Source organism: Marinobacterium zhoushanense (genome assembly GCF_014641945.1).
Lineage (GTDB): Bacteria > Pseudomonadota > Gammaproteobacteria > Pseudomonadales > Balneatricaceae > Marinobacterium_D > Marinobacterium_D zhoushanense.
In genome coordinates, this window is sequence record NZ_BMIJ01000009.1 from 1 (window position 1) to 189,237 (window position 189,237).

General features: G+C 59.6%; 181 protein-coding genes, 5 tRNA genes, 1 other RNA gene and 1 pseudogene. 110 read left to right on the top strand and 78 right to left on the bottom strand.

The genetic code is table 11. The features are described 5' to 3' along the window. Positions 1 to 125: 125 nt before the first annotated feature. A complete protein-coding gene (locus tag IEX40_RS19470) occupies positions 126 to 947 on the bottom strand; it encodes an HDOD domain-containing protein (RefSeq protein ID WP_188751413.1) in 822 nt (273 codons plus the stop codon). 80 nt (positions 948 to 1,027) lie between these two features. On the opposite strand from IEX40_RS19470, the gene IEX40_RS19475 reads away from it, so the two are divergent. Further along, on the top strand, positions 1,028 to 1,678 hold the full coding sequence (locus IEX40_RS19475; protein WP_188751415.1) for a tRNA-uridine aminocarboxypropyltransferase: 651 nt from the start codon (positions 1,028 to 1,030) through the stop codon (positions 1,676 to 1,678). Positions 1,679 to 1,732: 54 nt separating this feature from the next. Here the strand turns inward: IEX40_RS19475 and secB are convergent, their stop codons facing one another. The 3 genes from secB to IEX40_RS19490 are packed head-to-tail and all read right to left on the bottom strand — an operon-like array spanning position 1,733 to position 2,890. Next, the gene (gene secB / locus IEX40_RS19480; RefSeq protein WP_188751417.1) at positions 1,733 to 2,188 is read right to left on the bottom strand and encodes a protein-export chaperone SecB; all 456 of its coding nucleotides are present in this window, start codon (positions 2,186 to 2,188) and stop codon (positions 1,733 to 1,735) included. 10 nt (positions 2,189 to 2,198) lie between these two features. Beyond that, entirely contained in the window at positions 2,199 to 2,480 is a 282-nt protein-coding gene (gene grxC / locus IEX40_RS19485) for a glutaredoxin 3 (protein WP_229680857.1), read from the bottom strand. Then, entirely contained in the window at positions 2,477 to 2,890 is a 414-nt protein-coding gene (locus IEX40_RS19490; RefSeq protein ID WP_188751419.1) for a rhodanese-like domain-containing protein, read from the bottom strand. Before IEX40_RS19490 ends, grxC begins: the two co-directional genes overlap by 4 nt. Positions 2,891 to 3,076: 186 nt before the next feature. Here IEX40_RS19490 and gpmI point away from each other — a divergent pair, with 186 nt between their 5' ends. The 4 genes from gpmI to IEX40_RS19510 are packed head-to-tail and all read left to right on the top strand — an operon-like array spanning position 3,077 to position 7,922. Further along, a complete protein-coding gene (gene gpmI, locus IEX40_RS19495) occupies positions 3,077 to 4,627 on the top strand; it encodes a 2,3-bisphosphoglycerate-independent phosphoglycerate mutase (RefSeq protein WP_188751421.1) in 1,551 nt (516 codons plus the stop codon). A 16-nt stretch (positions 4,628 to 4,643) separates the two neighbouring features. Next, on the top strand, positions 4,644 to 5,780 hold the full coding sequence (locus tag IEX40_RS19500; RefSeq protein ID WP_188751423.1) for a murein hydrolase activator EnvC family protein: 1,137 nt from the start codon (positions 4,644 to 4,646) through the stop codon (positions 5,778 to 5,780). Between the two features lie 22 nt (positions 5,781 to 5,802). Next, positions 5,803 to 7,104, top strand: a complete 1,302-nt coding sequence (locus IEX40_RS19505) for a S41 family peptidase (protein ID WP_188751425.1) — start codon at positions 5,803 to 5,805, stop codon at positions 7,102 to 7,104. 5 nt (positions 7,105 to 7,109) lie between these two features. Beyond that, positions 7,110 to 7,922 carry a divergent polysaccharide deacetylase family protein gene (locus IEX40_RS19510; protein WP_188751427.1) on the top strand — a complete coding sequence of 271 codons (813 nt, stop codon included), beginning with the start codon at positions 7,110 to 7,112 and terminating at the stop codon, positions 7,920 to 7,922. On the opposite strand, the gene IEX40_RS19515 is transcribed toward IEX40_RS19510, so the two are convergent. The 6 genes from IEX40_RS19515 to coaBC all read right to left on the bottom strand — a co-directional run bounded on the left by IEX40_RS19515 (position 7,906) and on the right by coaBC (position 13,920). Continuing rightward, the gene (locus IEX40_RS19515) at positions 7,906 to 9,102 is read right to left on the bottom strand and encodes a CynX/NimT family MFS transporter (protein WP_188751430.1); all 1,197 of its coding nucleotides are present in this window, start codon (positions 9,100 to 9,102) and stop codon (positions 7,906 to 7,908) included. The two genes, IEX40_RS19510 and IEX40_RS19515, sit on opposite strands and share 17 nt — an antisense overlap. A gap of 176 nt (positions 9,103 to 9,278) precedes the next feature. Next, a complete protein-coding gene (gene slmA / locus IEX40_RS19520; protein WP_188751432.1) occupies positions 9,279 to 9,884 on the bottom strand; it encodes a nucleoid occlusion factor SlmA in 606 nt (201 codons plus the stop codon). Between the two features lie 9 nt (positions 9,885 to 9,893). Continuing rightward, on the bottom strand, positions 9,894 to 10,799 hold the full coding sequence (argB, locus tag IEX40_RS19525; RefSeq protein ID WP_188751435.1) for an acetylglutamate kinase: 906 nt from the start codon (positions 10,797 to 10,799) through the stop codon (positions 9,894 to 9,896). A gap of 49 nt (positions 10,800 to 10,848) precedes the next feature. Beyond that, a complete protein-coding gene (locus IEX40_RS19530; RefSeq protein ID WP_188751436.1) occupies positions 10,849 to 12,237 on the bottom strand; it encodes a phosphomannomutase/phosphoglucomutase in 1,389 nt (462 codons plus the stop codon). A gap of 26 nt (positions 12,238 to 12,263) precedes the next feature. Further along, entirely contained in the window at positions 12,264 to 12,725 is a 462-nt protein-coding gene (gene dut / locus IEX40_RS19535; RefSeq protein ID WP_188751438.1) for a dUTP diphosphatase, read from the bottom strand. Continuing rightward, positions 12,700 to 13,920 carry a bifunctional phosphopantothenoylcysteine decarboxylase/phosphopantothenate--cysteine ligase CoaBC gene (gene coaBC / locus IEX40_RS19540; protein ID WP_188751440.1) on the bottom strand — a complete coding sequence of 407 codons (1,221 nt, stop codon included), beginning with the start codon at positions 13,918 to 13,920 and terminating at the stop codon, positions 12,700 to 12,702. Before coaBC ends, dut begins: the two co-directional genes overlap by 26 nt. 121 nt (positions 13,921 to 14,041) lie before the next feature. Between coaBC and radC the strand changes: the two genes are divergently transcribed. The 11 genes from radC (at position 14,042) to ppk1 (ending at position 25,824) form a co-directional block, all read left to right on the top strand. Then, the gene (gene radC, locus IEX40_RS19545) at positions 14,042 to 14,716 is read left to right on the top strand and encodes a RadC family protein (RefSeq protein ID WP_188751442.1); all 675 of its coding nucleotides are present in this window, start codon (positions 14,042 to 14,044) and stop codon (positions 14,714 to 14,716) included. A gap of 189 nt (positions 14,717 to 14,905) precedes the next feature. After that, entirely contained in the window at positions 14,906 to 15,142 is a 237-nt protein-coding gene (gene rpmB, locus IEX40_RS19550) for a 50S ribosomal protein L28 (protein WP_036188265.1), read from the top strand. 13 nt (positions 15,143 to 15,155) lie between these two features. Further along, positions 15,156 to 15,323 carry a 50S ribosomal protein L33 gene (rpmG, locus tag IEX40_RS19555; RefSeq protein WP_027854336.1) on the top strand — a complete coding sequence of 56 codons (168 nt, stop codon included), beginning with the start codon at positions 15,156 to 15,158 and terminating at the stop codon, positions 15,321 to 15,323. 330 nt (positions 15,324 to 15,653) lie between these two features. Next, positions 15,654 to 17,612: a methyl-accepting chemotaxis protein gene (locus IEX40_RS19560; RefSeq protein ID WP_188751444.1), complete on the top strand. Its 1,959-nt coding sequence runs from the start codon at positions 15,654 to 15,656 to the stop codon at positions 17,610 to 17,612. Positions 17,613 to 17,700: 88 nt separating this feature from the next. Next, the gene (locus IEX40_RS19565; RefSeq protein ID WP_188751446.1) at positions 17,701 to 18,582 is read left to right on the top strand and encodes a DMT family transporter; all 882 of its coding nucleotides are present in this window, start codon (positions 17,701 to 17,703) and stop codon (positions 18,580 to 18,582) included. Between the two features lie 18 nt (positions 18,583 to 18,600). Further along, positions 18,601 to 19,413 carry a bifunctional DNA-formamidopyrimidine glycosylase/DNA-(apurinic or apyrimidinic site) lyase gene (mutM, locus tag IEX40_RS19570; protein ID WP_188751449.1) on the top strand — a complete coding sequence of 271 codons (813 nt, stop codon included), beginning with the start codon at positions 18,601 to 18,603 and terminating at the stop codon, positions 19,411 to 19,413. Between the two features lie 48 nt (positions 19,414 to 19,461). Further along, positions 19,462 to 20,379: an alpha/beta hydrolase gene (locus tag IEX40_RS19575; protein WP_188751451.1), complete on the top strand. Its 918-nt coding sequence runs from the start codon at positions 19,462 to 19,464 to the stop codon at positions 20,377 to 20,379. A gap of 97 nt (positions 20,380 to 20,476) precedes the next feature. Further along, on the top strand, positions 20,477 to 21,007 hold the full coding sequence (locus IEX40_RS19580) for a phosphatase PAP2 family protein (RefSeq protein WP_188751453.1): 531 nt from the start codon (positions 20,477 to 20,479) through the stop codon (positions 21,005 to 21,007). A gap of 1 nt (position 21,008) precedes the next feature. Beyond that, positions 21,009 to 22,055 (top strand): MJ1255/VC2487 family glycosyltransferase, encoded by a 1,047-nt coding sequence (locus IEX40_RS19585; protein ID WP_188751455.1) that lies wholly within the window; start codon positions 21,009 to 21,011, stop codon positions 22,053 to 22,055. A gap of 547 nt (positions 22,056 to 22,602) precedes the next feature. Then, entirely contained in the window at positions 22,603 to 23,613 is a 1,011-nt protein-coding gene (gene hemB / locus IEX40_RS19590) for a porphobilinogen synthase (protein ID WP_188751457.1), read from the top strand. Between the two features lie 48 nt (positions 23,614 to 23,661). Next, positions 23,662 to 25,824 (top strand): polyphosphate kinase 1, encoded by a 2,163-nt coding sequence (gene ppk1 / locus IEX40_RS19595; RefSeq protein WP_188751459.1) that lies wholly within the window; start codon positions 23,662 to 23,664, stop codon positions 25,822 to 25,824. A gap of 10 nt (positions 25,825 to 25,834) precedes the next feature. On the opposite strand, the gene IEX40_RS19600 is transcribed toward ppk1, so the two are convergent. Continuing rightward, a complete protein-coding gene (locus tag IEX40_RS19600) occupies positions 25,835 to 26,671 on the bottom strand; it encodes an SDR family oxidoreductase (RefSeq protein ID WP_188751460.1) in 837 nt (278 codons plus the stop codon). 51 nt (positions 26,672 to 26,722) lie between these two features. Between IEX40_RS19600 and IEX40_RS19605 the strand changes: the two genes are divergently transcribed. The 3 genes from IEX40_RS19605 (at position 26,723) to IEX40_RS19615 (ending at position 30,334) form a co-directional block, all read left to right on the top strand. Further along, positions 26,723 to 27,640: a hydrogen peroxide-inducible genes activator gene (locus tag IEX40_RS19605; protein WP_188751462.1), complete on the top strand. Its 918-nt coding sequence runs from the start codon at positions 26,723 to 26,725 to the stop codon at positions 27,638 to 27,640. Further along, complete coding sequence (gene recG, locus IEX40_RS19610; protein ID WP_188751463.1) at positions 27,640 to 29,751, top strand: ATP-dependent DNA helicase RecG; 2,112 nt, start codon at positions 27,640 to 27,642, stop codon at positions 29,749 to 29,751. Before IEX40_RS19605 ends, recG begins: the two co-directional genes overlap by 1 nt. A 67-nt stretch (positions 29,752 to 29,818) precedes the next feature. Beyond that, positions 29,819 to 30,334: a DUF501 domain-containing protein gene (locus IEX40_RS19615; RefSeq protein ID WP_188751465.1), complete on the top strand. Its 516-nt coding sequence runs from the start codon at positions 29,819 to 29,821 to the stop codon at positions 30,332 to 30,334. Positions 30,335 to 30,437: 103 nt separating this feature from the next. Here IEX40_RS19615 and IEX40_RS19620 read toward each other — a convergent pair whose 3' ends face one another. Continuing rightward, a complete protein-coding gene (locus IEX40_RS19620) occupies positions 30,438 to 30,827 on the bottom strand; it encodes a DUF3775 domain-containing protein (RefSeq protein ID WP_188751468.1) in 390 nt (129 codons plus the stop codon). 145 nt (positions 30,828 to 30,972) lie between these two features. Between IEX40_RS19620 and IEX40_RS19625 the strand changes: the two genes are divergently transcribed. Further along, the gene (locus IEX40_RS19625; RefSeq protein WP_188751469.1) at positions 30,973 to 32,811 is read left to right on the top strand and encodes an adenosylcobalamin-dependent ribonucleoside-diphosphate reductase; all 1,839 of its coding nucleotides are present in this window, start codon (positions 30,973 to 30,975) and stop codon (positions 32,809 to 32,811) included. Positions 32,812 to 32,914: 103 nt separating this feature from the next. On the opposite strand, the gene IEX40_RS19630 is transcribed toward IEX40_RS19625, so the two are convergent. Both IEX40_RS19630 and coaD read right to left on the bottom strand, forming a co-directional pair. Next, positions 32,915 to 33,163 (bottom strand): YfhL family 4Fe-4S dicluster ferredoxin, encoded by a 249-nt coding sequence (locus tag IEX40_RS19630; protein WP_188751471.1) that lies wholly within the window; start codon positions 33,161 to 33,163, stop codon positions 32,915 to 32,917. A 32-nt stretch (positions 33,164 to 33,195) separates the two neighbouring features. Continuing rightward, positions 33,196 to 33,675, bottom strand: a complete 480-nt coding sequence (gene coaD, locus IEX40_RS19635) for a pantetheine-phosphate adenylyltransferase (RefSeq protein ID WP_188751473.1) — start codon at positions 33,673 to 33,675, stop codon at positions 33,196 to 33,198. A gap of 375 nt (positions 33,676 to 34,050) precedes the next feature. On the opposite strand from coaD, the gene IEX40_RS19640 reads away from it, so the two are divergent. Further along, positions 34,051 to 34,683, top strand: a complete 633-nt coding sequence (locus tag IEX40_RS19640) for a TetR family transcriptional regulator (RefSeq protein ID WP_188751474.1) — start codon at positions 34,051 to 34,053, stop codon at positions 34,681 to 34,683. On the opposite strand, the gene rsmD is transcribed toward IEX40_RS19640, so the two are convergent. Next, the gene (gene rsmD / locus IEX40_RS19645) at positions 34,672 to 35,286 is read right to left on the bottom strand and encodes a 16S rRNA (guanine(966)-N(2))-methyltransferase RsmD (RefSeq protein ID WP_188751476.1); all 615 of its coding nucleotides are present in this window, start codon (positions 35,284 to 35,286) and stop codon (positions 34,672 to 34,674) included. The two genes, IEX40_RS19640 and rsmD, sit on opposite strands and share 12 nt — an antisense overlap. Positions 35,287 to 35,289: 3 nt before the next feature. Beyond that, complete coding sequence (locus tag IEX40_RS19650; protein ID WP_188751478.1) at positions 35,290 to 36,468, bottom strand: hypothetical protein; 1,179 nt, start codon at positions 36,466 to 36,468, stop codon at positions 35,290 to 35,292. Between the two features lie 126 nt (positions 36,469 to 36,594). Here IEX40_RS19650 and ftsY point away from each other — a divergent pair, with 126 nt between their 5' ends. The 8 genes from ftsY to trmB all read left to right on the top strand — a co-directional run bounded on the left by ftsY (position 36,595) and on the right by trmB (position 43,221). Further along, positions 36,595 to 38,106: a signal recognition particle-docking protein FtsY gene (gene ftsY, locus IEX40_RS19655; protein ID WP_229680858.1), complete on the top strand. Its 1,512-nt coding sequence runs from the start codon at positions 36,595 to 36,597 to the stop codon at positions 38,104 to 38,106. 25 nt (positions 38,107 to 38,131) lie between these two features. Then, a complete protein-coding gene (gene ftsE, locus IEX40_RS19660; RefSeq protein ID WP_188751480.1) occupies positions 38,132 to 38,800 on the top strand; it encodes a cell division ATP-binding protein FtsE in 669 nt (222 codons plus the stop codon). Continuing rightward, the gene (gene ftsX / locus IEX40_RS19665; RefSeq protein ID WP_188751482.1) at positions 38,790 to 39,812 is read left to right on the top strand and encodes a permease-like cell division protein FtsX; all 1,023 of its coding nucleotides are present in this window, start codon (positions 38,790 to 38,792) and stop codon (positions 39,810 to 39,812) included. The genes ftsE and ftsX overlap by 11 nt, the downstream gene beginning before the upstream one ends. A 152-nt stretch (positions 39,813 to 39,964) precedes the next feature. Then, entirely contained in the window at positions 39,965 to 40,819 is an 855-nt protein-coding gene (gene rpoH / locus IEX40_RS19670) for an RNA polymerase sigma factor RpoH (RefSeq protein WP_188751484.1), read from the top strand. A 211-nt stretch (positions 40,820 to 41,030) separates the two neighbouring features. Continuing rightward, a complete protein-coding gene (locus IEX40_RS19675) occupies positions 41,031 to 41,432 on the top strand; it encodes a DUF423 domain-containing protein (protein ID WP_188751485.1) in 402 nt (133 codons plus the stop codon). Beyond that, a complete protein-coding gene (gene thiS, locus IEX40_RS19680) occupies positions 41,410 to 41,610 on the top strand; it encodes a sulfur carrier protein ThiS (protein WP_188751487.1) in 201 nt (66 codons plus the stop codon). Before IEX40_RS19675 ends, thiS begins: the two co-directional genes overlap by 23 nt. Positions 41,611 to 41,658: 48 nt before the next feature. Beyond that, positions 41,659 to 42,453: a thiazole synthase gene (locus IEX40_RS19685; protein WP_188751490.1), complete on the top strand. Its 795-nt coding sequence runs from the start codon at positions 41,659 to 41,661 to the stop codon at positions 42,451 to 42,453. Positions 42,454 to 42,522: 69 nt separating this feature from the next. Then, positions 42,523 to 43,221 carry a tRNA (guanosine(46)-N7)-methyltransferase TrmB gene (gene trmB / locus IEX40_RS19690; RefSeq protein ID WP_188751492.1) on the top strand — a complete coding sequence of 233 codons (699 nt, stop codon included), beginning with the start codon at positions 42,523 to 42,525 and terminating at the stop codon, positions 43,219 to 43,221. 35 nt (positions 43,222 to 43,256) lie between these two features. Here trmB and IEX40_RS19695 read toward each other — a convergent pair whose 3' ends face one another. Next, positions 43,257 to 44,147, bottom strand: a complete 891-nt coding sequence (locus IEX40_RS19695; RefSeq protein ID WP_229680859.1) for a LysR substrate-binding domain-containing protein — start codon at positions 44,145 to 44,147, stop codon at positions 43,257 to 43,259. Between the two features lie 149 nt (positions 44,148 to 44,296). Between IEX40_RS19695 and IEX40_RS19700 the strand changes: the two genes are divergently transcribed. Continuing rightward, the gene (locus tag IEX40_RS19700; RefSeq protein ID WP_188751496.1) at positions 44,297 to 45,532 is read left to right on the top strand and encodes an MFS transporter; all 1,236 of its coding nucleotides are present in this window, start codon (positions 44,297 to 44,299) and stop codon (positions 45,530 to 45,532) included. A 46-nt stretch (positions 45,533 to 45,578) separates the two neighbouring features. Here IEX40_RS19700 and IEX40_RS19705 read toward each other — a convergent pair whose 3' ends face one another. Next, positions 45,579 to 46,067 (bottom strand): Spy/CpxP family protein refolding chaperone, encoded by a 489-nt coding sequence (locus tag IEX40_RS19705; RefSeq protein WP_188751498.1) that lies wholly within the window; start codon positions 46,065 to 46,067, stop codon positions 45,579 to 45,581. Between the two features lie 150 nt (positions 46,068 to 46,217). On the opposite strand from IEX40_RS19705, the gene IEX40_RS19710 reads away from it, so the two are divergent. Together IEX40_RS19710 and IEX40_RS19715 are read left to right on the top strand one after the other, a co-directional pair. Further along, a complete protein-coding gene (locus IEX40_RS19710; RefSeq protein ID WP_188751500.1) occupies positions 46,218 to 46,934 on the top strand; it encodes a response regulator transcription factor in 717 nt (238 codons plus the stop codon). Beyond that, the gene (locus IEX40_RS19715; RefSeq protein ID WP_188751502.1) at positions 46,931 to 48,247 is read left to right on the top strand and encodes a sensor histidine kinase; all 1,317 of its coding nucleotides are present in this window, start codon (positions 46,931 to 46,933) and stop codon (positions 48,245 to 48,247) included. Before IEX40_RS19710 ends, IEX40_RS19715 begins: the two co-directional genes overlap by 4 nt. Here IEX40_RS19715 and astA read toward each other — a convergent pair. The 5 genes from astA to glnK (IEX40_RS19740) all read right to left on the bottom strand — a co-directional run bounded on the left by astA (position 48,175) and on the right by glnK (IEX40_RS19740) (position 53,836). Then, the gene (gene astA, locus IEX40_RS19720; RefSeq protein ID WP_188751504.1) at positions 48,175 to 49,242 is read right to left on the bottom strand and encodes an arginine N-succinyltransferase; all 1,068 of its coding nucleotides are present in this window, start codon (positions 49,240 to 49,242) and stop codon (positions 48,175 to 48,177) included. The genes IEX40_RS19715 and astA overlap by 73 nt on opposite strands. A 211-nt stretch (positions 49,243 to 49,453) precedes the next feature. Beyond that, entirely contained in the window at positions 49,454 to 51,544 is a 2,091-nt protein-coding gene (locus tag IEX40_RS19725) for a putative bifunctional diguanylate cyclase/phosphodiesterase (RefSeq protein ID WP_188751506.1), read from the bottom strand. A gap of 136 nt (positions 51,545 to 51,680) precedes the next feature. Next, entirely contained in the window at positions 51,681 to 52,019 is a 339-nt protein-coding gene (gene glnK, locus IEX40_RS19730; RefSeq protein WP_188751513.1) for a P-II family nitrogen regulator, read from the bottom strand. A gap of 170 nt (positions 52,020 to 52,189) precedes the next feature. Next, a complete protein-coding gene (gene amtB / locus IEX40_RS19735) occupies positions 52,190 to 53,449 on the bottom strand; it encodes an ammonium transporter AmtB (protein WP_188751515.1) in 1,260 nt (419 codons plus the stop codon). 48 nt (positions 53,450 to 53,497) lie between these two features. Continuing rightward, positions 53,498 to 53,836 (bottom strand): P-II family nitrogen regulator, encoded by a 339-nt coding sequence (gene glnK, locus IEX40_RS19740; RefSeq protein WP_036188202.1) that lies wholly within the window; start codon positions 53,834 to 53,836, stop codon positions 53,498 to 53,500. Between the two features lie 327 nt (positions 53,837 to 54,163). On the opposite strand from glnK (IEX40_RS19740), the gene IEX40_RS19745 reads away from it, so the two are divergent. The 4 genes and pseudogenes from IEX40_RS19745 (at position 54,164) to IEX40_RS19760 (ending at position 56,075) form a co-directional block, all read left to right on the top strand. Further along, entirely contained in the window at positions 54,164 to 54,457 is a 294-nt protein-coding gene (locus IEX40_RS19745) for an accessory factor UbiK family protein (RefSeq protein ID WP_188751517.1), read from the top strand. Between the two features lie 40 nt (positions 54,458 to 54,497). Beyond that, positions 54,498 to 54,698, top strand: a pseudogene (locus IEX40_RS19750) (magnesium chelatase domain-containing protein); the annotation flags it as partial. 106 nt (positions 54,699 to 54,804) lie between these two features. Beyond that, a complete protein-coding gene (locus IEX40_RS19755) occupies positions 54,805 to 55,038 on the top strand; it encodes a helix-turn-helix domain-containing protein (protein ID WP_188751519.1) in 234 nt (77 codons plus the stop codon). Beyond that, complete coding sequence (locus IEX40_RS19760) at positions 55,035 to 56,075, top strand: type II restriction endonuclease (RefSeq protein WP_188751521.1); 1,041 nt, start codon at positions 55,035 to 55,037, stop codon at positions 56,073 to 56,075. Before IEX40_RS19755 ends, IEX40_RS19760 begins: the two co-directional genes overlap by 4 nt. Here IEX40_RS19760 and yhdJ read toward each other — a convergent pair. Next, positions 56,067 to 56,963: an adenine-specific DNA-methyltransferase gene (gene yhdJ, locus IEX40_RS19765; RefSeq protein WP_188751523.1), complete on the bottom strand. Its 897-nt coding sequence runs from the start codon at positions 56,961 to 56,963 to the stop codon at positions 56,067 to 56,069. The two genes, IEX40_RS19760 and yhdJ, sit on opposite strands and share 9 nt — an antisense overlap. 178 nt (positions 56,964 to 57,141) lie before the next feature. Between yhdJ and IEX40_RS19770 the strand changes: the two genes are divergently transcribed. The 3 genes from IEX40_RS19770 to IEX40_RS19780 all read left to right on the top strand — a co-directional run bounded on the left by IEX40_RS19770 (position 57,142) and on the right by IEX40_RS19780 (position 59,234). Then, positions 57,142 to 57,999 (top strand): hypothetical protein, encoded by an 858-nt coding sequence (locus IEX40_RS19770; RefSeq protein WP_188751524.1) that lies wholly within the window; start codon positions 57,142 to 57,144, stop codon positions 57,997 to 57,999. Positions 58,000 to 58,033: 34 nt separating this feature from the next. Further along, positions 58,034 to 58,372, top strand: coding sequence for a hypothetical protein (locus IEX40_RS19775; protein ID WP_188751526.1), 339 nt, complete (start codon positions 58,034 to 58,036; stop codon positions 58,370 to 58,372). Between the two features lie 184 nt (positions 58,373 to 58,556). Continuing rightward, complete coding sequence (locus tag IEX40_RS19780) at positions 58,557 to 59,234, top strand: replication initiation protein (protein ID WP_188751529.1); 678 nt, start codon at positions 58,557 to 58,559, stop codon at positions 59,232 to 59,234. A gap of 9 nt (positions 59,235 to 59,243) precedes the next feature. Here the strand turns inward: IEX40_RS19780 and IEX40_RS19785 are convergent, their stop codons facing one another. Continuing rightward, complete coding sequence (locus IEX40_RS19785) at positions 59,244 to 60,938, bottom strand: recombinase family protein (protein WP_188751531.1); 1,695 nt, start codon at positions 60,936 to 60,938, stop codon at positions 59,244 to 59,246. A gap of 38 nt (positions 60,939 to 60,976) precedes the next feature. On the opposite strand from IEX40_RS19785, the gene IEX40_RS19790 reads away from it, so the two are divergent. Then, the gene (locus IEX40_RS19790; protein WP_308421619.1) at positions 60,977 to 62,287 is read left to right on the top strand and encodes a YifB family Mg chelatase-like AAA ATPase; all 1,311 of its coding nucleotides are present in this window, start codon (positions 60,977 to 60,979) and stop codon (positions 62,285 to 62,287) included. 11 nt (positions 62,288 to 62,298) lie between these two features. Here IEX40_RS19790 and IEX40_RS19795 read toward each other — a convergent pair whose 3' ends face one another. After that, positions 62,299 to 64,002, bottom strand: coding sequence for a putative bifunctional diguanylate cyclase/phosphodiesterase (locus IEX40_RS19795; RefSeq protein ID WP_188751533.1), 1,704 nt, complete (start codon positions 64,000 to 64,002; stop codon positions 62,299 to 62,301). Between the two features lie 250 nt (positions 64,003 to 64,252). Between IEX40_RS19795 and rep the strand changes: the two genes are divergently transcribed. Then, positions 64,253 to 66,268, top strand: coding sequence for a DNA helicase Rep (gene rep, locus IEX40_RS19800; RefSeq protein ID WP_188751536.1), 2,016 nt, complete (start codon positions 64,253 to 64,255; stop codon positions 66,266 to 66,268). A 74-nt stretch (positions 66,269 to 66,342) separates the two neighbouring features. On the opposite strand, the gene IEX40_RS19805 is transcribed toward rep, so the two are convergent. Continuing rightward, positions 66,343 to 66,777: a c-type cytochrome gene (locus tag IEX40_RS19805; RefSeq protein ID WP_188751537.1), complete on the bottom strand. Its 435-nt coding sequence runs from the start codon at positions 66,775 to 66,777 to the stop codon at positions 66,343 to 66,345. 146 nt (positions 66,778 to 66,923) lie between these two features. Continuing rightward, positions 66,924 to 67,646, bottom strand: a complete 723-nt coding sequence (locus tag IEX40_RS19810; protein WP_188751539.1) for a proteasome-type protease — start codon at positions 67,644 to 67,646, stop codon at positions 66,924 to 66,926. Positions 67,647 to 67,782: 136 nt separating this feature from the next. On the opposite strand from IEX40_RS19810, the gene IEX40_RS19815 reads away from it, so the two are divergent. Both IEX40_RS19815 and IEX40_RS19820 read left to right on the top strand, forming a co-directional pair. Next, a tRNA-Arg gene (locus IEX40_RS19815) sits at positions 67,783 to 67,859 on the top strand. A gap of 217 nt (positions 67,860 to 68,076) precedes the next feature. After that, a complete protein-coding gene (locus IEX40_RS19820) occupies positions 68,077 to 68,601 on the top strand; it encodes a hypothetical protein (RefSeq protein ID WP_188751540.1) in 525 nt (174 codons plus the stop codon). A 125-nt stretch (positions 68,602 to 68,726) separates the two neighbouring features. Here the strand turns inward: IEX40_RS19820 and IEX40_RS19825 are convergent, their stop codons facing one another. Further along, the gene (locus IEX40_RS19825; protein WP_188751543.1) at positions 68,727 to 69,098 is read right to left on the bottom strand and encodes a thiol-disulfide oxidoreductase DCC family protein; all 372 of its coding nucleotides are present in this window, start codon (positions 69,096 to 69,098) and stop codon (positions 68,727 to 68,729) included. 242 nt (positions 69,099 to 69,340) lie between these two features. On the opposite strand from IEX40_RS19825, the gene IEX40_RS19830 reads away from it, so the two are divergent. Continuing rightward, positions 69,341 to 70,117: an FkbM family methyltransferase gene (locus IEX40_RS19830; protein ID WP_188751546.1), complete on the top strand. Its 777-nt coding sequence runs from the start codon at positions 69,341 to 69,343 to the stop codon at positions 70,115 to 70,117. A gap of 87 nt (positions 70,118 to 70,204) precedes the next feature. On the opposite strand, the gene IEX40_RS19835 is transcribed toward IEX40_RS19830, so the two are convergent. Next, positions 70,205 to 70,660, bottom strand: coding sequence for a hypothetical protein (locus IEX40_RS19835; RefSeq protein WP_188751548.1), 456 nt, complete (start codon positions 70,658 to 70,660; stop codon positions 70,205 to 70,207). A gap of 156 nt (positions 70,661 to 70,816) precedes the next feature. On the opposite strand from IEX40_RS19835, the gene IEX40_RS19840 reads away from it, so the two are divergent. From IEX40_RS19840 to IEX40_RS19855, 4 genes are all read left to right on the top strand, one after another. Beyond that, positions 70,817 to 71,899 (top strand): TRAP transporter substrate-binding protein, encoded by a 1,083-nt coding sequence (locus IEX40_RS19840; protein WP_188751550.1) that lies wholly within the window; start codon positions 70,817 to 70,819, stop codon positions 71,897 to 71,899. Positions 71,900 to 72,082: 183 nt separating this feature from the next. Next, positions 72,083 to 74,107: a TonB-dependent receptor plug domain-containing protein gene (locus IEX40_RS19845; protein WP_188751552.1), complete on the top strand. Its 2,025-nt coding sequence runs from the start codon at positions 72,083 to 72,085 to the stop codon at positions 74,105 to 74,107. Between the two features lie 131 nt (positions 74,108 to 74,238). Next, positions 74,239 to 74,724, top strand: coding sequence for a YfiR family protein (locus IEX40_RS19850; protein WP_188751554.1), 486 nt, complete (start codon positions 74,239 to 74,241; stop codon positions 74,722 to 74,724). After that, positions 74,721 to 76,796: a putative bifunctional diguanylate cyclase/phosphodiesterase gene (locus tag IEX40_RS19855; RefSeq protein ID WP_188751557.1), complete on the top strand. Its 2,076-nt coding sequence runs from the start codon at positions 74,721 to 74,723 to the stop codon at positions 76,794 to 76,796. The genes IEX40_RS19850 and IEX40_RS19855 overlap by 4 nt, the downstream gene beginning before the upstream one ends. Positions 76,797 to 76,848: 52 nt before the next feature. Here IEX40_RS19855 and IEX40_RS19860 read toward each other — a convergent pair whose 3' ends face one another. From IEX40_RS19860 to IEX40_RS19870, 3 genes are all read right to left on the bottom strand, one after another. Continuing rightward, positions 76,849 to 77,475 carry an outer membrane beta-barrel protein gene (locus IEX40_RS19860; protein WP_188751559.1) on the bottom strand — a complete coding sequence of 209 codons (627 nt, stop codon included), beginning with the start codon at positions 77,473 to 77,475 and terminating at the stop codon, positions 76,849 to 76,851. 229 nt (positions 77,476 to 77,704) lie between these two features. Further along, positions 77,705 to 78,496: a TIGR00266 family protein gene (locus tag IEX40_RS19865; protein ID WP_188751560.1), complete on the bottom strand. Its 792-nt coding sequence runs from the start codon at positions 78,494 to 78,496 to the stop codon at positions 77,705 to 77,707. Between the two features lie 236 nt (positions 78,497 to 78,732). Continuing rightward, the gene (locus tag IEX40_RS19870) at positions 78,733 to 81,363 is read right to left on the bottom strand and encodes a bifunctional diguanylate cyclase/phosphodiesterase (protein WP_188751562.1); all 2,631 of its coding nucleotides are present in this window, start codon (positions 81,361 to 81,363) and stop codon (positions 78,733 to 78,735) included. A gap of 54 nt (positions 81,364 to 81,417) precedes the next feature. Between IEX40_RS19870 and IEX40_RS19875 the strand changes: the two genes are divergently transcribed. Beyond that, positions 81,418 to 81,624: a hypothetical protein gene (locus IEX40_RS19875; protein WP_188751565.1), complete on the top strand. Its 207-nt coding sequence runs from the start codon at positions 81,418 to 81,420 to the stop codon at positions 81,622 to 81,624. On the opposite strand, the gene efpL is transcribed toward IEX40_RS19875, so the two are convergent. Together efpL and IEX40_RS19885 are read right to left on the bottom strand one after the other, a co-directional pair. Further along, positions 81,608 to 82,174: an elongation factor P-like protein EfpL gene (gene efpL, locus IEX40_RS19880; RefSeq protein ID WP_188751567.1), complete on the bottom strand. Its 567-nt coding sequence runs from the start codon at positions 82,172 to 82,174 to the stop codon at positions 81,608 to 81,610. The genes IEX40_RS19875 and efpL overlap by 17 nt on opposite strands. A 15-nt stretch (positions 82,175 to 82,189) precedes the next feature. Beyond that, entirely contained in the window at positions 82,190 to 83,581 is a 1,392-nt protein-coding gene (locus IEX40_RS19885; RefSeq protein ID WP_188751569.1) for an aminotransferase-like domain-containing protein, read from the bottom strand. 125 nt (positions 83,582 to 83,706) lie between these two features. On the opposite strand from IEX40_RS19885, the gene IEX40_RS19890 reads away from it, so the two are divergent. Next, positions 83,707 to 84,618 carry an EamA family transporter gene (locus tag IEX40_RS19890; protein ID WP_188751571.1) on the top strand — a complete coding sequence of 304 codons (912 nt, stop codon included), beginning with the start codon at positions 83,707 to 83,709 and terminating at the stop codon, positions 84,616 to 84,618. 4 nt (positions 84,619 to 84,622) lie between these two features. Here the strand turns inward: IEX40_RS19890 and IEX40_RS19895 are convergent, their stop codons facing one another. The 5 genes from IEX40_RS19895 to IEX40_RS19915 all read right to left on the bottom strand — a co-directional run bounded on the left by IEX40_RS19895 (position 84,623) and on the right by IEX40_RS19915 (position 90,890). After that, positions 84,623 to 85,561: a 2-hydroxyacid dehydrogenase gene (locus IEX40_RS19895; RefSeq protein ID WP_188751573.1), complete on the bottom strand. Its 939-nt coding sequence runs from the start codon at positions 85,559 to 85,561 to the stop codon at positions 84,623 to 84,625. A 61-nt stretch (positions 85,562 to 85,622) separates the two neighbouring features. After that, a complete protein-coding gene (locus IEX40_RS19900; protein ID WP_188751575.1) occupies positions 85,623 to 86,993 on the bottom strand; it encodes an aspartate aminotransferase family protein in 1,371 nt (456 codons plus the stop codon). 37 nt (positions 86,994 to 87,030) lie between these two features. Then, positions 87,031 to 88,521 (bottom strand): NAD-dependent succinate-semialdehyde dehydrogenase, encoded by a 1,491-nt coding sequence (locus tag IEX40_RS19905; RefSeq protein WP_268235821.1) that lies wholly within the window; start codon positions 88,519 to 88,521, stop codon positions 87,031 to 87,033. 139 nt (positions 88,522 to 88,660) lie between these two features. Then, positions 88,661 to 89,656: a N(2)-acetyl-L-2,4-diaminobutanoate deacetylase DoeB gene (doeB, locus tag IEX40_RS19910; protein WP_188751577.1), complete on the bottom strand. Its 996-nt coding sequence runs from the start codon at positions 89,654 to 89,656 to the stop codon at positions 88,661 to 88,663. A 55-nt stretch (positions 89,657 to 89,711) separates the two neighbouring features. Then, on the bottom strand, positions 89,712 to 90,890 hold the full coding sequence (locus IEX40_RS19915) for a M24 family metallopeptidase (RefSeq protein ID WP_188751579.1): 1,179 nt from the start codon (positions 90,888 to 90,890) through the stop codon (positions 89,712 to 89,714). A gap of 251 nt (positions 90,891 to 91,141) precedes the next feature. Between IEX40_RS19915 and IEX40_RS19920 the strand changes: the two genes are divergently transcribed. From IEX40_RS19920 to IEX40_RS19975, 12 genes are all read left to right on the top strand, one after another. Then, positions 91,142 to 92,158 carry a TRAP transporter substrate-binding protein gene (locus IEX40_RS19920; RefSeq protein WP_188751581.1) on the top strand — a complete coding sequence of 339 codons (1,017 nt, stop codon included), beginning with the start codon at positions 91,142 to 91,144 and terminating at the stop codon, positions 92,156 to 92,158. Between the two features lie 114 nt (positions 92,159 to 92,272). Further along, positions 92,273 to 92,851: a TRAP transporter small permease gene (locus IEX40_RS19925; protein ID WP_188751583.1), complete on the top strand. Its 579-nt coding sequence runs from the start codon at positions 92,273 to 92,275 to the stop codon at positions 92,849 to 92,851. Between the two features lie 26 nt (positions 92,852 to 92,877). Further along, the gene (locus tag IEX40_RS19930; RefSeq protein WP_188751585.1) at positions 92,878 to 94,167 is read left to right on the top strand and encodes a TRAP transporter large permease; all 1,290 of its coding nucleotides are present in this window, start codon (positions 92,878 to 92,880) and stop codon (positions 94,165 to 94,167) included. Between the two features lie 10 nt (positions 94,168 to 94,177). After that, on the top strand, positions 94,178 to 94,615 hold the full coding sequence (locus IEX40_RS19935; protein ID WP_188751587.1) for a universal stress protein: 438 nt from the start codon (positions 94,178 to 94,180) through the stop codon (positions 94,613 to 94,615). 111 nt (positions 94,616 to 94,726) lie between these two features. Next, the gene (locus IEX40_RS19940) at positions 94,727 to 95,446 is read left to right on the top strand and encodes a GntR family transcriptional regulator (protein ID WP_188751589.1); all 720 of its coding nucleotides are present in this window, start codon (positions 94,727 to 94,729) and stop codon (positions 95,444 to 95,446) included. Next, positions 95,443 to 96,456, top strand: a complete 1,014-nt coding sequence (gene eutB, locus IEX40_RS19945; RefSeq protein WP_188751591.1) for a hydroxyectoine utilization dehydratase EutB — start codon at positions 95,443 to 95,445, stop codon at positions 96,454 to 96,456. Before IEX40_RS19940 ends, eutB begins: the two co-directional genes overlap by 4 nt. Positions 96,457 to 96,478: 22 nt before the next feature. Next, entirely contained in the window at positions 96,479 to 97,474 is a 996-nt protein-coding gene (locus IEX40_RS19950; protein ID WP_229680860.1) for a cyclodeaminase, read from the top strand. Positions 97,475 to 97,518: 44 nt separating this feature from the next. Further along, positions 97,519 to 98,007 (top strand): Lrp/AsnC family transcriptional regulator, encoded by a 489-nt coding sequence (locus IEX40_RS19955; RefSeq protein WP_188751593.1) that lies wholly within the window; start codon positions 97,519 to 97,521, stop codon positions 98,005 to 98,007. Between the two features lie 91 nt (positions 98,008 to 98,098). Further along, positions 98,099 to 98,722 (top strand): guanylate kinase, encoded by a 624-nt coding sequence (gmk, locus tag IEX40_RS19960; RefSeq protein ID WP_188751594.1) that lies wholly within the window; start codon positions 98,099 to 98,101, stop codon positions 98,720 to 98,722. Between the two features lie 58 nt (positions 98,723 to 98,780). Next, positions 98,781 to 98,993 carry a DNA-directed RNA polymerase subunit omega gene (rpoZ, locus tag IEX40_RS19965; protein ID WP_188751596.1) on the top strand — a complete coding sequence of 71 codons (213 nt, stop codon included), beginning with the start codon at positions 98,781 to 98,783 and terminating at the stop codon, positions 98,991 to 98,993. A gap of 99 nt (positions 98,994 to 99,092) precedes the next feature. Continuing rightward, positions 99,093 to 101,216 (top strand): RelA/SpoT family protein, encoded by a 2,124-nt coding sequence (locus tag IEX40_RS19970; RefSeq protein ID WP_188751767.1) that lies wholly within the window; start codon positions 99,093 to 99,095, stop codon positions 101,214 to 101,216. 155 nt (positions 101,217 to 101,371) lie between these two features. After that, positions 101,372 to 102,703 carry an HDOD domain-containing protein gene (locus tag IEX40_RS19975; protein ID WP_229680861.1) on the top strand — a complete coding sequence of 444 codons (1,332 nt, stop codon included), beginning with the start codon at positions 101,372 to 101,374 and terminating at the stop codon, positions 102,701 to 102,703. A gap of 26 nt (positions 102,704 to 102,729) precedes the next feature. Here the strand turns inward: IEX40_RS19975 and IEX40_RS19980 are convergent, their stop codons facing one another. Further along, complete coding sequence (locus tag IEX40_RS19980) at positions 102,730 to 104,649, bottom strand: ATP-binding cassette domain-containing protein (RefSeq protein WP_188751605.1); 1,920 nt, start codon at positions 104,647 to 104,649, stop codon at positions 102,730 to 102,732. Between the two features lie 76 nt (positions 104,650 to 104,725). Here IEX40_RS19980 and IEX40_RS19985 point away from each other — a divergent pair, with 76 nt between their 5' ends. Further along, complete coding sequence (locus IEX40_RS19985; protein ID WP_188751607.1) at positions 104,726 to 105,226, top strand: TIGR02444 family protein; 501 nt, start codon at positions 104,726 to 104,728, stop codon at positions 105,224 to 105,226. A gap of 60 nt (positions 105,227 to 105,286) precedes the next feature. Then, entirely contained in the window at positions 105,287 to 106,003 is a 717-nt protein-coding gene (locus IEX40_RS19990) for an FKBP-type peptidyl-prolyl cis-trans isomerase (protein WP_188751609.1), read from the top strand. A gap of 132 nt (positions 106,004 to 106,135) precedes the next feature. Here IEX40_RS19990 and IEX40_RS19995 read toward each other — a convergent pair whose 3' ends face one another. Together IEX40_RS19995 and rsd are read right to left on the bottom strand one after the other, a co-directional pair. After that, the gene (locus IEX40_RS19995; protein ID WP_188751611.1) at positions 106,136 to 107,107 is read right to left on the bottom strand and encodes a WD40 repeat domain-containing protein; all 972 of its coding nucleotides are present in this window, start codon (positions 107,105 to 107,107) and stop codon (positions 106,136 to 106,138) included. After that, positions 107,104 to 107,577 carry a sigma D regulator gene (gene rsd / locus IEX40_RS20000; protein WP_188751613.1) on the bottom strand — a complete coding sequence of 158 codons (474 nt, stop codon included), beginning with the start codon at positions 107,575 to 107,577 and terminating at the stop codon, positions 107,104 to 107,106. The genes IEX40_RS19995 and rsd overlap by 4 nt, the downstream gene beginning before the upstream one ends. 140 nt (positions 107,578 to 107,717) lie before the next feature. Here rsd and IEX40_RS20005 point away from each other — a divergent pair, with 140 nt between their 5' ends. Continuing rightward, positions 107,718 to 108,122 carry a flagellar basal body-associated FliL family protein gene (locus IEX40_RS20005; RefSeq protein ID WP_188751615.1) on the top strand — a complete coding sequence of 135 codons (405 nt, stop codon included), beginning with the start codon at positions 107,718 to 107,720 and terminating at the stop codon, positions 108,120 to 108,122. Between the two features lie 52 nt (positions 108,123 to 108,174). On the opposite strand, the gene gshA is transcribed toward IEX40_RS20005, so the two are convergent. The 3 genes from gshA to pyk all read right to left on the bottom strand — a co-directional run bounded on the left by gshA (position 108,175) and on the right by pyk (position 113,562). Continuing rightward, on the bottom strand, positions 108,175 to 109,740 hold the full coding sequence (gene gshA / locus IEX40_RS20010) for a glutamate--cysteine ligase (protein WP_188751617.1): 1,566 nt from the start codon (positions 109,738 to 109,740) through the stop codon (positions 108,175 to 108,177). Positions 109,741 to 109,816: 76 nt separating this feature from the next. Then, on the bottom strand, positions 109,817 to 112,084 hold the full coding sequence (locus tag IEX40_RS20015; RefSeq protein ID WP_188751619.1) for a Tex family protein: 2,268 nt from the start codon (positions 112,082 to 112,084) through the stop codon (positions 109,817 to 109,819). A 41-nt stretch (positions 112,085 to 112,125) separates the two neighbouring features. Beyond that, entirely contained in the window at positions 112,126 to 113,562 is a 1,437-nt protein-coding gene (gene pyk, locus IEX40_RS20020) for a pyruvate kinase (protein ID WP_188751621.1), read from the bottom strand. A 193-nt stretch (positions 113,563 to 113,755) separates the two neighbouring features. On the opposite strand from pyk, the gene IEX40_RS20025 reads away from it, so the two are divergent. Both IEX40_RS20025 and IEX40_RS20030 read left to right on the top strand, forming a co-directional pair. Continuing rightward, positions 113,756 to 116,050 (top strand): ATP-binding protein, encoded by a 2,295-nt coding sequence (locus IEX40_RS20025; protein ID WP_188751624.1) that lies wholly within the window; start codon positions 113,756 to 113,758, stop codon positions 116,048 to 116,050. Beyond that, positions 116,037 to 117,413 carry a sigma-54-dependent transcriptional regulator gene (locus IEX40_RS20030; RefSeq protein ID WP_188751626.1) on the top strand — a complete coding sequence of 459 codons (1,377 nt, stop codon included), beginning with the start codon at positions 116,037 to 116,039 and terminating at the stop codon, positions 117,411 to 117,413. The genes IEX40_RS20025 and IEX40_RS20030 overlap by 14 nt, the downstream gene beginning before the upstream one ends. A gap of 86 nt (positions 117,414 to 117,499) precedes the next feature. Here the strand turns inward: IEX40_RS20030 and IEX40_RS20035 are convergent, their stop codons facing one another. After that, on the bottom strand, positions 117,500 to 119,107 hold the full coding sequence (locus IEX40_RS20035) for a methyl-accepting chemotaxis protein (protein ID WP_188751628.1): 1,608 nt from the start codon (positions 119,105 to 119,107) through the stop codon (positions 117,500 to 117,502). A gap of 404 nt (positions 119,108 to 119,511) precedes the next feature. On the opposite strand from IEX40_RS20035, the gene IEX40_RS20040 reads away from it, so the two are divergent. From IEX40_RS20040 to IEX40_RS20055, 4 genes are all read left to right on the top strand, one after another. Beyond that, positions 119,512 to 120,498 carry a TRAP transporter substrate-binding protein gene (locus IEX40_RS20040; protein WP_188751630.1) on the top strand — a complete coding sequence of 329 codons (987 nt, stop codon included), beginning with the start codon at positions 119,512 to 119,514 and terminating at the stop codon, positions 120,496 to 120,498. Between the two features lie 148 nt (positions 120,499 to 120,646). Continuing rightward, positions 120,647 to 121,204 (top strand): TRAP transporter small permease, encoded by a 558-nt coding sequence (locus IEX40_RS20045; RefSeq protein ID WP_188751632.1) that lies wholly within the window; start codon positions 120,647 to 120,649, stop codon positions 121,202 to 121,204. After that, positions 121,201 to 122,598, top strand: coding sequence for a TRAP transporter large permease (locus IEX40_RS20050; RefSeq protein ID WP_188751634.1), 1,398 nt, complete (start codon positions 121,201 to 121,203; stop codon positions 122,596 to 122,598). The genes IEX40_RS20045 and IEX40_RS20050 overlap by 4 nt, the downstream gene beginning before the upstream one ends. 237 nt (positions 122,599 to 122,835) lie before the next feature. Then, a complete protein-coding gene (locus IEX40_RS20055; RefSeq protein ID WP_188751636.1) occupies positions 122,836 to 123,336 on the top strand; it encodes a hypothetical protein in 501 nt (166 codons plus the stop codon). A gap of 77 nt (positions 123,337 to 123,413) precedes the next feature. Here the strand turns inward: IEX40_RS20055 and IEX40_RS20060 are convergent, their stop codons facing one another. The 3 genes from IEX40_RS20060 to ilvA all read right to left on the bottom strand — a co-directional run bounded on the left by IEX40_RS20060 (position 123,414) and on the right by ilvA (position 128,089). Continuing rightward, entirely contained in the window at positions 123,414 to 124,916 is a 1,503-nt protein-coding gene (locus IEX40_RS20060; protein WP_188751637.1) for a Na+/H+ antiporter NhaC family protein, read from the bottom strand. Positions 124,917 to 125,002: 86 nt separating this feature from the next. Then, on the bottom strand, positions 125,003 to 126,292 hold the full coding sequence (locus IEX40_RS20065; RefSeq protein ID WP_188751639.1) for an NAD(P)/FAD-dependent oxidoreductase: 1,290 nt from the start codon (positions 126,290 to 126,292) through the stop codon (positions 125,003 to 125,005). 213 nt (positions 126,293 to 126,505) lie between these two features. Continuing rightward, on the bottom strand, positions 126,506 to 128,089 hold the full coding sequence (gene ilvA / locus IEX40_RS20070; protein WP_268235826.1) for a threonine ammonia-lyase, biosynthetic: 1,584 nt from the start codon (positions 128,087 to 128,089) through the stop codon (positions 126,506 to 126,508). A 91-nt stretch (positions 128,090 to 128,180) separates the two neighbouring features. On the opposite strand from ilvA, the gene rpiA reads away from it, so the two are divergent. Further along, positions 128,181 to 128,858 carry a ribose-5-phosphate isomerase RpiA gene (rpiA, locus tag IEX40_RS20075; RefSeq protein WP_188751643.1) on the top strand — a complete coding sequence of 226 codons (678 nt, stop codon included), beginning with the start codon at positions 128,181 to 128,183 and terminating at the stop codon, positions 128,856 to 128,858. Here the strand turns inward: rpiA and IEX40_RS22285 are convergent. Continuing rightward, entirely contained in the window at positions 128,749 to 129,120 is a 372-nt protein-coding gene (locus IEX40_RS22285) for a MerR family DNA-binding transcriptional regulator (RefSeq protein ID WP_188751645.1), read from the bottom strand. The two genes, rpiA and IEX40_RS22285, sit on opposite strands and share 110 nt — an antisense overlap. 30 nt (positions 129,121 to 129,150) lie before the next feature. Beyond that, positions 129,151 to 129,273, bottom strand: a complete 123-nt coding sequence (locus tag IEX40_RS22185; protein ID WP_268235823.1) for a hypothetical protein — start codon at positions 129,271 to 129,273, stop codon at positions 129,151 to 129,153. Positions 129,274 to 129,503: 230 nt separating this feature from the next. Here IEX40_RS22185 and IEX40_RS20085 point away from each other — a divergent pair, with 230 nt between their 5' ends. Continuing rightward, positions 129,504 to 132,395: a DUF748 domain-containing protein gene (locus IEX40_RS20085; RefSeq protein ID WP_188751648.1), complete on the top strand. Its 2,892-nt coding sequence runs from the start codon at positions 129,504 to 129,506 to the stop codon at positions 132,393 to 132,395. 36 nt (positions 132,396 to 132,431) lie between these two features. Here IEX40_RS20085 and IEX40_RS20090 read toward each other — a convergent pair whose 3' ends face one another. The 4 genes from IEX40_RS20090 to IEX40_RS20105 all read right to left on the bottom strand — a co-directional run bounded on the left by IEX40_RS20090 (position 132,432) and on the right by IEX40_RS20105 (position 137,458). Then, complete coding sequence (locus IEX40_RS20090) at positions 132,432 to 133,814, bottom strand: sensor domain-containing diguanylate cyclase (protein WP_229680862.1); 1,383 nt, start codon at positions 133,812 to 133,814, stop codon at positions 132,432 to 132,434. 117 nt (positions 133,815 to 133,931) lie between these two features. After that, on the bottom strand, positions 133,932 to 134,183 hold the full coding sequence (locus IEX40_RS20095) for a hypothetical protein (protein WP_188751660.1): 252 nt from the start codon (positions 134,181 to 134,183) through the stop codon (positions 133,932 to 133,934). Between the two features lie 99 nt (positions 134,184 to 134,282). Beyond that, a complete protein-coding gene (locus IEX40_RS20100) occupies positions 134,283 to 136,766 on the bottom strand; it encodes an ABC transporter permease (RefSeq protein ID WP_188751662.1) in 2,484 nt (827 codons plus the stop codon). 2 nt (positions 136,767 to 136,768) lie between these two features. Further along, positions 136,769 to 137,458, bottom strand: coding sequence for an ABC transporter ATP-binding protein (locus IEX40_RS20105; protein WP_188751664.1), 690 nt, complete (start codon positions 137,456 to 137,458; stop codon positions 136,769 to 136,771). A 135-nt stretch (positions 137,459 to 137,593) separates the two neighbouring features. Between IEX40_RS20105 and IEX40_RS20110 the strand changes: the two genes are divergently transcribed. Beyond that, the gene (locus IEX40_RS20110; protein WP_229680863.1) at positions 137,594 to 138,217 is read left to right on the top strand and encodes an arylesterase; all 624 of its coding nucleotides are present in this window, start codon (positions 137,594 to 137,596) and stop codon (positions 138,215 to 138,217) included. Positions 138,218 to 138,245: 28 nt separating this feature from the next. Here IEX40_RS20110 and IEX40_RS20115 read toward each other — a convergent pair whose 3' ends face one another. After that, complete coding sequence (locus IEX40_RS20115) at positions 138,246 to 138,827, bottom strand: superoxide dismutase (RefSeq protein ID WP_188751667.1); 582 nt, start codon at positions 138,825 to 138,827, stop codon at positions 138,246 to 138,248. Between the two features lie 250 nt (positions 138,828 to 139,077). Between IEX40_RS20115 and IEX40_RS20120 the strand changes: the two genes are divergently transcribed. Further along, on the top strand, positions 139,078 to 139,362 hold the full coding sequence (locus IEX40_RS20120) for a hypothetical protein (protein WP_188751669.1): 285 nt from the start codon (positions 139,078 to 139,080) through the stop codon (positions 139,360 to 139,362). On the opposite strand, the gene nudE is transcribed toward IEX40_RS20120, so the two are convergent. Continuing rightward, the gene (gene nudE, locus IEX40_RS20125) at positions 139,359 to 139,922 is read right to left on the bottom strand and encodes an ADP compounds hydrolase NudE (protein ID WP_188751671.1); all 564 of its coding nucleotides are present in this window, start codon (positions 139,920 to 139,922) and stop codon (positions 139,359 to 139,361) included. The two genes, IEX40_RS20120 and nudE, sit on opposite strands and share 4 nt — an antisense overlap. Before the next feature lie 46 nt (positions 139,923 to 139,968). Between nudE and yrfG the strand changes: the two genes are divergently transcribed. After that, a complete protein-coding gene (yrfG, locus tag IEX40_RS20130; RefSeq protein ID WP_188751673.1) occupies positions 139,969 to 140,628 on the top strand; it encodes a GMP/IMP nucleotidase in 660 nt (219 codons plus the stop codon). Further along, positions 140,621 to 141,025 carry a ribosome-associated heat shock protein Hsp15 gene (hslR, locus tag IEX40_RS20135; protein WP_188751675.1) on the top strand — a complete coding sequence of 135 codons (405 nt, stop codon included), beginning with the start codon at positions 140,621 to 140,623 and terminating at the stop codon, positions 141,023 to 141,025. Before yrfG ends, hslR begins: the two co-directional genes overlap by 8 nt. On the opposite strand, the gene IEX40_RS20140 is transcribed toward hslR, so the two are convergent. Further along, positions 141,026 to 141,817 (bottom strand): phosphatase PAP2 family protein, encoded by a 792-nt coding sequence (locus IEX40_RS20140; protein ID WP_188751677.1) that lies wholly within the window; start codon positions 141,815 to 141,817, stop codon positions 141,026 to 141,028. A 133-nt stretch (positions 141,818 to 141,950) separates the two neighbouring features. Here IEX40_RS20140 and hslO point away from each other — a divergent pair, with 133 nt between their 5' ends. Both hslO and IEX40_RS20150 read left to right on the top strand, forming a co-directional pair. Further along, positions 141,951 to 142,826, top strand: a complete 876-nt coding sequence (gene hslO / locus IEX40_RS20145; protein WP_188751679.1) for an Hsp33 family molecular chaperone HslO — start codon at positions 141,951 to 141,953, stop codon at positions 142,824 to 142,826. 139 nt (positions 142,827 to 142,965) lie between these two features. After that, the gene (locus IEX40_RS20150) at positions 142,966 to 144,540 is read left to right on the top strand and encodes a phosphoenolpyruvate carboxykinase (RefSeq protein ID WP_268235824.1); all 1,575 of its coding nucleotides are present in this window, start codon (positions 142,966 to 142,968) and stop codon (positions 144,538 to 144,540) included. Positions 144,541 to 144,612: 72 nt separating this feature from the next. Here IEX40_RS20150 and ppx read toward each other — a convergent pair whose 3' ends face one another. Further along, entirely contained in the window at positions 144,613 to 146,160 is a 1,548-nt protein-coding gene (ppx, locus tag IEX40_RS20155; RefSeq protein WP_308421616.1) for an exopolyphosphatase, read from the bottom strand. A 230-nt stretch (positions 146,161 to 146,390) separates the two neighbouring features. Between ppx and trxA the strand changes: the two genes are divergently transcribed. The 4 genes from trxA (at position 146,391) to IEX40_RS20175 (ending at position 150,079) form a co-directional block, all read left to right on the top strand. After that, positions 146,391 to 146,717 carry a thioredoxin TrxA gene (trxA, locus tag IEX40_RS20160; RefSeq protein ID WP_036187991.1) on the top strand — a complete coding sequence of 109 codons (327 nt, stop codon included), beginning with the start codon at positions 146,391 to 146,393 and terminating at the stop codon, positions 146,715 to 146,717. A gap of 223 nt (positions 146,718 to 146,940) precedes the next feature. Then, positions 146,941 to 148,200 (top strand): transcription termination factor Rho, encoded by a 1,260-nt coding sequence (gene rho, locus IEX40_RS20165; RefSeq protein WP_188751684.1) that lies wholly within the window; start codon positions 146,941 to 146,943, stop codon positions 148,198 to 148,200. Between the two features lie 99 nt (positions 148,201 to 148,299). Further along, positions 148,300 to 149,784, top strand: coding sequence for a 4-hydroxy-3-polyprenylbenzoate decarboxylase (gene ubiD / locus IEX40_RS20170; protein ID WP_188751686.1), 1,485 nt, complete (start codon positions 148,300 to 148,302; stop codon positions 149,782 to 149,784). Then, entirely contained in the window at positions 149,774 to 150,079 is a 306-nt protein-coding gene (locus IEX40_RS20175; protein WP_188751688.1) for a 2Fe-2S iron-sulfur cluster-binding protein, read from the top strand. The genes ubiD and IEX40_RS20175 overlap by 11 nt, the downstream gene beginning before the upstream one ends. A gap of 65 nt (positions 150,080 to 150,144) precedes the next feature. On the opposite strand, the gene IEX40_RS20180 is transcribed toward IEX40_RS20175, so the two are convergent. The 11 genes from IEX40_RS20180 to IEX40_RS20230 form a co-directional block, all read right to left on the bottom strand. After that, positions 150,145 to 150,639: a TIGR00645 family protein gene (locus IEX40_RS20180; RefSeq protein ID WP_188751690.1), complete on the bottom strand. Its 495-nt coding sequence runs from the start codon at positions 150,637 to 150,639 to the stop codon at positions 150,145 to 150,147. Between the two features lie 70 nt (positions 150,640 to 150,709). Next, the gene (locus IEX40_RS20185; RefSeq protein WP_188751693.1) at positions 150,710 to 151,978 is read right to left on the bottom strand and encodes a heme biosynthesis HemY N-terminal domain-containing protein; all 1,269 of its coding nucleotides are present in this window, start codon (positions 151,976 to 151,978) and stop codon (positions 150,710 to 150,712) included. Then, a complete protein-coding gene (locus IEX40_RS20190; protein ID WP_188751695.1) occupies positions 151,975 to 153,303 on the bottom strand; it encodes a uroporphyrinogen-III C-methyltransferase in 1,329 nt (442 codons plus the stop codon). The genes IEX40_RS20185 and IEX40_RS20190 overlap by 4 nt, the downstream gene beginning before the upstream one ends. Positions 153,304 to 153,317: 14 nt before the next feature. Then, the gene (locus tag IEX40_RS20195) at positions 153,318 to 154,094 is read right to left on the bottom strand and encodes a uroporphyrinogen-III synthase (protein WP_229680864.1); all 777 of its coding nucleotides are present in this window, start codon (positions 154,092 to 154,094) and stop codon (positions 153,318 to 153,320) included. Continuing rightward, on the bottom strand, positions 154,087 to 155,034 hold the full coding sequence (gene hemC, locus IEX40_RS20200; RefSeq protein ID WP_188751697.1) for a hydroxymethylbilane synthase: 948 nt from the start codon (positions 155,032 to 155,034) through the stop codon (positions 154,087 to 154,089). Before hemC ends, IEX40_RS20195 begins: the two co-directional genes overlap by 8 nt. Before the next feature lie 97 nt (positions 155,035 to 155,131). Continuing rightward, positions 155,132 to 155,908: an IclR family transcriptional regulator gene (locus IEX40_RS20205; protein WP_188751699.1), complete on the bottom strand. Its 777-nt coding sequence runs from the start codon at positions 155,906 to 155,908 to the stop codon at positions 155,132 to 155,134. A 118-nt stretch (positions 155,909 to 156,026) separates the two neighbouring features. Beyond that, positions 156,027 to 157,529, bottom strand: coding sequence for a CoA-acylating methylmalonate-semialdehyde dehydrogenase (locus IEX40_RS20210; protein ID WP_188751701.1), 1,503 nt, complete (start codon positions 157,527 to 157,529; stop codon positions 156,027 to 156,029). Positions 157,530 to 157,566: 37 nt separating this feature from the next. Next, on the bottom strand, positions 157,567 to 158,733 hold the full coding sequence (locus IEX40_RS20215) for an iron-containing alcohol dehydrogenase (RefSeq protein WP_188751702.1): 1,167 nt from the start codon (positions 158,731 to 158,733) through the stop codon (positions 157,567 to 157,569). A gap of 18 nt (positions 158,734 to 158,751) precedes the next feature. Beyond that, on the bottom strand, positions 158,752 to 160,107 hold the full coding sequence (locus tag IEX40_RS20220; protein ID WP_188751704.1) for a TRAP transporter large permease: 1,356 nt from the start codon (positions 160,105 to 160,107) through the stop codon (positions 158,752 to 158,754). Continuing rightward, positions 160,097 to 160,738, bottom strand: a complete 642-nt coding sequence (locus tag IEX40_RS20225; RefSeq protein ID WP_188751706.1) for a TRAP transporter small permease subunit — start codon at positions 160,736 to 160,738, stop codon at positions 160,097 to 160,099. The genes IEX40_RS20220 and IEX40_RS20225 overlap by 11 nt, the downstream gene beginning before the upstream one ends. A 79-nt stretch (positions 160,739 to 160,817) precedes the next feature. Further along, on the bottom strand, positions 160,818 to 161,882 hold the full coding sequence (locus tag IEX40_RS20230; RefSeq protein ID WP_188751709.1) for a TRAP transporter substrate-binding protein: 1,065 nt from the start codon (positions 161,880 to 161,882) through the stop codon (positions 160,818 to 160,820). A 262-nt stretch (positions 161,883 to 162,144) separates the two neighbouring features. On the opposite strand from IEX40_RS20230, the gene argH reads away from it, so the two are divergent. Then, on the top strand, positions 162,145 to 163,542 hold the full coding sequence (gene argH, locus IEX40_RS20235; RefSeq protein ID WP_188751711.1) for an argininosuccinate lyase: 1,398 nt from the start codon (positions 162,145 to 162,147) through the stop codon (positions 163,540 to 163,542). 73 nt (positions 163,543 to 163,615) lie between these two features. Then, positions 163,616 to 164,806: a YbfB/YjiJ family MFS transporter gene (locus tag IEX40_RS20240; protein ID WP_188751713.1), complete on the top strand. Its 1,191-nt coding sequence runs from the start codon at positions 163,616 to 163,618 to the stop codon at positions 164,804 to 164,806. Between the two features lie 8 nt (positions 164,807 to 164,814). On the opposite strand, the gene IEX40_RS20245 is transcribed toward IEX40_RS20240, so the two are convergent. Then, complete coding sequence (locus IEX40_RS20245; RefSeq protein WP_188751715.1) at positions 164,815 to 165,327, bottom strand: glycine cleavage system transcriptional repressor; 513 nt, start codon at positions 165,325 to 165,327, stop codon at positions 164,815 to 164,817. A gap of 74 nt (positions 165,328 to 165,401) precedes the next feature. On the opposite strand from IEX40_RS20245, the gene IEX40_RS20250 reads away from it, so the two are divergent. The 3 genes from IEX40_RS20250 (at position 165,402) to IEX40_RS22190 (ending at position 168,921) form a co-directional block, all read left to right on the top strand. Then, a complete protein-coding gene (locus IEX40_RS20250) occupies positions 165,402 to 166,313 on the top strand; it encodes an AEC family transporter (protein WP_188751717.1) in 912 nt (303 codons plus the stop codon). An 83-nt stretch (positions 166,314 to 166,396) separates the two neighbouring features. Continuing rightward, entirely contained in the window at positions 166,397 to 168,691 is a 2,295-nt protein-coding gene (locus IEX40_RS20255) for a transporter substrate-binding domain-containing diguanylate cyclase (RefSeq protein WP_188751719.1), read from the top strand. A 101-nt stretch (positions 168,692 to 168,792) separates the two neighbouring features. After that, a complete protein-coding gene (locus IEX40_RS22190; RefSeq protein WP_268235825.1) occupies positions 168,793 to 168,921 on the top strand; it encodes a hypothetical protein in 129 nt (42 codons plus the stop codon). A gap of 2 nt (positions 168,922 to 168,923) precedes the next feature. On the opposite strand, the gene IEX40_RS20260 is transcribed toward IEX40_RS22190, so the two are convergent. The 4 genes from IEX40_RS20260 to IEX40_RS20275 form a co-directional block, all read right to left on the bottom strand. Continuing rightward, positions 168,924 to 169,556 carry a 5-formyltetrahydrofolate cyclo-ligase gene (locus tag IEX40_RS20260; protein ID WP_308421617.1) on the bottom strand — a complete coding sequence of 211 codons (633 nt, stop codon included), beginning with the start codon at positions 169,554 to 169,556 and terminating at the stop codon, positions 168,924 to 168,926. A 3-nt stretch (positions 169,557 to 169,559) separates the two neighbouring features. Next, a non-coding RNA gene (gene ssrS / locus IEX40_RS20265) (6S RNA) lies at positions 169,560 to 169,738 on the bottom strand. Positions 169,739 to 169,838: 100 nt separating this feature from the next. Then, positions 169,839 to 170,162: a cell division protein ZapA gene (locus IEX40_RS20270; RefSeq protein WP_188751721.1), complete on the bottom strand. Its 324-nt coding sequence runs from the start codon at positions 170,160 to 170,162 to the stop codon at positions 169,839 to 169,841. After that, on the bottom strand, positions 170,159 to 170,368 hold the full coding sequence (locus tag IEX40_RS20275) for a TIGR02449 family protein (RefSeq protein WP_188751723.1): 210 nt from the start codon (positions 170,366 to 170,368) through the stop codon (positions 170,159 to 170,161). The genes IEX40_RS20270 and IEX40_RS20275 overlap by 4 nt, the downstream gene beginning before the upstream one ends. Before the next feature lie 281 nt (positions 170,369 to 170,649). Between IEX40_RS20275 and IEX40_RS20280 the strand changes: the two genes are divergently transcribed. The 8 genes from IEX40_RS20280 to IEX40_RS20315 all read left to right on the top strand — a co-directional run bounded on the left by IEX40_RS20280 (position 170,650) and on the right by IEX40_RS20315 (position 178,634). Beyond that, positions 170,650 to 171,249, top strand: coding sequence for a UPF0149 family protein (locus tag IEX40_RS20280; RefSeq protein WP_188751725.1), 600 nt, complete (start codon positions 170,650 to 170,652; stop codon positions 171,247 to 171,249). Positions 171,250 to 171,278: 29 nt separating this feature from the next. Continuing rightward, complete coding sequence (gene pepP, locus IEX40_RS20285) at positions 171,279 to 172,613, top strand: Xaa-Pro aminopeptidase (protein ID WP_188751727.1); 1,335 nt, start codon at positions 171,279 to 171,281, stop codon at positions 172,611 to 172,613. A 2-nt stretch (positions 172,614 to 172,615) separates the two neighbouring features. Further along, positions 172,616 to 173,863 carry a 2-octaprenyl-6-methoxyphenyl hydroxylase gene (gene ubiH / locus IEX40_RS20290; RefSeq protein ID WP_188751729.1) on the top strand — a complete coding sequence of 416 codons (1,248 nt, stop codon included), beginning with the start codon at positions 172,616 to 172,618 and terminating at the stop codon, positions 173,861 to 173,863. 66 nt (positions 173,864 to 173,929) lie between these two features. Beyond that, positions 173,930 to 175,189 (top strand): FAD-dependent monooxygenase, encoded by a 1,260-nt coding sequence (locus IEX40_RS20295; protein ID WP_188751731.1) that lies wholly within the window; start codon positions 173,930 to 173,932, stop codon positions 175,187 to 175,189. Positions 175,190 to 175,389: 200 nt separating this feature from the next. Then, entirely contained in the window at positions 175,390 to 175,779 is a 390-nt protein-coding gene (gcvH, locus tag IEX40_RS20300; RefSeq protein ID WP_188751733.1) for a glycine cleavage system protein GcvH, read from the top strand. Positions 175,780 to 175,853: 74 nt separating this feature from the next. Next, positions 175,854 to 177,050 carry a class I SAM-dependent rRNA methyltransferase gene (locus IEX40_RS20305; protein ID WP_188751735.1) on the top strand — a complete coding sequence of 399 codons (1,197 nt, stop codon included), beginning with the start codon at positions 175,854 to 175,856 and terminating at the stop codon, positions 177,048 to 177,050. A gap of 40 nt (positions 177,051 to 177,090) precedes the next feature. Continuing rightward, entirely contained in the window at positions 177,091 to 178,128 is a 1,038-nt protein-coding gene (locus IEX40_RS20310; protein WP_188751737.1) for an NADP(H)-dependent aldo-keto reductase, read from the top strand. Positions 178,129 to 178,217: 89 nt separating this feature from the next. Continuing rightward, positions 178,218 to 178,634, top strand: a complete 417-nt coding sequence (locus IEX40_RS20315) for a CBS domain-containing protein (protein ID WP_229680865.1) — start codon at positions 178,218 to 178,220, stop codon at positions 178,632 to 178,634. Between the two features lie 9 nt (positions 178,635 to 178,643). Here IEX40_RS20315 and IEX40_RS20320 read toward each other — a convergent pair whose 3' ends face one another. Then, positions 178,644 to 179,300, bottom strand: a complete 657-nt coding sequence (locus IEX40_RS20320; RefSeq protein WP_188751739.1) for a histidinol-phosphatase — start codon at positions 179,298 to 179,300, stop codon at positions 178,644 to 178,646. 189 nt (positions 179,301 to 179,489) lie between these two features. Here IEX40_RS20320 and IEX40_RS20325 point away from each other — a divergent pair, with 189 nt between their 5' ends. Then, positions 179,490 to 179,966, top strand: coding sequence for an RNA pyrophosphohydrolase (locus tag IEX40_RS20325; RefSeq protein ID WP_188751741.1), 477 nt, complete (start codon positions 179,490 to 179,492; stop codon positions 179,964 to 179,966). 64 nt (positions 179,967 to 180,030) lie between these two features. Continuing rightward, positions 180,031 to 182,331 carry a phosphoenolpyruvate--protein phosphotransferase gene (ptsP, locus tag IEX40_RS20330; RefSeq protein ID WP_188751782.1) on the top strand — a complete coding sequence of 767 codons (2,301 nt, stop codon included), beginning with the start codon at positions 180,031 to 180,033 and terminating at the stop codon, positions 182,329 to 182,331. A 13-nt stretch (positions 182,332 to 182,344) separates the two neighbouring features. On the opposite strand, the gene IEX40_RS20335 is transcribed toward ptsP, so the two are convergent. After that, the gene (locus IEX40_RS20335) at positions 182,345 to 183,103 is read right to left on the bottom strand and encodes an NRDE family protein (RefSeq protein ID WP_188751743.1); all 759 of its coding nucleotides are present in this window, start codon (positions 183,101 to 183,103) and stop codon (positions 182,345 to 182,347) included. Between the two features lie 107 nt (positions 183,104 to 183,210). Between IEX40_RS20335 and IEX40_RS20340 the strand changes: the two genes are divergently transcribed. From IEX40_RS20340 to IEX40_RS20395, 12 genes are all read left to right on the top strand, one after another. Continuing rightward, positions 183,211 to 184,020: a sulfite exporter TauE/SafE family protein gene (locus IEX40_RS20340; protein WP_229680866.1), complete on the top strand. Its 810-nt coding sequence runs from the start codon at positions 183,211 to 183,213 to the stop codon at positions 184,018 to 184,020. Position 184,021: 1 nt separating this feature from the next. Then, positions 184,022 to 184,840, top strand: a complete 819-nt coding sequence (gene lgt / locus IEX40_RS20345; RefSeq protein WP_188751745.1) for a prolipoprotein diacylglyceryl transferase — start codon at positions 184,022 to 184,024, stop codon at positions 184,838 to 184,840. 39 nt (positions 184,841 to 184,879) lie between these two features. Beyond that, positions 184,880 to 185,722: a thymidylate synthase gene (locus IEX40_RS20350; protein WP_188751747.1), complete on the top strand. Its 843-nt coding sequence runs from the start codon at positions 184,880 to 184,882 to the stop codon at positions 185,720 to 185,722. Between the two features lie 9 nt (positions 185,723 to 185,731). Then, positions 185,732 to 186,253: a dihydrofolate reductase gene (locus IEX40_RS20355; protein ID WP_188751749.1), complete on the top strand. Its 522-nt coding sequence runs from the start codon at positions 185,732 to 185,734 to the stop codon at positions 186,251 to 186,253. Further along, entirely contained in the window at positions 186,253 to 187,227 is a 975-nt protein-coding gene (gene birA, locus IEX40_RS20360; protein ID WP_188751751.1) for a bifunctional biotin--[acetyl-CoA-carboxylase] ligase/biotin operon repressor BirA, read from the top strand. Before IEX40_RS20355 ends, birA begins: the two co-directional genes overlap by 1 nt. A 7-nt stretch (positions 187,228 to 187,234) precedes the next feature. Continuing rightward, the gene (locus tag IEX40_RS20365; RefSeq protein WP_229680867.1) at positions 187,235 to 187,960 is read left to right on the top strand and encodes a type III pantothenate kinase; all 726 of its coding nucleotides are present in this window, start codon (positions 187,235 to 187,237) and stop codon (positions 187,958 to 187,960) included. Positions 187,961 to 187,962: 2 nt separating this feature from the next. Next, on the top strand, positions 187,963 to 188,604 hold the full coding sequence (locus IEX40_RS20370) for a hypothetical protein (RefSeq protein ID WP_188751755.1): 642 nt from the start codon (positions 187,963 to 187,965) through the stop codon (positions 188,602 to 188,604). Positions 188,605 to 188,628: 24 nt separating this feature from the next. Next, a tRNA-Thr gene (locus tag IEX40_RS20375) sits at positions 188,629 to 188,704 on the top strand. A 22-nt stretch (positions 188,705 to 188,726) separates the two neighbouring features. After that, a tRNA-Tyr gene (locus IEX40_RS20380) sits at positions 188,727 to 188,810 on the top strand. A gap of 54 nt (positions 188,811 to 188,864) precedes the next feature. Beyond that, positions 188,865 to 188,939 (top strand) — tRNA-Gly (locus tag IEX40_RS20385). Positions 188,940 to 188,949: 10 nt separating this feature from the next. Next, positions 188,950 to 189,024: transfer RNA gene (locus IEX40_RS20390), tRNA-Thr, on the top strand. Positions 189,025 to 189,110: 86 nt separating this feature from the next. Next, a partial coding sequence (locus IEX40_RS20395) for a GTP-binding protein (RefSeq protein WP_229680869.1) occupies positions 189,111 to 189,237 on the top strand: 127 nt, incomplete at its 3' end.

The window sequence follows — 189,237 nt, forward strand, 5'->3', positions numbered from 1 at the left end:
ATGCCGAACTCAGTCGTGAAACGCGTCATTCATCGCCAGGCACCTAATGATCCCGAGAGGGAGTGAAGAACCCCGGTACCGAAAGGTATCGGGGTTTTTTGCTTTACATCAGCACAACTGGAGGGTTAGGCCCCCATCTCCTCCAGCCGCTGATCTTTGAAGTTCAGGTAGTCTTGATCATACACTGAGAGGAAGCTCAGTGCCGGTTGCAGTCGAGACAACTCCTGTTTCGGCGCAATGCGCCAGTAGTAACGGTATTCGGCGCTGATATCCTGCGCCAAGGTCAGTACAGCAAGCAGGTAGCGGCTACGTTCATCTATGTCGATGCGATCCGTAAGTGCCTCGTCAATTCGAGGCTGCATGCGTATAGCATCGGCAACGTACTGCGGAAGGAACCAGCGCTCGGCCATTCGGGCACCGACCTGAAAATGGTCGAAGCCGAAAAGCTTGGCTTCCTGTTGTCCAAAGTCGGCTGGATCAAGGTTGCCAGCGCCTTTCAGGAACTCCCTATAGCCGGTAAATGCCTGCATCATCAGCGGTAGACCGCAGTCATGCAGCATACCCAAGGTATAGGCATCGTCCTGATTAAGTTTGGTCAGGCGTTGTGAAATACTGACGGAGAGTGTCGCGACATCTTTGGCAGTGTCCCAAAAGCGTTCGAGACGGCCCGTCTTGCTCAGTGTATTGCGTAAAATGGTGAGCCGGACCAGGTTGAATATGCGTTCGAACCCGAGCAGGCTAAGGGCGCGTTCTATGGAGGTCACGGTTACTGCCAATCCGTAAAGCGGGCTGTTGACCGCTTTCAGAATCGTTGAATACAGGGCAACATCCGCTTTTAGTAGCTCAGCAACTCGCTTTTGGTCGGGAAACTCTCGCTTAAGCTCGGCCGCCAATGCCACAAGGATCTCGGGTTGCGGCGGGATTAGGCTGCTGAATCTCTGCTCCATGCACATCCTCTGATCGTCGCACTTGTCGATGGGGGAAAAGCCAGTATAGTGCGCGTTAAATGCATTTTCAGTAGGTCTTTATGTGTATAGTTGAATCTCCGCCCCGTAGACCCTATCTAGCTCGTGGCGGCGGCGTTGAGCGCTGTGGGGCGTGCAGACTGCCGACTGAATCTTGCATCTGCGACCATCGGGAAGAGGTGAAGACACACTGCCAGTTTTGGTTGTTGATGCACCACAACGAGTTCTACAAGCCCACCAATACCGGTCGACTGATCGCAGACTCGGTGGCCGACACTCGAATATTTGAATGGTCGCGCACCGAGCCGCCACAAGAGTTGCTGGATGCCTTGAACGATCCGCGCTACGCGCCCTGTATCGTATTTCCCGCGGGAGATGACTACCAGAATCGCATGATTGATGCGCCGGTCGAATACTCACGTATCCCCGTATTTATCATCTTGGACGGTACCTGGCGCCAGGCGCGACGCATGTTTCGCCATAGCCGTTACCTGCAGCATCTGCCGGTGATAGAACCTCGAACACAGCGTCTCTCCCGTTACTCCCTGCGTCGTTCAACGGTCGAGCATCATCTGTGTACCGCAGAGGTGGCGATAGCGCTACTTGAGCAATTTAATGAGCAGAGGGCGGCTGCACACCTGGAGCGGTATTTCGATCTGTTCAATGGTGAGTATTTTGAATCGCGGCGTAAGTGGGACAGGTCGCCGGAGTAAGGGGAGAGGGCCGGATCGGACCGCAGGCGGTAGCTGATCCGGCGCATTGGCCGCTTAGTGGGTTTCGGCAGCCTCTGACTGAGCCTGCTGCAGCTGCTGGGCGTACAGTGCGTCAAAATTGACCGGAGCCAGCATAAGCGCCGGGAAGCTGGCCTTGGATGCCAGGTTATCGATCGCTTCGCGGGCATAGGGGAACAGCAGGTTGGGGCAGAAGGCACCCAGCGTGTGCTTGGTTTCCGCTTCGCCGAGACCGGCGAGCAGGAAGATACCGGCCTGCTGGACTTCGACCAGGAACGCGGCTTCGCCTTCGTTCTTGACCGTGACGGTCAGGGACAGAATTACTTCAAAGTGCTGATCATCCAGCTTGTTACTGCGCGTGTTGATGTCGAGGTTGACCTCCGGCTGCCAGGGCTTGGTGAAAACCTGGGGAGCGGCCGGTGTCTCCAGTGAAGCATCTTTAAGGTAGACACGCTTGAGGGCGAACTGAGGTTGAGTCTGGTTCTCGGACATCGGTATTTCCTTAGTCAATTGGTTGCGGAGCAGGCTCCGTCAGTAATGGATCCAGCTGGCCCTGTCGTTCGAGCGCAAACAGGTCATCGCAGCCGCCAACATGGGTATCCCCGATAAATATCTGCGGTACGGTATGCGCACCGCCGGCCCGCTCGCGCATCGTCTGACGCAGGCCGGGATCGGTATCCACATCGATGGCGGTATATTTGACGCCCTTATGCTCGAGCAGCATCAGTGCACGACGACAGTAGGGGCACCAGCGGGTGAGGTAGATTTCGACGTTCGGTATCATTTTACGACCGGCATATTCTCGCCGCGCCACTCAGTCATGCCGCCGGAAAGGCGGACCGCTGACGTGAAGCCTGCAGTCTTGAGCTTTTTAGTCGCTGTGCCGGCGGTTTGACCCAGGTTACAGACCACGATCACCGGCTTCTCCTTGTCGAACTTGAGCTCGCTGATGCGGCGCTCGAGGTCGGCCAGGGGCATATGCACGGCACCGGTGATATGGCCGGTATCCCACTCTTTCTTGGAGCGGATATCCAGGATCGAGGCGCCCTCTTTGTTGATCATACGTGTCGCTTCGGCAGGAGAAACGGAGCGGCCCGACTTGCGATTCTCGGTCCATAGCAGCATCGCCAGCGTTAATCCCCAGGCGGCGATGAGGTAATAGTGTTGGGTGGCAAATTCAATCACACGATCCATAACGAGTCCGTAAGCTGAGGGCTGTTAGATAAGCGGCCAAGTATACATGCGCAGGGCGCAGGGGATAAGGTTTGAGCAATGAATTTGGCTGTTGAGGGGGGAGGTGAGGTACACTAACGAGACAATATCTATGCTGTAGAATTGAATTCTAATTCTAAATACCAACCATATAAAATATATATCTCAATGACTGACGCACGCTCAACCAAGGCACTGATTATCCTCGACGGTTTTGGCGTCGAGTCCACTCCCTCTTCGGCGATCCAGGCGGCGAGCACGCCAACCTGGGACAAGCTGCTGGCAACTAAGCCCAATAGCCGTATCCACACCTCCGGCTTGGCCGTCGGTTTACCAGATGGGCAGATGGGTAACTCCGAAGTGGGCCACATGAATATCGGCGCAGGTCGCATCGTTTATCAGAACCTGACCCGAATCACCAAGGCGATTGAGGATGGGGCGCTTTTTGAAAATCCCGTGCTGGTCGCGGCGATGGATAAAGCGATAAACGCGGGTCGTGCGGTACACCTTATGGGCCTGTTGTCACCGGGTGGTGTGCACAGTCACGAAGAGCATATCTTTGCACTTGCCGAAATGGCAGCTAAGCGCGGTGCCAAGGAGATCTATCTGCACGCGGTGCTGGATGGTCGCGATATGCCGCCGCGCTCTGCTGAACCTTCGATCGCTGCCGCAGAAACAAAATTCCGCGAGCTGGGCGTCGGTGCAATCGCCACAGTTGTCGGTCGCTACTATGCGATGGATCGTGATAACCGCTGGGAACGGGTTGAGCTGGCCTACAATGCCATGACCACAGGTGAGGCACCGCAGCACGCGCAGTCCGCGCAACAGGCGCTGGCCGAGGCTTACGTGCGCGATGAGAACGACGAGTTCGTCACGGCGACGGTGATCACCGACATGGCTGGTCATCCCAAGGGGTTGGTGAAGGATGGCGATACCGTCATCTGCGCCAATTTCCGTCCCGACCGCTCGCGGGAGATCACTCGCTGTTTCGTCGAGGACGAGTTCGACGGTTTTGCGCGCAAGGCCCGTCCGGCTCTGGCCGACTACGTCATGATGACCGAATATGCAGCGTCGATTCCGGCCAGCTGCGCCTACCCGCCAGCTAAAATCAGTAACGGTCTTGGCGAATATCTCTCCTCCATCGGCAAGACTCAACTGCGTATTGCTGAGACCGAAAAGTATGCCCATGTCACCTTCTTCTTCAACGGTGGCGAAGAGGCGGTTTACCCGGGCGAAGAGCGTATTCTGGTGCCGTCGCCGCAGGTCGCGACCTATGACCTGAAGCCGGAGATGAGTGCGCCTGAGGTCACTGACAAGCTGGTCGAGGCGATCCTCAGTCGCAAATTCGACCTGATCGTGTGCAACTTCGCCAACGGCGACATGGTGGGGCATACCGGCAAATTCGATGCGGCGGTCAAGGCGGTGGAAACCTTGGATCAGTGCCTGACCCGCGTGCTGGCGGCGATGGCCGAGGTCGAGGGTGAAACCCTGATCACCGCCGACCACGGCAACGTTGAACTGATGGTTAACCCGGATAGTGGTGAGCCGCATACATCGCACACCAGCTGGCCGGTAGCGCTGATCTATGATGGCCCCAGAGCCGAGAGCCTGTCCCTTGACGATGGCGCTTTGTGTGATCTGGCACCGACACTGCTGGCTTTGCTTGGACTTGAGGCGCCCGCCGAGATGACCGGTAAAAGCCTGGTCCACCTGAGCTAAGGGCGACTGCCGCTGAATGCGATTCTTGCTCACAGTGCTGATTCTGCTGGTGTCGCTGCCGCTGAAGGCGGCGACCGATTCCGAGAAGCAGGCCACCGAGGCGCAGATCAAGGCACTGCAGCAGGAGATCAGCCAGCTGCAGAAGGGTATTGGCCAGCAGCAGACGGCGCAGCAGAAGCAGGAGCAGGCGTTACGTGAGAGCGAAAAGCGCATCGGCGAGGTCAGTGCCCAGCTGAGAGCGCTGAACGCCGAACTCGAGGGATTGGATGCCGATCTGGGCACGCTCAGTCAGCGCCAGAGCGAACTGGAGCGGCAGGTTTCGGCCAGCGCCGAGCGGGTGCGACAGCAGTTGCGCGCCCAGTATCGCGATGGCCGACAGCCGCAGCTACAGTTGATGCTGAGCGAACAGGATCCGGCTCGGGTCGAGCGTCTGCTTTACTACTATGACCTGTTGAATGCCAAGCTTGTTGAACAGCTTCGTATCTATCGCACACAGCTTGCTGCCCTGGCATCGACCCGCGACCAGGCCACATCCACCAGTGACCGAATACTGCAAAAGCGGGAAGAGCTTGAGCAGCAACAGCAGGAGCTGGCCCAGGCCCGTGAAGCGCGGACAGCATCGATTGCGAAGATCAAAGCGTCGCTGAAGGAGGATCGCCAGCGGCTGGCCAGCCTGAAGTCGAACCGCGAGCAGCTGGAGGCGTTACTGGCCCAGATCGTCGAATCGCTCAAGCGCGCTAAATTGCAAACTGCCGACCAGGCGTTTGCCTCGCTCAAGGGTAAGTTGGCCTGGCCGCTTGATGGCAAGGTGGTACGTCGTTTCGGCGATAAGGTAAACGGCTTGTCCTACGAAGGAGTTTTGATCGAGTCCGGTGTCGGGCGTGAGGTCCATGCGGTGCACGGCGGGCGGGTCGTATTTGCCGATTGGTTGCGCGGGTACGGACAGCTGTTGATCATCGATCATGGGGACGGCTATATGAGTTTGTATGGACACAACCAGAGTCTGCTGCGTGACACCGGTAGCTGGGTTCGTCCAGGCGCGTTGATCGCCACGACCGGTGAGAGTGGGGGCTACGAAGAATCCGGGCTCTATTTCGCCATCCGACACCGTGGCCAGTCGATCGACCCGGGCCCCTGGTTGTCACGTCGATGATATTCATCTCAAGGATAATGCTATGAAGCTGATCGCCGATCTGAAACACACCTCTCTCGCGCTTGCTCTCGGTACAGCACTTGCGCTGCCGGTGCAGGGGTGGGCGGCGGAGCCGGAGGCCGAGCAGCAGGAGAGCGTACCGGCGCTACCGCTGGAAGAGCTGCGCATGTTCGCTGAGGTATACGGCCGGATAAAAGATGCTTATGTCGAGCCTGTGGATGACCGGGAACTGCTGCAGGATGCCATTCGCGGCATGCTGGCGGGGCTCGACCCCCACTCCAGTTATCTGGAGCCGGACGCGTTCGAAAGCCTGCAGGTACACACCAGCGGCGAGTTCGGCGGCCTCGGAATCGAGGTAGGCATGGAGGACGGCTTTGTCAGGGTGATTGCGCCGATCGACGATACCCCGGCGCAGCGCGCCGGCATCAGGGCGGGTGATCTGATCATCAAGATCGACGATACGCCGATGCAGGGGCTTGGCTTGAACGAAGCGGTGGAGATGATGCGCGGCGAGATTGGCAGCGAGATCCGCCTGACCATAGTTCGCGACGGTATCGAAAAGCCGTTCGAGGTCAAACTGGTACGCGACGCCATCAAGGTGGTCAGCGTCAAGCACAAACTGCTTGAGCCCGGATACGGCTATCTGCGCATTACCCAGTTCCAGCTGAATACCGCCGCTGACCTGCGCAAGGCGCTGGCCAATATGGGCAAGGAACAGCCACTCAAAGGGCTGGTGCTGGATCTGCGCAACAACCCCGGCGGCGTATTGCAGGCTGCGGTCGATGTGGTTGATACCTTTATCGATAAGGGGCTGGTGGTGTACACCGAGGGCCGCCTGCCCAGCTCGCAGCTCAAATTCAGTGCCACCAGTGAAACGCCGGCACCGAACCTGCCATTGGTGGTGTTGATAAACGGTGGCTCAGCGTCCGCCTCGGAGATCGTCGCCGGAGCACTGCAGGATCACCATCGCGCAGTGCTGATGGGCACCGACAGTTTCGGTAAGGGCTCGGTGCAGACCGTGCTGCCGCTGGGTAGCGATCGTGGCCTTAAACTGACCACCGCACGCTACTTCACCCCGAACGGGCGCTCGATTCAGGCCCAGGGCATACAGCCTGACCTGATGGTCGAAGAGGGACGGCTGACGGAGGTGGTACATGAGGACTTCATCAAGGAGCGTGACCTGGCTGGACATCTGGAAAACGCGGCGGTGATGCAACCGGTCAGCAATGGTGATGACGGACTCGCCCAGCGCGATTTCCAGCTCTATCAGGCGCTGAATCTGCTCAAGGCGCTCAATATCGTCTCCACCGGTAGCCAAGGTTAAGTTCGATGGGGCGATTGCTGATCGGCCTGCTGATCGGCTTCCTGGTTGCGGGCGGCGTGACGGCATCTGATCAGGCGCTCTGGCGCCAGCAGGGGCCAAAAATGGTGCTGATCATCGATGATCTCGGCACCAATCTGCGTTTGGGGCAGGCGGCCTTGGCGCTACCGGGGCCCATCACCTACGCGGTGTTGCCGCTCACGCCCCACTCTCGCCGTTTGAGCCAGGAAGCGGAGCGCATGGGCAAGGAGGTGATCCTGCACGCGCCGATGGCCAACCTGCAGCAGCTGAAACTGGGCCCCGGCGCACTGACCTTGGCGCAGAGCAAACAGCAACTGCAGGCAACGCTGCAGGCGGATCTGGATGCGGTGCCTGAGGCGATCGGCGTTAACAACCATATGGGCAGTCTGATGACCCAGCGTGCCGAGCCCATGGCCTGGGTGATGGAGGTGCTGCGCGAGCGCGGACTGTTCTTTATCGACAGTCGGACCACGGCGCAAACCCGGGCCTATGCAAGTGCGCTGCACGCCGGAATTCCCGCTCTGGAGCGCGATGTGTTTCTCGACAATGAGCGCAGCACTGCGGCGATCGAGGCGCAGTTCCTGCGTGCCGTTGACCTGGCCCGGCGTCAGGGCAGCGTGGTCGTAATTGGACACCCCTATCCGGAGACCGTTGGCTTTCTGGCCCAGGCACTGCCGGCGCTGGGCGAATACGGCATCACGCTGATGTCGGCCTCCGCCTACCTGGCTGAGCAGCGGGACACTCTGCAGCGCCAGTGGGCTCGGGCGCGAGCTGAGGCCGGCGTCACGCCTGGCCAATAGTGCCCGCTTTCCCCGCAACCAACCCCATCAGACACTGCAGGCACTGCAGGGCAAGCAACAAGGCTATGGCATAAAGCCAGCTGCCGCTGAGATCGTTCAGCGTGCCGATCACCAATGGTCCTGTCGCCGCGATCAGATACCCCACCGACTGCGCCATCGCCGACAGCGCGACAGCCTGGGTTGTGCTATTGGTGCGCAGCGCGAACAGGGTCAGGGCAAGGCTCAGGGCCGCGCCACCACTGACGCCGATCAGGCATGACCAGAGCAGCGGAGCCTGGCTCGGTGCCAGCATCAGCCCTGTCAGCCCCGCAGTGCCCAGCAGGGCGATGATCAGGATCAGAACGCGCTGGTCCTTGAGTCGGGTAGCCAGCAGCGGTGTCACCAGGCTGGCCGGGATACCGGCCAGGTTGACCAGTGCCGCGGCGACGCCGGCATGCGCATCGCTAAGGCCGCTGTCGATCAGTATGTTGGGCAACCAGGTGATCACCGAGTAGAAGTTGGTCGATTGCAGGCCCATGAATCCGGTTATCGCCCAGGCACGGCCATTGCGCCAGAGGCTGATATGGGCTGCTTGCGGCGGCCTGTAGGTGCGACTATGCACCCGTAGCAGGTAGAGCCAGGGCAGGATGCACAGCGGGGGCAGGATCGCCCAGAGTGTCATCGGGGCGCGCCAGTTGTCGAACATGTCACGCAGCGGCACGGCCAGATACACACCGAGCCCCGCGCCTATGCCTAGGGTGACCGTGTACAGCCCGGTCATGACGCCCGGATGGCGCGGGAAATAGCCTTTGACCAGGCCCGGAATCATCACGTTGAGCACGGCGATGGCCGCGCCCAACAGCAGGGTGCCGGCAAGAATCAGAGGAAACTCAGAGGTGATGCGCAGCAGCGCCCCGACTGTGATCAGCAGCAGGCCGAGGATCACCAGCTGAGGCGGTTCCAAACGGCGTGCCAGCGCCGGTACCAGGGAGGACACGACACCGAAGCAGATCAGCGGCAGGGTGGTCAGCATGCTGAATTGACTGGCGTTGAACGCCAGACTGGCCCGGATATCCTCGACCAGAGGCCCTACCACCACGATACCGCCGCGAAGATTGGCGGCGGTGAGCAGGATTGCAGCTATGGCGATGGCAAACGCCAGCGGGCGGCCATCGAATGGGCCTTTGAACGGTTCCGACATCTCTGTTCCTTATCCTGTCCCTGGTTGGTGTCGTCGAGGGACACAAGCACGATTTTGCGCCGCTAAGAGTAACCGTTATTACACTTTTAGGGTAGGCCTGTATCGGCTGGTGAAAACGATTGGATCTTAAGGGGGGGAGCGGGAGGGCACCGCGAAGGTGCCCGGTATGTGCAGGATCAGCCCTGACGGAACAGTCCCTGGGCCAGTCGGGCCCACTGTTCCGGCCAGAACTCGGTGGGACGGCGCTTGAACTCGCTGCGCACGAACTGACGAATCCTGCCCTCCGCGGTGGCCAGAATCAGGTTGGCGGCTGAGCCCGCCGGGATCTCGGTACGCAGACCTTCGCGCACCTCGGCTTCACGCATGATCTGCTTGAGCTGGGTTTCCAGCCGTTCGAACAGCTGGTTGACCCGGGTGCGCAGGCGCTCGGTTTCGCCGGACAGGGCATCGCCGGTGAGGATGCGTGCCATGCCCGGATTTTTTTCGACGAAGGCTAGCAGCAGGGTCAGGATCTGCTCGCACTGGCGCTTGCCGCCGGCGTCGGAGCCGACGATCAGATTGACGCGGGAGAACAGGGTGTCCTCGATAAAACCGATCAATCCTTCGAACATGCGCGCCTTGCTCGGGAAGTGGCGGTAGAGCGCCGCTTCCGAGACGCCCACTTCACGGGCGAGGGCGGCGGTGGTGATCCGCTGCCCAGGGTTGACCTCCAGCATCTGGGCCAGGGACTGCAGAATCTGTTCGCGGCGGGAAACCTTCTGTTCCAGCTGTTGTTCGCTCATCCGCCGTCCTTAGCCCAGGTTCTTGTTGGTGATCAGGGTACCGACACCGACATCGGTGAAGATCTCCAGCAGGCAGGAGTGCTCGACCCGACCGTCGATGATATGGGCGCTGGTGACACCGCATTTCACCGCGCTGAGAGCGCAACCGATCTTCGGTAGCATGCCACCGTAGATGGTGCCGTCCTCGATCAGGTCATCGACCTGGCGGGTGGACAGGCCGGTCAGCACCTTGCCATCCTTGTCCAGGAGGCCAGCGATATTGGTCAGCAGGATCAGCTTCTCCGCCTGCATAACCTCGGCGACCTTACCGGCAACCAGGTCGGCGTTGATGTTGTACGACAGACCGTTCTCATCAACACCGATCGGTGCGATCACCGGGATGAAATCGGAGTTGACCAGCATATCCAGCACCTTGATGTTAACCTTCTCGACCTCGCCAACATGGCCGATATCGATGATCTCCGGGGCTTCCATCTCCGGTGTCTTGTGCTTGACCTTGAGCTTGCGCGCGCGCAGCAGCTCGCCATCCTTGCCGGTCAGGCCGATCGCCTTGCCGCCGGCGGCGTTGATCAGGCCGACGATCTCCTTGTTGACCATGCCGCCGAGCACCATTTCGACCACGTCCATGGTGGCTTCGTCGGTGACGCGCATGCCGTTGATGAAGTGAGACTGGATATTCAGCTTGTCCAGCAGGTCGCCGATCTGCGGGCCACCACCGTGGACGACGATCGGGTTGATGCCGATCAGCTTCATCATCACGATGTCGCGGGCGAAGCTGGCCTTGAGTTTCTCGTCGGTCATGGCGTTGCCGCCATACTTGATCACCAGCGTCTTGCCGACGAAGCGCTGGATATAGGGCATCGCTTCGGACAGCACCTTGGCTGTAGAGATCGCCTGGTCACGGGTCAGGGGCATAGTTCTCGTCCTTTTGTCTTGGGTTACCGCGTTGGCTCACGCACTCGACTTATTCATTGGGAATGTCGAGGCTGGCATCAACGCTGTGCAATCGGGTCTGGAATTCGTTACGGATGCGCGCCAGCGCGGCCTCGGTTTCGGCTTCGAAGCGCAGTACCAGCACCGGGGTGGTGTTGGAAGCGCGCACCAGGCCCCAGCCATCAGCATAGTCCACGCGCACGCCGTCGATACGGCAGGCGTCGCCGCCGGGGAAGTCGAGCTGCTGCAGCGCTGCGACGATCTGGAACTTGTTATCTTCAGTGACCTGGATATTGATCTCCGGTGTGCTCAGATCCTCCGGATAGGCGCTGAAGATCGCATCGGCGGTCTCCTCGCGCTTGGCCAGGATCTCGAGCAGGCGGACGGCGCTGTACAGGCCGTCGTCGAAGCCGTACCAGCGTTCCTTGAAGAAGATATGGCCGCTCATCTCGCCGGCCAGCAGGGCACCGCACGCCTTCATCTGGCGCTTGATCAGCGAGTGACCGGTCTTCCACATGGTCGGCTTGCCGCCGGCCTGGGCGATCACCTGCGGCAGCAGGCGTGAGCATTTAACGTCGAACAGGATCTCGGCGCCGGGATTGCGTGACACCACATCCTCGGCAAACAGCATCATCACCCGGTCCGGATAGACCACCTTGCCCTTCTCGGTAACCACGCCGACCCGATCGCCGTCGCCGTCGAAGGCCAGGCCCAAATCGGCGCCGGTCTCCGCCACCTTGGCGATCACATCCTGCAGGTTCTTCAGCTTACCCGGATCCGGGTGGTGGTTGGGGAAGGTGCCGTCCACGTCGCAGAACAGCGGAACGATCTCGACGCCCAGGCGCTGGATCAGCTCTGGGGCGAGGATGCCGGGGATACCGTTGCCGCAGTCGACCACCACCTTGAGCGGGCGGCTGACATGGACATCGCCGGTGATGCGCTGCAGGTAGGCCTCGGCCACATCCTCTTCACGGCGTGAGCCCTTGCCCTCGCTGTAATCGCGCTGTTCGATGCGCTGGCGTAGCCCCTGGATCTCGTCGCCGGACAGGGTGTGGCCGGAGAGCATCATCTTGAAGCCGTTGTAGTCGGACGGGTTATGGCTGCCGGTGATCATGATGCCGGTCTGGTGCGCACGCTGATGGGCGGCGAAATAGAGCACCGGCGTCGGTACGTAGCCGATATCGATGACGTCACAGCCGCCATCGCGCAGCCCCTCGGTCAACACCTCTTTCATGCGCGGACCGGACAGGCGGCCATCGGCACCGACCACCACCTCGCCGATGCCCAGGGCGTGGGCACTGGCCGCAAATGCACGGCCCAGATGGTAGACCAGTGGCTCGGTCAGTGACTCGCCGACGATGCCGCGGATGTCATAGGCGCGGAAAACGCCGGCGTCGAATGTGTCGAGTTCAAAGCTCATAACGGGCTCCTTGCAGTCTGTTCGAATCAGTGGCGGCCAGAGGAGCCGAAACCGCCGTCACCGCGATCGCTGTCGGTGAACTCCTCGACCACCTCGAAGTCCGCCTGCACAACCGGTACCAGCACCATCTGAGCGATACGCTCACCCGGCTCGACGGAAAAGGTGGTATGGCCGCGGTTCCAGCAGGAAACGAACAGCTGGCCCTGATAATCGGAGTCGATCAGGCCGACCAGGTTGCCCAGTACGATGCCGTGCTTATGCCCCAGACCGGAGCGCGGCAGGATCATCGCGCACAGGTTAGGGTCTTCGATATGGATCGCCAGACCGGTGGGGATCAGCTCCGTCTGACCCGGTTCCAGCGTGATCGCCTGGTCCAGGCAGGCGCGCAGATCGAGCCCGGCAGAGCCTTCGGTGGCATAGGTGGGCAGCGGGAACTGCTCGCCGATACGGGAATCAAGAATCTTAACCTGTAGTTTTTGCTTGCTCATTGAGATGTCTGGCTATCCGGTTGATCAGCTGGCGGGCCAGCTGCTGTTTGTGGGTCTGGGGCAGGGACTCGACACTGTCAGGCCCTACCAGGGTGACGGCGTTCTCGTCGCTGTTGAAGCCGATGCCGGGCGCGGACACGTCGTTGGCCACGATCAGGTCCAACCTCTTGCGGGCCAGCTTGTCCTGGGCGTAAGCCACCACATCGCGGGTCTCGGCGGCAAAGCCGACGGTAAAGGGGCGATTCTTGGATGAGGCGACGGTGGCGACAATATCCGGGTTCTTGACCAGGTGCAGCTCCATTATCTCCTCGCTGCCCTTCTTGATCTTGTGCTCGGCCACCGACACCGGTCGATAGTCGGCGACCGCCGCGGCGGCGATAAACAGATCGCAGTCGGCTAGCCCCTCCAGCGAGGCGTCCAGCATCTGCTGGGCGCTCTCGACCTGTACGCACTGCACCCGGTCGGGCACGGCGATACTGACCGGTCCCGAGATCAACCGCACCCGGGCGCCGGCATCGCGTGCCGCTGCAGCGAGGGCGTAGCCCATCTTGCCGGAGCTGTGGTTGGAGATATAACGCACCGGATCCAGCGCCTCGCGGGTGGGGCCGGCGGTGATATATACGGTACGACCGCTCAGGGCCAGGGTTTCGAACTGATCCGACGCCAGCTCGGCCAGCTCGACCGGCTCCAGCATCCGGCCCGGGCCGGTATCGCCGCACGCCTGTTCGCCGACGCCGGGGCCGAAGATCTTGACGCCGATGCTGGCTTTTAACTTATCCACATTCTGCTGGGTACGGGGGTCGCGCCACATCGCCTGGTTCATCGCCGGCGCCAGGCAGATCGGCGCGTCGCTGGCCAGGCACAGGGTGGTGAGCAGGTCATCGCCCATGCCAGCTGCCAGGCGGGCGATGAAATCGGCACTGGCCGGCGCGACCAGAATCAGATCGGCCCACTTGGCCAGCTCGATATGCCCCATGCCAGCTTCGGCCTCGGGGTTGAGCAGTTGCAGGTGGACCGGATTGCCCGACAGCGCCTGCAGCGTCAGCGGGGTAATGAACTCGGTGGCCGCTGGTGTCATGACCACGCGGACATCGGCACCGGCCGCTTTGAACAGTCGGGTCAGCTCGGCACTCTTGTAGGCCGCGATGCCGCCGGTGATACCCAACAAAATCCGGCGGTTAGTAAGTCTGTGCATACCCTGTGTATCCGATGATAGCTGGATGATCTGATGGGCTGAATGAGCGCTTTAAGATACCATCTTGGCATTGCATTGCGTAGTGTGGAACGATGACATGATGGCCACAGGGAGGTGGACAATGGCGATATCAGACTGGCCGGCGCAGGAGCGGCCGAGGGAAAAACTGCTGGCAAAGGGTGCGGCATCGTTGTCCGATGCCGAACTGCTGGCGATCTTTCTGCGCACCGGCGTGAAGGGCAAGAGTGCGGTGGATCTGGCACGGGAGCTGCTGAACCGCTTTGGCGGCTTGCGGCCGCTGATGGAGGCATCGCAATCGCAATTCTGCTCAGCATTGGGTCTCGGTCAGGCCAAGTATGTACAGCTGCAGGCGGTGATGGAGATGTCGCGCCGGCATCTGGCCGCCCAGCTGGAGCGTGGTTCGGCACTTGAGAGTCCGCAGGCGGTGCGGCAATACCTGGCGGCGCAGCTACGGCACGAGAACCGCGAGGTGTTTGCCTGTCTGCTGCTGGATAATCGGCATCGGGTGATCCGCTACGAGGCGCTGTTCTTCGGCACCATCAATGCGGCCAGTGTTTATCCCCGCGAAGTGGTGGCGCTGGCGCTTCGCCATCAGGCCGCGGCGATGATACTGGCACACAACCATCCCTCCGGTGTGGCCGAGCCCTCCCAGGCGGACCGGCAGATCACCGATCAGCTGGTGCGGGCGCTGGCGCTGGTCGAGGTTCGAGTGCTCGATCATCTGGTGGTGGGCGATGGCGAGAGCGTCTCCTTTGCCGAGTGCGGGTGGTTATGATTGGCGATTAAATAGACAAAAGGCTGGCTTTGGCCGTCGCCGATCTGTATTATACGCGGCCTTCTATCCCTTAATGGTACGGTATTCAGTTCGGTTTATTGGACGCTCCGCCTGAGAGAGTAGCTGCACCGCTCTCGATAAACATCGGATAGAGGTTAATAGAGAACCCCTAGATTAAGGTTTAAAACAATGTCTCGAGTTTGCATGGTAACGGGTAAAGGCCCGGTAACCGGAAACAACGTTTCCCACTCTCAGCGCAAGACGCGTCGTCGCTTCCTGCCGAACCTGCACTGGCACCGCTTCTGGGTTGAGAGCGAAAACCGTTTCGTACGTCTGCGTGTCTCCTCCAAGGGCATGCGTATCATCGACAAGAAGGGCATCGACACAGTTCTGACCGAACTGCGTGCCCGCGGCGAGAAAGTCTGAGGAGATTTGAATCATGGCTAAAGGCGCACGCGAGAAGATCCGCCTGGTATCCTCTGCCGGTACCGGTCACTTCTACACCACCGACAAGAACAAGCGTAACACTCCGGACAAGTTCGAATTCAAGAAGTACGATCCGGTAGTACGCAAGCACGTCATCTACAAGGAAGCCAAGATCAAGTAATCTTGATCTGGTTTCAGAAAGCCCCGGTAGAGATGCCGGGGTTTTTTTATGTCTTTTCACTACATTTCGACGGGTGCATCCGATGCCGTACACGGGTGCGACATCAGGGGGCGCGAATTGAACTGCGCCCCCGTTCGCGGCGGTGTATGCTGCCGGGTTCTGTTAAACGCTGTTTGCTGGTCGAGCAATCGGCGTGTAAAACGGGACCGCAGTTCGTCAGGGCGGTGGATACCGTTGCATGTATCGCAACAGCCAACTCTGCGGTAGGAACCGACGCAGCAGATCTAGGGTGGGATCCTGAGTTAATAGACTATTACGAGACGTAATACGATGAAGATCAAGCAGAAGCTTATCCTCGCTTTTGTCGCCAACACCCTGCTGGTGAGCGTTCTACTCTCTCTATTCAGTATCAAACAGTCTCGGGACGCGGCGGAAAACCGCTTTGAAGAGAGCAGTGCGCTTCAACTGCAGGCGGTTGATGACTCGTTCAGCAGCTTCTTTCAGGATATCGGTCGCGATATCGAACTGCTGGCGCAGGGGCCGGTTCTGCAGCAGGTCGCGGACAATATAGCGACCTACTTTAACGGTTCGGAACAGCAGATGACCCCGCTGCAGAACGGCGAGCCGGAGGCCGGCATCTATCGTCATCTGGAGCGCTTCGCCGATACCCATCCCGGCTTCTCCTACGTCTATATGGGCACCGAGCACGGCGGTTATATCCAGTGGCCGCAGGGCAAGATCACGGCGGGTTATGATCCGCGTAAACGGCCCTGGTATATCGATACCCGTGCCAAGCCGGGCGGTGTGGTGTTTGGGGATGCCTACTATTGGGCCGGGGATGACATCACCCTGGTGCCGGTGTCGCGTACCTTTACTGATGCCAGCGGTAAGCTCGCTGGTGTCTTGGCTGCTGACGTGTCGTTGTCGTCGCTGACGGAGATGGCGCGGCAGGTCAAGCTGGGCGAGCGGGGCTATCTGCTCCTGGTTGAGGACACCGGCAAGGTACTGGTCGATGCGTCCAACCCTGAACATAACTTCAAGAACCTGAAAGAGCTGCCGGGCAGTGCCTATCAGCAATTGGCCCAGGCACGCGCCGGCCTGCTCAAGGTTAGGCTCGATGGCGAGGAGTATGAGGCCCGGATCCACCAGTCTACGGCGCTGGGCTGGAAGTTGATCGCACTGATGCCCAGAAGTGAAATATTGGCGCCGGCGATGGCGCTGATGTGGACGACCCTGGGTATCACTGCACTGGTGCTGCTGGTGGTTTGCGTACTGGCTATCTGGCTCTCCGGCATGCTGGCCAAACCTATTTTGCTGGTCCGTGATGGACTGAAAGAGATCGCCCAGGGCGGCGGCGATCTGAGAGGGCGTCTGAGCGTGGTCAGCCGCGATGAAGCCGGTGATCTGGCCACCTGGTTCAACCAGTTCCTCGATTCCCTGCAGGGCCTGGTGACCCAGGTGAACCAGAGTGCACTGGAGGTCGCCAGCGTATCGGCCCAGGCGCAAACCAGCGCCGCTGCGGTGGACCGTGCCAGTGAGCATCAGCTGCGTGAGGTCGAGAGTATGGTTGCCGCGGTAAACGAGATGTCGGCAACCGCCAGCGATGTGGCTCGCAGCTGTGCACAGACGGCGGATGCCGCGGCTGCCAGCCAGGAGGCCAGCGATAGCGGTAAGCGGATCATGGCCAACACCGAGCGCAGTGTGCGCCAGTTGGGTGAGCAGGTCGCGCAGTCGGTGCAGTATATCGGGCAGCTGGAGCAGGAAACCGGGCAGATCAACACCATTCTTGAAGTGATCCGCGGCATTGCCGAGCAGACCAACCTGCTGGCGCTGAACGCGGCGATCGAGGCCGCCAGAGCCGGCGACTCCGGTCGCGGTTTCGCGGTGGTGGCCGATGAGGTACGCACGCTGGCGCAGCGTACTCAGGTATCGACTGAGGAGATCGGCGCCCTGGTCGAGCGGTTGAATACACGCACCCAGCAGGTGGTGAATACCATGGCGGCCAGTCAGTCCAAGTCGAAGGAAACGGTCGGTCTGTCTGAGCAGGCGCATAAAGCCTTTGAACAGATTAAGCAGGCGGTCGACCGGATCACCGATATGGCGACGCAGATCGCCAGTGCAGCGGAGCAGCAGCATCAGGTGTCTGAGGGGATCAACGGCAATATCGAGGCGATCCACGGCGCCGCCAATGAAGTTAACCAAGTCTCCGCCGAGGTGGCAGATAACTCTTCCCGTCAGGCGGCGTTGGCGACTAAGCTGACAGCTTTGATGAAGGCCTTCCGGGTCTGATTCCTCTTAGGGTCCTGTCTGTGGAGGCGGGCGGCGGTTACGCCGGGCCGCCTCCGGCATAAACAGGTATCGATGGAGCGATACTGCGATGTCCTGCTCGTCACGTTTGAAACAGCTGATACCCCTGGTCTTCGTACTGCTCTGGAGTACGGGGTTTATCGGCGCCCGTTTTGGTCTGCCCTACATCGAACCGTTCAATTTCCTCTTCGTGAGGATGTTGCTGACGCTGGTCGTGTTCGCCGGGCTGATGCTGATATTGCGCTCGCGCTGGCCAAATAGCCGCCAGGCGTTGCATCAAATGGTTGTGGGCACTCTGGTGCATGCGGGCTATCTGGGCGGGGTGTTCGCCGCGATACGTTGGCAGATGCCGGCCGGGGTGACCTCGCTGATCGTCGGCTTGCAACCGCTGTTGACTGCGGTGCTGGCCTGGCTGCTTTGGCAGCAGCGGCTGCGTCTGGTGCAGTGGTGTGGGCTGGTGCTTGGGCTGCTGGGGGTCGTTCTGGTACTGCAGGGCGGTAATCGTCTGAACCAGTTCGAGCTGGCACCGGCGGCGCTGATCGCGGTGCTGGTAGCATTGGGCTCGATTTCAGTTGGCACGCTGTATCAAAAACGCTTTGGCCAGGGTGTTGATCTGGTTACGGGGTCATTCTTTCAATATCTGGCCACCGCCATCTGGATGGGGATGCTCACCTGGGGCTTTGAAACCGGAGAGATCGATTGGCAGCCGGAGCTGATTGGCGCGATGGCCTGGTTGGTGCTGGGCTTGTCGGTTTCGGCGATACTGCTGTTGATGCTGATGATCCGCGAGGGCGAGTCCGCTCGGGTCGCCAGTTACTTCTATCTGGTGCCGCCGGTAACGGCAGTTGAAGCCTGGTGGTTGTTCGACGAGCGGCTTGGCTTCCTAGCGCTGTGCGGTGTGGCGGTAACGGTAGCCGGAGTGTTTCTGGTCCTGCGGCCGCAGGCTCGTTAATCGAAATGGAAAGAGTGGATGCCGGAATTACCAGAGGTTGAAACCAGTCGCGCGGGGATCGAGCCCCATTTGCAGGGGGTCAAAATCACCCGCCTGGTGGTGCGGCAGCCGCAGCTGCGCTGGCCGATACCGGCCGATCTGGCCGCGAATCTGGAGGGGCAGCGTGTGCAGGCGGTGTGCCGGCGCGGCAAGTATATCCTGATCGCGGTGAACGGCGGCGCGGCGTTGCTGCATCTTGGCATGTCGGGCAGCGTACGGATCCTGCCTCGGGGGACGCCGGCCGGCAAGCATGATCATGTGGATCTGGAGCTGGAGAGCGGACAGATGCTGCGCCTAACCGACCCGCGCCGCTTCGGTGCACTGCTATGGCAACCCGAGGGCGAGTTGCATCCGCTGCTGGCCTCGCTGGGGCCGGAGCCGCTGTCGGAGGCGTTCGATGCCGAGTATCTGCTGCGCTGCTGCAAGGGACGGCGCAGCGCCATTAAGGCGCTGATCATGGATAGTCATGTCGTGGTCGGAGTCGGCAATATCTATGCGAACGAAGCACTCTATATGGCGGGTATCGATCCACGTCGAGCGGCCGGTCGGATTTCGGCTGAGCGTCTTGCGCGCCTGGTCGAGGCGATCAAGAGTGTATTGACCCGCGCTATCGCCCAAGGTGGTACTACGTTGAGGGATTTTGTCGGCGGCGACGGAAAGCCCGGGTATTTCAGCCAGCAACTGCATGTCTATGGCCGTGCTGGCGAGCCCTGCCCAGGTTGTGGTGCGCGACTGCAAGAGGTGCGCCTGGCGCAACGCAGTACGGTTTACTGTAAGCTCTGTCAGAAGTAGTGCCGCTTACCGGTGCTGGTTATCGGTGCTGATAGTTACGGAGAATGCATGAACCGTCCCGCTGAATATTTCGCACCACCGCAGTTCGATCCGCTGGACGATCCGATCCGCGCTGAGCTTCGTGCGAAGCTGGGTTTGGCGCCGTTCCTGAAACAGCGTGAAGCCTTCCGTATCGGTCCGGATGGGATACATTGTGAGTACTACCATCATGCCGACAGTGCGCCGCTGATCCTGTTCCTACCGGGAATTGGCACCTACTGCGAGCTGTACGCCGAGCTGCTGGCGTCGCTCAGTGCAAAAGGGTTCAACGTGGTCGGAGTCGATCCCCGCGGTCATGGCTATTCCGACGGGCGGCGTGGCGAATACACCGTTGAACAGAGCATCTGCGATCTGGAGCGGGTGGTGACGGCACTGCAGCCGCGCAGCAATGGTCGGGTCGGTGTTTACGGGTACTCGATTGGCGCGATGCTGGCGGTGGCGCTGGCGGAACGCGACGAGCGGATCTCGGCGGTGCTCTGTGGCACGCTGCTACTGACCGAGGTGCCGCCCGATATTCTGCACCAGTTCGGTTGGTTCTGGACCTGGGGTACGGCACAGGTCTTCCCCTCCCTGCGCCTGCCGTTGCGCTCGTTCATCGATTACGACGCGCTGCTGGCCGGGAATCCGGCGGGCGAGGCGATCAACGATGACCACCGGGTGGTGTTCGATTACCCGCTGAGAACCCTGTCCAGCCTGTTTACCCATCGCGCCGGGGTGACTAAACAGCGCTACGATTTTCGGGCGGCGATCATTCAGGGTGAGCACGACGAGGTGCTGCCGTTGGACTACACTCAGCGCGTACTGGCGGCACTGGAGCACCCGTTTGAGCTGCTTGCTGTCCCTGGTGAGGGGCATATGATCCCCTGGGACAATCCGCGCCGACTGACCGCGTTGACCGCAGACTGGTTCCAGCGCGCGCTGGACTGAGCGGACCTGCGTCACCAAAGCGTCAACCGCTGGTCATCGGATTGTCATCTGGGTCTGTGAATAATGCCCTCAGGCTGCACAGACCCGGATGACCGTCATGAACAGACTGCACAAACTGACCGCCATCGATACCCGGATTTTCTACTGGTGCAATGATCTGCACCGGAGTCTCGGCATGGCCCCTGTCAGTCGATTTGTCTCCCGGTTGGGCGATGGTGTGCTGTACCTGCTGCTGGGATTGGGGCTTGCGCTCTGGGAGCAGGAGCTGGGGCTGACCTTTCTCGAGGTTGGCCTGATTGCGTTCGCGCTGGAGCTACCACTCTATCTGCTGCTGAAAAATACCATTCGCCGTGACCGTCCCTGCCACCGTCTGGCCGGATTCAGGGCCGTGATCGAGCCGTCCGACAAGTTCAGTTTTCCATCCGGCCACGCTGCTGCAGCCTTCCTCTTCGCCACCGTGCTGGCAAGCTTTTACCCGACACTGGCCCTCGGCGCGTTCATCGTTGCTGCGATGATCGGCCTGTCGCGCGTGCTGCTGGGGGTGCATTATCCCACCGATATTGCGGCTGGCGCGCTGCTCGGTGTGTGCAGCGGCGTATTGTCGCTGCACCTGTGGGAGATGTTCTGAGGTGCGGATCCTGTATGGCGTCCAGGGTACCGGCAATGGCCACATTACCCGCGCCCGCGTCATGTCCAAGGCGCTGGCCTGTGCTGGTGTCGAAGTCGATTACCTGTTCAGTGGGCGGGCGCCGGAACGGTTCTTCAATATGGAGCCTTTCGGTGATTTCCGGGTGCGTCGCGGGCTGACCTTCTACACCGATGCCGGCAAGGTGCAGCTGGGGCGGACGCTGATCGGCAACAGCCTGGTCCAGCTCTGGCGCGATGCCCGGGCGCTGGATCTGAGCGACTACGACCTGGTGGTGACCGATTTCGAGCCGGTGACCGCTTGGGCCGCTAAACTGAGAGGGGTGCCCAGCGTCGGCATCGCCCACCAATATGCGTTCTGCTATCGGGTGCCCGGCAGCGCAGCGGCGCCCTGGTTGAAACCGGCCCTGGGACTGATGGCGCCGGTGGCGCAGGCGATCGGTGTACACTGGCACCACTTCGATGCACCGATTCTGCCACCGCTGATCGAGCCGCCGGCCTATCCGTTGACCACCACGCCGGGTGAGGTGCTGGTGTATCTGCCATTCGAGAGCCTGGACGCGATCCGCTATGCGTTGCTGGGCTTTCCTGAGTGCCGTTTCTTGATCTATGCCGGTGTCGAAACGCAGCGGAGCGAACAGAACCTGGTGATCAAGCCCTTCTCCCGAGATGGCTTCCAGCGCGATCTGGCCAGCTGCGATGGCGTGATCGCCAACGCCGGCTTCGGTTTGTGCAGTGAAGCGATTCAGGCCGGTAAGAAACTGCTGGTCAAACCCCTGGCCAACCAGGTTGAACAGGCGGCCAATGCCACTGCACTGAGCGACCTGGGTCGGGCGGTCGTCATGACCGGGCTGGAAACCGGCGCTATAGGCGACTGGCTTGGTACCTCCAACCCGGCGCCGCTGCCCTGGCCCGACACCGCGTCGGCGCTGGTGGCGTGGTTGCTCGATGGCTGTCGCGAACCGGTGGCGTCACTGTCGCAACGGGTCTGGGCGGGCCATCTGCCAGAACTCGATCGTTCGGTACCCTGATTTAAACAAACTCCCATCACGCACGTATCTGTGGTGCGCTTCCCAACCCCAGCGGGCGCTGTCACTTGTGGGTGTGGGGCTGCTAGTTTGAGGGGAGGGCCGGCTGACCGCGGACCGGTTCAGTTGGGCAGGGAGAATCGGTTGGTCTGAAATGATAAAGGGGCGTATGTTCCGTCATACACCCCTTTCTTGGCGTCCCTATATCCATGCATCGCAACGCTCCATGCGCGCATCCTGCTGTCCAATGATGCGATGTACGCGCCATCCGGGCATTCATTCCCTGAACAGGAGATCCTGCGAACCATTATGACCGCAGTTGCAAAAAAGGATATAGGAATTTTTCCTAGTTTTTCCCGATCTACTTTCGCGGAATTCATGATCGAAGTCTCTAAACACTGCAGAAGCAATGTGTCCGGGCGGATGAGGCCGGCAGGCGAATACGCTAGAATTTCCTCAGAGATCGACAGGACCTCTGTAATCCTTCCGGTTGTCATGTAAATGTCATCATACTGTCGTCAAATGCGAATCCAGAACTAAGGAATACACCGTGGCTTTCAGCAACAGTCAGCGTTTTTACCCCGATACCCGTATGCGTCGAATGCGTGCCGACGATTTTTCCCGTCGAATGATGCGCGAAAATCGCCTGACGCCCGATGACCTGATCTACCCCATGTTTGTAATCGAGGGTAAAGGGGAAAAGGAAGCGGTGGCCTCCATGCCCGGCATCGAACGACTGAGCATCGATCTGCTGGTGCGTGAGGTGAAAGAGGTTGCCGCGCTGGGGATCCCGGCCGTGGCACTGTTCCCGGTGACGCCGTTGAGCGCTAAATCCGAGCTGGCGGAGGAAGCCTATAACCCGAATGGGCTGGCCCAGCGCGCGGTGCGGGCGATCAAGGATGCGGTGCCCGAGCTCGGCGTGATTACCGACGTGGCGCTGGACCCGTTCACCACCCACGGCCAGGACGGCATTATCGATGAGCGCGGCTATGTACTGAACGACCGCACCGTCGAGACGTTGGTGCGCCAGGCGCTGTCCCACGCCGAGGCCGGTGCCGATATCGTCGCACCGAGCGATATGATGGATGGCCGTATCGGCCAGATCCGCGACGAGCTGGAGGACAACAGCTATGTCAATACCCGCATCATGGCCTACTCTGCCAAGTATGCCAGTGCTTACTACGGTCCTTTCCGGGACGCGGTGGGCTCGGCGGGGAATCTGGGTAAAGGCAACAAGTTCAACTACCAGATGGACCCGGCCAACAGCGATGAAGCCCTGCATGAGGTGGCACTGGATCTGGCGGAAGGCGCCGACATGGTGATGGTGAAGCCGGGCATGCCCTATCTGGATATCGTGCGCCGAGTCAAAGAGGAGTTGAAGGTACCGACCTTCGCTTACCAGGTCAGTGGCGAGTACGCGATGCATATGGCCGCCTTCCAGAACGGCTGGCTGGATGAAGAGAGTGTGATGCTGGAGTCGCTGCTGGCATTCAAGCGCGCCGGTGCCGATGGCATCCTGACCTATTTTGCAATGAGGGCGGCGCGTCTGTTAAACCGCTAATCTATTACTGGCAGGGAAATGATGGATCTGAATACGGGAGTCGCCGAGATGAGTGAGAGCGCCGAGCTGGAACAGGCCTGCGAAGCGACGGTCGCACTGCGCGACAGTCGTGAAAGCTTGCCGACGATCGACCCGATCGAAGCTCCGCCGGTGGATCTCAAGGCGCCCGAGCTCTATATCAACCGTGAGCTGAGTCACCTGCAGTTCAACGTGCGCGTGCTGGAGCAGGCGCTGGACGAGAAGCAGCCGTTGCTGGAGCGGTTGATGTTCCTGCTGATCTTCTCCAGCAACCTGGACGAGTTCTTCGAGATTCGTGTTGCCGAGCAGATGCGCCAGCTCAAATATGGCCGTGAAGCGGTTGGGCCCGATGCCATGCATCCGCAGAAAGTGCTGGAGAAGATCCGCGAGATCTGCGAGGTCAACGTGGAGCGCCAGTACCGCATTCTTAACGAAATCATGCTGCCGGCGCTGGAGCGGGAGGGGATCCATTTCCACCGTCGCGGCACCTGGACCCCTGAACAGCGGGCCTGGGTCGAGGAGTACTTCAATGAGAAGGTGGTACCGGTGATCAGTCCGATCGGACTCGATCCATCGCACCCCTTCCCACGCCTGGTCAACAAGAGCCTGAACTTCATCGTCGAGCTCGACGGCAAGGATGCGTTCGGTCGCGAAACCGGCATGGCGATCATCCCGGCCCCGCGCTCGCTGCCACGGCTGATTCGGCTGCCGGATGAGCTGTGCGACGGTGGTGACAACCTGATCTTCCTGTCATCGATCATTCACGAGTTCGCCGACACCCTGTTCCCGGGAATGACGGTGGACGGCTGTTACCAGTTCCGCATCACCCGCAACGCCGACCTGTCGTTCGATTTCGAAGAGATCGAAGACCTGGCGCGTACCCTGCGGGGCGAGCTGCACTCGCGCAAGTTCGGCGATGCTGTGCGCCTGGAGGTGGATAACCGCACGCCGGAGCACCTGATCGCCTTCCTGCAGGAGGAGTTCAAGCTGCCCACCGCGCACCTGTACCGCGTCGACGGTCCGGTCAATCTGACCCGTCTGATGGCGGTACGGGATCTGATCGAGCGCAAGGAGCTGAGCTGGGATCCGTTTACCCCGGGGCTACCCAACAAGCTGAAGAGCTCCGAAGATATCTTCTCCGCGCTGAAGCGGGGCGATCAGCTGCTGCTGCACCCTTTCCAGTCGTTCACGCCGGTGATCGACCTGCTGCGACAGTCGGCCAAGGACCCGGAGGTGATCGCGATCAAACAGACGCTGTACCGCACCGGTGTGAAGTCCGATATCGTCAATGCGCTGGTTGAAGCGGCGCGCGCCGGTAAGGAGGTGACCGTGGTCATCGAGCTGCGCGCCCGCTTCGACGAGGAGAGTAACCTGCAGTTGGCCAGCCGCCTGCAGGAAGCCGGCTGCCTGGTGGTCTACGGCGTGGTTGGATACAAGACCCACGCCAAGATGATGCTGGTGGTGCGTCGCGAGGGGCACAAGCTGGCGCGCTACTGCCACCTGGGCACCGGTAACTACCATTCGGGTACCGCGCGCCTGTATACCGATTACAGCTACATGACCGCAGACGAGCAGGTCGGTGAGGATGTGCACAAGATCTTCCAGCAGCTCACCGGCATGGGCAAGATTCAGAAGTTGCAGAAGCTGTATAACGCGCCATTCACGCTGCACGCCAAGATGATCGAGCTGATTCATAACGAGATCCGCAACGTCAAGGCGGGCAACGAGGGACATATCGTCATCAAGGTCAACGGCCTGACCGATCCGAAGCTGATTCGTACCCTGTACGAAGCCTCTCAGGCCGGGGTCCAGATCGATCTGATCATCCGTGGCATGTGCCGTCTGCGGCCCGGGCTGGAGGGGATCTCGGAGAATATCCGGGTGCGCTCGATCATCGGCCGCTTCCTCGAACATACCCGGGTCTACTGGTTCGCCAACGCCGGCAAGCCGACGGTGATCTGCTCCAGCGCCGACTGGATGGAGCGCAACATGCTCAATCGCGTCGAAACCGGGTTCGAGCTGTACGGTAAGCACGCCGCCCGCATCCGCAGTGAACTGGACTACTACCTGCGCGACAACTGTCAGAGCTGGGAGCTGCACTCCGATGGCAGCTATACCCAGAACCAACCCGGCGAGGGTGAGGAGCGGTTCAGCGCCCAGCAGACGCTGCTTAACGAACTGGCCAACGCCTAACCGACGAGACCTACCTGCTGGTCAGCTGGGCGGCATAGCCGCTTTCGAAATCCGGGTGGATAAAACGGTACCCGCTGGCTTTGATCCGCAGGTTGCGACAGCGTTTGCTGCCGCCCCTGCGCACCGCCTGCCTCTCGATTATCTGACTGCCCGTTTGCTGGGCCAGCCAGTCCATCACCTCGGCGATCGGCGCCGGCCGATCGTCGCTGGCCAGGTAGATCGGTGCCAGTCGCTCGCCCGAGCGATCAAGTCTGATCAGATGGGCTAATATACCTGCACAATCATCCCGATGGATTCGATTGCTATAGTGTATGGGGGTATCGGGCGCAACGATGCCGTTGCGGACCTGATTGAGCAGGTGGTTGCGTCCCGGGCCGTAGATGCCGGAGAAGCGCACCACCGTGGCCGGGAACTCGGCGGAGAGGGCCATCTGCTCGCTCTCCAGCAGGATACGGCCGGTCGTGCTGTCCGGCAGGGATGGGCTGAACTCATCCACCCACTGGTGGTCATCCTGGCTGTACACGCTGGTGGAGCTGGTCAGCAACAGGCGCTTGGGCGGCCGGGGCAGTGCGGACAGTACTCGGCGTAAGCCGTCAACGTAGACGGCACGGTAGACGGCCGGATCCCGGCTTTTGGCCGCGGCGCAGTACACCAGGTAGTCGCAGGCGGGCAAAGGCGGTACGCCATCGGCGCTGGCCAGGTCGGCTGCGATTGGCTGGATGGGGGCGGGGAGCTGGTTTATAGTACGCCGCAAACCAAGGACTTCGGCGCCCTCTGCACCAAGCCTGAGGCCTAGAGCGGTACCGACATCCCCGCAGCCGGCAATCAGTATCCGAGTTGTGTGCATCCGGGTCTCCGTGCATTCATTCATTCGGCGCATCTTACCAGAGGATTATGCATGACGCTGACAGAGCTTCGATACATCGTCACCCTGGCCCAGGAACAGCACTTCGGGCATGCCGCCGAGCGTTGTTACGTCAGTCAGCCGACGCTTTCGATCGCGGTGAAGAAGCTTGAGGAGGAACTCGGTGTCGCCCTATTCGAGCGCAGCAAAAACGCGGTTCGGGTGACGCCAGTGGGCGAAAAAGTCGTACGCCAAGCACAGATGGTGCTTGAACAGGCCGAGGCGATCCGCGAGATGGCCAAGGAGGGCAAGGACCAGCTGGCGTCGCCTCTGCGCATCGGCGCCATCTACACCATCGGGCCCTACCTGTTTCCCCGGCTGATTCCACAGATGCAGGCACTGGCGCCGCAGATGCCGCTGTATATCGAAGAGAACTTCACCGAAGTGCTGCGTGGCAAGATCCGCAACGGCGAACTCGATGCGGTTATCCTCGCACTGCCGTTCCATGAGCCTGACGTCCTCACCCGCGCGCTCTACGACGAGCCGTTCATGATGGTGCTGCCCAAGGATCACGTCCTGGCCAAGGAAAGCGAGATTGATGCCAACCGGATCAACGAGGAGCGCATGCTGCTGCTCGGTGAGGGGCACTGTTTCCGCGACCAGGTGCTTGAGGCCTGTCCGACACTGAACCAGTCGTTTCATGACCAGCACACCATCACCGAGGGCAGCTCACTGGAAACGATCCGCATGATGGTGGCCTCCGGCCTCGGTACCAGCGTGTTGCCGATCTCAGCGATCGAGGGCCACCCCTCCCGTGATCTGGTGGCTACCCGGCCGTTCAAGGCGCCGCAGCCGACCCGCACCGTGGCTTTGGCCTGGCGTGCCAGCTTCCCCCGGCCGCAGGCGATCGAAGCCCTGATGCAGGCGATTTTGGCGTGTCGTCAGCAGGAACCGGTGCTGGATATCGCCTGATGCTCCAGCTGGATGGCACTTCGGTGGCGGGCTCTGCTCTGGCGGGCACGCCACAGCCGGTTACCGAGCTGAAAGGGGTGGGGACGGCGCTGGCGCTGAAACTGCAGCGGTTGGGCATCGACTCCATCCAGGACCTGCTATTTCATCTGCCGCTGCGCTATCAGGACCGCACCCGGATCCTGCCGATCGGTTCGCTGCGGCCCGGCGATGAAGGCGTCATCGAGGGCACCATAGCCGCCAGCGATATTGTCATGGGCCGACGTCGCGCCCTGCTGTGCCGGTTGCAGGATGGTACCGGCACCCTGAGCCTCAGGTTTTTTCACTTCAGCGCTACGCAGAAAAACAGCCTCGCTGCCGGTGCCCGGGTACGCTGTTTCGGCGAGGCGCGTCCCGGCCCGTCCGGGCTGGAGATCGTTCACCCCGAATATCGGGTCATCAGTGGCAGCGCAGCGGTAGCCGTCGAAGAGTGTCTGACCCCGGTTTACCCATTGACCGAGGGCTTGACCCAGGGCCGTGTACGGTCACTGGCGCTGCAGGCACTGGCCTGGCTCGACAAGGGCATCGTCGAGGACCTTATACCGGAAACATTGCGTCAGCAATGGAAGCTGCCGGAGCTGGGTGAATCGATCCGTTATCTGCATCAGCCACCGGTGGATGCCGATCAGGACGGCTTGCTGGCCGGTACCCATCCGGCTCAGCGGCGACTGGCGTTCGAGGAGCTGCTGGCACATCACCTGTCGCTGTTGCAGATCCGGCACAGTGTACGCGAACAGGGTGCCCCGGTGCTGAAAGCAACGGGCAGCCTCAGTGTGCCGTTTATCCAACAGCTGCCATTCGCGCTGACCCAGGCCCAGCTGCGTGTCGCCCGCGAAGTGGCACGGGACCTAAACATGCCAGTGCCAATGTTAAGGCTGGTGCAGGGCGATGTGGGTTCCGGCAAAACAGTCGTGGCGGCCTTGGCGGCGTTGCAAGCGTTGGAGAACGCGGCCCAGGCGGCGGTGATGGCACCGACGGAGATCCTCGCCGAACAGCACTTCAATAATTTCAGCCAGTGGCTGGAACCGCTCGGTATCTCGGTGGCCTGGCTGGCGGGCAAGGTCAAGGGCAAGCAGCGCGCACGGGAGCTGGAGCGGATCGCCAACGGCGAGGCGCAACTGGTGGTCGGTACCCATGCCCTGTTCCAGGAGGAGGTACGCTTTGCCAACCTGGCGCTGGTGGTGGTCGACGAGCAGCATCGCTTCGGCGTGCACCAGCGCCTGAGCCTGAGGGAGAAGGGGCGCCATGGCGAGCAGACTCCGCACCAGCTGATCATGACCGCGACGCCGATCCCGCGCACGCTGACCATGAGCGCCTACGCCGATCTCGACTGCTCGATCATCGACGAGCTGCCGCCGGGGCGCACCCCGATCAATACCGTGGTTATCGCGGATTCTCGACGCGTCGAGGTGGTCGAGCGGGTGCGTAACGCCTGCCGCGAGGGGCGCCAGGCGTATTGGGTCTGCACTCTGATCGAGGAGTCGGAAGCCTTGCAGTGTCAGGCCGCCGAGGTCACCGCCGAGGCCCTTCGTGAAACCTTGCCGGAGTTGCGTATCGGCCTGGTCCATGGCCGGCTGAAGGCGGCGGAGAAGGCGCAGATCATGGCCCAGTTCAAGGCCGCCGAACTGGATCTGCTGGTGGCGACCACGGTGATCGAGGTCGGCGTCGACGTGCCTAATGCCAGCCTGATGATCATCGAGAATCCGGAACGTCTGGGGCTGGCCCAACTGCACCAGCTACGTGGGCGGGTTGGCCGCGGCTCGGTCGAGAGTTTCTGTGTGTTGATGTATCATGCGCCGCTTTCCCAGCAGGGGCGCGAGCGGCTGGCGGTGATGCGTGAGAGTACCGATGGTTTCCGCATTGCCGAGAAGGATCTGGAGCTGCGCGGCCCCGGCGAGGTACTGGGGACCCGCCAGACCGGCATGATGCAGTTCCGCATCGCGGATCTGCAGCGCGATGGCGACCTACTGCCGAGGGTAAAACGCGCGGCCGCCGATATCGAGCGCAGCCCGCTGCTTTCCCAGGCGCTGATCCGGCGCTGGTTAGGACAGGGCGCCGACTACGCCCACGTCTGAACTCCGCTCAGCCGGCGCTGCGCTAGCCTCATGCCGCCGAGCGTACTTAGTAATAAGCAGGAATCCCATGCAGCCCACAGCCGAACAACTGGAGCTGATCGAACGTCAGCTCGGACGCAAGCCGCGCGGTATCGACGCCATCGCCTATGCCACCGAACAGGGTGTGCCGGTGGTGCTGCAGATGCGCTCGTTGATCGACGACAAGCCCTTTCCGACCCTGTACTGGCTCTGCTCCCGCGAGCTGTACCAGCGCATAGCCGAGATCGAAACCGCAGGTTGGGTCAAGCAGATCGAGCAGGAGCTGGCGGATGATGCCGAGCTGAGGCAGCGATATCTTGCCCAGCAGCAGGCCTATGTGGCGTTGCGCTGGCAGCTGATGGACCCGGCCGACAAAGTCCGGATCGAACAGCTCGGTTTCACCGACCTGTTTCATCGCTACGGCATCGGCGGTATCGCACAGTGGGACAAGGTGCGTTGCCTGCATATGCAGTACGCGCATCACCTGGTGGCCGACAATCTGATTGGCGAACGCATGGACCGGGAGTTTGGTCTCGATCAGAGTCTGGCTCAGCTGAGGATCTGAGGTGCTGACCGGTGCTGCCGAACCACGCCTGAACCTGGGCTGCAGGTCACTTTCCCGCTTGGAACCGCAGGCAGGTGCACGCTTGTCTCAGGACCCGGCCCGATCAGGCCTCGTCACAGCGAAAACCGAATTGATCGAGCGCATCGGCCAGATAATCGGCCAGCAAGGGATGCGCGATCAGGTAGTGAGCGGTATGGTCGTTCCAGCCGTCCGCCGCCTCGATCAGTGCATCGCGCCACTCTGACTGGTCAAAATCCCCCCGGCCTAGCCACAACAGTGCGACGACCTCCTGCTGCTGGTCGGGTTCCAGGTCGTTGATGATCGACAGGAACTCCTGAAAGGTCAAATCTCCCGCGTGGTCAGCCAACACCTGCCGGGCCCAGTCATCGGCCGGGCTTATCGGCTTCTCCGGAATGGTCACCGCCTCCTTGGCATGAAACTCCCGGGCAAGCTGTATCAGGCGGCAAAGGGTTTCCGAATTGACATTCAACATGATGCTGCCTCCGCATGAGCTGTCCACCTAAAGTCTAGGCGCTTTTGGTGCCTGTGCCCGTGGGCGCACGGGCGGATCCGTAGACCAAGTCGGTATACCGACTCGGCACTATACTGCTAGACAAGCACTCAATAGCGCGCCGTCTATGTACACTGCCGCCGAATTATCCAGCCCGATCAATCCCGTGTCCTACACCCTCTGGCGAGACAAGTATCGTTTTGTCGATGACCAGGGGGTAGCGGAGGACAGCATCGACGCCAGCTGGCAGCGGGTGGCCCGGGCGTTGGCGCGGGCCGAAAGTCGCGAGCGTCGACGCTGGGCCGGGCGTTTCCATGCCCTGCTGGCCGACTTCACCTTCCTGCCCGGTGGACGGATACTGGCCGGGGCAGGTAGCGGGAGGCGGGTAACGCTGTTCAACTGCTTTGTCATGGGCCGGCTCGACGACAGTATCGATGGCATCTTCTCCGCCCTGCGCGAGGGGGCGCTGACCATGCATCAGGGCGGTGGTGTCGGCTACGATTTTTCGACCTTGCGCCCAGCCGGGAGCCGAGCCGAGGAGACCGGCAGCATCGCCTCGGGACCGCTGTCATTCATGCAAGTCTGGGACAGCATGTGCGCCACGCTGCTCTCCACCGGCGCCCGCCGGGGGGCGATGATGGCCACGTTGCGCTGCGATCATCCCGATATCGAGGCGTTTATCGACGCCAAACGGGATCCCGCACGGCTACGTCACTTCAACCTTTCTGTACTGGTGTCCGATGGGTTCATGCGGGCGCTGCGGCAGGATGAAGCCTGGCCGCTGCTGTTTCCGCTGCAGGCATTATCGCCCGGCGAAGCGGACGGTGCACAGGTGATCGAGCGTCAGCTGCCCGGCTATGACAGGCCGGTGCCGTGCAAGGTCTGGCGCTGGGTCAGCGCGAGGGCGTTGTGGCAGCGGATGATGCGCGCCGCCTATGACTATGCCGAACCCGGGGTGTTGTTTATCGATCGGATCAATGCCGAGAACAACCTGTACTGGCAGGAGCGGATAAGTGCCACCAATCCCTGTGGTGAGATTCCACTGCCGCCCTACGGTGCGTGCAACCTGGGCTCGCTGAACCTGGTTCGGTTTATCGACAGCCCTTTCTCCCGCGCTGCCCGACTCGATTTCGATGCGCTGGCGAAGAGTGCCGCACTGGCCGTGCGTATGCTCGATAACGTGATCTCGGTATCGCGCTTTCCGTTGCCGGTTCAGCGGCAACAGGCGCGGGCGAGTCGGCGCATCGGCCTGGGGCTGACCGGGTTGGCCGATGCCCTGATCATGCTCGGACTGGGCTACGATAGCCCGCAGGCGCGGGACCTGGCCGTGCAGGCGATGCGCACCATCTGCCTCGGTGCCTATCGGGCGTCGGTCGAACTGGCGCAGGCGCGCGGCAGCTTTCCACTGTTCCAGCGGGAGCACTATCTGAACGCGCCATTCATTACCCGCCTGCCGGCGGATATTCGCGATGGCATCGCCGAGAGCGGGATACGCAACAGCCACCTCTGTGCGATAGCGCCGGCCGGTACCATCAGTCTGCTGGCGAACAATATCTCCAGCGGCCTGGAGCCGGTCTATGCGTTTACCCAACAGCGCCGCATCCTGCAGGCGGATGGCGCCTACCGCGCCTGGGAACTGAGCGATTACGCCCTGGCACTCTGGCGGCAGCAGTATGGCGACAGGCCGTTGTCGCCGGCTTTTGTGGAGTCGGCGGAACTGGCGCCGCAGGCGCATCTGCAGATGCAGGCGGCGCTGCAACCCTTCGTCGACAGCGCGATCTCGAAGACGATCAACGTGCCGCAGGGGTATGGCTATGATGTCTTCGAAGCGATCTATCGCGAGGCCTACCGGCTGGGGCTCAAGGGCTGTACCGCGTTCCGGCCCAATGCGATTACCGGTTCGATTCTGGCGGCGGGTGAGGGCGAGCAGCTGCACTGCTGTAATCTGGAGCGCGAGGCGGACTGAGGACTGTTTGTGGAGAAGAGGCTGGAAAAAGAGATCCCCGCACGGAGGCGGGGACTCTTGACACCGGGTAGGTGGCGCACGGCCACCTGGTAACCGGCGGGGATTAACCCTGTATCAGCTTCTGGTATTTCGCCATCAGCTGATCTTCGGATTCGACATGATCCGGGTCCTTCGGGATACAGTCGACCGGGCACACCTCTACGCACTGCGGGGTGTCGTAGTGGCCAACGCACTCGGTGCATTTGCCCGGATCGATTTCATAAATCTCTTCACCCGGAGAGATCGCCTCGTTCGGGCATTCCGGTTCACATACATCACAGTTGATGCATTCATCGGTAATCATCAATGCCATGCTGGCTACCTCAATGACTGACAGGGTTCAAATTACGGCTGGTAGTGCTTCTTCAGGGCTTTCGCAACCGACGGGTGGACGAACTGGCTGACGTCTCCATCCAGTGCCGCGATCTCACGGATCAGCGATGACGAGATGAAGGACAAGCTCTCAGCCGGCGTCAGGAATAAACTTTCGACCTCCGGTGCCAGCTTGCGGTTCATATTGGCAAGCTGAAATTCATACTCGAAATCGGATACCGCACGCAGACCGCGCAGGATAACGTTCGCATCCTGCTGCCGGACAAAGTCGGCAAGCAGGCAGTCAAAGCCAACCACTTCCACATTGTCGAGATGAGCCAGGGCTTGCTTTGCCAGTCCGACTCTGAGCTCAAGATCCAATGCCGGCCCCTTTTTCGGGCTGTCGGCAACGGCGACGACGATGCGATCAAACAGGCGGGACGCGCGTTCAACCAGATCGGCATGGCCGTTGGTAATCGGATCGAAAGTACCGGGGTAGACTACCGTATTCATTACAGGCGCTGACCTTTGTAGTTTTGAGCGACACTGCTGCAAAAGGGGCGAAACCGGCATTTTTGCATCTGCACAGGGTTCAATCTCCCTTAAGGCGCGGATGTTAGCCCAATTGCCTGAGGCGCACAAATAGATTAATGGAATCGAATATTCAAATATGGTTATAAAAACTTAATCCTTTTATCCTTTATTCTTATAAGAAGTCCGGTAGTTTCGTAGCCAGGTGCGGGATCCATGGCGGCATAGACGCTCTTATGTGACGTTTTAGTGACGAATGGGTGACAGCGCTTGATAACTGCCGGGTGGCATCGTAGCTTCTTGCAACTGCCTGGCAGCAATGACGCCGCCGGGCGGGTAATCGCTGAGGAGAGGGGAGTGGTCAGGCGTAGCCGAGAAGAGGCGGAGGCAACACGGCAGGCATTGTTGGATACCGGATTGGTGCTGTTTGCCGCGCAGGGGCCGGAGGCGGTCACCATGAAACAGATCGCCGCGCAGGCTGGTGTTACGCATGGCGCCATGTACTGGCATTTTCGCAACAAGCAGGATCTGCTCGATCAACTGCTGCAGCAGTGCGAACTCCCCTTTGAACAGCACTACCTGGAGCAGCGCCAGGCGGTGCAGCAGGATGCCCTCGGCGCGCTGGATGCCTTCGTGCGCGGCAGCCTGACCCAGATGGCCAAGGATTCGCGCGCGCGCAATATCTACCGCCTGTTTCACTATGGCCGTGCCTGCTCACCGGAGCTGGCCCATCTCCAGCCTTTGCTCGATGGCCAGTTAGAGGTGTGGCAAGGCTATCTGCATTACTTCCTGAAGCAGGCTCGCAAGCAGAAGCAACTGCGCAAGAAGCTGGACCTGGATCAGATCAGTGCCAGTCTGCTGATCGGTCTGGTCGGCCTGTTGGACCTGTGGCTGACCCTGCCGAAACGGTTTGATCTGATCCACCAGGTCGAGTGCTTGCTGAGGATTCAGCTCGAGGGGCTCAGAGCGCTGAAGCCATCAATGCTCTGAGCTGCGCTCGAACAGGCGGTAGCTGACCTGGCCGGCCTGTTTTTCCCGGTACAGTTGCCAGTCGGCCGGTAGCGGCGGTAGCGTCAACTCACGTTCGCACTCGATATATATCATCGCCCGGTCGGCCAGCAGGTTGCGGCTTTCCAGCAGCGCACACAACGGTGCTACCAGCCCCTGTCTGAACGGCGGATCCATAAACACCAGATCGAAGCGCTCCGCTTCATCGGTGGGACGGGCGTCCAGCCACTCCAGCGCGGCAGCGTTGATTACTTCGGCGTTCTGCACTTTCAGATGCTGCAGGTTGGTCTGCAGCGCGCGCGTGACCTGCGGCGAGCGATCGACGAAGGTCACCGAGCCGGCTCCCCTCGATAGCGCTTCCAGGCCCAACGCCCCGCTGCCGGCGCAGAGATCGAGGCAGCGGGCACCCTCGGTGACGCCCTGCAGCCAGTTGAACAGCGTTTCGCGCACCCGGTCCGGGGTCGGGCGCAGGCCATCGATCTCGGGAAACGCGACCCGGCGGCTGCGCCACTGTCCGCCGATGATACGGACATAGGCGTCGTCTGGAAGGGGCTGGCGGGGGCGGGCAGGGTTGCGGCGGCTCATGGGTCAGTGTCCAGCGGTATCGAAACGGATAAGAAGGCTCTGCGCTGGCCGCAGGGTATCGCGCAGTAGCTGACGCGCCTGTGCCAGGTTCAGGGTGGTAAGTGTATCGCGAAATGCCTTGTGGCTGTCCAGCGGCAGGCGATACAGCGCGACCAGATCGAGCCACTGGCCCGGAGACTCCTGCTCGATGCGCGCCAGCTGCTGCAGCAGGGTATCGCGGGTGGTATCGAGCAGGGCCTGATCTAGGTGCCGCGCCAGCTGCTCACCCATCGCGCTCGGATCATCAGGCCAGTTGTGCAGCAGTAAACCGTGGTAACCGCCGCTGACCAGCGGCTGCCAGAGCCAGCGGTAGTCGGCGTTTGCCGCAAGCGTCCGGGCCAGCAGATGTGAAACCAGCTCGGCACTCAGGCGTTGCCGCGCCAATTCCACGCCATTGGTGGGGGCGGGGATGGACTGGGCGATCAGTTGCCAACCGGTATCCAGACGGCTGCTGCCGGTGTCAGGTATCAGCAGCTCGCCGCTCTGCCAGCCGGAACGGTCATAGCGATCGGCCTGGGAGGGGCTGGTGGTTTGCTCGGGGATCTCCACATCGCCGACCAGGATCCAGCGATGAGGCGGCTGCCAAAGTCTTGAATACGCTGTGCCAATATCGCTGCTCGGTTCCAGCTGTTGGCCAAAGGCGGCCAGCAGGCGATCCTCGGCGGGCTGGCTCTGCAGATAGCGTTCAGCGCGCAGGCGCCGGGTCAGTGCCGGCCAGTCAAGCGCCGGCAGTGGCGCCAGCAGACTCAGCAACTGCTGCTGTTGAACCGGCTTAGGTTGGGCCTGCATCCGTAGCCTGAGCGCCAGGTAACTGCCGCTCCTGTGCAGGTCGGCGCGCCACTGCTGCTGGTCCAGCCAGGTCTGCGCCGCGTCGAGACGCGTGCGAAGTGCCCGTTCGACCGCCTGATCCTGCACCCAGCCCTCATCACTAAGCGCATTGGTTGAGGGCAGGATCAGCGTCAACCGGTATCCCGGCTCGGTATTGGGCAGCAGATACCCGCTGTCGTTCTGCCAGCTCAGCTGGTCCAGCGGTGACTGCGTTTGGCCGCTGCGATGCAGAACCAGGATAACGATCGGTAATATCCAGATAAGAATCAGCAGGTATCGTCGGTTGAACAACGGCTGGTGTCGGACTTTGACCAAAGCTTTATGCGTCCTTCGCTTAAGTAACGGCAACGCTATGGTAAGATAGCGCGCTTTGGAATTTCATTGAATGGGGGCGGTTTCGGTCCAGCTGAACGTCCCTGCTACCCGGATACTACAGAATTTATGGAAGCACTCTACACCTGGATGCTCGATAACGGGCTGGATCCCAACCTGGTTCCCTATGGGATCGGCGGCTTGGCGTTCGTCATCCTGCTGCTGATCTATGTCTACCTGCGTGGTGGCAAAGCCGAGCAGACGCCACCGGCACGCACTGACGAGGTGGAAGCAGAGCAGACAGCGGAACCCCGGATCGAGGTCGAAGCTGAGCAAACGCTACCTGAAGCGGCCGCCGAAGCCGAGCTGGCAGCCGATGACGCGGCGGTGTCGACCGAGGCCGAAACAGAAGCGGAACTCAAGGCGGCAGTTGTTGAACAGGCGACGGGCGAGGCTGGTGAGGAGGCTCGCGAGGAGGTGAGCAGCGCCGAGCTGCAGGCTCGGGAACAGGCCGAGGCCGAGCTGCTGGAGCGTGAACAGGCGCTGGCTGAAGCACAGGCGGCAGAGCAGAGAGCCAAGGAGGAAGCCGCTGCTCTGGCCGCGGCGGAGCAGGCCGAGCGTGAAGCCGCTGAGAAGGCCGAACAGGAGCGGCGTGCTGCCGAGCAGGCCGCCGCCGAGGCTGCGGCCAGGGTTAAAGCCGAAGCTGACACGGGTGAAGTGCGCAAACAGCGCCTGTTCGAGCGGATCAAGAGCGGGCTGAGCCGCACCAAGTCGGGTCTGACCGAGCAGCTGGGCAGCCTGTTCCTCGGTGCCAAGGAGATCGACGACGACCTGCTCGAAGAGATCGAGACCCTGCTGTTGATGGCCGACGTCGGCGTTGAGGCAACCACCGAGATCGTCACCCGGTTGACCGACCGGGTCGAGCGCAAGCAGTTGAAAGATCCGCAAGCGCTGCGTGAGGCGCTGAAGGAGGAGCTGGCAGACCTGCTCGGCGGTGTCGAACATCCGCTTTGCTTACCCGAGGATAAGACACCGGCGGTGATCCTGATGGTCGGCGTCAACGGTGTTGGCAAAACCACCACCATCGGCAAGCTGGCCAAGCGTTACCAGAGCGAAGGCAAGTCGGTGATGCTGGCGGCGGGCGATACCTTCCGTGCCGCGGCGGTGGAGCAGCTGCAGGTCTGGGGCGAGCGCAACAATGTGCCGGTGGTGGCGCAACATACCGGTGCCGATTCTGCTTCGGTGCTGTTCGATGCGCTGCAGTCAGCCAAGGCCAAAGGCGTGGATGTGCTGATCGCGGATACCGCCGGACGCCTGCAGAACAAGGACAACCTTATGCAGGAGCTGCAGAAGGTGGTTCGGGTGATGCAGAAGATCGACCCGAGTGCGCCGCACGAGGTGATGCTGGTGCTTGATGCCGGCACCGGGCAGAATGCGATCAGTCAGGCCAAGCAGTTCAAGGAAGCGGTGGGCGTCAGCGGCATTACCCTGACCAAGCTGGACGGTACCGCCAAGGGCGGCATCATCTTCGCCATCGCCAAGCAGTTCGGTCTGCCGATCCGCTTTATCGGCGTCGGCGAGCAGGTGGATGACCTGCGCCCCTTCGACGCCAACGAGTTCGTCCAGGCACTGTTCGACTAACAGATCTGATCGACCAAGAGCATCTATGACCGCGATCCGCTTTAGCAACGTCGGCAAGCGCTACCCCAACGGCCATGATGCGCTGGTGGGGTTGAACTTTACCCTGGAGTCGGGGGAGCTGGCGTTCCTGACCGGCCACTCCGGCGCCGGCAAAAGTACCCTGCTGAAGCTGATCATGCTGATGGAAAGGCCCAGCCGCGGCGGCGTCTGGGTCGGCGATCGCGACCTGACCAAGCTGCCGCACAAACAGATCCCCTTCCACCGCCGCGAGATCGGTGTGGTGTTCCAGAACCACCAGCTGTTGTTCGACCGCAGTGTGTTCGACAACGTGGCGCTGCCGCTGCAGATCTCCGGCTATGATCCGGCTGACGCGGCGCGACGTGTACGGGCGGCGCTGGACAAGGTGGGCCTGCTGTCGCGGGAGAAGCTGAACCCGATTACGCTGTCCAGCGGTGAGCAGCAGCGAGTCGGTATCGCCCGCGCCATCGTGCACAAGCCCAAGTTGCTGTTGGCGGATGAGCCCACCGGCAACCTGGACCCGGATCTGTCCGAGGACATCATGCACCTGTTCGAGCAGTTCAACCGCATCGGCACCACCGTGTTGATCGCCAGTCACGACCTCAGCTTGATCAACCGCCTGCGGCATCGTGTGTTGCACCTGCAGGGCGGAAGGTTGGTGGCCGATGGCTACTGAGCCGCGTCAGCACCAGGGGGCCAGCCGTCGCGCGGAGTCGCCTCGTCGCAGTGATGCCCCCCGCCGCGGCGCCGAACAACATCGGATCGGCTTGGCCGATCGCAGTCGTGGCTGGCTGCGTCACCATATCGAAGTGGCGCGCCAGGCATTGCTGCGGCTGTGGAGCACGCCACTGGCGTCGCTGATGACGCTGGCCGTGCTGGCGATCGCGCTGGCGCTGCCCGGGTTTATTTTCACCGCGCTGAAGAACGTGGATCAGCTCACCGCGGGGTTGGATACCGATCCGCACATTTCGCTCTATCTCGATGTGTCGTTGAGTGACGAGCGTATCGACAGCTTCAGTCGCGAATTGCTGTTGCGCGACGACCTGGCATCGGTGGAGCTGATCAGCCGCGACAAGGGGCTGGAGGACTTCAAGGCCTACACTCGCTTCGACGACCTGCTCGAGTTTTTCGATAGCAACCCGTTACCTGCCGTCATTACCCTGATTCCACGTCACGACGACCCGGCCCAGTTGCAGGTTTTGCAGCAGAAGCTGGCGGCGCTGCCGGAAGTCGAGGAAGCACGGCTCGATCTGGAGTGGGTACGCCGGCTGGGGGCGTTTATGGCGCTGGCCGAACGCAGTGCCTGGGTGCTAGGCGGCCTGCTGGCGCTGACGGTGCTGCTGGTGGTGGGTAACACGGTGCGGATGACCATAGAGAGCCGCCGCGATGAGATCCTGGTCAGCAAAATGGTCGGCGCTACCGATGCCTGGGTACGTCGGCCCTTTCTGTATAGCGGAGTCTGGTTCGGCGCCTTTGGGGCCCTGCTGGCCTGGTTGCTTGCGCAACTGGCATTGGCGTTGATCTCAGAGCCGGTGCAAGCGCTGGCCGCGCTGTATCTGAACGGCTATGTTGTACAGGGTCTGGGCCCGGTCGAATCACTGGCGCTACTGTTGATCGGTATCCTGCTTGGACTGGGCGGGGCCTGGCTTGCGGTGGGGCGCCATCTGCGTGATATCGAACCGGGCTAGAAAGGCGGGCAGGTGTTGCGTTTTGGCCTGCCAGAGGCTATTTTTTCCGGTCCGAAATAGAATTGCATGGCGTGGGGATGGAACTTTGGCTCCTCGCCGCCGGTCTTACAACCGGTTTCAAACTGCTGGATGTTTACGAGGTGACTCCTTAAATGGGCACGAGCTTACAAGTTGTTGAACAACTCTCTCCGGGGCGCAATGTCGACGCCTACGTACAGAGCGTGAGCACAATACCTATCCTCACTGCCGAGGAGGAGAGAGAGCTGGCCGAGCGTCTGCACTACCAGAACGATCTGGAAGCGGCACGCCAGCTGGTCATGTCTCATCTGCGCTTCGTCGTGCATATCGCACGCAGCTACTCCGGTTACGGTCTGCCGCTGGGTGACCTGATCCAGGAGGGCAACGTGGGCCTGATGAAGGCGGTCAAACGCTTCGACCCCACCATGGGTGTGCGCCTGGTCTCTTTTGCGGTGCACTGGATCAAGGCGGAGATGCACGAGTTCATCCTGCGCAACTGGCGTATCGTCAAGATCGCCACCACCAAGGCGCAGCGCAAGCTGTTCTTCAACCTGCGTTCGCAGAAGAAGGGCCTGGGCTGGATGAGCAATGACGAGGTCGAGGCGGTAGCCCAGGATCTGGGCGTCGACGCCAAGACCGTGCGCCAGATGGAGGGGCGACTGGCCTCCACCGATACCGCTTTCGATGCGCCGATGGACAGCGATGATGACAGCGCCTGGCAGGCACCGGCGGCTTATCTGGAGGATCACAGTGCGGATCCCGCCAGCCAGCTCGAAGAAGCGGACTGGGAGGAGAGCTCACAGCGTGCGCTGATGTTGGCGATGGAAGCGCTCGACGAGCGCAGCCGCGACATCCTGATGCAGCGCTGGCTCAACGAAGAGAAGGCGACACTGCATGACCTGGCGGCCAAGTACGGCGTCTCGGCCGAACGTATCCGCCAGTTGGAGAAAAACGCCATGAACAAGATCAAGGCGGCGATGATCGCCTGATCTCCGCAAGGTTGAATAACTGCGTACAAGCCGCTGCAACGATCCGGCCGCGAGGGACTAGATACCCCGGGGCGCGATGGAGAGTTCAGCGGCTTTGCCGTTTTTATGTGCAGGTAATACGGTATGCCGCGGGCGCACGGATGTGCAGGAGCGGTGATTGCCTCGGCCTCAAGGCGTATACTATGCACCCTGTTCGTTTCCGGAGTGGTGGATGTCGGCCCGTCTGATTCTTCTGTGTGCGGCCCTGAGCGGGGCGTTGGCGGTGATGCTGGGTGCTTTTGCCGCGCATGCGCTGCGCGATATGCTGGAACCGCGCCTGTTGGAGGTGTTCCAGACCGGGGTGACCTACCAGTTTTATCATGTGTTCGCCCTGTTCGGTGTTGGCTTGCTGCTGCAGCGCTACCCCCTGCGTGCGCTGCGACTCAGCGCCGCTCTATTTGTGCTCGGTATGCTGCTGTTCTGCGGCAGCCTCTATACCCTGGCACTGACCGGCGGCCACTATTTCGGCATCATCACCCCTATAGGTGGGGTCTCATTGATCGCGGGCTGGCTGGTGCTGGCGTTCGCGATCTCAGGCAAGGTAAAGCAGAATGCAGATACAGGTGAACGGTGAGCCTTTTGACGCCGGTGAATGCGTCAATCTTGCTGAACTGGTAAACCGGTTGGGGCTGGCGGGCAAACGCATCGCGATCGAGCTGAACATGGAGATCGTCCCGCGCAGCGAACACGACAAAACCGAGCTCAAGGCCGGTGATCGCGTCGAGGTGGTGCACGCCATCGGTGGTGGCTGAGCGCCTGGCGGTAAAGGCTTTCAATCAGAATTTAAGCAGGATCTAGAGATGTCAGAGCAACAGCTGAACGACCCGCTGGTGATCGCCGGCAAAAGCTACCAATCCCGCCTGCTGGTGGGTACCGGCAAATACAAGGATCTGCAGGAGACCGGTGAGGCGATAGCGGCCAGCGGTGCCGAGATCGTCACCGTTGCGGTACGCCGCACCAATATCGGTCAGAACCCGGACGAGCCCAACCTGCTCGACGTTATCTCTCCGGACAGGTACACCATCCTGCCCAATACCGCCGGGTGCTACACCGCGCAGGATGCGGTGCGTACCTGCCGTCTGGCGCGTGAACTGCTCGACGGCCATGATCTGGTCAAGCTTGAAGTGCTGGGTGACCAGAAGACCCTCTACCCGAACATCGTCGAGACCCTCTCTGCCGCCGAGACCCTGATCAAGGACGGTTTCAAGGTGATGGTCTACACCAACGACGATCCGATCGTCGCCAAGCACCTGGAGGAGATGGGCTGCGTGGCGGTGATGCCGCTGGGCTCGCTGATCGGGTCCGGCCTCGGCATCCTCAACCCGCACAATATCCGCCTGATAATGGAGGAAGCCCAGGTACCGATCATCGTCGATGCCGGTGTTGGTACTGCTTCCGATGCTGCCGTGGCGATGGAGATGGGCTGTGCCGGGGTGTTGATGAATACCGCCATCGCCGCCGCTAATCAGCCGGTGCTGATGGCCAGTGCCATGCGCAAGGCGATCGAGGCCGGCCGCGAGGCGTTCCTGGCCGGTCGCATGCCGCGCAAGGCCTATGCCAGTGCCTCCTCGCCGCTGGTCGGCACTATCGGTTAAGCGAAAATCCGGCCGAGTTAAACGAAATTCGGGCGCCGTGGCGCCCGAACCTGCTTGAGATAAGAGTAGATGAGCGAAACAGAACAGCAGCGTCCGATGCGTCAGGTGCGCAGCTTTGTGGTCCGCGCGGGACGTATGACCGAAGGGCAGGAGCGCGCCCTGAAGGAGAACTGGCCGGTCTATGGTCTGGAGCTGGACGGCGGTATGCTCGATTTTTCCAGTCTGTTCGGCGATCAACGTCCGGTGGTGCTGGAGATCGGCTTCGGTATGGGTGACTCCCTGATCGAGATGGCACGCCTCTCACCGGAGAAGGGATTTATCGGCATCGAGGTGCACCCGCCGGGTGTTGGCCGCCTGTTGGCACGGGCCCGTGACGAGGGGCTGGAGAACATCCGAGTGTTCTGTGACGATGCGATCGAAGTGCTGGCCCGGTGTATTCCGGATGCCAGCCTGGACTGCCTGCAGCTGTTTTTCCCCGATCCCTGGCCGAAAAAACGCCATCACAAGCGCCGCATCGTGCAGCCGGAGTTTGCGCAGACGATTCGGCAAAAGCTGCGCATCGGTGGTACCTTCCATATGGCCACGGACTGGCAGAACTACGCCGAGCATATGATGGAGGTGATGAGCGCGGCAGAGGGTTACCGTAACGCTGCTGGCGACGGTGAGTACTCACCTCAGCCGCAGTGGCGACCGGTGACCAAGTTCCAGAAGCGCGGTGAAAACCTCGGTCACGGGGTCTGGGATCTGATCTTCGAGCGGGTTGGCTGAAGAATGCCCGCCGATCATGCCGGCTGGGCCTCGGCTCAGCCGGCATGATCGGTGCTGTCGAACTGCGCCACCAGCCACTGCTTAAGCATACTCGCTTCCGGACTCAGCGGCTGCTGTCGGGGGTGGACCAGAAAATACGCTTTGGACTGCTCGAATCCCTGGTCAAACAGGTCGATCAGCTCCCCTTTCTCCAGCTCGTCGCGCGCCACCAGCCGATTGCCGAGTACCACGCCCTGGCTGCGTTTGGCCGCGTCGATGCCAAGCAGTAACTGATCGAAATGCAGCGAATGTATTCGTTTTCGGGCGCCCGCATCCAGCAGGGTAAAACGCTGCAGCCATTCATCCCAGGACGCATATTGCGAGACCTGTATCAGTACCGTCCGGGCCAGGTCGTCCGGTTGTCGCAGGTTTAAACGTGAGCGGTAGTCCGGCGAGCACAGCACGCGCAGACTTCCGGCATAGAGCAGCGTGGCGTCGAGCGCTGGATCCTGACCGTTGAAGTGGCGGATGGCCAGGTCGACCGACTCGCGCACAAAATCGACCGGATGGCTGACCGAATTGATACGCAGGTCGATATCAGGGTGTTTGGCGATGAAGTCGGCCATACGGGGCGCGAGCCATTTGGCCGCCAGTGCCGGTGTCAGTGACAGGCAGACCGAGCGCCGCGGGGTTACCCTGCTGGCATGACTCTCCTGCCTGATCTGCTCCAGCGGCGAGGCGATGCGGGCGTAATAGTCCAAGCCCCGCTCCGTTACCCTCAGTTGCCTGACCTCGCGGTAGAACAGCAGAAAGCCAAGCCACTCCTCTAGCTTTTGCACCTGTTGCGAAACGGCACCGGGACTGACATGCAACTCCCTCGCGGCGAGTTTGAAACTGACGTGGCGCACGGCGGCCTCAAAAGCGATCAGCGCACGCAGGGGCGGCATCCGTGATCTCATGTCGCTATGAACTCATCTATGGGTAATCGGCTATGAAATAGTTTAACTATCCTATATCGATAGTAATTATAGTTTGTACAGCATTTATAGTTCAGAAAAAATGCTCTTTTGTGCACGACCTTCCGTTCGAGATATCGATGAAATCATCTGTACGAAACAGCAGTCTGCTGCTCATTGTCAGTGGCTGTTTGATGTTGATGCTGTCTTTTGGCTTCCGTTCCGGGTTTGGCTTGTTTGTACCGCCTATCAGCGAAGCCAATGGCTGGTCGCGGGAGGTGATGTCGCTCTGCCTGGCGATCCAGAATCTGGTATGGGGCATTATCGCCGTATTTGCCGGCGGTCTGGCAGACCGTTTCGGTACTCGCCGCGTGCTGGTGAGCGGTGCGCTCCTCTACAGCGCCGGCATGTGGTTGATGGCGGGGGCCGATACGCCCTGGCTGCTGTATGGATCGGGCGGTGTGCTGGTGGGTGCCGGTGTCGCCGGTACCGCATTCGGCATCGTGCTGCCGGCCATGGCGCGGGCGGTGGACATCAGCCGTCGCCAATGGGTGCTTGGGCTGGGTACCGCGGCAGGCTCTCTCGGCCAGTTTCTGGTGGTACCGGTGGTCCAGCAACTGATCAGCGCCTTTGGCTGGATCCTGGCGCTGCAAATACTGGCGCTGGTGGCATTGGCGATGGTGGCGCTGGCGATACCCTTGCTGTCGGGTGCCACTGCCGGGCCGGTGACGCACGAACACGAAGTGGAGATGGATCTCAAGCAGGTACTGGCACTTGCCCTCAGGACCCCCTCTTTCCTGCTGCTGGTTGCCGGCTTCTATGTGTGCGGATTTCAGCTTGCGTTCGTGACCGCCCATATGCCGGCGTTTCTGCAAGACAACGGTTTTGATGCCCAGGTTGGCGCCTGGTGCATCGCGATCATCGGCTTGTGCAACGTGGCCGGTGCTTACCTGTCCGGTATCCTGTCGGGCCGTTACCCCAAGCGTGACGTGCTGATGACCATCTATGCGGTACGCGCCGCGTCTCTGGTTGTCTTTATGCTGGTCCCGATCAGCCTGGCATCGGTGCTGGTATTCAGTGTCGTTACCGGCTTTTTCTGGCTCGCCACGATACCGCCGACCTCGGGCATGGTCGCGACGCTGTTTGGCACCCGCTACATGTCGCTGCTTTACGGCATCGTATTTCTGGGACACCAGCTGGGAAGCTTCTGCGCGGTCTACTTCGGTGGCGTGATCTACGAGCGGACTGGCAGCTACGATATTGTCTGGTGGCTGGCCGCCGGGTTGGCACTGATGGCGGCGTTTGTGCACTGGCCGATTCGGGAGGCCCGTGTGATGCGCGCCCCTCAGCCCGGCTCGGTGATACAGGCGACGTAACGGTAGACCCGGCCGGAGAACCGGCCGGGCATGCTGGCTTCAGGGGTCAGTGGCAATCGCGGCCTTCACCGCGGTGATACCCACCCCAATCACCCCTGTGCATACCGGGACCAAAATCTTTGCCATCCCGGTCGCCGTGCTGCGCCATCAGCTCCTGCATCTTGGTCTGCTGCTCCGGGGTCAGGATCTGACTCATCTCCTGTTTCATCTGTGCCTGGTTCTGGATCCGTTCGGCGACCCTTGCCTGCGCATCGGCAATTAATTTATCCACATCCGCCTGGAAGGTTTCCGAGGTTGGGTCCAGGGCGCGCATACCGGCCATTGGTCCCTGGCCTTTGGCCTCACGCTGCTGCTGTCGCTCTTCGCGGTGCTGATCCCAAAGTTGCTTCATCTGTGCCTGCTGCTCCTCGGTCAGGTTCAGCGCTTCGGCAAAGCGCTGCTGGCGGGATTCGCCCCTGTCGTGGGCCACGGCGACACCGGCAACGGAGGTGGCGAGCAGGGTGGCGGCAATACCGCCGATCAGTAGTTTACGCATGGTTGTGTCTCCTTCGCTGTTCTGTGATGTGCCCAGTATGCGAAAGGTCAGCGCTAAGTTGGGTTAGGCCGGGGTAAAGTTTGGTAAAGCTTTCCCGAGGTGGAGCTGAAGGCCTTAATATTGGGGTATGTCACAGTTTCAGGAACCGTTATGAGCAATGAACGACTGCTGATCATCGATGACGATGTCGCGCTATGTAATCTGCTGAGTGACTACCTCGGCCATGAAGGCTATAGGGTTGAAGCCAGTCACTCGGCGGAAGCGGCGCTGCAGCGGCTGGCGGATGATGACGTCTGGGATCTGCTGATACTCGATATTCAGATGCCCGGTGCCAGTGGTCTGGAGTTGCTGCAACAGCTGCGTCCGCGTCTGCGCACACCGGTGATCATGCTCACCGGCCGCGGCGATGAGATCGACCGCATACTCGGGCTCGAGATGGGGGCCGACGACTATCTGGGCAAGCCGTGTAATCCTAGAGAGCTGCTCGCCCGTGTGCGTGCGGTTCTGCGCCGTGCCGGACCGGATGCGGTAGTGGAGCCACGTCTGTTTCCGGAGCAGGTGATCGAGCGTTCGGGACTTCGACTCGATCCGGGGCTGCGTGAGGTTAGCGTGGATGGCGAGGCGCTGGAGCTGACCAGTGCCGAGTTCAACGTGCTCGCCTACCTGATGCAAAACGCTGGACGGGTGATGAGCAAGGAGCAGCTGACCGAGCTGGTGTTGCACCGCAAGCTCACCGCCTACGATCGGGCACTGGATGTACACGTCAGTCGGGTACGACAGAAGCTGGCGCCCTTGGTCGGCGACGGTGTCGAGCTGATCAAAACCATCCGCGGCCAGGGCTATCAGTTCGTTAAGGGCAGCGCATGAAGTGGTATAGCAAGCTGTTCTGGAAGATTTTCCTGGTGATCTGGCTGGTGAGCGCGGCGGGTACCGGCATTACGGTGCTGGGCGTGCTGACGGTGGCAGAGAAGCGTCAGAGCCTGGAGCTTCTGGAAGCGCGGGCCCGGGCTCAGGCCAGTTTGATGCTGGATCGACTGTCACGAGGGGAGCTGGACGAACACCGGCGGTTTCACGACGACGATCGGCACGACCGGCGTCGGCCGCTGCCACTGTGGATAGTGGACGTGGAGAGTGGAGAGGTCGTTGTCGGTGTTAACGAACGCCCGCCAGAAGGGCCGAGGACGCTGCGCTTCGAACTGGAAGACGGCGGCAAGCGCCTGCAACTGGTGGTGCCTGCGCCCCGGGAGGGGTTCTATCTCAATCGCCTGATCGGCTTCCTGCTGTCGATGCAGGCGGTGCTGGTGCTGCTGGTCTCGGCGTTGGCCAGTCTGCTGTTGAGCTGGCTGATCGTACGCCCGATCAACCAGCTGCGTCGACATGCCCGTGAGCTTTACCTGCACCAGAACCTGAGCAGTCGTGCGCATACGCGGCTCAGTCGACGCAGCGACGAAATCGGTGAACTGTCGCGTGAATTCAACCAGATGGCCGGCTATGTAGAGGAGACGCTGACCGCCCAGCAGCGGTTGTTGCAGGATGTCTCACATGAACTGCGTGCGCCGCTGGCCCGTTTGCAGGTGGCGGCAGGCCTGGCGGAGCAGAAATTGGGTGAGGGTGACGCCACCGCTGAACGGATCAACCGTGAGTGCGAACAACTGGACGGCCTGATTGCCGAAATTCTCTCCCTGTCACGTCTGGAGCAGGCGCCGGTGGAGGGGGAGGCGTTCGCTGTATCCCGGCTGTTTGACGACATCCGCCAGGATCTGCAGTACACCCAGCCCGAGCGAGTACTCGAAACGCCCATCGAACCGCAGGATCTTCATCTGGCAATCAATGGCGACCTGTTACGCCGGGCATTGGATAATCTGATGCGTAACGCGCTCAAATACACGCCGGTGGAGACGCCGCTGACGCTGAGTGCGCTGCGGCTCGCGGATCGGACTATCGAGATTCGGCTGCGTGATCGCGGCGCCGGCGTGCCGGAGGCGTTACTGGCCCGGCTGACCGAACCCTTCGTGCGAGCCCATCAGGGGGCGGATGGCTACGGACTTGGACTGAGTATCTCCAAACGGGCCATAGAGCGCCTGGGCGGGGAGCTGCAACTCCGTAATCACCCTGAGAGTGGGCTGGAGTGCGTGATACGCTTGCCGGCCGCGGTTCTTAAGGCGACGGCGCGAACCTGATCGCCGTCGGACACCTGTAGCGCAGCCGCTACCTCTGGCGGCAGCGCAACCTGGCCGCGGTTGGGTTTGATCAGGGCGCTGGTACAGCGAAACCCGGTGGTGTTGGTGTTGGCGATCAAGAAGCGCTGTGCCCCCTCCATCTCCACCTGCTGCTGTACGCTGATACGCAGGCGGCGACTCTGGGTGATCGCCCTGATGTCCTGCTGGCGCGCGGCCAGGGTCGGACCGGCATCGAAGATGTCGATATAGTTTTCAAACCTGAACCCCTCCATCTCCAGCATCTTGTAGGCCGCCTCCGTATTGGGGTGGACGCGACCTATCACCTCCTGGGCGTCTTTCGGCAGCAGATGGATATAGATCGAGTGCTTGGGCATCAACTCGGCGATGAACACCTTGTTGCCGGCGCCGGTCAGGTAGTCCGCCTTGTCGTAATCCATGGAGAAGAAGTGACGCCCCAGCCCCTCCCAAAAAGGGTTGGTGTGCTGCGGGTCGGTGAAGCCCCGCATCTCGGCGATCACGCGTTCGTTGAAGCGGTTGGGGTGCTCCGCGATGAACAGAAAGCGGCACTTCGACAGCAGGGTGCCGACGCCGCTCTGGCGGTACTGAGGGCGTAGATAGAGCGTGCAGAGTTCAGAGCTGCCGGTGTAGTCGTTGCACAGATTGAGTGTCTTGAATTCGTTATAGACGCCGAGCTCGCGAGAGGAGTGTACCACCGTGCTCAGGTGGTAGTGGTAAAACGGTGTATCCAGGCCTACCGCGGCGGCGATGCCGCAGGTGCCCGCCACTTCGCCGGTGGCGGGATCCTCAAGTACAAACAGGTAGGTTTCGGTCCCAGGCCGGGTCGCGGGGGCGCGCAAGGCCTCGACCGATACGCGAATCTTGTCGGCGAGAAAATCGGGATTATCGGGAAGGGAGGTAAAACCAGGACCGGACTCGACGGCGATCTGTTGCAGAAGTTCGAGATCACGATATTCGATGGGCCTGATCACAAACACTTGCGCCTCCTTCCGCCAGATCCTGACGGTCATTCGCTCTTGTTGAGTGTAGCCGGTGTGGCGAAAAGTGTACTGGAAACGTCTCTTTTGCTGTGTATAAGGTTGTGACCTAAATAGGGATATGCAGTGTTTGATGATCTATTAGTTCTTTCAAAACAATAAGGTATACAGATCTACTATTCTGATTGATTTGTGGATAAGTTTGTGTGGATCAGTCGTGGGAGGGAGCTGAGTCGGCGGTGTAGTGCTCGATTAAGGCATCGGCCGGCAGTGGCCTATTGAACAGATAACCCTGGCCGATCCGGCAGCCGGAGGCGAGCAGGAACTGGCGTTGCTCCTCGGTTTCGATCCCCTCGGCCAGTACCTGAAGACCGAGCTGACGCGCCATAAGGATGATGGTGGAGGTGATCGCCACATCATCCCGGTCGTCAGGGATATCCTGCACGAATGAGCGGTCGATCTTCAGCACCTGGACCGGCATTTTTTTCAGATAACTCAGTGATGAGTAACCGGTACCGAAGTCGTCGATCGCCAGTGTCACCCCCAGGTGTCGGAGCTTGCGCAGCACCTCGACCGAGTGAGTAAAGTTATCCATCATCAGCCCCTCGGTAATCTCCAGCTCCAAGGCCTCTGCTGGTAACCCCGTCTCGCGCAGTACCGTGGCAACAGTGGCGTGCAGACCGAGATCGTCGAACTGGCGCGCGGACAGGTTGACCGCCACCCGGAAATGATCGCCGATCGATCCGCGTATCCGCAGCGCCTGGCGACAGGCCTGGAGCAGGACCCAGCGGCCGATGGGGATGATCAGGCCGGTCTCTTCCGCCATAGGGATAAACTCGCTGGGCGAGATGGGGCCTTCAATTGGGTGCTCCCAGCGCAACAGCGCTTCCATCCCGACCAGGTTACCGCTGAGCAGATCAATCTGCGGCTGGTACACCAGCTTCAGCTCATTGCGGTCCAGGGCCTGGCGCAGATCGTGTTCAAGCGTCAGCGCGCGCCGCGCTTCTGCATTCATCTCGGGGCTGTAGAACTGGTAGGTGTTGCGCCCGATATGCTTGGCACGGTACATGGCCAGATCGGCATTGCGCAGCAGGCTGCTGACATCCATGGCATCAATGCCGATCAGGGTGATGCCGATGCTGACCGTGACCTGCATCTGATGCGTGCCAATATCCAGCGGTTGCGCTAGCAGTTCGATAATATCGTCTGAATAGTCGCGGATGCGGTCGATCGAGGAGAGATCCTTCAAAATTACCGTGAACTCGTCACCACCCAAGCGGTAGACCGTGTGCGGCTCGTTGACGCAGAAACGTAGGCGGTTGGCCACCGTACGCAACAGCTTGTCGCCCGCTTCATGGCCCATGGTGTCGTTGATCTTTTTGAAGTGGTCGAGATCGAGCAGCAACAACGCCCGTATATCGTCGCTGGGGGTGCGCAACAGCTCCTCCAACTGGTCACGAAAGCGGCGGCGGTTGCCGAGGTCGGTCAATGGATCAAAAAATGCCAGCCGCTCCATCTGCTGCTGGTGCTCTTTGAGCTGGGTAATATCGTCGCTGACCGAGACGATCTTCGACAGCGTACCGTTTTCGTCGAGGATCGGCGAAATGGACTGCAGGCTCCAGTAAAAGCTGCCATCCTTGCGTCGATTGTGCAGCGTACCGCGCCATTTCTGATGCCGGCGGATGGTTCGCCACAGCTCGTCATACACCTCGCGCGGTGTGTTGCCCGACTTCAGGAAGGAGGGCTGCATGCCGATCACTTCGCTGGTGGAGTAGCCGCTGATGTCGGTAAAGCGCGTATTAACGTATTCGATAGCACCTTGGGCATCGGTGATGACCACGGCGCTGCCGCTGTTTTCGACGGCATTGGAGAGCTGTTTTAGCTCCAGCTCGCGCTGGCGGTGAATTCGCTCGTCCTGCACTAAAGCCAGTACGGCACAGATCCCGTCCTGGTCATCTTTCAACGGTGACAGATGGAGTTGCAGATCGATAGGGCCTTCCGGGCTTGGCACACGGAACTGGCTCAGTGTGCAGCCAGTTTGCTCACCGAGGTACAGAGCCGTCAGTTTGTCCAGGAGCTGGGAGGTGGCTTGACTGTGCAGCAGGAGTTCGCTGGCGGTATCGGAGTCGCCGTTGATGGCCAGCAGCTGATCGAAGGCGTGGTTAGTGGCATAACAGTAGCCGCTGTCATTTAACAGGCAGGCACTGACCGGAGATTCGGCAAGGTTCTGGAACACCTTCAGCGCATACTCTCGCATCCGGTATTCAGGCTCCTGAGAAGCCTGCTGATCACTCTTCTGCACTTATACTGCCTATGCCAGTTGCTAGCCGATTGTTGATGCTAGCAAAAGCCGCATAAAGTGCAATGTTTCAGCGACATAATGGCCTTAACCTAATGAAATTGAATCGTTAGCGTCAGGACTATCGGCTTCAAGACGCTCAAAGAGCGTCTGAGCCTGATTCACCGGTGCGGATACGGATAACCTGCTCGAGCGGCATAACAAAGATCTTGCCGTCGCCGATCTTGCCGGTGTTGGCGGTTTTGCTGATCGCTTCGATCACCTGGTCGACCATGCTGTCATCCACGGCAACCTCCAGCTTGACCTTGGGCAGGAAGTCCACGACATATTCGGCGCCACGATAAAGCTCGGTGTGTCCCTTCTGACGGCCAAACCCCTTGACCTCGGTGACCGTAACGCCCTGGATGCCGATATCGGACAGTGCTTCGCGCACATCATCAAGTTTGAATGGCTTGATCACAGCAGAAACCAGTTTCATCGTTTTACTCCTCGTTCATCGTTAGGCGCATCCCGACCCTGGCTGCAGAATTAGCCTGGCGCCGGATACACCAGTATACCCACAATACTCGGGTTGCGCATATGCGTCACCGTGCCGTAAACGCAGAGAGGGAGCCTGTTGGCTCCCTCTGGTCCCGTGAGCGGGTGCTGTTACTTGGTGCTGGACACGAATTCCGGATAGGCTTCCATACCGCACTCGGAGAGGTCGACACCGTCGTACTCTTCCTCTTCGCTGACGCGGACGCCCATGATCGCCTTGATCACCAGCCAAGCGATCAGGCTGACAACGAAGACCCAGATGAAGATGGTCAGGGCGCCGATGATCTGGCCAGAGAAGCTGGACCCGTCATTGGTTACCGGAACCAGCAGCAGACCGAGCAGACCGCAGACGCCGTGTACGGAGATAGCACCGACCGGATCGTCGATCTTCAGCTTGTCCAGGGTGATGATGGAGAAGACCACCAGCACGCCACCCAGAGCGCCGAAGATAGTCGCCTGCAGTGCAGACGGCGTAGACGGTTCAGCGGTGATCGCAACCAGGCCGGCCAGTGCACCGTTGAGCGCCATGGTCAGGTCCGCCTTACCGAACAGGATGCGAGCCACGATCATCGCCGCAACGACACCACCGGTCGCGGCGGCGTTGGTGTTCATGAACACCACGGCAACAGAGTTGGCGCTTTCGACGGATGCCGTTGCCAGCACGGAACCGCCGTTGAAGCCGAACCAGCCCAGCCACAGAATGAAGGTACCCAGGGTCGCCAGCGGTAGGTTGGCACCCGGAATGGCGTTGATTTCGCCGTTCTTGCCATACTTGCCTTTACGGGCACCCAGTACCATGACACCCGCCAGAGCCGCAGCAGCACCCGCCATGTGGACGATGCCTGAACCGGCAAAGTCGGAGAAGCCGAGATCGCCCAGGGTGTACATACCGAACACGGCGTTACCGCCCCAAGTCCATGCGCCCTCCATCGGATAGATGAAACCGGTCATGACCACTGCGAACAGCAGGAACGACCAGAGCTTCATGCGCTCGGCAACGGCACCGGAGACGATGGACATCGCAGTGGCGACGAACACTACCTGGAAGAAGAAGTCGGCTGACGGCGCGTAGGTGGCCGGCTCTTCAGCGCCGGTGAAACCGTCGCCGGTGATGCCGCTGAGGAAGTATTCGCCGCCGTACATGATGGCGTAACCGCTGACGAAGTACATGATGCACGCGATCGCGTACAGCGCGATGTTCTTGGTCAGGATCTCGGTGGTGTTCTTGGCGCGGACCAGGCCGGCTTCGAGCATGGCGAAGCCTGCGGCCATCCACATGACCAGCGCACCGCACACCAGGAAGTAGAAGGTGTCTAGCGCGTATTTGAGCTGGGTTACGTCCCCAGCTGTTGTATTCAGAAGTTCTTCCATCTGTTTAGCCCTCCATCAGGCCTACAACATCAATAAACAGTGAGTGGATCAGAGTGCGTCGTGGCCGGTTTCGCCGGTACGGATACGTACGACCTGCTCCAGCGGCATGACAAAGATCTTGCCGTCGCCGATCTTGCCGGTCTGAGCGGCTTTGCTGATCGCTTCGAGTACCTGGTCTACGATGTCGTCTGCAACCGCTGCGTCGATGCGAACTTTCGGCAGAAAATCAACGACATATTCGGCACCCCGGTAGAGTTCCGTATGCCCCTTCTGACGACCGAAGCCTTTTACCTCGGTAACGGTGATGCCCTGAACCCCGATGTCGGACAGCGCTTCACGTACGTCATCCAGCTTGAACGGTTTGATAATTGCTGAAATCAGTTTCATCTCTGAAGTCCCCTTTGGAATATAGGTAACGAGGTGTGCGCTGCTTAGGGGCGCGGCACGCCTCAGTTGAGTCGCGATCAAGCCAGAACTGTGCCATTTATAAAAAATGCTTAATTAACAATTAGATAAATGCCATGTATAAAATTTAAACAGGATCGAAAGGGTGCGATATTCGTAAAACTGTTCGTTTTTTGTGCACTGATCGGGTGCGTGCAATATTTTGGTGCGCAAATTTTTGGCACATGCACCAAGCCTGACAGCGAGCCGCGACGGGGGTATAGTTTCCGGGCAGATATCAGATAAAGGATCCAGGGGAGTAGTGACTCGATGCGTCAAAAATTGATAGACAGCCTTAGCGCCCAGATTGGCCATCTGTTTGAGGGTGCGCGTGAGCTTCCGGGTCAGCATGAGCTGCAGCAGCAGATTCGCACCCTGGTTCAGGGCACCTTTTCGCGTCTGGATCTGGTGACGCGTGATGAGTTCGACGCACAGCGTGCCGTATTGGCGCGTACCCGTGAGCTGGTCGAGCAGTTGGAGAAGCGTGTAGCCGAGCTCGAACAGCAGGGGCAGCAGCCGGTTGCGGATACCAACCAGCCGGACAGTGATACACCCTCCGAATAAACCGCTGGCAAGCGCCAGCCCATGACCCAGGGACGGAGTCATGTCTTTAGCCATCGTTCATACACGGGCTCAGTTGGGTGTCGATGCACCCGCCGTAGCCGTCGAGGTTCACCTGTCGGGAGGCCTGCCCTCCCTGTCTATCGTCGGGCTGCCGGAGGCGGCGGTCAAAGAATCCCGTGAACGCGTTCGCAGCGCGTTGATCACCGCCGGCTTCGATTTTCCCCAACGCCGTATCACGCTCTGACGGATATATACCAGAAATAAAAGTGCGCAATAAATGTGACTTATGGTCCGTAGACTCATTGTCTACACCCTGAGATCCTTCTGTTTTTTGAATAAGGTTCTTTATGGACGAGTCGACGACGTTGACGGCATTCGGTCAGCACTTAAGGAAGCTTCGACTGGTTGCTGATTACAGCCAAGAACAATTAGCGCTGTCTGCTGGGCTAGATAGGACCTATATAAGCGGCATAGAGCGGGGGAAGAGGAATCCTAGCTTGATAAACCTCCTTAAGATTGCCTCCGCACTTAATAAAACCCCTTCAGAACTTCTCAACTTCAAGGAAGATGATGTGCTATGAATGAAGCCTCATTTATACAAGCTCTTGCGTTAAAATATGATATTTCTCCTGAAATAACACTTTATAAATATTTAGAAAGAAAAACAAAAGCTTCAGATAGAGGTAGTAAGGCTCGCCGGTCACTTGGGAACCTATATGCTCTTTATGTTATATGTGAGGATTATCGAGATAATAAAGAAGGATCGTCATTTAGTGAATTGATGGTGAGAATGAGGGCTCTACCGTTCGGATCAAAACTTCAGAATCACCCTTTAGATAATAGACTTAACGACGAAGTAAGAAGACAATATGGAGTTTCTGATGAAATGTTGCCCGTTCAAAATGCACAGCTCAACGGAAGAAAAAAAGCGAGAAAGGTCTCCGAATTGCTGTTGAAAGAAAAAGGATCAAATCCTCTTTCCGTTAGTAAGTTTGTAGTTGATGTTATAGATACATATGTACGAATAATAGAGACTAACCAGAATGAATATCTTGAAGAAATTGAAGATGCTCAGTCTAGGTCGAATATAGTTTCAGTTGTTGAAAAAGCATTTGAAAAAAATTCTGACGCAAGACTTTTCGAAATTGTTTCATATAGTATTATGCATCACTGGTATGCTCAAAAAACAATTGAGTACACCTTTGAAGGTAAATTATATAAAGAAAATTTGAGTTTGTATCGAACAGGTCGAACTAATGCAAACGATGGTGGGATTGATTTTGTACTTAAGCCATTTGGTAGGTTTTTTCAGGTAACCGAAACGCTGGACTTCAAAAAATATTTTTTGGATTTTGACAAAACAAATAAATTCCCAATTTCATTTGTGATTAAAACAGAGTTAGATAAAAACTCAGTCATGAAATTGGTTCGAGAAGCTTCTGTTAAAGAAATTGGACAGGATAAGGCTGATCAATACTGCCAGCTTTTCGAGGAGATATTTACCTTAAACGAGCTTTCTTCAATTTTGAATTGGATTGGTGAAAGTGAGGAGCTGCTTAAGCAGCTCCAAAAAACTATTATAGAAAGTTTTAAATTAGAGTATGGTCTTTTAGATTAAACTGGCCTGCTTTATCGTAGCTTCAGAAACCTCTCGAACCCGTTTTGAGAGGTTTTTTGTCTTTCTTTTCTTGTTCTTGGCTAGTTCTTCTTCTGTGTAATCTGAAGGTATGTTCAACCGTCTTAATCCAATTTTCAAATACTCTTCATTCACTTCAATGCCAATAAATTTTCTATTATTTTTTATAGCAACAGAACCAGTTGTGAAGCTACCAGAAAAAGGATCTAAAACAGTATCACCAACATTTGAAGATGCTAATATAATTCTCTCTAAAAGAGACTCTGGCTTTTGTGTTGGGTGGTTCTCATACTCATCCATTTTGAATCTAACTCTGGCAAAATCCCAAACATTTCCCGGGACCTTTTTGGTGTTGTATGGCTGAGGGGGATTCTTTCGATAATCAATGAGCTTACGTTTAGAACCTGTCTTTGCTTCAACTAAAATATCGTCGGCATTAAAAGTGTAGTTTTTCTCATTTTTGGTAAGCATGAGAATAGGTTCATACATAGAGCCAAAATATTTCTTTGCTTGAACACCAGAGCTATCATAAGACCAAACAATACGGCTTCTAACAAAGAAGCTTTTACGACACCATATGTCTAGGAATGGCATATTCTCCGTACTATTCATTAAATAAAAAGTACCATTTGGTGCGAGAATGCGGTAGCACTCGTCTATCCACTGATAGCACCAGTTAAGAAAATGCTCCTCGTCCCAGTTTTCTGTTAAGCCGTCAAAGTCCTTTCCTATGTTGTACGGGGGGTCTGCAAAAATAAGATCAACAGAGTTGTCAGGAATAGACTTTAGATATGATAGTGCTTCACCATGCACGACTTTATTCGTGCCGTCAGAAAACTCTCTGGTGGGGAAGTTTAAACCTGTAACCATTTTTGATCATTGCCTCCCAATTATAAGACTGTTGCCTATAGTCTACATGATGTCGTCTATAAAATAAATAGATTGGGGTTCTAAGGGTCTCCCTTAGCAAGAGGAAAAACTTTAGTTTTTCCATCTTGAATGCATCTTATATATTGACGTTACAATCATTTATGGTATCCATTTTATTATGGGTATCAAGAATTTTTTTGTACGAAGTGAGTCTATAAAAAATGGTTTAAATGGTCTTGCAGTTTATCTGCGGTATCTAGAGGATTCAAAACACAAGAATCATTTGAAAACCAACAATATTTATGCGCTATTAAATAATGCTGATTACTTTTTTTCGTCGGTAGCAAGAGACTTTAATAAAGCTTGTGTGGAGGTTGCCGCTAATAAGAAGGGTGGTAGGCCTCCAACTGTAACAGCGCAAAGCTTCTGCCTATCAATGCCTGCCTCTATTCAACCGACAAGGCAAGAATGGGTAGAAATAAGTAAAAGTGTACTAAAAGAGGTTTCAAGAATTATTGATGTGGACTATAAAGTTTTAGTGAAGCATACATTTATAAATGTCCATGATCAGAACAATTCGCATTTGAATATATTAATACCAAGGAGAATAAATGGTAAAAGTTATGCGGTAGAACTGTCTAGACCTAGTACTACTAATGTACTTAAATCTATATTTAATGGGCTGGTTTATAAAATATATGGTTTAGATAGAAATTATTATAAGCCCGAAATGATAGGTCGGACTAACGGTAAATTACAGAGTATAAAAGAAGAAAAAAATAGCATTTTAATTATTGAGAGAAACATAAAGAAGTTATCTGAACAAATTGATAAATATGTTAATGCTCTTTTGTTAAATGATATGAATCAATATAGACGGCAAAGGAATAGGATGCAAAGAACCGTGGAGCAATTAAAAGAATATGACTTCATGAGTGACGTTCGGGATGTGCTAAGTATATATAATAAAATAATAGAAGATGAATGTATCGGAAATAGTAGAAAAAATAGAAAGAGAACTGGGCCGAAGCCTTAAAAATAGTCAAAGATATGAGTTGGTTAGACTAATAGTGAAAGTCACAGATTGTTTTTCCATTGATGCATCTGGATTAGTAGATTCATTTGATAATTACTTCAGAGATAGGCTTGATTTTTCTATAAGGCATGAAATAACAGTCTCTGCTGCCTCTGGCGACAAGAATAGAAATAAGTCATTCTGTCTTTATGACTATATGTGTGCAGGTTATGGTCTAGATTTATCATTAGATTACATTGAGAACCATAAGTATTATGAGGGTGTTGTTGTGTTCATTATAGAATACGATATGTCGAATATTTTCAATATAAAAGATAAAGATGATATTATTCTAGATAAAATTACTAAAAAGCTGAAGCTGAATAAGTTTTAAGTCAATTTAGCCTTTTGGTAACATTTCATTCGCCTTTACGTTATTATTTAACTGCCTTTTGACGCCCCCTAATAACAACATATATTAAGACAATATATTTATAACAAAAAGGTATTTTCTGGATTGAAAAACTTTGTTTTTTAATATATTATATACTCCGTGTTTCGTAATATAAGGAGAAAATATGATATACAAAAAATACCTACCAAAAAATGTAGTACCCCTTCCTGTCGATATGCTTGATTTTGCATATGAATCTCTTGAAGTCACCTATGAAGTTCCTCTCTTTTTCTATCTTTTAAATGCTGTTAGTAACCAAAGCATTACCAAAGAAAATTTTGTTTATGACCCGGACCATTTTTATAGGGTTGTAAGAAAAGTGGCACATATTAAAAAAGAAGAAAGCTTTGATATAATTAATAATTTCATAAAGAAAATAGAATCTTCGGACTTCTTTTATGTGGCTCGTATTAACGGTGAAGTTTCATATATCAATCTGAAAAGTGATGATTTTTATTTCCGTACTATAAAGTTAGTCGATATTGATGCTTATCTAGGAATGCGAAGTAAATATGCTAAACGTATCTTTTTGCACCTTGTTCGTTTTACGAATGAAAGAGAAGGATATATTTATTTTTATGATTTAATGAAAAGACTAGATTTAAAAGATAAAGATAGGCCTAATCAAACAAGAATAGCTAGGAATATATTCAAATCTCTTATGAGCAATGGTCTTATCAGTGAATATTCATATTCCAGAAGTAATTACAAGTATGTCTATAAGTTGAATGGGTATGAACAACAAAAAGACTTTCAAAAACTCACTAAAGATCAGATTAAAGCTTTAGGAGAGTTTTATTAAATGCATGGCTTATGAGCCATGCATTAGTGCGCGTGCTAGCTTTTCTAATTTTGGATCTAAGTTTCCACTGGTGTATGATTTTCGTATGTCATCTACAAGTTTAATGTATTCTGACATATTATCTAACAAATTACCGTCCCGCTCAAATTTAAAGGCGTTTGGTGTACCGTCCCTTAGAATTACCCATGCAACCTTTCTCTTTGAATAGATTATTATTCCTGATAGAAGGCTTTTTAATCTACGCTTCACTGCTGATCGATCCTCTTCCGAAAGCAAGCTTTTATTGGTTTTTCCACTTCTAGCTGCTTCTAAACCGGCTAGTTGAAATCGTAGTCTTTCTATTTCTATTGATTTTTTATTGCAGTCCGATTTTAATGTGGATATTGTTTTGAGAAAAGCTGTGATATCTAGGTCATCTTCAACAATACTTTTTTCAATCTTAGAAATCTTATCTTGTTGTCTTATGTGATCTGCTTCAAGAGCGTTTAACTCTTCTTTAATTTTATTGATTTTATCCGTATTTAAAGAATTTGATGCATCGTCTCTCATGAAATATTTAAGTGGGAATTCCTTTTCAAAGTTATCATATTTAACAGGAATGGCAGTACAGTTACCACCGTGTCTCTGATTTGTGCACTTCAAAGATTTATACTCACGGACTCCGCTGGAAAGAGTCTTTTTATCAATTTCAAAGTGCATCCGTGAATGGCACTCACCACAATATATTAACGAGGTAAATAAGTTTTTATTAGTAGTTCTTCCTCGTTCTGATGAAACTTTTCTTTCCTTTACTCTAGCGTTAGCAATTACAAAGTCGTTATTGGTTATAATTGCTGGGTAATAGTCTTCAATAGTTTCGTCTAGATACCTTACCCTTTTTAATACACCCTCACTATTCTTCGCATAGTCTGTTTTGTATATGTCTAGATTTCCGATTACGCACCTGTTTTTAATGATATGACTTATTACAGAACCAGTCCAAACATTAGTTGCATTTTTATATTTTGATCTGGTTATCCTTTCAATGCCTTCTCTGTTTAATATTCTGGCAATTTCGTTTAAAGGAATGTTTTCTATTGTCATTTGAAATATTCTTATTATGATGTCGGCTTTATCATTTATTTTAAATACACCGGATTTTGGTTTTTCTTCGTCTAGCCAGCTGGGAATCTGGCTTGCATATTTTGCTTTTTGTCCATTTTTTATGCGGCTGAGCCGACCATGAAAAGCAGCTTTAACACGTTCACTTTTCTTCGCTGATTCTATATGGCTTTGTTCCATTAATGTTAATGAGTATATTATTTCGGGAAGATTATCTAATGATTTTTTTGTGTATATCCTATTATCCATTAGAGTTATGATATTGACATTCTTTCTCAATATGTCAGAGAAGAGTAGATAGGCTTGGCTGACTGATTTTCTTGTAAGCCTATCTAGTTGTTCTACACAAATAAAGGAAGTACCGTCTAAAGGAATAAGTCCTTTATTAATAGCTAAAATAAACCGTCCAAGGCCAGCGTCAATTTCTAGGTTGTCGCCCTTATACGCCGAAATACCTAAATCAGTAAGATTTAGACTTTCATTGATTTCATAACCATTTTGCTCTGCAAATGAACGTATAGCTTTTAACTGTCTCCTAAGTGAATCACCAGAACCCTGCTCGTTAGAACTGAACCGGACGTATGGGTAAATTACTTTCTTCATGCTAGTTCTCCATTCTGGAATTTGCCCATTGTATCACCATCAATCTGGCACCGGCCGATCTGCCGAAAGAGGGCGGACGTTACGATCTTGCGATCGCGCTCGGTATCCTGCAGGCCTCGGGTCAGCTCAAGGCGGAAGGGCTGGAAGGTTATGAGGTGCTGGGCGAGCTGGCGCTGTCCGGGGATATCCGGCCGCTTAGAGGCGTGTTGCCGGCGGCGATTGCCTGCGGCCAGGCGCAGCGGGTGTTGATCGTACCCGAAGCGAACGCCGACGAGGCGGTGATGACCGGGCACACGCGCGTACTGGCCGTGGCCCATCTGCTGCGCTTGTGTGAGCATTTGAGAGGCGGTGAACAGCTTGCCCCGCATCAGCGAGGGGGCGCTTTACCCTGCCTGCCGATGGTGCCGGATCTGGCCGATGTTCGGGGGCAGTTGCAGGCGCGCCGGGCGCTGGAGGTGGCGGCTGCCGGCGGGCATAACCTGCTGTTCAGTGGTCCGCCGGGCAGTGGCAAAAGCATGCTGGCCGCGCGCCTGCCCGGACTGATGCCGCCGCTGGGCCTGGAGGAGAGTCTGCAGGTCGCGGCCGTGCACTCGGTAGCCGGATTACCGGTTGCCGCCGCCTGCGCCGGCCAGCGGCCGTTCAGGTCCCCGCACCACACGGCGTCGGCGGTGGCGTTGGTCGGTGGCGGCGGACGGCCTCGCCCCGGCGAGATCTCCCTGGCGCATCAGGGGGTGCTGTTTCTCGATGAGCTGCCGGAGTTTCCGCGCCGGGTGCTGGAGGTGATGCGTGAACCGCTGGAAACCGGTGAGATCCTGATCTCCCGCGCCGCCCGTTCGACCGCTTACCCGGCGCGCTTCCAGTTGGTAGCCGCGATGAACCCCTGTCCCTGCGGTTACTTTGATGACGGCACCAGCCGCTGTCGTTGCACGCCGGATCAGATCAACCGCTACCAGCAGCGGATATCGGGTCCGCTGCTGGACCGTATCGACCTGCAACTGCAAGTGCCTGCGCTGTCGCCGCAAGAGCTGCTGACACCGGCAGCACCGGGCGAAGCCAGTGCCCAGGTGCGCCAGCGCGTGCTGGCCGCGCGCGAGCGGCAGTTGCAGCGTCAGGGCAGGGCCAACCGGGATCTGAGCGGTCAGGAGCTGGATCGGCATTGTGCACTGGATGGCAGGAGTCGGGAGCTGCTGTCGCGGGTGATGGCGCAACACCTGCTGTCGGCGCGGGCCTGTCACCGTCTGCTGCGGGTGGCGCGTACACTGGCCGACCTCGCGGGAGATGAGGGTATTGCGCAAGCGCATCTGCTGGAGGCGTTGATCTACCGGGGTAAGTGGACAGAGCAGGGATGAAGTAGGGGGGATCAGCGCGCCTGCATCTCGTTGGCGCCGAGCATCTTCAGGAACAGGTCAAGGCTGACCGGGGGGCTGAAGAAATAGCCCTGTACCTGGTCGCAATCCTGTTTGATCAGGAACTCGAGCTGGGCCTTGGTTTCCACCCCTTCGGCGATTACGCTCTTCTGCAAGTTGTGGGCGAGACTGACAATGGCGCGCACGATCTCCTCGTCATCCGCATTGCCCGGTACGCCGGCGATGAAGGATTTGTCGATCTTCAGCTTGGTGATCGGCAGCTTCTGCAGCAGTGAAAAGGAGGAGTAGCCGGTGCCGAAATCGTCCAGTGAAAACTCGATACCGTGGGCGCTCAGCGCGCGGATGCACTCTTTCACATGGACTTCGTCACTGAACAGTGCGGTTTCGGTCAGCTCGAACTCCAGCATGGATGAATCGATGTCGAACTGCTCGATCAGGCGCTCGATGGTGCGCGCCAGATAGGTGTCCTGGAACTGCCGGAACGACAGGTTGACGCCGATATGGCCGTGCAGACCGGCCTCGCGAATCAGTTTCATATCGCGTCCGGCCTGCTGAATCACCCAGTAACCGATCGGGACGATCAGCCCCGATTTCTCGCAGGCGGGGATGAAGTCGTCGGGGCGGATCAGACCGCGCTCGGGGTGCTGCCAGCGGATCAGCGCTTCGGCGCCGGTGATGCAGCCGGTGCGCAGGTCGATGCGCGGCTGGTAATGCAGTACGAACTCGCCCTTTTGCAGGGCACGCCAAAGTTCGGGTTCAAGGGTAATATCGGCGTTGCCGCTCTGGTCCTTCTGTTGGTCGTATATGGCGTAGCTCAGACCGCTCTGGCTCTTTGCCCGCATCCGCGCCAGGCCGGATTGCTTGATCAGCGTATCAAACTCGCTGCTGTGTAACGGCGAGAACGCCACGCCGATGCTGCAGCTCAGGGATTTCTCGCCATCACCGAAGCTGTAATCCGGCATCAGCTCACCAATGATCTCGGCGATGGTTTCCTTGGTGCGGTGTTCGATGACGTCACATTCGTCCACCGGTAGCACCAGTGCGAACTCGTCGCTACCGATGCGGGCAATATGACGGGTGCCGTTGCAGCGGCGCAGGCGCCGGCTCAGCTCCAGTACCACTTCGTCACCGGCATCATGGCCATACTCATTGTTGAAACGGCTGAAGCCGTCAAAATCGACGGTGATCAGCGCCAGCTGATTGCCCTGCTGCAGATCGTTGAGCAGGGCCTGGTAGAAGTACTGCCGATTGCCGACACCGGTCAGTGGGTCGGTGATCTTGAGCTGTGCCAGGGCATCCTGATTGCGCCGGGTGCACTGGGCATAGCGCAGGGAGCGCAGCAGCAGATCCCGATTGAGTTGCTGCAGGCAGAGTTGATCGATCAGCGGTTGCCGTACCAACAGCGTCGGGTCGGCATCGGTCAGGTGGTCATTGAAGATAATGATCGGCAGCCCGGGATGCTTGAGCTGTATCTGCTTGAGATGGCTCTGCAGCGCCTGGCGGTCATGGGTGTAACAGAGCAGCAGGACCTGGTCGTGGAGTTGCCTCTCGAGTTGGTCGAAGCCGGCACAGGCGTGCACAGTGAAACCGTCCTCGGGCAGCAACACCGATTGCAGCAGCGGCTTTAGCCGTGCTGTAGGGTCTAGAAGTAGCAGGGTCTGCTCTTCCGCTGGAACTGCCTGTTCTATTGCCAGCATCAGCCGGTCCTTCTGAAACTGCTGGAGGTACGGTGGGCGAATCGCTCTTAAAATTGCATTCTACGTGCGATAATGCCCCCTTTAAAATAGCAGGGCCGCGCCAGAGTACCACGTTAAAATCCGGCTTTAAACATACGTTTAAGTCGTTTTGGATCAGTCTCTTAGGCTACCTACTTCAGAGTCGTTTGAAGAAGGCTGTTAATCATAGGTCGGCCAGGTTACGGAAATATTTAGTGTTATTTGAGGTGCTATGAGCAAGCTGAACCCCCGTCAGCAAGAGGCGGTCCACTATATCGGTGGGCCGCTCTTGGTTCTGGCCGGTGCCGGATCGGGCAAAACCAGCGTGATTACGCGCAAGATCGCTTACCTGGTTCAGCAGTGCGGCATCGAGGCGCGCCATATCGCGGCGGTTACCTTTACCAACAAGGCCTCCCGCGAGATGAAGGAGCGTGTCGGTAACCTGATTCAGGGCAAGGCCAGCCGGGGCCTGACCGTGTCCACCTTCCATAACCTGGGCCTCAACATTATCCGCCGCGAGCACAAGGCGCTGGGGTTCAAACCCGGCTTTTCGATCTTCGACGATCAGGACAGCAAGGCGCTGCTGCGCGACCTGCTGATCCATCACGACGAAGATGCCGATCATGTACAGATGGTGCAGCACCAGATCTCGGCCTGGAAAAACGACATGGTCGAGCCGCAGCAGGCGCTGGAGCTGGCGCAGGGGCCGCACGAGATCCTGTCCGCACGCGCCTATGAAGCCTACAACCGCCATCTGCGCGCCTATAACGCCGTCGATTTCGATGACCTGATCCTGGTACCGGTGCGCCTGTTTACCGCTCAGCCCGATGTGCTGGAACGCTGGCAGAACCGCATCCGTTACCTGTTGGTGGACGAGTATCAGGATACCAACCTGTCGCAGTATCGCCTGGTGCGGCAACTGGTCGGACACCGTGCGGCACTGACCGTGGTCGGCGACGACGACCAGTCGATCTACGCCTGGCGCGGCGCCCGGCCGGAAAACCTGGCCCAGCTGCAGGAGGATTTCCCCGGACTGAAGGTGGTCAAGCTGGAGCAGAACTATCGCTCCACCAGCCGCATCCTGAAGGCTGCCAACACGCTGATCGCCAACAACCCGCACGTGTTCGACAAGACACTGTGGAGCGATATGGGCTTTGGTGATCCGATCCGGGTGATCCATACCCGCAACGAAGACGCCGAGTGCGATCGCATTGCCACCGAGATCCTCGACCGCCATCTGCGCGAGAAGATCCAGTTCCGCGACTTCGCCGTGCTCTATCGCGGTAACCACCAGTCGCGGCTGCTGGAGATGAAGCTGCAGAGCTACCAGGTGCCGTACAAGCTCAACGGTGGTACCTCCTTCTTCGCCCGTGCCGAGATCAAGGACCTGATGGGCTATCTGAAGGTGTTGGTCAATCGTGAGGACGACAACGCCTTCCTGCGCATCATCAACCTGCCCCGGCGGGAGATAGGGCCGACCACCCTGGAGAAGCTGGGCCACTACGCCAACGAGCGCCATATCAGCCTGTTCGATGCCTGTGCTGAGATCGGCCTGGAGCAGGTGCTGCCGGAGCGCGCCATCGAGCGCCTGCGCCGCTTCTGCCATATGCTCGAAAGCCTCTACCAGCGCTGTCGGCAGGGCGATCCGATCGCCGCCGTGCGTGAGTTGATCGCCGAGATCGAATACGAGGACTGGATTCGGCAGAACTGCTCCAGCGATGCCGTGGCCGACAAGCGGATCCAGAACGTCTGGTTCCTGGTCGACTCCCTGCGCTCGACCCTGGAGCGTTTGCAGGAGGATGACCCCGACGCCGGTATCGAGGAGGCGATCGCGCGGCTGATGCTGCTCGATATGCTCGACCGTCAGGAGGAGGAGGACGATTCCGACCGGGTCCAGCTGATGACCCTGCACGCCAGCAAGGGGCTGGAGTTCCCCCATGTCTATCTGATGGGGATGGAGGAGGAGCTACTGCCCCATCGCAACAGCATCGAGTCCGACACCATCGAAGAGGAGCGTCGGCTGGCCTACGTCGGTATCACCCGCGCCAAAAAAACCCTGGCCATGACGCTGGCAAAGAAGCGGCGCCAGTTCGGTGAGGAGGTGGAGTGCGCGCCGAGCAGGTTCCTCGAGGAGCTGCCGCCGGAGGATATCGAAACCGAGGGTCTGGGTCAGGCCAGCCCGGAACTCAACCGTGCGCGCGGCAAGGCGACATTGAACAGCCTGCGCGGCATGTTCGACGACCTTTGAAGCCTATCATTTGATATCTATAAACAGAAAAGGCCACCCGAGGGTGGCCTTTTCGATGTGGCGGTAGCTGAAGATCAGCCGCCGTTCACCATGTACTCGACCGCAGACTTGATCTCGTCGTCGGAGCAGTCGGCGCAGGTACCGCGCGGCGGCATGGAGTTGAAACCGTTCAGCGCGTTGCTCAGCAGCGTGTCCAAGCCCTTCTCGGCCATACGGTCGGCCATCTCGCTGGTGCCGAACTTCGGAGCACCCAGCACACCGGAACCGTGGCAGGCGGCACATTTGCCGGTGTAGATCTCTTCACCGCTGCGAGCGCCGCCAGCGGAAGCGGTTGCCGCTGCAGCCGCACCGCCACAGCTCTCGTCACCCTGGATGCAGACTTCGCCTACCGGCTTGATACGTTCGATGATCGCTTCATCAGAAGTGGCAGCCTGTACGGAGCTGGTCAGTGCCAGTCCAAGGCCCAGTGCGGCGAGTGCTTTTACAGCATTAGCAGCCAATTTGTTCACAGTCACAACCTCTTGTCAGGAAATGGGCTTGGCAGCTTGTCCTGCGCACCCCATGCGAGGCAGGCAAAACTGCACCAAAAAACTGGTCAGGGATTATACCGGCAAAAAAGCCCGTACGAAAAGGCGGACCTTAGTCTGGCGACAGGTTAAAGCTCTGTCGTTGGCAAACGGTTGAACAGTTCGCGTATCCCTCCGCCCCAGGCTTTGCGCAGCGCCAGAAACTGCTCATCCTCGGCACTGATCTGCCGGGTACGGTCCAGGCTGTAGCTGTCCTTGTCGTAGATCAGTACATCCAGCGGCAGGTCGACCGTCAGGTTGCTCTTGATCGTCGAGTCCATCGAGATCAGGCCGCAGGTCAGCGCTGTTTCCAACGGTGTATTGGGCGTGATGATGCGATCCAGGATCGGTTTGCCATATTTGAACTCGCCGATCTGGAAGAAGGGAGTCTCGGCACTGGCCTCGATAAAGTTACCCTGTGGATAGATCAGGAACAGACGCGGCTCCTCGCCACGGATCTGGCCGCCCAGCAGCAGGCTGCAGCCCAGGTCGACCCCCTGGCTCTGCTGGGGATGGGTGTCGCGATCGATGATCTCGCGCATCAGTCGGCCGATATATGCCGCCTCGTCGTACATCGACGGCAGCGTCATCAGGTTCTCTTCCGCCTCCTCAATACGCCGTTTCAACAGCTCGACGATACTCTGAGTCGTAGCGAGGTTGCCGGCGCTGAGCAGCACCAGGGCATGATCACGGCCGTTTCCGAAGGTAAATAGCTTGCGAAAGGTGGAGATATTGTCCACACCCGCGTTGGTCCGCGAATCGGCCACAAACACCAGTCCGTCGGCCAGTTTCATCGCAACACAGTAGGTCATGGCGGTCAGCCCATTAGTCAATTGCGCCTATAGTATGGCCGCGCCCTCCCGTCCGTCCAGCACCTGCGCAGAGGAAATCTAGCTTGCAAACCGCACACAGATCGGTAACATTGCGCTCCGCAAACACTTCCGATGCGCGCCCGTAGCTCAGCTGGATAGAGTAGCAGGTTCCGATCCTGTTGGTCGGGGGTTCGAATCCCTCCGGGCGCGCCATTTTTTTGTTTTTCCTACCCCTTTGATTGCCTTCTAGATACTGCTCTTTCCTAGCGCCTGATTACACTGTTGTCGTTGGCGTAGGGATTCTGCCGTGCAAGCACCAGTGCACACTTTTCCCTTTACACTACACTTAACTACCTGAAGGCGATGCAGGTTTCCTGCGAATGCTTCCATCGAACGTGTCCATCACCGAATAACAAGACGGGAGACGAAGATGAACAGGTTGATTGGTGGATTGGTGGTGTCGGGACTGCTGCTAACCTCGGCTGCGGCATTGGCTGAGGATGAGCAGGCGTTGATAGACCGTGCGCGCTCGGCGGCACCCTCCATGGTAAGTGCGGATGCAACGGTAATGTACCAGGGGAAGGTGCTGGCTGAAGGGACTAATGGGTGGACCTGTCTACCGGAGACGATGCCGGGGGATAATATACCGATCTGCAATGATGCGATGTGGATGGAGATGTTCCAGGCCGTTGGCGGCAAGGCGCCGTTTGAGGCCAAGCAGATGGGCTTCTCCTACATGCTGGGCGGGGATGGTGGGGTGAGTAATTCCGATCCCTATCACCCGGATCCCAAAAATGCGGAAGACTTTATCAAGGAGGGCCCGCACCTGATGGTTATCGTGCCCAAGTCTGCACTTGAGGGCATCACGACAGATCCACATGCCGGCGGTCCCTATGTGATGTGGAAGGATACACCCTATGCGCACATTATGATTCCGGTGGGTGAGCGAGAATAGGGAGAGAGACGCCAGTCTGGGTAACGTCACATCAGGTGATAAACAGGAAGCGGCAACGCCACCGCTTCCTGTTTATCTGCCTCCCGAACCGGCTGGTGCGATCTGGCGAACGGCTGGTAGTTAGCTCAGAGTCGACCCTCCCGTTTAAGCCGTCGGATGACCCACCTGTGGTAAAGCCAGCTGGCCAGTGGTCTAAACAGCGGCAGGCCGATGATGATGCCGAGTAACCTGTAACGGGGGATTCTCGCCAACAACACACAGTAGGCATCCAGCTCCGACAATATACGCCCATCAGGGGTGCGGATATGCAGTTCGGTCAGTGCTTTGCGCGGATCGATACCTAGATCGATCAGCTCTTGGTCCCGCCCCGTGATATCGAACCACTCCACCTGTTTCCCCGCTTCAGGATCCAGTCGCTCGTAGTTCTCCCTATCGCGCACGCAGCGGGGGCAGACACCGTCGTAATAGACAGTAATCCTGCCGTCCGGATCGGGCATGGTCAGCCTCACTCAATGCTCATAGTGACTTGATTTAAGGCTAGTCGATAGTCCCGGTACTGCGCACTGCCTAACGGTTGCCTGTTGTGAGAGCTCGGAGAACTGATCCGATCAGGTGCCTGTTTCAAGTTCAGGACAACCGGATTGCGCAGGCACTATTCACGCGCATCTTCCATACTTTCAGCTTAAGGCTGAGCTTATGGCCGTCTTTTCGCTAACGGTAACCGCCGGGAGTTGCGGTGATGTTGAGAACGTTGGAACAACTGGTCAAACCCTACTATCGGTATCGCGGTTATTACCCGGCCCGGATTCATGGTCAGGATTTTCGTCTGGACCCCTACCATACCCGCTTCTGGCGCCGGGCAGCGAGAGGCCTTTGGGAACCGGAGCTTTTCACGCTGCTCAGGCGGCATCTACAGCCGGACCGTGTGTTTTGCGATATCGGTGCGTGGATCGGGCCCAGCACAATTTATGCTGCCCGATTATGTAAACGGGTGATCTGTTTCGAACCCGATCCGGTCGCCTACCGCTATCTAAGCTGGAACATCGAACTCAATCGACTGACTAATGTTTCGCCTTTCTGTCTAGCCTTGGCGCCGCGCATGGGGATCGAAACGCTGGCGAGTTTTGGTGGCGAGCTGGGGGACAGTATGAGCAGCTTGCTGAAGATAGACGAGGCGACCGAGACGGCAACGGCTTTAACCCTTGAGTGGACACGCTTTATCGAACTTGCCAACCCCGGTCGAATCGACCTGATCAAGTTGGATATCGAGGGTGGCGAGTTCGATCTGCTGCCGACCATGGCCGATTATCTGGCGACCGAGTTGCCGGTACTCTATCTGTCGACTCATGCGCCATTTCTGGAGTCGTCAATGCGACGTTCACGGTTGCAGGCGCTGGCCGATCTGCTGGCGTTTTATCCTCACTGTTACGACCAGCATTTTAAGCCTGCCAGTATGGAGGATTTGGCTTCTGAGGATAGCGCTGAGCATTTCCGCACTTTCCTATTATCGCCCTAGGCCTCCAGTGGTGGGCCGCGAAAGTTTCCAAACGGGATACTGGCAGATCAAAAGCCCTGTTTTTCGTGCACTCGGCGTCGTTTTTGTCTACCGCGACCAGAACTTGTACTCCAGCTCCACGCCAACGGCATCATAACCGGCGGAGTCCTCACCCAGCATGCAGCTGTGGTGGGTGTACTTGGCGTTGGTGCGGAAGCGCTCGTCGCCGCTCTGGTAGATGTTGACGCGCATGCCCAGGTTCGAGGTCCAGCGATCGTCGACGCCGCCGCGCTCGCATTGGGGGCTCTGTTTCTTGACGTGGTCCAGCCCCAAATAGACGCTGGCGTCTTTGAAGAACATACCGGACTCGGCGGCGAACAGCTTGGGTACGAACGCCAGGGCAGCGCCGAATACCAGGGCCAGTACGATCCCTTTCAGAACGCCAAGGCCGGCCCCGGTTTTGAAGTAGTCGATCCACTTGCTTGGTGGAATCACGATAGCGGTGATGATAAGTACGACCGCTACGGCGGCGAGGATGAATTGTACGGAGCTGGGCAGGTTCATGTGTTCCTCCTTGAATGGGGCTGACGCAACCTAAGAGAGTATATAGAACGTCGCCGTCTAGCATCATTTGTGTTGGAGTTTCAGAACCGTGCAGCGTCGGGTTAATATCGCTCTGTTGATCGAACCGTCAAGATAACTACAAACGGACTTAATAAGATGAAAATACGCAATGCCCTGTTTAAGCCGGCGGCGGTGCTCGCTGCGCTCCTGTCGTTCACGGGGGCACCGGCACAGGCCGAAGAGAGCTATACCCTCAAGCTTGCCGAGACTTGGGGGCCCAACTCCCCGATACTGGGCGAGACGACACAGCACATGGCGGATATGGCGGAGAAGATGTCGGCAGGCCGACTGAAGATCCGTATCGACTCCTCCAATAAGCACAAGGCGCCGTTCGGCATCTTCGATATGGTGAAGTCAGGCCAGTACGATATGGGTCATACCGCGTCCTACTACTACAAGGGCAAGGTGCCTAACACCATGTATTTCACCACCGTACCGTTCAGCATGACGGTACCGGAGCAGTACGCCTGGTTCTATCACGGCGGTGGTATGGAGTTGATGCAGAAGGTATATGAGCCGCACGGCATGCTCTCCTTTCCGGGCGGCAATACCGGCAACCAGATGGGTGGCTGGTTCCGCAAGGAGATCAACTCGGTTGCTGATCTGCAGGGGCTGAAAATGCGCACCCCGGGCTTTGCCGGTGAGGTGATGTCAGAGTTGGGCGTCGCCGTTACCAACATCCCACCGGGTGAGCTCTACACCTCGCTGGAGCGAGGTACTATCGATGCGCTGGAGTGGGTCGGGCCGGCACTTGACCTGCCCATGGGCTTCCACCGCATCGCCAAATACTACTACTCCGGCTGGCAGGAACCGGCGGCCGAGGTGCAGTTCCTGGTCAACAAGAACGTCTGGGATGGTCTGCCGGACGATCTGCAGGAGATCCTGCGCGTGGCCATGCGCACGGCTGCTTACGACATGTACAGCCAGAGCACGCATATGAACAGCCTGGCCTGGGACAAGATGAAGGAGGAGTATCCGGATGTGACCCACAAGGTGTTCCCGCCCGAGGTGATCTCAGCGCTACGCGAAACCACTGCTCGACTGTTGAAAGAGCAGGCGGCACAGGATCCACTGGCGGCCGAGATCATCGACAGTCAGCAGGGCTATCTGAAGCAGGTTCGCAAGTGGACCAATATCTCCGACAAGGCTTATCTGGACAGCCTGTCTATCGTGGAGTGATGCACCGCCCCGCGTCTTAGTAATAAACCCCTCTTTTTCTCGGAGGGGTTTTTCTTGTCGATGGCTATCCGACATCTGTATCAATGTAACCATGAAAAAAAAATGGTAATAAATATGCCCAGTACGCGAGAGATTCGTGTGCCGGTTCGCGATGGCGTATTGGGATCCTACACCGAGAGGTAGATGGCTGTGAGCTACCAGTCTAAAAGCGATAAGCTGGAATACAGAGAAGCGCGTCGTCGCGCTCGGCTGAACCCGTTGCTCGCGCTTCTGATCGTCTGCCCCGTGTGTGTTTCCGCCGCTGCCGAGGAGGATGTCGACCTATCGGCGATGTCGCTGAAAGAGTTGATGTCGCTGGAGGTATTCACGTCGGCCTCGCTGTTGCCGACTCAGATCAGCCGGGCGCCGGGCACCGTTTATACCTTTAATCGCAGCGATTTCGCCCGTTTCGGCGTGCGCCGGCTGGATGATCTGTTGAGCTTCGTGCCCGGGTTGCAGTTGAACCAGTACCGCAAACGGCATCGATCGATCTGGTCGCGAGGTATGCTCGATCGGTACAACGATAAGATGGTGTTGATGGTCGATGGCGTGCGGATACGCCACCTCTACTACGGCCATTTCTCGCTAGGCGACAACCTGCCGCTGGAAGCGATCGAGAAGGTAGAGGTTATTCTTGGCCCCGCATCGAGTCTTTATGGTGCCAACGCCCTGAGCGGCATCATCTCGATCACGACGCGTGATTTCAGTGTCGAAGAGAGCCTGGGCGCAACCCTGGAAACCGCCAGTAACGACCGCGGCAAGGGTACACTGCTGTATAACAGCGATCGTTTTCAAGCATTCGGCAGTTACCTGCAGCAGGATGCCCCCTTCCGTGACCAGCGCAAGAGCTTCATTGGTGGCGATACGGTTCAGCCGCTGGGGGAGGAGTTCGCCAACCTGATGATCAAGGGGTCGCCTATCGACGGACTGACGCTGTCGATGAACTATGCCCTGGAGGAGACCCCCTTCCTGTTCATACCCGATACCCAGGATGCCTATGTCGATTCCGAATCGCTGGTGTTGTCGGCGAACTATGAGCAGGGCAGCGTCGAAACCGGCCGTATAGAAAGCACCTTTTACTACCATCTGGACAATGCACGCGAATACGAGATAGAGAATCAAGGCGATACTCTCGGCTATGAGGAGTATCAGGACGCCTGGATGGCGGGTGGCAAGGTGACCGGATTCAAGCGCCTGGACCAGCATGTGCTGGCGGCAGGAATCAGCTGGGAGCATGAGTCGGCAGAAGACACCCGTTATCAGCGCAACTACCACTTCTCGGCAGGCTATCTGACGCCGCCGGAGACCGGCGATCTATTGTCGAGCCCGGGTATATCCAACGACGACTATGCGTTTTATCTGCAGGATGTCTGGAGTATTACCGCTGACCTGGATCTGACCCTCGGTGTGCGGTTTGACAGGTTCGAACGGTTCGGTGAACACTGGAACCAGCGCGCGGCGCTGGTATACACCCCGGAAAGCTCGCAGACCTGGAAGCTGCAGTATGGCACCGCGATCAGGACGCCGACCCTGCGTGAGTATCTCAAGGTGCTTGAGGGTACCAGTTTCATACCGCCGCCGCTGGCGCCGGAGGAGATCGAGCAGCTCGAACTTGGCTATCTCTACCAGTGGGATAACGCCAACCTGAGCCTCAACCTGTACCGCAGCGAGCTGACCAACTTCATCGTCGAGATGCCGACACCGGATGACGCAGATGAATACTTCGCCAACTCGGATGTGAAGGTGCAGCTCAACGGCATGGAAGCGCTACTTAATGCGAAACCGTCGGAACAGCTCAATCTGCGGGCGGGGTTGGCCTACCTTGAGCCCGCCGATGGCGATCAGGCAATACCCTATGTCTCCAGCTGGACCGGCAGTCTGCAGCTGGACTATCGCTTTCGACCCTCGCACACGCTGGGCTTTTCGCTGGTTTACAATCAGGCACGGGATGACGGGAACAGCTTCAGCGAGGACGATGAGGGCAGTTTTTATATCGCCAACCTATACGGTTTTGGCCGTCTGGCGCCGGACTGGTCCTATGCCTACGGCATCGACAACCTGTTTGACCGGCGGGTGTATGATCCGGCTGCCGACTTTGGCAATAAGTACAGTAACGAGCGTAGTGAGCGTGAAATCTGGTTGCGACTGATGTGGGATATGACGCTTTGATCCGATTTTGCGCAACTCGTTATACCAAGACGTTGTGCAGCCGGCCCTTCAAGCTGACTGCACTGTCGAGGTTATGCCTGATCGGTCTGCTGTTCTCGTCAGTGGCGCTAGCGAATCCGAATGATGAGCGGGTGAGTCGGGTAAAAGCGGCATTTATTCTGAACATAGCCAAATTCGTCAGTTGGCCAGCCGAAACTCTGTCGGTACCGACCGATGCTTTCACCTTGTGTTACTACCGCGAGGACTCACTGGGTGCTGGTATTGAGATGATTCTGAACAAAAGCGTGCTTGGGCTTCCCATGAGGGACAGGCTTATCGAAAACCTGCCCGAGAGTGACGGGTGCAGAGTGTTGATGATACCTGCCGATCAGCTAACACAATTTATGACTGAGATAGAGTCAGTGTCTGAAAGGAAGTCGGTACTTACTATCGCTGATCTGACCATGGAAGAGGGCAAGGGTGTTGCGTATTCCGGGGTGATCATGAATCTCGTCAGGCGTGGTAGCAGTATCGGATTCGAAATCGATACCAATGAATTGAAAGCACGTCATCTCTCCATGAGTTCAGAACTGCTCAAACTGGCCCATATTATCGATGCTCCAGGGAGGGGCAAATGATCCTGGGGCGCCGCTCGCTGCGGCGCAAATTGACCGTGGTGCTGATTCTGGTCAGCACCACAGTGCTGGCGCTGGTGAGCCTGGGATTCGCCGTCAACGACTGGAACAATATGCGCTCGACGGTGTTCGATCGAATGGGGGCACAGGCAGCGATTATTGGCGGCAATAGTGTTTCCGCTCTGCTGTTCAACGACACGGAGTCGGCTGAGCGTACCCTGTCGACGCTTGAAAACGACCGAGAGATTGTCGCATCGATGCTGTTTGACGCGCAGGGCAGCCTGTTCGCCAGCCATATAAGCCAGGGACAGGAGGTGAGTCTGGAGCAGCCGCCCGAGGATCGGGGCGAGTTTCGCGGTTTTCTCTATGTAAATAAGTCGGTCGTGTTCGACGGCGAACGGCTGGGCCGGGTGGTGTTGTTGTTTGAGCCGAAACAGTGGGATGCGTTGCAACGGGAGCGTCTGAGCATCGTGTCGGTACTCTTCCTGGTGTCGGTTCTGGTGGCGGTGGGGCTGGCCAGTCTGTCGCAACGTTTTGTCACCGCGCCGATCCTGCAGTTGGCGAAAACAGCCAGGGGTATCACGCGCACGCGTAACTACCGGCTGAGGGCGCAGTGCTCTACATCGGACGAGATCGGTGACCTGGCCGAAGATTTCAACGCCATGCTGGACGAGATCGAGCAGCGGGAGAGGGAGTTGCAGCAGGCGCAGTCCGAACTCGAGGCAAAGGTCAGTGAGCGCACCAACGAGCTGCTTGAGTTGACCCGGCAGTTTGAACACCAGGCGTTTCACGATGCGCTGACCGGTTTGCCCAACCGAGTGACGTTCGATCGCGATCTGGAGCGCAGTATCGCGATTGCCCGACGTACAGGGCATCAGCTCGCAGTCATGTTCCTCGATCTTGATCGTTTCAAGGCGATTAACGACACCCTGGGCCATGCGATCGGCGATCGTCTGCTGGTGCAGCTGGCCAAGCGGTTGAGTGGGCAGCTGCGTGAAACCGATACCCTGGCACGACTGGGCGGCGATGAGTTTGCCGTTCTGCTGGTCGAGACCACGCCGGATGCGGCGGCCGAGGTGGCCGGGAAACTGATCCAGGCGATCAATCAGCCGGTGGAGATCGACAGTTACAGTTTGCGCGTGACTACCAGCCTGGGGATCAGTGTTTTTCCAGACGATACCGAGCATGCGGGTACGTTGCTGAAAAATGCCGATACCGCGATGTACTTCTCCAAGGATGTTGGCCGTAACCGGTTCAGCTTCTATGCCAAGGAGATGAATGCCCGCTCAGAGCGTCGATTGATGCTCGAGGGCAAGTTGCGCAGCGTCGTGGCCGAGCAGCGATTGCAGGTGCATTACCAGCCTAAGTATGACGCCATGACCGGGCATATCGCCGGTGTAGAAGCACTGGCGCGCTGGTTTGACGACGATGAAGGCTATATCTCCCCGGAGGAGTTTATTCCCCTGGCCGAAGATTGTGGGCTGGTCGGTGAGATCGATGAGTTTGTTACCTGGCGTGCTTGCCGAGACCTCATGTCGCTGAAAGCGGAGGCAGACCTGACGTTGACGTTGGCGGTGAATTTCTCACCGGCGCATTTCATCCATCGAGGCTTACACGAACGGATCGAATCAACGCTGAGCAGTACCGGCTTTCCCGGCGAGCTGCTCGAGGTGGAGGTAACCGAGGCGGTGGTGGCGTCGGAGGAAGCACACCTGCACGAGTATCTGAACCAGATCCGCGGCCTCGGCGTGCGTCTGGCGATCGATGATTTTGGTATTGCCTACTCCTCTCTCAGCCGACTTAAACAACTGCCGATCAATACCCTCAAGATCGACCGCTCGTTCATTCGCGATATCGGTGACGACAGCGATGATGAGGTGATCGTGCGCACGATCATCGATATGGCCCATAACCTGAATCTCAAGGTGGTCGCTGAGGGGGTGGAGACCCACGCGCAGTTGGAGTTTATACGCCGTCATGGCTGCGATCAGGTGCAGGGCTACCTGTTCAGTAAGCCGATGCCGATCGACCAGCTGAAGGTTGTGCTCAATAAGGAGAACGAGGTTCGGATGTAAAAAACCGCAGCGTCGGCTGCGGTTTCGCGTGCGGAGCTTGTATACAGCGTACTTAGAAGCGGTAGGCAAGGCCCACGGAGAGGGTATCGATGTCCAGATCCTCACCGAGCATGTCCAGCATGTAGCGGTTCCATTGCGCGTTGACCGATACATTGTCATTGAACGCGTAGCTGGCGCCCAGGCCAAGGTAGGGGTCTGTGCCGTCATCGAGTTCACCCGAGCCGCTGGTGAAGGTGTCGCCATCGATAGTGATAGTACCCGAGAAAGAGGCATCGGATTGCCAGTGCAGCATACCCGCGCGGGCGAACAGGTCGATGGAGTCGGAGACCGGCAGATCACCGCGCACGCCGAAAAAGACACCGGTGGCGTCGATGGCGAATTTGCCATCGATAGAGAAGCTGCTGCCGAAAACAGTGCCGCTGATCGGCGCGTTGGTTGAGATAGTGCTCTCGCCCAGATCGACGTAACCCAGTTCGGCGGAGAAGTAGTCATTGAAGCTGTAGCCGACGCCGATGCCGTACATGGTATCGGTTTCATCGACTGAGAAGCCTGGCGCACTGCCGAGATCGAAGTCAGACTGACCCAGGTCGCCGAAGACGTAGACGCCTTGGGCCGAAGTGGCGGTCGCGAAGGTGGCAGAAGTGGCGGCAAGCGCCAGAATGGCAAGGGCCTGTTTCATCCTTTGAATCCTCATAAGAAAACACTGTCCAGTAGTTGAGCCGGCTGCAGGGATCAGCCATCAACCCCGCGGAGTGTACCAGTATTCAATTCGGACAAATCTAGGAAAAATTCCTAATTGTCTGGATGTTTTCGGGATTGCCTGACCTCCATCAAGTGGCACTCAGATTCGGCGTTCGCACCGGATCCGGCGAGGCGCCGACTCCGGTGACCAGGATCGGCCGCTGCTGTCAGCGGTCTCCATCGATCAGACGACCCAGGCCTCCAAGTACCGAGCCTTCGCCCTTGTCGCTGCCACCCGAACTCGGTGCGCTGGCGATGATCCTGTCGGCCATGCGTGAGAACGGCAGACTCTGCAGCCAGACGGTACCGGTGCCGCGCAGGGTGGCCAGGAACAGCCCCTCACCGCCGAAGACCATCGACTTCAGGTTGCCGGCGCGCTGAATGTCGTAATCGATCCCCGCGGTAAAGCCGACCAGGCAACCGGTGTCGACGCGTAGCGTCTCGCCGTTGAGCTTCTTCGGTACCACGGTGCCACCCGCCTGGATAAAGGCCATGCCGTCCCCCTCCAGCGTCTGCAGGATAAAGCCCTCGCCGCCGAACAGGCCGGAACCGATACGGCGGTTGAAGGCGATACTGACCTTGGTGCCCAGCGCGGCGCAGAGGAAAGCATCTTTCTGGCAGGTGATCTTCTGCCCCAGCTCGGCCATATTGAGCGGCACGATATTGCCCGGATAGGGCGCGGCGAAGGCGACGCGGCGCTTGCTTGAGCCGCGGTTGGTGAAGTGGGTGGTGAAGATAGACTCGCCGGTGAACATCCGCTTGCCGGCGGAGAACAGCTTGCCCATGATCCCCTCATCGGGGTTTGAGCCATCGCCCATCTTGGTCTCGAAGTCGATATCCTGCTCCATGTAGGTCATCGCCCCGGCTTCGGCGATCACCGTTTCGCCCGGGTCGAGCTCCACCTCGACCAGCTGCATTTCGGCGCCGATGATCTGGTAATCTACTTCATGGCAACGCATCGTGAGTCTCCTGTTTCCGTACAGTTTTCCAGTTGAGGAAGGTGTGGTGTTGAAGATGTGAGTGCCATTCTAGCTGGAAGGTTCGGTTGACGGGATGTTTCTCAACCCTTACCCTCGCAGCAGGAACAGGAGGTTCCGTCGGCGAATTACAGGGATAGTTATTCGTCATCTCTCTTCCTGGAGCAGCCAGCCTTCTGTTCCGCCCTACATCTCCTGCCTACATGGTGAGGGGCTGATCAGATCACCCAGTTTGCACTATCCGGACGGCTATGACTGTTGGCAAAGGTCAACAGTGAAGCTGGGTCGCTGGGTTTGGCGAACAGGTAACCCTGCAGGTAAGGGCAGCCCATTTCGGCCAGGATGCTGGCCTGGCCCTCGGTTTCCACACCCTCGGCGATCACTTTCAGCTCCAGGCTGCGGGACATGGCGAGGATGGCCCGGATCAGTTCGCGATCGCTGCTGTCCTCCTCCATATCACGGACGAAGCTGCGGTCAACCTTGACCGTGTCGACCGGGAAACGCTTCAGGTAACTAAGACTCGAATAGCCGGTGCCGAAGTCATCGATCGAGATGCCCAGCCCCAGTGCCTTGATCTGTTCGAGCATGCCGAGCATCCGTTCCGAGTCGGTCATCAGCGTGGACTCGGTGATCTCCAGCTCGAGCTGGTGGCCGCTGACATCGTAGCGCTCAAGCAGGTTGGCCAGCTTGGCGGCGAACTCCTTCTCCCTGAGCTGAACAGTCGAGGCGTTGACGGCGATCCGCACCCCCTCCAGTGCCGTGCCGCGCCAGCGCTGCAGCTGTCGGCAGGCCTGTTCCAGCAACTGCTCGCCCAGCGGCACGATCAGCCCGCTCTCCTCCGCCACCGGGATGAACAGGTCGGGCCGCACCAGTCCCTCTTCGCCCCTGTCCCAGCGGACCAGTGCCTCGACGGAGCTGATCCGGTGCGTGCCGGCTTCGACAACCGGCTGATAGTGCAGTACGAACTCGCCATTGGGGATGGCGCGGCGCATGTCGTTTTCCAGCTTCAGGCGGGCGATGGCGGCGTCGTCGGCGCTGGGCGAGAACAGATGGAAACCGTTGCGACCATCCCGTTTGGCTCGGTACATCGCGGCATCGGCATGTTTCATCAGCGTCGACGGGTCCCTGCCGTCCTCGGGGTAGAGCGCTATGCCGAGGCTGGCGGTGATCATCAACTCGGTTTCCTGCAGCATGTAGGGCTGGTTCAGCGCGTCGATCAACTTGCTGGCCAGTTCGCCCGCCGCTTCGGCGGAGGCGATGTCATCGAGCAGCATGACGAATTCATCGCCGCCAAGACGGGCGATGGTATCGCTGCGGTTCAGTGTGTCGGTCAAACGCCGGGCCACCAGTTTCAGCAGCTCGTCACCGGCGGCGTGGCCGAGGGAGTCGTTGATCTTCTTGAAATGGTCCAGATCCATGAACATCACCGCGAAGCGTTGCGAGTGGCGCTCGCCCTGTTGGCAGGCGTGCAGCAGGCGGTCCTGGTACAGGATACGGTTGGGCAGGTCGGTCAGATCGTCATGATGGGCCAGGCGGAGCATCTTGCGCGCCAACTGCCGCGTCTCGGTAATATCCGTCATCACCATGACGCTGCCGATCAGCGTATGATCAGCGGTTCTGATCGGCGACACACTTTCACGGATGCCGTATTCGCGGCCATCACGACTGCGCAGGACCAGGTTGTCGAGCACGTCATTGTGCTCGCGCTCCAGCTGGCTGCGGATAATGGTATCGGCCCGTAGCCTGCCGTTGCGCTGGTCAGACACCCTGACCACGTCATCAAAAGCACGGCCCTGTGCCTGCTCCAGAGGCCATCCGAGCATCTTCTCCGCAACAGGGTTGAGATAGGTGATCCGGGCCTGCGGATCGGTGGTGATGACGCCGTCGGCGATCGAGTGCAGGGTCACTTCGGCGCGCTCTTTCTCCTCGCTCAGCGCTTCGGCGGTAAGCAGCAGGCGCTCCAAAGAGGCAGCCAACAGCACCGGTGGCAACAGGGTCAGCACCAGCGGCAGGTAGATCAGCATGTCCTGCAGTTCGCGCGGCATTTCTGCCCATTCCCCGGTGTTGTTGCCCAAGCGTACGGCGACCAGCACTGAGCAGATCGGCAGTGCCAGAGCGACGGCGGGGAAGCGGCCGATGATCGCGGTTATCGCCAGTGCTGCGGTGACATAGATAAACGGGTGGGGGACGTAAGCGGGGGCCCAGGAGGCGACCGCCAGCGTAATGGCGACCGCGAGCAGGCTATGCGGTTGAAAGATCAACGAGGTCAAGGCTGTGCGGCCCCGAGCCAGGCAGAGCAGACCGACCGGAAGTACGGCGACGCCACCGATGGCGCTGCTACCGAACCAGCTGCTCCAGCTGCTGCCGAGATCGCTGCCATTGATCGAATAGAAAATCAGTGCGGATAGCGCGGCGGCGATCGCCGACGGCACCAGGCTGCCCAGCAGCAGAGCCCGCAGCATGCCTTCGGCGCGGGTGATGCTTTCGCCCAGCGCACAGAATCGTTTCAACAGCAGGCCACCGGTCAGAACCTCGACCAGATTGCCGGCAACATAGAGCGGCACACGGCTCAGACTGCCTCCGGCCATCAGGCCGGCGCTCAGATTGGCCAGCGCCAACGCGAACAGATGCAGTGGCCATTCGCGGATCGGACGTGTCAGCAACAGACATATAGCAACCGCATTGGGATACCAGATGGTAGCGATCGTGCCGTCGGGGTAGGGCAGGTGCATCGTTGCGAAGGCGATGATGAAGTAGATCAGGGCACCGATGATGATCGATCCGATAGCAGGCGCGCGCTTTGTGGTTTGCGTTGTTTGGGGTGTGCCGGACTTGTCCAGAGTAATCATCGATGTCTTAGGGTTTGGCTCGTACTGTAGTCGCTTAATGGAGCGTCCTTTCCAATGGCGGACATCGGACGAGCCAGCCAACAGTGCCGCTACCTTGCAGCCCGGGTATCAGGCATTCAAACGGAATCTTGGGCGATCTTCAAGCCGGAGGTGGAAAAAGTGATGGAAATGCAGAGGCTTAGCCTGGCAGCTGGCGGGATAGTGGCGGCGGAAGAGCGCGATCTTCCGCCGCGTGTCGGTCGGATCAGGCTCTTGAACTGAACTTGCCGGTCTCGGTGTTGATCTTCACCTTCTCGCCTGTCTCCAGATACTCGGGCACCTGCAGCTCCAGGCCGTTGGCGAACTTCGCCGCCTTGGTGCGACCGGTGGCGCTGGCAGCCTTCATGCCGGGCACGGTTTCGACGATCTCCATCACCACGATCGGTGGCAACTGGATGGCGATGGCATTGCCATCCACCAGCGACACCATGATCCCTTCCATGTTTTCGATCAGGTAGGGAAGCTGGTCTTCGATCACCGAACCGTTGATGCCGTACTGGCTGTAGTCCTCGGCATCCATGAAGTAGTACAGATCGTCCTCGCGATAGAGGTAGGAGGCCTTGCGCCGCTCCAGTGCTACCTCCTTGAGGATATCGTCGCCGACGTAGGTGGCTTCATGCTTGCCGCCGCCCGGGATCTGGCTGAAACGGACACGGTACAGGGTGGAGGCGCCGCGTGCGGTGGGGTTACGCACGTCGATACTCTGGGCCATCATCAGTTTGCCGTCTATATCGACGACCTGGCCACGCTTAAGTTCGGATGCCTTGGGCATGTTGACCTCGAAAAATCAGGGATGTTGTATAAGACCGATCAGTTGTTGCAGGGCATCGCGCGCCGGATATCGGCCATTCTGTTCATAGTCCAGTGGCCAGCCGGCGTTGATCCTCAAGCAGTCCTGGTACAGTGAGAGCGTGGTGAACTCGCAGCCTGGGCGAATACCCAGCCCTATCTCTCTGGCTCGCCGATTCAGCTCCGTGCAGTTCAAGCCAGGGCTCTGCAGCCAGAGTACCAGTCCCCCGGAGGGGTGGCTGAGCGCAATATTATCCGCTAGGGCGTTTTGCAGGAAGCTCTGGTAGGCGGATATCTGCCGTTTTAACAGGGAGCGTACTTTCTGCAGGTGGGCATGATACTGCCCGGTACCGATAAAGTCGGCCAATGCCGCCTGTGACAGTGCGTTGAGACCGAATTGTCCAACCGATCGATGCTGACGATAGCGTTCCAGATAGCGCCCCGGCAGGCACCAGCCGATGCGTAATCCTGCGCTCAATGTCTTCGACACCGAGCCGCACCAAAGGATGTAACCGCTTCTATCCCAATATTTGGCCGGCAGCGGGGTGACGTTGCCGTGCCCCAGCTCCATGTAGATGTCATCTTCGATAATCGGGGTCGCATAGGTTTCCGCCAGTTCAGCCAGCTTCTGCTTCTGCCGGGGTGTCATGCTGATGCCCTGGGGATTCATATGGGTGGTGCTGAACAGACCGGCTTTCACATGCCGCCGGCTCAGGTGGTGTTCCAACTGCTCCAGGTCTATGCCCTCTGCGGTACTGGGGATCTCGACTACCCGGCGGTCCAGCAGTGCCAGTAACTCCAGCAGGCCGTTGAAGCAGGGCGAGCTGATCGCCACCGCATCACCGGGTTGGGTGGTCAGCTCCAGGGCGACGCGGACGGCATCGATACAGCCGTTGCCGATCACCAGTTCCGACGCGGCAAAAGGGAAACCGTAGCCGGCGAAATGAGAGGCCAGTGCCTGGCGTAGCGCCGCCTCGCCCTGGGGATCGGGATAGCGTTCGAGGTATTCGCTTGAGTGCCGGAGCGCCCGCTTGACGCTGCGATTGAACGCTGCGGTCGGCAGCAGGGACGGACCCAGCTGCGAGATGCCCAGCGGGCCGCTCATCCTGCCGGCGGCCGGCGGCATGTGCGGGGTTGTAATGCGGCTCTCGAACCGGGGCAGGCCGGGCGGTCGGGCAGGAAGCGCCGGTTGCGACACGTAAAACCCGGATTGTGGCTTGGCAGTTAGCCAGCCCAGCTCCTCGAGATAGTGATAGCAGTTGATCGCCGTGGTCATGCTGACGGAATAGAGCCGAGCCGATCTGCGCAGGGAGGGAAGGCGGCTGTTGCCGGGCAGTCGGCCGGATTCGATATCGGCAATGATCTGATCCGCCATCTGTTTGTAACGCATCGGGAGTCCCCGTCTTGATAGCTCCGTATCTCAAAAATTGTATATCTTTTTTTGTTAAAAATTGAATCTGTTTACTGTTTTGTGCCGGATCAATACTGCTTTCTCAATTTTCGGAGGAGGGGAGTATGCGTATTCAGGACGTGGTACTGGGCCTGGCCGTGATGTGCCTGTGGGGGTTCAATTTTTCCGTGATTAAATTGGGGGCGGATCAGATCGATCCGCTGATGCTGGTTGCGCTGCGTTTTACGCTGGCGACGATACCGGCCATTTTCTTCGTCGCCCGTCCGCCGGTGGCTTGGCGATTTCTGCTGGCGTACGGCCTGGTATTCGGTCTCGGCGTATGGGGGATGGTGACCTGGTCCATAGAGGCGGGTATCTCCGCAGGCATGGCGGGGCTGCTGCTTCAGCTGAGCGTGGTCTTTAGCCTGCTGCTGGGTGTCGGCTTTTTAAGGGAGAAAGTCGGGCTGGGCAAGGTGGCGGGGGCGCTGCTGGCGATGCTGGGTCTGTTTGTCAGCCTTACGCTGGAGGATGGTTCGGTGGCGCCGGTCGGGCTTGCCTTGGTCATGCTCGGCGCCCTGTGCTGGAGCCTGACCGGCATCATCGTCAAACGCGCCGGTACCGATCAGGTGTTCGCGTTCAGCGTGTGGGGCATGCTGTTTGCCCCGCTGCCGTTACTGCTGCTGGTATGTGTGCGCCAGGGCCTGGACGGCGTGCTGCAGGTATCGGAGCAGATGAACGCCAGTGTCTGGTTCTCGGTGCTGTTCCAGGCCTACCCTACCACCTTGCTGGGTTACTGGTTATGGAACCGCTTGCTGGTGCGCTACCCGCTGTCGACGGTCGCCCCTTTCACGTTGTTGGTACCGGTGTTTGGCTTGATCGGTAGCGCCGTGTTTTACGATGAGCAGATCGGGGCGATCAAGCTCCTCTCCTGCCTGCTGATCCTGTCCGGCTTGGTTGTTGGCCAGTGGCAGCATCGGTGGTTAAAGGGCATGGGTCGACGGGCATCGTCGCTGGTGCCGCTGCGTAGCCGCATCTGATGGACTAGTAGCCACGCCGGTAATCGACCGCCTCCGGGACATCGCCGTCGGCCAGGTAGCGGCGGATGTTCTGCTGCACGATACGGCTGGCGCTGCGGATATCGGTAGGCCCGGAGATATGCGGCAGCAGAGTGATCGACGGATGCGCCCAGAGAAGGCTTGTCGGCGGCAGTGGCTCCTGCTCGAACACATCGAGCACAGCATGCTTTAGCGCGCCGCTGTCGAGCCGATCTAGCATCGCGTCGTAGTCGAAGATCGCGGCGCGGGCGAAGTTGATGAGGCTGGCGCCGGGTTTGAGTTGGTCGAGCCGTTTGGCATTGATCAGCTGTCGGGTCTCTTCGGTCAGCGGCAGCAGCGCAACCAGGATGTCGCACTGCCCGAGCATGGGCTCCAGCTGATCGATACCCGCATAGTGGGTTACGCCGGGAATGGTCTGCGCCGAGCGGCTCCAGCTGCACACCTTGAAACCGTTGGCGCGCAATCTGTGGATCGCCTCCTGCCCCAGGTTGCCGATGCCGAGTACACCCACGCTGCGCTCCGAGGGCGGGGTGTACAGATGCTGCTGCCAGACTTTCTGTTGCTGCTGACGGGCATAGGTGGGCATCTCGCGATGCAGGTAGAGGGTCCAGGCCAGCACCGCCTCGGCCATCACCCGCGCCAGTTCCGGATCCTGCATCCGCACGATGGCGATCTGCTCCAGCTCCGGCATCCCTACCATCTTCTCCACCCCGGCCCAGAGGCTCTGCACCCAGCTCAGGTTGGGGAAGCGGCGCAACTCCTCGGGTGCAGGGTTGGCGACGATGGCGAAGTTGGGGACTTTGGCCTGCTCGTCGCTGAACTGCGCCGAAGCCAGGATCTCCAGTTCGGGCAGGGCGGCATTCAGGCTTTCCAGCCAAAGCGCGTGCTCGGCGGGATCGATATCGGCGATCAGCGGTATCTGCATCGGGGGCTCCAAAACGGCAGAGGGGGCGTCCGTCGCCCCCTTAACATCGGTTCCGCAGAGCTTACCCGAGCACTTCGGTCACTGCATCCTTGAGTGCCGCAACCACCTGATCGCATTCATCCGGCGTGATGCACAAAGGCGGTGCGAAGCCGAGGATATCGCCCTGCGGCATGGCGCGGGCGATCACGCCACGCTTGAGCAGTGCACTGGCCAGCTGGCCGCCGACGCTGCCGAGTGACTCGTAGCGCTTGCGACTGGCCTTGTCGTCGACGAACTCCACGGCACAGAGCAGGCCCTCTCCGCGCACCTCGCCGACATGGGGGTGATCGCCGATCGCCTCGCGCAGTGCCTGCTTGAAGTAGGCGCCGGTTTCCGCGGCATTGGCGACCAGGTTCAGCTCATCCACCAGCTCCAGGTTGGCGATGCCGGCGGCGGCGCCGATCGGGTGGGCGGAGTAGGTCCAGCCGTGACCGAACACGCCAAATTTATCGGTGCCCTGCTCCAGCACCTGCCACACCTTGTCGGAGACGATGGAACCGGACAAGGGCGCATAGGCGGACGTCAGCCCCTTGGCGATGGTGATGATATCCGGTTTCATGCCGTAGTGTTCCGAGCCGAACATGCTGCCCAGGCGGCCGAAGCCAGTGACCACCTCGTCGGAGATCAGCAGGATATCGTGTTTGCTCAAGACCGGCTGGATCGCTTCCCAGTAGCCTTTTGGCGGCGGCACCAGGCCGCCGGTGCCCAGCGCCGGCTCGCCGATAAAGGCGGCGATGGTATCGGCGCCCTCGCGCAGGATCAGTTTCTCCAGCTCCTCGGCACAGTGGGCGGAGAACTGCTCCTCGCTCAGGTTGCCATCCTCGCGCAGGTAGTAGTAGGGCGCTTCGGTGTGGATAACCTGGCTCAGCGGCAGGTCGAACTGCTGGTGAAACAGCTGCAGGCCGGTCAGCGAGCCGCTCATCAGGCCGGAGCCGTGATAGCCGCGCCAGCGGGAGATGATCTTCTTCTTGCGCGGCCGACCGAGCACATTGTTGTAGTACCAGACCAGCTTGATGTTGGTCTCGTTGGCATCTGAGCCGGACAGGCCGTAGTAGACCTTGGACATGTGCGCGGGTGCCCGGTCGAGGATCATTTTCGACAGGGTGATCGAGGCTTCCGTGCCATGGCCCACGTACGCGTGGTAGTAGGCCAGCTGATTGGCCTGTTGGCTGATCGCATCGATCACCTTCTGCCGGCCATAGCCGACATTGACGCAATACAGGCCGGCAAAGGCATCGAGCAGGCGGTTGCCGTTGATATCCTCGATAAACACCCCCTTGCCGCCTTTGATCACCCGGTTCGGCATATCGCCGCGGGCGAAATTGGCCAGGTGGGTGGAGGGGTGAAAGAAGTTGTCGCGGTCCCAGTTTTCCAGGGTGTTGATATCGGTCATAAGTACCTCCCAATTTTTCTGCGCACGCGTGGCCCGGTTAGGCGTAATCGCGACAGACATATTTCACTTCGGTAAAGGCTTCGATCCCCAAGCGCGCGCCTTCGCGGCCGAGGCCCGACTGTTTCATGCCGCCGAACGGGATCGGCGCGCCGGTCACCTTGGTGCGGTTGACCGCCACCATGCCGTACTGCAAAGCCCGGGTCAGACGGTAGATGCGGTGGGCGCTCTCGGTGTGGATGTAACTGACCAGGCCATACTCGCTGTCGTTGGCACGCCGTATCGCCTCCTCCTCGGTGTCGAACGGGGCAATGGCGGCCACCGGGCCGAAGGTCTCCTCGCGGAAGATCGACGCCTCCGCCGCCACGTCAACCAGTACCGTGGGTCGGAAGAACAGCGCCCCGGCCGGGTGACGCTTGCCTCCGGTGAGCAGACGTGCGCCGTGCAGCAGGGCGTCGGCGACCTGCTCCTCCTGCTTGGTGATGGCGCGCTCGTTCATCAGCGGGCCGATCTGTGGATCGTCGATGCCGGGACCCACCGACAGCGCTGCGGTTTTCTCGGCAAAGCGCTGGCAGAAGGTCTCGTAGACCGGGCGCTCCACCAGAATCCGGTTGGCGGCCAGGCAATCCTGCCCGGAGGTGGCGAACTTGGCGTCGATGGCGCAGTCGACCGCGTGCTCCAGATCGGCATCGGCAAACACCAGGAAGGGGGCGTGACCGCCCAGCTCCAGCACCAGGTGTTTCACCGTCTCTGCGCTCTGGCGGTAGAGGCGGCGGCCGATCTCGGTGGAGCCGGTGAAGGAGAGCGCGCGCACCTCCGGCATCACCGTCCAGGGCGCGACCACGGTCGGCGCTTCACCGGTCAGCACGTTGAACACCCCGGCGGGCATGCCGGCGCGTTCGGCCAGCTCCGCCAGCGCCAAGGCTGAGAACGGCGTCTCCCAGGAGGGGTGGGCGACCACGGTGCAGCCGGCGGCCAGGGCTGCGCCTGCCTTGCGGGTCAGCATCGCCGAGGGGAAGTTCCACGGCGTGATCAGTCCGGCCACACCGACAGGTTCGCGCCAGAGCTCCACCTCGGCCCGCTCCAGGTGGGACATCACGCTCTCGATATTCACGCGTTTGCCCTCCTCGGCGTAGTACTCGAGGAAGGAGGCGGCGTAGTCGATTTCGCCGCGTGCTTCGGAGATCGGCTTGCCCTGTTCCAGTGTCATCAGCAGAGCCAGGTCCTCGCGGTTCTCGCGCATCAGTTCGAACCAGCGGTGCAGTATCTGACCGCGCTCCTGCGGCAGCTTCATCGACCAGGCGGCGAACGCTTCATGGGCGCACCATACGGCGGCGCGGCTCTGGTTGGCGCTGAGGCTGGCAACGGAGCCTATCCAGCTGCCGTCTGCCGGGTTACGTACCTCGATCAGGGCATCGGCATCGCCGGCGCACCACTCGCCATTGATATAGGCGAACTCACGCAGCAGCGTCGGATCTTGCAACCTGTCCAGATGTGCATCCCGTGCATGGCGTTTCTGCATCGACTGCATGTTCAGGCCCTCCTAATGTGGAAATGGTGACTCTAAGTGTGGGCCGGAATTGGGCGAGAGGTTTGCTGAACTGGGCGGTGCAGGGGGAGAAACTCTCTTTTTTCGCCGGGCGTTTTAGAGAGTCTCTCCTGTCCCGGGGTTACATGATCTCGCCGATCACGAACAGGCAGTCGCCGATCTGGACCCGCGACGGGACATGCCGGGCGATCACCACGCCGTCTCGCGGTGCCAGGTACTCTGCGGCCGGGACGGCCGTGCGCTCTATGCTGTGGATGCGCGCCATCGGCTCACCCTCGCGTACCGGGTCGCCGAGCGCGACGCAGGGTTCCACCAGTCCACTGTGTTCGCAAAACAGGTAGCAGCGAAAGTCGGGCATATCCAGACAGATGGTATCTCGCTCCGGTTCCTGCAGTGTCCCGTCCAGAATGCCGGCGTGGATCAGAAAGTTATTCACACCCCGTTTGGCAATGCGGATGCTCTCGGGGGAAGTGGTGCCGCCGCCACCGAGCTCGGTGGTGACGAACACCTTGCCGTAGGCTTCGACCTGGGTGTCGTACAGACCGGTGGCATCGATCTCCAGCATCTGCAGCCGGTAGGGGGCGCCGAATGCGCTGGCGGCGGCTTCGCAGCGCTGCTGCTGATCCTTGTCGTCGAGAATATGGGAGGCGGCGAAGGGCAGGAAATCGAGGGTCTTGCCGCCGGAGTGGATATCGAGCACGTAGTCGGCCATTGGCACCAGGGTGTGGGAGAAGTAGTCAGCGATCACTTCGGTCACACTGCCATTGGGTCGACCCGGAAAGATGCGGTTCAGGTTCAGGCTGTCGATGGGGGAAACCCGGGTGCCGGCCTGAAAGGCGGGGTAGTTCATCGCCGGCACGATGATGATGCGGCCGCGGATGTCGTCGATCCGGTCACGGGCGGCGAAGTTGAGCAGCGCGGTCGGCCCTTCATACTCGTCGCCGTGGTTGCCGCCGGTGAGTAGTGCGGTGGAACCCTCGCCGCTCTTGAACTGGGTGATCGGGATCATCACCGCACCCCAGGCGGAGTCATTGCGGGAGTAGGGCAGGCGCAGGAAGCCATGCTGGATGCCGTCCCGGTCAAAATCGATGGTCGGTGTAATCGGATTCGCTCGCATGGTCTGGCTCCTATATTGCAAACAGCTGAGGCTCCATTACAAACAGCTGAGGTTCCTATTTAACGAACAGATGGCGCGGTACCTGGGAGAGTACCTGTCCGCCATCGGGGGTCACGGTCAGGCTCTCGGTGATCTCGAAACCCCAGTCGTCGAACCACATGCCGGGCATGAAGTGGAAACACATTCCCTCCTGCAGCTCGGTATCGTCGAAATCCCTCAGGCTCATGGTGCGCTCGCCCCAGTCCGGTGGGTAGCTCAGACCGATGGAGTAGCCGCAGCGATTGTCCTTCTCGTAGCCGTGACGGCGGATATGCTGGGTAAAGGCGTCGGCGATCTCGCAACAGCGGGTGCCGGGTCTGCACATATCCAGCACCAGATCGATGGCATCGAGGATCACCGCCTCGATATCGCGATACTTTTTCGGTGGCGGGCCGAAATGCAGGGTACGGCTGACCGGGCAGTGGTAGCGGTGGTGGGCGCCGGCCAGTTCAAGGCAGATACCGCTGTTGTGCTGCAGCGGTTTGTCGTCCCAGGTCAGGTGACAGGCGCAGGCCTCGTGGCCGGAGGAGATCAGCGGCTGGATCGCCGCATAGTCGCCGTAGGTCTGAGGGGTGCCGCGCGTAGCGGCGTGCAGAATCTCGGCAATCAGGTCGTTCTTGCGCATACCGGGTTCGGCCACCGCCAATACCCGCTGGTAGACCTCCTCGATCACCTCCCCGGCGCGGCGCATATAGCCGATCTCGGCCGGAGATTTGATCGCGCGCTGCCAGTTCACCAGCGCGGTGGCGTCGGCGAAGGTGGCATCGGGCAGGCACTCCATCAACAGGTGCATACCGCGGTAGGTCTGGTAATAGTTGTCCATCTCGGCGCCGATATGACCGCGATCGAGCTGGCGCTGTTTGAGCACCTGAGCCAAGTATTCGGTGGGGTGTACATCCGGCGACTGCACGTAGTGGTCCGGGTAGGCGACGATATCCTCGTCCGGCAGATTGGTGGTGATATGGGCAGCCGGGGCATCGATACCGCGGCCGAACCAGAACAGTTCGCTGTCGGCACCGATCACCACACACTGATAGACGTAGAACGACCAGGCGTCATAGCCGGTGAGCCAGCAGATGTTGGAGGGGTCGGCGATCACCAGCAGGTCGAGCCCCTGCTCGATCATCGCTCGGCGGGTTTTAGCCTGCCGGGCAAGATACTCTGCTACCTCGAAACGAAGGCGACTTGCTTTCATCTCTGACATCCCAAATTCTGTGTTATAGACTAAGATGTATACATGTACAGCCGTTTTCTGAGCCTGTTGGTCTATTTATGGCTAATGTGTAGTACTAAATTGCTCAAATGTATACATCATGTTTGCATTCCCCATTTCAGGTTGTATGTTGAAAAAGCGCGAGCGCCCGGAATTCGCCTCTTTAAGGGCGGTTTTCTTTCACGAGCGCCAATCCGATCAATACCCAAAAACTTCAAGCAGAGGGATTTCAGATGAAGAAGAAACTCACTCCGAAATTTATCGCCAGTGTGCTGGCCGGCCTGGTCATGAGCACTGGTGTGGCGCAGGCGGATACCTGGCGTTATGCGTTCGAAGAGGCGTTAACCGATGTGCAGGGTGTCTATGCGACCAAGTTCAAGGAGGAGATTGAGAAAAACTCTGATCATGAAGTGGAGCTGTTCCCCTACGGTACCCTGGGCGAATCCGCTGATATCATGGAGCAGACGCAGGCCGGAATCCTGCAGTTCGTCGACCAGTCACCCGGCTTTACCGGTGCGCTGATCCCGGAAGCCCAGGTGTTTTTCGTGCCTTACCTGCTGCCCGCCGAGTCGGAGCAACTGAGCGAGTTCTTCCGCACCAGTAAGGCGATCAACGAAGATTTCAAGGAGCTGTATGCCGAACAGGGGCTGGAGCTGCTGAAGATGTTCCCGGAGGGGGAGGTCGCGATGACCACCCAGGAGCCGGTGAAGCAACCCGCCGACCTGAATGGCGTCAAGTTTCGCGTGATGACCAACCCGCTGCTGGTGGAAACCTACCAGGCGTTCGGTGCCACACCGACACCGCTGCCCTGGGGTGAGGTGTACGGCGGTCTGCAGACCAACATCATCCAGGGCCAGGAGAACCCAGCGTTCTGGATCGAATCGACCAAGATGTACGAGGTCACCGATGTGATCACCTTTGCCGGGCACAGTAACTTCACCACCGCCGTGATGGCCAACAAGGAGTTCTATGACGGCCTTAGCGATGCGGACAAGAAGCTGGTGCAGGATGCCAGTGAGGCCGCTTTCGATTACATCGTCGACTATCAAAAAGGCCTGACCGAGGCGTCGATGGATAAGATCAAGAAGGCCAAGCCGGAGATGGTCGTCAATGTCCTCAGCGAAGAGGAGCGTGCACCGTTCAAGGCCGCCGCGGCCGAGGTGGAGAAGAAGTTCATCGAGATGACCGGTGACAGCGGCAAGGCGATCCTCGAGCAGATGAAAGCTGATCTCGAGGCGGTCAGCAAGTAACGCAGAGGGTAACACCCGATCCGGGGGCTTCGGCCCCCACGACATGTAAAGGATCTACGGTACCCCGCGCGTGCATGGCTGCGCAGGAGCGGGACAAGCCCCGGGAGCAGTGTAATGACTGACAAACCTCAGCCGGGCGAGCACGACTCGGACCTGCCCGGCTTTCTCGGTACCATCGACTCGATCATCAGCCGCCTGGAGTCCGTCGGCCTGGCGGTAAGCGTGTTGCTGATGGCGCTGAATACCATCGCCAACGTGGTCGGCCGTTTCGTATTCCAGGAGAGCCTGTTTTTCAGCGAAGAGGTGAACCGGATTCTGATCGTGCTGATCACTTTCGCCGGTATCGGCTACGCCGCCCGCCACGGCCGCCATATTCGTATGTCGGCAATCTACGACGCGCTGCCGGCGCCGGTGCGCAAGGTGTTCATGGTGGCGATCGCCATAATCTCGTCGCTGTGCATGCTGGCGCTCTGTTACTTCTCCATCGGTTACATCGGCAAAGTGGCCACCTCCGGTCGAATCTTGCCAGCGCTGCAGATCCCGGTGTACTGGATCTACCTCTGGGTGCCGGTCGGGTTCGCGGTCACCGGCATACAGTATGCGCTGACCGCGGTGAAGAACCTGGTGGAGAAGGATATCTACCTGTCGACCAAGGTGCTCGAGGGGTATGACGACACTGAAGTGGAACTGTAGCGAGCCGAACTTTAGGAGGGCCAGACATGGCCGCAACCATCTTTCTCACCATGATCGTCCTGCTGTTACTGGGCTTTCCGATGATGATTCCGCTGATCATCGGTGCCTTCATCGGCTTCTACGAACTGTTCAACGGCATCGACAAGATGGACTTCATGGTCCAGCAGTTCATGGCTGGTATCCGGCCGGCGTCACTGATCGCTGTGCCGATGTTTATCTTCGCTGCCGATATCATGACCCGCGGTCACTCCGCCAACCGTTTGATCGACATGGTGATGAGCTTCGTTGGACACATCAAAGGCGGCCTCGCGGTGAGTACCGCCACCGCCTGTACCCTGTTTGGCGCGGTTTCCGGCTCGACCCAGGCCACCGTGGTGGCGGTGGGCTCGCCGCTGCGCCCGCGCATGTTGCAGGCCGGCTATAAAGACAATTTTGTGCTGGCGCTGATCGTCAACTCCAGTGATATCGCCTTCCTGATCCCGCCCAGCATCGGCATGATCATCTACGGTGTGGTCTCCAACACCTCGATCTCCGAGCTGTTCATCGCCGGTATCGGCCCAGGGTTGCTGATCCTGGTGCTGTTCTCGATCTACAGCATGATCTACGCCCGCATCAAGGATGTGCCCACCGAGCCCAAGGCAAACTGGAAGCAGAGGGTGCATGCGGTGCAGCAGGCGATCTGGCCATTGGGCTTTCCGGTGATCATCGTCGGCGGCATCTACGGCGGTATCTTCAGCCCCACCGAAGCGGCCTCGGCCTGTGTGCTCTATGCGCTGATACTGGAGTTCATCGTATTTCGTGCCATCAGTGCGCGCGATATTTATGAAACCGCCAAGTCCACAGGGCTGATCACCGGGGTGGTGTTTATCCTGGTCGGTGCCGGTGCCGCGTTCTCCTGGGTGATCTCCTTTGCCCGCATCCCGCAGGAGCTGCTCGGTGCAATTGGCGTGGATGAGATGGGCGCGATCGGGGTACTGTTCGTGATCTCGATCTCCTTCTTTATCGGCTGCATGTTTGTTGACCCGATCGTGGTGATCCTGATCCTGGTACCGATCTTCGCGCCGGTGGTTGAGGCGGTGGGACTGGATCCGGTGCTGGTCGGTACCATCGTCACCCTGCAGGTGGCGATAGGGTCCGCTACGCCGCCGTTCGGCTGCGACATATTCACCGCCATGGCGGTGTTTAAGCGCCCCTACTTCGAGGTGATCCGTGGAACCCCGCCATTTGTGCTGATTTTGCTATTGGTGGCGGTGGCGCTGATCTTCTTCCCCGATATTGCGCTGTTCCTGCGCGATCTTGCGTTCGCGAAAGGTTGAGGAGGCCCCCGTGTTTACACGCATACTGCTACCCGCCGACGGTTCCGAAGGGGCGCTCGAAGCCCTCAAACTGGCGGTCGAGCTGCAGAAGGTACACGGTGCCGAGCTGATGATCCTGTCGGTATTTCGCCACCACAGCCTGCGTGAGGCGTCCATGTCGATGGTGCGTCCACGTGAGCCCGAACACATGGATGATCTGATGAAGGGCTACGCGCAGGAGGTGGCGGAAAGTTTCAAGCGCTTTGCAACCGAGCAGGGGTGCCCGGGCGTGCGCGCCTTTGTCAAAAGCGGGCATACCGCTAAAACCATCGTCGAGTTCGCCAACCGGAACGCTATCGATCTGATCGTGGTCGGCAGTCACGGTCTGGGCGAGGCGGAAAATTTCCTTGTCGGCAGCGTGTCGCAAAAGGTGGCGGGCATGGCCAAGTGCCCGGTACTGGTGGTGTAACGGGACAGGCTCGCGCCGCGCAGCGGCGGAACAATAGTCGTGGTTCGCGAACTGGGGCATTATCGACCGCTGCACAGCAGCGATTGGATTAACAGGATCGATACGGCAACCATGAACACAATACCGGAAGACTCCATCAACACTGGCGTCGGCGAGAGCGCAAGCAGCGCAGAGCTGCGCTTCGAGAACCTCTACCGCACACTGCGCAGTCGTATCTGTCTGCTCGACTACGAGCCGGGCACTCGGCTGTCCGAAGTCGCGCTGGCCAAGGAGTTCGGCGTCAGTCGCACGCCGATCCGGCGGGTCTTGGGGCGGCTGGAGCTGGAGGGGCTGGTGGAGATCCGCCACGGCGTTGGCACCCAGGTTACCGAAATCGACTTCAACTACCTGTGCGATGTCTATGAACTGCGCATGGAACTGGCCTCCCAGCTTGGACTGATGTCGCCGTTGCCACCCACCGAGGACCTGCTGCAGCGGGTGCAGGCAACGTTGGACAGAGCCTCCGTTGTCGCCGAGGCAGCGTCGCCACGGCGGCTGTTTGCCCAGGTCAATATCGAGTTTTTCGAGGCGCTGATGGAGCTGATCGGAAACCGCGCTCTGCGCGAGGTGCTGGTGATGCTGTTTTACCGCTCCTCGCGCATGTGGCCCTTCCTGATGCGGGAGGATGTGATCGCCATGGAGGCGGAGCTGTTCTGCAACGAGATCCGGGAGACCATCCAGTTGATCGAGAGCGGACAGCTGGTCGCGCTGGGTAACCTGCGGCGTCGCCATATCGCCATGGCGCTGCAGCGCTTGAAGCTGATGTCCGCCGAGAATGGACGGGTAGCATGAAACTGATCGAACTGGCCCAGGTCTATCGCGCCCGCCGGGCGATTGCCGGGCGGGTGACCCGGACCCCGTTGATTCCGGCGTTAAGTCTGTCGGATGCCCGCACTGAGGTCAGATTGAAGCTGGAAACCACCCAGCCCACCGGTGCGTTCAAGCTGCGCGGTGCGGTCAACGCGCTGGCCAATCTCACTGCCGAGCAGCGGGACAGGGGCGTGGTGTGTGCGTCCACCGGCAATCATGGCCGGGCGCTGGCCTGGGCGGCCAGACAGTTGGGGGTGCAGGCCACCATCTGCATGTCGGCACTGGTACCGGACAACAAGGTGGAGGCGATTCGTCGGCTCGGCGCCGATATCCGCATCCATGGCAACAGTCAGGATGAGGCACAGAAACTGGTGGCGGAGCTGGTCACGCTGCAGGAGATGGTGGAGATCCCGCCGTTCGACCATGCCGACATCATCGCCGGCCAGGGTACCATCGGGCTGGAGATCCTGGAGGAGTGGCCGGAGGTGGATACGCTGATCGTCGGGCTCTCCGGTGGCGGCTTGCTCAGCGGTGTGGCGCTGGCGGCCAAGGCGATCAAGCCGGGCATCCGGGTGATCGGCGTCAGCCCCGCGCGTGGCGCGGCGATGGCGGCAAGCCTCGACAGCGGCCAGCCAGTCGAGGTGGAGGAGCTGGCAACCCTGGCCGATTCGCTCGGCGGCGGCATAGGCTTGCACAACCGTTTCACCTTCGCCCACGTACGCAAGCTGATGGATGAGTATGTGTTGCTGGAGGAGATCGAGATCGCCCGTAGCATGCGCCATCTGTACCGTGAGGAGCAGTTGGTGGTCGAGGGCGCCGGGGCCTTGGGCGCGGCGCTATTGCTGGAACCGGCGCGCCGCTCGGCGTTGGCTGAGCGGCTTGGGCAAAGGATCGCGATTATCGTCTCCGGCCGCAATGTGGATATGGACAGCTTTACTGCCGTCGTCGATGGCACGCATAAGGTGTGGACGACGCCAAGCGTCGATAAATGAGCCGGACAGGAGGGAAGTGATCATGGCCGAGATCAAGATTCTGACCGAATCAGAGCTGCGCCAGTGCGTAGCGCTGAGCGCCGAGCTGAACGATGTGATCGCCGATGCCTTTGCCCGGCTGGCCGAGCCGGGCGTGGTGATGCCGCCGGTGCTGAGCATGGATCTACCGGCGGTCAATGGCGAGGTGGATATCAAGACCGCCTGGGTGCCGGGTGTGGATAACTTCGCAATCAAGGTCAGCCCCGGATTTTTCGACAATCCGGCCAAGGGGCTGGCCAGCCTGAACGGTCTGATGGTGCTGCTCAGCGCCGACACCGGCATGGTCACCGCGGTGCTGCTCGACAACGGTTACCTGACCGATCTGCGCACCGCCGCCGCCGGCGGCGTTGCTGCGCGCTATCTGGCGCCGCAGCAGGTGCACACCGCCGGGGTGATCGGTACCGGCGTGCAGGCCCGGTTACAGGTCGAGGCGCTGCTGCTGGAGCGCAGCATCGAGCGCCTGCTGGTCTGGGGGCGCGATGCGGACAAGGCGGCGGAGTATGCAGCCGAGCAGTCGCGCAGTCTGAAGCTGCCGGTCTCGGTGGCCGACAGTGTGGAGATGCTGGTGCAGGAGTCGCAGGTGGTGATCACTACGACACCGGCACGGCAACCGTTGATCCGGGCAGAGTGGCTGCATCCCGGTCTGCATATCACCGCGATGGGCTCCGATTCGCCATTGAAGAACGAGATTGCACCTCAGGTGCTGGCGGATGCCGATATTCTGATCGTCGATCGCCTCAGTCAGTCACTGGAGCGGGGCGAGTTGCGCACGGCGGTATCCACCGGCGTACTGAGCGCGAGTATCGCGCTGCCGGAGTTGTCGGCGCTTTGTGCCGGTCAGCATCCGGGGCGCAGTGCCGAGGATCAGATCAGCGTCTGTGACCTGACCGGTACCGGTGTGCAGGATACCGTGATCGCCGATCATGCCCTGAGCCTGGCCCTGCGCAATGGGTTGGGCACATCGATCCACAGTAAATGAATCTTGTGACCTAGCTTGGTAAAAGGAGAGCGGTTGAGCCTGGTATGAGGGTAAAACTGGATGATCGTGATATTCAGATGCTGTCGATCCTGCAGCGGGAGGGGCGCATCACCAAGACCGAGCTGGCGCGACGGGTCAACCTGTCGCCGACTCCCTGTTGGGAGCGTCTACAGCATCTGGAGAAGCTCGGCGTGATCGAGGGCTACGGCGCGCGGGTGGACTGGTCGATGATCAGTCACCGCACCATTGTGTTCATGCAGGCGGAGCTGGCCAGCCACCAGGCGCTCGATTTCAGCCGTTTCGAACGCGAGATGCAGGCACGACCGGAGGTGTTGGAGTGCTGGGCCCTGGGCGGGGGGATCGATTATCTGCTCAAGGTGGTTGCCCCCTCCATCGATGATTACCAGCGCTTCGTCGATCGTCTGCTCAATGCCGACATCGGCCTCAAGCGCTACTACACCTATATCGTGACCAAGCGGGTCAAGGAGAGCGCGGCGATTCCGTATAGCCTGCTGGCCGAGTTGAAGGGATGAATCCGGTCTCTGGCACAGCCTTGCGTCGATAACATCCCTAAGGGCTTTCTGCTAGAATGCCGCCTCTGCTAACAACACTCGGCACAACCCAATGAAACAGCTCGGACACCTCTATATCGTCTCCGCTCCATCGGGGGCGGGCAAAACCAGTCTGGTCAAGGCGCTGCTCGAACGCGATTCGCAGGTGGTCGTGTCGGTGTCCCACACCACGCGCCCGCGTCGTGAGGGGGAGATCGAGGGTGTGGATTACAACTTCGTTACCCCGGAACAGTTCGAGGCCAAAATCGAAAATGGTCAATTTCTGGAGTATGCCGAAGTGTTTGGCAACAAGTACGGCACCTCCCAGGTTTGGGTTCAGGAGCAGCTGAAAAGGGGGCTCGACGTCATTCTGGAGATCGATTGGCAGGGCGCCGAGCAGGTGCGCCGGTTGATGCCGGAGGCGCGTTCGGTGTTTATCCTGCCGCCGAGTCGTGAGGTGCTGGAGCGGAGACTGCGTGGGCGCGGTACCGATACCGAAGAGGTGATTCAGCGCCGCCTGTCCAAGACCGTCTCGGAGATAAGTCACTATGGCGAGTTCGATTATCTGATCGTCAACGACGACTTCGAAACTGCGCTGGCCGATCTCGCGTCGCTGTTCCGCAGCGCACGCCTGACCCAGAGGTTGCAGCAACAGCGCCATGAGGCGTTGCTGGCCGCCCTCTTGTCTAAGGTTTGATCGGGCCGTACACTACCCAGTCTTTTCATTTAGACCTAATTTCCCGCCGAGGACTGCAATGGCACGTGTAACAGTTGAAGATTGCCTGGATAACCTTGATAACCGCTTCGAGCTGGTGATGGTGGCATCCCGCCGCGCGCGTCAGCTGGCTGTGGGAGGTAAGGACGCCAAGGTCGAGTGGGAAAACGACAAGCCGACCGTGGTCGCCCTGCGCGAGATCGCTGAAGGTCTGGTTGACCGCACCGTGCTCGACGAGCGCGAAGACACCTGATCTTTTCCTTTCTGTCCGGATACGGCATCATCTTCCTTAGGGGTTAGACTGCAGCCAGCATAGGCTGGCGCAGGTGTAACACGTGGAGCCTGGGGAATGATGCCGACAATCGACGCCCTTTCTGAACATCTGACCGAATATCTGGATCTGACGCAGATCCGGCAGGTGCGTCGTGCCTATTTCTACGCCGAACAGGCCCATGACGGTCAGCGCCGCAAGAGCGGTGAACCCTACGTAACCCACCCCCTTGCCGTAGCCGGGGTCCTCTCCGAGATGCACATGGACCATCAAAGCCTGATGGCGGCGATGTTGCATGATGTGATCGAAGACACCGAGATCAGCTACGAGGGGATAGAGTCGCAGTTCGGCCGGCCGGTGGCCGATATTGTCGACGGCGTCTCCAAGCTGACCCATCTCGAGTTTGAAACCAAGGCGGAAGCCCAGGCGGAGAACTTCCAGAAGATGGTGCTGGCCATGGCGGAGGATATCCGCGTCATCCTGGTCAAACTGGCCGACCGTCTGCACAACATGCGTACACTGGGCGCCATGCGCCCGGACAAGCAGCGCCGAATCGCCCGCGAAACCCTGGATATCTACGCCCCGATCGCGGCGCGTTTGGGCATGCGCGATCTGCAGGTGGAGCTGGAGGACCTGGCGTTCCAGGCGTTCTACCCGATGCGCGCCAAGTATATTCGCCGCGCCGTGGTCAAGGCGCGAGGTCAGCGCCGCGACATCATCACCCAGATCGAGCAGGCGATTCAGGGCCGTCTCGACCAGGAGCATCTGCCGGGGATCGTTACCGGCAGAGAGAAGCACCTGTACAGCATCTACCGCAAGATGAAGAGCCAGAAGAAGTCGTTCAGCGAGATCATGGACGTGTTCGGCTTCCGCATCGTCACCGAGTCGGTGGATGACTGTTACCGTATACTCGGCGCCGTGCACAACCTGTACAAGCCGCTACCGGGGCGGTTCAAAGACTATATTGCGATTCCCAAGGCCAACGGTTACCAGTCCCTGCACACCGCACTGTTCGGTTCGCGGGTAACCATCGAGGTGCAGATCCGCACCCGCGAGATGGATGCCGTGGCCAGCCAGGGGATTGCCGAGCACAGTCACTACAAAGTCTACGGTGACTCCGATAGCGCCGTGGGCTCCTATAACCGGGCGCGCAAATGGGTGCAGGGGTTGCTGGAGATGCAGCGCCGCGCCGGTGATTCGATGGAGTTCATCGATCATGTGAAGAAGGATCTGTTTCCGGATGAGGTGTACCTGTTTACGCCCAAGGGGCGGATTCTGGAACTGCCGCGCGGTGCCACGCCGGTGGATTTCGCCTACGCCGTGCACACCGATATCGGCAACTCCTGTGTCTCCTGCCGCATCAACCGCCGTTTGGCACCGCTGTCCGAAGCGCTGGAGAGCGGGCAGACCGTCGAGATCATCACCACACCCCGCGCCCAGCCCAATATGGCCTGGCTGAACTTCGTGGTCACCGGTAAGGCTCGCTCCAGCATCCGCCACTTCCTGAAGAATCAGCAGCGGCATGAATCGATCGAGCTGGGCCGGCGTCTGCTCAACCAGTTCATGTCCAACTACGGCTCCAGCGTCGACGAGGTGGATGCGGTCAAGCTCGAGGCTCTGCTCAAGGAGACTGGCCTGGCCGATACGGATGCGCTGCTCGAGGATATCGGCATGGGTAACCGCATGGCCTACGTAGTGGCTCGACGCCTGCGCGCGGAGCAGCCGGTCGATGTGGACAGCGACAGCACCGGTTCGAGTTCGTCACGTAAGCCGATGGCGATCCAGGGCGCGGAAGGCACCGTGCTCCAGTATGCCAAATGTTGCCATCCGATCCCCGGCGACAGCATCATCGGTCATATCAGCACCGGACGCGGGCTCGTGGTGCATCGCACCGATTGCCGCAATATCGGTTACATGAAAGAGGATCCGCAGAAGTGTATCTACCTGGAGTGGTCCGGCAGCGGTGACGAGGAGTATCCGGTGGCGCTGGTGCTCGAGGTGGAGTCCCAGCGCGGCATGATTGCCCAGCTGGCGATGGCGGTGGCATCGGCCGGAGCCAACCTGCTGAAGATCGATTCCGGCGAGCGTGACGGTCAGCTGAATAGGGTGCAGATGGAGCTGACCGTGTATAACCGCGTCCACCTGGCCCAGGTGATCAAGGAGCTGCGCCGCCAGGTCGCGGTCAATCGTATCAACCGGCAGTAGTCCCACCACCCCATTGGGCCGATAATGGTCTAAACTCCCTGAATTCACAGTGTTATTACTGCCTTTTGCAGTGCTTTCATATACTCTAGACGCATCATAACGTATGGGCGGTCCGGCAGGGCTGGTTGAATCATCGGACGAAACGGAGAGAGTCAGTGTCGGTTGGCGTACAGTGTCCCGAATCGGGTTCTACTCAAGAGAGTTCAGTAAGACTGGTGCTGTTGCATGATGCACAGGGCAAGATGCTGGTACTGCTGCCGGTGTCATCCATGCTCAATCTGGCGGCGCTGTGGACGCTGACCGGACGTAAGCTGCAGGCGGTTCGTGGCGAAGACGCCGAGCGTTTTTTCGCGCAGCAGGGGCTGCAGAGCGAACAGGGGCAGCAGCGGCTGATGCAGAGCTTTCCGCTGGTTATCGACGCCGCCCTTGAGGGACGTGCGCAGTTGCTGCTCTGTGAATTGACCAGCGGGCTGACGTTCGTATGGCCATATGGGGTGGCTGAGGATCAGCAGGTCCAGTTCGGTACTATCGCGGTAACGCCGGAATATGGACGCATGCGCAAACGGCCGGGAGGTGGTGAGGATGTGGTCGCCATCACGCGCGCCGTCGAGCGTTTCACGGCGTTGAGGGTCCAGCAGCGGCTGGAAGATACCCTGGGCCTGCCGGCGCTGGCACCGACCACACAGAAGATCATCATGTTGCGCTCCGACCCGGATGCGGGTGTGGATCAACTGGTACCGGTGGTGCGTCTGGATCCCAGTCTGTCGGCACAGGTGATGAGCTGGGCGGTCTCCCCCTATTACGCAGCACCGGGCAAGGTCAACTCGATCGATGAAGCGATCATCCGCGTGCTTGGCTTCGATCTGGTGGTCAATCTGGCACTGGGTATCGCCATGGGGCAGGTACTGAAAGTGCCGGAGGAGATGCCCCGGGGCTCAACCCCCTATTGGCAGCAGTCGATCTATACCGCGACGCTGTGCGAGAAACTCGCGCGCAAGCTGCCGTTGGATAAGCGGCCGAAGGTGGGGTTGGCCTATCTGGTCGGCTTGCTGCACAACTTCGGTTATCTGGTCTTGGGCCACCTGTTTCAGCCCCAACTGGCGATCTTGTCACGCTATGTCGAAGCTAACCCCCATCTGGAGCCGGTGCTGATCGAGCAGCAGGTGCTGAATGTGACACGGGATCAGATCGGCGGCTGGTTGCTGGAGAGCTGGAACCTGCCGGACGAGGTCTATTCGGCGATCCGCCAGCAGCAGTGTGAGGAGCCCGAGGGCGAGTGCTCAACCTATGCGTGTCTGCTGCAGCTGAGCAAACAGCTGCTGCGTCGCGAGGGGCTGGCCGACGGGCCGATATTCAGCCTGGATCCTGAGCTGTGCGAAAGTCTGGGGCTGAGCCTGGAGCAGGCCGACGATGCCATCAAGGAGCTGCTCGGCTATCAGGACGACCTCAACGAGCTGACGCGCACCCTGAGTCGGGCGCGTGCCTAATCTGATCCATATCCGGAGCTGAGCGCTTAGCCGGCGTCGCTCAGCTCTGCTTCCAGCTGCTCCAGTGCTTCCAGCTGCTCGAGCCAGGACTCTTCCAGTGTTTGCTGCTGCTGCACCAGCTTGGCCTGTTCCGCCAGCAACTGCTTGAGTTGCAGCTTCTGGCTGTCGTCGTAAAGGACCGGGTCGGCCAGCTGGGCCTCCACTTCGGTCAGCGCAGCGTTAACCCCTTCCAGCTCCTTCTCGAGCTTCTCTACCGTCTTGCGTAACGGACGTAAGCGCGCGCGATTGTCCGCTTCGCGCCGTTTCTGCTCCTTGCGCTCGGCGGCGCTCAGCGAACGATTGTCTCGGAGTTCGGATGAGGGGGCCTCCTGCTGACGCCGCTGTTGGCTAAGCCACTGGTGGTAGTCATCCAGGTCACCCTTGAACTCCTCCACCTTGCCATCGGCCACCAGCAGAAACTGATCGACGGTATTGCGGATCAGGTGGCGATCGTGCGAGACCAGGATCAGTGCGCCGTCAAAAGATTGCAGGGCCAATGTAAGTGCGTGACGTACCTCCAGATCCAAATGGTTGGTGGGTTCGTCGAGTAACAGCAGATTGGGCTTACGCCAGGCGATCAGGGCCAGGGCCACCCGCGCTTTTTCACCGCCGGAGAAGGTCTTCACCGGATCCAGCGCCTGGTCGCCGATGAAACCGAAGCTGCCGAGGAAGTTACGCAGCTCCTGGTCGGAACTCTTCGGTGATATACGTTGCAGGTGCAACAGCGGAGATGCGTCCAGATCCAGCGCTTCAAGCTGGTGCTGGGCGAAGTAGCCGATCGCCAGGTGTTCGCTCTCATGGCGCTCGCCGCGACACAGGGCCAGGTCGCCGACCAGGCTCTTGATCAGCGTCGACTTGCCGGCACCGTTGTGACCGAGCAGGCCAATCCGCTCGCCCGGCGTCAACGTCAGCGCGATATCGTGCAGCACGGTGCGATGGGGGTAACCCAGATCGGCATCGTACAGGGTCAGCAGCGGCGAGGAGACCTTGTCGGAACAGTCGAACTGGAAGCTGAACGGACTGTCGATATGGGCAGGCGATAGCTGCTCCATCCGCTCCAGCTCCTTGATCCGGCTTTGCGCCTGCTTCGCCTTGGACGCTTTTGCCTTGAACCGGCGCACGAAGCTCTCGATCTGCTCGATACGCGCCTGCTGCTTGTCGTAGGCAGCCTGCTGTTGCGACAGTTTCTCGGCGCGCATACGCTCGAACGCGCTGTAGTTGCCCTTGTACAGGTCCAGCGAGCGGTTGTGCATATGCACCACATGGCCGACCACAGAGTCGATGAAGTCACGGTCGTGGGAGATCAGCAGCAGGGTGCCTGGGTAGAGGCGAAGCCACTGCTCGAGCCAGATGGTGGCATCCAGATCCAGGTGGTTGGTCGGCTCGTCGAGCAGCAGCAGGTCGGAGCGGCACATCAGCGCCTGAGCCAGGTTCAGGCGGATGCGCCAGCCGCCGGAGAAGCTGTTTACCGGTCGCTCGGCATCGCCGGGCATGAAGCCCAGGCCATCGAGCAGCAGGTGGGCGCGGGATTCGGCCCGATAGCCGTCGATCGCTTCCAGCTCGGCGTGCAGTTCGCCTATCCGGCCGGCCAGGTGCTGGGCTTCGGCCTCCGCCAGCTGTGCCTGGATCTGGCGCAGGCGAGCGTCGCCATCAAGAATGTATTCCAGCGCCGAGCACTCGGTGGAGCTGACCTCCTGCGCCATATGGGCGATCGACAGCCCTGCCGGTAGCGACAGTTCACCGGCGTCGGCCTGGAGCTGACCGAGCAGCAGTTTGAACAGGCTCGATTTGCCGACGCCATTGTTGCCGACGATGCCCACTTTCCAACCCGCATGCAGGGTCAGGTTGGCCCGCTCTAGCAGGGGCAGTGCACCGCGATGTAAGCTTAGGTTCTGGATCTGAATCATGGCCGCGAATAGTACAGCGCCAGCCCGGGCTAGCGCCAGTACCTGCGGCTCGAACTGCGCAGATAATGGAGAGCCTGTGTCGCTGAACAACCCACTCTGGCAGACTGCTCTGCGTCTTTACGCACTGCCCGGTGTCGAGACGGCAGCGTTGCAGTTGCAGCGGGCCGGGTGCAGTATCAACCGGTTGCTGATGGCCTGTTACCTGGCACAGCAAGGCAGGCGGCTGGTGCCGGAGCTGTTGGCTGGCGAGGCACTGGATTGGCAGCGGGAGATTACCTACCCGCTACGCGCGCTGCGTTACCGGGTCCGTACCCGTAAAGGCGAGCGTGCGGAGCTGGAGCCCTGCTACAGCGCATTGCGCAAGGCTGAACTGGCGTGCGAGCAGGTCGAGCTGATGCTGCTGTGGGAGGGGTTGTCGGCGCTGGCTCTGCCCAGTGCGGCGGCCGGAGAGGCGTTGGCAAGAGCTAATCTGGAGCTGGTGTTGGTCGAGTCTGGGGTAGACGATCTGCGCCGATTTGATGACCAGGTAGCCGTGCTGATCAACGCGGCCTTGGCCGATCCTCTGGTCAGCGGATGAACTTTCACGTTTAATGACCGACTAACACTGCACATGCGTTCAATCGTTAAGGAATCGAGAATGAAAAAGACCATACTCGCTGTAGCCCTCTCAGGCGCTCTGTTGTCAGCACCGGCGCTGCAGGCCGAGGAGTTGACCACCGATGAGCAAAAACTGAGCTACAGCTTGGGGCTGATCCTCGGCCAGAAACTGAAGATGGATGTCGAAAATCTGGATATCGAGTCCTTTCGCGATGGCATCGAAACCGTCTATTCCGGTAAGGAGCCTCTGCTGAACGAGGAGCAGATCGGTGGCGTCATGCAGGCGTTCCAGCAGCGCAAGATGGAGGAGCAGCGTGCTGCCTTCGCTAAGATAGCCGATGACAACAAGGCCGCCGGCGAGAAATACATGGCGGATAATGGCAAGAAGAAAGGTGTCAAAACCACCGATTCCGGCTTGCAGTACGAAGAGCTCACCGCCGGTAGCGGCAAGAGCCCGAGTGAGTCCGATACGGTTAAGGTTCACTATCGCGGCGAGCTGATCGACGGTACCGAGTTCGACAGCTCCTACTCGCGCAATCAGCCTGTCTCCTTCCCACTTAATGGCGTGATTCCGGGCTGGACCGAAGGGCTGCAGCTGATGAAAGAGGGCGGCAAGGCACGCCTGGTGATCCCGGCTGATCTGGCCTACGGTCCCGGCGGCATGGGTAACGCCATCGGCCCCAATGAGACCTTGGTGTTCGAGGTTGAGTTGCTGGAGATTAACCCGGCCGCCGAAGGCGAAGCCAAGTCTGAGTAAGCCAAGCCTGCCCACCGCTTTGAAAACGGCCGCCTAGCGGCCGTTTCTGTTTATCGGCGGGGCTGTCTATCCGCGCTGTCTATCCGCGCAGGCTTATGGGCCCCGGCGGGCGAAACTGTATACCATAGGGTGTTAGCGCAGGACGTTAAGCAGACCATTGGTGCCGATCGCGTAGTAGCGACCATCATTGCCGAAACCGACCGCTTCCACTCCGGTGCTGGTCGGGCCATATGCCTCGCGTTTGTCGATGCGCCAGCTGCGCAACTCCTTGCCAGTGCCGACATTCCACAGCTGCACCATACCCGAGGCGGTGCCGGTCAGCAGCTGTTGGCCGTCTGCGGAGAAGCGCGCGCTGATATAGCTGACCCGGCGTTTCCATAACGCTTCGTCACCGCTAAGGGTGTGCATTATCTCGCCGCTGAGGGTGTCCCAGATGTAGGCCAGATCCAGTGTGGCTGAGCTGAAGGCGAAGCGACCGTCATTGGACAGGGCTACGGTATCCACGGTGTTGCCGAAAGCAAGGCTGTGCAGCTCTTCGCCGGTGGCCATACTCCACAGACGTACCTTGTAGTCGTCGGCACCGGTCAGGGCAAGGCTGGCGCTGCCATCGAGGGCCACGCTGCGAATCCGTGCCGGGTGCAGCAGGCTGCGCCGGATGCCACCATTCTTGATATCGAAATAGACCGCCTGGTGATTGGCGAGGCCGAGCAGCGCGAAGTCGCCGCCGGGCGAGAGTGCCACCGAGAGGATCTCTGACGGCGCGCTCCAATACCAGATCGGCTGTCCGCTTCCGGTGTTCCACAATACCAGGTCCAGGCTACCGGCGGTGACGGCAAAACGGTTGTCCGGTGAGAACTTTGAGTCGACGATATTGGTGTATTCACCCTGTCGGTGGTTCCAGTCGTACAGCCGCTCATGGCGCTGGACATCCCACAGGCTGCCGCCGTGGCGATTGGAGCCCAGAATCGCGTAGTGGCTGTCTTGCGACAGGGTGGCGCTGTAAACGCCCTGGCTGGTGTAGACGTGAGAGCTTGCGGGTTCATCGCCGCTGCTGCAAGCGGTCAGCAGCAGCGCGGCGATCAGCGCCAGAGACGCTCTGCTCACGCCTCTTTCGCCACCGGACGGTGTGCGTTGTGAAGGATTTCGATCAGCTGGTCTTCGAGCTCGAAACGATCTTCAAGCACCTCGCCCAACTGCGACAGGTCCATGGCGAAATCACGGATATCACGCAGTGTCGGGGCCTCGAAAGCCCCGTACTTATCGTTGAAATCCAATGCCGTGTCGGTGGTCGGCTGGATTTTCGGGAACAGGTCCTGCACCTTATCGACGCTGCCGTCGTTGAACTCACTGCCTTCACGTAGCAACTGCTCGTAAACTTCGAAATGGCCTGATGAGAGGTAGTCCATCAACTGATCGCAGAACAGTGTCAGCTGCGAGTTGAGCTGCTCGCCTATCTCACAGTCCGATAGCGAAAACAGGGTCCTGATCAACTGTTGGCGCTGTTCCAGCCAGTGGTCGATGATGTCGCTGACACCGCCCCAGCGCTCTTTCGCATCGCGGCATTTTTCCAGCATGGCGCATCCTCCCCTATTAGTGTGGATCAATAGTAATGCCAAGCCCAATTCCGGTGCAACCGCCCTGGAGTGGCGCTATCGGTTGCCGGTCCGAGTCGCTATACTCGGACGCTTGACGTTAGCATCAAAGGGGAGAACGAATGCTCAGAGTGCTGTCTCTGGTTGTTGCAATCATGTCTAGCCTGGTATCCCCCGCGCTCTGGGCGGCCGAGGGCGACGGTAAGTCGGACTACATAAGCTATATCGAGCTCAAGCCGTTCGTGACCAACTTCGGCAGTGCCGATAACCTGCGTTTTCTCAAGGCGGAGGTGACCATTCAGGTGGACTCGTCCGATGCGCATCATGCGGTCAATGCCCATATGGCACAGATCCGCAACGACCTGGTGTTTCTGTTCAGTGCTCAGACCGAGGAGAGCGTGGGGACGGTCGCCGCGCAGCAGGTGCTGGCCGGCGAAGCGTTGAACCTGATTCAGGACATGCTGCGTGAAGAGACGGGCGAGTCTTTTGTTACCGATCTCTTTTTCACCAGCCTCGTAGTTCAATAAGAGGGCAGTAAGAGCCCAGTAAGCAGGGAGCCCGTAGACTCCCTGAGTTCGACTACTGGGCCAGGTATTGCGCCAGATACTGATCGAAATCCAGGCTGTCGCCGGCTTCGATCTCGGTCTGCTCCTGCAGCGAGCGGGCCGATACCTCCTTAAACCTAAGCTGCTGGGCTTGCGACAGCGGCTCGGCACTCAGCGTGCTGCGGTGACGGCGGCTTTGCGCCAATACCCAGGACGCATAACCCTCTCCATGCTCGCGAATCGCGGACAGCACCTGTGCCGATGGCGTGAGGTCCGGTTCCTGCAGTTTGGCGTACTGAGCATCCACCGCACGGCAGTACTCGCTGCTGGACGCGACGCTATCCAGAACCTCCGCGGTACGGCGAACCTGGTTGAGAATGATCCGGCCGCGTTCGGCAACGCTGTGCTCGCCCTGTTCGCAGAACAGGGTCAGGCCGGGTTCACGGCCGCGATTGACGATTCGTTGATGGTTAACGGCGATCCGTTCGCACTCGCGATCGCTGACCAACTCGTCTGAACAGAGCAGGCAGGTGAGCAGGAATGCATCCATAAAGCGGGCCTGCTCCAGATCGATGCCGAGCGGCAGCAACGGGTTGATGTCGGTGTTGCGGACCTCGACATACTCCACGCCTCTGGCAATCAACGCCTGTACCGGCTTTTCACCGGAACGGGTAACCCGTTTCGGGCGGATATCGCTGTAGTACTCATTCTCGATCTGCAGCAGATTGGTGTTGAGCTGTTTGTAGCGGCCGTCGGTCAGTACGCCGATCTGCTCATAGGCAGGGTGAGGCGTGCGGATCGCCTGGCTCAGCGAGTTGGCATAGGTATTCAGATGGTTGAAGCAGATGTTCAACGTCGACTGGGCACGGTTTGAGTAGCCCAGGTCGCTCATGCGCAGAGAGGTTGCATAGGGCAGGTAGAGCGTATGCTGCCCCATCTGCTCCAGCTGATGCTGGCGCCCCTGCATGAAGCTGGCGGCCAGCGCCGGCGAGGCGCCGAACAGATAGAGCAGCAGCCAGCTGTAGCGGCGGAAGTTGCGGATCAGCTTGAAATACCCGGCCGACTGAAAGGCGTTGCTGTCGCCGGCTTCGCCGATCAGACTCTGATACACCGGCCAGAAGGTCTCGGGCAGGGAGAAGTTGTAGTGGATGCCGGCGATGGTCTGCATCATCTTGCCGTAGCGGTGCTCGAGCCCGACGCGGTAGATGTGCTTGAGCTGGCCCACGTTGGAGCGGCCATACTCGGCGATACGGATCTGTGCCTCTGAGGCGATATCGCAGGGCATGCTGGCCGCCCAGAGCTCTTCTGCGCCCAGATTATCGAAGCAATAACGGTGCAGGTTCGCCAGCTGTTCCAGCGCCTGTGCCGGGGAATCGCAGACCGGGGTGATGAACTCGAGCAGCGCTTCGGAATAGTCGGTGGTAATCTGCGGGTGAGTCAGTGCCGAACCCAGCGCGCGCGGATGATCGGTCTGCGCCAGATGGCCCTGGGGATCGACCCGGAGCCCCTCCTTTTCGATCCCGTGGTTGAGCTGGGTCAGTAGCTTGGCCTGGCCGTTGGCGACCAGGAGGTCCAGATGTTTTTCCAGGGTTGCCAGCACTGGTCAGATTCCTGTTAGTGGTATTAAGGCCGGGGATTATACAGCCGCCGGCCATTGCAGGGCCATGCTCCGATGCCTATCGCTTGGGCTTGATGCCCGCCGCACGCAGACGCTCACCCAGGCTGCCCTCGCGGGTTGGTGCCGGTTGTGGGCGCGGCGAGGGTTTGCTGTTTTTGTTTTCAGCTTGCCTCTGCGTATTGTCCTGCTGTTTCATGCTCAGACTTATCCGTTTGCGTCGTTCATCGACCTCCAGTACCCGCACCTCGACAATCTGGCCGCTGGTCACCACCTCGTGTGGGTCCTTGACGAAACGGTCGGCCAGCTCGGAGATATGCACCAGGCCATCCTGATGTACACCGATATCGACAAATGCGCCGAACTGGGTGACGTTGGTGACCACGCCCTCCAGACGCATACCCGGGCTCAGGTCGGCCAGGGTGGACACCCCCTCTTGGTATTGCACGGAGCGGAACTCGGGGCGTGGATCCCGGCCGGGTTTTTCCAGTTCGGTGAATACATCACTGACGGTATAGCGCCCAAAGCGCTCGCTGACAAACCGGCCCGGATCGAGTTGGCGCAATCGCTCCGGCTGGTTCAGCAGTTGACGCTGATCTAGGCCTGCGGCCGCTGCGATCTGCTTCACCAGCGGGTAGGACTCGGGATGGACCGCGGAGTTGTCCAGCGGCTCCTCGCCATCGCGGATGCGCAGAAAACCGGCGCAGAGTTCGAACGCCTTGGGGCCCAGGCGCTTGACCTTGAGCAGTTGCTGGCGGTTGCGGAAGGCGCCATATTCGTCGCGCCAGGCGATAATGCTGTCGGCCAGGCCCGCATTGAGCCCGGATACATGGCGTAGCAGGGCGCTGGAGGCGGTATTGAGGTCGACGCCGACATGGTTGACGCAGGTCTCGACCACCCCTTCCAGCGAGTTGGCGAGCTGCTGTTGGTCCACGTCGTGCTGGTACTGGCCGACTCCGATCGAGCGTGGATCGATCTTGACCAGCTCCGCAAGAGGGTCCTGCAGACGACGGGCGATCGACACCGCACCGCGAATGCTGACGTCCAGGTCGGGAAACTCCTGCGCGGCCAACTCGGACGCGGAGTAGACCGACGCCCCCGCTTCGCTGACCAGCACCGGCTGCAACTTCAAGCCGGTCTCGCGGCCGGCGAGCTCTTTGGCCAGCTGCTCGGTTTCCCTTGAGGCGGTGCCGTTGCCGATGGCGATCAGCTCAACCTGATGACGACGGCACAGCTGGGCCAGGGTTGCCAGCGACTGGTCCCACTGGTTGCGCGGCGCATGGGGATAGATCGCGGTATGCTCAAGCAGTCGGCCGGTGCGGTCGATCACCGCCACCTTGACGCCGGTGCGCAGGCCCGGATCCAGTCCCAGCGTCACCCGGGCGCCGGCAGGGGAGGCCAGCAGCAGATCGTGCAGATTGCGGGCGAACACCTCGATGGCGGCGGTTTCCGCCTGCTCGCGCAGACGCTTGACCAGCTCGTTCTCCAGTTGCGGCTGCAGTTTGCGGCTCCAGCACTGCTCCAGCGTTGCTTGCATCCACGCGGAAAGGCTGTGCGGCCGCAGCCGCCAGTGGCGCTGGATCAGCTCCAGGCCCAGGTTCTCCTGGCCCTCGGGCAGCACCAGCTTATATTTTATGATCCCCTCCTGTTCGCCACGCAGCAGGGCCAGGGCGCGATGGGAGGGGATACGGGCGATCGGCTCAGCGTAGTCGAAGTAGTCGCGGAACTTGCTGTCCGGGTCTGCCTTGCCGCGCGCGGCACGGGTGTGCAAAAGCCCCTGCTGCCAGAGCGCCTTGCGCAGCGATGCCACCAGGTCGGCGGCCTCGGACAGCTGTTCGATCAGGATATGACGGACACCGTCCAGAGCGGAGTCGACATCGTTGACCCCCTTGTCCGGCGCAATATAGGCACGGGCGGCGGTTTCCGGGTTTTGCGCCGGGTTACTCAGCAATGCATCGGCCAACGGGGCCAGACCGGCCTCACGTGCCTCCTGCGCCTTGTTGCGCCGCTTCGGACGATAGGGGGCGTAGAGATCTTCCAGCCGGGCGCGACTGTCAGCGGCAAGCAGGCTGTTTCTCAGCTCGTCGCTGAGCTGGCCGCTGTCACCGAGCTGACGCAGGATCGTATCGCGGCGGTTCTCCAGCTCACGAAGCTGGCCCAAGCGGGCATGCAGTTCACGCAGCTGGGTGTCATCCAGAGCGCCGGTCGCCTCCTTACGGTAACGGGCGATAAAGGGCACGCTGGCTCCCTCGTCGAGTAGCGCGACGGCGGCGCGCACCCGGGCCGCGTCGACACCCAGGTCGGCGGCCAGTCGTTGTTCAATCTGCATCGGCAGTGGTTGTCCTCAGAGTACTTGCGGAGGCGCCCCGCTCAGGGCACCTGGATGATCTGCAGAGAGTTGGTGCCGCCGTGGACTCCGAGCTGCTGGCCACGGGTCAGCAGTACGGTGTCGCCGCTGGCGATCTTGTCGGCGGCGACCAGCACCGCCAGCAGTTCGCGGTTGAGCTCTTGCTCGCTGACCGCGGTGGCATCGAAGAACATCGGCTCGACGCCGCGATAGAGGGCGACACGGCGCATGGTCTGCTCGTTGCGGGTCAGAGCGTAGATCGGCAGTCCGGAGCGGATACGGGACATCCACAACGGTGTGGAGCCGGACTCGGTCAGGCAGATGATCGCCCTCACCGTGGGCAGGCTGTTGGCGGTGTACATCGCCGAGCGCGCGATCGATTCGTCGGTGCTGGTGCAGGGGGTATCCGGCTGGGTCGGCGCCGGACGTGACAGCTGGTGTTTCTCGGCACCCTGGCAGATGCGGGTCATCGCTTCCACCACCTCCACCGGGTAGCTGCCGGCGGCGGTTTCGGCCGACAGCATCACCGCGTCGGTACCGTCCAGAATGGCGTTGGCCACGTCGAACACTTCGGCTCGGGTGGGCATCGGGCTGGTGATCATCGTTTCCATCATCTGGGTCGCGGTAATCACCACGCGGTTCAGCTCGCGGGCGCGGCGGATGATATGTTTCTGCACGCCGATCAACTCGGCGTCACCGATCTCTACGCCCAGGTCGCCGCGGGCGACCATGACGCCGTCACAGGCGAGGATGATCTCATCCAGGGCTTCCGGCGTGGCCACGGTTTCAGCGCGCTCCACCTTGGCGATGATCTCTGCCCGGCTGCCGGCGGCATCCAGCAGCTGTCGCGCCTGCTCCAGATCGGCACCGGAGCGGGGGAAGGAAACCGCGACGTAGTCCAGCTCCAGCTCGGCCGCGACCTTGATGTCGGCCTTGTCCTTGTCGGTCAGTGCCGCCGCCGACAGACCGCCGCCCTGGCGGTTAATTCCCTTGTTGTTGGACAGCTTGCCGCCGATGGTGACTTCGGTATGGATTCGGCTGTCCTCGATAGCGGTGACACGCAGCTGTACTCGGCCATCGTCGAGCAGCAGGATGTCGCCAGTGACACAATCCTGTGGCAGCGCCTTATAGTCGATCCCGACCGCGTGCTGATCGCCGGCATTGGTGTCGAGCGCGGCATCGAGGGTGAAGCGGTCACCGATGTTGAGCTCGATCGGCCCCTGCGCAAAGCGGGCGATACGGATTTTAGGCCCCTGCAGATCGCCCAGTGTTGCGACCGAGATGCCCAGTTTCTGGCTGGCGTCGCGTACAGCCTGGACGCGCTGGCGATGATCGTCGGCACTGCCGTGGGAGAAGTTCAGACGCACGGTGTTGACGCCGGCCTGGATAAGCTGCTCCAGCACGCCGGGTTTGTCGGTGGCGGGTCCCAGGGTGGCTACGATCTTGGTACGTTTCTGCATGGGTCGGTCTCTGCTTGGAGGGAGAATCGCCTATTCGGCTTGGCGTGACTAAAGTAAAATTGAGCCTTTTCAATTTCAAGTCACGGCACTTTCTATAGATTGCGCTACTAGCTATTGAATGCGCTACTAGCTGCCTGTCGAATGCGTTATTGGCTGCGCTTTCACTTTACTGCATTTTGGGAGATCCGGTTGCATGGCGGTTGAATCCGGCCACCCCCTGAATTCGCTCAGGGCATACAGACCCCTGCTGATCATCTTGCTGCTGATGCTGTTTGTGCTGCTGCTGGTCGAGACAGCGGTGCTCAGCCGGCAACAGGCTATAGAGGAGCTGCAGCAAAGTGCGGAGTCCCATCTTGACCGCTACCTGCAAAGCTTGCAACAGCGGTTGGACCGCTATAAGGACCTGCCACACCTGCTGGCGACCCACTCCGAGCTGATGTCGGCGCTCGATGCAGGGCACGGAGAGCAGGCGATACAGCGCGCCAACCTCTACCTGGAGCAGGTTAACACGGTGATGGGCACCACCGACGCCTATTTGATGAACGCCAAGGGGGTTACGGTGGCGGCCAGCAACTGGCGCTCGGAAGCCACCTTCATCGGTCGCGACTTCAGTTTCCGGCCCTATTTCCAGGATGCACTAAAGGGGGAAGAGGGGCGCTACTTCGCGCTCGGCACGACATCGAAACGGCGCGGATACTACTTCTCCTATCCCCTGAGTGATGCGGGCGAGGTAGTGGGTGTTGTGGTGGTTAAGGTGGATCTGCATGACGTGGAGCAGCACTGGAGCAACTCGCAGATCGAGCTGCTGGTCACCGACCCGGATGGCATCATCTTCATCTCGACGCGTCCGCAGTGGAAATTTCGCGCCCTGCAGCCGCTGTCGACCGAGGATATGCAACGGATCGTCGATAGCCTGCGCTACGGCGATGTTCGGCTCACGTCACTGGATATCATAAAGCGCGAGCAGCTTGAGCGTGATGGCGAACTGATCACGCTGCTCGACAGTCGTCAGATCGAGAATGAGGCACTGGACGGGCTGAAACCGCGCCAATTCCTGCATCAGCGCAAAGCGGTGCCGGGCTTCGGGTTATCGGTGTCCGTACTGGCCAGCCTTGAGCCGGTTGAGGCGGCGATGGTGGAAAACCTGCTGCTGGTCGGTTTCAGCACTGCGGCAATTGCGCTGCTGGTGCTGTTCCTGCTGGCGCGCCGGCGAATCATCAAGGAGCGAGCCAGTTTTCAGCAGCGTGAGATGCTGGCCCTGGAGGAAAACGAGGCCAGGGTGCGGGCGATCATCGACAACACCCATGCCGGGCTGGTAATGCTGGATGAGAGCGGCTGCATCGAGTCGATCAACCCCACCACCGAGCATCTGTTCGGTTACTCTCTGGCACAGCTGCGGGGCCACTACTTCAGCCAACTGCTGGCGCAGGAGGACCGCGCTGCCTGTTGGCGCCATATCCTCTCCGATGAGCCTGACCAGCCCGACCTGTTGGCAGTTGAAGCCACCGGCCTGAGACACGACAGCTCCGAGGTTCCGCTGGAGGTGTACATCAATCGCATGCGGCTGGCCAGTGCCCGGCACTACATCGTTACCCTGCACGACCTGACGGAGCGCAAGGCCCAGGAGCGCGCGCTGAAGGCGGCGCATGAGGAGCTTGAGAGCCGTGTGCAGGAGCGCACTGCCGACCTCAGTCATGCCAATGCCAAGCTGCTGGAGGAGATGGAGCAGCATGGCCAGACTCAGAACGAACTGATTCAGACCGCCAAGCTGGCGGTGATCGGGCAGATGTCCGCCGGTATCAACCATGAACTGAACCAGCCGCTGACGGCGATTCGCAACTATTCCGACAATGCACGGGCCTTCCTCAAGCGCGGCAAACTGGAAACAGTGGATGCCAATCTGGTGGAGATCAGCGGCCTGACCGAGCGCATGAGTCGCATCATCCATCCGCTCAAGGAGTTTGCGCGCAAGAGCAGTGGCAGTACCGATCTGGTCTGTCTGCAGACGGTGCGTGATGGCGCCATGTCGCTGATGTACGGGCATTTCGAGAAGGAACAGGTCAAGGTCAACTGGCCGCCGCGGCTGTCGGACTACTACGTGCTGGGTGACATCCTGCGCCTGGAACAGGTGCTGGTGAATCTGCTCTCCAATGCGGTGCATGCGATGGAGCAGGTGCAAACACGCCGCATCGATATCGGGGTTGAGGTCGAAGGAAAGTGGTTGCGGCTGTCGATACGTGATCAAGGACCGGGTATCGCGGAAGCGGACCTGGAACGGATCTTCGAACCCTTCTTTACCACCAAGAAATCGGGCCAGGGGCTGGGCTTGGGTTTATCGATATCGCACCGTATCATCGAGACCTTGGGCGGACGGCTCAGTGCGGCCAACCATCCTCAGGGCGGCGCGATTTTCACTATCGAGCTGCCTCGTGGCGTGCGTCCAGAAATGACCACCCATCCGTCGGAGAGAAGCGATGAACAGGATTGAAAGCGGTACCGGTTCGCCGGTGCTGCTGGTCGATGACGAGAAGCATATCCGTCTCGCCGCCGGGCAAACGCTGGAGCTGGAGGGGTACGAGGTCGAGACGCTGGAGCGTGCCGAGGGGGTGCTGGAGCGGATCGACGAGAACTGGCCCGGGGTCATCGTCACCGACATCAACCTGCCCGGCATCGATGGCCTGGAGCTGATGAAGCAGGTCAGGGGAGTGGACCCGGAGCTGCCGGTGATACTGATCACCGGCCATGGTGATATCTCGATGGCGGTCACCGCCATTCGCGACGGGGCTTACGATTTCATCGAAAAACCCTTCGCCTCCGAATTTCTGCTCGACACCGTACGCCGCGCGCTGGATAAGCGCCGGCTGACGCTGGAAAACCGGCGCCTGCGCCAGGAGCTGGAGAGCCAGAATGCGCCGGGTCCACGCCTGGTCGGCAACAATCCGCGCATGGTGGCGCTGCGCCGGTTGTGCAATACCGTCGCGGAGACGCCGGCCGATGTGCTGTTGCTGGCGGAAACCGGTTCCGGCAAGGACCTGGTCGCGCGTTATATTCATGAGCGCAGTCCTCGACGGCTGAAAAACTTCGTCGCCATCAACTGCGGTGCAGTACCGGAAAACCTGATCGAAAGTGAACTGTTCGGACACGAGGCCGGCGCCTTTACCGACGCCAAAAACAAGCGGATCGGCAAGTTCGAGCATGCCCACGGCGGCACCCTGTTCCTCGATGAGATCGAAAGCATGCCGATGTCGTTGCAGATCAAGCTGTTGCGCGTGCTCGAGGAGCGAATGATCGAGCGATTGGGCTCCAACAAGCTGATTCCGCTCGATATCCGCGTCATCGCCGCGGCCAAGGTCGATCTGAAACGGCTGGCGGAGGCGGGCGAGTTCCGCGAAGACCTCTATTACCGGCTCAATGTCGTACGCATCGATATCCCGCCGCTGCGTGAGCGACGTGACGATATTCCGCTGCTGTTCCAGCATTTCACGCTGGTGGCGGCGGCACTTTACGGACGCGAGGTGGTTGAGCTGTCGGCGGAGCGGATGCACAGCCTGTTGCTGCACGATTGGCCCGGTAACGTGCGCGAGCTGCGCAATCTGGCCGAGCGCTATGTGCTGCTGGGCGAGTCCTGCACCTTCGACTTCGACAACCGTCCGATCATCGGCAGCGGTGGTGGTAACGGACTGACGCTGCCGGAGCAGGTGGAGCGCTTCGAACGGATGCTGATCCATACCGAGCTGTCCAATCATGGCGGCTCGATCAAGGATACCCTCGAGGCACTGGGCCTGCCGCGTAAGACCCTGTACGACAAGATGAGAAAGTACGGGCTGGACAAGAGCGATTACAAGGCTTGAACAGGCGGCGGATAACAGCAAAAAGCCCGCATCATGCGGGCTTTTTGCTGTCTCGGTAAAAGTGGCGGATCTCCGCCACTTGCGTTTTAGAGCTTGAAGCGGCTGACCATCTGCTCCAGCTGTTTGGACAGGTCGGTCAGGTGCAGTGATACGCTGGACAGCTCCTGCGCGCGGGATGAGGTATTTTCCGCGCTGGCGTTGATCTCGCTGATGCTCTGTTCAACGCTTGCGGCCATCTGGGTCTGCTCGCGCACGGCACTGGCCACCTGGTGGTTCATATCATTGATCACTCTGACCTCTTCGGTGATGTTGTTCAACGCGTGGGCGGTGCGCTGCACCTGCTCGAAGCCTTTACCGGCATCGTCCAGTGCGGTGCGCATGACATCGACGGCGTCTTTGGCATCGATCTGCAGGTCGCTGATGATCTTGTTGATCTCTTCGGTCGAGTTGTGGGTGCGGCTGGCCAGGGTGCGCACCTCGTCGGCAACAACCGCGAAGCCGCGGCCCTGCTCGCCGGCGCGGGCGGCTTCGATGGCAGCGTTCAGCGCCAGCAGGTTGGTCTGCTCAGCGACTTTCTGAATCACCTCGAGCACGGTGCCGACGTTCTGGCTCTGCGAATCCAGACGGCCGATTACGTCGGTGGCGCGTTCGATGCTGCGCTTGAGCGATTCGATCGCCGTGATCGCCTGCTGGGTCACTGCGGTACCCTCGGTACTCTCCTGCAGTGCCAGGTCGGAGGCGGATACGGTGCTCTCGGCGCTGGCTTCAACGCTGTTGGTTGCCGCCTCCATCTGCTCCATTGCTGCGGCTACGGCACTGGTCTGCATCTGCTGACTACGCGCGGCGTCGATGGCACGGCTGGCGATGGCGTTGATCTGACTACTGGAGCTGGCGAGCTGCAATACCGTGTCGTTGACATGCTGGATGCTGCTCTGGAAGTTGCCCAGCATGGAGTTGAAGGCGCCGGACATCTGCCCCATCTCATCGTTGGACTGGATCTCGATCCGTCGGCTCAGGTCAGAGTTGCGTTCGATCTGGTGCATGGTATCGGACAGCGCATTGATCGGTTTGATCACGATGCGGCGCAGTATCAGGCCGATCAGCAGTACCCCGCCAACGAACAGGGCCAGCTCCACCAGTGCCACGTTGCGCAGGTTGATCAGGATATCCTCATCGATCTTGGCAAAGTCATAAGTGACGCGGACTGCACCAAGCACAGTGCCCTCCTCGACCGGGTGGCAGAGCAGACAGTTGGTGCCCTTGTACTCACTCATCGCCTTCATCGGCGTGATCACGGTCAGGCGGTGGCCCTGGTCGTCGTCGAACTCCTCGACGATATGCTCGCCCTTCATGGCCCGGCGATCCAGATCATCCATTACCACCGCATCCTTGGCGCCCGGACCGTACATCTGCCGCACGGCATCGCCGCGGATAATGCGGGCCTCGGTCAAGGATTCGTTACTGAGGATCTTGTCCTGCAGTGCGCCGCGGTTCTGCATCGCACCGCTGAGCATCAGGATATTGGTGCTGTCAAAATAGGAGTCGGCCGTGGCCACGGTCGTGAACTCGGCCACATCGCGGCTGAGTGACGTCTGGCTGCGGTAGATTGCGGTCAGTGAGCTGACGAATACAACCAGGAATACCACGACAAGGGAGAGATTGACTTTGGTCTGGATGGATAAACTTCTGTTCACTGCGCACCTGTTCCGCTGCTATACGGCCTTCTTATTCTCGATTAACGGCATGGTGCGTAAATTCTAAACACGAATCAACTGAATAAATGATGATCTGGTGCAAATCAACAACACTAATGCGTGAAAATCGCGTGACAGGGTGGCGAAAAACCACTCATTTCGATTTTTGCGATGTGTGGAATTCCGCCGATTTGCCATTGTTGTTGAATCGCTGAATTTGAGCGTATGTTAATAGGTGAATTTTAATTAACTGATTACAAAGATTTTTTTCACTATTTTTTGTGGACTTGCACGTGTTGGTATCAATTCTGCTTATCTCCGGTTGCCCACGGGTCGAAAACAGACCCGAACGATAACGAATAGACCTTACGATAACTTTAAGAATGCAACACAGGAGAAGTCCCATGCGTCTACTGACCGCTGCTATCGCAACCGTCGCGCTGACCTTCGGTGCCCAGGCCGTCACCGCTGCCCCAGTCGAAATCAAGTTTTCCCACGTAGTGGCCGAGAGTACCCCGAAAGGCAAGATGGCGATTCGCTTCAAGGAGCTCGTCGAGCAGCGCCTGGGCGACAAGGTCACCGTATCCGTGTTCCCGAACTCTCAGCTGTTCGGTGACGACAAGGTATTGGAAGCGATGCTGCTCGGCGACGTGCAGATGGCTGCGCCCTCTCTGTCCAAATTCCAGAAATACACTCCGGCGCTGCAGATCTTCGACCTGCCGTTCCTGTTCAACGATATGGGTGCGGTAGACCGCTTCCAGCAGAGCGAAACCGGCCAGGAGCTGCTGAACTCCCTGCGTAAGAAAGGCTATGTTGGCCTGGGCTACCTGCACAACGGCATGAAGCAGCTGTCTGCCAACTCACCGTTGCGCGTACCGGCCGATGCCGAGGGTAAGAAGTTCCGTATCCAGACCTCCGACGTGCTGGCCGCCCAGTTCGAGGCTGTCGGTGGTGTGCCGCTGAAGAAGCCGTTCTCTGAAGTGTTCACGCTGATGCAGACCAAGGCGATCGATGGCTCCGAGAACCCCTGGACCAACATCTACTCGAAGAAATTCCACGAAGTGCAGTCCTACATCACCGAAACCGACCACGGTGTGCTGGACTACATGGTGGTGACCTCTGCCGAGTTCTGGAACGGTCTGGACGACGACCTGCGCGCCGAAGTGAAGAAGGCTCTGGATGAAGCGATCGCTTACGGTAACGAAGAAGCTGCCAAGCTGGCCGCCGAAGATCGTCAGAAGATCATCGATTCCGGCCGTTCCGAAGTGCTGCAGATTACCGAAGCCGAGCGCGAGCTGTGGGTTGAGGCGATGAAGCCGGTGTGGAAACAGTTCTCCAGCGACATCGGTCAGGACCTGATCAACGAAGCCCTCAAGGCCAACGCCAAGTAATCGCCGACCGGCGCTTATCCAGAAGGGGGCGCGCTGACGCCCCCTTTCATCACCAGTGGGCAGGTGTGACCACACACTGGATGTACAGGAAAGGCCGGGGTCTCCCCTGTGCGTCTGACGCACGCCCAAGTCGGATAGAGGTTTCATCATGGCTCTACGTAATCTGGTCTCGCAGCTCGAGGAAGCGATTTTGTCGCTCCTGCTGGTCGGTATGACCTTTCTCGTATTCGCCGAAGTGGTTGCCCGCTTTGGTTTTAACGCCGGGATTCACTGGGCACAGGAAGCCACGCTGCTGATGGCGGGGTGGTTCGTCCTGTTCGGTGCCTCCTATGGCGTCAAGGTGGGCGCCCACATCGGTGTCGATGTGTTTGTCCGCATGTTGCCGGCGAAAATTCACCGCGCAGTGACGCTGCTGGGCGTTGCGCTCTGCATCGGCTACTGCATGCTGTTCCTGGCCGGCTCCTGGGTGTACATCACGAAGATGAAGATGATCGGGATCGAGATGGAAGATATCCCGATGCCGAAATGGGTCTCCAGCACCATCCTGCTGATCGGTTTCGGCTTGCTGGTCATTCGTTTTCTGCAACTGGGCTGGAAGGTGTTCAAGGGAGAGGCGGAAGGCTTCCATTTCGCCGATGAGGCGGAGGAGAGCATGGAGATCGCTCGCGAACTGAAAGCGGCGGAAGAGAAGGAGGCACGCTCATGACCACTGCGATGTTGTTTATCCTGCTATTCGGCTGCATGCTGATGGGCATGCCGATCGCGATCGCTCTGGGGCTGTCCAGCGTGACCACGATCCTGCTGTTTTCGAATGACTCGCTGGCGTCGATTGCACTTAAGCTGTTCGAGGCCACCACCTCGCACTACACGCTGTTGGCGATCCCGTTCTTTATCCTGTCATCGGCCTTTCTCTCCACCGGTGGTGTGGCCAAGCGTCTGATCAACTTCGCCGTGGATGCGATCGGTCATGTCCGTGGCGGCCTGGCGATGGCATCGGTAATGGCCTGTATGCTGTTCGCGGCGGTCTCCGGTTCCTCGCCGGCGACAGTAGCGGCGATCGGCTCCATCGTCATCGCCGGCATGGTGCGTTCCGGCTATCCGGAAGCGTTCGGCGCCGGTGTTATCGCCAACGCCGGTACCCTGGGTATCCTGATCCCGCCGTCGATCGTCATGCTGGTCTACTCGGCGGCGACCGAGGTCTCGGCATCGCGCATGTTCATGGCCGGTTTCATCCCGGGCATCATGATGGGCCTGCTGCTGATGATCGCGATCTACATCGCGGCGCGGATCATGAAACTGCCGGCACAACCCTTCCCGGGTTTCGGTCAGTTGGCGCGTTCGGGTCTGATCGCGCTCGGCGGACTGATGCTGATCATCATCGTGCTGGGCTCCATCTACGGCGGTATCGCTTCGCCGACCGAAGCCGCGTCGGTGGCAGCGATCTATGCCTACCTGATTGCAGTGATGGGTTACCGCGATATCGGCCCGCTGAAGGGCGTGGCCTGGCGTAAGGACAGCGAAGGTATGGGCAGCGCGGTGGTGCGCAACGGCGCGCAGATGCTGCTCGCCTTCCCGCGTTCGGCCTGGCACCCGGAGGTGCGTAAGGTACTGGTCGATGCGGCCAAGGTATCGATGATGCTGCTGTTCATCATCGCCAACGCGATGCTGTTCGCCCATGTGCTGACCACCGAACGTATCCCGCACCAGATCGCCGAGGTGATCGTGCAATGGGGGCTGCCGGCCTGGGGTTTCCTGATCGTGGTCAACATCCTGCTGCTGATCGCGGGTAACTTCATGGAGCCGTCGGCGATCCTGCTGATCATGGCGCCGATCCTGTTCCCGATCGCCATGCAGCTCGGGATCGACCCGATCCATCTTGGCATCATCATGGTGGTGAACATGGAGATCGGCATGCTGACGCCGCCGGTGGGGCTGAACCTGTTCGTCACCGCCGGTATTACCGGACGCGACATGATCTGGGTGATCAAGGCCTGCCTGCCCTGGCTCGGCCTGCTGCTGTTCTTCCTGATCCTGATCACCTACATACCGCAGATATCCCTGTTCCTGCCCGAGTATATCGACCAGCTGCGGGGCTACTGATTCGCAACAGGAGATCCGGGCCAGAGCGAAGGGACTCGCTTTGGTCGCTGCACGCGAGTCTGTCGAAACCGCCTTCCCGCAGGGAAGGCGGTTTTTTATTTTGGGTGTGCAGGGATCCAGAATGGCGGTTGGGCTAAAGGTTGGGGCAATACCGTACTCCGCGAGTCGGATACCGGACATCCGGCTGTAGCGGTATAATGGCCGCGTGTCATGGGTATGCCATTTGGAGTGGAGTGAATGTTGGGGGCTGTTGCGGCTATCTGGGGTTTTGTCGGTGTCTGTCTGTTGTTCGGCAGCGCCATCTATCGGCTCGGGGCGATGGCGCTGGATCTATCCGTACAGGGGTTCAGCTGGTATCACTGGGTGGCGCTGGCGTTCAGTATCCTGTTCATGGGCTTTGCCGAGGGCTATCGAGGATTTCAGCAGAACTTCTCGCCGCGGGTCGCGGCGCGTATCCGTTATCTCTCCCGCAATGCTACGCCGATGCGGATGATACTGGCGCCTATCTTCTGCATGGGCTTTTTCCACGCTCAGCGCCGGCGCCAGATCGTCAGTTTCTGCCTCACCGGCGGCATCATCGTACTGGTGCTGCTGGTGCGCCATCTTGACCAGCCCTGGCGCGGCATTGTCGATGTCGGTGTGGTGTTGGGCCTGACCTGGGGCATTATTTCGCTAGCGGCCTTCACCCTGCAGGCGTTCACCAATCCCCGTTTCAACTATTCTCCGGAAACCCCCTGATCGAAGTCCCCAGCAACGGGGCAAAAAGTCCCCGGCCCGCTGCTGCAGGCTGGGGATAAGGCAAGCAGCGACCTGGATCAGGCAAAGGCGAAGCCCAGGATCAGGAATGCGACGAAGGTGATCGCTGCGCCCAGCACCGCATAAGGGATCTGGGTCCAGGCGTGCTGCATCGAGGTACAGCCTGAGCCCTGGGCAGAGAGCACCGTTGAGTCGCTGAAGAAGCAGGCGTGGCTGCCAAAGGCGGAGGCGGAGAGCAGTGCACCCACGGTCAGCGGCATCGACATGTCCAGCGCCTGTGCCATCGGGATCACAATCGGCAGCGAGACCACGAATACCCCCCAGCTGGAACCGGTGGCAAATACCACCGCCGCCATCACCGCGAATACCAGGGCCGGCAACAGCTCCCTGGACAGGTAGGGGGTCAGGGCGTCGATGATATACGGCGTCATGCCCAACTGGTCGTTCACATCCTTCAGCATGAATCCGGCGCAGACCACGGCGATCGGGTGCAGCATCACCTTGAAGCCGTCCAGCATGGAGTCGACCAGCTGGCCGAAGCTGAGCAGGCTCTGCCAGTAGTACAGCACCATGGTGAACAATGATGCGGTCAGTGCGCCCAGCAGCAGGTCGATCTCGTAGTAGACGCTGGCGCCCACCAGCACAGCCATCGGCAGCAGGAAGTTGATCAGGCCCACGATGGGCGAGACCCGCTTGATCCCGGAGGTGTCGAAGCCATCCATGACGACGCCCGGCGGAATCGTTTCGCCCTGCTGGGCACGCCGCTCCGCCTGTTTCATCGCCCCCAGGTTGCCCAGCACGCCACCGGCGACCAGGAATACCACCAGTAATGCGATCCAGCCGTAGGCCATAAACGGGATAGCGTCGATATAGAGCGACATTCCGTCCCCTGCAGCGGTGGCGCCGTTCTCCTCCAGCAGGGCGGCAAAGTAGACTGCCCAGGTGGAGATCGGTACCAGAATGCAGACCGGGGCGGCGGTGGAGTCGACCAGGTATGCCAGTTTTTCGCGGGAGATTTTATACTTGTCGGTCAGCGTCTTCATCGACGCCGATACCGCCAGTGAGTTGAGATAGTCGTCAATAAACACCAGGATACCGAGCGCGCAGGTGGTCAGCATGGTGCCGCGCTTGGTCTTGATACGACGGGCCAGAATCTCGCCGAAACTGACCACGCTGCCACCACGCTCCAGAATGTTGATCAGTCCGCCCATCATGCCGCAGACCAGTACGATCCAGGCGATGGTTTCATTCATCACCACGCTCATCGACAGATCGCCCAGTCCGGTAACGACCTCGACCGGGTTCTGCAGCATCAAACCGGCAATGACGCCGGCGAAGATAGCTTCCAGTGAGCGGCGGGTCACGATCGCGACACAGAGGGTCAGTACCGCCGGCAACAGACTGAAGAGCCCGTAGCCGCCGTCCCCGGAATGCAGCGAGCCAAGGTAGGCAAAACCGGCCATGATCGCGCTGTAGAACAGGATCGCCTTCGAGCGGCGGGACAGGTCCGGCTGACGCTGCGGTGCCAGCGCCTCAGCGGTAAGGGTGGGGTTGGTATTCATAGAGATGACCTGTTGTTCTAATTTATAGTTTTACGCCAACCGCAGTCCGCAGCCCCTCGGGTGAGGCTGCGGGCCTGCTGGCTGTATCAGATACCGAGTTTGTCCCGCAGGTTGTAGTAGGCGGCACCGATCGCGGTGTAGGGAACCCGCAGCATCCGGCCACCGGGGAAGGGATACTGGGGCAGGGCGGCGAAGATGTCATAGCGCTCGGCCTGGCCCTGGATCGCATCCGATAACACCTTGCCGGCCAGATGCGAGCAGGTGACGCCGTGGCCGCTGTAGCCCTGTGCGTAATAGATATTAGCCCGAGCGCCCACCCGGCCCAGCTGCGGCAGACGCATCAGGGTAAGCAGAAAATTGCCGGTCCAGGCAAAATCGATCTTGACGTCTTTCAGCTGCGGGAAGGTTTTCAGCATCTTCGGCAGGATCAGCGATTCGATCTTGCCCGGTTCGCGGGCGCCGTAGGTGACGCCACCGCCGTAGATCAGGCGGCCGTCACCGGACAGGCGGAAGTAGTCGAGCAGATAGTTGCAGTCCTCGACGCATTGATCCTGCGGCAGCAGTTCCCGCTGCTGCGCCTGGCTCAAGGGTTCGGTGGTGATCACCTGGGTACCGCAGGGCATCGCCCTGGCCTGAAGTTTGGGCACCAGGTCGCCGAGATAGGCGTTACCGGCCACGACCAGGAAGTTGGCTGTCACACAGCCCTTCGGCGTATGCACCCTGACCCTGTCGCCCTCTACCACTTTGACCGCGGGGGAACCTTCATAGATGACGCCGCCGAGAGACTCGACCGCCTGGGCTTCGCCAAGGACCAGATTCAGCGGGTGGAAGTGACCGCCGGATCTGTCCAGCAGGGCACCCTTGTAGCGTTTGGTGCCGATATAGCGCTGAGTATCGGCGGCACTGAGCAGCTCGAGATCCCGATGGCCATGGGCCTGCCACAGCGCCTGCTTCTCCCGCAGCTCGTCAAACTGCTTGTTGTTGCAGGCGGCGAAGATGCCGCCATCCTTAAGATCGCACTGGATGTTGTAGTCCTTGACCAGGCGGCGGATGATGCGGCCGCCTTCAAACGCCATGGCACCCATCGCCTTGCCCGTGGCCTGTCCGTAGTGGCGCTCGATAAAGTCGATATCGCGGCTGTAGCTGTGCACGATCTGGCCGCCGTTGCGTCCCGAGGCGCCAAAGCCGATGCGGGTCGCTTCGAGCACGACAACCTTGAAACCCTGCTCGGCCAGATGCAAAGCCGTGGAGAGCCCGGTAAAGCCTGCGCCGATGATGCAGACATCGGCCTCGACCTGATCCTTCAGTGGTGGGCGAATACGTTTATCGTTGGCGGACGCCGCGTAGTACGAAGTGGTATGTGAAAGTTCGGACATGATCTTTTGGTAACCTCACCTACCGGCCCTCGGTCCGGAGATTGATGGAGTGCGCAACCGTCGGCGACGATTGCCCTTGCTCGCACACAATAGGTTTCAGACGGATGGTCTCGATATACCCTTCAGGGGATATTTTTCGAGCGCGCGTGGGCGCGTAGGTAGGAAGAGGTCCCCCGAAGCGCCGTTTACGGTGCTTCGGGGGAGGGCGGACTTTTAGCCCAGGAACAGCTTGTATGCGGTGTTGTCGGTCTCTTCGAAGTAGGTGTAGCCGATCTCCTCGAGGAACTGCCCGACTTGGTCGTGCTCGTCGCCTGGCACTTGCAGGCCGACCAGTACCCGGCCGTAGGCCGCGCCGTGGTTACGGTAATGGAACATGGAGATGTTCCAGCGCCCGCCCAGCTTGTTGAGGAACTTCATCAGTGCACCGGGGCGCTCGGGGAACTCGAAGCGGTAGACCACTTCGTTATCCACATTTGCCGGCGCATGACCGCCGACCATGTAGCGCACGTGCAGCTTGGCGGTTTCGTTATCGGTCAGATCAACCACATCCTCGATGTGCTCGCCCATCTCCGCCATCAGCTCTTCGCGACCGCCATTGTTGGGCAGGATCTGCACCCCGGCGAACACTATCGCCTGCTGGTCGTTGGCGTAGCGGTAGTTGAACTCAGTGATATTGCGTTTGCCCAAGGCCGCGCAGAACTTCTTGAAGCTACCGGGGCGCTCCGGTATACGGGCGGCGATGATCGCTTCGCGCTGCTCACCCAGCTCCGAGCGCTCGGCGATATGGCGCAGGCGGTCGAAGTTGACGTTGGCGCCGGAGTCGATGGCGATCAGGGTCTGCCCTGAGACCTGTTCGCGGGCGACATATTTTTTCATGCCGGCCACACCCAGAGCGCCCGCGGGCTCGCAGACAGAACGGGTATCGTCGAAGATATCCTTTATTGCGGCGCAGATCTCATCGGTGGATACGGTGATCACCTCATCCACGTAGTCCTTGGCCACCTCCCAGGTGTATTCGCCGATCTGTGCCACGGCGACACCGTCGGCGAAGATGCCGACCTGATCCAGCTTGTCGCGGAACCCCTTCTCCATCGCCAGTGCCAGGCAGGCGGATTCGTTGGACTCAACGCCGATCACCTTGGTTTCCGGGCGCAGGTATTTGACATAGGAGGCGATGCCGGCGATCAGACCGCCGCCGCCGACCGGTACGAAAATGGCGTCGATCGGGCCGCTCTCCTGGCGCAGGATCTCCATGGCGATGGTACCCTGGCCGGCGATTACGTCCGGGTCATCGTAGGGATGGATGTAGACTAGTCCCTTTTCCGCCATCAGTTTTTCGGAGTGAGCGCGAGCCTCGTCGAATGTATCGCCGTGCAGCACTGCCCTGCCACCGAGACGGCGGACGTTGGATACCTTGACGTCCGGCGTGGTCTTGGGCATGACGATGGTCGCCTTGATCCCCAGATGGCGAGCCGAGGCGGCCACGCCCTGGGCGTGGTTGCCCGCCGAGGCGGTAATCACCCCACGCGCTTTCTCCTCTTCATTCAGCTGCGACATCTTGTTGTAAGCGCCGCGAATCTTGAATGAGAACACCGGCTGCTCATCCTCCCGCTTGAGGAGAACGCGATTAGCTAGGCGTTCGGACAAGCCGCGTGCTTCCTCCATCGGCGTTTCAACGGCGATGTCGTAGACACGGGCTTCGAGGATTTTCTTGATGTAACGCTGCATAGGGCCCTTCTGGGTCTGTTGGTGGCGAACAAAAGCGCGATGCGCGCGGAAAAGATTGAAGAGAGAGATGGTATCGACTAGACCGCTTAGCGTCTATAAGGGCAGCGGCGTGTTGCGTATAATCCCAGCACCCGTGACCAATTCCAGATCAGGACAGGCGATGACCCAGGACGAGATGAAACAGGCCGTGGCAGAAGCGGCCGTCGAGCGAATCCGCCCCTTGCTGCAATCCGACACCGTCGTCGGTGTCGGCACCGGCTCCACAGCGAACTTGTTTATCGATGCCTTGGCGGGCGTCAAGCATCTGTTTGCGGCCGCCGTGGCAAGTTCCGAGACCACGGCCCAGCGACTGCGTGACCACGGCATCGATGTGGTCGATCTAAACAGCGTGGCCGAGATCGCGGTGTACGTTGATGGTGCCGACGAGTTCAATCCGCACCTGCACCTGATCAAGGGCGGCGGCGCTGCACTGACCCGCGAGAAGATCGTCGCCGCGGTAGCCAAGGAGTTCGTCTGCATCGTCGACAGTACGAAGCGGGTGGACCTGCTCGGTGAATTTCCGCTGCCGGTAGAGGTAATCCCGATGGCGCGCTCCTACGTGGCGCGTGAACTGGCCAAGCTGGGCGGTATGCCGATCTATCGCGAGGGGGTCGTCACCGACAACGGCAATGTGATCCTGGATGTCCACGATATGGAGATCCTCGACCCCAAGGCGCTGGAGCAGCAGATCAACAATATCGTCGGGGTGGTGACCAACGGACTGTTCGCCCGTCGCCCGGCCGATGTGGTGCTGATGGGAACTCCGGACGGAGTCGAAGTTCTGCGCGACGCCCACTGATCAGCAGTCGCCGGAGGTATCCGGTTGCTGTGGCGGTTGATAAAGAGAATCCAGATGCCGGGCAGTCGGACAAGGCTGCCCTTGCCACACCTGAGACCTGTCGGTCTCTGCACAGTGTGCTGCAGCCGTTACAGAAATGGCTGCGGCGGCCTGCGGGAAGGCGTTCGGGGGGAGGGATCAGGCCTCTACGTGCATAATACCTTAGGGTTTCGACGCTGAGGCCCTGGCGCTGAGCGAGTTTACCATTCCCGAGTCTTTTCAAGCATCTCAGTTGGGCAAACCGTTCGCGCTTTTACCACTGTACGACCTGGGTCAGTACCAGTGATACCGGCATGGTGACCCAAGCCAGCGCAACCAGGTTGATCAGAATCCAGCCGAAACCGCTACCATCGCGGAAGTTTTCATTGTGAGCCATCGAATGTTCACCCTTGATAAGAGATAAAGTTAAGCAAAATTTTATATGCTGTTGTTATTGTTGAATTTTCAAATGAACAGCATAGAGCGGGACGGAATTTTACCAGAGCTTCGGGGTTCTGAGTATCAACCTTCCGACGCAAGCATTAACGGAAACGCCCCAGGCTGGGGCTACACTGAGGGATGTGCCAAGCCTCTGGCATAGCGACTGGCAGGACGGGAGAGTGCGTAGTGACTAGATGGATGAAATGGAGTGCGGCTGTCTTGCTGCTGGTGGTACTGGTGCTGTTTACCACGCCCTACATCGTCCGTGACCAGCTGGTGATCTGGCTCCATAAGCAGGGCGTCGACGATGCGCGTCTGGACACCCTCGACGTCAACTACCTGAGCGGCCGTGTGCAGGTGCGTGGCTTGCGCGCTGTGCGCGAAGGCTACTACCCGTTGCAGTTGGATCGGCTGCAGCTGACGCTGGACTATGGCTCGCTGTTTCAGCGCCAGGTCAGAGTCACCAGCCTGGACCTGCAGGGATTGCGCGGAGGGGTCGCTGTGCGCGATAGCGAACAGTGGTTGGGGCCGATCAATCTCACCCAACTGGCCAGCGGGTCGACGCCGGAGGAGCCTGTCGTCGACGATGGCGAGGCCAGTCGGTGGAGCTTCGGGCTGGATAACCTGCAGTTGAACGGCATCGACTGGCGCCTGGCGCTGGAGCAGCAGGAGCATCGCCTGGAGCTGGATAACCTCTGGCTCGGTGCGATCTACCTCTGGGAGCCGCAGATCGAGACCACGCTGAGCCTCAGTGGTCGTATCAACGGTGCGCCTTTTGCGCTCGACTCCACCTCCGTTCCTCTGCCGGCACAGAAGCATGGCAAGCTGAAGCTCAGCATCGACCAGCTGCAACTGAAACCTATTCTGGGCGATCTGGTGCCTCAGCTGGATGCGACGCTGAGCACCGATTTAAGCCTCAGCGCGCAGCTCGATGGGCCGCGGATCAGCCTGCTGCCCGAGGGTTCCATCTCCATTGGCGGACTGCTCTGGCGGGATGCCGAGTTGAACTTTTCTTCCGAGCGCATCGAATGGCAGGGGGCGGCGACCATCGGTCTCGATACGCTGCGCCCGGACAGTATCGAGATCAACGGCAAGTTGAACCTGCCTAAGGGCATCGCGCTTGGGCAGTCAGCGCAGGAGCTCAGGGTACAGCAGCTGGGCTGGCAAGGAGATCTAGTGCTGAGCATGCCCGAGCAATCCGCAATGACACTGGCGCTGGATGGGGCGCTGGGGACTGGCGGGCTGGATTTCATCCAGCAAGGCGAGCCGGGGCTGAACCTGAGCCTGGCGCAAGCCGACTGGCGCGGTAATACCCGGTTGAGCTTGGCCCAGGGTGAGCAAGCGGCTATCGACCTGTCCGGACAGAACGCACTGCGCCTGGACGTACTGGTACTGACCCAGGGTGACAACCTGGACCTGCAACTGGACAGGCTGGACCTTGATACGGCGTTGAGCAGCCAAGCGCTGCAGCGCTGGCAGCTGGAAAACACCCGGGTGGCGTTGGGACCGTTGACCCTGCGCCAGGGCGAGGCTTTGGAGCTGTCGCTATCCAGTCTGGAGGGTGAGCTGGGCGCCCGGTACGACCTGACATCCAGTCAGCTTGGACTGCAGGCACCCGGTATTACCGCAGGCGCTACGAATGTCCGCGTGGCGCAGAAACCGCTGGCCGCGCTCGAGTCGCTGAAACTGGCGCAACTGGAGCTGGCGCTGCCACTTAAGGTCGGGCTCTCCGGTGCACAGTTCCAGGGGCTGGAGCTGGCGCGTACCGAACGGGACGAACCGCTGTTGGCACTGGCCGGGTTGGGGGTGCAAAGGTTGATGCTGGATCAGCAGCAACTGCAGATCGATCGTGTCGACCTGAGCGGATTGGATGGCGTACTGACCCTGAACGAGCAGATGGTGCCGGTGGATATCCAGGCGCTGCAGCAGCAGCTCGAGGCTCTGGGCGGGGCGAGTGGCCAAGGCCAGCCGGCAGCGGAGGATCCAGCCACTGCAGCCGAACAGGGCGAGGCGTTTCGAATCCGTATCGACGAGCTGGTGCTGGCCGGTGACAGCCAGTTGCGCTTCACCGACCGCTCTACCAAACCGGTGTTCAGCGCCCTGCTGGCGATCGACAGGGCGAATATCAACGCGATCGATACCGCAGGCGATGCGCAGAGCGAGTTTGCCCTGTCGGCTCAGGTTAACCGCTTCGCAAAACTGACAGCGGAGGGGGCGGTCAACCTGATCGGCTCGCCACGCAGCGGGCACTGGAGTGCGCAGCTCGTGGGGATGGACCTGCCCAGTCTGAGCCCTTACAGCATCAAGTACACCGGTTACTTCCTCAAGAACGGCCAGCTCAACCTGAAACTTGACGGTGCGCTGGAGCAGGATCAGCTGGACGGCAGTAACCATATCCGACTCAACCGCCTCGAGGTCGATCCGGTGGATCAGGCGCAGGTGGGCAAGTTTCAGCAACAGATCTCGATGCCCCTGGGTACTGCGGTTGCGGTGTTGCAGGATGACGATGACAATATTGACCTCGATGTGCCGGTCAGCGGCTCGCTGGACGACCCGGAGTTCGACTATCAAAGCATCATCAAACGTATCGCCGGCAAAGGGGTGAAACAGGGAGTGATGAGCTATCTGCTACAAGCGATGCAGCCGTATGGAGCGCTTATCTCGCTGGCCCAGAGCGCGATCGAGGCGAGCCAGACCGGCGCTTTCATCCGGCTCGAACCGGTGCTGTTCGAGCCCGGTAGCGAGATGCCCAAAGGGGATGTGGATGGTTACCTGGCCAAACTGACCGAGCTGATGAACGCGCGAGATGGGTTGAGGTTGAACCTCTGCGGCATTAGCGTGGCTGAGGACCGCAGCGTGTTGGACAAGGCACTGGCCGAAGAAAACGCGAAACGCGATAAACCCTTGGAAGCAGAGGTGCTGGCGGCAGAGCTCGACAGCCGCTTGCAACAGCTGGCCAACGCCCGCGCGGAGTTGCTCAAGCAGCGGCTGCAAGACGATGTGTCGGCCGATCGCCTGTTCCTCTGTTACGCACAGGTCGATAAGGAGGGCTTGCCGCGAGTGGAGCCGGCGCTCTAGCCGTCCGTTACCGACTCAAATATCGATTCGCGAGGATCAGAAGGAGGCGACCTGGTTTCTGCCACGAGACTTTGCGCGATACAGATTTTGGTCGGCCCGGTTGAACAGCGCGGCGAAGTCATCGCCGGGTTCCGCCTCGGCGACGCCGAAACTGCAGGAGAGTTTGAGCCCTTGCTTAAGCTTGATCTGCAGCACCTCGGCGCGCAGATGCTCCGCCTTTTGCAAGGCGCCTTGCAAAGAGGTTGCCGGTAGCAGGATAACAAACTCATCGCCGCCGTAACGTCCAAGTGTATCGGTCGCGCGCAGGCTGCCGCGCACGGTATCGCAAACGGTAATCAGAGCCTTGTCGCCAATTACGTGGCCGAAACGGTCATTGACCGCCTTGAAATCGTCGACATCGAGCACGATCAGCGAAAAAGACTGCTTGTCCCGCGCGCAACGCTGTAACTCGATCCTGGACTGGCTGAGTAAAAAGTGACGGGAGGCCGCACCTGTCAGGCCATCCACCAGCACCCTTTTTCGTAACTGTTGATTGTCCGCGATCAGTGTCGGCACCGACAGGCCAAAGAAAGCACTGGCGGCAATTACGGTGATGGCGAACTGATACACCATGACGTAGTCCATCAAGCCAAACAGGTTGACACCCAGGGCAATAAGAAAGCTCCCGAGCGCGACACTGATCACGGTCCGGACCGGGCTTTCGGTATAGGTAATCCACATCTGCGGAATGATCAGGAAGAAGACCGCGAAGGCGGCTTCCTGGGTGCGGACAGCAGCTGCCAGCGCCAGGGTCGCAAGCAGTAATACCGCGCTTAACGCCAATTTATAGACGAAGCGCTTGGACGCCTGCTCGTGGGCAAAGCTGTGCAGGTTGCCGACCCAGAATTTGGGTGTCGGGTAGACCAGGGTCAACAGGCTGACAAAGAGTGGACCCATAACGAGTACGCCGGCCATGTCTCCGATCCAGAACGGGAACCAGGTGCTCGCCAGGTCGTCGGCGGGCATCATGTCGGTGAGTATCAGGCCTTGGAGGACGGCGAACACCGTCAGTAGTGAGGACAGCGCGGCGACCAGCAGAAAACTGATGATCAGGTGGTAGAGCTGGAGTTCCCGGTGATTGGCCAGGTAGCGTAATAGACGCGCGCCCAGATAGTAGGGCGTAATATGCGTCACGCCAAACACCAGCCCTGCAACCAGCAGCGGTCCGGGAGCCAGGTTGAGCTGATACTGATAGTTGGTCCAGATGGTGCTGATGACCGCGCAGAGCATAATGTGGGGGATGACCCGGCTGCCGATCACCAGCAGTCCGGCAAAGGTCATGCCCGCGGCGGGAAACCAGACGCTGGCGTGACTGGTGTACTCGACCAGCAGCCCCAGCGCCCAGACCGCCAGCCAAGCGCCGACAAAACCCAGAGACAATAACCAAGCACCGAGATCTAATCGATTCGCAGTCAGTCGCGTGCCCCCGGTATGAGAAGGCGTTGCCGGTTTCATATCATGGCGCATGTCGTATCTCGGCTGTCAGCCAGTCGTTCCCTAGAAAAACAGTTCACCGGTGTCACTGCCGCCGATTATGGCAGCTCCGTTTGCCGAGATCATCATTGGCCAGTTGATGATCTTCCTTGGATATTGCCACAACTCTGTCTTAGTCGGGATGTCGAGCAGATAAAAAATTGCCCGGACTTTCCTGTGTGCTGCCGTTCGTATGTTCAGCGGACGGCTTGCAGTCCGTCTGTGGCCTGGCGGATCCAGATCGGTGCTCCAGCGATCGATGTCGTCATCTTCCATGCTCCTTGGCGTGAGCGGGCGCTGTTCCAGTTGTGATCATACGAGCGCCGCCATACCCTGTCATCCGCTTGGGCAGAAGGGGATTCCCTCGTCGCGCTCCTAGCTCTGTGATCTGAGTAGCCGGTAGCACTGATCCAGCTGCAACGGGCGACGGATCAGAAAGCCGGTCAGGACGAAGAATGCCGAGGAGAGTGCCGGCAGCGTGACCCAAAGCCAGGGATGAAGTTTGGGGTCGACGTCCAATAACGCCAAGTGCAACCCGGCCAGGGTCAGTTCCGCACTCAACCCGGCCAGCAGGCCACAGACCAACCCCAACAGCAGGAACTCGAGCAGGTCCAGCCGGCGGGTCTGCTCGCCACTGGCGCCCAGCGTCTGCATCAAAGCGGCTTCGAAACGGCGCTGCTCCAGGGCCTGCAGCAGTGTCACCGCCATCAGGATCAGCCCACAGACCAGCGTCAGCCCCAGTACCATGGCCGAGCTGTCGCCAAGTCGTTTCAGCCAGGTGGCGAGCTGGCTCAGCAGTTGGTCGATATCGACCAGGGTCAGCGACGGGAACTGCTGCAGCATCTCCGTGGCCAAGCGCTTGCGCTCGCCCTCAAGGCGGAAGCTGGTGATCCAGGTTGAAGGGTAGGACTCCAGCGCCCCGGGGCTGAAAATGACATAGAAGTTGGGCCTGAAGGAGGTCCACTCGACGCCGCGGATACTGGTGATCTCGGCGTCCACCTGCTGGCCACCGATATCGAAACCGAGGCGGTCACCCAGTTTCAGCCCGAGGTCCTCCATCATGTCCTGTTCCACCGAGATCTGCGGCTGCTCCGGGGTGCTACTCCACCAGCTACCGTTCAACAGTTCATTGTGCTCTGGCTTGTTGAGTGCCCAGCTCAGGTTCAATTCGCGGCGTAGCGTGTTGTCACCGAGCTGATCCGGTGTCAGCTGTGGACGGATCGGCTTGCCGTTCAGCTGATTGAGTCGACCGCGGATCATCGGGTAGAGCGCACTGTCGATGGCGTTCGCCTGCATAAAACTGTCCAGGTCTGACCTCTGCCAGGGCTGAATGTTGATTACGAAGTAGTTGGGTGTGTCGGTCGGAAACTTCGCACGCCACTCGCTCAGCAGGTCGGCGCGGCTGATCCAGACCACCGCGAGCAGGGTTAGCAGCAACACGATTACCGCCGACTGCAAGCGGTGCCACCGACGTTGTTGGCGCAGTCTCAGCCGCAGCAGACGGCCCAGTAACAGGCGGCGGGCCAGAGGTTCCGCTACCCGGGTCAGTATCGCCTGAGCGATATAGCCGAACAGCACACCGCCCACCAGCAGCAGCGCCAGCAGGATCAGTGCCGCAATCGGTGCCCGCAGGAACAGCAGCAGTGTAAGCGCCAGCAGCAGTACGCAACTGATCTGCAGTAGCCGGGCACGCCGATCCTGGGGCGGGGTGTCGCCGCGCAGCAGGTGGGCCACGGGCACCCGCGACAGCGAGAGTATCGGTGGCAGTCCGAGCAGGATCAGCATCACCAGGCCCAGCGCGGGGCCGCTGAGCCAGGCGAGCGGCGTTGCATCGGGCAGCTGCTGCGGCAGTAGCGTACTCAACCAGCCCTGCACCAGCGAGTCGAGGCTGGCGGCGCTGGCCAGGCCGAGCAACGCGAGTGCGCCCCAGGCGATCAGCAACTGGTACAGGTAGATGCGCAACAGCTGCTCAGAGTTGAGTCCCAGGTTGAGCAGCAGGGCACTGCGTGTGTACTGCTTCTGGCTGAACCGGCGCAGACTGAGCAGGATAGTCAGCGCCGATAGCAACAGCGCAGTCAGTGCGGCAAGCTTGAGATAGGCCAACGCGTTGCCCAGGGTGTTGCCGGTGAGCGGCTGATCCAGGCGCAGCGACAGCAGGCGCTCATAGTCGGCCAGGGTCGGATCCAACTCTGCTTCCAGTGCGGCGATCTGTTCTGGTGAGCCGGCCATTAGCAGGCGGAAGTTGGCGCGGCTGCCGGGTGCCAGTACGCCGCTGGCGTCCAGGTCGCTGCGGTTGATCAGCAACTGGGGGCTGAAACTGCGGAATCCGCTGCCCCGGTCCGGTGAGCTGATCAGTTCAGCGCTGATCCTGAATTGGCTGTAGCCCAGCTGCAGCAGATCGCCTATCTCCAGCTCCAGTTGTTCCAGTATCCGTGCCTCTACCCAGGCCTCACCCTTGTCGGGCAGTGCCTGATTTTGCACGGGTTGCGTGACGATCTCGCCGCGCAGCGGGTAGGGCGTATCGGCGGCACGCACCGACACCAGCATAGGCGGGGTTTCGGTCGATGCCGGATCGGAAATCATGCTCGGGAACTGCACCACCCGGGTCGTCTGCACATCCTGCGTGGCGATACTGGCGAGCCGGTCATTGTCCAGTGGACGGCTGCTGCTCAACACCAGGTCGGCGCCGAGCAGATTGGCGCTCTCGCGCAGCAGTCCCCGCTCAAGGCGATCGCCGAGCAGGGTCAGCAGTGTGGTCAGGGTGATCGCGATCCAAGTGGCCAGCAGCAGCGCCCGCCACTCGGTGGTACGCAACTGGCTGCGTAACTGGCGTAGGGCGAGGCGAGGTAATAGCGACATCCTTATACCTCCGTCAGGGCGCCGTTGTGCAGACGCAGGCGCCGTTGGCAGCGCATGGCCAGTTCCGAATCGTGCGTGATCAGGATCAGCGTCGTGCCCTGTTGGGCGTTGAGTCGAAACAGCTGGTCGATAATGGTGCGACCGGTCTCTTCATCCAGGTTGCCGGTGGGCTCGTCGGCGAACAGCAGGCTGGGGCGGGTGGCAAAGGCGCGGGCGATGGCAACGCGCTGCTGTTCGCCGCCCGACAGCTGTGATGGGTAGTGGTCCGTGCGCTCGCCAAGACCCACTTCGTCCAGCCATTGCCGGGCATCGTGTTTCGGATTCTCGGCCCCGCGTATCTCCAGCGGAAGGCGAACGTTGTCCAGAGCGGTTAGCTCAGGCAGCAGGTGGAAGGACTGAAAGATGAAACTGATCTTGCGGGCACGCAAGTCGGCGCGTTGCCGGTCATCCAGGGTTTCGATCCGATGGCCATCTATGCTGACGCTGCCGCTGCTCGGCGTATCGAGACCGGCGAGCAAACTGAGCAGGGTGGATTTTCCGGCCCCGGAGCGGCCGATAACGGCCAGGCTTTCGCCGCGGGTGACTACCAGGTCGATCCCGGTAAACAGATCCACGCGACCCGCTTCGGTGTCGAAATGCTTACTGAGCGCCTGCGCTTCGATCATTGTCGGACTGAGGGTAGACTGATCCATATCGCTCCTTACTGGCCTATTAGCGGTTCTACGCGAAACTCTATCGTTCGGATCACCACCTTTGGTAGGAACGTAGAGGCGTTGAAAGGTTCTAACCGATGCAATATCTAATTTAGCAATAACAGGACACCGACGATGCGAATAGTGATCTTTATGCTGGTGCTGCTATCGAGCCCCGTATCTGCCGGTTCCGTGCTGGTGCTCGGCGATAGCCTGTCGGCGGCCTACGGCATTCCGCTCGAGCAGGGCTGGGTAAGCCTGTTGCGTCAGCGCGTGGAGCAGGCGCGTCTGGATCTTGACGTGGTGAATGCCAGTGTCAGCGGCGAAACCACCAGCGGCGGCCTGTCCCGCCTGCCGGGGCTGCTGGCTGCGCATCAGCCGGCGATCGTCATGATTGAGCTGGGGGCCAATGACGGACTGCGCGGTACGCCGCTGGATATCGTGCGGCGCAATCTGCAACAGATGGTGGATCAGGCGCAGCAGGCAGGTGCCCGAGTGCTACTGATCGGTAACCGTCTGCCGCCAAACTACGGGCCCCAATACACTCAGGCGTTTTTCGAACTGTTTGCCGAGGTGGCAAGAGAGAAGCAGGTTACGCTGGTGCCCTTTCTGCTCGCGGGTGTCGCCGAGGATTGGGACCTGATGCAGGATGACGGTTACCATCCCAGGGCCGAAGCCCAACCGCGATTGCTGGATACGGTCTGGTCCGGCCTGCAGCCGCTGCTGGAGCAGCAGATGGAAACGGAAAAGGCGCCCTGAGGCGCCTTTTCAATCGTCAAACCTGAACTTACGCGAAGTTCTGGTTCACGAAATCCCAGTTCACCAGGGCCCAGAAGCCTTTCAGGTAGTCCGGACGCACGTTGCGGTAGTCGATGTAGTAGGCGTGTTCCCACAGGTCCACGGTCAGCAGCGCAGTCTGGCCGCTGGTCATCGGAGTGCCGGCGTTGCTGGTGTTGACGATCTCGATGGAGCCGTCAGCATTCTTGACCAGCCAGGTCCAGCAGGAGGCGAAGTTGTTCACCGCCTTGTCGTTGAACTCCTCCTGGAACTTCTCGAAAGAGCCCCACTTGGCGTTGATCGCATCGGCGATGGCACCGGTCGGCGCGCCGCCGGCGTTCGGTGCCAGGCAGTTGAAGTAGAAAGTGTGGTTCCAGATCTGGGCTGCGTTGTTGAACACGGGGCCGGCCGGAGCGGTCTTGATGATCTCTTCCAGAGACTTGCCTTCGAACTCAGTGCCCGGAACCATGCCGTTCAGCTTCACAACGTAGGTGTTGTGGTGCTTGCCGTGGTGGAATTCCAGGGTTTCGGTGGAGATGTGCGGCTCCAGAGCATCCTTTGCGTAAGGCAGTGCTGGCAGTTCAAAGCTCATAGTATTTCACCTTATATGTTTGACAGGTTTCGAAAGCCGTAGGACTTCTGTGCCTGGGCTTTCAAGCATAAAACCGGGTTTGTTCTTCGCTCACCCTCGGCGGTTCGCAGATCATAGCACCCTTTATGGGTCAGAATCATGGCACAGACTGTAGTGTTATTACCGTCTCGTCTGCTACTAAAGTTAGCTGAAACACCGCCTGAGTCTACATAGAATGGGGACCTCGATAACAATTACAAGGTTCCAACCTATGGGTAAGGTGTTTCTGTGGATGGGTGCGGTGTTGCTGGCCATCTATCTGGTTAAATCCCAGTTCTTGACCTCCAAGACCTGGACCCCGTTCCGTGACGGCTGCGTGGCCTCCGGCAATGCCAGCGAGGCGCAGTGCAGCTGTCTGTCCGATTACGTCCACGAACGCTTCAGCGATCAGGAGGTACAGCGGATCATGGATACACAAATCACCGACCCGGTCTTCGCCGACAAGGTTAATCGGACCGTGATGGCGGGCACTCTGGCGTGCCGTAATCCCGATTAGGCGTCTGCCGTTTCTGACTCCTGGCTGAGCCAGTGGCGCGCCAGATAGAGGGCCGCGATCGCCCTGCCCTCGGAGAAGTCATCGCGCACGATCAGCTCTTCAATGTTGTCGAACGGCCAGGGCACCCGTTCCAGTGGTTCCGGCTCGTCGCCTTCGAGCTTGCTCGGGTAAAGGTCACGGGCCAGGATCACATTCATGCTGTGTCCCATGTAGTTGGGCGCGGACGACAGATTCTTCAGCAGGACCATTTGACGTGCACCGAACCCGACCTCCTCCTGGAGTTCGCGATTGGCAGCTTCCAGCGGCGTCTCGCCGGCGTCGATCAGCCCCTTGGGCAGGGTGAGTACATAGTCGTGCAGTCCGGCGGCGTATTCGCGGATAAGTTGGATGTTGTTGTCCGCATCGAGCGCCACCACCATCACCGCACCGTGACCACGCAGGGCCAATCGCTCGAACCGCCGCTCGACGCCGTTGCTGAACCTCAGGTCCAGTGCTTCGACCTGGAACAGCCTGCTCTCCGAGACCGGAGTGACCTTCAAAATTTCGGGCTTTGTCGGCATACTCGTATTCCGTTGATCTCTATCCACATCTGAGTGTTCCCTGATTATGCTGGATTGGCAAGCTGTGGATACCGTTCTGCTCGACATGGACGGTACTCTGCTCGACCTGCACTTCGACTCCCACTTCTGGCTCGAGTTTCTGCCCCAACGCTATGCCGAACGTCACGGCCTGGACCCTGAGCGGTCGCGGGGCCCGCTGATCGAGCGAATCATGACCGAACGTGGCTCATTGAACTGGTACTGTCTCGATTACTGGAGTCGCGAACTCGATCTTCCCGTGGCCGAACTGAAGCGGGAGGTGGCGGATCGTATCGGTTATCGTCCGGGTGTCGAGGAGTTTCTGGCAGCACTGCGCTTCAGTGGTCGGCGGACGCTGATCGTGACCAACGCACATCGCGATAGCCTGAGCCTGAAGGTGGAGCGCACCGGTATCGATCAACTGGTGGATCTGGTGATCTGCTCGCACGACTTCGGCCTGCCCAAGGAGGATGTCCGGTTCTGGACTATGCTGCAGGAGGTAGAGCCGTTCGATGTGCAACGTACACTGCTGGTTGATGACAGTCTGCCGGTGCTGGAGTCGGCCAGGCGGTTTGGTATCGCGCATCTGCTCTGTATCGCGCAACCGGATAGTCAGCAGCCGGCGAGAGAGATAACCGAATTCAACGCTGTAACCGATTTTGCCGAGGTAATGCCGCCGAATGAGTAAGCACGCGGATAAGCACGAGGAGCATGACCATAAGATACGTCTCGATAAATGGCTTTGGGCTGCGCGTTTCTACAAGACCCGGGCGATCGCCAAGGCGATGATTGAGGGCGGTAAGGTGCACTACGATGGCCAGCGCACCAAATGCAGCAAGGTTGTCGAGATCGGCGCCAAACTGCAGATCCGCCAGGGCAACGAAGAGAAAATCGTGGAAGTGATCGCGCTATCCGATCAACGGCGCGGCGCGCCGGAGGCGCAGCAGCTCTACCGTGAGACCGAGGAGAGCATCCGCGCCCGGGAACAGTGGGCCGCCGAGCGCAAACAGCTGGGCAGCGGCCCCGATCATCGGCCGGACAAGAAGAGCCGGCGTGAGATACTGCGCATCAAAGGGCATTTCTAGTCAGCGGCTGGCGGCAAAAAAGGGTAGCCGGCCGAACAGCGGGATGCGCCCGCACAGCCTGAACAGCGGCGTCATCAGCTTCTGTAGGCCGCGGTTCAACCAGAACGCCAGCGGTGAAGCGAAGGCCCAGCTCAGCGTGACCAGTGCCATCACCAGACCGCCGACCGCCACATCGGCAAACCAGTGGGCACCGCCGATCAGTCGCGGCAGGATCAGCCACAGGGTGATCGCGCCCAGGATCAGCCCCTTGATCCAGTGACGGCTGTTGACGGCCAGAAAACCGAACCAGATCAGCAGGACGCTGGCGTGATCGCCCGGGAAACTGGTCGACGCGCTGTCCTTGGCCGGAATGCCCGGGCGCAGCTCGGAGAACAGATAGGCGGGCTCCAGTACCCGTGTCGGGCTGGGGCCGCTCAGGCCGTAATACTGGGTGACTTCGCTGAGCAACTCACGGGCAGGCAGCATCAGGATCATCAAGCTGAGAAACCCGCACAGGGCCGTTTGCAGTCGCTCTCTGGGCAGCACCAGGGGAAAGGTCAGGAACAGCAGCAGCAACAAACCGGATGCGGCGTCTACCTCCCGGGTGTTCATCCAGGCCCAGAACCAGGTCCAGGGGCCGTTGCTCTCCAGGGTGCCGTTCAACGCATAGAACAGGCTGGCGCCCCAAGACTGCCAGAGGCTGTGTCCGGCAGGCAGTACGTAGCTCAACAGCAGCAGGAGAGCGACGACATGGCCAAGCACGAGGCCGGGCCAGTGCCAGCGGGTGGAAAATAGAGTTTGCGGGGTGATCATCGAATGCTCAATCGGTTAAAATTGGTCCCTTATTCTAAACATCCCCGAGTTTCGGCTCCAGCGTCCAAACCGCAGGCCGGGTCCGGGCTCCGTGCAACAGCCCTCTTTTGACAGGCCTTTTTATAGGTGAGATGTGAGTAACAGCGATCAGATCCAGCGTATTCTTTTTGACCAGATCGATGTCCGTGGCGTGGTGGCGCGGGTGGAGGAAAGCTACCGGGAGGTACTGTCCCGCGCCAGTTATCCGCCGGTAATTCAGCGCGTGCTGGGCGAGATGCTGGCTGCCGTCAGTCTGCTCAGCTCCAATCTCAAATTCGAAGGCCGCTTGCTGCTGCAGGCCCAGGGGGAGGGTGCGCTGCGGGTACTGATGGCCGAGTGTCGCCACCACCATGAACTGCGCGCCATCGCCCGTTTTGACGGCGAGATCGATGACGCGGCGGCATTCAATGAACTGCTGGTCAACGGCCGCCTGGCGCTGACTATCGAACCGGATGATGGTCAACGCTATCAGGGTGTGGTGCCGCTCGAGGGCGCCACGCTGGCCGACTGTCTGGAGAGCTATTTCCGCCAGTCGGAACAGCTGGGTACCACGATCAAGCTCGCCGCGGATGGCCAGCGTGCGGCTGGCATGCTGCTGCAGGTTCTGCCGGCCGCGGGAACCGGCGACGACGATTGGCAGCGGATCGGTATGCTGGCGTCGACCTTGCGTGATGAGGAACTGCTGGAGCTGGATAACGAGACCATGCTGTTCCGTCTGTTCCATGAAGAGCAGTGCCGACTCTATGAACCCGAGCCGTTGCAGTTCAAGTGTGACTGCACCCGCTCGCGCAGTGCCCACGCCCTGCAGATGATGACCGAAGAGGAGCTGCTTGGACTGGCGCAGGAGCACGGCGGGGTGATCGAAGTGAGCTGTCACTTCTGCAATGAACTCTACCGTTTCGACTCCGCGGATATCAAAGCGCTGTTCAGCAATGGCGGACCCATGGAGGCGCCGGAACAAGTACACTAATGGCGGGCAGCCTTATCCGAAATGAGAAATCTTTCGGGTTATGCTGTCGGGGAAGATGTGCGATAATGCGCCTCCCCAGAATAACAATTAACGTGGGTCGGACCCGGCTCGCGATAGAACTTATTGCTTTCAGGTAAATTTGGCGTGCAGCCAAGGGAATCAGGTAATGACCACAGAAAACGTCAATCGCGTACACGTGAATCCGACCCCGGCCGAGCTGGTTGAACAGGCGATCTCACGCAATGAGGGTGTTCTGGCGGACACCGGCGCATTAGTCGTAACCACAGGCAAGCGCACCGGACGCTCTCCGATGGATCGCTATATCGTTGAAGAGCCGAGCACTGCCGATGCGATCGATTGGGGCAGCATCAACCGTCCGTTTGATGCGGACAAGTTCGATGCCCTGTGGGATCGTGTCCAGGCGTATGTAGCCGACCAGGAACACTTCGTGTCTCACGTTCACGTCGGTTCAGACCCCAGCCACTATCTGCCGGTCGAGATGACGACCCAGACCGCGTGGCAGAACCTGTTCGGCCTGAACCTGTTCATCCGTCCGCACGAGTACAACCCGAAGGGTAAGGAAGAGTGGCAGGTCCTCAACGTATCCGGCTTCGAGTGCGTACCGGAGCGTGACGGCACCAACTCCGATGGCTGTGTCATCCTGAACTTTGCCAAGCGCAAGGTGCTGATCGCCGGTATGCGCTACGCCGGTGAGATGAAGAAGGCGATGTTCTCGGTGCAGAACTTCCTGCTGCCGGAGAAGGATGTGCTGCCGATGCACTGCTCCGCGAATATCGGTGAAGATGGTTCCACCACCCTGTTCTTCGGCCTGTCCGGTACCGGTAAAACCACCCTCTCCGCCGATCCGACCCGTTACCTGATCGGTGACGATGAGCACGGCTGGGGCAAGGGCGTGGTGTTCAACCTGGAGGGTGGCTGTTACGCCAAAACCATCAACCTGAGCAAAAAGAACGAGCCGATCATCTGGGACGCCATCCGTTTTGGTGCCATCGTTGAAAACGTGCACCTGGACGCCAAGCGTCATGCCGACTACAACGATACCCATCTGACCGAGAACGGCCGCTGCGCCTACCCGCTTGAGCACGTCGACAAGCGCTCGGCGACCAACATGGGTGGCGAGCCCGATTCCATCGTCTTCCTGACCTGCGACCTGACCGGGGTTCTGCCGCCGGTATCGGTGTTGACCAAGGAAGCAGCGGCATACCACTTCCTGTCCGGCTACACCGCGCTGGTCGGTTCCACCGAGATGGGTTCTGGCGGTGGTATCAAGTCCACCTTCTCCACCTGCTTCGGTGCGCCCTTCTTCCCGCGTCCGGCACATGTCTATGCCGATCTGCTGATCAAGCGTATCGAAGAGTTCGGTTCCCGCGTCTACCTGGTCAACACCGGTTGGACCGGCGGTTCCTACGGTACCGGTGAGCGCTTCAGCATCCCCACCACGCGCGGCATCATCAGCGCGATCCAGAGCGGGGCATTGAAGAGCTGCGAGACCGAGCACCTGTCGGGTATCAATCTGTCGGTACCGCTGGAAGTGCCGGGCGTCGATGCCGCTCTGCTGAATCCGCGCAAGACCTGGGCCGACCCGGCCGCATACGATGCGGCAGCGGCGAAGCTGATCGAGCAGTTCGTTAACAACTTCAAGAAGTTCGACGGTATCTCCGAAGCGATCGTGGTCGCGGGTCCGCAGCTGTAAGCTGCGACCCAAATGCAAACAAAAACGCCCCGTGTCAACGGGGCGTTTTTGTTTCTGCCGCAGGCCGAGGCGTCACTGGATCTTCAGTTCGAAACCGATGGCACGCAGGTAATCCGCCTCGTTATCGAGGTCGGCACGGGTCAGTGGATAGTGGTCGAGCCAACCGGTCGGAAAGCGCAGGTTGAGTAATTTATCGTCGACCCTCAGTTCAATTGCCGGTAGGCGGGCAGAGCTGCGGCTGCGATGCAGGATCACCGCCAGGCGCAGCAGCAGGCAGAGCTTGCGATAGCTGCACTGGCGCGACTCGGGCAGCAGGCGGTACTCCTCCTTGGGGAACTTGCGACGGTGGCCGCGCACGAGAAAGGCAAGCAGCTGCTGTTCGGTATTGGTGAAGCCCGGCAGGTCAGAGTGCTGCAGCAGGTAGGCGCTGTGTTTGTGGAACTGGGTGTGGGCGATGGTCAGGCCGATCTCATGGGTGCGTGCGGCCCAGCTCAGCATATCGTGAAATTCGTCCTCCTCCAGGCCCCACGCCTGGCGCACCTGGGCAAGCAGGTACAGGGCGCTGGCCTCGATTCGTTGCGAATGACCGGCGTCGACATGGTAGCGCTTTTTCAGCGCCTTGATGGTACGTTCGCGCACATCCTCATGGCGCAGGCGGCCCGCCATGTCGTACAGCAACCCCTCACGCAGGGCTCCGTCGGAATAATCCATCGTCTCAATGCCGAGCAGTTCGAAGATGGCGAGCAGGATGGCAACGCCGGCCGGCAGCAACGCACGACGCGTCGGCTTGACGCCTTCGATATCGATCTTGTCCGTATGGCCGAAGCTAATCAGGCGCTCTTTTGCCGCGATCAGCCCCTTATAGGTGATCTGGTCGCCCATATTTAGCGTGATACAGGCCTGACGCACCGCTTTGGCGGTACCGGATGAGCCGATCGTGCTGTCCCAGCTTAAACGCCGGTAATCGCGTCGGATGGCGAGGAGCTCACGGGCGGCGGCGGTACGTGCCGAATCGAATGCGCTCTGGCTGATGTTGCCGTCGGCGAAGAAACGCTGAGTGTAGCTGACGCAGCCCATATGCAGGCTTTCCAGCTTCAGCGGTTCGAAGCGGGAGCCGATGATGAACTCGGTGCTGCCGCCGCCAATGTCGATGACCAGACGGCGGTCATTATCATCGGCCAGGGTATGGGCAACGCCAAGGTAGACCAGGCGGGCTTCCTCGCGACCGGCGATCACCTCGATCGGTGTGCCCATCACCCGTTGTGCGCGGGTGATGAACTCGGTGCGGTTTTTTGCCTCGCGCAGGGCATTGGTAGCGACCACGCGGATCGCGCTGCGCGGAAGCTCCGATACCCGTTGCGCGAATCGGCTCAGGCACTCCAGCCCCCGCTGCTGAGCCTCTTCACTGAGATAACTGTTGGCATCGAGCCCGGCGCCGAGCTGCACCTTCTCCGACATCACATCGATAGGTTTGAGCTCGCCGTCAGCGACGCGGGCTACGACGATGTGAAAACTGTTGGAGCCCAGATCGATCGCCGCCATCAATTTGTCCTGCTGGCCGCTATCCGCAGTTTTATCCTGTTCGAGCATGCTGTGGCGGATCTCCGTTTGCTGCTTCACTCCACTCCGGTGCGTCGCCGGATCTCTGTACAGACAGCAGCCCAAAGCGGCCGGCATTGCTGGCCTGCGCGGGGTGCGAGAGCGAAAGATTACCAGAACTTATTCGTTGGTGCAGGCGCAAAAACCCTGCATTGGGCGTGATTATTGGGCTGTTCACATTGGTTTGATGCTGGTGGTATTATCACTGGTCAGATTTTTCAACGCACCAGGTGCACTGGAGAGCAGAGCTAATGAGCGAAAACATCGTAAGCGTCACCGATGCCAGCTTCGAAGAAGAGGTATTGAAAGCGGAAGGCGCCGTCCTGGTTGATTACTGGGCTGAGTGGTGTGGTCCATGCAAAATGATCGCACCGGTACTGGAAGAGATCGCCAAGGAGTACGCCGGCCGTCTGAAGGTCTGCAAGCTCAATATCGATGAAAACAATGAGACACCGCCAAAATTCGGTATCCGTGGTATTCCAACCCTGATGCTGTTCAAGGGTGGCAACGTGGAAGCAACCAAGGTCGGCGCGCTGTCCAAGTCACAGCTGGCGGCCTTCGTTGACGCCAACCTCTGATCGTCTGGCGAACTGACGCGATGAGCCGGTTTCCGGCCATTGCGTTTTCTTAGTTCGCGTGCTGGACAGCTCATCCCTTAGGCTTTATAGTGTTTTTCACTTATCTGTCCGGCCTCAGGGCCTGCTTCAGGTGTTATGCCTGAGCACTTAACTATTTCTTCCGACTAACCTTTCCGGTCTCCATCCTGACTATCGGCCACCTTTAGGCTGTTCCCAAAAAACTATGAATCTTACCGAACTTAAAACGAAAAGTGTTCCGGAACTTCTGGATATCGCTACCGAAATGGGCCTTGAAAACATGGCTCGCTCCCGCAAACAGGACGTGATCTTCGCGATTTTGAAGAAGCACGCAAAAAGCGGCGAGGATATCTACGGTGACGGTGTTCTCGAGATCCTGCAGGACGGCTTCGGTTTCCTTCGCTCTGCAGACTCCTCCTACCTCGCCGGCCCCGACGACATCTACGTTTCCCCCAGTCAAATCCGCCGTTTTAACCTCCGCACCGGCGATACCATTTCCGGCAAGATTCGCCCGCCCAAGGATGGCGAACGCTACTTCGCGCTGCTGAAGGTCAACGAGATCAACTATGATCGACCGGAGAACGCGAAGAACAAGATTCTGTTTGAGAACCTGACGCCGCTGTTCGCACAGAAGCGCCTGCGTATGGAGATAGGTAACGGCAGTACCGAGGATATCACGGCCCGTGTTATCGACCTGGTTTGCCCCATGGGTAAGGGCCAGCGCGCACTGATCGTGTCGCCGCCAAAGGCCGGTAAGACGCTGATGCTGCAGAACATCGCCAACAGCATCACCCGTAACAACCCGGAGTGTTACCTGATCGTGCTGCTGATCGACGAGCGCCCGGAGGAGGTGACCGACATGCAGCGCACCGTGCGCGGCGAAGTGGTGGCATCCACCTTTGACGAGCCGCCGTCACGCCACGTGCAGGTTGCCGAGATGGTGCTGGAGAAGGCCAAGCGTCTGACCGAGCACAAGAAGGATGTGGTCATTCTGCTCGACTCCATCACCCGTCTGGCCCGTGCCTACAACACCGTGATCCCGTCCTCCGGCAAGGTGCTGACCGGTGGTGTCGATGCTCACGCGCTGGAGCGTCCGAAGCGCTTCTTCGGTGCCGCGCGTAACATCGAAGAGGGCGGCAGCTTGACCATCATCGCCACCGCGCTGGTCGATACCGGCTCCAAGATGGACGAGGTCATCTTCGAGGAGTTCAAGGGTACCGGTAACTCCGAAGTACACCTGGATCGCAAGATCGCTGAGCGCCGTGTGTTCCCGGCGATCAACATCCGCCGCTCCAGCACCCGTCGCGAAGATCTGCTGACCACCGAGGAGGAGCTGCAGCGGATGTGGATTCTGCGCAAGCTGCTCGACTCGATGGAAGATACCGCGGCAACCGAGTTCGTCATCGACAAGCTGAAGGACTTCAAGACCAACGACGAGTTCTTCATGTCGATGAAGCGCAAGTAACCGCGCGACCGTTTGGCAACAGGGTGAGTGAGGGGAGCCTGGTTCAGTGCTTCGCTACTCACCCTTTTTATTTTCCACCGGCAAAGAGTTCGATTGCTGATGAGTAACCCCAAGTACAAGGATCTGCGCGACTTCCTCAAGATGCTGGAGGCGCGCGGCGAGCTAAAACGGATCAAGGTCGAGGTTGATCCCTACCTGGAGATGACCGAGATCAGCGACCGCACCCTGAGGGCAGGCGGTCCGGCGCTGCTGTTTGAAAACCCCAAGGGCTACCGCTACCCGGTATTGACCAACCTGTTTGGTACGCCGGAGCGGGTGGCGCTGGGTATGGGTGAGGAGTCGGTGACGGCGCTGCGTGAAGTGGGCAAGCTGCTGGCCCAACTGAAGGAGCCGGAGCCGCCGAAGGGGATGAAGGATGCCTGGGAGAAGCTGCCGATCTTCAAGCAGGTGCTGAACATGGGGCCTAAGGTGGTCAAGAATGCGCCCTGCCAGCACACCCTGATAGAAGGTGACGACGTCGACCTGTACCAGCTGCCGATCCAGACCTGCTGGCCCGGCGATGCCGGTCCCCTGGTGACCTGGCCGCTGGTGGTGACACGCGGACCTGAGAAACCACGGCAGAACCTGGGCATCTACCGTCAGCAACTGATCGGGCGCAACAAGCTGATCATGCGCTGGCTCTCCCATCGTGGCGGTGCGCTGGATTTCCGCGAGTGGAAACTCAAACATCCAGGTGAGCGCTTTCCCGTCGCAGTGGCGCTTGGGGCCGACCCTGCGACCATCCTCGGTGCCGTTACCCCGGTGCCCGACACACTGTCGGAATACGCCTTTGCCGGCCTCTTGCGCGGCGGCAAGACCGAAGTGGTGAAGTGCCTCGGCAGTGACCTGCAGGTGCCGGCCAGTGCCGAGATCATCCTGGAGGGCTATATCGATCCGAACGAGATGGCCGACGAAGGACCGTTCGGCGACCATACCGGCTATTACAACGAGGTGGACCGTTTTCCGGTGTTCACTGTGGAGCGCATCACCCAGCGCGAGGTGCCGATCTACCACAGCACCTATACCGGCCGCCCACCGGATGAGCCGGCGGTGCTGGGGGTGGCATTGAACGAGGTGTTCGTGCCGATCCTGCAGAAACAGTTCCCGGAGATCGTCGACTTCTACTTGCCGCCCGAGGGCTGCTCCTACCGCATGGCGGTGGTGACGATGAAGAAGCAGTATCCCGGGCACGCCAAGCGGGTGATGATGGGGGTCTGGTCCTTCCTCAGACAGTTCATGTACACCAAGTTCGTTATCGTCTGCGACGACGACGTCAACGCCCGCGACTGGAACGACGTGATCTGGGCGATCACCACGCGCATGGATCCCAGCCGTGACACACTGCTGATCGACAACACGCCGATCGACTATCTCGATTTCGCCTCGCCGGTGTCCGGACTGGGTTCGAAGATGGGGATGGACGCCACCAACAAGTGGCCGGGCGAAACCGACCGTGAATGGGGCGTGCCGATCGAGATGGATCAGCAGGTGAAGAGCCGCGTCGATCAGCTCTGGGATGAGCTGGGTATCTTCGATGACCGTTGAACACTGGCAGGTGTCGCTGCCGGAGGATGGCCTGGCGCTGACTCTGGCGGCGGATATTACCCTGTTGCAGGGGCTGCTCGACGCCGGGCTGGCCCTGCGCCATGCTTGCCGCAACGGGGTGTGCGAGATCTGCACAGCCTGGCTGATAAGCGGTGAGGTAGAGCAGCGTTATCCACAGGGGCATTTCTGTGGTTGCAAGCTGGATCCGCCGAGGATCCAGCTCTGTACCGCGCAGGCACGCAGTGCTCTGGTATTGCGCCTGGCGCCTTACGCGCGGCTTAAGCGCGACGCTTGAGCAGGGCTGCTATTTACCACCAGGCAAAGGGCGCAGCCTAAGCATTCAATGGCATCGCATCCGGTTCAGTGGTGCTTCTTGGTCAGCTTGTCCAGTATGCCCATGGCGAAGGCGGAGACCACGAAGGTCAGGTGGATGATGACGTACCACATCAGTTGGTCGTTATCGTAGTTCTTGGCATCCATGAAGATCTTCAGCAGATGGATCGACGAGATCGCCACGATCGAGGCGGCGACCTTGTTCTTCAGGCTGTTGGTGTCCAGCGTGCCCAGCCAGCTCAGCTTCTCGGCGCCCTCGTCGAGGTCGATCCGGGACACGAAGTTCTCGTAGCCGGAGAACATCACCATGACCAGCAGTCCGCCGACCAGGGTCAGGTCGATCAGCGACAGCACCACCAGGACGATATCCGCTTCCCCGATCTCCAACACATGGGGGAGAAGGTGGAACACCTCCTGAAAGAACTTGATGCCCAGTGCGATCAGCGCCAGGCTGAGCCCGAGATAGATGGGCGCCAGTATCCAGCGCGACAGGTACATCAGGCGCTCAAGCTGTTTTTCCATATTCTGTAAACCTCGAACTCTTGCTCATGGATCAGCCGATATGCGGCCGATTGAGCTCGAATTCAATCCCTTAATCGGTGCTGTTTTGCAAAGGCTTCGCCTCGGCCTCCGGTAATGGCAGGCTCGGCAGCGAACCGTTGACCAGCTCGAAGCCCCGGGTGGATGCGGCAGCGGCACGCTCCCGTTCGCCGAGGTGGCTGAGCAGGCGGCCCAGTTCGGCATAGGCTTCGGCGCTGGGCTGCAGCTCGAGGCTGCGTTCGAAGTGCTTGATCGCCGCGCCCCAGTGCTGGTTCTGCATCGACAGGCGGCCGAGCGTGAGTTCCAGCGCCGGGCTGTCATCATGCTTCTTCAGCCAGGATTTGGCGGTATCCAGCTGCTTGTGCGGTGTGCTGCCGGCGATGCGGCCGTACAGTGCGACCAGATTCTCATCCCAGTTGCGCTTGATCTGCTCGCGCAGCATCTTCTCTGCCTCGTCGGCACTGCCGGCCTCGATCATCAGCGCGCTGTACTGCTCGATCAGCTGCTGATCATGGGTGCAGTCGGCAGGCAGGGATTGCCAGGTGTGGGCGACCGCCTGCAGGCGGGTCTGGCTGTCTGCTTCCGCGGGCTGGCTGCTGAGGCTCTGCTGGAGCAGGTGTTGGGCGGCCAGATTTTCCAGCTTGCGAATCTGCTCTGAGGGTAACGCCTGCTGCCGTTTCAGCTCAGGCATCAGCTGGTTCAGGCCCGACCAGTCATTGAGGCGCACGTAGGCCTCCTTGAGCAGCTTGAGCACATAGCTGTGCTTGGGTGCCAGCTGCTTCAGGTGCAGTAGGGTGGCCAGGGCGGGCTCGTGCTGACCGCGTGCAAGCTGGATCTGTGCCTGTACGATGCCGATGGCGACTTCGGCCTTCGGCGTCGCCTCACGCGCCCTCTGCAACAGGTTATCGGCGGCGGCAGCATCGCCCTGTTCATGGGCCGCCTTGGCGGCTGCCAGATAGTTGATCAGTGGCTGTTCGCTGCGCGCGGCGGCCTGGGTCAGGTAACGCTGCGCTTTCCACCAGTTGCCCTCGGACAGGGCCATCAGCCCCTTTAACGTCTTGTTCTGGGCGATGCGCTGATTGCGCTGTCCGCGCCAGCTGCGCATGCGGCGGGCCGGCACACGGGCGCGACCGACCAGGTTGATCAGGGTGTGCAGCACGGCGAAGGCGATGATCGCCATCAACAGCAGTACCCAGAGGCTGGTCTCGATGGTGGTCTCTTTGTAGGCCAGCAGGACGTAGCCAGGATCCTGTACCATCAGCTGACCGAGCCAGGCGCCGGCCAGCAGCAGGATCAGCAGCAGGATAAAGAAGCGCTTCATTGCCCGGCCTCCTGTTTCAGCCGTGCCATTTCACGCAGATGCTCCTTGAGCGCCTTCAATGATCCGGAGATATCGGGCAGCTCGGGGGCGATATTCATTGCCGACATCTCCTCCAGTGCACGCAACATCGCCTGGCTGGTGGCGTCCTTCTGGTCGAAGTAGGTGGAGATCCAGTTCGAAGCCTTGTCCAGGCTGGCGTCGAACGCCTGCTGCTTGCGCTGCAGAAGTGCCAGCTGCGCCTGCTCCAGCATCAGGTGCAGATTTTGTTGCAGGTAGTAGGTCTGCTCCGGCGACATCAGTGGCTCCACCGGCTCGTCGCGATGCTGGATCACTACCAGTTTCTCGAACTTGTCCACCGCCTTGTTCCAAGCCGCTGCTGCGCCTTCGGTCCAGCTTTGCTCGACCGCTTCGGGGGTGATCTCCTCCAGCATCGAGGGCAGCTTGCGCTTATCGGTGACCGGCGTGACGCGCAGGTCGTCGACCTGTCGGTTGATAGCGGCCAGTTTCAGGTAGGTGCCCTCGGTATCCAGTACCGGCACCGCTTCCAGTGCGGCGATATCCTCGGCCAGGGCCTGACGCACGTTGTACAGTGCCACATCGTCGCTTTCACGCAGGATGTTGTCGGTGGCCTTGAGCAGGGTCAGTGCACCGTTGGCGGTCTGCTCCATCAGCACGCGCTGGTTGGCCAGGCGCAGCAGGTATTCGGCCTCGGCCAGCAACCAGTCCTCACGCGAGGTGTCGCGGGTGGCGTTGACCTGCTTGATGGCATCGGTCAGGCGCTGCTGCAGCTGGTCGATGTTCTGCTTCTCGGCCTCGGCCTGGGCCTGCAGGCTGCCCAGCTGCTGGGACACACCGCCGACACGGTCGGCGACCTCGGCACGTGCGTTGGCCAGCGCGGTTTCCACCTGCTGGTTCAGACTGGCCTGGGCGCTGCTGCTCTCCTGCTTGAGTTGCCAGCCCTGCCAGTAAAGATAGCCGACTCCGCCGAGTGCAATCAGCGCCAGCAGCAAGCCAAGTTTGCCGGGCCAGCCGGCCGGTTGCTTCGCTGCCGCTGTCGGAGGTGCGGGGGGGGTGGGCGTTGACGCCGCCGGTGGCCGAGGTTTCTCCTGGGCCGCGTTCGGCTTGTCGGCCGTCGATTCGGCAGACGTAGCGGCCGGGGCGTCGCTCTCACTGCTCTCGGGGGAGGTCTCCTTGGCCGAATTCTCAGCGCCGCTGGCAGCCTCCGGCTTCGCAGGCGCGCTGCTTACTGCTTCATCGGTAACGGGGGGCTGCTGGTCGGGCGTAGTGTCCTGGGATTGCTCGTCGGGCTTGCGGGTATCATTCATGCCATCAGTTCCAGTCAGTCGGCAGGTCGTAGTGCGCGGATCATGGACGTGTCGTCCGGTCCGTCCGCTATCCTGATTCGAGTAAAGCCCCGAGCCTCGGCGATTGCCGCGATGCGTTGGCTCGGAACGATCAATTCTGTGCTCAGTAGATCCGGCTCCGTGCCCGCAAGTTCCAGCAGGTTACTCAGAGCCTCGCCGCTGGTTATCAGAATAGCGGATAACCCTTGGGCAAAAATAGTCCTTTTGATCAGGTCGGGGCTGTAGCGCGGGCAGGTGCGTCGGTAAAGGTCGGCATAGTCGACCTGGGCGCCGCGCGCGCGCAGGGTGTCGGCCAGCAGTTCGCGACCACCCTCGCCGCGCATGATCAGGAAGCGTTGCTCGGCGACCTGCTGTAGCAGTGGATCGCACAGCAGCGCTTCGGAATCATAGCCGCCGTTCACGTAATGGGCCGGAATGCCACAGGCTTCCAGACTATCCGCGGTGGCTGCACCGATCGCCAGCCAGTGCACGCCGATCGGCAGCTGTGGCCAGTATGCATCTATCCACTGTCCGCCGATGCGGGCAGCGTTGGGGCTGACGAAGATCACCCCGGTATACAGATCGAGGTCGAGGATCTTGCTCTTGATGGCGTTGAACGCCACGTGCTCGGCCTCGGTGACCGGCACTATCTCCAGTAACGGTAGGGCCACCGCCTCGGCACCGAGCGTGTGCAGGCGCTCGATCTGGCTCCTGGCCTGATGGACCGGGCGGGTCACCAGAACCCTCATGCCATGGAGAGGTTGCTCAGCCACGCTCGGCGTATACCTCTTTCAGTATCTTGTCGGCACCGGCGGCGAGCAGGCGCTCGGCGAGGGTGACACCGAGCTGCTCGGCCTGATCGACGGGGCCGCTGATCTCATCGCGCAGTACCTGGGTACCGTCGGGCCGACCGACCAAGCCGCGCAGCCAGAGCTGATCGCCGCTCTCGTTCAACGTGGCGTAGCAGCCGATCGGTACCTGGCAACCGCCCTCCAGACGACGGTTCATGGCGCGCTCGGCCAACACTCGATAGGCGGTTTCGGTATGGTTGAGCGGCTTGAGCAGCTCGAGCAGCTCGCTGTCGTCGGTGCGGCATTCGATGCCCACCGCGCCCTGGCCGCCGGCGGGCAGGCTCTGCTCCGGCGGCATCTCCTGGCGGATGCGCTCGCTCAGCTCAAGGCGTATCAGACCTGCGGTCGCAAGGATGATGGCGTCGTAGTCGCCGGCATCGAGCTTGCTCAGGCGGGTCTGCACATTGCCGCGCAGGAAACGTACCTGAAGGTCGGGACGACGCTCACGGATCTGGACTTCGCGGCGCAGCGACGAGGTACCGACGACGGCACCCTGGGGCAGTTCGTCGAAGCTTGCGTAGGTGTTGCTGACGAACGCATCGGTGGGCTTTTCACGCGGGCAGATCACGGCCAGGCCGAGCCCGTCCGGAAACTCCATCGGTACATCCTTCATCGAGTGTACGGCGATATCGGCTTCGCCCTCGAGCATGGCGGTTTCCAGCTCCTTGACGAACAGGCCCTTGCCGCCGATCTTGGCCAGCGGGGTGTCGAGGATCTTGTCGCCCTTGGATTCGATCTTGACCAGCTCGACCTGCAGTCCGGGATGAAAACGTTCCAGCTCCGCCTTGACGTACTCGGCCTGCCAGAGGGCGAGCAGGCTGCGGCGGGTGGCGATACGGATGGTTCTGTTGAATTCAGTCACTGGTGATCTCCAGGGGCGGTGGCCAGCCCCACATAGTGTACGGAAATGGCACTAAGTGTATCAGAAACTGAGGCGGAATCGGCTCCGGTGGCGAGCCTCAGCTTTGCGCCGGTACTTGAATAATCTGTTCCAACTGCGCGGCGGCCTCACGCAGCTGCGGCTCGAACTGAAGCAGATCCTCCAGCGAGCAGCGGATCACCGGCGCATGGGTAAACAGGCAGGCGATCAGACGGCCGAGGGCATCGCGCACCGGCACCGCGCAGGCGACCATGCCGTCGATGAACTCCTCGTTGTCCACCGCCAGCCCCTGCTGTTCGATATGTGCCAGCTCGTCCAGCAACTCTTCAGGGTCGGTAAGGGTGTTACGCGACAGGCGCTGGATCGGCAGCTTCTCGAGCATCAGCCGGCGCTGCGCCAGCGGCAGGTTGGCCAGGTACAGCTTGCCGCTGGCCGTGCACCAGCTCGGGGTATGGCTGCCCACCGGCAGGTTGATCTGCAGTGGCCAGTTGGTTTGCACCCGGTCGAAATAGAGCATCTCGGTACCGTCGGGGATGGCGATGCCGCAGGTCTCACCCACCGCGTTGGACAGGTGTTCCAGAATCGCCCGGCGCTGAGCCTTGTAGCGCCCGGCGTAGATGATGCCGAGAGCGGCCTGGTGCAGGCGAGCACCGGGTACCACGAAGCCACGCATATTGGTCTGCAGGAAACCCTCTTTCTCCAGGGTCTGGATCAGGCGATGCCCGGTGGCCTTTGGGATATCGAGCTGCTTGGCCAGTTCCGTAGGTGTCATCGGTTTGGAGGCGTTGGCGATCGCTTCGATGATCTCCAGCACTCTTAAAATAGAGGAGCCTTTTTCCCTGCGTGTGATACTCATGGTGGATCGGGGTCCGTTGCGGATAGAAAACTGCACAGAGTATACAGGTAACTATATATGTATATAAAAAAGCCGCCCCGAGGGGCGGCGAATGCGGAAACCACCAGGGAATCAGAGGTTACTTCATGGTCGGCATGGAAAACTCGGCACCGGCGCGGATGCCGGTGGGCCAGCGGCGGGTCACGGTCTTCATGCGGGTGAAGAAGCGTACGCCGTCGGAACCGTGCATGTTCAGCGCGCCAAAGATGGAACGCTTCCAGCCACCGAAGCAGTGGAACGCCATCGGCACGGGGATCGGCACGTTGATGCCGACCATGCCAACCTGCACGTTCTCTTCGAACTGACGTGCGGTATCGCCATCACGGGTGAACAGGGCGGTACCGTTGCCGTATTCATGATCGTTGATCAGCTTCAGCGCCGCGTCGAAGCTATCTACGCGCACCACGACCAGTACCGGGCCGAAGATCTCCTCCTGGTAGATGCGCATCTCAGTGGTGACATTGTCAAACAGGGTCGGGCCGACGAAAAAGCCGTTCTCGTACCCCTCGACCTTAAAGTCGCGTCCGTCGCAGACCAGCGTGGCGCCCTGCTCAACACCGCTGCTGATGTAGGAAAGGATTTTCTGCTGATGCTCGCGGCTGACTACCGGGCCCATGTGCGGCTCCGGCTCGACACCCAGGCCCGGGCCGACGCGCATCTGGCCAATCTCGCTTTTCATCATCTCGACCAGGTTGTCGGCCACTTCGTCACCAACGCAGACCGCGACGGAGATCGCCATGCAGCGCTCACCGGCGGAGCCGTAAGCGGCACCCATCAGCGAGTTGACCACCTGCTCGGGGTCCGCATCCGGCATCACCACCATATGGTTTTTGGCACCGCCGAGGGCCTGGCAACGCTTGCCGTTGGCGGATGCCGTGGAGTAAATGTACTGGGCGATAGGCGTGGAGCCGACGAAGCTGACCGCCTGCACGCGCTCATCGGTGAGCAGCACATCGACCGCTTCCTTGTCGCCGTTGACCAGATTGAACACCCCTTCCGGCAGACCCGCTTCAGCCAGCAGTTCGGCGATAAACAGGGTGGCGCTTGGATCCTTCTCGGACGGCTTCATGACGAAGGTGTTGCCGCAGGCGATCGCCACCGGGAACATCCACATCGGCACCATGGCCGGAAAGTTGAACGGCGAGATCCCGGCGCAGACGCCCAGCGGCTGCATCAGCGAGTCGGAGTCGATGTTGCGGCCGACATTGAGTGAGTGCTCGCCCTTCTGCAGGTGCGGGATACCGCAGGCAAACTCGACCACCTCCATACCACGGGTGATCTCACCCTGGGCATCGGAGAACACCTTGCCGTGCTCAAGGGTGATCAGCTCGGCCAGCTTGTCACGGTTTCGCTCCAGCAGCTCCTTGAACTTGAACATGACGCGTGCGCGCACCACGGACGGAGTCTTCGACCAGCCTGGGAATGCAGCCTGGGCCGCGGCGATGGCAGTGCGAGTCTCGTCGGCGGTGGACAGGGTGACGGTGCCGCTCTGCTCGCCGGTGGCCGGGTTGAACACCGGCGCGGTGCGGCCGGACTCGCTCGGGGTGCGGGTGTTGTTGATAAAGTTGGTTACGTTGGTCATGCGGGTGCTCCTAATACGGACAGTTCGCAAATCGGGTTTACTCTTGATTCCAGACGGCTGCATACAGCTCGATCAGTTCATCGACAGTGGGGACACGGGGGTTATTGCCGGGTGAGCCGGATGCCAGGGCCTGTTCCGCCATGGTGGTACGCAGCTCGAAATAACGCTCCTTCTCGATACCGAACTCGGCGGGGCTCGGCACCTTCAGCTCCTGATTCAATGCACGCAGTTCCGCCAACAGTTTGCTGTTGGCGGTTGCGTTGTCGTCGCTCTGCAGTGCTGCACCGATGGCGCGGGCGCAGTCGGCATAGCGCTCAGGTGCGCTGTCCAGCGAGAACGCAGTTACTTTGGGCAGCAGCATGGCGTTGGACAAACCATGGGGAACGTGGAAGAAGGCGCCGATGGGGCGGCTCATACCGTGTACCAGGGCTACCGACGCGGCGGAGAATGCCACCCCGGCCAGGGTTGAACCGAGCATCATCGCCTCGCGCGCTTCGCGGTCGTCTGGTGTGTGGTAGGCGCGGCGCAGGTTCGGGCCGATCAGACGCATGGCCGCCAGCGCCTGGCTGTCACTGTAGGGGTTGGCTTTGGCGCTGACATAGGCCTCGATGGCGTGCGTCAACGCGTCGATACCGGTATCGGCGGTGACGCGGGCGGGAAGAGACAGCGTCAACTCGTAGTCGACCAGTGCCGCCACCGGCATAAAACCTAGGCCGACGCACAGCATCTTCTCGTCCTTGTCGGCATCGGTGATGATGGTGAAGCGGGTCACCTCGGAGCCGGTGCCAGCGGTGGTCGGGATGGCGATAATCGGCAGCCCCTGCTCACTGACATCGCGCGGGAATTTGTAGTCGCGCATCTGCCCGCCAAACTTGCCCAGGATCGAGATCGCCTTGGCGGAGTCGATGGGGCTGCCGCCGCCCAGGGCAATGATCGAGTCGTAGCGGCCGGCCTTTACCTTATCCACACCGGCAATGATCGATGCTTCGGTGGGTTCGGGCAGGGTGTCGGCGAACAGGTCGCTGTCGAGACCGGCCTCGCTCAGTACGGCCTGAAGTGTGCCCACATAGCCCAGTTGGACCATCATTCGGTCGGTGATGATCAATGGCTTCCTGCATCCCAGCGCGGTCAGGATCTCCGGTGCCTTCCGACTGGCACCTGCGCCCACCTCAAGAAGACGGGGTAGAATGATTCGGTTACTCATAGTTGTTCTCCGAAATAATCAGTTGGCATATGCCATGGAGGGCAGCCAAGTCACGATCTGCTGCCAGTAGAAAACGATCCCCAAGCCAAGCAGCTGCAGCGCAATAAAGGGTAGTACGCCACGGTAGATGGTGCCGACGGTGATCCCTTCCGGCGCGACCCCCTTCATATAGAACAGTGCAAATCCCACGGGCGGCGTCAGGAACGAGGTCTGCAGGCAGACCGCGAACAGGATGGTGAACCAGACCAGGTCGAAACCGAGGCCGCTGACCACCGGTGCTACCAGAGGCAGAATGATCAGCGTCAGCTCGATCCAGTCGAGGAAGAAGCCGAGCACGAAGGTCACCAGCAGAATGCAGATGACGATCCCTGTGGGGCTGAACGGCAGGCCGGTCAGTGCCGACTCGATCAGCTCATCACCACCGAGACCGCGCAGCACCAGTGAGAAGGCAGTGGCACCGAGCAGCAGGGCGAAGATAAATGCGGTGGTTTTGGTGGTTTCCCGGCAGACCTCGTAGAGGACCTGCAGGTTGACGCGTTTCTTGATCACCGCCAGCAGCGTGGCGCCAAAGGCACCGACGCCGGATGCTTCGGTGGGGGTGGCGATACCGGCGAAGATTGAGCCCAGCACCGCCAGGATCAGGCCGGCTGCGGGCAGCACGGTCAGAAATACCTTGCCGATCAGCATCGGTGTGACCGGCTCGGCGTCCTTGGGAGCCGGCGCGGCGTGGGGGCGCAGGATGCCAACGCTGAAGATGTAGCCGATATAGAGCGCTGCCAGCAGCAGCCCGGGAAATACGGCGCCGAGGAACAGATCGCCCACCGGTACGCCGAGGCGGTCGCCCATCATTACCAGCATGATGCTTGGTGGGATCAGGATCCCCAGTGTTCCGGTGGAGCAGACGGTGCCGCAGGCCAGCTCGTGGCTGTAGCCCTGGCGCATCATCATCGGTATGCCAAGCAGTGCAAGCAGCACGACGGAAGCACCGATAATGCCGGTTGACGCGGCCAGCAGCAGGCCGACGAAGGTGACGGTGATCGCCAGCCCGCCGCGCACCCGGCCGAACAGGCGAACCAGGTTCGACATCAGGTCCTCGGCGATGCCGGAACGATCCAGCATCAGCCCCATAAAGACGAACATGGGCAGTGCGACCAGCACCCAGTTGGTCATCACGTTCCAGATACGGGGTACAACGATGGAGACATACTCCCAGTCGATCCCGATCCAGGCGTCCCATACCTGGTCCGCGATCATGGACACCACCGCAAAGATCAGGGCCACCCCGCCGAGCACCCAGGCGACCGGAAAGCCGCTGAACAACAGCAGGATAAAACTGGAGAACATGACGATGGCGAGAATCTCATTAATTTCCATGAGTGTTCTCCTGTTTGGCGCTGACTTGCGGGTTAGGGAAACCGAACAGCAGCGCGCAGACACGACTCAGGCGCGACAGCATCGCGATCAGCAGCAGCGCGAATCCCAGCACGAGCACCGCCTTGATCGCCCAGCGATAGGGTAGACCACCTGGTGCCATGGAGACTTCATTCATCTCGAAGGAGTACTGCACAAACGGAAGCGCATACCAGAGCACGGCGGCAGCGAACGGCAGCAGCAGGAACAGGATTCCCAGCAGCTCAATAACGGCCTGGGTCTTCAAGCCCAGATTTTCATGCAGCAGGTCCACGCGGACATGGTCATCGGCCACGTAACAGAAGGAGAGACCCACCAGCCAACCGATGGCGTAGAGGTGCCACTGCAGCTCCTCCAGTTCGATATGCCCCTCACCGAGGACGTAGCGGAGGACCACGTTGATCAGAATGACCAGCATCAACACCAGCCAGCTCCAGTGAGCCACGGAGGAGACGAGATTGATGAAACGGTCGAATGCACGCGACAGCGTGGTGAGGGGCAACTCCGTGTGGTGGACGAACTGCTCCAAATCGACGGCGTGCGGTACCTGTCCCTCGGTCGGATTGACCGATGTGGCTGTTGTCAGTTGATTCATACCTGGACTCCGGATTGCCCCGGCGAGGGGAGGATGGGCAGCTGACGCCGCCCGGCCGTTTAACTCGGTTTAGTGGCGATTACAGAGATCCCAGCTTTTTCCACTGGTCGTAACCCTGGCGGAAGCTCTGCATCGAGTCGTACACCTCTTTGAACATTGCATCGGACGCTGAGGCTTCCTGCATCACCTCGCTGGTCGCGTTTTCGAGTGCTGTCATCAGCTCAGGGCTGAGGCGGTGTGGGGTGACCCCCTTGCTATTGAAGGTGGCCAGTTTGGCGCCCTGAAGCGACTCGCTGTAGGCCAGGCCACGGAAGGTAGCGGCGGTACAGGCGGTTTCGATCAGCGACTGCTTGGACTTGCTCAGGTTGTTCCAGACCTCGGTGTTGACCACCAGGTGGCTGGCCGTAAACGGCTGGTGCCAGCCGGGAAAGTAGTTGTGCTTGGCAACCTTGTCGAAGCCGAGCATCTCGTCGATCGCCGGCGTGGCGAACTCGGTGGCATCGATGGCGCCCTTCTCCAGCGCCGGGAAGATCTCCCCGCCCGGAATAACCGTGACCGACGCGCCCAACTTCTGCAGCACCTTGCCGCCGATGCCGGCGAAACGGATCTTCAGGCCCTGTAAGTCATCCGGTTTGTTGATCTCGTTACGGAACCAGCCGGCGGTTTCCGCACCGGTGATGGAGCAGAGAATCGGATGGATGTTGTGCGCGGCATAGAGTCTTTCAGCCAGCTGGTGACCGCCGCCTTCGTACCACCAGGCGCTATAGCCCAACGGGTCCATACCGAAGGGGACGGCTGCAAAGAGCGCGGCCGCCGGCATCTTGCCCTGGTCGTATCCGAACCAGGCGTAACCGGCGGGGATCTGCTTGTTCTTTACCGCTTCGGTGATGCCAAAGGAGGGCACGATCTTGCCCGGCTCGTAGACCTTGATCTGCGCCTGCCCGTCGCTGGCCTCTTTCAGCGACTCCTCCACCAGCCGGATCGGGTTGCCGAGTCCCGGCCAGCTGGTATTGAACACGGACTGGACCTTCCAGCGGATCTGATCATCGGCGGCGTGGGCGGCGGAGGAGAGGCTGGCCGCCAGTACCGCACTGCCCAGCAGGCTGAGGGTTGTGTTGGCGATACAGCGTTTGTTCAGAGTCATATCCTGTTCCTTTTATTATTATGAGACAAATAGTCTCGATATAGATATCGATGCTCGCGTTTGATGTCAAATGAAAATGAGACTATAGGTCTCAATATGAGACTTATGTCTAACATGGTTTGTTGTTTTCCGTTTCGCCGTACGGAATTGAGATGGCGGGCTTGCAGAACTGACAAACCGGGTTCAAAGGGCTGTATAATCCCGGCATCGAATTTCAACGGCCCGGAGTCTCGGGCCGACACAGCGCCAGTGAGGTAGAGGTATGAGCAAAGAGACCAATCAGCAGTGGGGTGGCCGTTTCAGTGAACCGACAGATGCCTTCGTGGCGCGTTTTACCGCCTCTGTCGATTTCGATCGCCGTCTCTACAGGCAGGATATTCAGGGCTCGATTGCGCATGCCAAAATGCTGACCAAGGTCGGCGTGCTCAGCGACAAGGAGCGCGACGATATCATCCGCGGCCTGAGCGAGATCCGCATCGAGATCGAACGCGGCGAGTTCGAGTGGTCGGTGGCACTGGAAGATGTGCATATGAATATCGAAGCGGCGCTGACCAAAAAGATCGGCATCACCGGCAAGAAGCTGCACACCGGACGCTCACGCAACGATCAGGTGGCTACCGACATCCGTCTCTACATGCGCGACGAGATCGATCTGATCCTGTCCGAGATCAGCCGTCTGCAGCAGGGTTTGCTGGATCTGGCCGAGCAAGAAGCCGATACCATCATGCCGGGCTTCACCCATCTGCAGACCGCTCAGCCGGTCACCTTCGGTCACCACCTGCTGGCCTGGTTCGAGATGCTGTCGCGCGATTACGAACGTTTCGCCGACTGCCGCAAACGGGTCAATGTGATGCCGCTGGGCGCGGCGGCGCTGGCCGGTACTACCTATCCGATCGACCGTCACTACACCGCTGAACTGCTGCAGTTCGACGCGCCGGCCGGCAACTCCCTGGACGCGGTATCTGATCGCGATTTCGCCATCGAATTCTGTGCTGCCTCCAGCCTGCTGCTGATGCATATGACACGGATGTCCGAAGAGCTGGTGCTGTGGACCTCGGCCCAGTTCAACTTCATCAATCTGCCGGACCGTTTCTGCACCGGTTCGTCGATCATGCCGCAGAAGAAGAACCCGGATGTACCTGAGCTGGTACGCGGCAAGAGTGGCCGCGTCTACGGTCACCTGATCGCCCTGCTGACGCTGATGAAGTCCCAGCCGCTGGCCTACAACAAGGATAACCAGGAGGACAAGGAACCGCTGTTCGACGCCGTCGACACGGTCAAGGGCTGCCTGCGCGCCTTCGGTGACATGGTGCCGGCGATCGAGTCGCGTAAGGATCAGATGCGTGAAGCGGCCCGACGCGGCTTTTCCACCGCCACCGATCTGGCCGATTACCTGGTGCGCAAGGGCGTGGCCTTCCGTGATGCCCACGAGATCGTCGGCCTCTCCGTGGCTTACGGTATCAAGACCAGCAAGGATCTGTCCGACATGTCGCTGGATGAGCTGAAACAGTTCTCCGATCAGATCGACGAGGACGTATTCGACGTTTTGACACTGGAAGGATCGGTCGCCGCGCGTAACCATATCGGCGGTACGGCTCCGGATCAGGTGCGCGCGGCGGTGGCCCGCGGGCGCGATCTACTGGCGGCCCGCGGTAACTGATAGCGGTGAGGTAAGGCTTCCGCACCACGCTTGCCGCGTCATACATGCCCGCAGGGGCTGACAAGGAGCAGGGATGGACAAGCGTTGGCAGGTGTTGGGAGCCGGTATTCTCAGTCTAATCGTGACCGTCGGCGTGGCGCGTTTCGCGTACACGCCGCTGCTGCCGGTCATGCTCTCCGCAACCCCTCTCGATACCGCCCTGGGTGGCTGGTTGGCCAGCTTCAACTACATCGGTTACCTCGGCGGTGCGCTCACTGCCGCCGCTGTGTCCGACCTGCGCCTCAAGGACCGGCTTTACCGCCTCTGTCTGCTGCTCGCGGTGGCCACCACTGCGGCCATGGCGCTGACCGAGCACTACCTGCTCTGGTCGATACTGAGATTGATCGCAGGCTTCAGCTCCGCCGGTGGCCTGCTGCTGGCCAGTGCGCTGATCCTGAATTGGCTGATCCGCCACCAGTATCGCTCCGAACTGGGTATCCACTTTATCGGCATGGGCGCGGGTATCGCGCTGTGCTCTTTGATCGTGGAGCTGTTCGAGAGTTTATCCTTTGACTGGCGAGGTCAGTGGCTCGGCTTTGCGCTGCTGGCGGCCGTGCTGGCGATTCCCGCCTGGCGCTGGATGCCGGAGCCCGATACCGGTGGGAGGACCAAGACGGGGAGCGCGCTGGTGGATTGCCCTCCGGCGCCGCTGTTCAACCGACTGCTGCTGGCGGCCTATTTCTGTGCCGGTTGGGGCTACGTGATCAGTGCCACCTTCATTGTCGATATTGTCGCCCGCCAGCCGGGGCTGGAGAGCAGCGGCAACTGGGCGTTCCTGGTGTTGGGGGTCGCTGCGGCACCAGCGGTGATTCTCTGGGATCGGATCGCGCGTCGAACCGGTTACGTGCCGGCGCTGTTTCTCGCCTACCTGTTGCAGCTGCTGGGGATTCTGCTGCCGGCGTTGTCGCCGACGTTAACCGGTGCACTGCTCGGTGCTGCGCTGTTCGGCGCTACCTTCATCGGTTGCGTGGGACTGGTATTGACCATGGCGGGGCGTTTCTATCCCACCAAACCGGCCAAGCTGATGGGGCGGATGACGCTCTCCTACGGGGTGGCACAGATTCTGGCGCCGGCGCTGACCGGCATGCTGGCCAAGGAGCTGGGCAACTACACGCTGGGGCTTTATATCGCCGCTGCGGTGGTGGCGCTGGGCGCGCTGCTGATGACGCAGCTCTGGCGCCTGGAACAGCATGAGCCGGCACTGGCGCGCAGTGCCGGCGGTTGAGCGATGCTTTAGTTCAGGGTGATATCGACCATCAGGTCAGAGGCGATCGCCTCCAGCCGCTCTTGAAGCTCATCGAGATCCACCGGCGTCGGTACCTGCAGCTCGGCGCTGGCCTTGAACAGCAGCTCGCCGGACATGGAGCCCGAGGTCAGCTCGGTCTGCATCTTGTGGACGTTGATCTGCATCTCCGCCAGTGCACGGGAGATATCACGCACGATGCCGGGCTTGTCGTGGCCGATCAGATCCAGAGTGACGGCGCGGACCGGAGCTTCGTCTTCCGATTGTTCGCTGCGTTCGACACTGACCTTGAGGCCCTGGCTCTCCAACCCTTTCAGTGCCTCGATCAGCGCCTCCTGTTCCTCTTGCGGGACCTGGATCACCAGAATACCGGCAAACTGCCCACCCAGCCGGGACATGCCCGATTCCAGCCAGTTGCCCTTGTGCTCGGCGATGGTCTTGGAGAGCAGGCCAACCAGACCCGGTTTGTCGCGACCGATAAAACTCATTACCAGAGATGTCATTGTCAGGGGCTCCGTGTAGGCTAAATACACCGTTTGGTGGTGTTGTCGTCATTGTTCCCTGAGTATAAACAACTATGGACAGTATTCTCACTGCGCTTTGGCCACTGTTCGCGCTACTGATCATCGGCTACCTGGCTCGGCGGTTCGATTTCCCCGGTGCCGCATTCTGGCCGCCGGCGGAGCGCGCAACCTATTACATACTGTTTCCATCGCTGCTGGTCAGCCGCCTCAGCAGTGCCGAGTTCGGTGGCGAGCAGACCTTGCAGATGGTGCTGACGGTGCTCGCATTACTGCTGATCGGGAGCCTGCTACTGCTGTTGTTGCGTCCTGTGCTGAGCCTTCAAAACGCCCAGTTCACCTCCGTCTATCAAGGCAGTCTGCGCTTCAATACCTACGTGGCGCTGGCCGCCAGCGCGGCACTGGTGCCTGGCCAGGGGGTGGCATTGGCGGCGGTCGTGACCGCGGTGATGATTCCGACGTTGAATCTGCTTTGCGTACTGGTATTTGCCTGGTTCGGCGCGGCCCGGCCGACGTTGCGCGGTGTGCTGCGGACACTGATTACCAACCCGCTGATCCTCGCTTGTCTGCTGGGGATCCTGCTCAATCTGTTGGGACTCGGACTGCCATCGCCGGTGCGCTCGGTGCTTGACCTGCTCGGCGGTATGGCGTTGCCGCTGGGTCTTCTGGCTGTCGGTGCCGCGATCGATCTGCGCTTGCTCCGAGGCAGTGGTCGCGGTGTTTTCATCACCATTGTCGTTAAGCTGCTACTCTTTCCCTTACTGGCGATGTTACTGGCAGGGGTGGGCGGTCTGGATCTGGCGGCGAGCCAGGTGCTCCTGGTATTTGCGGCGGTCCCCACAGCGACGGCGTCCTATATTCTGGCGCGTCAGCTGGGTGGTGATGCACCAATGATGGCCAACATTATTACTGCGCAAACCCTGGCTTCCATGTTGACGATGCCGCTGATGCTGAGGCTGTTGATCTAGATTAACCAAGTACGGTGAAGGTTGGCTTGTGCACCGCAAAAGCGGCGCATACTTAACGGGGTGAAGTTATATGGAGCGACGGGATGCGTCCCTGGCTTAGCCTGTTCGTTGCACTGTTGATTCTGCTGATAGCGAAGCCGAGCCAGGCACAGGATCCGCTTGAGCAGGTGCGTCTGCAGCTTATGTGGAAGCATCAGTTCCAGTTCGCCGGCTACTACATGGCGAAGGAGAAGGGGTTCTACCGCGACGCCGGGCTGGATGTGGAGCTGGTGGAGGTGGAGCAGGGGGTCTCGCCGCTTGAGGAGGTGATGAGCGGTCGCGCCGAATTTGGCGTCGGTCGTTCCTCGCTGCTGCTCGACAGGCTCAAGGGCCTGGACGTGGTCGCGTTGATGGCGGCTTATCAGCAGTCGCCGTTGATGCTGTTGACCCGTGCCGACAGCGGCATCCGCGATCCGGGCGATCTGCGTGGCAAGCGGATCATGGTCACCGATGATGCGGTACAGGTATCGGAAATTATCGCCATGCTGCTGAAATTCGGTATCACGATAGACGACGTGACGGTGCTGCAGCCCACCTACAACATTCAAGATCTTATCGACGGCAAGACCGATGCCTTTGCTGCTTACGTGTCTAACGAGCCCTTTCAGTTGCAACAGGGGGGTATCGACTACCACGTGATCCATCCTCAGGATTACGGTTTCCCGATGTACTCCGACATCCTGTTTACCAGCGGCCAGCTGGCGGATAACCGATTTGATATGGTGCTCAGGTTCCGCGAGGCCTCGATGCGCGGTTGGCATTATGCCTTCGACCACCTGGAGGAGAGTGTCGATACCATATTGGCCCACTACAACTCCCAGCAGCGTAGCCGTGAAGCGCTGCTGAATGAGGGACAGGCGTTAAAGGAGCTGGCATTTGACGACCTGGGCCGATTTGGCACCCTCAGTGCCGAACGTTTCGAGTCGATGGCAAACGTCTATCGCATCGCCAGCAACGTCGAGCCTTTGGCTGGCCTGCAAGGCCTGATGTTTTGCTGTGCAGCCAGTGCCGAGATGGCACTGACTCCCGCCCAGCGCCACTATTTGCGCAGTCTGGAACCGGTCCGACTCTGTAGTATCGGTGATTGGGAGCCGCTGCAGTGGCGGCGCGACGATCAACCCATGGGCCTGGTTGTGGACTACGTGGAGCAACTTTTCGCCCATCTCGGTCTGGAGCATCAGTATGTCGCGAGCGACTCCTGGAGCGCATCGAGGAGTATGTTGGGGGAGGGGCGCTGCGATCTGGTCGCCGGTATCATGCCGGTGGTGCCCTCGGGAGATCCGCTGCGCTACTCACGTCCCTTCCTCACCATACCGATCGTTGCGGCCGTGAAAGAGGGAACCGATATCAGCCAGCCGCGTCGGCTGTCGCAGCCGATTGGGGTGTTGCGCCAACATGACCTTGATCGGCTGTTGCTCAGGCGCTACCCGGAGTTGAAAGTATTTCGGGTGGATTCGGTGGCTGAGGGGCTGCGCATGGTGCTGCGGGGTGAGCTGGCGGCTTTCGTGGACACTCGCCTGGTGCTGGAGCGGGAAATAGGTCGGTCGGCACTGTCGGGATTGAGTCTCGACGCCTCGCTCAGTGACAGCTTCGATCTTGAGTTTGCGGCACAGTCGGGCAAGGCCCAATTGATCAGGTTGATGGACTTGGCGCTGGCCGATCTCGGGCAGGATGAGCGTGATCAGATCCGTGCGCGCTGGGCGCCTGCCACCGTTAAAACAGGCGTGGATGAGGCTGTTGTGCGCAATGTGCTGATCGCAATCGCCGTACTGGCAATATTGGCGGGGTACCGTTTCTATCTGATCAGTGCCACCAACAGGCGCTTGGCGCGCATGGCTCGGGAGGACGGACTCACCGGCATCAGCAATCGACGTCACCTGGGCGACCAGATCGATGCCGCTGTCGAACTTGCTGAGCGTAGCGGTATACCGCTGACATTGATCTTCTTCGATATCGATGACTTCAAGCGGGTTAACGATAGGTTCGGTCATGCTGCCGGTGATGAGATCTTGAAGGAGGTGGTGGCCACCGTGCGTGACCACATACGTCGGATCGACAGCTTTGGTCGCTGGGGAGGGGAAGAGTTTCTGGTGCTGCTGCAGGATACGGATATCGACGGAGGGCAGAGGTTGGCAGAGAAGCTGCGCCGCGCCATAACCGACGAGGTCAGTATCGGGCGTGAGGGCATCACCTGTAGTTTCGGAGTATCTCAATTACAGTCGGGGGAGAACCCGGAACAGCTGATCAGCCGCGCCGACTCGGCTCTGTATCTGGCCAAGAACAGAGGGAAAAACCGCGTGGAGATTGATGAAAAACAGGGCGTTGTCGAAAAAAGTTGATTTTTTGCTCGATTATGGAACACTTCCGCCGATTATATGTCTATGTCGAACAAGCGTTAGAACATCCACCCTCTAATTAGATCGACGGAAGTGTTCCATTAATGAAAAAAAGCCCTGATCTCGTGCTGGTGTTGGTGCTGGTATTTGTTGTCGGTGCAGTGATGACCGGCGTATCCCAAACCGATCTGCAACTGACGGCACTGGTACAGCAGGTTTTCAATAATAGTTGAGGTTAGCGGTGGCAGAGGTACGCCGCCCTATCCGTCACTATTCCGAATAGCGGTACATCCCAAGGCTGTACCGGTAACTCCCCGACTCTCTGAAAATCATGGGCCAGCCCGATCAGCCTCGCGCCCTTGATCCCCTTCTCTGCGCATTTGTAGCTGAATGTGCGGTCATAGAATCCTCCGCCCATGCCCATTCGATTGCCCGCAGCATCGAACGCCACCAGTGGCAACATCACCAGGTCCATCGCCCAGCCGGGGCGACGCGGGTGGTACTGCAGTTTCGGCTCGAGAATGCGGAAGCGGTTCTTGCACATCCGGGTGTTGGGCGTGTAGGGCAGGAACCAGAGACGGTTGTGGCGGATCGGATGCAATACCGGCAGGTAGACCTGTTTTTTCATCTTCCAGCACAGTTCGATCAACAGTGACGGATCGATCTCGCCATCATTGGGCAGGTAAAGCGCCACGTGCCGTGCTTTCAGGAACCAGAGTTGGTGGCGAACCTGACACAGCAGATTGTATGAAGCGGAGCGCTGCTGTGCCGGTGTCAACGCACGACGCGCGCGACGCATCTGCTGGCGCAGGGAACGGCGTTGGTTTTCCAGGGGGGATTTAACGCGCGGGGTTGGAATCGACTTCAAATTGGGCCTCCCAGGATGCCGGCGTCGGTATTGGCCCTGAACCCTAAGGTTCAGAGTGGGGAGACCGACTGGCATATTAGGCTTTCCGAAGTACGGACATGCACACAACACCTGTTGGCCAACCCAGGTATTTGATTATCGGCTCGAGGGACTTAACCGACTATCGAACACCCCAGGAAGTGATTCCATTATACGCCGCACGAACTGAATGTCAGCTCTTGTTATTTCTTGCAATTTTGCTACACGGGCGATAGCTGATTGATAAATAATATTATTTTTTAATCATGAGAGATTTTCAGGCGGGTTTTCAGGTTGGTCGGCCCGCTCCAGCGACTGATCGATCTTGTGACCGAGGCGGCGCAGCTGCATCTCGACCGACTGTCGACTCTGCTCGCGGTTCTTGATCAATTCATGCGACATGTTCAGTGCTGCCATCACCGCAATGCGCTCCAGGCCCACGATCTTGCCGCTGGTCTTGATCTCGCGCATTTTGGCGTCGAGGTAGTCCGCCGACGCCAGCAGCTCGGCTTCCGCACCATCCGGGCAGCTGATGGTGTACTCCTTGTCGAGAAGTTTGACCGTAACGGTACGCGCATCCTGACTCATGATTGTTGCTCCAGTGCTTTAAGCCGGGAGATCATCCCCTCTACCTTGCCCCGGGTTTGGTCGTGCAGTTGCAGAAGCTGGGCGCGCTCTTCACGCAGTTTGGCTTCCTGTTCCCGCAGATGGCTGTTCTCCCGCTCCAGTCGTTGCAGGCGGGTCAGCAGTCGATCGATCTTCTGTTCGAGTGCATTAAAGTAGTGTTCCGACATCGCTCTACCCCTGTGCCATCTTCTGGCGCCATCTGTTGGCTGACCCGCAAACGGCAGCCGGTTTCCGCTGTACGCATGACTCTGGTCGCTATCCCGGCGACTATAAACAGCGCCTGGCGGAGGGTCAATTGGCCGGCAGGGAGTTGTCCGCTCACGTGGCTCTGCTGTAGGTGAGATGCTAGCATAGGACTGATTCGGCGGCCTGATTATCCCGGTCTTTTTGTTGTGAAAGGCCCTGGGGTCCGCACTCCATACCCTACCGAAGGTGTAATACCGAAATTATGACCCGCGAAACCGACACCTCTGTTGTCCTGCCCGACTTCGATGTTATCGCCAACCTGTTGATCGAGGAGGGGGTTTTGGCCGTGTCGCCTGCCGAGTTGCACGGTCTTCTGGCCGGACAGCTAGCCGCCGGCGCCCGTTTCGATGCGGATACCCTGTTACGGGTACTGCAGGAGCTGATGGACGTCAGTGCGCTGAAGCAGGAAAGCACTAAACTGGGGCTGATCGAACTGTACCAGCGTACGCTGGCACAGTTTGAGTCTGACGATTTTGGCTTTGAGCTGCTGGTGCCGGATGATGAGCAGCTGCTGGTACAGCGTGCCGAGGCTCTTGGCAGCTGGTGTAACGGCTTTCTCAGCGGTTTTGGCCTGCATACCAAACAGGGTCAGAAACTGTCGGTCGAGGCTCAGGAGGGGCTGCAGGATCTGGCCCAGATCGCCCAGATCGCCGCGGACAGCGACGCCGACTCCGATGAGGATGAGGCGGATCTGATGGAGGTGCAGGAGTATGTGCGCATGGCGGCCATGTTGATGTTCAATGAGTGCAATCGGGTACCGGAGGATGAGTCCAAGCCGACTCCTCCGCCGACCCTGCATTGAGTCGCATCGAACAGGATAGACAAGCGGATATGAAGATCAGTCAGCATTGTTATGCCGAGCGTCGCCGCCGGTTGCTCGAAATGCTGCCCGAGGGCAGCGTGGCACTGGTAGCCGGGGCCTCGTTGGCGACACGCAACCGGGATGCGGAATACGCCTTTCGCCAGCACAGTGATTTTTATTACCTGACCGGCTTTAACGAGCCCGACGCCATCTTGCTGCTAAGGCCAGGGCGTGACGCGGGTCAGGTGGTCCTGTTCTGTCCGCCGCGTGATCCGGCGATGGAGATCTGGACCGGCTATCGCGCGGGCCCCGAGGGGTGCGTGGAGCGCTTCGGTGCCGATCAGGCGTTCGACCTGAGCGAGCTGGAGACGCAGATGCCGCAGTTGCTCGATGGCGCGCGCAAGCTTTACTACGCACTGGGCAGTGACGACGCGCTGGATAGCCGGGTGCGGGGCTGGCTTAACGCCGTGCGTGCCAAGGAACGCCAGGGGGCCGAGGCGCCACAGGAGTTGATTCTGCTCGACAATATGCTGCACGAGATGCGCCTGCTCAAGGATGAGGAGGAGGTGCAGATCATGCGTCGCGCGGCGCAGATCTCCGCCGAGGCGCACTGCGAGGCGATGCGCCGCGCCGCGCCGGGTGCTTTCGAATACCAGCTGGAGGGCACTATCCTCAGCTACTGCATGGATCGGGGTGCCCGCTTTCAGGCTTACAGCCCGATCGTTGGCGGCGGTGAAAACGCCTGCATCCTGCACTATATCGACAACGACGCGCCGCTGCATGACGGTGACCTGGTGCTGATCGATGCCGGTTGCGAGCTGGACTGCTATGCCAGCGATATCACCCGTACCTTCCCGGTCAACGGCCGCTTCAGCCCGGAACAGAGGGCGCTTTACGAGCTGGTACTGAACACCAATCAGGCGTGTATCGAGCTGATCCGGCCGGGCCTGCCCTGGAATGAAGTGCATGACCTGTCGGTGCGACTGCTGACCGGGGGGCTGATCGAACTCGGTCTACTTGAAGGCGAGCTGGATCAGTTGATCGAGTCCGGCGCCTATAAGGAGTTCTACATGCACCGTATCGGGCATTGGCTGGGTATGGATGTACACGATGTGGGTAACTACAAGGTCGATGGCGAATGGCGCCCGTTGGCACCGGGTATGGTGATGACGGTGGAACCGGGACTGTATGTGTCGCCACAGAATGAGAAGGTGGAGGCGCGCTGGCGCGGCATCGGCATCCGCATCGAGGATGATGTGCTGGTCACCGCTCAGGGCGCAGAGGTGCTGACCGCGGCCGTACCGAAGCGGGTGGACGAGATCGAGGCATTGATGGCCCAGTCCAAGAATCCGGTAGGAAACTGAGGATGCACGCTGAATATGACCTGCTGATTGTCGGTGGTGGTATGGTCGGGGCGAGTCTGGCCTGTGCGCTGTTACCGGTGGCAGCCGAACTGCAACTGCGGATCGCCGTGGTTGAGGCCGAGCCGATGCCGGCAGCGGACCAGCCGGTTTTTCAGCCCAGCTACGACGCCCGCTCGACCGCGCTCGCCTATGGCGTGCGCGCGGCTTTTGAACGCATGGGGATCTGGTCGACTCTGGCCCAACACCTGACCGCGATCAAACACATTCACGTCTCGGACCGCGGCCATTTCGGTGCCGCCCGGCTAGATGCGCAGCGTGAGCAGGTGCCGGCTCTCGGCTACGTGGTCGAGAATCACTGGTTGGGGCAGGTGCTGCTCAGTCGTCTGCGTCAGGATGGCGCGCCCTGGATCGATTTCATCTCCCCGGCCGAGGTCGTGGACCTGGACAACCGGGCAGAGGGTTGCACGGTCAGGGTTGTTCAGGGTGAGGACGAGCGGGAACTGAAGGCCGGGCTGGTGGTGATGGCCGATGGCGGGCGGTCGGCGCTACGGGAAAAAATCGGTATCGGCTATCGCCAGAGCAGCTACGAACAGCACGCGTTGGTGGCCAATGTCAGTCTTGATCGGCCCCATCGCAATATCGCCTACGAGCGCTTCACCGATAGCGGACCCATTGCCCTGTTGCCGGGCGAGGATCTGGACGGTCAGGCCCGTTGTGGGTTGGTCTGGACCCTGCCTGAGGAGGCGGTCGACGAGGTGCTGGCGCTGGATCAGCGGGCCTTCCTCGATCGTCTGCAGCAGCGCTTTGGTTACCGTGCCGGCAGGTTGACCCGGGTCGGCGAGCGTTATCACTATCCGTTGAAGCTGGTGGTGGCCGAGGAGCAGGTGCGTGCGGGACTGGTGGTGCTTGGCAATGCGGCGCACGCACTGCATCCGATTGCCGGCCAAGGCTTCAATCTCGCATTCAGGGGCGTGGTGGCGCTGGCCGATCTGATTATTCAGCGCCATCGGGAGAAACTTGCGCTGGGCGAGTTACAAGCGTTGCAGGATTTCGAGCAGTCTCGCCGTTCCGATCAATTTCGTACCATCGGCTTCAGCGATCGCACCATGAAGTTGTTTACCAGTTCACAACCGGCGTTGACGCTGACGCGGGATATTGGCCTGGCGCTGCTCGACATCTGCCCGCTGGGGAAAACCCTGCTGGCCCGGGCCGCGATGGGGCTGGATCATCCGGCGCCTCGGCTGCATTGAGTTTCAACACCCAGTTGATCGTGGCATGGGTTCTATTCGTGAAGGGGAGAATGGATGGTATCCGGGATGGATGTTTCGCACGACAGAGTTGATCTGGTCATCGTCGGCGGCGGTATGGTCGGGGTGGCACTGGCCTGCGCACTGGCGCCAACCGGATTGTCGATCAGGATCCTGGAGAGCCGTGACGGCTCGCCGCAAAGCCTGATCGATGCCCTGCCGGAGTTGAGCGCCGAGGGTTTTGATCCCAGGGTCAGCGCGCTGACCTGTGCCTCCCAGCAGTTTCTGACCCATGTCGGCGCCTGGTCCAGAATGCAGGCGGCACGTATCTGCCCCTATACCGATATGAGTGTCTGGGATGGGAGGGGGCGCGGCGCGATCCAGTTCAGCGCCGCTGAACTGCACGAGCCCTGTTTGGGGCATATCGTGGAAAATCGCGTGACCCTGGCCGCGCTCTATGCCGCAATGCAGGAGATCGACACTATCCGTTTCCAGCCTGGAGCCAAGATCAAGTCGGTCTCCCCGCCCGATACCCAGGGGATACGCACCCTGCGTCTGGCCGGTGGCGAGTCGTTGAGCACGGCGCTGCTGGTCGGTGCCGATGGCGCCCACTCCCGTATCCGTGCCATGACCGGTATGGGGGCGACCGAGTGGGACTACGGTCATCATGCGATCGTGACCACAATCGAGACCGAATTGCCGCACCGCTCTACCTGTTGGCAGCGCTTTACCGAGGATGGCCCGCTGGCGCTGCTGCCGCTGGCCGATCCGTCCGAGCGCAAGCTGTCGATCGTCTGGTCCACCTCGCCGAGCCACGCCCGCGAGTTGATGGCGCTGGATGAAAATGCCTTCTGCGCCGAGCTGGGCCATACCTTCGAATACCGTCTTGGTCAGGTGCTGAGCTGTGATACGCGCCATCTGCATCCGCTGCGTCAACGTCATGCACAGCGCTATGTGCAGGCGGGACTGGCGCTGGTCGGCGATGCCGCTCACACCATCCATCCGCTGGCCGGACAGGGCGTCAATCTGGGCCTGCTCGATGCGGCAGCGCTGGCCGAGGTGCTGATCGACGCCCGGGATCGCGGCGAAGCGCCGGGGGATGAGCGGGTGCTGCGCCGCTACCAGCGCATGCGTCGTGCCGACAACCTGCAGACTGCTGCGGCGATGGAGGGGTTCCGGCGGCTGTTCGATGACCTGCCGGCACCGATTCGGCTGCTGCGCTCCAGTGGTATGAGTCTGGTCAATCGCCTGGCACCGGTTAAACAGCACTTGATGTTGATGGCGATGGGGCTACGCGGCGAAGTGCCGCGCCTGGCGCGGCGCCCCTGAACGCAGTGGGTCGGCGATTGAACTGCCCCGGTTTTGCCGATACATTGTCTGCCTTTTTCGGCAGTGCCGGGCAGTGCGGCGAATTTTGGCATGGGCGTCTACACTGGTTTGGCTGGTGCCGCTGACAGTGCCGCCGTAGTGTATTGGATGCGCATGGGCATGAATGGGTTTTCCTGAAGTTGACGGCTAAGGATCAGAAGATGAGCAATGTCCCGAGTGAACTGAAATATGTTGCCAGCCATGAGTGGATCCGTGATGAGGGTGAGGGTGTCGTCACCATCGGTATCACCGACCATGCGCAGGAGCTGCTGGGCGATGTAGTGTTTATCGAGTTGCCTGATGTGGGCGCGGAAATCTCCGCTGGCGATGAAGCCGGCGTTGTAGAGTCGGTAAAGGCGGCGTCCGATATCTATGCCCCGCTGAGTGGCAAGGTGATTGCCATCAACGAGGATCTGGAAGATGCGCCGGAACTGGTCAACAGCGACCCCTACGGCGATGGATGGTTTTTCCAGCTGCAGATCAGCGATGCCGAGGAGATGGACGAACTTCTCGATGCCGACAGTTACACCGAGCAGTGCGAGGCTGAATAAGCCTTAGCGATAAGTTACCACCTCTTGATCTGTCCCGGCTCGGCCGGGACAGTCATGTTATCGAAACGATCATTATGACTTTTAAACCCCTGGTGCTTCAGGCCAACGCCGACCGTCGTCTGCGTGCAGGTCATCTGTGGATCTACAGCAACGAAGTCGATACCAAACGCTCGCCGCTGAAAGAGTTCGAACCCGGCGAACAGGTAGAGGTGCTGAATGCCCGGGGCAAGGCGCTGGGCCTTGCCTATATCAATCCCAATACTCTGATCTGCGCGCGACTGATCAGCCGTGACACGGATCACCCGCTGGATCGCTCGTTGCTGGTGCACCGGCTCAAAGTGGCCGCGTCCCTGCGCGAGGCGATGTTCGACCAGCCCTGCTACCGTCTGGTCTATGGCGACTCCGACGGTTTGCCGGGTCTGGTGATCGACCGTTTCCACGATGTCTTCGTAGTGCAGGTCTCCACGGCCGGTATGGAGCGTGTGCAGGATCAGGTGATCGATGCGCTGAATAAGGTGTTCAAGCCGGCGGCGATCGTACTGCGTAACGACAGCAAAATGCGCGCGGTCGAGGGGTTGGAGACCTATGTCGAGGTGGTTCAGGGTCAGGTGCCCGAGCTGGTGCCGCTGGTCGAGAATGGTGTCCAGCTGATGGCGCCGGTGCTGACCGGGCAGAAAACCGGCTGGTTCTACGATCATCGTGAAAACCGTGCGCGCATGCAGACCATGGTGAAGGGTAAGCGCGTGCTTGACCTGTTCAGCTATGTCGGAGGCTGGGGTGCACAGGCACTGGCGGCTGGAGCGGAAGAGGTGTTCTGTCTGGATGCGTCGGCCGGCGCGCTTGAGGTGGCGGCGGAAAATGCGCGCCTCAACGAGGCTGAAAGTCGTTTCCGCGCGTTGCAGGGTGATGCCTTCGACCTGTGTAAGGCGATGGTGGCGGAGCGGGAGCGGTTCGATGTAGTCATCGTCGACCCCCCGGCGTTTATCCAGAAACGCAAAGACGTGAAAAATGGTGAGCGCGCCTATGCCCGCATCAATAACTTCGCCATGCGTCTGCTGGCCCGGGATGGCGTGCTGATCTCCGCATCCTGCTCGATGCACCTGCAGCGGGAGCGTCTGGTCGATATGCTCAGGGCCAACAGTCGAGAGCTGGACCGCACGGCGCAGATATTTGCCCAGGGTTATCAGGGCTCGGATCATCCGATTCATCCGGCGATTCCGGAAACAGAGTATCTCAAGGCCTATTTTTTACGCGTGTTGCCGGCCAGTTGAGCGCGTTGCTTGCGCGGGGCCAGAGCTGAGGAGGGAGAGTATGGAGTACAGACTGCTTGGACGTTCCGATCTGCGGGTAAGCCGCATCGCGCTGGGGACGATGACCTTTGGTCGCAGTAACAGCGAGGCCGAAGCCTTCGAACAGATGGACTATGCCCTGGCGCAGGGCGTCAACCTGTTCGATGCGGCGGAGATGTACCCGGTACCCACCGATCCGAAGTTTCAGGGCAACACCGAGCGCTGTATCGGCAACTGGATGAAAGCGCGGGGCACCCGCGACCAGGTCATCGTCGCGACCAAGGCCGCCGGGCCTGGCGACCAGGTCAGCTATATCCGTCCCGATCTGCACTTTGACCGCGCCAATTTGCGCAAGGCGGTGGAGGACTCGCTGAAGCGCTTGCAAACCGATTATATCGACCTCTATCAGCTGCACTGGCCCGACCGTGCGACCAATATGTTCGGGCGTTTGGGCTACGAGCATAAGCCGGAGAACGATGGTACACCGATTCTGGAGACACTTAAGGCGCTGCAGGAGCTGGTCAGTGAGGGCAAGATCCGCCATATCGGCCTGTCCAACGAGACCGCTTGGGGTACGATGAAGTTTCTGCAACTGGCCGAGCAGCACGACCTGCCACGACCAGTCTCGATACAGAACCCCTACAATCTGCTGAACCGCTCGTTCGAGGTGGGGTTGGCCGAAGTGGCCATGCGAGAGCAGGTCGAGCTGCTGGCCTATTCGCCGATGGCATTCGGTGTGCTCAGTGGCAAGTATCTGGACGGTGTGCGGCCGGAGGGTTCCCGTCTTGCCCAGTTTCCGCAGTTTGCCCGTTATATGACCGAGTCTGGCCTGGCTGCCACTCAGGCTTATGTCGATCTGGCCAAACAGGTTGGCCTGGAGCCGGCGATGCTTGCGCTGGCCTTCGTCAACAGCCGCGAGTTTCTCGGCTCCAATATTATCGGTGCCACCCGGATGGAGCAGCTGAGGGCCGACATCGCGTCGCTGGAGATCCAATTGGGTGACGAAATCAGCGCCGAAATCGAGGCGATCCACCGTCGTTACACCTATCCCTGTCCTTGATAATGAAAATTATTCTCTGACAGGAAAAAGCGCTATTCCTCTGCCACACTTTAGCTGCTAGAGCATTAAAGCAGAGGAGATAGAATCGCATGCTAGATCAGAAACGGGTGCGCGACTTGATGTTGCCTGTCGCGCGGCCATTGACCGGCCAGATGGCGCTGTCGGACGCCGTTGAGTTGATATTGGCGTCGGGGCAGATGGGGTTGCCGGTCATCGACGAAAACCGTGCCGTGGTCGGTTTCCTGTCCGAACACGATTGCCTGCGCTATCTCGTCAGCAGTAGCTATTACTGCGACAGCCGCATCCAGGTAGTCGATATCATGCACCAGGAGCCACTGTGTGTGGCACCGGGTGACAGCGTATTGGAGTTGGCCCAGCAGATGAGCAAGGTCAAGCCGAAAAATTATCCGGTGGTCGATCGCGGCAAGCTGATAGGGCTGATCACGCGGCGCCAGGTGATGACCGAGCTCAATCGCATGCTGCGTGAGTGCAAGGTGGCGATCTGAGGTCAGGGTTCAGCTGCGGAGATCGAGAATTGGCCAGTCGCGCTCGACGGCGATCTGCCGCAGTTTGTCGTCCGGGTTGACCGCATAGGGAAAATCGACTTGCTCCAGTAGGGGCAGGTCGTTGTTCGAGTCGCTGTAGAAGCTGCTTTCCTTCAGTGAGTAGCCAGTCTCTTCCAGCCAGATATTGAGCCGTTCCACTTTTCCGCTCTGGAAACAGGGCGTTCCCGCCACTCTGCCGGTGAACCGGTCGCCCAGCCGTTCCGGCTCGGTGGCCAGCAACCCATCGACACCCAAACGTTTGGCGATCGGAGCGGTCACGAAGCTGTTGGTGGCGGTGATGATCAGCAGGTAGTCCCCGGCCTTGCGATGTCGTTCGAGCAGTGCATGTGCGGCCGGAAGCATCATCGGTTCGATACACTCGGTCATGAATTGATCATGCCAAGCCTGAAGCTGCTCCGGTGGGTGATTGGCCAGCGGCCTCAGGGCAAAGTTCAGAAATTCGTGGATATCCAGTGTGCCGCTCTGGTACTGGCGAAAGAAATGGTCATTGGTCGCGCGATACTCGGCCTCATCGACGATGCCTTGCTTGCACAGAAACTCCCCCCAGGCATGATCGCTATCGCCGTTGAGCAGGGTATTGTCGAGATCGAAGATGGCTAGACGCACGCGTATTCACTCCGGAGTTAGCAGCTGATATCGGGTTGAGATCGCTTGGGCGGGCTAGGCTAGAGGTAGCCGATAGGTGATGCAAACCGGACTGGCCGGTGTTAAGTGCCGGTCTGGCAGGCTATTTGCTCGGCCCGGGATCTATGGAACAATAGCTGCATATTACTATAGTTATTTCGGGATTGAGAATTGATCGATTCAGACGGCTTCAGACCGAATGTCGGTATCATTCTGGTCAATGCTCTGGGTCAGGTGCTTTGGGCAAGGCGTATCGGGCAGGATGCCTGGCAGTTTCCGCAGGGGGGTATTCAAGGTCGTGAAACCCCCGAGCAGGCGATGTTTCGTGAGCTGAAAGAGGAGATCGGGTTATCGCCGAAGGATGTCGAGGTTCTCGCGGTAACACGAGGCTGGTTACGCTACCGGCTGCCCAAACGTATGATCCGACGCCATTCGCACCCCGTGTGCGTGGGGCAGAAACAAAAATGGTTTCTACTGCGTATGCTCAGTCATGATAGCGCAGTAAGAATAGATGAAACTGACTCGCCGGAGTTTGATGGTTGGCGTTGGGTCAGTTACTGGTATCCTCTGGGGCAGGTGGTCTCCTTCAAACGGGAGGTCTACCGTAAAGCACTGCGAGAATTATCGCCGAAGCTGGCGCGTCTGTAGCCGTTAGCAGAGCGTTAGAGAGAGCAGACTGTTAGAGAGATAAGGGGCTGTGTAGATGGCGGCGATGTTGAATGTGCTGCGTAAGATCGTTCAGGAGGTGAGTGCTGCTCCGGATCTGGAGTCGGTACTTGATCTAACGGTCAGACGCATTCAGCGCGCCATGCATACACAGGTCTGCTCCATCTACCTGCTCGACACTATCTCCCAACGTTACGTGTTGATGGCCACCCAGGGACTCAATCCGGAATCCGTCGGCGTGGTCAGTCTGTCGCCCACCGAAGGGGTCGTCGGCCTGGTCGGGCAGAGGGCAGAGCCGATCAACCTTGAAGACGCCTCGGTCCACCCCTCCTACATCTATCTGCAGTCTACCGGCGAAGAGCGGTATCACGCGTTTCTAGGTGTGCCAATCATCCACCAGGGCGAGGTGCTTGGCGTCCTTGTGGTGCAGCAGTTCGAGCGCCGCCGATTCGATGAGGCGGAAGAGGCGTTCCTGATCACCGTGTCGGCGCAGTTGGCCGGGGTTATCGCGCATGCCGAGGCGACCGGTTCCATTCAACCGGTCGGTAACCACGCAGGCACCGGCACGGGTGCTGGAATACCGGAAGACCGTCAGTTTTCCGGTGTTGCCGGTGCCCCCGGTGTGGCGGTGGGGCAGGTATTTGTCGCCTCGCTACCGGCAGACCTGGAGGGGGTGCCGGATAAGCCGGCGCGCAATATCGAGGCGGAGTTGGATAGATTCAATACCGCGCTCGAGGCGGTACGTGGCGAAGTCCGGGAAGTTAGCCGAATGCTGGCGCAACGCCTGCGCAGCGATGAGCAGGCGCTGTTCGATGTCTATATACGCATGCTCGAGGATAACGCGCTGGCCGGGCAGGTGGCGGAGCGGATACAGGCGGGGAACTGGGCGCAGGGTGCGCTGCGCGAAGTGGTGGACGACCATGTGCGCCAATTTTCATCGATGGATGATCCCTATCTGCGCGAGCGGGCGACCGATATTCGCGATCTGGGACGTCGCATACTGAGCCACTTGCAGGAGAGTACGAGTTCCGGCGAGGTGGAGTACCCGGACAGTACGATTCTGGTCGCTGACGATCTATCGCCGACGATGCTCGGCCTGGTGCCGGAAGACAAGCTGGTCGGCCTGGTGTCAGTGAGTGGATCCGGTAACTCGCACGCCGCGATTCTGGCGCGCTCCATGGGGATCCCAACCGTCATGGGGGTGGTCGATCTGCCGTTTACCCGCCTGGAGGGGCGCGACGTCATCATCGACGGTTATACCGGTCGGATCTACGTTAACCCTTCGGACGATCTGAAGAACGCCTTCCGTGAGATCCTGCGTGAAGAGCAGATGATCGCGGCCGGACTGGAAACCCTGCGTGACCTGCCGGCACAGACCACTGATGGCTATCGTATGCCGCTTTGGGTGAATACCGGTCTGGTCAGTGATGTGGAGCGCTCACTTGAGCGCGGCGCCGAGGGTATAGGCCTGTATCGCACCGAAATTCCGTTCATGACACGGGACTTTTTTCCCAGCGAGCAGGAGCAGCTGAAGATCTACCGCCGCCAGCTGGAGGCGTTCGCGCCGCGTCCGGTGACCATGAGAACGCTGGATATCGGTGGTGATAAATCGCTGCCCTACTTTCCGATCGAAGAGGAGAACCCGTTCCTTGGCTGGCGCGGCATTCGCGTTACGCTCGATCACCCGGAGATCTTTCTGGTCCAGGTGCGCGCCATGTTGAGGGCAGCGCAGGGCTTCAATAATCTGCGGATCATGCTGCCGATGGTGACCAGCATGAATGAGGTCGAAGAGGCCTGCGCCCAGATCGACCGTGCTGTGCAGGAGCTGCAGGAGGAGGGGCTTGATGTCGAACGGCCGCCGATCGGCATCATGGTCGAGGTACCTGCCGCGGTCTATCTTACCCGCCGTTTTGCTCGCAAGGTGGACTTTATCTCCGTCGGTTCCAACGACCTGACCCAGTATCTGTTGGCGGTGGATCGCAACAACCCCCGGGTGGCTGGCCTGTACGCGCCCTACCATCCGGCGGTGCTCAAGGTGCTGCACTTTATTGCCCAGGAGGCGCGCAAAGAGCACAAGTCGGTGTCGATCTGTGGCGAGATGGCTGCCGACCCCGGCGGTGCGCTGCTGCTGATGGCGATGGGCTACGATGTGCTGTCGATGAACTCCAATAATCTACCCAAGGTTAAATCGGCGATCCGGGGTACCAGCCTGGCGCAGGCCAATGCGCTGCTGCAGCGGGTGATGCGCATGGATGATGCCGACGCGATACACCACTACCTGCGCACCTCTTTGAAGAGTATGGGTTTGGGCAACCTGACCCGCCCGGTTCTCCCGGGTCGCGACTGAGTCGCAACCGAGTTCAGACACCCAGTGGGCTTAGCCAGAGGGTAAAGTCGCTTTGGCCGCGGGGGCCGCTGCGGTCAAAGCGGCGCTCGACGATACGTGTCAGTCCGTTGCGTGCCTGCATCAATACCGTCGTTGCGCGGGTGCCATAATTGCCACTGCGGATCAGGCAGGATGACAGCAGTCGCTCCTTCTCCTGTGGGATACCGGTATCCGGTAACTGATCGTCTTTCGCCGGGGTGTCATCGTTCAGTACCTCGAGCAGCTGCACCGCATCCAGTGAGGGGTCGGACAGGGTCTGTTGCATCGCCTGTCTGGCCCTGCGTGTTTTGGGCCACTCGCTGGTCAACAGCGCGTTGCTCAACGTGTGTATCCCGCTGCCCAGGCGCTCGAGTCGACCGCCCCGGTTGCCGCTGTAGAACAGACCATCGCGATCGCCGCGGATCAGGTTGTAGCCGGTGGTGACCTCCTCCGGGGGGCGATAGCGCTCGGCCGGCGAGGCGCTCAGCAGAAAATCGGTGACCAGTTGTCCGCGGGAGGCGCCGCCAAGCTGGCGTTCCCGTCCATCCCGGTAGTTGGTCACCGCGGCGAAGCGCCCGTTGCGGCTAAGTCCCATCCAGGTGCCGCCGGCCTGCAGATCGCGCCCGGCAATGATCGGCGCATCGGGCCAGAAACCCAACGCCTGGGTCGGGCGGCTGTGGAACTCATCCCGATTGGCTACCAGCAGTAGTGGCCAATCCGGATGCTGGTTCAGGGCAATTACGATAAGGCACATAGTGAAAAGGCTCCCGGCGGCATCCGTTCCTTGAGCGTTGGCGGGGATGTTCAGCATCTCTGTTAAGCCCTACTATAGTGCACTTTTCAGCTAACAGGACAGGAAGGATGTTGCTGACGTTTGCACTCTACCTGCTGCTGGGCGCAGTGGCAGGGTTTGTTGCCGGGTTGTTCGGCATCGGTGGCGGGCTGATTATTGTACCGGTACTGATCTTCAGCTTCTCGGCCCAGGGCATGGCCCCGGAGGTGCTGACCCATGCGGCGGTGGCGACCTCGCTGGGAACGATAGTGTTCACCTCGATCGCCTCCATTCGCGCCCATCACCAGAAAGGCGCTGTGTGCTGGAACCTTTTCCCGTCGCTGTCAGTCGGTATCCTGGTAGGAGCCCTGACCGGGGTCTGGATAGCGGGCGCGCTAAGCGGTGCTGTGTTGCAGTTGCTGTTCGGCGTTTTCACGCTCGGCGTTGCGGCGCAGATGGCATTCGACCTCCGGCCCGGGGTTGGCGGACATGCGCCGGGCACAGGCGAACTGGTGGTTGCAGGGAGCGGCGTGGGCTGTGCGTCGGCGATTTTCGGCATCGGCGGCGGCACGCTGACCGTGCCCTACCTGCACTGGCGTCAGCTGAGCGTGCAGCAGGCGGTGGCGACCTCTGCCGCCTGTGGTTTGCCGATCGCCCTGATGGGGGCTGTTGGCAATATCTGGTCCGGCTGGAATGAAAGGATGATGCCCGGCTGGCATCTGGGCTATATCTATCTGCCGGCGCTGATCGGCATAGTGCTGTCCAGCTCCTTTTTTGCGCGCTACGGTGCCCGGCTGGCGCACCGGCTGCCGCAGCAGCAGCTGAAAAAGATCTTTGCGCTGTTGCTGGCTGTCGTCGGCCTGCGCTTTTTGATTACCAATCTGTATTTGGGGTTATAACGTGTGGGTGCATGATATAGATCCGCTGGCACTGGATCTCGGACCGTTGAAGGTCCACTGGTATGGACTGATGTATCTGGTCGGGTTTGCCGCCGCTTGGGCATTGGGCAGTTGGCGTGCCCGTCAGCCCGGCTCCAGCTGGAACGAGCAGCAGGTGTCTGACCTGGTGTTCTGGGGAGCCCTAGGGGTGATTCTCGGCGGCCGTTTCGGCTATGTGCTGTTCTATCATTTTGATTACTTTCTCGAAGATCCGCTCTGGCTGTTCGCGATCTGGGAGGGGGGGATGTCCTTTCATGGCGGCTTGCTTGGCGTGTTGATTGCCATTGCCTGGTTTGCCCACCGGTATGGCAAGCGCTTTTTCGAGCTCAGCGACTTTGTCGCGCCGTTAATTCCTATCGGTCTCGGCGCCGGACGTGTGGGTAACTTCATCGGCGGTGAGCTATGGGGTCGGCCGACGGATCAGAGTTGGGGGGTTATCTTCCCGCGCGCGGCCGACGGTTTGGGTCGGCACCCGTCTCAGCTGTATGAGGCGGCGCTGGAGGGGGTAGTGATGTTTGCGGTTCTCTGGTGGTACTCGTCAAAACCCAGGCCGCGGATGGCCGTTTCCGGTCTGTTTCTGCTGCTCTACGGCCTGTTTCGCTCCTTTGTCGAATTTTTTCGCGAGCCGGACGCCCATCTTGGCTTTCTCGCGTTTCAGTGGTTAACCATGGGGCAGTTGTTGTCCCTGCCGATGATATTGGCCGGTGTGCTGCTGATCATCTGGGCGTATCGTGGCGACAGCGCTGCGCCGGGCGGTGCGCGCGGGCCGTTAAAGCGTTAAAGTATGGGCTCCCACCGGTATTAGAGAAGAAAGAGTCGTATGCAACAGTATCTCGATCTGATGCGTGAGATCGTCGAGCAGGGTGTCGATAAGGGAGACCGCACAGGTACGGGGACACGCTCGCTATTCGGGCGTCAGCTCAGGTTCGATCTCAGTCGTGGCTTTCCGTTGCTGACCACCAAGCGGGTGCACCTGAAATCAATTATCTACGAGCTGCTCTGGTTTCTCTCCGGTAGTACCGACAATACCTGGCTCAATGAGCGCGGCGTTACCATCTGGGATGAGTGGGCGCTCGAAAATGGCGAGCTGGGGCCGATTTATGGCAAGCAGTGGCGCTCCTGGGCCTGTCCGGATGGCAGCACGGTGGACCAGATTGCGGAGTTGTTGGCGCAGATTCGTCGCAACCCCGACTCCCGTCGCCTGATCGTCAGTGGCTGGAACCCGGCCGATCTGCCGGATGAATCGATTGCACCTCAGCAGAATGTGCGCAACGGCAAGGCCGCGCTGCCGCCCTGCCATACCCTGTTTCAGTTCTACGTCGCCAACGGCCGGTTGAGCTGTCAGCTCTATCAGCGCAGCGCCGACTACTTTCTGGGAGTGCCGTTCAATATCGCCAGCTATGCGTTGCTGACCCATATGATCGCCCAGCAGTGCGAGCTCGAGGTCGGTGAGTTCGTGCACACCTTCGGTGACCTGCATCTGTACGCCAACCACCTGAGCGATGATTCGATTGTCGCCGAGCAGTTGTCGAGAATGCCGCGAGCATTGCCGAGGTTGACGATCAAGCGTAAGCCCGCCTCCCTGTTTGAGTATGAATTTGAGGATTTCGAGATCGAGGGTTACGACCCCTATCCCGCGATCCGTGCCCCTATAGCGATCTGAGGAGTCCGCATGAACGTGGCTGTGATAGTGGCCCAGGCCGAAAATCGGGTGATCGGTAATCAGAACCGCTTACCCTGGCATCTGCCCGAAGATCTGCAGTACTTCAAGCGGGTCACGATGGGCAAGCCGATCATTATGGGACGCAAGACCTTTGAGTCGATCGGGCGTCCTCTGCCCGGGCGCTGCAATATCGTGATTACCCGTGATTCGGCCTGGGGCGCTGAGGGTGTGGTGGTCGTGGCGTCGCCCGAGGCGGCGATAGAGCGGGCGGCGGCGCAGGCGGAGATCGACGGTGTCGATGAGGCGTTGGTGATCGGCGGGGCCGAGATCTATCGGCAGATGCTGCCGCTGTGCGACCGGCTCTACCTGACCCAGGTGCATGCCGAGGTGCCGGGCGATGCGCATTTTCCGGTGTTGGACACTGCTCAGTGGCAAGAGCTCGGTCGGGAAAACTTGGATGCTTCGGACACCAACCCCTACGACTACAGCTTTATCGTGCTCCAGCGGGTGTCGACAGAGGCGGCCCGTTGATGAAGATTGATAATCTGCTCAGCCTGCTCAGTGATGGCGCATTCCACTCCGGTCGAGAGTTGGGCGAGACGCTGGGTATCAGTCGCTCGGCGGTGTGGAAGCAGATTCAGCGGCTGGAGGCTCTTGGTATCGAGGTCTACAGCGTCAAGGGGCGGGGCTATCGCATCCCGGCAGGACTGGACCTGCTGGATCAGGCCCGGTTTGCCGAGATGCTGGCGCCGGAACTGGTTGCGCGTCTGGATCGGCTGGAGTTTACGAAGGAGGTCGAGTCGACCAACGTGCTGGCGTTGGCGGCACTCAGGTCGGGTGCGCGCAACGGTCTGTTTGCGGCAGAGTTTCAAACCCGTGGTCGTGGGCGTCGCGGTCGTGAGTGGGTGAGTCCCTATGCGGCAAACCTGTGTTTTTCGCTGGCCTGGCGCTTTTCCGCAGGCTTGGCGGCGCTGGAGGGGCTGAGTCTCGGGGTTGGTCTTGCGCTGCGCGAGGGGCTTCGCCGTATCGGCGTCGAGGATGTGCAGCTGAAGTGGCCGAACGATCTGCTCAGCCGCGGACGTAAGCTCGGTGGCATACTGGTGGAGGTCAGTGGTGACGCCGCTGGCGAATGCGAGGTGGTGATCGGTGTCGGTCTCAATGTGGCAATGCCCGCAAAGCAGCTTGAGCAGATCTCGCAACCCAGTATCGATGTCAGCAGTCTGGTATCGAGCCATCCGGGACGTAATCGTTTATTGGCGATCCTGGTGGAGTCCCTGATTGAGACCCTGGATACCTTCGAGTCTCAGGGATTTGCGGTGATGCGTGAACAGTGGCAGCAGGCCAATGCCCATCGTGACGCAGCGGTGCGACTGATCAGTGGTGTCAACGAGATCAGCGGCATCTGTCGCGGCGTCGATGATCGTGGTGCGTTGCTGTTGGAGTCCGAAGGGGCGGTGCAAGCGTACTACGGTGGCGAGATCAGTGTGCGTGCACAGCAGGGTTGATACGGGCGTGTCGGTAATTCTCGAGATCGATATCGGAAACACCTTTTTAAAGTGGCGTCTGCGTGACCTGTCCAGTGGCTGTCTGCGCAGTGGCAGAGTGTTGACCGGTGAGGCGCTGGGGTCGCTGGTCTCGGAGTGGGGGCAGGGGATCGATGAGGTGTGGATCGGTTCGGTAGCGGCGGATGAGGTCAATCGCAGTCTAACCGATCTGCTGCTCGCAAACGGCTTTCCGTCGCCCCGTTTTGCACGCACCGAGGCGGCCGCCGCGGGGGTTATCAACAGTTATGACAACCCCGCCTTTCTCGGAGTTGATCGCTGGTTGGCGATGTTGGCCGCTAGGCAGCGCGCCGCTGGCGCCTGCTGTGTGGTGGATTGTGGCAGCGCCATTACCATCGACTACCTGGCTGCGGATGGGCGCCATATGGGCGGCTATATACTTCCGGGTATGCGACTGCTGCAGCGGGCTTTGCTGGGCAATACTGCGCGGGTATTTGTCGACCGTCCGCTTGCCGTGTTCGATCCGTCGCCGGGGCGTAATACCAGCGATGCGGTAACCCATGGTGCAGACTTTATGTTTGATGCCATCCAATTGCGGCTGAAGCAGAGTCTGGATCCGCAGGTAGCGCTATACATAACCGGCGGCGATGGCGAATTGTTTCAGCGTCTGCTTGGGCGTGGTGAGTGGGTTCCCGACCTGGTGTTGGATGGTTTGCAGTTCGCGCTGGAGGGGTAGGGATGCTGCGCTGGTTGTTTCTGCTGTTGCTGCTGGCTAATGCGTTGCTGTTTTTTTGGTATGCGCAGCAGCGCGCGGCTGAGCCCGAGGTTAAGGTCTCGACGTCGGGCGGTGCCGGGTTACGTCTGTTGTCGGAGTTACCGGCCAATGAGGTGTTGCCGGCACGGGAGCGTGTCTGTCTGAGTTATGCGCCGCTGAGTTCGCAGTACGAGGCGCAGCGGCTGGAGTCGGTGTTGGCGTCCGAGCCGGTAAGTACTGAGACTGTTCGGTTGCCTGCGGTCGTAATCGGTTGGCGTCTGGTGCTGCCTCTACCGGCGGACGCAGCGCAGCGTATCGAGCTGCTCGATGCCCTGGCCCGTGAAGGCTGGGTGCCGGAAAGTCGTGGCGGATTGCTCTCCTTTGGGCGATTTCCCGATCTGGTCTCACTGAACGGTGTGCGCAATCGACTGCCGCCGGACCTGCGCGAGCGTGTGCAGGCGGAGGAGATCGTTGCCGATGAGGCGTTTTGGCAGGTGCGCGTGAAGCATCTGGCTGGTTACGAAATATCCAGTGAAATCAATCAGCTTGTAGCGGCGAGCTGGCCGGGCATAAAAATCGAAAAAAATGATTGTGAAGGGGTTGCAACCCCCAAAGGCGATCAGTAAGATACGCCCCACTTCGTTGCCAAGGCCGGTATAGCTCAGTTGGTAGAGCAACTGACTTGTAATCAGTAGGTCCGGGGTTCGACTCCTCGTGCCGGCACCAGTTGAGACAGCGAAGCGGTAGTGGTGAGGTTCCCGAGTGGCCAAAGGGATCAGACTGTAAATCTGACGCGCGAGCTTCGGTGGTTCGAATCCACCCCTCACCACCATCAACCACGCTGACGTGACTCCGCGGCAGAGTGGTGTTAAGTCAGCTGGCATCGGCGGGTATGGTATAGTGGCTATTACCTCAGCCTTCCAAGCTGAAGAGGCGGGTTCGATTCCCGCTACCCGCTCCAAAAACGTTGTGCTCATGTAGCTCAGGGGTAGAGCACACCCTTGGTAAGGGTGAGGTCGGCGGTTCAAATCCGCCCATGAGCTCCAGATTAAGAAGGGTAGATATAGCGATATGTCTACCCTTTTTCGTATTTGGCGACCTAGGCATCAAACGAACAGGTTGGGAATTCAAAATGGCTAAGCAATCATTTGAACGTAACAAGCCGCACGTCAACGTCGGCACCATCGGTCACGTTGACCACGGTAAAACCACCCTGACTGCGGCTCTGACCCGTGTATGTTCAGAAGTATGGGGCGGCG

Coding starts and splice junctions, on each gene's coding strand:
- eutB (WP_188751591.1), top strand. CDS start 95,443: ATGAAACTGATCGAACTGGCCCAGGTCTATCGCGCCCGCCGGGCGATT.
- ftsY (WP_229680858.1), top strand. CDS start 36,595: ATGGAAGCACTCTACACCTGGATGCTCGATAACGGGCTGGATCCCAAC.
- IEX40_RS19785 (WP_188751531.1), bottom strand. CDS start 60,938: ATGAAGAAAGTAATTTACCCATACGTCCGGTTCAGTTCTAACGAGCAG.
- IEX40_RS19845 (WP_188751552.1), top strand. CDS start 72,083: ATGGCTGTGAGCTACCAGTCTAAAAGCGATAAGCTGGAATACAGAGAA.
- IEX40_RS19710 (WP_188751500.1), top strand. CDS start 46,218: ATGAGCAATGAACGACTGCTGATCATCGATGACGATGTCGCGCTATGT.
- recG (WP_188751463.1), top strand. CDS start 27,640: ATGCTCCAGCTGGATGGCACTTCGGTGGCGGGCTCTGCTCTGGCGGGC.
- IEX40_RS19505 (WP_188751425.1), top strand. CDS start 5,803: ATGAAGCTGATCGCCGATCTGAAACACACCTCTCTCGCGCTTGCTCTC.
- IEX40_RS19825 (WP_188751543.1), bottom strand. CDS start 69,098: ATGCCCGATCCGGACGGCAGGATTACTGTCTATTACGACGGTGTCTGC.
- IEX40_RS20315 (WP_229680865.1), top strand. CDS start 178,218: ATGCTAGATCAGAAACGGGTGCGCGACTTGATGTTGCCTGTCGCGCGG.
- IEX40_RS20335 (WP_188751743.1), bottom strand. CDS start 183,103: ATGTGCCTTATCGTAATTGCCCTGAACCAGCATCCGGATTGGCCACTA.
- IEX40_RS19565 (WP_188751446.1), top strand. CDS start 17,701: ATGTCCTGCTCGTCACGTTTGAAACAGCTGATACCCCTGGTCTTCGTA.
- IEX40_RS19675 (WP_188751485.1), top strand. CDS start 41,031: ATGTCGGCCCGTCTGATTCTTCTGTGTGCGGCCCTGAGCGGGGCGTTG.
- IEX40_RS19625 (WP_188751469.1), top strand. CDS start 30,973: ATGTACACTGCCGCCGAATTATCCAGCCCGATCAATCCCGTGTCCTAC.
- coaBC (WP_188751440.1), bottom strand. CDS start 13,920: ATGCACAGACTTACTAACCGCCGGATTTTGTTGGGTATCACCGGCGGC.
- IEX40_RS19835 (WP_188751548.1), bottom strand. CDS start 70,660: ATGAACCTGCCCAGCTCCGTACAATTCATCCTCGCCGCCGTAGCGGTC.
- IEX40_RS19970 (WP_188751767.1), top strand. CDS start 99,093: ATGCCGACAATCGACGCCCTTTCTGAACATCTGACCGAATATCTGGAT.
- IEX40_RS19780 (WP_188751529.1), top strand. CDS start 58,557: ATGATATACAAAAAATACCTACCAAAAAATGTAGTACCCCTTCCTGTC.
- IEX40_RS20205 (WP_188751699.1), bottom strand. CDS start 155,908: ATGAGTATCACACGCAGGGAAAAAGGCTCCTCTATTTTAAGAGTGCTG.
- IEX40_RS20350 (WP_188751747.1), top strand. CDS start 184,880: ATGCAACAGTATCTCGATCTGATGCGTGAGATCGTCGAGCAGGGTGTC.
- rsd (WP_188751613.1), bottom strand. CDS start 107,577: ATGCTGGAAAAATGCCGCGATGCGAAAGAGCGCTGGGGCGGTGTCAGC.
- nudE (WP_188751671.1), bottom strand. CDS start 139,922: ATGCCGACAAAGCCCGAAATTTTGAAGGTCACTCCGGTCTCGGAGAGC.
- IEX40_RS20190 (WP_188751695.1), bottom strand. CDS start 153,303: ATGAATGATACCCGCAAGCCCGACGAGCAATCCCAGGACACTACGCCC.
- IEX40_RS20355 (WP_188751749.1), top strand. CDS start 185,732: ATGAACGTGGCTGTGATAGTGGCCCAGGCCGAAAATCGGGTGATCGGT.
- IEX40_RS19915 (WP_188751579.1), bottom strand. CDS start 90,890: ATGAAAGCAAGTCGCCTTCGTTTCGAGGTAGCAGAGTATCTTGCCCGG.
- IEX40_RS20250 (WP_188751717.1), top strand. CDS start 165,402: ATGGACAGTATTCTCACTGCGCTTTGGCCACTGTTCGCGCTACTGATC.
- yrfG (WP_188751673.1), top strand. CDS start 139,969: ATGCTGGATTGGCAAGCTGTGGATACCGTTCTGCTCGACATGGACGGT.
- secB (WP_188751417.1), bottom strand. CDS start 2,188: ATGTCCGAGAACCAGACTCAACCTCAGTTCGCCCTCAAGCGTGTCTAC.
- thiS (WP_188751487.1), top strand. CDS start 41,410: ATGCAGATACAGGTGAACGGTGAGCCTTTTGACGCCGGTGAATGCGTC.
- IEX40_RS19490 (WP_188751419.1), bottom strand. CDS start 2,890: ATGGATCGTGTGATTGAATTTGCCACCCAACACTATTACCTCATCGCC.
- IEX40_RS20280 (WP_188751725.1), top strand. CDS start 170,650: ATGACCCGCGAAACCGACACCTCTGTTGTCCTGCCCGACTTCGATGTT.
- IEX40_RS20055 (WP_188751636.1), top strand. CDS start 122,836: ATGTTGGGGGCTGTTGCGGCTATCTGGGGTTTTGTCGGTGTCTGTCTG.
- IEX40_RS19980 (WP_188751605.1), bottom strand. CDS start 104,649: ATGATTCAGATCCAGAACCTAAGCTTACATCGCGGTGCACTGCCCCTG.
- IEX40_RS19715 (WP_188751502.1), top strand. CDS start 46,931: ATGAAGTGGTATAGCAAGCTGTTCTGGAAGATTTTCCTGGTGATCTGG.
- IEX40_RS19695 (WP_229680859.1), bottom strand. CDS start 44,147: ATGCCGCCCCTGCGTGCGCTGATCGCTTTTGAGGCCGCCGTGCGCCAC.
- IEX40_RS19615 (WP_188751465.1), top strand. CDS start 29,819: ATGCAGCCCACAGCCGAACAACTGGAGCTGATCGAACGTCAGCTCGGA.
- IEX40_RS22185 (WP_268235823.1), bottom strand. CDS start 129,273: ATGGCTCACAATGAAAACTTCCGCGATGGTAGCGGTTTCGGCTGGATT.
- IEX40_RS19940 (WP_188751589.1), top strand. CDS start 94,727: ATGAACACAATACCGGAAGACTCCATCAACACTGGCGTCGGCGAGAGC.
- IEX40_RS20240 (WP_188751713.1), top strand. CDS start 163,616: ATGGACAAGCGTTGGCAGGTGTTGGGAGCCGGTATTCTCAGTCTAATC.
- IEX40_RS20185 (WP_188751693.1), bottom strand. CDS start 151,978: ATGAAGCGCTTCTTTATCCTGCTGCTGATCCTGCTGCTGGCCGGCGCC.
- IEX40_RS19560 (WP_188751444.1), top strand. CDS start 15,654: ATGAAGATCAAGCAGAAGCTTATCCTCGCTTTTGTCGCCAACACCCTG.
- IEX40_RS19855 (WP_188751557.1), top strand. CDS start 74,721: ATGATCCTGGGGCGCCGCTCGCTGCGGCGCAAATTGACCGTGGTGCTG.
- trxA (WP_036187991.1), top strand. CDS start 146,391: ATGAGCGAAAACATCGTAAGCGTCACCGATGCCAGCTTCGAAGAAGAG.
- IEX40_RS20140 (WP_188751677.1), bottom strand. CDS start 141,817: ATGATCACCCCGCAAACTCTATTTTCCACCCGCTGGCACTGGCCCGGC.
- IEX40_RS19795 (WP_188751533.1), bottom strand. CDS start 64,002: ATGCTGGCAATAGAACAGGCAGTTCCAGCGGAAGAGCAGACCCTGCTA.
- IEX40_RS19630 (WP_188751471.1), bottom strand. CDS start 33,163: ATGGCATTGATGATTACCGATGAATGCATCAACTGTGATGTATGTGAA.
- IEX40_RS20065 (WP_188751639.1), bottom strand. CDS start 126,292: ATGTCCGAACTTTCACATACCACTTCGTACTACGCGGCGTCCGCCAAC.
- ubiH (WP_188751729.1), top strand. CDS start 172,616: ATGCACGCTGAATATGACCTGCTGATTGTCGGTGGTGGTATGGTCGGG.
- efpL (WP_188751567.1), bottom strand. CDS start 82,174: ATGCCCAAGGCATCCGAACTTAAGCGTGGCCAGGTCGTCGATATAGAC.
- hslR (WP_188751675.1), top strand. CDS start 140,621: ATGAGTAAGCACGCGGATAAGCACGAGGAGCATGACCATAAGATACGT.
- pyk (WP_188751621.1), bottom strand. CDS start 113,562: ATGCAGAAACGTACCAAGATCGTAGCCACCCTGGGACCCGCCACCGAC.
- IEX40_RS20270 (WP_188751721.1), bottom strand. CDS start 170,162: ATGAGTCAGGATGCGCGTACCGTTACGGTCAAACTTCTCGACAAGGAG.
- gmk (WP_188751594.1), top strand. CDS start 98,099: ATGAAACAGCTCGGACACCTCTATATCGTCTCCGCTCCATCGGGGGCG.
- glnK (WP_036188202.1), bottom strand. CDS start 53,836: ATGAAACTGATTTCAGCAATTATCAAACCGTTCAAGCTGGATGACGTA.
- IEX40_RS19870 (WP_188751562.1), bottom strand. CDS start 81,363: ATGATTACTCTGGACAAGTCCGGCACACCCCAAACAACGCAAACCACA.
- rho (WP_188751684.1), top strand. CDS start 146,941: ATGAATCTTACCGAACTTAAAACGAAAAGTGTTCCGGAACTTCTGGAT.
- IEX40_RS19515 (WP_188751430.1), bottom strand. CDS start 9,102: ATGTCGGAACCGTTCAAAGGCCCATTCGATGGCCGCCCGCTGGCGTTT.
- grxC (WP_229680857.1), bottom strand. CDS start 2,480: ATGATACCGAACGTCGAAATCTACCTCACCCGCTGGTGCCCCTACTGT.
- IEX40_RS19885 (WP_188751569.1), bottom strand. CDS start 83,581: ATGCGTTACAAACAGATGGCGGATCAGATCATTGCCGATATCGAATCC.
- IEX40_RS20005 (WP_188751615.1), top strand. CDS start 107,718: ATGCTCAGAGTGCTGTCTCTGGTTGTTGCAATCATGTCTAGCCTGGTA.
- birA (WP_188751751.1), top strand. CDS start 186,253: ATGAAGATTGATAATCTGCTCAGCCTGCTCAGTGATGGCGCATTCCAC.
- IEX40_RS19830 (WP_188751546.1), top strand. CDS start 69,341: ATGTTGAGAACGTTGGAACAACTGGTCAAACCCTACTATCGGTATCGC.
- IEX40_RS22190 (WP_268235825.1), top strand. CDS start 168,793: ATGAAAAAAAGCCCTGATCTCGTGCTGGTGTTGGTGCTGGTATTTGTT.
- IEX40_RS19905 (WP_268235821.1), bottom strand. CDS start 88,521: ATGCAGTCGATGCAGAAACGCCATGCACGGGATGCACATCTGGACAGG.
- ppk1 (WP_188751459.1), top strand. CDS start 23,662: ATGAGTGAGAGCGCCGAGCTGGAACAGGCCTGCGAAGCGACGGTCGCA.
- rsmD (WP_188751476.1), bottom strand. CDS start 35,286: ATGAGCCGCCGCAACCCTGCCCGCCCCCGCCAGCCCCTTCCAGACGAC.
- IEX40_RS19810 (WP_188751539.1), bottom strand. CDS start 67,646: ATGACCTACTGTGTTGCGATGAAACTGGCCGACGGACTGGTGTTTGTG.
- IEX40_RS20210 (WP_188751701.1), bottom strand. CDS start 157,529: ATGACCAACGTAACCAACTTTATCAACAACACCCGCACCCCGAGCGAG.
- IEX40_RS20100 (WP_188751662.1), bottom strand. CDS start 136,766: ATGTCGCTATTACCTCGCCTCGCCCTACGCCAGTTACGCAGCCAGTTG.
- IEX40_RS19500 (WP_188751423.1), top strand. CDS start 4,644: ATGCGATTCTTGCTCACAGTGCTGATTCTGCTGGTGTCGCTGCCGCTG.
- ubiD (WP_188751686.1), top strand. CDS start 148,300: ATGAGTAACCCCAAGTACAAGGATCTGCGCGACTTCCTCAAGATGCTG.
- trmB (WP_188751492.1), top strand. CDS start 42,523: ATGAGCGAAACAGAACAGCAGCGTCCGATGCGTCAGGTGCGCAGCTTT.
- rpoH (WP_188751484.1), top strand. CDS start 39,965: ATGGGCACGAGCTTACAAGTTGTTGAACAACTCTCTCCGGGGCGCAAT.
- IEX40_RS19760 (WP_188751521.1), top strand. CDS start 55,035: ATGAATGAAGCCTCATTTATACAAGCTCTTGCGTTAAAATATGATATT.
- IEX40_RS20225 (WP_188751706.1), bottom strand. CDS start 160,738: ATGAATCAACTGACAACAGCCACATCGGTCAATCCGACCGAGGGACAG.
- IEX40_RS19860 (WP_188751559.1), bottom strand. CDS start 77,475: ATGAAACAGGCCCTTGCCATTCTGGCGCTTGCCGCCACTTCTGCCACC.
- IEX40_RS20095 (WP_188751660.1), bottom strand. CDS start 134,183: ATGGAAGATGACGACATCGATCGCTGGAGCACCGATCTGGATCCGCCA.
- IEX40_RS19865 (WP_188751560.1), bottom strand. CDS start 78,496: ATGCGTTGCCATGAAGTAGATTACCAGATCATCGGCGCCGAAATGCAG.
- IEX40_RS19890 (WP_188751571.1), top strand. CDS start 83,707: ATGCGTATTCAGGACGTGGTACTGGGCCTGGCCGTGATGTGCCTGTGG.
- IEX40_RS20220 (WP_188751704.1), bottom strand. CDS start 160,107: ATGGAAATTAATGAGATTCTCGCCATCGTCATGTTCTCCAGTTTTATC.
- IEX40_RS20255 (WP_188751719.1), top strand. CDS start 166,397: ATGCGTCCCTGGCTTAGCCTGTTCGTTGCACTGTTGATTCTGCTGATA.
- IEX40_RS20025 (WP_188751624.1), top strand. CDS start 113,756: ATGGCGGTTGAATCCGGCCACCCCCTGAATTCGCTCAGGGCATACAGA.
- IEX40_RS19840 (WP_188751550.1), top strand. CDS start 70,817: ATGAAAATACGCAATGCCCTGTTTAAGCCGGCGGCGGTGCTCGCTGCG.
- IEX40_RS20340 (WP_229680866.1), top strand. CDS start 183,211: ATGTTGCTGACGTTTGCACTCTACCTGCTGCTGGGCGCAGTGGCAGGG.
- gpmI (WP_188751421.1), top strand. CDS start 3,077: ATGACTGACGCACGCTCAACCAAGGCACTGATTATCCTCGACGGTTTT.
- IEX40_RS19575 (WP_188751451.1), top strand. CDS start 19,462: ATGAACCGTCCCGCTGAATATTTCGCACCACCGCAGTTCGATCCGCTG.
- IEX40_RS20310 (WP_188751737.1), top strand. CDS start 177,091: ATGGAGTACAGACTGCTTGGACGTTCCGATCTGCGGGTAAGCCGCATC.
- IEX40_RS19900 (WP_188751575.1), bottom strand. CDS start 86,993: ATGACCGATATCAACACCCTGGAAAACTGGGACCGCGACAACTTCTTT.
- pepP (WP_188751727.1), top strand. CDS start 171,279: ATGAAGATCAGTCAGCATTGTTATGCCGAGCGTCGCCGCCGGTTGCTC.
- IEX40_RS20120 (WP_188751669.1), top strand. CDS start 139,078: ATGGGTAAGGTGTTTCTGTGGATGGGTGCGGTGTTGCTGGCCATCTAT.
- IEX40_RS20245 (WP_188751715.1), bottom strand. CDS start 165,327: ATGACATCTCTGGTAATGAGTTTTATCGGTCGCGACAAACCGGGTCTG.
- IEX40_RS19600 (WP_188751460.1), bottom strand. CDS start 26,671: ATGCACACAACTCGGATACTGATTGCCGGCTGCGGGGATGTCGGTACC.
- gcvH (WP_188751733.1), top strand. CDS start 175,390: ATGAGCAATGTCCCGAGTGAACTGAAATATGTTGCCAGCCATGAGTGG.
- IEX40_RS19705 (WP_188751498.1), bottom strand. CDS start 46,067: ATGCGTAAACTACTGATCGGCGGTATTGCCGCCACCCTGCTCGCCACC.
- IEX40_RS19470 (WP_188751413.1), bottom strand. CDS start 947: ATGGAGCAGAGATTCAGCAGCCTAATCCCGCCGCAACCCGAGATCCTT.
- glnK (WP_188751513.1), bottom strand. CDS start 52,019: ATGAAACTGGTTTCTGCTGTGATCAAGCCATTCAAACTTGATGATGTG.
- IEX40_RS20060 (WP_188751637.1), bottom strand. CDS start 124,916: ATGAATACCAACCCCACCCTTACCGCTGAGGCGCTGGCACCGCAGCGT.
- IEX40_RS20050 (WP_188751634.1), top strand. CDS start 121,201: ATGACCACTGCGATGTTGTTTATCCTGCTATTCGGCTGCATGCTGATG.
- IEX40_RS19475 (WP_188751415.1), top strand. CDS start 1,028: ATGTGTATAGTTGAATCTCCGCCCCGTAGACCCTATCTAGCTCGTGGC.
- IEX40_RS20295 (WP_188751731.1), top strand. CDS start 173,930: ATGGATGTTTCGCACGACAGAGTTGATCTGGTCATCGTCGGCGGCGGT.
- IEX40_RS20045 (WP_188751632.1), top strand. CDS start 120,647: ATGGCTCTACGTAATCTGGTCTCGCAGCTCGAGGAAGCGATTTTGTCG.
- yhdJ (WP_188751523.1), bottom strand. CDS start 56,963: ATGGTTACAGGTTTAAACTTCCCCACCAGAGAGTTTTCTGACGGCACG.
- rpoZ (WP_188751596.1), top strand. CDS start 98,781: ATGGCACGTGTAACAGTTGAAGATTGCCTGGATAACCTTGATAACCGC.
- IEX40_RS19950 (WP_229680860.1), top strand. CDS start 96,479: ATGGCCGAGATCAAGATTCTGACCGAATCAGAGCTGCGCCAGTGCGTA.
- IEX40_RS20175 (WP_188751688.1), top strand. CDS start 149,774: ATGACCGTTGAACACTGGCAGGTGTCGCTGCCGGAGGATGGCCTGGCG.
- IEX40_RS20105 (WP_188751664.1), bottom strand. CDS start 137,458: ATGGATCAGTCTACCCTCAGTCCGACAATGATCGAAGCGCAGGCGCTC.
- ftsE (WP_188751480.1), top strand. CDS start 38,132: ATGACCGCGATCCGCTTTAGCAACGTCGGCAAGCGCTACCCCAACGGC.
- IEX40_RS20370 (WP_188751755.1), top strand. CDS start 187,963: ATGCTGCGCTGGTTGTTTCTGCTGTTGCTGCTGGCTAATGCGTTGCTG.
- rpmG (WP_027854336.1), top strand. CDS start 15,156: ATGGCTAAAGGCGCACGCGAGAAGATCCGCCTGGTATCCTCTGCCGGT.
- IEX40_RS19605 (WP_188751462.1), top strand. CDS start 26,723: ATGACGCTGACAGAGCTTCGATACATCGTCACCCTGGCCCAGGAACAG.
- IEX40_RS19510 (WP_188751427.1), top strand. CDS start 7,110: ATGGGGCGATTGCTGATCGGCCTGCTGATCGGCTTCCTGGTTGCGGGC.
- amtB (WP_188751515.1), bottom strand. CDS start 53,449: ATGGAAGAACTTCTGAATACAACAGCTGGGGACGTAACCCAGCTCAAA.
- IEX40_RS19755 (WP_188751519.1), top strand. CDS start 54,805: ATGGACGAGTCGACGACGTTGACGGCATTCGGTCAGCACTTAAGGAAG.
- IEX40_RS20180 (WP_188751690.1), bottom strand. CDS start 150,639: ATGGAAAAACAGCTTGAGCGCCTGATGTACCTGTCGCGCTGGATACTG.
- IEX40_RS19990 (WP_188751609.1), top strand. CDS start 105,287: ATGAAAAAGACCATACTCGCTGTAGCCCTCTCAGGCGCTCTGTTGTCA.
- IEX40_RS19820 (WP_188751540.1), top strand. CDS start 68,077: ATGAACAGGTTGATTGGTGGATTGGTGGTGTCGGGACTGCTGCTAACC.
- IEX40_RS20230 (WP_188751709.1), bottom strand. CDS start 161,882: ATGACTCTGAACAAACGCTGTATCGCCAACACAACCCTCAGCCTGCTG.
- IEX40_RS19925 (WP_188751583.1), top strand. CDS start 92,273: ATGACTGACAAACCTCAGCCGGGCGAGCACGACTCGGACCTGCCCGGC.
- IEX40_RS19530 (WP_188751436.1), bottom strand. CDS start 12,237: ATGAGCTTTGAACTCGACACATTCGACGCCGGCGTTTTCCGCGCCTAT.
- rpmB (WP_036188265.1), top strand. CDS start 14,906: ATGTCTCGAGTTTGCATGGTAACGGGTAAAGGCCCGGTAACCGGAAAC.
- IEX40_RS19770 (WP_188751524.1), top strand. CDS start 57,142: ATGGGTATCAAGAATTTTTTTGTACGAAGTGAGTCTATAAAAAATGGT.
- ftsX (WP_188751482.1), top strand. CDS start 38,790: ATGGCTACTGAGCCGCGTCAGCACCAGGGGGCCAGCCGTCGCGCGGAG.
- IEX40_RS20275 (WP_188751723.1), bottom strand. CDS start 170,368: ATGTCGGAACACTACTTTAATGCACTCGAACAGAAGATCGATCGACTG.
- IEX40_RS20015 (WP_188751619.1), bottom strand. CDS start 112,084: ATGCAGATTGAACAACGACTGGCCGCCGACCTGGGTGTCGACGCGGCC.
- IEX40_RS20110 (WP_229680863.1), top strand. CDS start 137,594: ATGCGAATAGTGATCTTTATGCTGGTGCTGCTATCGAGCCCCGTATCT.
- IEX40_RS20305 (WP_188751735.1), top strand. CDS start 175,854: ATGACTTTTAAACCCCTGGTGCTTCAGGCCAACGCCGACCGTCGTCTG.
- IEX40_RS19930 (WP_188751585.1), top strand. CDS start 92,878: ATGGCCGCAACCATCTTTCTCACCATGATCGTCCTGCTGTTACTGGGC.
- slmA (WP_188751432.1), bottom strand. CDS start 9,884: ATGAGCGAACAACAGCTGGAACAGAAGGTTTCCCGCCGCGAACAGATT.
- IEX40_RS19700 (WP_188751496.1), top strand. CDS start 44,297: ATGAAATCATCTGTACGAAACAGCAGTCTGCTGCTCATTGTCAGTGGC.
- coaD (WP_188751473.1), bottom strand. CDS start 33,675: ATGAATACGGTAGTCTACCCCGGTACTTTCGATCCGATTACCAACGGC.
- IEX40_RS20215 (WP_188751702.1), bottom strand. CDS start 158,733: ATGAGTAACCGAATCATTCTACCCCGTCTTCTTGAGGTGGGCGCAGGT.
- rpiA (WP_188751643.1), top strand. CDS start 128,181: ATGACCCAGGACGAGATGAAACAGGCCGTGGCAGAAGCGGCCGTCGAG.
- argB (WP_188751435.1), bottom strand. CDS start 10,799: ATGCCCCTGACCCGTGACCAGGCGATCTCTACAGCCAAGGTGCTGTCC.
- IEX40_RS20115 (WP_188751667.1), bottom strand. CDS start 138,827: ATGAGCTTTGAACTGCCAGCACTGCCTTACGCAAAGGATGCTCTGGAG.
- IEX40_RS19895 (WP_188751573.1), bottom strand. CDS start 85,561: ATGCAGATACCGCTGATCGCCGATATCGATCCCGCCGAGCACGCGCTT.
- dut (WP_188751438.1), bottom strand. CDS start 12,725: ATGAGCAAGCAAAAACTACAGGTTAAGATTCTTGATTCCCGTATCGGC.
- argH (WP_188751711.1), top strand. CDS start 162,145: ATGAGCAAAGAGACCAATCAGCAGTGGGGTGGCCGTTTCAGTGAACCG.
- IEX40_RS20040 (WP_188751630.1), top strand. CDS start 119,512: ATGCGTCTACTGACCGCTGCTATCGCAACCGTCGCGCTGACCTTCGGT.
- IEX40_RS19875 (WP_188751565.1), top strand. CDS start 81,418: ATGGCGGACATCGGACGAGCCAGCCAACAGTGCCGCTACCTTGCAGCC.
- IEX40_RS20030 (WP_188751626.1), top strand. CDS start 116,037: ATGAACAGGATTGAAAGCGGTACCGGTTCGCCGGTGCTGCTGGTCGAT.
- IEX40_RS19620 (WP_188751468.1), bottom strand. CDS start 30,827: ATGTTGAATGTCAATTCGGAAACCCTTTGCCGCCTGATACAGCTTGCC.
- doeB (WP_188751577.1), bottom strand. CDS start 89,656: ATGCGAGCGAATCCGATTACACCGACCATCGATTTTGACCGGGACGGC.
- ptsP (WP_188751782.1), top strand. CDS start 180,031: ATGTTGAATGTGCTGCGTAAGATCGTTCAGGAGGTGAGTGCTGCTCCG.
- mutM (WP_188751449.1), top strand. CDS start 18,601: ATGCCGGAATTACCAGAGGTTGAAACCAGTCGCGCGGGGATCGAGCCC.
- rep (WP_188751536.1), top strand. CDS start 64,253: ATGAGCAAGCTGAACCCCCGTCAGCAAGAGGCGGTCCACTATATCGGT.
- IEX40_RS19685 (WP_188751490.1), top strand. CDS start 41,659: ATGTCAGAGCAACAGCTGAACGACCCGCTGGTGATCGCCGGCAAAAGC.
- radC (WP_188751442.1), top strand. CDS start 14,042: ATGGCGATATCAGACTGGCCGGCGCAGGAGCGGCCGAGGGAAAAACTG.
- IEX40_RS19580 (WP_188751453.1), top strand. CDS start 20,477: ATGAACAGACTGCACAAACTGACCGCCATCGATACCCGGATTTTCTAC.
- IEX40_RS19920 (WP_188751581.1), top strand. CDS start 91,142: ATGAAGAAGAAACTCACTCCGAAATTTATCGCCAGTGTGCTGGCCGGC.
- IEX40_RS19955 (WP_188751593.1), top strand. CDS start 97,519: ATGAGGGTAAAACTGGATGATCGTGATATTCAGATGCTGTCGATCCTG.
- IEX40_RS19745 (WP_188751517.1), top strand. CDS start 54,164: ATGCGTCAAAAATTGATAGACAGCCTTAGCGCCCAGATTGGCCATCTG.